We start from the raw sequence: 227,980 nt of genomic DNA on the forward strand, positions 1-227,980 counted from the left end.
ACTTACAAGAGGCCATTGCATTTTCATGGCCTTCGAACGACATACATATAGGAAGACGGCCATTATATGTAAGTATCCTCGGACGACACGGTGTGTTTTTTGTTTCAATAACAATAACACCCGCAAAGAGGCCGATCCGCAGCGATTTTGGAGCGGAAATCCAGCATGGATGACATCTACAACAGCAAGATTCTCGAATTCGCAGGCAATATTCCGTTGACCGGCACGTTGGCGGATGCCGATGCGACCGCCCAGGCCCATTCCAAGCTCTGCGGCTCGAAGGTGCGGATCTGGCTGAAGATGGATGGCGATACCGTGAGCGGTTTTGCCCATGACGTAAAGGCCTGCGCACTCGGCCAGGCCTCGTCCTCGATCATGGCCCGCCACGTGGTCGGCGCGACATCGGGCGAACTGCGCCAGGCACGCCTGGACATGCTTGCCATGCTGAAGGCCGATGGAGCGGGGCCGCAGGGACGGTTCGAAGACATGCGTTATCTTCTGCCGGTGCGTGACTACAAGGCTCGCCATGCTTCGACGATGCTGACCTTCGATGCCGTTGTCGATGCGATCGGGCAGATCGAGGCGAAACGGGCGGAAGTTGTCGAGGCGTAGCTGACATGTGCGAGTTCTGCGTCCGGCAGGCTGATGATGAGGACGACGGCGGTGCCGCCGGATCAGGCAAGTCGCGTGAAAAGGCCGCAGGCTGCTCCCGCAACTATACCGGCCCGTTCCGCAAGACCCCCGACCGCTTGCTCGGCATGGGGCTTATCCGCCTCTATCAGCTGACGCTTTCCGGCTTTGTCGGCAATTCCTGTCGCCACATCCCGACCTGCTCCGAATATGGCTATGAGTCGATCGCCCGCCATGGCCTGTGGGCTGGCGGCTGGATGACGCTGTTTCGCGTCGGCCGCTGCGGCCCGGGCGGCACCAGCGGCCTAGACCAGGTGCCGGAGAGGCTCGGCGACCGCTTCCGCTGGTGGACCCCCTGGCGTTATCTCGCTCTCGGACGCAAGAGAGGGTGAGCGCCATGACGATGCCCGGTGAATACAGGCGTGCATCGGAGGATTTCGACAGCTATCTCGATGATGTGAGAGCCGATGCGCTGATCGACAGCCGCAATGTGGTCTACACGATGACCCAAGGGGTCTTTCAGACATTCCGCTGCCGCCTCGATGTCGCAGACGCACTGCGGTTCGCCGATGTGCTGCCGCCGGTGCTGCGCGCAATCTTCGTCTCCGACTGGAACCCGCATGACGCCAAACGGTCCTTTGATGATCGTGCCGCGATGACGCGCGAGGCGCAGTCACTGCGCGGTGACCATAATTTTGCCCCCGACACTGCCATCCGAGACGTGGCAATGGCTGTGCGAAAACATGTCGAAGTCGCCGCATTCGACAGAGTGCTGAAGACATTGCCCGACGGCGCAGAGGAGTTCTGGCGGCCATGAGCACCTTCATCGCCCTCCTGCACAGCATTGTCCTGACGCCAGATCGCCGCGTTATCATGCAGGATTTGCGCGCACTTGCCGAAGAGCTCGGCTATCGCGAGCCGCGCACGCTGGTTTCCACTGGCAATCTCGTCTTCGCGGCCGACGATATGCGGCCGCACGAACTTGAAGTCGCCCTCGAAGAGGGTTTTGAAGAAAAGTTCGGCAAACATGTTGATATCATCGTGCGCAGCGACTGCACCTGGATGGCGCTTTGCAGCACCAATCCTTTCAAGGACGGTAATGGTGACCAGGTCATCGTTCGGGTAATGCGCCTGCCGGTCGACCCGAAGAAGGTGGAGGCGCTGAAACCGCTGCTGACCGAGGGACAACGCATCGCCGTCGTCGGCGGCGATCTCTGGATCGATTTCGCCGGCAAGCCGAGCCAATCCAAGCTGCTTTCGGCGCTGACGACCAAGCGGCTCGGCGTCGGTACGATGCGCAACTGGAACACGGTGTGCGGTCTGACTGAAATGATCATCTAGGCCGGCTTCTTCTTTACTCACGTAGGAAATCTGAGTATCAGGCGGCAGCGTTTCCGAGGACGGAGGCGCTGCCGTTGCAACCACCCGCATTCGTTGGCGGGACTGGACAAGGAGAATTTCGATGTCCCAAGCTATTTCCCTGACATTTCCCGATGGTTCCGTGCGCAGCTTCGATGCTGGCGCAACCGGCCGGGATGTCGCTGAATCCATTTCCAAATCGCTCGCCAAGAAGGCGGTCGCCGTCGCAATCGACGGCACCGTGCGCGACCTTTCCGATTCCGTCACGACGGGCAGGATCGAGATCATCACCCGCAACGACGACCGCGCGCTGGAGCTCATCCGCCACGACGCGGCGCACGTCATGGCCGAAGCGGTGCAGGAGCTCTGGCCCGGCACCCAGGTGACGATCGGCCCGGTCATCGAAAACGGCTTCTATTACGACTTCGCCAAGAACGAGCCCTTCACGCCCGACGATCTGCCGAAGATCGAAAAGAAGATGAAGGAGATCATCGCCCGCAACGCCGCCTTCACCAAGCAGGTCTGGTCGCGCGAGAAGGCCAAACAGGTATTCGCCGACAAGGGCGAGCAGTACAAGGTCGAGCTCGTCGACGCGATCCCGGCAGGACAGGATCTCAAGATCTATTACCAGGGCGACTGGTTCGACCTCTGCCGCGGCCCGCATATGGCCTCGACCGGCCAGATCGGCAACGCCTTCAAGCTCTTGAAGGTGGCCGGCGCCTATTGGCGCGGCGACAGCAACAATCCGATGCTGAGCCGCATCTATGGCACGGCTTTCGCCGAGCAGTCGGAACTCGACAACTACCTCCACATGCTTGCCGAAGCCGAAAAGCGCGACCACCGCAAGCTCGGCCGGGAAATGGACCTGTTCCATTTCCAGGAGGAAGGCCCGGGTGTCGTATTCTGGCACGGCAAGGGCTGGCGCATTTTCCAGTCGCTGGTCTCCTATATGCGTCGCCGGCTCGCCGTTGATTATGAAGAGGTCAACGCACCACAGGTGCTCGACACAGCGCTCTGGGAAACCTCGGGGCACTGGGGCTGGTATCAGGAAAACATGTTCGCCGTGAAATCGGCGCATGCAATGACGCATCCCGAAGACAAGGAGGCGGATAACCGCGTCTTTGCGCTAAAGCCGATGAACTGCCCCGGCCATGTGCAGATCTTCAAGCATGGCTTGAAGTCCTATCGCGAATTGCCGATCCGTCTCGCCGAATTCGGCCTGGTGCACCGCTACGAGCCTTCGGGCGCGCTGCATGGGCTGATGCGCGTGCGTGGCTTTACGCAGGACGACGCGCACATCTTCTGCACCGACGAGCAGATGGCTGCCGAATGCCTTAAGATCAACGACCTGATCCTGTCGGTCTATGAAGACTTCGGTTTCAAGGAAATCGTCGTCAAGCTTTCTACCCGTCCGGAAAAGCGTGTCGGCTCCGACTCGCTCTGGGATCGTGCGGAAGCCGTCATGACCGATGTGCTGAAGACGATCGAGGCTCAGTCCGAAGGTCGCATCAAGACCGGCATCCTGCCGGGCGAGGGCGCTTTCTACGGGCCGAAGTTCGAATATACGCTGAAGGACGCGATTGGCCGTGAATGGCAGTGCGGCACGACACAGGTCGATTTCAACCTGCCGGAACGCTTCGGGGCCTTCTACATCGACAGCAATTCCGAAAAGACGCAGCCGGTGATGATCCATCGCGCCATCTGCGGCTCGATGGAACGCTTCCTCGGCATCCTGATCGAGAACTTCGCCGGCCATCTGCCGCTCTGGGTATCGCCGCTGCAGGTGGTGGTGGCAACGATCACTTCGGAAGCCGATGCCTATGGCCTCGAAGTGGCCGAGGCGTTGCGCGATGCCGGTCTCAACGTCGAAACCGATTTCCGCAACGAGAAGATCAACTACAAGATCCGCGAGCATTCGGTCACCAAGGTTCCTGTCATCATCGTCTGCGGCAGGAAGGAGGCCGAGGAGCGCACGGTCAACATCCGCCGCCTCGGCAGCCAGGACCAGGTTTCGATGGGGCTCGATGCCGCCGTCGAGAGCCTTACTCTTGAGGCAACGCCGCCCGACATTCGTCGCAAGGCCGAAGCACGGAAAGCCAAGGCGGCCTGAAAATAGCGAGTTACGACAGCGCCGGGCCCTGGCCCGGCGCTGTCGGAAATCTGATATAAAGCCGCACTCTGTCGATGACGCTGCCCGCCGAAGCGCGGCCTTGCCCAAAGGTCTCGGCTGAGCCAAGCCGATCGAGGTTAAATCAATCGAGGCTGGTGTCGTCGCCGCCTTGTGGCGCGAGTTGCTCGTAGGAGGGCAGCGGAGCGACCGGAGCCGGCTGGACGCCCGGCGGTGGCGGTGTGCCAACCGGCACCTGTTGCACTGTGCGAGCCGCGCTCGCCGGCGGCTGCGGCTGCTGGTCCTTCATCAGAACCTCGACATCGGTATTCCTGCCGGCGACGACGGTGAAATCGCGCTGGTAGATCTTGTCCTTGTTGCGGGCGACGGCGGAATAGCCACCTTCGGCGAGAACCATGGTCGGGAAGGCGCTGACGCTTTCGCCGACGCTGTCGCCGGCGGCCGTCAGGATCGACCAGGCCGTATCGGCGATTGCCTCACCGCCGGCATCGGAGACAAGCTTGAAGGTGACCTGCGCGGCGCGATGCTGGATCGTCGCCTCGGTCAGCTTGCCGGCCTCCACCTGGATGTCGGCGCGGATCACGGCGTTGACGTTGCCGTACTCGGAAACGATGTGATAAGTGCCGGCATTGAGGCGGACGATGGTATTCGGCGAGACATCGGCAACGACGAGGCCACGCTCGCCATCGTCGCGCACTTCCGAGGAATAGATCGAGAAGCTCAACTGGTCGGGGCGGATGCGGGCATCGGTGCCGGAGACGGCATTGAGCAGCAGGCCGCCGGCATCGAGCACCATCACCTGCTTGTCGACATCGCCTTCAGCCGGCACGGTCAGCTTCTTGGTGACGCCGGCGCGGCCAAAGGAAACGTTGACGAAATAATCGCCGGGGGCGAGCTGAAAGGCGGCGGGTCCGCCCTTGGCGCTGGCGATCAGCGGCAGTTTGCCGTCGGTTCCGGCGATCGGGCTGAAGACGTACCAGGAGAGGCCTTCCTCCACCGGCGTGCCGTCCGCCGTCAGCTTGGCCTCCATCGGGACGTCACGCAGTTTGACCCCTTCAGGCGCATTGCCAGGCGCGATGAAAGCATCGAGCTTCGGCATCTTCGGCGTCGATTCAAGCTGTTTGAATTCCTTGAAGGCATCCTGAGCGCCGGCGCCCAAGGGCGTCAGTATCATCAGGGCAATGGCAAGGCCGATGCGTGCAAAAGGCGAAATGCCAAACATCTGTTTCGTGAACCGATTGACTTCTGAAATCGCAAAGGCCACTTCAAGACCAACGCGATGGCAAATTCAAGACCCACCCTTCGCAGCAGCATTAAAATGAGAGTTTCTCCCGCATGAAATCCGATATCAAGCTGATTGATTACCTCGCCGTGCGCCGCTCCATCCCCGCTTTCCAGATGTGTGAACCAGGCCCTGAGAAGGCCGAAATCGAGGAGATCCTGCGGCTTGCCTCGCGGGTTCCCGATCATGGCAAGATCGCGCCCTGGCGCTTCATCGTCTATCGCGGAGAGCAGCGCGCCTGTCTCGGTGAGGAGCTTCTGACCTTGGCGCTCAAGGCAAAGCCCGACCTTTCCGAAGAGATGATCCAGGTCGAGCGCACCCGTTTCACCCGCGCGCCCGTGGTCGTCGCCGTCGTCAGCAAGGCGGGGCCGCATATCAAGATCCCGGAATGGGAGCAGTTGATGTCGGCCGGTGCGCTTTGCCTCAACGTCATCCTCGCCGCCAATGCCAGTGGTTATGTCGCCAATTGGCTGACGGAGTGGTTCGCCTATGACCAGCGCGCTTATCCGCTGCTCGGCGTCGGTCCGGATGAAAAGGTGGCGGGCTTCATCCATATCGGCTCGACCACATTTCCAGCCATCGAGCGGCCGCGGCCGGAGCTTGCCGATACCGTAACCTGGGTCGGTGGAGAAGACTGATGTTCTACGCCACCGACGGGAACCGGCACGGGCTCGCGCATGATCCGTTCAAGGCGATCGTGTCGCCGCGTCCGATCGGCTGGATCGGCAGCAAGGGCAGGGACGGTTCGATCAATCTCGCGCCCTATTCCTTCTTCAATGCCGTTGCCGACCGGCCGAAGCTGGTGATGTTTTCTTCCGCCGGGCGTAAACACAGCCAGCGCAATGCCGCCGAGACCGGCGTCTTCACCTGCAATTTCGTCAGCCGCGATCTTGCCGAGAAGATGAACCTCTCCTCGGCGGCACTGCCCTACGGCAACAGTGAATTCGACTTCGCCGGTCTGACGCCGAAGCAGGCCGAACTGATCGATGCGCCCTATGTCGGCGAGGCCTTCGCAGTGCTCGAATGCAGGGTTACCGAGATCATCGAGCCGAAGACGCTGTCGGGTGAACCGTCCGAAAACGTCCTTGTCTTCGGCGAAGTGGTCGGCATCCGCATCGACGAGGCGATCGTCAGGGACGGCCGCCTCGACATGTCGATCGCCCGCCCTGTCGCCCGCATGGGCTATATGGATTACAGCGAGGGCAGCGATGTTTTCGAGATGGTCCGGCCGCAATTGCCGCCGATTGATGGCTAATCAAGGCATGCAAAGGCTTAAGAAACATGGTGAACCAATCTTAAACCTTTTGCCGCTACCGTCGCAGCATTGAATGGAGCGCGAGGGAATCGCGTTCAAGTGCTGGGGCGTCGCGTGATCGTAGAAGCTTTCCTTCGTTGGATCGAAACGGCCAAGACGGGTGACCGGGCCCGGGCCGCAAACGCGCTCGGGCGAGCCTATCTGCAGTCCGAGATGTCTGCGGATGAGCGAGCGGCGGCTGAGATGGCGATGACCTTTCTACTCGACGATCCGTCGCCGCGCGTGCGGCTGGCGCTGGCCGAGGCGATCGCCTGGTCGCCCGATGCGCCGCGCAGCCTGATCCTTTCGCTTGCCGAGGACCAGCCGGAAGTCGCCTGCCACGCAGTGACCTGTTCGCCGCTTTTGAGCGATGCCGATCTCGTCGATCTCGCCGCCCGCGGCAATGGCGCCACCCGCATGCTGATCGCCGCCAGAGCGCATGTGACGCGCCCGGTTTCCGCCGCGCTTGCCGAGGTTGGTGACGAGGAAGAACTGCTGTGCCTGCTCGAGAATGACGGCGCGGTGATCTCCAGCCTTTCGTTGAAACGCATCGCCGAACGGCTCGGCTACTGCTGCGATATCCGCAACCTGCTTCTCGACCGCAGCGATCTTCCGGCCGATGCCCGCCAGCTGCTGACCCAACATGTCAGCAATGCGCTGGTCGGGCTACCGCTGGCGCAGGCGGCTATCGGCCTGCAGCGGCTCCAGCGCATCAGCCGCGAGGCGACCGAGGCTGCCATCGTTTCGATCGCCGGCGATATCGCGCCGCGCGAAATACCCGATCTCGTCCAGCATCTGCGACTCAACGGCCGGCTGACGCCATCCTTCCTGATGCATGCGCTCTGCGCCGGAAAGGTCGACTTCTTCGCCGGCGCGATCGTCGATCTCACAGGCTGCAGCGAGCGCCGGGTGCGCTCGATCCTGGCAACCGGGCGCATGCATGCGGTGCGCGCGCTCTACGAGTCCGCCGGCCTGCCGAGAGATATCAGTGTCATCTTCGTCGAGGCGACGATGCTGTGGCGCGACGCCGCCAGAAAAGCGCCGGGCAGCGTGCTCGGCAATGTCTGCGGCCGTCTTCTGGAAAAGTTCCGCCATCACGACGCGCATGGCGCGATCGGTGAACTGCTGGACATGGTGGAAAAACTCCACGTCACCGAACAGCGACAATCCGCCCGTGTTTATGTGGCGCTCGCTGCGGCCTAAAGCGCGTCGCGATCTTCAAATTCGCTTGCCGGACTTCAGGTCTTTGTTTCCGCCCGTCTTTTGGCGCAAAACCGCTGCACAGTTTTGCGCGACATGCTCTAATCGGCGAGCCGTGTCACCACCCAGGAATAGCTGGTGGAGACAAAATGCACCGGCTTGGTGAGCGTGTCCTTGACGCTCTTGCCGGAAGGCAGATGGTCGCGCACCTGCTGGGCAATATTATCGGCAAAACCAAGCAGTCCCTGCGGACGCTGTTCTGTCGCTTCAACAACAGCCGGCGGAGCGGGCGCCGGTTTCGGCGGCTCGGCGGCGGCAACGGTCTTCGGGGCCTCGCACACCGCGATTACCGAGGGATAATTGACATTCACATAGGTCTTCAGCCGGCGCTCGGCTTCGGCATCGCAGGCGGCAACAGTTTCCCAGCGTTTATCGACCGTCGCGAGATAATTGCACTGGCTGATGGAATCATCGCAGCCGAGAATGGTCATCGCGATCAGCACCGCTTGCATATTCTGCTTCCTTGACTATTGAGCATGTCATCGTCTTAGACGGCGCAATTCCAACCGAATGAAGGCAGCGGGATTAACTCTTTGTCATGTCGGCAAAAATTGTGTCCCAGTGCCAGCAGGGAGTCAGCATGTCCGTCACCATCGCCCTGGAGCCGCCGCGTCAGGCAGGTGTCATCCGGCTTCTCGATCTTTCCGATGCCTATGCGCAATCGCTCTATCCCCCTGAGAGCAACCATCTGGTCGACCTCTCCTTGCTGGAGAAACCTTCGGTGAGCTTCCTCGTCGCACGCAGCGACGACGTGATCGTCGGCTGCTGCGCGCTGGTCGAGGCCGGCGACGGCACGGCTGAGATCAAGCGCATGTTCGTCGATCCAGAGGCGAGGGGGCTGAGGATCGCCAGCGGACTGATGAATGCGCTGGAAGCGATCGCCGGGTAAATGCAGCTGAAGGCGATCCGGCTCGAAACCGGCATCTACCAGCCCGAGGCGATCAGCCTCTACCGCAAATACGGATATCGGGAGATCGAGCCTTTCGGCGCTTACCTGCCGGATCCGCTCAGCCTGTTCATGGAAAAGCGGCTGGGATGATCGCCCGCTAGGGCGGGTGACGATTTAACAGTCAGGGATTCCCAGGCTGGAGCAAATCAGATTCCACACCGACTTTTGCAGGTCGGTGATGGATTGCGACGCACTTCGAGATGATCGATGGGAGCGTATCAGCGGCTTTGTGCCGGGTCGAACCAAAGGCAAGCGCGGTTCCCGCACGGACAATCGAGCATTTTTGGAGGGGGTATGAGCGATGTGTGCGGGAGCAAATTCGCGGCCGAATCTGGTCGCTCACTTGCGCAATCGGTTTGGTCGAATCTGCCACGGCAGCCCCCATTTTCATCTCGATTAGTACCAATCTTTGGGGAAAAGCTGCCCAAAATAGCTAAATTCAGAAAAAAATTTCGATTCCGCCTTCGACGGCAGGAATCCAGTCACGCCCACTAGCTTTTTCTAATGTTTTCAATGGACGCATTTCGCTATAGTTGCAGAAAGAATAATTCGCGGTACGCGAGACATATATTTTGCCACATTTTGGGCGACTCGAAATTCACCAAATATTTCAAACCGTAACTTCGGATCGATTTAGATAATGTGGCAGCAATATGGCTATACTTCTCAAGCACTTACTGTCGCGTTGCTGTTGCGCCCTCCAAAACGTCGCCCTATAACCTCCCGCCGTAACGCCTGATTAACTAAAAATAGTAACCGGCAAAGACAACGCTAAGGTTGAGGAACAAGAACATGACGACATACTACGTAGCGACGACCGGCAGCGGCGGTAACGGCAGTGCCTCGTCTCCTTTTCGCACGATCAGCGAGGCAATGGCTGCAAACCTTAAACCCGGCGACGAGGTCGTGGTGAAGCCGGGGACCTACAACGAGAGCATCAACATCGACAAGGACGGCTCGGCGGCTGGCGACATCACGCTGCGCTCGGAAGTGCCTGGCGCAGCACTGATCCGTCCGCCCTCGGGCTCGTACACCGGGATCAGCGTCAACGCCAACTACGTGACAATCGACGGCTTCGACATCAAGGGCGGCAACGGCGACGGCATCGAAGCGAACAACGTCCATCACGTCTCAATTCTCAACAACAAGGTCCACGACAGCGGGGAGTCGGGCATTCAGTTCAACTATTCTGACTTCGTCAAGATCGTAGGGAACGAGACCTACAATAACGCGTCGTCGGGCTGGTACTCGGGCATCTCGATCTACGAGAACCGGAACATCACCGGCGATACCTCGACGACCGGCTACCGGAATATCGTGCAGAACAACATCTCGCACGACAACGTCACGAAGTCGGGTGCACACACCGATGGCAACGGCATCATCATCGACGATTTCCAGAGCACGCAGGCGAGCGGTCATCCGAACTACACGTTTAAGACCCTGGTCGACAACAACCTGGTCTACGAGAACGGCGGCAAAGGCATCCAGGTTGCCTGGAGCGACTCCGTCACGGTGCAAAACAACACCGCATACCACAACAATCAGGACCCGCTGAACGACGGCACCTGGCGCGGCGAACTCAGCAACGCGCAATCGAGCAACAACACCTGGGTCAACAACATCGCCGTAGCGGACCCATCGGTGAACAAGAACAACACTGCGGTCGATAACACGTCGTACGGCGGCTACACCAACGCCAACACCGTCTGGGCCAACAACATCACCTACAATGGGACGGCCGGCCAGTCCTCGGTCAGGACTGACGGCGGCAACGCGATGCCGAGCACGGCGAACGGCAATAAGCTCGGCGTCGACCCGAAATTCCTGGGGGCAGCGAGCGGCGACTTCCACCTCGGCTCCGGCTCGTCGGCGATCGACGGCGGAACCAACAAGTACGGCGTCGGCTCGGTCGATCTGGACGGCCACGCTCGCGTCGTTGGAACTGTCGATATGGGTGCCTACGAATCGGGCTCCAGCGCGGCACCGGGAACGCCAACCACGCCGACGAATCCGACGACGCCAACTACACCGACGAACCCGACCACGCCAACCACGCCAACTACGCCGACGACAAAGGAATTCGTCGGCACCAACGGCAACGACATCCTGCCACACACCGGTCAGTCCAACGGCGGCAACGAAACCTTCAAGGGTCTCGGCGGTAGTGACGTGTTGAAGGGCGGCGCCGGCGCGGACGTGCTCGACGGTGGTAGTGGCACCGACACGGCCAGCTATGCAGGCTCCGGCGCGGTCAACGTCAACCTGGCGACTAAGGCCGCATCGGGCGGGCAAGCCACCGGTGACAAGATCGCCAGCATCGAAAACTTGACTGGCTCCAGCTACAACGACGTGCTGACTGGCGGCAATGGCGGCAGCAACATTCTCAATGGCGGGGCTGGCGCGGACAAGCTCAGCGGCGGCGCCGGCGGGGACGTCCTCAATGGTGGTGCCGACAACGACACGGCCGGCTATGCGGGTTCTGGCGGGGTCAACGTCAACTTGGCGACTGGGGCCGCATCGGGTGGGTATGCCACCGGTGACAAGTTCGTCAGCATCGAAAACTTGACTGGCTCCAGCTACAACGACGTGCTGACCGGCAATAGCGGCAGCAACGTTCTCGATGGCGGGGCCGGCGCGGACAAGCTCAGCGGCGGCGCCGGCACGGACGTCCTCATCGGTGGTGCCGGAAAGGACATCATGACCGGCGGTATCAGCTCGGATACGTTTGTCTTCAAAACAGCGGCGGAAGCCGGGTCCGGCTCGACCCGCGACGTCATCACCGACTTCCAGCACGGCGTCGATAAGATCGATCTCCTTGCGATCGATGCGAATGGCTCTGCACAGGGCAATGGAGCCTTCCATTTCCTGGCGCAGGAGGGTGCCTCATTCGACCACAAGGCCGGCGCGCTCACTTGGCACTATGAAGACAAAGCTGATGCTACCGTTGTCCAGGGCGACCTGAACGGCGACGGTGTTCAGGACTTCCAGGTTCAGCTGCATGGCCACGTCCAGCTGGGGGCAGGCGATTTTCTCCTGTAACGATATCCGTTGTGGCGGTCGTTCGATCGCCACAACAATCGCGCTAGCGATCTGAAAATATGTCAATGGCAGAGTAATAACCAGCCACGCGACGCGCAAAAGTCGGTTACTCGGCGCGCGGATGAGTCCACCGGGAGGGCGTAGCCCGAGCGGGGTTCCCATCCGCGCGCTGCGATTTTTCGACGCGTGTCAGCCGTCCTTTCGGGCGCGGCTTTGCGCGAGGCGATAGCTGTCGCCGTTCATCTCGCGGATGTTGACTTGGTGGGTGATGCGGTCCAGCAGAGCGTCGATCAGGCGCTCAGATCCCAAGGTCTCGGTCCATTCGTCGAACGGAAGGTTGCTGGTGATCAACGTGGCAGCCGTGCGCGGTGTTGCGAGATCAGTTCGAACAATAATTCCGCACCGGGCCATATTGCGATTGCGGCGAGCTTGACGAACCTCATGAAGTTGACGAGCAGCTTGTCGTATCGGGTTGCGACGCGTCGAAGTCGTATGGGATGGAATGCTTACGCGTCGGATTGCATGGGATGACAGCTTCGGCATCCAGATTGCTGATGACTTGGCGCAATGCATTAGAATCATAGGCTTTATCGGCGAGAACGCGGCCAGCTTGGAGTCCTTCGAGCAAGGCTGAGGCCTGGGTGACATCGGCGCGCTGGCCGGGAGTGAGGATGATCCTGAGGGGCAGCCCTCTGCCATCGGTGGCCATGTGGACTTGGTGGTCAGTCCTCCTCGGGAGCGTCCCAAAGCCTGGTCCCCTTTTTGGCTGCCATCCTTTCCGGTGGCGGCGCGCACCAGCGAAGAATCGAGGGCGACATAGTCGTTGTCGGGATCCTGGACGAGATGATCGAACGCCGTCTCCCAGACGCCCGCCTTGGCCCACCGGGTGAAGCGCTTGTGGACTGTCTTGTACTTGCCGTAGCGCTCAGGCAGGTCATGCCAATGGGCTCCAGACCGCAACACTCACAAAACCGCGCTCACAAACAAAAGGTTATCGGCCCGATTCGGCTAGGATCTCTGGGCTTGCCCGGCAAAAGATCGCAGATACGACGCCATTGAGATGCCGTCGCTTGGCCATCTGAAGTCTCCAAATCAATCAATCCGGAGACCTATGCATCACACATGAAGCCTGACGTGAATCCTGAATGTCGATTGGACCTACGGCAGGTTCAGCCTTCGGCAACGCGCGGGATCGGTTTCGACGAGCCGGGGATTGCCGGCGGGGCCTGTTCGTCGATGAGGAGCTGCGGTCCCGTCTCGCTCTTGTCGGCATTGCGGGCCTCGTGGATCCATTCGCGCCAGATGGCGACGATCAGCGCCATCAGCACCGGGCCGATGAAGAGGCCGAGGAAACCCATTGTCTTGACGCCGCCGACGAGGCCGAAGAAGGTCGGCAGGAAGGGCAGCTTGATCGGACCGCCGACGAGCTTCGGCCGCAGCGTCTTGTCGACGATGAAAAGTTCGACCGTACCCCAGACGAAAAGACCGATGCCGGCGACATGCGAGCCGCTGGCCAGCAGATAGACGGAGACCAGCGTGAAGGAGAGCGGCGCGCCGCCCGGTATCAGCGCCATCACGCCCGTCAGCACGCCGAGGGTGACCGGCGACGGCACGCCGGCGATCCAATAGGCGAGCCCGAGCACGATGCCTTCGCCGATCGCGATCAGCGTCATGCCCATGACGGTGGAGCTGATCGTCGCCGGCACGACCCGAGAAATGCGTTCCCAGCGGTTCGGCAGGATGCGCTCGCCGAGCATGTCGATCTGCTTGGAAAAGGAGAAACCGTCGCGATAGACGAAGAACAGCGCGATCAGCATGAAGAGCAGCGTCAGCAGCAGATGGAAGGCGCCGCCGCCGGCCGCAAGCACGGCACGATAGATATTGCCGATATTGGCGCCGCTGACCGCCTGAATGACCTCACCCAGGGCGCCGGGACTGCCGATATATTTGGTCCAGGCTTCATCGAGATAGGCGCCGGCCAAAGGCAGCGCGACGATCCAGTCCGGTGTCGGGGCGCCGGCGCGGTTGGCGTGGATCGCCCAGGTGACCCAGGTGCGCACTTCGCCCGTTGTATAAGTGACCGCAAGCCCGATCGGGATGACCAGGAAGGTGATGATCATGATGATGGCGATGGTGGCGGCGATCGTCGTGTTGCCGCCGACGCGGGCAAGAAGCTTACGGTAGAGTGGCCAGCTGGCAAAGCCGATGACGAGGGCTGCGAGCACCGGCACGAGGAAGCCGTAGAAGAAATAAACGCCGGCGGCGACGATCAGAACCAGCAGCCAGCGCGCCGCCGAGATGGAGGGAATCAGCGGCGTGCGTGTTTGCGCCGACGATCCGAGCCATCGCGGTTCATGATTGCTTTTCTGACGGTCGAATACACCCACGCGCGCCTCTTCTTATTCTTGTACTCTGGTTATGGGCCATGATCCCGACGGTTTCAAGGTCCGCAACGTGAAAGCGTATACAAAGCGTCGCTATTCGACTCTCAGAATCGAACGTCTTACTACTGCGGACGGCGCAAGACCTTGAAGGCGTAGAATTGCGTCTTTTGGCTGGGCGAGAAATTATTGTCAGAGCCGAGAATGAGGACATCGGCGTCGTCCTTGGCCTTGCCCAGCGACATGGCCTCGATATTGTCGGGAACAAGGCCGATCGCCCTCAGATCAAGGACCTGGCTCTTGCGGGCAGGGACGACGCGCTGGTCGTTTTTGGCGAGTGACGGCATGGTTGATACGTCGGTGGCATCGGCCAGATCCATCATCATGATCTTGATGGTGTTGCCGAAGCCCTGGGCATAGCTGCGCTCGACGGCGAGCAGCCGATGATCGTCGAGGGCAAGCATCTCGGACATGCCGTTGTCATTGCCGCCTTCGGCCTTGGTGGCGGCCTGCGGGATCGGCGAGACGGGGTAGACGTACTGAGCCTTCGGCTCACCGGTGGCGCCGTCGTAACGGATGATGCGCGACAGGCTGCCCGACGTCAGTGAGGGGTTCGGGCCGTCCTGGTAGAGGGCAGCTTCGACGCCGACGAAAACATCGCCCGAGGGCGCGACTGCGAGATCCTCGAAGGCGAGGTTGTCGCGGATGCCGGTCGACTTGTCGGCGGTCGGCGCAAAGCCCTCCGGCAGCTTGAATTCGCGGACGAAGGAACCGTCCGGCGAAGCGACGCGGACGAAGGGTGCAAGCAACGCCTTGCCGTCGCCTTCGCTGCCCCAATAGATGCCGTCCTTGCCGAGGCGGATCGATTCCGGATCGACGGTCCTGGCAGCGAAGGGCTCACCGTTCTTATCTTTCAAAGTGACTTGCTTGACCACCGAAACGCTCTTGAGACCCGATGCGTCGACATCGACGTCGAGTTCATAGAAGCGGGCAGGGCCTCTTTCCGAGCGGTCGTCGCTGATGGCGATGTAGTGACCGGTGGCGGCATCGAAATCGAGACCTGATATGCCGCCGAATTCGACGCCGTTTTCCATATGGCCGGGGATGACAAATTCGCCGAGATAGGAGAGCGAAATGCCGGCGGCGCAATCGCCGAAGGGGCAGGCAGTCTCGACGGTGGCGCCGATCTCGGTGGCGCTGACGGCGACGGTGCTGGACAGGAAAACGAAAGCGGCAGCCGCGAGAAAACGCTTGGTCATGACAAATATCCGGCAAGGGGTCTGAAAACGGTTCGAAACGGCACCGCCGCTCCCCCAAGGGAAGGCGCGCCAACCGCTTCATCCGCCGGTTGTTTGACGGAGTTGTTACGGTTCTTCGTCAGTTCCGTGAAATCGTCGATGCTAAAATGCGGTGCGCCGAACCGTTTTCACCCGCACCCAAGCGCATTCAGCGCTTTCGATCTAGAGTGCATTTTTATCACATTGTTTCTCCTAATGCGGGAAAAACAGAAATTACCTTGCAATTGCAAATTCAATTTGTAGTCTTCTTTTTGAGGTCATCGCCGCTGAATTGCAACTTCGCAGATGGTATTTGTGATCTAACGTGAGAGACCAGCGAGGCGGCAGATCAACGCTCGGGTCTAAGCAACTCTGACGTCCAAGCCGAGATTTCCGACGGTAGATGGCAGAGGCTTGGCGAGGTCACGCCTGTACCCGGCATGCCGGTCGAAGCTTTCATCAGGCCAGGGAGCGGACTGCTGGCCTATCTGACAAAGCCGTTCATGGATCAGGTCGCACGGGCGTTCAAGGAAGATTGAGAAAGATGCGGCGCTTTGATCAAAGACCAGGGGAAGAAAGGCTCCTAACCACTGCCGACGCATTAGCCCGTTCCGTATTCCCTGCGGCTGCGCGTCCCGGTCCGAGCGATACGCAGGATCTAGGTCACGGTGCAGGTCAAGCGAAAGACCGCTTTATCTTTCTGGATGAGCTTCGAGGACTGGCTGCGCTATCAGTGGTTCTCTTGCATGCCAGCCAGCTTTTCAGCTTTCGGCTCAACTCCCACCCCTCCTTGGCCGTGGATTTCTTCTTTTGCCTGAGTGGCTTCGTTCTCGCAAATGGATACGACCAAAAGCTAAAGGCGGGTGCTCTGGGGAGCAGGGCATTCTTGCTGAAGCGCGTGGTACGGCTTTATCCCATGATGGTGGTTGGCGTCGCCTTGGGCGTCCTCGCGTCGCAATTTGCTTTGACGCCCAATATTGCTCTCGCCGAGGTCTCGATTCTTGCTGTGGGCGCATTATTCCTATTGCCCCTGGGGCTCTTGGTAGGGCAGGAGGCCTTCGCGATCAACAACCCACTCTGGTCCATCTGCTTTGAAATGGTCGCTAGCGTGGTTTACGGCTCAGTCGCTCACCGTCGGATACATTTTTGGCATGAGATAGCGGTCTTCGCGTTGTTGGCCGCAGCGCTTTTCCAAGTTGTCATGTTCGAGGGTGCTATCGGGCCGGTTGGTTTTGCGAACTGGCGAGCATTCTTCGAAGGATTTGTCAGGGTCGGCTTTTCGTTTCTTGCCGGCGTCTTGATCTTCCGCTGGAATATCCATCGTCGCGTCGGGGCTGTTCGACCTCAGATCCCGCTTTTCGTCCTGATCGCCGTGCTATTTTTCCCCTTTGCCGTCCCGAGTGACGTCTACGATTTCACTTGCATCGCGGTCATAATTCCGATCGTGGTCACGCTAGCTTCAGCAGTACCGCAGGGCGCGGAGCGGCCGTTCGCTGTCTATCTCGGGCAGTTGTCTTATCCCCTGTATGTCGTCCATCTGCCTGTTATTCAGTTCGGCGATCATTTCCAAAACCTCACCGATGGCTTCATTCCATTGCCGGTCACGGTGAGCGGGACGCTCCTGGTCGCTGTCGGGGTGGCACATTTTTTACACGGTTGCTTCGATGCGCCCCTTCGCGCGTACTTGGGCCGCAAGTTTCTCTTGAACTAGTTTAATTGCTCTCAAGCCTGTCATTGCTTTTTGGACACGGCTCGGTCCTATGAGCGCGATTATTGAAGCAAACTAGCTGGCAGGTGTCGCCCTGCTCTAGATATCGAGATTCTCCGCGAAGGCCGCGCGCTCCTGGATGAAGCGGAAGCGGGCTTCCGGTTTGGTGCCCATCAGATCGTCGACGGCGCTGCGGGTGCCTTCGAAATCCACCTCGTCGATCAGCACCTTGAGCAGGGTACGCTTGGACGGGTCCATGGTGGTTTCCTTGAGCTGGGCGGGCATCATCTCGCCGAGACCTTTGAAGCGGCTGATCTCGACCTTGGCCTTACCCTTGAATTCCGTCTGCATCAGCTCGGCACGATGGTTGTCGTCGCGGGCATAGGCGGATTTCGAGCCTTGGGTGATCTTGTAAAGGGGCGGCACGGCGAGGAAGAGGTGGCCGCCGCGCACCAGTTCCGGCATCTCCTGATAGAAGAAGGTGATGAGCAGCGAGGCGATATGGGCGCCGTCGACGTCGGCATCGGTCATGACGATGATGCGCTCGTAGCGCAGGTCTTCGTCGCGGTATTTCGAGCGTGTGCCGCAGCCGAGCGCCTGGATGAGATCGGCGAGCTGCTGGTTGGCGCCGAGTTTTTCGCGGCCGGCGCTGGCCACGTTGAGGATCTTGCCGCGCAGCGGCAGAATGGCCTGGTTGGCGCGGTTGCGCGCCTGCTTGGCCGACCCACCTGCCGAGTCACCCTCGACGATGAAGAGTTCGGCACCCTCGGCGGTGTTTTGCGAGCAGTCGGCGAGCTTGCCGGGCAGGCGCAATTTACGCACCGCCGTCTTGCGGTTGACTTCCTTTTCCTTGCGGCGGCGCAGACGCTCCTCGGCGCGCTCGATCACCCAGTCGAGCAGCTTGGCTGACTCGTTCGGATTGTCGGCAAGGTAATGGTCGAAGGGATCGCGCAGCGCATTCTCGACGATGCGCTGGGCCTCGACGGTGGCAAGCTTGTCCTTGGTCTGGCCGACGAATTCCGGCTCGCGGATGAACACCGACAGCATCCCGACGGCCGAGATCATCACGTCATCGGTGGTGATCTGGGCGGCGCGCTTGTTCTGCGTCAGCTCGGCATAGGCTTTCAGGCCCTTGGTCAGCGCGATGCGCAGGCCGGCCTCATGCGTGCCGCCTTCGGGGGTCGGGATGGTGTTGCAGTAGGAATGCACCTGCGGATCGCCGCCATACCAGGTGATCGCCCATTCCATCGAGCCGTGGCCGCTCACCTTCTCGGTCTTGCCGGCGAAGATCTCGCGGGTGACGGTGAACTCCTTGCCCATCGTCGCCTGCAGGTAATCCTTCAGGCCGCCGGGGAAGTGGAAGACGGCCTTGTCGGGCACTTCGGAGCCTTCGGGCAGCACGCCCGGCTCGCAGCTCCAGCGGATTTCGACGCCGCCGAACAGATAGGCCTTCGAGCGCGCCATGCGAAAGACGCGGGCGGCATCGAACTTCATGTGATCCCCAAAGATCTGGGGATCGGGATGGAAGCGCACGCGGGTGCCGCGGCGATTGTGGACGTCGCCCAGCTCTTCGAGCCCACCCTGCGGCAGGCCGCGGGAGAAACGCTGGCGGTAGAGCTTGCGGTTGCGCGCCACTTCGACCTCGAGGTCGTCGGAAAGCGCGTTGACGACGGAGACGCCGACGCCGTGCAGGCCGCCCGAGGTCTCGTAGGCCTTGCCGTCGAATTTGCCACCGGCATGCAGCTTGGTCATGATGACTTCGAGAGTCGACTTGCCCGGCACCTGCGGATGGTTCTCGACCGGGATGCCGCGGCCGTTGTCGGAGACGGTGAGATAACCCTCGAGATCAAGATAGACCTCGATGAAATTGGCGTGGCCGGCGACCGCCTCGTCCATCGCATTGTCGATGACTTCGGCAAACAGGTGGTGCAGCGCCTTTTCATCGGTGCCGCCGATATACATGCCCGGGCGCATGCGCACCGGCTCGAGGCCTTCGAGGACGCGGATCGACGAGGCACCGTATTCATCCGAGTTGGAGGCGGCGGGCGCCGGACGCGCTGACGCCCCGCCAGCAGAGGGCGCTGCAGCGACGGCGGGCGCAGCCGTTACCGACGGCCGCTCGGCCAGAGCGGCAGGCTTCTGCGCCTCCTCGCGTTTTTCAGAGAGGGGCATTCCGGAAAAAAGGTCGTTGCTATCGTCCATGGAGCCGTTCAGATCTTCATCCTGTCTTAGGTCTGGCATTCCCGTCGACCCAAAATCACCGCATTTCATGCCACGTTTGCGAATCAGGCAGATTTTGCCAGAAAGCACCTCTATACGCGACACCGCCTGACTTGGCGGGTTTTTCCCAAATGATTTGCGTTGCCGGGCGCGGAATGGCAAGCGGCGGCAGGCTTCAGGAACCATCCGAATGCGAATGTCCACAAGTCATTGCACCATCATCACTGCAATTGCGGCGTTTTTCTTGTCCGTAGCCGTCCTCTCCGCCGTCGGCGCGCAGGCAGCCGATGCGCTGCCGCCCTTCAAGGACGATCTGTTTTCGAAGCAGACCGTGCTGCAGACGGGTGATGACGGCGCCTTCGAGGTCCTCGACTATGACGAGATGCGCGATATCAACGGCCGCGACCAGATCCCGCAAAAGCGGGTGCAGCAGAAATATGTGGCGCTCGGCATCCGCAAGGCCCAAGCCGACGAGACGCTGTCTCTCGATGGCGTCATGCTCGATGTCACCAGGGTGGGACCGGCCGGGAATGCCGCCTTCACGGTGATCTTCATCCATGGCCGCGACGGCGACCGGCGGCTCGGGGCCAACGACTACAGCTTCGGCGGCAATTTCAATCGGCTGAAGAACCTGGTCGCCGGCAATGGCGGCGTTTATTATTCGCCGACGGTCAGGAGTTTCGACAGTAGCGGCGTTGCCGTAATTGCCAGCCTGATCCGCTATGCCGGCGCGCAATCGCCCGGCCGGCCGATCATCCTTTCCTGCGCCTCGATGGGCAGCCAGGTCTGCTGGGGCATTGCGCGCGACGCTGACAGCGTCAAGCGGCTGAAGGGCATGCTTGTTATGAGCGGGGTCACTGACCCTGATTTCACCAGGAGCGCCTTCTACAAGGCGAAGCTGCCGCTGTGGTTTGCCCATGGCAGCCGCGATCCGGTCTACGCCGCCGCCAACCAGCAGGCGCTGTTCGAAAACCTGCACAAGGCGAAATATCCGACGCGCTTCACGCTGTTTCAGACCGGCAATCACGGGACGCCGATCCGGATGATCGACTGGCGTAACGTGTTGAACTGGATTCTTGCCAGTTAGCGGCTGGTTTTCGGCAGAAATATACGCGGGACCGCTGAGATTCCCCTTACGTCAAGGGCATGATGCTTTTCTTTGCCGCGCGCTTTTGATATTGCCCAAGGCATAAGCAGATTTTGGAAGGCTGGCATGACACCTGACGTGCGCCCGCTTGTGGCGGGAAACTGGAAAATGAATGGCATGCGTGCCTCCCTGGATCAGATCAAGGCGATCGCCGAGGGCGTTCGTTCGCCGCTGGCTGACAAGGTCGAAGCGCTGATCTGCCCGCCGACGACGCTGCTCTATGTGGCGACGGCGCTCTGCACCGACAGTCCGCTGGCGATCGGCGCTCAGGACTGCCACCAGAAGCCATCCGGCGCCCATACCGGCGACATTTCGGCCGAGATGATTGCCGATTGTTTCGGCACCTATGTCATCGTCGGCCATTCCGAGCGGCGTACCGACCATGCCGAGACGGATCATCTGGTCCGCGCCAAGGCGGAAGCCGCCTTCGCCGCGGAGCTGACGGCGATCATCTGCATCGGCGAGACGGCGGATGAACGCCGGACCGGCCAGGCGCTCGATGTCATCAAACGCCAGCTCTCCGGCTCGGTTCCGGACGCCGCCACCGCCGAGAACACCGTCATCGCCTACGAGCCGATCTGGGCGATCGGCACCGGCGTGACGCCGACATCAGGCGATGTCGAGAAGGCGCACGCCTTCATGCGGGCAGAGCTTGTGGCCCGCTTCGGCGATGAAGGCCGCAAGATGCGTCTGCTCTATGGCGGCTCGGTCAAGCCGGCCAATGCCGGGGAGCTGATGGGCATCGCCAATGTCGACGGCGCGCTGATCGGCGGGGCGAGCTTGAAAGCGGCAGACTTCCTCGCCATCTACCGGGCCTATGAGGCGCTGCTCGCCTGAGGCATTGTTTATTCCTGGGTTTATTCGTTTATTCCAGGGCGTATTCCGGGCCGAAGGGCTTGGAATAGATCAAAGCCTCATGTAAAGAGCCGCCAGAATTCTTAACTTTGTCCGTCTCCAGGCGGGCAGGACTGGACCCATGCAGACAGTATTGATTGTCATCCATCTCATGATCGTGCTCGCCCTCGTCGGCGTCGTGCTCATCCAGCGCTCGGAAGGCGGCGGCCTCGGCATCGGCGGCGGTTCGGGCTTCATGTCGGCCCGCGGCACGGCTAATGCGCTGACGCGCACGACCGCGATCCTTGCGACCCTGTTCTTCCTGACTTCGCTCGGCCTCGGCATTCTGACGCGTTACGAAGGCCGCCCGAGCGACATTCTCGACCGCATTCCGGCAACAAGCGGCCAGGGCAACGGTATTCTCGATTCGCTCGGTGGCGGCGCACAGGCTCCGGCAAGTCAGCCGGCCGGCAACGGCGTTCCGAGCAGCGGGGCTGCGACGCCCGCACCGCAGGCTCCCGCCGCTCAAGCTCCCGTAACTGGCGCTCCGGTGACTCAGGCCCCTGCAGCTACCGCACCTGCAACGACTACCCCGGCAGTTCCGGCCGCGCCGGCTCAGCCCTCCGGTGTCCCGACGGGACAATAAACCGGTCTTCGACATAAACCGCCGGCAGGCCCTCGGGTCTGCCGGTTTTCTTTTGTTCAGATTCCCGCGTCACGCTCCGAAAGTTCTGGAAAAGAATTTTTGGGCTGGTGGAATCGTTTTTGAAAAGGTATCCGGTGAATCCCATGGCGCGATACGTATTCATCACTGGCGGCGTGGTTTCCTCTCTCGGAAAAGGAATCGCGGCCGCGGCTCTCGGAGCGTTGCTGCAGGCCCGTGGATATCGGGTCAGGCTTCGCAAGCTCGATCCCTATCTGAACGTGGACCCGGGCACCATGAGCCCGACCCAGCACGGCGAGGTCTTCGTCACCGACGACGGCGCGGAAACCGATCTCGATCTCGGTCACTACGAACGCTTCACGGGGCGTTCGGCGACCAAGACCGACAACATCACCACCGGCCGCATCTACAAGAACATCATCGACAAGGAACGGCGCGGCGACTATCTCGGCGCGACGGTGCAGGTCATCCCGCACGTCACCAACGAGATCAAGGATTTCGTTGTCGAGGGCAATGACGACTACGACTTCGTCATCTGCGAGATCGGCGGTACGGTCGGCGACATCGAGGCGATGCCGTTCATGGAGGCGATCCGCCAGCTCGGCAATGACCTGCCGCGCGGCACCGCTGTCTATGTCCACCTGACGCTCATGCCCTATATTCCGGCGGCCGGCGAGCTCAAGACCAAGCCGACCCAGCATTCGGTGAAGGAACTGCAGGCGCTCGGCATTCATCCCGATATCCTGCTGGTGCGCGCCGACCGCGAAATTCCGGAGGCAGAGCGCCGCAAGCTGTCGCTGTTCTGCAACGTGCGTCCGTCCGCCGTCATCCAGGCGCTCGACGTCGCCAACATCTATGACGTGCCGATGGCCTACCACCGGGAAGGTCTCGACGACGAAGTGCTCGCCGCATTCGGCATCGAGCCGGCGCCGAAGCCGCGCCTCGACCAGTGGGAAGAGGTCTGCAATCGGATCCGCACGCCGGAAGGCGAGGTAACGATCGCGATCGTCGGCAAATACACCGGCCTCAAGGATGCCTATAAGTCGCTGATCGAGGCGCTGCATCACGGTGGCATCGCCAATCGCGTCAAGGTCAAGCTCGAATGGATCGAATCCGAGGTCTTCGAAAAGGAGGATCCGGCGCCTTATCTCGAAAAGGTGCACGGCATCCTCGTGCCGGGCGGCTTCGGTGAGCGCGGTTCGGAAGGCAAGATCCATGCGGCCCGCTTTGCCCGCGAGCGCAAGGTGCCGTATTTCGGCATCTGCTTCGGCATGCAGATGGCGGTGATCGAGGCGGCGCGCAATCTTGCCGATGTGCCGGCCGCATCCTCGACGGAATTCGGCCCGACGAAAGAGCCGGTGGTCGGCCTGATGACCGAATGGATCAAGGGCAACGAACTGCAGAAGCGGACAGCGGCCGGCGATCTCGGCGGCACAATGCGCCTTGGCGCCTACAAGGCGGCGCTGAAGAAGGGCACGAAGATCTCGGAGATTTATGGCTCGACCGATATTTCCGAGCGTCATCGCCATCGCTATGAGGTCAATATCGACTACAAGGACCGGCTGGAGAACTGCGGCCTCGTCTTCTCCGGCATGTCGCCGGACGGCGTGCTGCCGGAGACGATCGAATATCCCGATCATCCCTGGTTCATCGGCGTGCAGTATCACCCGGAACTGAAGAGCCGGCCGCTCGACCCGCATCCGCTGTTTGCCAGCTTCATCGAAGCGGCGACGGAACAGAGCCGTCTCGTCTGATGAAAGTCGCACCAGATCGCGCGGTTAGGCGCGATCTGGACTAGGTCCGGATGCTCTGCCGGATCAACCTTCAAGCCGCGGCCGGCAACGGCCCGATATAGACAGAACGCGGGCGAATCAACCGGCCGTCGAGCGCCTGTTCGCGCGCATGCGCCAGCCAGCCGACGGTGCGGCCGATCGCAAAGACCCCGGTGAAGGCTTGACGCGGAAAGCCGAGGGCTTCGAGCAGCAGCGCGGTATAGAACTCGACATTAACGTCGAGCGGCCGGTTTGGCTTGCGCGCCTTGAGGATCGACAATGCAGCAGCCTCCACCGCTTCCGCCAGCGCGCTGCGAGCCCTGTTGACCTGTCCGGTTGATATCAGCGGCTTCAGTGCGCCCTTCAGCGCATCGGCACGCGGATCGCGGACACGATAGATACGGTGGCCGAAGCCCATCAGCCGTTCGCCGCGGTCGAGCGCTTCGCCGAGCCACGGGTAAGCGTTTTCCGCCGTTCCGATTGCATCCAGCATGTCGAGCACGGGACCGGGCGCGCCGCCATGCAGTGGTCCTTTCAGTGCGCTCAGTGCTGCGAGCACGGACGAGGTGAGGCCGGCCTGTGTCGAGGCGATGACGCGCGATGCGAAGGTCGAGGCGTTGAGGCCATGGTCTGATATCGTCACGAGATAGGCGTCGAGTGCCGCCGTCTGCTCTCTGCTCGGCAATTTTCCGGTCAGCATGCGCAGGATATCGGCCGCCTGCGGCAGCGAAGCGTCGGGCGCGATCGGTTTTTTGCCGCGCTGCATGCGCAGAACCGCCGGAAGGAAGACTGCGGGCGCCGCCAGAAGGCTGAGCGCGGTATCGAAATCCTCGCCGTCGGGCAGCCGGGCGATCAGCGCCCGCATCGCATCGACCGGAGGCAGGGCGAGCAGTGCGGCATCGGCAGCCTTGATATGGTCGAACACCCCGGTTCGCGCTTTGGCGAGCCAGCCGCGCAATTCGGCTTCATCGAAGCTTCGTTCCATCAGCCCGTCGAGCAACAGGGCGGCGACGCCTTCATAGGTACCGTCTGCGACCAGATGATCCAGCGATACGCCACGGATGATCAGCCGTCCCGCTTCGCCATCGACATCCGAGAGCTGCGTTTCGGCGGCGATGACATCTTCCAAGCCATTCGTCATGTTGTTTTCTCCTTTACGCCACGGATGATCCGACCTAGTCTCATTGACGTCAATCTTGATGTAAATGATCAATATGAGGTTCCGATGTCGTGGCTGACCGCCGAGGAGGCGCTACAGGCGCTGAAGACCAAGCCGCAGACGCTCTACGCCAATGTCAGCCGCGGGCGCATCCACGCCAAGCCCGATCCCTCCGATCCGCGCCGCAGCCTTTACCAGGCCAGCGACGTGCAGAGGCTTGCCGAACGCCATGCCGGCCGCCGCAAGGCCGAAACGGTTGCGGCCGAGACGATAAGGTGGGGCGATCCGGTTCTCCCCTCGGCAATCTCGACCATCACAGGCGGACGGCTTTTCTATCGCGGCCGGGATGCGGCCGATTTCGCTGACGTCGCGACGCTGGAGCAGACGGCAGCACTGCTCTGGAACGGCGCGGAAGCCTTCCTCTCCGGGAGCAGAACCGGAAATACCTCTCCGTCGCTTCAAGCGGCCTTCCGGGCGTTGGCAGGGCGGGTGGCATCCGATCTGCCGTCGCTCGGCCGCTCACAGGCCGCACTTCGCCGTGAAGCAGGCGGGGTTCTCTGCACCCTCGCCGATGCGCTGGCCCCGGGGCCGCCGGAGCAGCCGTTGCATCTGCGGCTTGCTGCCAGCTGGCGGCGGCCGGATGCTGCCGATTGCCTGCGCCGCGCGCTGGTGCTGATGGCCGATCATGAACTCAACGCCTCCACCTTCGCGGCGCGGGTCACGGCATCGGCGGGTGCGGCCCTTTCCGCCGCCGTGCTTTCGGGACTGGCGACGCTGACAGGACCGCTGCATGGGGCCGCCTGGCAGGGCGTCGACGCCTTGATCGAGGCAGCATCCGCCCTTGGGGCGGAGCAGGCGATCCGCCGCACGCTTGCCCAGGGCAATCGCCTGTCGGCCTTCGGCCATCCGCTCTATCCCGATGGCGACATCAGGGCTCTGGCGCTGCTGCCGCACTTTCCCCTGCCGCCGCAGTTTGCCGCGGTTCGGGAAACCGGCGAGGAGATGGTCGGCGAGAGGGTCAATGTCGATTTCGCGCTTGCTGCGATGGCAGCCGCTTTCGATCTCCCGAGGGAGGCGCCGATCATCATTTTCTCGCTTGCCCGTTCCGCCGGCTGGCTTGCGCATGCGATGGAGCAGATCGACAGCGGCGAATTGATCCGGCCGCGGGCGCGTTATGTCGGACCGGCACCTGAAACGGACCGCAGAACTTAAGAATTCCGCCGCTTCGCTTTTTTGCCTAGGGAAATATCCGAATTCGGCTATCATGCCGCACATGGAAGAAGACGGTTGGCGGGGCGCTTTCGAAAAGCTGTCCCGCGCGGTCAAGGGGACTTTCCATGAATAGGACGCTTCGTAGCCTGCTTGCCGCCGCACTCGCTGTCGGCCTCATTCCGCATGGGGCGGCCGTTGCGCAGTCTGCCGGCTGCACGGTCTCGCGTGATGCCGGCGCCCGCCAGGTGCTCAGTTGTCCAGGTGGTGTCACGGTAACGGCAGAGGCCGGGGCGGCCTACAGCCTCGTCGACCGCAACCGCGACGGCAGCCCTGATTCGGCGGCATTGCGCCGCAAGGCGATCCTCGTCGATGTAGACAGCACGCAGCATGCCGGCGGTTTCCAGGTCGTGACGCCGCAGGCGATCGCCGCCGTGCGCGGCACTCAATGGGCTGTCGATGTCGCGGGTGGCAAGACCTCGGTGCTGGTCGTCAGAGGCAGCGTCGCGGTCCGCCGGCCGGCCGGCGAGCCGGTGGTGCTGTCGCCGGGTGAGGGCGTCGATGTCAGCGGCGGAACCGAACCCCTCGTCGTGCGTCGCTGGCCGGCGCCGCGCGCCGCCGCCCTTCTTGCCCGCCTTGGCCAATAAATCCTATGAACCACCGCCTGCAGACTGTGATCGCGCTGCTGCTCGCCGGTCTTTGGGCGGCAGCACTCGGCTATACCAATCTCAATGCCGGAAGCGGCATTCTCGACCGGATGGAGGCCTCGCTTGCCGATATCCGCAGCGTCATCGTCGGGGCGAAGACACCGCCTCCTGTTGTCTCGATCGTTGCGATCGACGACCGCACCGCCGGGGCGCATGGTTATCCCCTAAATCGGGCGACGCTTGCGCGCCTCATCGAGGCGATCACCGCGCTGAAGCCGAAAGCCGTGGCCATCGATATTCTGCTGGTCGATCCGGGGCCGGAGGAGGGCGACGCGGCACTGACCTCAGCCCTTCGCCAGGGACCGAGCGTGATTGCGGCTGCGGCCACCTTTGCACAGAGTCGGCAGCGCGTGAGCGATACCGCCGACGATCCGCTTGCCGCCATCCCTGAGGCAAACCAGCTTCTCCTGCCGCTTCCCCGTTTCGCCGAGGCAGCCGCGGTCGGCATCGTCAATGTCGCAACCGACCAGACCGGCACGCCGCGCTTCATTCCGCTGATCTCGCGTACCGCAGAGCGGCTGGATCCGGCTTTTCCGCTGCGTGTCGCTTCAGTGGCGCTCGGAGTCAATCCCACCATCGAACCCGACGCCATCATGCTCGGAAAGCTGCGCATTCCCACCGATATCGGCCAGCGGTTGCCGGTGACCTTCTACGGCGGGCACGGCAGAATCGCCACCTTCAGCGCCGCCGATGCATTGGATGGCAAGCTTTCGGCGGATGCGATCGCCGGCCGCATCGTCGTCATCGGTTCGACGGTCACCGGTGGCGGCGACGTCTTTCCGACGCCGTTCGATCCCGTCATGCCAGGTGTCGAGGTAATGTCGACGGCGATTACCCATCTCGTCACCGGCGACGGCATGGTGCGCGACCACAGGATAAGGCTGATCGATGCCGCCACCGCCATCGGTCTGACGGTCGTGCTCGTTTCGCTGGTCGCCTGGCGCCGCAGTGCGGCAGGCTATGTCATCATCGTGCTGACGCTCATCGTCTGGGCGATGCTCAATCTGTCGGCCTATGCGCATGGCTACTGGCTGAGTGCGGCGCTGCCGATCGCCGCAGCGCTGCCGCCGGCGCTGATCTTCGGCGCGGCCGAACTCTGGCGCGACCGTGGCCGCGCCCGCCATTATGCCGAACAGAGCGCGCTCCTGCAGCGCATCGAGGCGCCCGGCCTCGGCGAGTGGCTGGCGCGCCATCCGAATTTCCTCGCCACGCCGGTGCGCCAGAACGCCGCCGTCATCTTCATCGATCTCTCGGGCTTTACCGGCCTCAGCGAAACCGTCGGACCGGTGGCGGTGAGCAAGGTGCTGAGCGGCTTCTTCGAACTGATCGACGAGGAGGCGCGCGCCCATGGCGGCGCCATCACCAGCTTCATGGGCGACGGGGCGATGATCCTGTTCGGCCTGCCGGAACCCTCCGATGACGATGCCGCCCGGGCTGCTGCCTGCGCGGTGAGCCTGTGTGAGCGCACGCGGGCCTGGCTTCAAGCGCATGCGGGCTTCGCCCAAAAGAAGATCGGCTTCAAGGTCGGCGCCCATTGCGGGCCGATCGTCGCCTCGCGTCTCGGTACCGGCGACCGGCAGCAGATCACCGCGGCAGGCGACACCATCAATGTCGGCAGCCGCCTGATGGAAGTGGCCGCCCGCCATGGCGTCGAGCTGGCGTTGAGCGCCGAAATCGTCCGCGCGGCAGGCCCCGACAGCATGCTTGCGCAGTCCGGCCGGATCGAGGGACCGTTGGAAACGACGCTGCGCGGCCGGGCGAGCCACATCGACGCGTGGCTGTGGCGTAGCCGCACGCTTTGACAATCGCCGCGGGAGCGGTTAGGAACGGCGCAAATACCCCGCCGGCTGGCTCCGGCCATGGCGCAGTCACGCGCCTGACAGCTCCGAAAGATCGAACCCATGACAGAATTCAACGGCGTCGTCCCGGCGATCGCCAAGGCGTTGCAGAAGCGCGGTTACGCCGAACTCACCCCGGTGCAAAAGGCGATGCTCGATCCGGCGCTCGCCGCTTCCGATGCGCTGGTCTCTGCCCAGACCGGTTCCGGCAAGACTGTCGCCTTCGGCCTGGCGCTGGCGCCGACGCTGCTCGAAGGCCGAGAGCGCTTCGGCAATGCCGGCGCGCCGCTCGCCCTCGTCATCGCCCCGACGCGCGAGCTTGCCCTGCAGGTGAAGCGTGAGCTCGAATGGCTCTACGAAATGACCGGCGCGGTGATATCAAGCTGCGTCGGCGGCATGGACATCCGCAGCGAGCGTCGCTCGCTCGAGCGCGGCGCCCATATCGTCGTCGGCACGCCCGGCCGGCTCTGCGACCATATCCGCCGCAGGGCGCTCGATATGTCTGAGCTGAAGGCTGCCGTGCTCGACGAGGCCGACGAGATGCTCGATCTCGGCTTCCGCGAGGACCTGGAATTCATTCTCGATTCGGCGCCGGACGAACGCCGCACTTTGATGTTTTCGGCAACGGTGCCGGCGGCGATCGCCAAGCTTGCCAAGAGCTACCAGCGCGATGCCGTGCGCATCAGCACCGCGGCCGAGGAAAAGCAGCATGTCGACATCGAATATCGCGCGCTCATGGTGGCGCCCAGCGACCGCGAGAACGCGATCATCAACGTGCTGCGCTATTATGAGGCGACCAACGCCATCGTCTTCTGCTCGACGCGCGCTGCCGTCAACCATCTGACTGCGCGGTTCAACAACCGCAATTTCGCCGTGGTGGCGCTTTCCGGTGAGCTGACGCAGAACGAGCGCAGCCATGCGCTGCAGGCGATGCGCGACGGACGTGCCCGCGTCTGCATCGCGACCGACGTCGCCGCCCGCGGCATCGACCTTCCGGGTCTCGATCTCGTCATCCATGCCGACCTGCCGACCAATCCGGAAACGCTGCTGCACCGCAGTGGCCGCACCGGCCGGGCCGGGCGCAAAGGCATCAGCGCCATGATCGTGCCGCTGAACGCACGTCGCAAGGCCGAGCGCCTGCTCGAAAATGCCGGAATTTCGGCTGCCTGGGCGCGGCCGCCTTCGGCCGAGGAGGTGAGCGAGCGCGACGACGAACGTCTGCTTGCTGACCCGATCTTCAACGAAACACCGCAGGAAGAAGAACAGGGGCTGGTGCAGCAGCTTCTCGCCAGCCACGGCGCCGAAAAGCTTGCCGCCGCCTTCCTGCGTCTATACCGCACCAATCATTCGGCGCCGGAGGATCTCATTGAGGTTACCGTGCAGGACGAGCGCAACCGCAAGCGCCGCGACAATGCCGAGCCGTACGAGCCGGCGCAGAAGGGACCGCGTGAGGATTTCGGCGCCAGCGTCTGGTTCTCTATCTCGGTCGGGCGCAAGCAGAATGCCGAGCCGCGCTGGCTGATCCCGATGCTCTGCCGCAACGGCAATGTGACGAAGCGCGAGATCGGCGCGATCAAGATGCAGCCCGAGGAAACTTTCGTGGAGATCGCCGCGGCGAGCGCCGAAAGCTTCCAGGCGGCGATCGGACCCAACAAGGCGCTCGAACGGGGCATCCGCGTGACCCGGCTTTCCGGCACGCCGGATTTCAGCCGGGCGCCATCGCCGAAGCCCTATGCCGGCAAGCCATCCCGTGACGAGCGCCCGGACGATTCGTTCCGCGGCGAGCGGCCGAAGAACAAGTTCGGCAAGGGGCCGGGCGGCGGATATGCTGCGGCTGACAATGCCGGCGGGGAAAGACGGGATAGCAAACCCTGGAGCAAGAAACCCGGCAAGCCCGCTTTCGATGGTCCGAAATCCGACAAGCCCAAATACGACAAGCCGAAATTCGAAGGCGCCAGATCTGAGGCCCCCAGATATGAGGGCAAGGGCGGCGGACCGAAGGCCAAATTTTCAAAAAAGAAGCCCGGCTGATCTTGCTGCTACAGCGCTGGATGCTGCAGCAGTTTGAATCGCGGGACCCCTTCGCCAGTTCGGGCGAAGGGCCTTGGGTCGTATTCCTCGAGGAACTCCTGTGATGGTGGAAACAGCGATCCTCAGCGTTCCGGTTTTCAGTATGCTCTGCAATGAGGCCTTCCGGCTGCGGCGTGCCGTTTTCGTGCATGAGCAGAAGGTTCCCGAAGCCGAAGAATTCGATGCCGACGATCTCAGCGCCCACCATCTCGTCGCCCTCACGGCGGGCGAAGTCTCCGGCACGCTGCGGGTCATTTACGCCGAGGAACATGTGAAGATCGGCCGTGTCGCGGTTGCCCACCCATGGCGCGGGCGCGGCATCGCGGCTGATATGATCGGGCGGGCGATGGACCTGCATCGCAGCGCGCGCGACAACCGCTTCTATCTCACAGCGCAGGCCGGCAAGCTACCGCTCTATGAACGTTTCGGTTTCGTCGCCTATGGCACGGAATTTCTCGATGGTGGCATGCCGCATCTCGCCATGAAGAACTACTGAACCATCGGGCTCAGCCACGCAGGAGAGACAATGAAACGCCCGGTCATCTCGCAACCCGATCCAGTCGCCTTCATCAAGGCCAATCTGCCGATATCAGCCGTTCCCTGCATTCCCGAGATCCGGCTCCATACCGCAGGCCCCGCGAGCGGGCTCTGGCGGCTTGCAGGCCGCGGAGAAGCCGATCCGGCGCCTTATTGGGCCTATCCCTGGGCCGGCGGCGCTGTGCTTGCCCGCCATCTGCTCGACCAGCCGGAGACGGTCGGGGGCCGCCGTGTCCTCGATCTCGGCGCCGGCTCCGGGCTCGTCGCCATCGCGGCGGCCAAAGCCGGCGCAGTGGCGGTGACGGCGGTCGATATCGATGCCAATGCCACTGCCGCAACCGGCCTCAACGCGGCGATCAATGATGTGAACATCGTGGCCGTCGCCGCCGATATCATCGATGAGCCGCCGCCGGAGACAGACCTTCTCGTGGTTGGCGACCTGTTCTACGAACCCGCCCTTGCCTTGCGGGTGATGGCCTTCCTGTGGCGCTGTCAGGCAAGCGGCATCGAGGTGCTGATTGGCGATCCCGAGCGGCCCTATCTGCCTCAGGGAGAATTGAGTCGAATCGCGACCCATGCCGTTGCCGATTTCGGCGCCGGCACAGGCGGCGGGGCGGTGCCGGCAGGGGTCTTCACGCTCCGGCACCAGTTGAAGGCGGGGACTATGCCAGGAGGTCAGGCCGCAACAGCATGACCGGGCAGGGTGCGCCGGCCGGCAACTCACCCGCATGCGGGGGGCGGATGACGAGGCAGTCGGCTGCAGCGAAGACCTTCATCATCGAGGAATCCTGCTTGCCGAATGGTTCGGCGATCCAGCCGCCCGTGGCCGATTTCGCCAGTCTGGCGCGGAGATAATCCTGGCGATGATCGTTGGCTCGCAGCGATATGGCTGTCTCGGCTGTCGCCTCGCGCCGCACCGGCGGCAGCGATGCGAGCCGGCGGATCAGCGGCTCCAGGAACAGCAGGCTGCAGACCAGGCTGGAGACCGGATTTCCGGGCAGGCCGAGCACGTGGATCGGCCCGAGACTGCCGACCATCAGAGGCTTGCCCGGCCGCATGGCGATCTGCCAGAAATCGAGTTCCATGCCGGCAGCCGTCAGCGTCGCCCGCACCAGATCGTGGTCACCGACGGAGGCGCCGCCGATCGTCACGATCACATCGGCGCCGGCCGCCTCAGCCTTGCCGATCGCGGCGGTGATGGCTGCCTGGTCGTCAGGCGCAATGCCAAGATCGAGCACCTCGGCGCCAGCCTTGCGGGCGAGGGCGGCAATGCCGAAACCGTTCGAGGCGATGATCTGCGCCGGGCCGGGTTGGCTGCCTGGCGGCAACAGCTCGTCGCCGGTCGCAAGGATGGCGACCAGCGGCTTGCGTCGTACCTCCACCGTTGCATTGTTCATGCCGGCGGCAACCGTCAGCCGGGTGAAATCGAGTATCGTGCCTGCCGGCAGCACGGCTTCGTCCTCGACGAAATCCTGTCCGCGCGGGCGCACATGCTGGTTCTGACGCACGGGGAATGTCGTGCGGATGGTGCCGTCGTCCAGCCGTTCGGCATCCTCCTGCAACAGCACGCTATCGGCGCCCGAGGGAACCGGGGCGCCGGTGAAGATGCGAACAGTCTCGCCCTTGCCGACCTCGCCTTCGAAGGCACGGCCGGCAGCCGAGGTGCCGATCAACCTCAGCACGGCGCCGGGCTCCGGTGCATCGTCGCGGCGCAGGGCATAACCATCCATAGCGGAGGAATTGAACGGCGGCTGCGTCAGCTTTGACGTGAGATCGCGGGCTAGCACACGGCCCTCGGCCTCGGCAAGGTCGAGCGTCTCGGAGGTTTCGACAGGTTTGGCGCGCGACAGCAAGCGGTTCTGCGCCTCGGCGACGGGCAGCAGGCTCATCGACCGGCCTCCGGATGACGGAAATCGCCTGACTTGCCGCCGGATTTTTCCAGCAGCCGGATGCCACCGATTTCCATCGTCCGGTCGGCAGCCTTGGCCATGTCGTAAATGGTGAGACAAGCGACTGATACGGCCGTCAGCGCTTCCATCTCGACACCGGTCCTGCCGGTCAGCTTGGCCATGGCCGTAACGCGCAGGCCGGGAAGAGCGGCGTCCTCTGATATATCGACCGTCACCTTGGTTAGCATCAGCGGATGGCAGAGCGGGATCAGATTGGCGGTCTGCTTGGCGGCCATGATGCCGGCAAGGCGGGCGGTGGCGATGACGTCGCCCTTCTTGGCGTTGCCGTCACGGATCAGCTTCAGGGTTTGCTCGGCCATGCGCACGTGGCCCTCGGCGGTGGCGATGCGGACCGTTTCCGCCTTGTCGCCGACATCGACCATATGGGCTTCGCCGGCAGCGCCGATATGGGTCAGACGGGGCTTCTCGCTGCCCATCTCACTCGGCCGCCAGCACGGCTTCGCCAAAGAGCAGTGCGCGGGTGGCGGCCGCCACGTCGTCCTTGCGCATCAGGCTTTCGCCGACCAGGAAGGTGTTGATGCCGCTGGCGGCCAGCCTTTTGCAATCGGCATGGGTGAAGACACCGCTTTCGCCGACCAGCAGCCGGTCGTCCGGCACCATTGATGCAAGCGCCTCGCTGACGGTGAGGCTGACCTCGAAGGTGCGGAGATTGCGATTGTTGATGCCGACGAGCGGCGAAGAGAGCTTCAGCGCCCGCTCCATCTCCTCGGCGTCGTGGACCTCGACCAGAACGTCCATGCCGAGGTCGAAGGCTTCGTCCTGCAGGCGCTCGGCTTCATCATCCGACAGCGAAGCCATGATCAGCAAGATGCAGTCGGCGCCCCAGGCGCGGGCCTCGTGCACCTGATAGGTCTCGAACATGAAATCCTTGCGCAGTGCCGGCAGCGCGCAGGCCGCGCGGGCGGCCGTTAGAAATTCCGGCGCGCCCTGGAAGCTCGGCCTGTCGGTCAGGACGGACAGGCAGGCGGCACCGCCGGCCTCATAGGCGCTCGCCAGCGACGGCGGATCGAAATCCGGACGGATGAGACCCTTCGAGGGGCTCGCCTTCTTGATCTCGGCGATGAGGCCGAAATTGCCGGCATCACGCTTGGCCACGAGCGCCTTGTGAAAACCGCGCGGGGCGGATTGACCGGCCTGCATCGCCTTCAAGTCGGCGAGCGACACCGTCGCCTTTGCGGCGACAATCTCTTCACGCTTGTAGAGTTCGATCTTCTTCAGGATATCGGTCATCGGGCAATCCTAGTCGATATCGTTGGAAACGGCGATGAGTTTGTCGAGGGCGAGCGCGGTGGCGCCGCTATCCAGCGACTGCGCGGCAAGCGTCATGCCGTCGCGGATCGTCCCGGCCTTGCCCGCGATGACCAGTGAGGCGGCGGCATTGGCGAGCGAGACATCGCGATAGGCATTCTTGGCGCCGCCGAGCACCTCGCGAAGCGCTGCGGCGTTGGCAACACCGTCACCGCCCTTGATGTCGGCGAGCACGCAAGGGCTGACGCCGAAATCGGCGGGCGACAGCTCGAAGGTGCGGATCTTGCCGTCCTCGAGCGCCGCGACTTGTGTGACGCCGGTGGTGGTGATCTCGTCGAGGCCGTCGCCATGGACCACCCAGACGCATTCGGAGCCGAGATCGCGCATGACTTCGGCGAGCGGCACCAGCCATTGCGGCGAGAAGACGCCGAGCAGCTGGCGTCGGACGCCGGCCGGATTGGAGAGCGGGCCGAGCAGGTTGAAGATCGTGCGCGTGCCGAGTTCGACCCGGGAGGGGCCGACATGGCGCATGGCGGAATGATGCATCTGCGCGAACATGAAGCCGACGCCGGCCTCCGCGATGCAGCGGGAGATGATCTCGGGGCTGACATCGAGCTTGACGCCGAGTGCGGCCAGATTGTCGGCCGCGCCCGATTTCGAACTCAGCGCCCGGTTGCCGTGCTTGGCGACGGGGACACCGGCGCCGGCGACGATCAGCGCCGCCAGCGTCGAGATATTGTAGGTGCCGCTGGCATCGCCGCCGGTGCCGACGATGTCGATCGCATCGGCCGGCGCCTCGACGGCCAGCATTTTCGCGCGCATCGCGGTGACGGCGCCGACGATCTCGTCGACGGTTTCGCCGCGCACGCGCAACGCCATCAGGAAGCCACCGATCTGCGAGGGCGTCGCCTGGCCCGACATCAGGATGTCGAAGGCGGCGCGAGCCTCGTCACGCGTCAGCGGCTCGCGGCTTGCGGCCTTGGCCAGGAACGGCTTCAGATCGGTCATAAGGCCTCCTAGCGGACTGTCGCCTGTTCGGCGAGCTTCTGGTTGATCTGCGCGCCGTATTGCGTCTGCAGCAGGTTGACCATCTGATCGAGGATGTCGTCGCCGGCGGCATTGGCCATGGCGGTGATCTGGGCATCGCGGTTGTTCAGGACGTCGCCGGTCGGCTCACTGTTGACCTCGGTGACCTTCATCAGGATCTGCGTCGAGGGATCGGCGCCCACGGCGCTCGCGACCGTATCGACCGGGCCGGAGAAGGCGGCGGTGACGCCGGCGCGGCCGAGCACCGGATCGTCGGTGGAGCGGGTGACACCGCTCTTGCTTTCGACGGCGATGCCGAGCGGCGTTGCGATATCGGCAAGTGCCGTGCCCTTCGCCGCCTCGGCCTTCAATGCGTCGGCCTTCTTGGCGAGCTCGGCCTTCTGCTGTTCGGCGGTCCAGTCCTCGACGGCCTTTTCGCGCACCTCGGCGATCGGGCGATCGCGGTCCGGCGTGATTTCAAGGACGTTGAACCAGACATAGCCGTCATTGCCGATCGGCAGCGGCGGCGCATCGACGCCGACCTCGGTCTTGAAGGCTTCGCCGAGCAGCTGCTGCTTGGCCGGGAGATCCTTGACCTCTTTGCCTTCCTTGTCGGCGCCGGTCATGTCGACGGCATCGACGGTGACGGCCTGGAGCTTCAGCTGACCGGCGATATCCTCGAGCGTGGAACCTCCGGCGCGCAGGTCTTCGATGCGGTCATGAACGTTGATCACCTCCTGAGAGGCGTTGGAAAGCGCCAGCTGCTTGCGGATATCCTCCTTCACCTCGTCGAAATTCTTCACCGTTTCCGGCTTGATGTTGGTGATGCGCAGGATGACGGCCCCGAAGGAGCCGTCGACCACAGGCGTCGTGCCGCCATCGCGCGAAACCGCGAAGGCTGCATTGGCAACGGCCTGGTCGGGAACCTTGTCCTTGGTGAATTCGCCGAGCAGCACGTCGCTTGCCGTCTTGCCCTGGTCGGAGACCAACTGATCGAAGCTGGTGCCGCTCTTCAGCGCCGTTTCGGCGGCGGCGGCAAGATCCTTGCTGGCGAAGGTCAACTGTTCGATGGTGCGGCTTTCCGGTGTGCGGTAGATATCCTTGCTCTTGTCGAACGTTTCGTGGATCTGATCGTCGGTGACGGTTGCAGCGTCGGCAATATCGGCGGGCTGCAGCTTGAGATAAATGAGCTTGCGGTATTCTGGCGCCCGATAACGCTGCTTGACACCTTCGAACCACGTCGCCAGCACGTCGTCGGCGGGCGCCTTGATCGGCTCGATATTGGCGTTGGTGAGCAGCAGGTAATCGACACTGCGGCTTTCATTGCCATAAAGCTTCAAGGCGTCGACCAGCGTCTTCGGCGCGGTGAATCCGTTCGAGATGGCATCGACGACCTGGCTGCGGACGGCGACCTTGCTGCGCTCCTTGATGTAGTCGTCCTGGCGGATGTTGGCATTGCGCAGGCGCGAGACAAAGAGCTCACGGTCGAACTGGCCGTTGACGGCCTTGAAAGCCGGATCGTCGGCGATCAGCTGGGCGAGGCGATCCTCCGACAGGCCGAGGTTCATGTCTTCGGCTAGCTGATCGAGCGAGGCGCCGGCCACGAGCTGGGCAAGCACTTGCTGCTCGATGCCGAAGGCGCGGGCCTGCTCGGGGGTGAGGCGCATGCCGAACTGCTGGCTGAGGCTTGCCACCTGGCGCTGATAGGCGAGGTGGAATTCGTTGACGTCCACATGCTGATCGCCGACGGTCACGACCGTGGTGCTGTTGCCGCCCGTTAACAGCTCATGCGACACGCCCCAGACACCGAAGGAGACGACGAGCAAAAGCAGCAGGAGCTTGGCAACCCAGGTCTGAGCAGCTCTTCTCAGGATATGGAACATGGAAACGCAAACCTCGCAGTATCATTGAGCCGCGCGCCGGCGGACATTCGACGTTCCTTAAAACAAACCCGACAGGAAATGAAGGGTTTGTCGCGCGAAAAGCTGCACAAGGCGGCTGCCCGGCCGCGGCGGCTTTGCGGCGAACAAAAGATCGGTTGCGGCGGAACTTTTCGGGCCGCCATTTCGTTGAAGCGGCATCCCATGAAACAGGAGCAGACCATGGCAGAATTGAAAACCGCTTCCGCCGAATCCACCGCCGCGCGTGTCAAGGCTGATATCGCAGCAGACGATCTGTCGGCGCAGGTCGCAGCCCTTCGCAACGATCTCTCCCGGCTGACGGAAAGCGTGGTCGCGCTGGGGCAGGGCGCAAAATCGGCGGTGACGGACGAGGCTTCGGTAATGACCGAACGGCTGCGCGACAAGGTGCGCGAAGAACCGCTCATGGCACTCGCGGTGACGGCAGGCATTGCCTATGTGTTCGGCCTGCTCAGCCGCCGCTGAACGGGAATTCAGAGCTCAAGAAAAAGCCGGACGTCATCAACGCCCGGCTTTCGATATGTCTAACGCGCAGATTGAGGCCAGCGGCCGGGGTCAGCGGCGGATGAGACGGCCGATGAAAATCAGGATGCAGGCACCGATAAAACCGGTGATCAGATAGCCCAGCCAACCGGCAAGCGGCTGGATGTGTAACAGACCCAGGATCCAGTTGGCGACAATGGCGCCGACGATGCCGAGCAATATGTTCATGAGCAAGCCCATGTTGCTGCTCATGACCTTTTCCGCCAGCCATCCGGCGATACCGCCGATGATGATGGCTGCAATCCAACCCACGCCTGCGTTTTCCATGGTTATCTCCCTCCTGGCAAAACGAGTCACAGAATGCACGAAACGAGAGGAAGTTCCACTCCCAGTTACCGAGATTGCTTGCGGGTTCAGCAACTTATGTGACTCAGGGCTGCAGCACGGTGACCGGGGAGTTCAGCACGTAGGCGGCTATCTGAAACAGCAGGCCTGATATGGCGAGAATTGCGAATCCCAAAGGCATGATCAGACTTTTCGTAAACATCTTTCCTCTCCCCTATGCTTAAAGCATAAGCTGAAGCGGACGACGCGCAAGATTATTACTAATAAATAGTTAAGCGCTGCATTTGAGTAAAACTTAAGATATCAAAATGACACAACCTGTTCTTTTGCGACACGGATTAATAAATACTCGAATAGCTGGCGACGAGTCGTGCGATAGATGACTAGTGAATGTTTTTCTTGCTTTGAAAAGACTGCGGTCAAACTCGCGATGATAAACAATGCCTCCGGGGGAGTACACTTCAATATTTTACGGCGTTTTGGGATTAACCCAACCCATCGGCCGTTCGCTCCGTTGGAAATACGCAGGATTAATTCCGTGGCGGGGCGAAATTTGTTTCCAGGCGCAAATGAAGCAATTCCGGTGATGGACGGAGTTCAGAATAACTTCGCCGTCATGCCAGCCCCGACGGATTGATTTTGCCACGAAGCGCATCATTTTATCCAGAAGCCATTCGATCCGGGGGAAACACTCGATGTCAAAAGCTGCAATCGCCATCGCCTGCATCTGCCTGCTCACCCTTTCCGGCTGCGGCAATACCGCATACGGGCTGAAGAAGGATGGACAGGAAGCGAGCCACGCAATGGACAACGCGACCCATCGGGTGCTTTCGGCCGGCGCCAAGAAGTGATGCGTATTAATCGCTAAAAAAGCCCGCCTGGGGTGAGGCGGGCTTCAAATAACAGGGAGAATGGACGGATGGAAGCCGTCTCGTCTAATAAAGCATTTCCTTAAGCGTATGGCTTTACGTCATTCGACGTAGCCGCGACCGGCAACGATCCGATGCGACCATGACTCGGAATCGAATCAGAAGTTGCCCCAGTTCTGGGCGCGGGCACGGGCGCGAATAATCCGGTATTCGCGACCGCCATAGAGCGAGCCGATTGTCAGCAGAAGTGTCAGAACGTCCCAGATGATATGCATGTTATCCTCTTAGGTTGGACGGCTCTGCCGTCGATCGGTGAAGCTACAATAGCAATCTTTCGAATGTGCTTATATGACAAGAAATCGGGATAAGCGGAAAAGCGGGCAGGGCGCTCCCGCAGAGGAGAGGCGGCGTCACCGCCTTGGAGCAGCAAGGTGAACAGATTACCGGACGGCGGCCGATGACGATTTTTTCCGTCCGCCACATAACGTCCTATCGTTACGTCAGGGCGGTCGATTTCGGCGAGCATCGCCTGATGTTCCGGCCGCGCGACAGTTTCGACCAGCGGCTGATCGAAGCGTCGTTGACGACCTATCCCGAGGAAAGTCATGTCCGCTGGATCCACGATGTTTTCGGCAATTGCGTGGCGCTCATCGATATTTCGAGGCCGGCGTCCGAGCTTCGCTTCGAAACCTGGATCACCCTCGATCATACGCCCCAGGTCGCCCTGGATCTCAAGGTCGACGAGGCGGCCCTGATTTATCCATTCTCCTACGACAAGGAGGAGATTGCCGATCTGACGCCGGCAATGCAGCGCCATTATCCCGATCCGAACGACGAGGTCGGACGCTGGGCACGGCAGTTCGTGCGCCAGGGGCGTCCGACGGAAACCGGGCATCTGCTGATGACGCTCTGTTACGCCATTCGGGAAAGCTTCGTCTATCAGCGCCGGATGGAACACGGAACACAGACCCCGGTGCAGACCTTGCAGCTTCGCTCCGGCACCTGCCGGGATTTCGCGCTTTTGATGATGGAGGCCGCCCGCGTCCTTGGGCTCGCGGCGCGCTTCGTCACGGGCTATGTCTATGTTCCCGACCGGGACGGCTCCACGGTGCTCGGCGGCGGTTCCACCCATGCATGGTGCCAGATCTATCTCCCCGGCGCCGGCTGGGCGGAGTTCGATCCGACCAACGGGATCGTCGGCAACCGCGATCTCATTCGTGTCGCGGTTGCCCGCGATCCGCGCCAGGCAGTCCCGTTGAGCGGTAGCTATGATGGCGACGGGGCGGATTTCGACAGCATGACGGTGCAGGTCAACGTCACCACGAGATAATCTCGATTCTCTCCGAGGTAATCCGGATTACCTCCGAGATAATCTTCCGGGGCAATCTCGGATCACCACCAAGTCTCTGTATGGTGACAGTTGTCCCTTGCGGGAACCGGGTAGCGCGATCAACGTTCCATACTCACCTCCGCACATGCGGAGCCGCGATAGGGAAGCCACAATGAAGATACGCGCCGGGTTTCATCTGGGCTACGAATGCACGCAACCAACGCCGATGCTGCTCGTCCTCAACATCCATCCCTCTCGGCGCGCCGATCTGCTGAGTGAGCAGGTCCTGACATTCGACCGGCCGATCGAGGCCTGGGAATATACCGACGGGTTCGGCAATGCCTGCAGCCGGATCGTCGCCCCGCCGGGACTGACGACCATTTCCACGGAATTCGAGATCTACGACAGCGGGCAACCCGATATTGTTCCCGATGATGCGGTCCAGCACGCGATCAATGACCTGCCGGACGATGTGCTGGTTTTCCTGCTCGGCAGCCGCTATTGCGACACCGACAGGCTGGCAGATTTTGCCTGGGCAACCTTCTCGTCGACGTCGCTCGGCTGGACGCGCGTCCAGGCAATCTGCGATTTCGTCCACGACCATATCACCTTCGATTACCAGAAGGCCGACCTCCTGCGCACCGCCCATGGCGGCTTCACCGATAAGGCGGGCGTCTGCCGTGACTTTGCCCATCTCGCCATCGCGCTGTGCCGGTGCATGAATATCCCGGCCCGATATTGCACCGGCTATCTCGGCGATATCGGCGTACCGATCGATCCCAATCCGATGGATTTCAGCGCCTGGTTCGAAGTCTTTCTCGGCGGCCACTGGCATACGGTCGACGCCCGCCACAATACGCCGCGCATCGGCAGAATATTGATGGGAACCGGCCGCGACGCCACGGATGTCGCGATGTCGACGGCCTTCGGGCCGGCAACGCTTTCCCGTTTCGAGGTGATCACCGAGGAAGTGCCGCAGGAGGCACCCAGGAACGATTGATGGTGGGCGACGGAGCTCCTATGCCTTCTTCAAAAACTCGGTTTTCAATACGAGACCTTTGACCTGCTTGGTGCTGCATTCGATCTCACCGGGATTGTCGGTGAGGCGAATGCCCTTGACCAGCGTTCCACGCTTGAGCGTCTCTGAAGTTCCTTTGACCTTGAGGTCCTTGATCAGCGTTACGGAATCGCCGTCGTGAAGCTGGCTTCCGTTGCTGTCTTTTACGATAATGTCGTCAGCCATGATGTCCTCGCTTGTTGATGCGAGACGGGAAATCACGGCGACATGGCATAGTCAACCTCAGGCGGCCTTCAATCACGTAGCCGCGCAGACATCCCGGACACACTCGCGCAGCCAGCGATGGGCGGGATCGGCATCCATCCTGGGGTGCCAAAGCAAGGAAATCGTGATCTCACACGTCGGAACGGGCAGGGGAAAACTATGCATCCCCGCGCGCAGCGATTCCGTGTGACGCTCGGGCACGCTGGCGATCAGATCGGAGGTTCGGGCGAGCGCCAGCGCCGTCGAAAAGCCGCCGACGATCGTGGCGACCTGCCTGTCCAACCCCAGCGCATTCAGGGCTTCATCGATCGGCCCCTTGTCGAGCCCGCGCCTGGAGACAATGATGTGCCGGCCGGCCGCGTAACGGGCAGGCGTGATCTCGCCTTCGCTGAGCGGATGGCCCCTGCGCGCCACGCCGATGAAACGGTCCCGGAACAAGGCCTGCGCCCGCACCTCCGGACTGGTCGTATCGCCGACGACGCCGGTTTCGAGATCGACGGTACCGTCGCGTAGCGGGGTGCTGTCCTTATCCGGCTTCTGCATGAAGCGCAGCCGGACGCCTGGCGCTTCCCGGCTGAGGCGGGCGATGAGATCGGGACCGAAATTCTCGGCGAAGCCTTCGCTGCTGCGCAGTGTAAACGTCCGGACCAAGCTTTGGAGGTCGAGCGCCTCCAAGGGCCGCAGCACCGCCTGCGCCTCCTCGACGACCCGACCGACCCGCTCGCGCAGTTCCAGCGCCCGTGGCGTGGGAACGAGGCCGCGGCCGGCGCGCACCAGCAGCGGATCGCCGGTCGTCTCGCGCAATCGGGCCAGCGCCCGGCTCATCGCCGACGGGCTCAGCCGCAGCCTTCGGGCGGCGCGCGCAACGCTGCCTTCTGCAAGCAGGACGTCCAGGGTGACGAGCAGGTTGAGATCGGGTGTCGACATGCATCCCATATAACATGGTTTCATCATGATGTGGCGTCAGACGCATGAATGAAATGCAAATCGTGCGCCTTCCGCCACGCCACGCAGCGGACTAGCTTTTCATCGGCTCCATTCGGGCCCACGGAAAAGGAGGCCATTGTGAAACCAGTCATTGCAGAGCGAGGCGAGGCCGTCGCCGAACGCATACCCTCCGTCCGCTGGGCGCTTGCCAGTCTTTCCCTATCCATGCTGCTGCCATCGCTCGGCACCAGCATCGCCAATGTCGGTCTGCCGACTTTGGCGCAGGCATTCGACGCCACCTTCCAGGATGTCCAGTGGATCGTGCTCGCTTATCTGCTCGCCATCACCACCCTGGTCGTCAGCGTCGGACGGCTCGGCGACATCACCGGCCGCCGCCGGCTGCTGCTCATCGGCATACTGCTCTTCACGCTGGCCTCAATCCTCTGCGGCCTGGCGCCGACACTCTGGCTGATGATTGCCGCGCGTGCGGTGCAGGGCCTGGGCGCCGCCATCATGATGGCGCTGACCATCGCCTTCGTCAGCGAAACGGTGCCGAAGGCGAAGACCGGGAGCGCCATGGGGTTGCTCGGAACCATGTCGGCGATCGGCACCGCTCTTGGGCCTTCGCTTGGCGGGTTCCTGATCGCCGGGCTCGGCTGGCCGGCAATCTTCCTCGTCAACGTGCCGCTCGGCGTGCTGAGCTTCGTTCTCGTCCATCGCTATCTGCCCGCCGATCTCAGCAAGGGGAAGGCGAATCGGACCAGCTTCGATACGATGGGCACGCTGGTGCTTGCCCTGACGCTGTCAGCCTATGCGTTAGCGATGACGATCGGGCGCGGCAGTTTTGGTCCGCTGAACATTGCCCTGCTGCTCACGGCCGTCTTCGGCGCCGGTCTGTTCGTGTTCACCGAGGCGAGAACGGCATCGCCGCTGGTCCGCTTGGCGGTGTTCCGCAACCCGGTGTTCAGCGCCAGCTTGGCGATGAACCTGCTCGTTGCAACGGTGATGATGGCGACGCTGGTGGTCGCGCCGTTCTACCTCTCCCACGCGCTCGGGCTCGAGCAAACTCTCGTTGGGCTCGTCATGTCGATAGGCCCTGTCATCTCCATCTTGAGCGGAATCCCGGCCGGCCGCCTGGTCGATCGTCTGGACGCATCATTCGTGGTTATCGCCGGGCTCGTCGCCATGGCGGCGGGCTCCGTCGCCGTGGCCGTGCTTCCCGGCATTACAGGCTATATCGCTGCCATCGCCATGCTGACGCCAGGCTATCAACTGTTCCAGGCGGCCAACAACACCACCGTCATGGCCGACATCAGCCCCGACCAGCGCGGCGTCATCTCCGGCGTGCTCAATCTGTCGCGCAATCTCGGACTGATCACCGGCGCTTCCGTCATGGGCGCCGTCTTCACTTTCTCTTCGGGAGCGCACGATATTGCGGCGGCGCATCCCGACGCGGTTCACTCAGGCATGCGGATCACCTTCGCCGTCGCGGCAGCGCTGATTGTCGTTGCGCTCGCCATTGCGACCGGGACTTGCCGGAGCCGCCGAGCGCTCGGGGAGAGTTAGCCCGACCCTCATCGGCCGCCGAGCGAAACTCAGACCAAGGTCCGATCTGTCCCGGACTTCATGCCGATACCAAAGCTTCGGTCGCTGCAATAGGTTTTGCGGACTTTGGTGGAGTTTGCGGAGCTATTGCTGTGACCAAGATCATTGTTGCGGGGATGATACTTATGCCAGTAATCTTCTGGGGTTCTGTTGGCGTCCTGATATACTCGCACCTCTCGTGAGGGCACTCACCAGAGCAATTCCAGGATCTGTGGCTCCTCGTAGAGGATCGGGCTGCTCGGACGCCGAGGGGCCTGATCGTGAAGGAATGTCTGATGAAAATTTTGGCGGAGAATGCCGCTCAGCTGGAAGGTTGAACCAAGCCAAACTCGCTTCAAGGCTGCAGCGAGAACGTCTTTGCGACGCCGGCTCAGAGGACGGCCACGTGATCTCGTGGCAGCGACGTGACGTCAATCTGCCGCCCGACCCCATTCTTAAGTTAATGGCAGTCGCGTCCTGCTGCAGCCTGTATATCATCTCATCGTCAACGCAAAGGATCAGTGCGACCACGGCAACGCGCAGCTGCCCGCCTAACGTATGGCGAAGTAAAGCTGCGCTTCATATTGTTCATCCGGCGTCGGCATACGGGTTTCAACCAATGGAAATTTCGCGCCGCGCCGTCGCATGACTATGCCGCCAAGGTTTCCTTTTTCTTCGGAAGGGAAAGGCGCCCATTCAGTCGAGCAACTCATCCAGGAAAGCCATGCAAAAAGCTTCAAGCGAATTATCTCCAAATGACTTTGGGCAGTTTCGCTGACTTGTTCGCAAGTGAATATCCCAGCAACGTCGAGATGATTGAAATCGCGCCAAAAGACAATCGTGATTTTTTGGGAGATTGCCCGCGAGCGTCAGGGCGAGCAGAATCATTGGGGCAACAGCAAAACGGAAGCCTGCGATACCGCGCCGATGCTACTGAGACGGCATCCTACCGTTAAGGTAAGGGCGCAATTCCCGAGCGGAAATCGGAAATTATATAACAAAATCAATATGAAATGGCGGAAGAGGTGGGATTCGAACCCACGGTACGGTTTCCCGCACGCCGGTTTTCAAGATAGAGCCCGACTTATTTACCTTTTCTCTTTTAGTTGCGTTTCTCCGCGTAACGCTTTGATATTTCTTAGCAACTATCAGCGTTAATCGTCGTCGTATTCCGTCGTTTTGCGGCGCCTTGTGCCATTTCTCAAACGGCAAGTGCCGAATAAATGCCGAAATCACGGCTTGTCGGCAGCCGTCATAATTGCGGAAAACTGCCTGCCGAGTTGATCCGCAGCGGCCTTGTCTCGACCTTTGACTGCATGCACGTAAGTCGCCAGCGTGAAGCCTGTCGTGCTATGGCCGAGCCTATCGCTGACAGTCTTAATGTCGATGCCGCTCGCTACCATAGCGCTCGCCATGCCATGCCGAAAGCCGTGGGTGGGCGCAACGCCCTTGACGCCGGCCTGTTGGTGCAATTTACGCAGACGGAGCGTCAGCACGCCGGGTGGTAAGGCCGCGCCGCCGAATGTTGGAAAAAGCAGCAATGGCTCGCGCTGATAGCTCTTACCCCATCTCAGGATTATTTCGTTCATCAGGGTGCGATGCTTTCGGATCATAGGCACAAACTCGGAGGGGATGCTGATCGTCCTAATCGACGTCTCCGACTTGGCCCGCTCGTCGCGCAGGATCGGCTCGCCTTTCTCGCCCGCAACTACCGTGCGGAAAATGCTGATCGTCTCCGAGTGGAGGTCGATAGCGTCGAAGGCAAGGCCGAGGATTTCCGAGCGGCGCATCCCGCAGACCATCAGCAAGGCGACCAGCAACGCCATGCCGGGGTGCTTGCCGCTTTCGTCGGCACGTGTCGCCGCATGATAGACGCGAATGGCTTCCTCCTCGGTCATGATTTTGATTTTTGATTTGCCGGGGGACGGCGCCTTCACGTCCTTAAATGGATTGGACGCAACCAACTTCCAGCGCCTAGCCTGTTCCATAGCCGCGGAGCCGATCCGATAAAGGTGCAGTAGCGTCCGGTCGGCAAGCGGCCTTGTCCCTCGCGGCTGACCGTCTTTGGCAGGCTTTCGCGCCGCACCGCCGTTCGCCTTGAGCGCGGCGAGCGCTTCATCGATATGGAGGGGCGAAAGCTTACCGAGCTGGATGTGCCCGATCTCACGCGCGAGGAGGCCGAGGTTGCGTCGATAGCCGATCAGGCTAGTTTCCGCCAATTCGCCACGCGCTTGCCAGTGGGCGATTAGCCGTTCTGTAAAGACAATGAAGGTCTGTTTTTCGACATCTCCAATACCACGCTTCTCGCACTCAGCTTCCATCTTCGCCGCATGCGCTTTCGCGTCGGATTGTCGGGCGAACGATTTAGTCTGCCGCTTTGTTGTGCCGTCCTTTCCGGTCAAACTCCAGACCGCTTGAAAATATAGAGTTCCGGTCGCGCTTACTTGCCGTCGAACTGAGGCCATCACTTTCTCTCCTTTTTTGATGTGCTGTGCGCCGCCCTGCATGAGGGCGAGCAGAACTGCGTTCCGCGCCGTTGCAAGACGAACCAATCTCCGCATTGCTGGCAAACGGCCATATCGACATGGTGTTCAAGGTGAAGGATCGCGCTCGTAACCATGTAGGCCGCTAGGTCTTTGGGGATGACCCGCATGGTCAACTCACGGCGTGCAGTCACGCCTGTCCCGATGAGTTCGCTGACGCGCGGCGCGAAGGTAACGTCGAACATTGGCGAGGCGAGTAACGCCTCGATGACGTAGCCGTTGTCCCACTCGATACACAGGCTCGTCGGTGGAATAATCTGTTTCCAGCATGAAGCGGCAAGTTTCAGCAAGCCCAAGACATATCTCCACCCGCCGGTGTCTGCTGGAGTCGTCGGGGACAATTGGCCGAACGGGTCGCCGCGACGGCGCACAAAATCAATGATGGCATCACCATCATCGAGGTTTAGTTCGGAAAAATTGCGCCACCAGGCGGCTGGTCCGACGAGTTCGACTGGTCGACCTTTGCCGCTGGTCCTGAAAGTGAAGTCCTCGCCGGTTCTGCCTGCGATTTCAGCAGCGGGCCATGCGCGACCACTCCAGATTAGTTCCCCAAGTACCATCCTTTATCCCCGCTTCGAGTTATTGCGCGTCATACCGCATTTTATAACGGAATATTTAACCGAATGAAATATGGTTATTGCGCTTATTTGTCAGATTTGGCATATTTCATACGAGCAACAAGGGAAGATGCGGCGAGGCGGCTCGACCGGCTGGGAATTGGAGACAGATGACATGGCTAGCCAGCAGAAGATGATGAAGCGGATCGGCCCGGGGTTTTCGATTGCGGCGTTTGCTCGTGAGACAAACATTCCTTATCGGCGTGTCGAAAAAGCCGTCAAAAGCAAAGAAATCGCCTCGGTGACGATAGGCGGCGTTACGCGAATTCCCGAAACCGAGAAGGCTCGCGTTCTCCGTGCCTACGGCATCGAAACTGAAGCGGCAGAATAGAAAGGCCCGACCGCGCTGGCACGCGACGGGCCGAGGTGCAAAGGCAATTTCTGTTGGGCGCAGAAAGATTAACTTGCACTCGCCAATCGCACAAGCCTGGCGCCCGGGGCCATTCCATTAAAGGATCGGCCAGCATGCTCGTGCCTCCAGATATCCCGTCCCTTGGCTGGTTGATGCCACGACATGTTGGCTGGCTGACCGCCTCCGGCGTGCCAATGACGGCGATCATCCGGCCAGAACGGATCCGTCTCTGCCATGGCTTTCGCGCGCCTGATGGTCGGTTTGAAATTGACGCGAACGGCCCGGTCTGGTTCGCTTTTATAGAGCGCGAGGACTATGTTTTCTGGCTGCCGGGAACCTCCGAGCTGGCAACATGGAACGTCAGGAGTTTTGCGCTTGGCGAGAACATGATCTGCAATGCGAGCACCTACGCGCTCGATGGCCACCTGCATGTCTTCCAACACCCGCTTGATTGGCTTCGTTGGAACCGTGACGGCATCGTGATCGTCAATTGGAACCTCGCCTTCGACCGGCTCCGCGACTGCCCGCGCCTCGAGATCGCCGAAGGCCTGCTGCCAACGTACCGGAAGCACATGCGGCCGGCACGGATGCCCGAGCTCGTCCTGCGTGAATACGGGAAGGCAGCGGCATGACCGACACGGACTCCGGCGGCACCGAACGCCTGCGGCAAGCGCGGGAACGGCAGCCCGAACGAGAACAAGCCGCCAAGGGCAACGGCAAGCACGATTGGGACGCCGGGACACTGAAAACCGGCAGGGGCGCACGGTTCAAGCTGACGACTGACGACTTCTGGTGTCACATGCCAAGCCATAAATTCATCTACACGGAAAACGGCGACCTGTGGCCATCCTCGTCGGTCAACAATCGCGTTCCGCCAGTTTTCGTCGGCTGTAATGACGACGGCAAAGAAATCTACATCCCCGCCGCAAGTTGGATCGCTGAACATCAGCCAGTCGAGGCGATGACATGGCACCCTGGCTTGCCACGCCTGATCTACGACAACCTCATGACCGAAGGTGGCTTGATCGATAAGCCCGGCGCGACCTTGTTCAATCTCTACCGTCCCGCTCCGATCCTTCTGGGCGATCCTTCAAAGGCTGGGCCATGGCTCGATCACATCCGCGTCGTCTTTCCTGATGACGTCGAGCACTTGGTTAAATGGTTCGCGCACCGCGTTCAGCGGCCACATGAGAAGATCAATCATGGGCTGGTGATGATCGGCGAGCAGGGTATCGGCAAGGACACAATTCTTTATCCCGTCATCGAGGCCATCGGTCGATGGAACCACAAGGCGATTTCGCCGACCGTGCTTCTCGGCCGCTTCGAAGGTCGGTTCTCTCCCGAGCTATTTGCCCATCATAGCGGAGATGCCGGCAAATGCTGCAGAGCACGTTGACGCTGCGATCAAAGCTGCTAAAAAGCCAGCCATCGAATGATTGGGTCGCAAATCGGCAGCAATGACCGGTTGCTGGAAATCAACGAAATGTCGATTTCTTAACCTTTTCAATCAGATGGAAGAGTGTCCGAGTGGTTTAAGGAACCGGTCTTGAAATTTAGAATCGACTGCGGTTTAACCGCGTGAAACTAAAAGGATATACCGCGCTGAGGGAATGAATTTCGGCATGATTTCGGCATTTGGGCGAAAATAGATGCCGAAGCGGGCGCAGGCCCAATGGATGGGTGGCCGAGTGGTTTAAGGCAACGGTCTTGAAAACCGTCGTGCGGGGAACCGTACCGTGGGTTCGAATCCCACCCCATCCGCCATTCGTCATTGATTTTATTAAATTTTTTCTCGGTATCCTCGCTGAAACTGGGCGGTTATCGTAACCGAAGTTTCCGCTCGCGCTTCCTCTTGTTGGCCCTTGGGTGGCGATCAAGCGTAAGCGCTGTCCTGATCCCACCTTCCGGATCATCGCTTGATCATTGATGTTCAACCTCGAAAGAGGGCTTGGACATATGTCGATTTCAGAACTTACGCTTAAATCCAAGGATGAGCCGATACGCCGGTTTAAGGTATTCACAGGCAATGGCCGCCGTCGCGAATGGAGCGACGATCAGAACGCGCAGATTATTGCGCAGAGTTGCGAGCCCGGCGTCACGGTGTGCTCTGTGGCGCGGCGGCATGGGTTGACGCCGCAGCAGTTGTTCACATGGCGACGGCTCGCCCGAAAGCCGCTTGATGTTCTTTCGGTGCCGGAGGAAGCACCAATGTTTGCACCAGCAGTCGTCGTGTCGCCCGAGAAGTCGCAGCCGAAGAAGGCGCGGCAAGCACGTTTGCCAAGAAGAACTTCTCCGGAGGCGGCTATTGAATTGCAGATTGATGGAGCCATGCTGCGCATTGCCTCTGGCACCGATGCTGCAACCATTGCCGCCGTCATCCAGGCGTTGAAGGCTCAATCGTGATTGGCCTGTCCGGTGCGGTAAAAGTGATGATCGCCACCAAGCCTGTCGACTTCCGCAAAGGTGCTGAAGGATTGGCGGCACTGGTAAAGGCCCAGAGACGCTTCCCGAGGACCAGCTTCTGCTTGGGCTTGAAGAAGCCGAACAGATCGAGGCTGCCGGGCTGGAAGAGATGGAACAGGGCTCGACTGCTCTGCGCCAGGCGCAGGTCGCCAAACGGCGCACCAACCGGGGTTCGCTGCCAGCGCATCTGCCGCGCGTCGAGATCGTGGTCGATATCGATGACCATGCCTGCCCCTGCTGCCGCAACGACCTGCATCGGATCGGCGTGGATGTCAGCGAGAAGCTCGATGTTGTGCCCGCCCAATTCCGGGTGCTTGTGCTGCGCCGCCCGAAGTATGCGTGCCGGGCCTGTGAATAAGTCGTTGTCCAGGCTCCGGCCTCGGCAAGATTGATCGAAGGCGGCATCCTGACAGAGGCAACCGTCGCCCAGGTGCTGGTCTCTAAATATGCTGACCACCTGCCGCGGTATCGCCAGGCGCAAATCTACAAGCGTCAGGGCATCGACCTCGACCGTTCGACGCTCGCCGACTGGGTCGGTCGCGCCGCTTGGCATCTCCGCCCGGTCCATCAGCGGCTGCTTGATCATCTGAAGTCGTCGTCCAAGCTCTTCGTCGACGAGACGACAGCCCCGGTGCTCGATCCGGGACGTGGCAAAACCAAGACCGGCCAGCTTTGGGCTTATGCACGAGATGACCGGCCGTGGCAGGGCGATGACCCGCCCGGTGTCGCCTATGTCTATGCGCCAGATCGCAAAGGCGAACGACCGATGGCCCATCTCGACGGCTTCGTCGGCATCCTGCAGGTAGACGGCTACAGTGGATATCGCCCGCTCGCGGCAAAGAACACCGTGTCGCTAGCCTTCTGCTGGTCGCACGTTCGACGCCGCTTCTATGAGCTGGCTGCGGTCGGTCCGGCACCCATCGCCAGCGAGGCGCTGCGACGCATCGCCGAACTTTACAGAATCGAAGAAGAGATACGTGGCCGGACCCACGAGGAGCGTCGTATCGCCCGTCAGGAAAAAAGTCGTCCGATCACCGACAGCCTCGCTCCCTGGCTGCGTGAACAGCTCGGCTACATCAGCCAGAAGACAAAGCTCGCCGAAGCGATCCGCTATGCCTTGTCACGCTGGGACGGCTTGACCCGCTTCATCGACGATGGCCGGATCGAGATCGACTCCAACGTCGTCGAAGGGTCAATCAGGCCAATTGCCCTCAATCGGAAGAATGCACTCTTCGCAGGGTCGGACGCCGGGGCCGAACACTGGGCGACCATCGCCTCGCTCATCGAGACTGCCAAGCTTAACAATGTCGAGCCACTGCCTATCTCTCAGACGTCCTCACCAAGATCGTCAACGGGCATCCAAATAACCAGATCGACGACCTGCTGCCTTGGGCCTATGCCGCAAAGCAAGAACTCAAAGCCGTGGCCTGAAAACAGTCATACTTTCACTCCCACGTTGTCCTTCATGATCTGATCTGTGATCGGCTTTCCATGGAAGAGCAATTGACCTTGAACCGCCCACCGTGGTCATGAACGTAATCACCTTTCTCGGTCCACCGGGGCACACCCTCAGAAATCAACGACTTACACTTTATTGTTGCAATCAAAGTAAAGTGGAATATAGTCTCCGTAAAGCATAAATCGTGCGAGCCTAGACTGCGTTTGTCTTATTGCGCGCTTATGCGAAATAACGGCTCAATTCATCAGACATAATCCGACGGCAAGAATTTTATTCACCCGACAACACTTTGTTGTTGGGCGGTTGTGTGCAATGCGCGCCATTTTGCGGGAGGCTAGCGTGTCCTCCTCGAGCAGGACAGCTTTGTGCTCCTCGGGATCGAATGTGCCTGAGGTCACTGCGCTAGTTTTAAGAACGCCAAGCTCACCCGGCATTTTCGTGCGGTTTTCAGAGTTCACGCTCACACCGGCTTCGAGGGCGTCGAAGATTTCTGAGAGTTCGACCATCGGCCAATCCGGATCCACAGGTATATGAGGGCGGTAATTGTCGATGACGGCGCGGGCACCTTCGATAACGCGTTGATAGCCCTCAATCTCGGCCACAATCTCGCGCTGAACCTCAAGCGATGGGAGCGGGATTTCAAAACCTTCGACAAACGCACGAGGCACGCGCTGCAACCCACCCGTCCCGGTCATCTGGGCAATAGCTTTGGAACGGAAATCTTCGTGCGTAATGCAGCGATAGACCCACTCTGCGAGTACGCTTTCGCCGGGGCGAAGCACGTAGAATTCACTGGAGCCGAATCCGATTCCATTGCGCAAATTACGAGCGATTCCTGCTTTTCCATTCTCAAAACAAGGTGTTACCTTTGCAAGCAGAACGTCGCCATCTGCAAAGTAGGTGTAGCTTGCTCCGACCTCACCGAACTGCTTAGTCTCTTTAGCTTCAAACCCGGTACGCCACTCGTTTAGGTCTGCCATGGGAACAAATGAAACTTCGGTCTCTGGCGGCAGGTCTTGAAGCAGACGTTTGGCGGGGTTGACGGTACAGATGTCGCCAATCCGAGCACGCCGAACGTCGTGCTCCTCGGCAGCTTCCGACTTGTAACGCTCGCCGCTAAGATTGTAGTCGCCACCGGTGGCAATTACCTCTCGTTCCACGCCAAAGCCATGAATGCTCTCTAGCTCGTCACCTTTCCCACCACGAGCCTCTTGCAACCATGCCGACAAGTCAGCCTTCACTTGGGGAAGTTGAGATCCCTTCTGCGCCTTGCGTTGGGCACCCAGTTGGAAGCCATCATTTTAAATCTTGAAGAACGCGACGTGTTTACTCGCCTTGGCCACTGCCCGGTCAAGGATTAGGATTGAAGTCTTGACACCCGAATAAGGGTTGAAGACGCCAGCGGGGAGCGAAATTACAGCCGCTAGATTGTTCTCAACCAGCATTTTCCGCAATGCTGCGTAGGCGCTTTGGCTCTGGAAGATAATCCCTTCCGGCACGACAATCGCCGCGCGCCCGTTTGGATTCAGGTGCTCGGCGATGTAGTCGACAAACAGCACCTCACTGCGCTTGGACTGCACCTGGAAGCGGGTGTGGGGCTTGATGCCTCCTTTTGGCGACATGAAAGGCGGGTTGGCCAGGATCACGTCCGCCGTTTGGGTCCATTTCTCCTCGCTGGTGAGCGTATCGTATTCCTCGACCTTCGGATCAGCGAAGCCATGGAGGTAGAGGTTCACGAGGCTTAGGCGTACTTTTCATGAAACACCAGCGGTCGGCCTGGCCTTCATGATTGCGCGGCGAGGGGTCATCCCTGCGCGCAATTCCTGCAATCAGATCACCGAGTCCCGCTCGTAGCCATCATGGCCACGACCTTGTAGACGGCGAGGCCCACATCTTTCGGGACTTCAGGCATGCCTTGACTTGCGTATGCCTTTAAGATCGATCCCTGGAGGACTGGCCGAAATCGAACTGATTGGCGGGAATTCAACCCTACGGCCTTGATCAAACCGCGGCCATGAATCGATGCGCGTCGTATATGGCCGCGTGGATGTTCCTGCTTGCGACCGCATCGCCAATCCGAAACAGCTGAAACTTGCCACCGGGATTATTGGCAACAACTTGCGGCTTGCCCGCTATGAACGCCCGGTAATCGATTTCACCTTGGTTCCGGGAGAGCGGCTTGAGCGAGAAATAGAGTTCGTCCATCGGCTTCGTCCCGCTTTCGACGACAACCTGGTCCACCTCTTTTTCGACGCAGACCTTGGAATACTCGTCGAAAAGTATGACTGAGATCCGGTTGCCGCGACGTTCGAGGCGCTCAATGCGCAGGTTCAGGGTGATCTTTGCGCCGGCTTTGTTGAGGGCACGGAAATAGGCGGGGTAGCTCGTTGCCCCGATGTCCGGCGCAAGGGTTCGTGCAGGCGTGACAACTTCAAGATTCGAGCCCGCGTCGGCCAGAAACTCAGCGATCGTCATGGCGGGGTGCGAACCGTTGTCGTCGTAGACCAGCACATTTTTCGCGGGCTGAACGCTTCCGCCGAGGATGTCCCAACTGGTCGTCGCAAGCTCCTGTCCTTCCTCAAGACAGTCAACATTAGGCAGTCCGCCCGTGGCAACGACGACGACGTCGGGTTCTTCCGCCACAACGTCACTCTCATCGACGAAGCGATTGTAGTGGAATTCGACGCCGAGGCGCTCGCATTCAGACAAGCGCCAGTCCACGATCCCAAGGATTTCGCGACGGCGTTTCAGTGCCGCGGTTATTAGAATTTGTCCGCCTGCTTTGGATCCAGCCTCAAAAACCGTGACCTTGTGGCCCCGCTCGGCCGCGACCCGTGCTGCCTCAAGACCGCCCGGTCCCGCTCCGACGACCACAATCTTATGCATTAGCCCGTTGGTCTTCCTGATCACATGCGCGAGGCTGCCCTCCCGACCAGTCGCCGCATTGTGCACGCAGGTGGCGTTGCCAGCGGGGTAAATGGAATCGATGCAGAACCCCATGCCGACACAGGGGCGAATTTGATCCTCCTTCCCTTCGATCACCTTGCGGATGATGTGAGGATCGGCAAGGTGCGCGCGTGTCATGGCGACCATATCAAGCTTGCCGCTCGCAATCGCGTGTCGCGCGGTAGCCACATCCTGAATTCTTGCCGCATGAAAGGTCGGTATCTTCACATTCTGACGAACCTCTCCGGCGAAATCGAGATGGGGAGCAGATGCGGTTCCCATGTTCGGAATCACATGACTCAAGGCCTCGTCTTCTGAGACGTGGCCGCGAATGACGTTGACGAAATCGATCAATCCGCCGGCCTTCAATCGACGGGCAATCTCCACCCCTTCGTCTCGCGAGAGCCCTTTATCCCAAACCTCATCGCAAACCATGCGGACGCCGACAATGAATTCGTGACCGATGCGCTTACGGATGGCGGTGAGAATATCGTTCACCAGGCGCATCCGGTTCTCGAGCGAGCCGCCGTATTCATCCTCCCGCTTATTTGTTGCCGGAGACCAAAAATGCGCGATGAGATGCGAGGCGCATTCGAGCTCGATACCGTCAAGCCCTGCCGCTTTGACCCGCTCCGCACTGTCGGCATAGGCTGTGATCACGCGCTCGAAGTCCCAATCCTCCATCGCCTTGGGATAGGCGCGATGCGCGGGCTCCTGGATGTGGGACGCATCGATTATCGGCAGCCAATCGCCTTTGTTCCAGTTGGTTCGGCTTCCCAGGTGAGTGATTTGAATCATCACGGCAGCGCCGTGGTCGTGAACGTCGTCGGCAAGCTCTCGAAGCCACTTCACGGACTCGTCTTTGTGGAGCTGGATATTGCCGAACGCCTGGGGACTGTCGATGTCGACGACGGACGAACCGCCGATCATCGTCATTGCTATCCCGCCTTTGGCTTTTTCCGAATGGTAGAGACGATAGCGCTCCTTCGGGAGTCCATCCTCAGTATATCCCGGCTCGTGCGCCGTCGACATCATCCTGTTTCGGAGTGTCAAATGCTTGAGTTGGAAAGGCTGGAGCAATGGATCGTTTGACATCTCAATTGTTCCCGTGACGGCCTATTGTCGTAGTCGCCTGTTCTCCCGACGTCGGGTTCTGGCGGGTGAACGACAATGTCCGGCGAGGGCGTGAGGCCGTAAAGGGCAAATAAATTCATGGAAGTATGAGGCGGGATGGATAAAGACCGGATCGGCAGGCAGGTGAGTGGGTGATCGTCCTCCAGGCTTGTTGACCACGCGAACGATAAGGTGTTTCGCTTCTTGCTGGTGCGCAGTCTTGCACCGTGTGACGGAGATTCCGTGCGCTGCAATTTTCGAACGGCGAAGAACTCGAAACCATGAGTCATGACAGTCAGTCGTTACGACGGACAATTCCCTCCCTCCACAGCCTGATCCTGTTCGAGGCTGCGGCGAGATATCTGAATTTTTCGAAAGCCGCCGCGGAATTGTCCATCACTCAGCCTGCGGTCAGCCACGGGATCCGACAACTCGAGTCGTCTCTCGGCCACGCGCTTTTCGTCCGGGAAAGGCGGGCGTTAAGCCTGACAACGCAAGGCCAACGCCTCTATTCGGCGGTATCGGGGGGATTTGCGTCGATCGCCGAAACGCTTGACGATATCGCCGGCATGCCTCGCCGAGACACGCTCGTCATCAGCGCCTCGACGGTCATGGCGACAGAGTGGCTGATGCCGCTGCTGCCGGAATTTCGCCAAGTCCATCCTGATTTGATGATTGACCTGCGATGCTTGGACCGCGATCCAGCTATGACGACGAGCAACATCGATGTTCACATTCGGCTCGGCGATGGAAACTGGCCGGATTGTGATGCCATTCCGCTGTGGGACGAGGAAATATTGCCTGTTTGCAGCCCAGCTTATCAGGCGAAGAGCAAGCCTCTGTCACTCACCAGTGATATATTGCGCCATCGGCTTATACACTACGTTGACCCGTATCGCTTCAGGATCGGTTGGGCCGAGTGGTTGCGGGCCACAGGTGTCGGCGCTCCACCGACTTTGCCGACATCGCTGCAGGTCAACGATTCCCTTGTCGCGATGAAAGCTGCGGAAAATGGCGAAGGCATCGCGCTCGGTTGGCGACCTCTCATCGATCGGCCCCTTCGAGAAAATCGCCTCGTCATTGCTATTGACCGCACCCTGAAGACAGGGAGGCGTTTCTACGTGGTAACGCCAAGTGCCCCAAATCGCAGAAAGGTCGCCCTGATTTTCAGGGACTGGCTGGCGAGCCGTTTTGAAGGTCTTTGAGGCGCGCGTGTCGTTCCCGCCTTTGGCGTGATTTTGGAGGGGATGCTGCGCATAAACGCAATTCCAACGGCTTTGGGAGGTCGCAGCTAGCTCCCATCGGATCCAAGGCCCTTCGGACCGTTGAGCTGGTTCATATCCTCGCAAAGAGAACGAACCGCCTCCATCGTCACGGCGAGTGCCGACATCAGGATCGAGATGTCGTTGTCTTTATCTGGCTGGGAAAGCGCGCGAGATCGAGCGTGCAACTGTTGGCTGACCGTGTCGAGCTGCAGAATGGTTTCATTATTCATCGTGATCCTCCAAAGGTCTAAACCTTCAAAGTTCCCGGCGGGCATTTCGTTCCATACAGCCCGAAGCGTCAAATACGCAATCCGCCATATGGCAATTGGTGACGTGACTAGCCGTTCGGTTTGCGCAAGGGCGGAAGCCGCATGTAGTAGGAGTCCAGGGGGTCGTAGGATCCCTTCGGTTCACCCTTGCCGGGCTTGACCAGATTGGGCGCCAGTTTTCCCTCCGGCCCGAAAATATAGTCGATGCCGGCGCAGAGATGGGCGAGGGAGCGGTAGTTGAAGTGTTTGAACCAGTCGTTCGCGAGGAAGGCGGCTTCGTCCCAGGCCTTTCCGCGGAGGCGATTGTATCCGGCCTGCTGCAGAAAGGCCTCGCCTGTCCTCGTATTGATGCTGGCGCCGAGACATAAGTTGCCGGCGATCAGCGACAGCCTGAGCACTCTGATGGTTTCGGCATCCTTGTTCGATAAGGGTTTCAGGGTCTGAGCCAGATAGAAATTCGTCGATGGATCATTGGTCATCGTCTTGCGCCAATAGGCGGGGAGATCCTCCGCGCCGGCGCCGACGGCCGGTGAGACGGTCATTATGACCAGCAAAATCAAGCTTTTGACAATTCCGCCCATGGCAATCCCCCAACCCTGCGCATAGAATGCATAGCGTTATTTCGCCTGATGAGGCAAGGTGACGCCGCGCCGCGCGGGAAGCACGCGCCGCCTGTGCCAATTTGGGCTTTTCGGGCATTCGGAAGCGAGTTCAGATTTACCATATGCGCCGCATCGGCACGAGGATTTCGGGCCTTATTGCGGCGGCGGAAGGGCAGGGCGGAGAGGTTCGCGTTAGTGATTTATAAACCATAATCATTAGAATTGTCGCTATCGCAGCGAAATCGTTCGTAAATTTGCCACGAACTTCGCATGATTAAAGTCTCGTTAGGCGGGTGGGGATAAGGCGTATTGGCCCAGATTGGGGCAAAGTTCCTTAACCATAACGATCTTTGAGCGGCGTGGGACATATGAAACTGGAATACGGGGCGGCGTCTTTCGCAACGACAGCACGGTGGCTGGCGATCTCGGCGATGTGTGCGACGGTTGCGGCGTGCGGCACGACACAGGCGGTGCCGAAGAAGAAATCCCACGGCAAAGAATATTTCTCCGAATCCGAATATGGCGTGAAGGCAAGCCCGCGCGTCGCTACCGGCAACAACATCCCCAAGGGCGGCGGCCGCTACATCGTCGGCAATCCTTACGAGGTGAAGGGCAGGTGGTATTATCCGAAGGAAGACTTCTCCTATAACAAGGTCGGCGTCGCCTCCTGGTATGGCTCGGCCTTTCATGGGCGGCTGACGGCGAACGGCGAAGTCTACGACCAGATGCATCTTTCCGCCGCGCATCCGACCTTCCCGCTGCCGAGCTATGCGCGCGTCACCAATCTCGAAAGCGGTTCCTCCGTCATCGTGCGCGTCAACGATCGCGGCCCCTATCACGAAGGGCGCATCATCGACCTTTCCAACAAGACGGCCGATATGCTGGATCTGCAGCACAGCGGCACCGGCAAGGTGCGGGTGCAATATGTCGGCCGCGCCCGCATGGACGGCCACGACATGCCCTATCTGATGGCGTCCTACGTGCCGAAGGGCAGCCGCATTCCCGGCGTCAATCCGGAAGGCCAGATCGCAACCGGCGTGATGGTCGCCTCCAGCAGCCGCAAGATCACCCGCGATCAGCTGCAGAATTCGGAAGATTATGAGACGCCGGCCAACGTGCCGGTGCCGATGTCGGCCACTTCCTATGCCGGGTCGACGCCGAGCGCACGCTACAATGCGGCCCCCGTCGCAGCACCCGCTTTGGCAGCGCCCGCCCATGTTCTGGTAGCGCCATCAGCACCATCCGCCACCAATGCCGCTCCGTCCTTCGACCAGATGGTCGTGTTGCCGGAGATCGGCCCCATGCCCTACGAACGGCCGCTGGGGTCTCTCGCGCTCGGCTACCAGAACGAGGATGTGAAGACCGTGACGGTCGATCTCGCCTTCGACGCTGTGATGGTGCGCAATGACGGGCTGACGCAGGAGTCGATCCTTGCTGCGACGAAGCGTCATCAGGCAAAATCCGCCGCGCGCTGAGCGCGGCAATTGCATCGAATTTCCTCTCGCTCTAACCTCCTGAAATACGCCCCCTGATCGATGGGAATTCTTGATGCTGAAGCCTTTGCTTCGTCTGCTTGTATGCATCATGCCGCTCGCCACCGGCGCATTTGCAGCCGATAGCGGTACCGCCGGTTTCGCCACCAAGGCGGCGCAGGCCTATATGATCGAGGCCGCCACCGGCACGGTGCTTCTCGCCAAGAACGAGGACCAGGGCTTTTCGCCGGCTTCGCTCGCCAAGCTGATGACGATGGATCTCGCCTTCGAGGCGGTGACGAAGGGGCAGATCACGCTCGATACCGAATATCCCGTTTCCGAATATGCCTGGCGAACCGGCGGCGCGCCATCGAGGACGGCAACGATGTTTGCCAGCCTGAAATCGCGCGTGCGCGTCGAGGACCTGATCAAGGGCGTCGCCATCCAGGGCGCCAACGACAGCTGCATCATCCTGGCCGAAGGCATGGCCGGCAGCGAGCAGCAATTTGCCGTGTCGATGACACGCCGCGCCCGTGAACTCGGCATGGAGAAGGCTGAGTTCGGCAATTCCACCGGGCTCCCCGACGGGAAGAGCAAGGTGACGGCGCGCGAGATGGTGACGCTTGCGGCCGCCCTGCAGCAGTCTTATCCCAATCTCTATCCCTATTTCGCCCAGCCGGATTTCGAGTGGAACAAGATTTTCCAGCGCAACCGCAATCCGCTGCTCGGGCTCGATCTCGGCGCCGACGGGCTTGCCACCGGCTTTACCGAGGGCGAGGGCTATTCGATCGTCGCCTCAGTCCAGCGCGATGGCAGGCGGCTGTTTCTGGCGCTTGCCGGCATCGCTTCCGACAAGGAGCGGACGGAGGAGGCCAAGCGAGTGCTCGAATGGGGACTGACGGCCTTTGAGGACCGGCAGATCTTCGGTGAGAAGGAAGTGATCGGCGCCGCCAGCGTCTATGGCGGTACGGCGCGTACCGTCGATCTCGTCGCCAAGGAGCCGGTCAGCGTCTATATTCCGATCAGCAATCCCGATCGGCTGTCGGCGCGCATCATCTATCACTGGCCGCTGACGGCGCCGGTCGAGCCGGATACCCAGGCAGGGGTGCTGAGGATTTTCGCAGGCAGCCGGCTGCTCCGAGAAGTGCCGCTTTATACGGTGCAGGCGGTCGGCGAGGGCTCGCTCAGCAGCCGGGCGGTCGACGCCATGCTGGAACTCGGCGAATCGCTGTTCTTCTCCTGGCTCTGGGACAAGTCGGCGCCCGGTTGAGCGGCCACTTTCTGGTGCAATTTGCCGGGAAAGGTGAATATGTCGCCGCGACGAAAGGTTTTCCTCCCTGACATCTTCGGATAGATAGATGGAGCACGGCGCGTGCGGCGCCTGGAATGCGGGAAGTTGTCATTGTCATCCGGTACGGGATTGTTCGTTACGTTTGAAGGCGGGGAAGGCGCGGGGAAATCCACGCAGATCCGCCGCCTCGCCGAAGCGTTGAAGGGCGAAGGTCACGACGTGCTGATGACGCGCGAACCAGGCGGTTCGCCGGGCGCGGAGGCCGTGCGTCACGTGCTTTTGTCAGGGGCTGCCGAAGCCTTCGGCACGCGGATGGAGGCGATCCTCTTTGCCGCGGCGCGCAACGACCATGTCGAAGAGGTGATCCGGCCGGCCCTTGCCGCCGGCAAGATCGTGCTCTGCGACCGTTTCATGGATTCATCCCGCGTCTATCAGGGCATAACCGGCAATCTCGAGCCGGATTTCATCGAGACGCTGCAGCGCATCGCCATCAACGGCGTCATGCCGGATTGCACCGTGATCCTCGACATCCCCGCCAAGATCGGGCTGGAGCGGGCGCAGAAGCGCGCTCCAGCCGACGGTCCCGACCGCTTCGAGAAGGAGCGGCTCGAAACGCATGAGAAACGGCGCGAGGCCTTTCTCGACATCGCCGCCCGCGAGCCGGAGCGTTGCCACGTGGTCAACGCCATGCAGAGCGAAGAGGCGATCGCCGCCGAGATCCTGGCGATCGTCCAACAGCTCAAATCGCCCGCCGGCCGTTTGCGAATGCCGGAAGCCGCCCATCATGAGTGAGGCCCATCTTGAGTGAAGAAAGGCCCGGCCTGCTCGACGGCGCCATCTGGCCGGGAGAAAATACCAGGCTGTTCGGCCATGAGGAGGCGGAAGCCTTCCTTGCGCAATCTTACCGCTCCGGCAAGGGCCACCACGCCATCCTGATCGAGGGCCCGGAGGGTATCGGCAAGGCGACGCTCGCTTTCCGCTTTGCCAATCACGTGCTATCGCATCCCGATCCCGCGCGAGCGCCGGAAATGATCGGCGATCCGGACCCTGCTTCTCCCGTCAGCCGGCAGATCGCCTCCGGCGCCTCGCACAATCTGCTGCATCTTGCCCGGCCGGTGGACGAAAAGACCGGCAAGGTGAAATCGGCGATCACCGTCGACGAGGTGCGCCGCGCCGGCAAGTTCTTCTCGCAGACCTCGGGCACCGGCAACTGGCGGATCGTCATCATCGATCCGGCCGACGACATGAACCGCAATGCCGCCAACGCCATCCTGAAGATCCTGGAAGAGCCGCCGAAGCGGGCGCTGTTCCTGGTGCTTTCGCATGCGCCGGGACGGCTGCTGCCGACGATCCGCTCTCGTTGCCTGCCGCTGAAACTGGCGCCGCTTGCCGACGCCGCGCTCGTGGCGGCCCTTGACCATCTCGGCATATCAGGCGAGGGCGGGGCGGTACTTTCGGCCGCCAAGGGCAGCGTCGGCGAGGCGTTGAAACTCCTGAACTACGGTGGCGGCGAGATCATTGCCGCCTATGATGAGATGCTTTCCGCCCAAGGACCGACGGCGCGCAAGGCGATGCATCGGCTGGCCGACGCGCTTTCGGGCAGGGAAAGCGACACGATCTTCGATTTCTTCGTCAGCCATGTCGGCGACGATATCATGAACCGCGCGCGGGCGGCAGCAAGCGAGGGGCAGATCACAGCTGCGGAGCGGCTGGCTCGGCTCTATTCGGACATTACCGAGCGGCTCACCATTTCCGACGCCTATAATCTCGACCGCAAGCAGACGATCATCAGCATTCTCGCCGATATCAAACAGCCCGGCCTCTAGAGCGGTTCAGCTTTTAACAGAATCGCAGAACCGCTCTATCCTTTTGTTTTGACGCAATTCCCGGCAAAACCGCTTCGCGCTTTGCCTGGGAAAACCGCTTCGCACTTTTCCTGGAATTGCTCTAGGTCAGCAGCTTGCCTGCGACCACGGCAAGCGTGGCGGCGAGCACGATGCGGATGGTGCGCTCGTGCAGCTTCGGCGCCAGAAGGCTGCCGATAATGATGCCGGGGATAGAGCCGATGAGCAGGGCAGACAGCATTGGCCAGTCGATCTCGCCGATCAGCCAATAGCCGGTGCCGCCGATCAAGGTCAGCGGCACCGCATGGACGATATCGGAACCGACGATCTCGCGCACATCGAGCCTGGGATAGAGGATCAGCAGGATCGTCACCCCCAGCGCACCGGCGCCGACCGAGGTCAGGGTGACGAGGACGCCGAGCAGGAATCCGAGAATGACGGTAAGGGCGAGGATGGTTGCCGGCCGCGGCGGCGTGCGGTCGCCGATGGCGCGGTGCGCAAGCTGGAGTATCGGACCTCGGAAGACCAGCATGATGGCGGTCATGACGAGAAGCCAGCCCAGCGCGGTGGTGATCGTATTGGTGACGCCGATGCTCTTGCGGTCGACGCCCGCCAACAGCCAGAGCATCAGCAGGGCGGCCGGCACGCTGCCGACGGCCAGACTGCCGACGATCTTCCAGTTAACCCGCCCATGCATGCCGTGAACGGCAGTCCCCGCCGTCTTGGTGATCGCCGCATAGAGAAGATCTGTGCCGACCGCGGTGGCCGGATGGACGCCGAAGAGCAACACCAGCAGCGGCGTCATCAGCGAACCCCCGCCAACGCCGGTGATGCCGACGAGGGCGCCCACACACAGGCCGGAAAGCGAATAGAGCGGCTCGAATGTCAAACAGGCGCCCCTGTCAGCGCGCAGCCACGACAATTCCGATAGATGAAAACTGGCACTTCGTTCTGTCCCGCCCTCTTTTCCATGACGGGTAGATGGCGGCAGAAGCGGAGTCAAGTTCACCACGCCAGCGTCCGGGAAATCATCGACAGCTGGAAAGTTGAGGTTTCGCTCGACGGTGACATGCGCTAAGAGCGGCTGACCATTTTTATAGAGTTAGCCGGACATTGGCCTCCATGACAGACAAGACACCCTTCTACATCACCACCGCGATTTCCTATCCCAACGGCAAGCCGCATATCGGCCATGCTTATGAGCTGATCGCGACGGATGCGATGGCGCGCTACCAGCGTCTAGACGGCAAGGATGTGTTCTTCCTGACCGGCACCGACGAACACGGCCAAAAGATGCAGCAGACGGCGCGCGGCGAGGGGATTACCGCGCAGGCGCTTGCCGACCGCAACTCCGGCGAATTCCAGGCGATGGCAACGCTGCTCAACGCCTCGAACGATGATTTCATCCGCACTACGCAGGAGCGTCATCACGAGACGTCGCGCAACATCTGGAACCTGATGGCCGACAATGGCGACATCTACAAGGACAGCTATGCCGGCTGGTATTCGGTGCGCGACGAGGCCTATTACCAGGAAAACGAGACGGAGCTGCGCGCCGACGGTGTGCGCTACGGGCCGCAGGGCACGCCCGTCGAATGGGTGGAAGAGGCAAGCTATTTCTTCAAGCTATCCGAATACCAGGAGAAGCTGCTTGCCCATTACGAGGCGAATCCCGACTTCATCGGTCCGGCCGAACGCCGCAACGAGGTGATCTCGTTCGTCAAGTCGGGGCTCAAGGACCTCTCGGTCTCGCGCACGACCTTCGACTGGGGCATCAAGGTGCCGAACGATCCTGCCCACGTCATGTATGTCTGGGTCGACGCGCTGACCAACTACATTACAGCGACCGGCTATATAGAAGACAGGAACGGCCCGCGGGCGAAATACTGGCCGGCCGACGTGCACATCATCGGCAAGGACATCATCCGCTTCCACGCCGTCTACTGGCCGGCTTTCCTGATGTCGGCGAAGCTGCCGCTGCCGAAGCGCGTCTTCGCCCACGGCTTCTTGCTCAACAAGGGCGAGAAGATGTCGAAGTCGCTCGGCAACGTCGTCGATCCCGTCAATCTGGTGAACCATTTCGGCCTCGACCAGGTGCGTTACTTCTTCCTGCGTGAAGTCTCCTTCGGCCAGGACGGCAGCTACAGCGAAGATGCGATCGGCACGCGCATCAACTCCGACCTCGCCAACGGCATCGGTAATCTCGCCAGCCGCTCGCTGTCGATGATCGTCAAGAACTGCGACGGCAAGATCCCGGAATGCGGGACGCTCAGCGACGAGGACAAGGCGATGCTGGCCCAAGTGGACGCGCTGCATGCATCGACGCGCGAGGACATGGGCAAGCAGCAGATACACCGGGCGCTCGCCTCGATCATAGCAGTCGTCTCCGAGACCGACCGTTATTTCGCCGGCCAGGCGCCCTGGGCGCTGAAGAAGACCGATCCGGAGCGTATGGGCACGGTGCTCTATGTGACGGCCGAAGTCGTTCGCCAGATCGCCATCCTGCTGCAGCCCTTCATGCCGGAATCATCGGGCAAGCTGCTCGACCTGGTTGCCGCACCCGCTGACAAGCGCGACTTCGCCGCCCTCGGCGAGGCAGGCCGTCTCGTTGCAGGAACGGCTCTCGAAGCGCCGACCCCGGTCTTCCCGCGCTATGTGGCTCCGGAGGCTTGAAGCCGTGCTGATCGACACGCATTGCCATCTTGATTTCGCCGACTTCGAGGCGGAGCGGGACGAGATCGTCGCGCGCGCCCATTCGGTCGGTGTTTCGCAGATGGTGACGATCTCGACACGGGTGCGCAAACTCGGCGCGCTGCTTGCCATCACGGAGAAGTATCCCTCGGTGTTCTGCTCGGTCGGCACCCACCCGAACAATGCCGACGAAGAGCTTGATATCCAGACGGAAGAGCTGGTGCGTCTCGCCAATGCCCATGAGAAGGTGGTGGCGATCGGCGAAGCCGGTCTCGACTATTTCTACGACACGCAGAAGCCGGAGGACCAGCAGACCGGTTTTCGCCGCCATATCGCGGCGGCGCGCGAGACCCGGCTGCCGCTCGTCATCCACAGCCGCAGCGCCGACGAGGACATGGCGGCGATCCTGACCGAGGAAACCGGGAAGGGGGCCTTCCCCTTCATCCTCCACTGCTTCTCCGCAGGCCCGGAGCTTGCCACGACCGGCGTCGCGCTCGGCGGCTATATCTCCTTCTCGGGCATCCTGACCTTTCCGAAGTCGGAGGAGCTGCGCGAGATCGCCAAGACGATCCCGCATGACAGACTGCTTGTTGAAACGGACGCGCCGTATCTGGCGCCGAAGCGCTGGCGCGGCAAGCGCAACGAGCCGTCCTATGTCGTCAACACGGCCGAGGTGCTCGCCGATACGATCGGCCTTTCCTACGAAGAGGTGGCGCGGATCACGACCGAGAACGCTTTCCGTCTGTTCTCGAAGATGCCGAGGGTCTAGCGGCGTGCTCTACCGGCGGCGTTTCACCATTCTCGGCTGTTCGTCGTCACCGGGCGTGCCGCGCATCACCGGCGATTGGGGCGCCTGCAATCCCGACAATCCGAAAAACCGGCGCACGCGCGCCGCCTTCATGGTGCAGCAATTCGCGCCGGATGGCGGTGTCACCACGGTCGTTATCGACACCGGGCCGGATTTTCGCGAGCAAATGATCAGGGCAGGGGCCGACCATGTCGATGCCGTGCTCTACAGCCATCCGCACGCAGATCATATTCATGGCATCGACGATCTGCGCGGCTATTTTCACAATACCCGCCGACGGGTGCCGATTTTTGCCGACCAATTCACGATGGACAGGCTGCGGGAAGCCTTCGGCTATTGTCTGGAAACGCCGCCGGGCAGCAATTATCCACCGATCGTACTGCCCGTTGTGATCGAAAACCTTGATGAACCCGTCGAAATTCGCGGCCCGGGCGGCACGATCGCCTTCCATCCGCATCTCCAGCAGCACGGGGATATCCACTCGCTCGGCTTCCGGATCGGCGATGTAGCTTATTGCAGCGATATCAGCGATTTCCCGCCGCAGACCGTCGAAAAACTTCAGAACCTCGACGTGCTGATCATCGACGCGCTACAATATACCTATCACCCGAGCCATCTGTCGCTGGAACAGTCGCTTGACTGGATCGGCCGGTTGAAGCCGAAACAGGCGATCCTCACGCATATGCACACGCCGCTTGATTACGACGCTGTCATGGCAGAGACGCCGGACCATGTGGTGCCGGCGTATGACCAGATGAGCTTCGAGACCGAGGTCAGGATTTAGTCTAAAGCTTGAGCCCGCTCGCCTGCACGTAGGGCCACACTTCGACGCCGCCGCGATGGATCATGTCGAGCGAGACGTAGAGAATGATCAGCAGACCGACATAGGCGATCCAGCGATGGTTGTTGAGCAACCGGGCGATCAGGTTAGCGGCGATGCCCATCAGCGCAATCGACAGGGCAAGACCGATCACCAACACGCTCGGATGTTCGCGCGCCGCACCGGCAACAGCGAGCACGTTGTCGAGCGACATCGAGACGTCGGCGATCACGATCTGGGTCGCCGCCTGGAAGAAGGTCTTCTTCGGCGCGCGTTCGGCGCCCGTAGCTTCGTGGTTCTCGCCATGGCCGGCGCGAAGCTCGCGCCACATCTTCCAGCAGACCCACAGGAGCAGCAGGCCGCCGGCCAGTAGCAAGCCGACGATCGCCAGCAGATAGACCGCGACGCTGGCAAAGAGAATACGCAGAACAGTTGCGGCGACGATGCCGACGATGATCGCCTTACGGCGTTGCGTCGCCTCGAGGCCGGCAGCAGCAAGACCGATAACTACGGCGTTGTCGCCGGCGAGAACGAGGTCGATAGCAATGACCTGCAGCAAAGCCGTCAGACCGGCTGCCGTAAAGATGTCCATATGAATTATCCCCAATGCGTCAAAACCGTGCTAGCGTCTCGAAGGTTTAACGTCAACCGCTGACGGATTTCGCAGGCGGCACAATTCGCGACTCTGTGCATCAGACATGCAAGGCGGAAACACGGCGGGGCATCGCTATTCCCATCGCCATTGCCTTGGAACATTCAAGTCAGCCACCGGTTCTTCAAGTCAGGAAAGCTGCCGTCGATCGATGGCAGGATCGAGACATCGAGAGGAGAACCCCGTGAGCAGCATTTACAACGATACCAACCCGGCTTTCTCAGGCCCGACAGGCGGCAGCAGCCTTGCCGCATTTTTCGACAGCCGGTCAGAAGCCGAATCCGCCGTCTCCCGTCTTGAGGACGCAGGCGTGCCGGTTTCAAGAATAAGGTTGATGCCCGGATATGAGGCGGATGGAAAAAATCCCGGCGCCATGAGCGACGACCGCAGCGGCTTCTTCGACGCGCTGGCGGACTTCTTCTTCCCTGACGAAGATCGGGCGGTCTACGCAGAAGGGTTGCGGCGAGGCGGCTTCCTCGTCCAGGTCAATGATATCGATGACGCGCTCTACGAGACCGTCCACGATATTCTGGACGACGAGGGCAGCATCGACATGGATGAACGGGCGGACCTCTGGTCGTTGGAGGACAGGCAACAAGGCGCATCAAATACCGGCTTTGCCGGCCAATCCTCTGGCGGCAAGGCGTCGGAAGACCTCGCCGTGTCCGAAAGCGCATTCGACGATGCGCGCCCGCTGGCAATGCGGGACACCACGCATGGAAGCGCCAAGGTGCGCGCCTATACCTTGCCCGGCAGCAGTTCCGAACCATCGGACGATGCCGATGGGAAATCCCAAGGCCAATCTCAGACCCAGTCGCAATCCCAGGGCGGATCTCACCAGAGCCAGGGCTTCCGACGCGATCACTGATAGCGCCTGACGTGGATCACGGCCCGGCGGCGATGCCGGGCCTTGATCTCCATCCCGCTTGTTTATTCGAGGATATGTCCATGCAATCATCCATCAATCGCGACGGCCGCCTTCCAGACCCCGACGAACTGATCGCAGAAGGTGAGCCGCCCTTTGCCGATGCCGCCGTGGAGACTGCGCGTGAAAAAGCCGACCAGGATCTCAACGCCCTGCAGCAGGAGCTAAGGCTGCTGAAGGCCCATATCGGCGCGCTGCGCGAGGACGCCGAGGCGGCGCTGAAAGCCAAGGCCACATCGGTCGATGCAAGCGCCCATGTCCAGCTCGGCGACTATCCCTGGCTGAAGCTCGCCGCGGCTATCTGCGCAACCTTCATTGCAGCCAGACTGGTTCGGCGCCTTCCACTCGGGGTCATGCTTGCCGGATTTGCCGGTCATCTCACGGACGCGAGAACACCTGGCATGCGAAGCCGCATGAGCGCGCTACGATCGGTCTAGAGCGGTTCAGCTTTTCACGGAAGCGCAGCACCGCTCTATCCTTTTGTTTATATGCAATCCCGGACGGAAAACCGTTTCACACACTTTTCCTGGAATTGCTCTGGCCGCTGCGCACCGAATGTTCCGCTTCCGTCTGCGATGCCGATGCCAGTTCCATGGCGATGTCGACAAAGCGCTGACCGAGCGAATTGAGTTGCCGGCCTGCAATTTTCTGCAGGGCGAACTGGCGTGAGGCGATGTGTTCCTGCAGCGGAATCGCTGTCAGCACGCCCCGGCGGATCTCCTCGCGCAGGAACTCATCGGACAGTATGCTAACGCCATCCGAGCGTTCCACGATTGCCTTCAGCACGCTGAAGGGAGCTGCCTCGACAAGGTGTACCGGGAAGGGGACGCCATTTGTCGTGAACAGGGCTTCAATCTGTTTGCGGAAAGCGCCGCCGCGCGGGGGCATCACCCATGTCGAGCAGGCGAGTTCCGCGAGAGAGACGTCTTGCCGCCCCTCCAATGGATGCCCCGCCCGAACCACGATCACCGATCGGGCCGTGAAGAGCGGAATGACTTCCACTCTCTCCGGTGCCGGTCTCTGTCCGACATTGGAAATGACGAGATCGAGCTTGTGGGTCAGGAGCCGCTCCATCAACTGCTCGTCCGTGCCCTCAACTACCTCGATGGCAGCATTGCCATTTTCCTCGAGAATGCGGCCGACGACCAGCGGCACGAAACTGCCGGTCGCGAGCGGCGTTCCGCCGATGTGGAGCGGGCCTTCAACACCGCGGCCACGCGCTTCCAATTCCCGTCCGGCTATCTCCAGAATGGCTTCAATGCTTTCGGCATGGCGCACCAGTATCTTGCCAGCCTCCGTCATGATCGCACCATGTCGACCGCGGTCAACAAGCTGCATCTGCGTTACGTCCTCCAGACGCGCGACGCTGACAGAAAGTGCCGGCTGGGAAATATGAAGCGCTTCCGCCGCCTTGAGGAAGGAGCCGGCGCGGTCGATGGCGAGAAGGTAGCGAAGCAGTCGGGGATCCAAGTCCATTTGTCACCAGACCTTCGGCGTGGGTGTGTTCAGAATTCCGTCGAATAGCACGTCCGCAATGGATGCCCTACAGCGCCGCCCAACGCCACGCATTTCCATCGGCAACTTTTCATGAGGCTGCCGTCTTCATGTCTTCATGTGCTTTCTTAAAACGTTGATGAATGCTGCGACCTTGGGTTTGCGGAAGGCCGATGGCAACTGGACTGTCTGGATCGCGATCATTCTCGATGGAAAACCGGCCAGCAGCTGAACGAGCCGGCCTTGGGCAAGGTCGTCAGCCAGAAAAACGTCGGGGCAGATGAAGATACCTTTTCCCGCGCGCGCAGGCATCAGGCAGGCGGGAGGGCTATTGGAGAGGAAGGGGCCGGTGACCGACACTTGAATCTGCTTCCCTTCAATCAGGAAGGGCCAACGGTTCGGGTCAGGATTGTTGGCGTCGCGAATGCAAATGTGGCTGGACAATTCGTCCGGATGGGCCGGTGCGCCATGGCGTTCGATGTAGGATGGGGCGGCGACGACCAGAAGCCTTGCCTCTCCGAGCTTTCGTGCCACGAGGCTCGAGTCCTTCAAAGTGCCGATACGCACGGCCAGATCGAAACCGTCTTCAGCGAGATCGACGTATTCATCGGACAATTCCAGCTCAACCGTAACCTCCGGATGGAGATCCATGAACTCGAGAATTGCGGTTGCGACGACCGTTTCGCCAAAGGTCAGAGGTGCTGCCACACGCAGCGTGCCTTTCAAGCCACTTGATGCCTCGAGGGACATGTCCAGCAGATCGAGTTCGTTCAGAACACGTCGGCATCCCTCGAGATAGATCCGACCGTCATGCGTCAACGACATGGATCGGGTGGTGCGATGAAGCAGATTCATTCTCAAGTCAGCTTCAAGCGTCGCGATGTATTTGCTGACGAGCTTACCGGAAATGCCCAGCCGCTCGCTTGCGGCGGCAAACGATCCCGCCTCGACCGCGGCGACAAAGGTTCGCATGCCGTCAATCTTATCCATACCGATTGTCTCCATTTTGGCGAAACTGAGACGCTATAATCGCCATTTTGGCGATTAATTGCCAGTGCTAAATCGGAACCCGGCAGATCCAGGAAACATAGATGGTTGCTTCCGAACTGCCGCTCTCGATCGCACGCGGCGTTCCGGCGGTGAGCAATCGGCGTGCCGTATCGCGTTCGACGAAGATACCGTCAACCCGGTCCCGACCGGTCGTCGGGCGCGAAATTCACAAGTTCTGCAGCGCAGTTCCGCGCTGCCTCATGCAAACCAGGTAAAAGGGATTTTAAAAATGAGCCCAAAGGAAATCGTGCTGAGCGCTGTCGTCGCGCTGTTCACCAATTTTGATCCGGAAGCGGCAAGCCAGCTCCTGAAGGAAAACTACATTCAGCACAATCCCGCCGTACCCACGGGCGCCGCTCCTATCCTCGGCTTTCTGCCTGCGCTCAAGCAAAGCGGCCTGACGGCGACAACTCATCGCGTCCTGGCAGAGGGGGATCTGGTGGTCCTGCATTCGACCTATGAAAATGCCCAGGCCTTTGGCGGCCAGACGATGGTCGCATTCGACGTGTTCCGTGTCGAAGACGGCAAGGTTGCCGAACATTGGGACAATCTACAGGCTGCCGTCCCCGCGTCGAAAACAGCCAGTGGCAATTCGATGACGGACGGCGCGACCGAAATCAAGGATCTCGCCAAAACCGCCGAAAACCGTACGCTGGTCGAGAACTTCGTGCATGACGTATTGCTCGGCACGGCACCGCAGAAGATCACCGACTATATTTCGACGGAAACCTATATCCAGCACAACCCGATGGTGGGCAACGGATTGGACGGCCTGGGCGCCGCGCTGAAGGCGATGGCCGAAGCCGGCCAGCCGATGGCCTACACCAAGACACATTTGATCGTTGCCGAGGGCAACTTCGTCTTCACGGCCTCGGAAGGGAAGCTCGGCGAAACACCAACTGCCTTCTTCGACCTCTTCCGCGTGGAGAGCGGCAAGATTGTCGAGCATTGGGATACGATTTCCACCATCCCGGCTCAAATGGCCCACGACAACGGAAAGTTCTGAGGAAGGCGCGAAATGAAATTCGTCCTGTCAGTCATTCTGGCGTTTCTCGTTTCCATGTCCGGTACAGCGATGGGCCAAGAGAAGCATGTCGTCGAAATCGTGACGATGAACTTGAAGGATGGCGTATCAGCCGAAGCCTTCGCGAAGGTCGACAAGGCCCTCGAAGATCAGCACGTCAGCAAGCAGCCCGGTTTCGTTTCGCGTGAGACTGCCATAAACGGCCGCCAATGGCTTGTTATCGTGCATTGGAAATCGGCTGCCGCCGCGCAGGCTTCGATGGACAGTTTTGCCGATGCACCGGCAGCATCAGAGTTCATGAGCATGATCGACGCCTCAACGATGACGATGACGCGTTACGACCTCGTTATCCGCTGAGCGGCTGCACCCGTGTGGGCTCACGCTGTTGGGTGAGCCCACACATCGATATTGCCGGCGGATGGATGTTTTGGTCGCCGACGCGGGTCGTATCGTTGGGCCATCGTATGCGCTATCTCGCGTGTACATCACGCTGATGGGGGCTGTATGAAGGGCGCCGCTCGGATTAAGACGTTCCGTTTCTGGAAATGTGGGGCTGAAATTGAACCGCCGGCATGCAACGATCCCAATCCGTCAATTGTCGCTCAAAGGCTCTAACATTGATGAGCTTGCGGCCGCTCTTTCCAGCCTCTGCCTGCGAACCGAAGCCGTTCTGGAGAGCAGAGAAGCCGTCTCTTACAATATCCATTCCATCACGGCCGGACCAATCTCTCTCATCGCCGGCGTTTATGAAGGTGATCTGACGGTCCGGCATGGGAGTCCGACGGAGACCGATGTGATTATCCTTCCTCTCTCCGGACGCTCCGTCGTTACCATGAACGGTCAAGAGATGTTATCGGAGGGAACTCGTGGCGTCTTCGTGAACAGTTTGGCCGCAAGCGCAACGCGTTTCATCGGATCAAGAAAACACCTCGGCCTCAGGATCCCTCGCGACGAACTGATACGGCGCCTGGCGCTGCGCCTCAACATGTCAATACGCGGCCATCTCGATTTCGCGCCGGACATCGACTTGTCGACGGCCTCAGGATCCCTGTTGATGCGGCTGTCGGCCCTTATGTACACCGGTTTGGCAGATGGAAGCCTGGTTCAATCGCCGATAGCGCTGAGCAACCTCACCGAGACAACGATCGAACTCTTGATGGAAGCCGCTCGGCATCGCTATTCGAGCGACCTGCTCTACCGCACTGGCGAGCCGCCCCTGCCGAGGAGCGTCAAGCGGGCGATCGACTATATGCGCGCGCATATCTCGGAGCCGATAACCGTGAACGACATCGCAGCCGCAAGCGGCGTCAGCCCGCGGACGTTGCAGCAGGGATTTCGCGACTTTCGTGATACGACTCCCTTTGCCTTTCTCCAGCGCCTGCGGCTGGAGGCGGCTCATCGCGAATTGATGACAGGTGGATCGGACCTGTCGGTCAAGCAAGTCGCGCTCAAGTGGGGTTTCGTCCACCGCGGTCGATTTTCCGCCGACTACAGAAAGCGCTACGGCGTGCTTCCGTCAGAAACATTGCGGAGCTCGGGGTCGAGTTCGGCCGACTGAATAGCCGCGTCCCTCGTCAGCGCCGGGGGTATCGAGGATGCCGGCGTGAGCCACATATCGCGGGAAAGGTCCGATATCCGAGACGGAATCGTACGGCCTCTCGCGGTTTAAGTTTCTGGTAAGCGCGCGCCATTCACTTATCGCTCGGAAGTGCATGCTTTGCCGATATCCGCAGACCAATTTCGCCGCGGTGAAATCCATCTTGTGTCGGCAAGCAGCGTATTTGAGCTGATGAGGTTGGAATGTCGAGATTGCCGCTAACGTTGCTACTTATGTTATTGACTATATTTCCACTGCTGGCCTTCGCGCTTATGGGTGCGTCGACCGCATTGGAATACTACCATGGGTATTCTTCTTTCGAGCAGGCGGACGTCACGCAACGCCTTGGAAGGGCTGGCGGCGTTCTGGCACAGGTCATCCCGGCAGAAGCGTTTTCTTCTGCTGACGACCGTCAGGCGCGCCGGGCCGCATCGGATGCTGCTCTTGCGGGAGTTCAGTCTGCCTACGACGCCTGGAAAGCGTCCGGTCTTGCCGATCCCGCGATCGAGCATGCCGTACAGATCATTGGCGAGAAGCGCGACAATCTTGCGAATTTCCGCAGCCGTGTCGATGCCGGAACCGCCGGCGAGACTGAAGGAGGTGTTGCCCTGCGTCCCGCTGCGGCCGCCGGTCTGGATCTGATCCGCCGCACCGGCGCGACGATCGACGATCTCGAACTGGCGCGTTTCATCAACGGCTTCCACGCCCTAATGCAATTCAGGGAGGCGGGGTTCATGGAAATCAGGCCGGGCAGGGCTTATATCAAGAATTCGACAATGGCGGTCGATCTCTTTTCGTAGCTTCTGTATTCCAAGAGCCTGCGACAGCTTTATTTCGCGCCGATGCATGAGTTTCTGCCAGCGGACCTGGTAAAACCCTACGACGATTTCGAGGCTGGCGCCGAGGGCAGGTTCATAGCGAGCGTGCGCGATCAGGTTTACGCGAACCTGCCAAACGTCTCCTTTCCCGTCGATACAGCTGATCGCTGGAATGCCGCAACTGGGCGGAGAGCCGAACTGCTGGGCCAGCTTGTCACACGCGCCAGCGCACGGCTCGACCAGACGGCCGCCAAACGCTACTCCGAACTTCGGAAATCCTTCCTGGGCTATTCCGGCTTGACACTCGCGATCATGACGATTGTCCTTTTGCTCTGCGTAACGGTCATTCGCAGGATTTCCCGCTACATTCGGTCGCTGACCGGACGCATGACGGGACTGGCGGAGGGCGATACCGCAACGGAAGTGCCGTTGACGAGCCGACGCGATGAAATCGGTGAGATGGCGCGAAGCCTGGAATTCTTCCGTGAGGCAGCGATTCAGAAGAAGAACCTCGAAGCGTCGGCAGAATCCGAGCGGGATCGCTCGGAAAAAGAAAAACTCGACATCCAGGAAAGCGCCGAGCGCGAGGCGGAAGACCGGCTTACGCGGGCGACCACGGCGCTCGCGACAGGTTTGAAGCGATTGGCGCATGGCGACCTGGTCTGTGAGCTAGAGGAGCCGTTCGCTCCGCAATTCGAAAGCCTGCGCGAGGATTTCAACGCCTCTATACGGCAACTGCGGGACGCGCTCCAGACGGTCGGGCGCTCTGTTGAAAGCGTGACCAGCGGCAGCGCCGACGTGTCCGCCGCCTCCGAAGATCTCTCGAAACGCACGGAGCAGCAGGCCGCCTCGCTTGAAGAGACTGCGGCAGCGTTGGAGGAAATCACCGCCAATGTGATGTCCACCACCAAAAGGACTTCGGAAGCCCGCGGCGCCGTTCAACGCATGCGAGATCATGCCGAGATATCCGGTCGTGTGGTGCGTGACGCGATCGGCGCCATGAACCGTATCCAGGGCTCTTCCCAACAGATCAGCCAGATCATCGGGGTCATCGACGAGATTGCCTTCCAAACCAACCTCTTGGCGCTCAATGCAGGTGTCGAGGCGGCGCGAGCGGGCGAAGCCGGGAAGGGTTTTGCGGTCGTCGCCCAGGAAGTCCGTGAACTCGCTCAACGCTCTGCCAACGCGGCGAAGGAAATCAAGAAGCTCATCGACACTTCGGCTTCGGCTGTCGGGGAGGGGGTAAAACTCGTCAGTGAAACCGGTTCGGGGCTGAGGACGATCGAGGAGCTCGTGCTTGATGTCAACGTTCACATGGACGCGATAGCGATAGCGTCCCAAGAACAGTCCTCCGGACTTCACGAGATCAATACAGCCGTCAATCACATGGATCAGACAACGCAGCAAAATGCCAGCATGGTCGCGGAGATGAGTGCAGCCGGTGCGAGTCTTGCACAGGAGAGCCGGAGTTTGGCGACGCTGTTGAAGCATTTCCGCTTCGAGACCGGGCGGAAGGACATTCGCATACAAAGAGCTGCCACAGAACTCAGAAGCGTTCGACGCCCCTTGCCTCAAACGAGCCGTGGCAATCTAGCACTCGCATCCTCAAATGAAGATTGGCAAGAGTTCTGACTCCGGCAAACTGCCATCGAATATATCAACCATGAAGACAACGGCAGGGTCGTTCCCGGCCGTTTCCTCGACGCTGTTTCACCGCGCGGAACTGCTTGGGTTCAGGATTTGTCTGATCCATCCTCACGCGCCTTGCTTGCCAAGATAACGTGCCTGCCACTTGCCCGTCCTGACGTTTTCCTCGGTTGATTTGTGCAGCATTTCAGTGAAGCGTATCGCTGCAAGCGTGCGCTCCGTATTTTGAAGCGAGGCGATCAGCCAAGTGACGTTGAGGTTGTCGATCGGCGACCAGGCGAACTGGGTCAGCGGTGAGTTGACCATCCCGCAATAGGGCATGATGGCAAAGCCGACCTTGCGCCGAATGAGGTCGTCCATAGGCGCATATTCGGTTTCTACGGCAACTTTTGCCCGGCGGCCGATACGGGCGAATTCTGCTTCGACCAGTGTTCTCAGGCCGTCGGGACGCGGCGTCAGGATCAGCGGTCGGTCCGCCACCGCATCGAGGCTGACCGGCCGATCGGGCGACAGACCGCTGTCGACAGGCCCGACCAGGTAAAGCTGCTCCTGAAGCAATGGCACGGTGTGCAGATCGGGCTCCGTCAACGGTGCAGCCAGAATGCCGATGTCGATGTCCCGGAAAAAGATCGCCTCGCGAAGCTGGACCGAATGTGCACCGCGGACGCGAAGGCGCACATGCGGGTAGGTCTCCACGAAGCTTGCCACAAGTTCGCCGGTCAATACGCGTCCCATGAAGGGCGGCGCGCCGAAGGCAAGCCGGCCTGATGGCGTGTTGGCGGCGTGCATGACTTCCTCCGGAATCCTGGCGATCTCTTCCAGAACCGCTTCCGCGCGCGTCCGGAACACTTCGCCGGCCGGCGTCAGTGTCAAGCCTCGACCCGTGCGATGAAACAGTGGCGCGCCGATCTCCTGTTCCAAGGCTGTGATCTGCCGGCTGAGCGCCGGCTGCGAGATGTCGAGCTTTTCGGCCACGCGCGACAGATTGCCGAACTCGGCGGCCTTCAGAAAATATTCCCATTTTCGAAGGTTCACAGCCTCGCCTCCGTTCGTGCCGCGATATGCATTTAAGGTTATAGCTGAACTGCCGTTCTGTCTATTGATGAAAGGCGCCGCGCTTGGAATAGTCGCAATGGGTTGAGGAGCCCGTGTTCGAGGAGATCTTTATGTTCAAGCGCGCAATTCTGACCGCAACTGTCGTCATCGCCGGCGGGACCCAGTCCTGGGCCGAAACCCGGATCGCCATCGGCACGCCTCCCATCGCCGAAGTGGAAGCCGCCTTCGTGGCCAAGGATGAGGGCCTGTTTGAAAAGAATGGCCTCAACGTCGAGTTCCTGCCGACCGGCTCCAACCAGACGCTGGTGGCATCGCTGGTCGCCGGCTCGCACCAGATCGTCGCCGTTTCGCCCACCGTGCTGTTGCAGGCGGTCGACAGCGGGATCGACCTCGTGGTCGTTGCTAATTGCGGCGTGACCGCAGCGCGCACGGCCAGGAATGTCGGTCTTGCGGTACGCGAGGGTGTCGAGATCGCCAAGCCGGAGGACCTGGTGGGCAAGAAGATCGGTACGCCAAGCATCGGCGGCACCCTGGATATCCTGTTCCGCCAATGGCTCAAGCAGAAGAACGTGTCGCAGAAGAACATCACCTTCATCGAGGTGCCGATCCCGAACACCGCTGACGTCCTCAAGGGCGGCACCATCGATGCAATCATCGCCGGACAGCCTTCACTCGGTCGCGCCGTCAGCCAGTCGAATGGCAAGGTGGCGTTCAATTTCATGGCGGACCTTCCCGAAAGCCTGCCTTATACGACCTTCGTGGCGACCCGCGATTGGGCCAAGGACAATGCCGAGACCATCAAGTCGTTCCGCGCCGCCTTCGCTCAGGCGACAGACCTGGTGGCCGCCAATCAGACCAGAACCCGCGAGATCGTCTCGAAATACACCAAGCTGCCCATTGAGGTTCTGAACAAGATCGAACTGCCGGAATGCAAGACCGTGCCGACCACGGCCGCGCTCGACTATTTCGACAAGGCGATGCGGGAAGGCGGCATGCTGACCGGCGAGATCGATACCGCTGGCCTGATCGCTCCCTGAGCCCCCTTCGTCAATATCCACAGGTGACATCATGGCCCAGATGACCGGCGCGGAAGCGCTAACCCTTTTGCTTGTTCGGGAAGCGGTTCCCTTTGTCTTCGGCGTCGCCGGCGGCAAGCTGAACCCGCTGTTGCATGCAATTTCGCGCGAACCGTCGATCCGTTATCTCGGTGTGCGCCATGAGGCATCTGGCCCCCTGATGGGGGCGGCGATTGCCGCAGCGAGCGGACGGATCTGCGTGGCGCTCGGTGAAATGGGACCGGGCTCGTCCAATCTGGTCGGCGGCCTCGGCACCGCCTTCAACAACAACTTGCCACTCGTGCTCGTCACCTCAAACAATCACCATGCGTGCGCCTATCCCCACCGCGGCATGTTCATGGATCTCGACACGCATGCGCTCCTGAAGCCGCTGACCAAATGGAGCGCGGTGGTGCATGACGGGCGACGGCTGCCCGATCTCGTCCGCGACGCCTTCCGCCAAGCGCTGACCGGGCGGCGCGGCCCGGTTCATCTCGATGTGCCGCAGGACGTATTTACGACCAAGTTCGATTTCGACGACGCGGCGCTTTCGCTGCCGCCATCGGCCTATCGCACCGTCGAAGGCCCGAGAGCCTCCGCTGCCCAGATCGCCCGCGCCGCCGACATGCTGGCGCAGGCGGAGCGCCCGGTGCTGGTTGCCGGCGGCGGCGTCGTGTCCGCGGAAGGGGGCGCGCTGTTCCGCAATCTTCTGGAGGTTCTGAAGGCCCCGGCGCTCGCCACGCAGATGGGCATCGGCACGGTTCCTTCGGATTCGCCGTTCTTCATCGGCCATGGCGGCATCATTGGCGGCGACGCGGTTTCTTCGGCCCTTGCCGGAGCTGATGTCATACTAGCTGTCGGATGCCGGTTTTCCTCCTGGCTCTGGAACGAAACCGGTGCCCTTGCAGGCGGCGGTGCCGACCTCATCAACATCAACATCGATCCGATGAGCCTTGGCGCGAATGCCCGCCATGCCCTCGGCATATGGGCGGATGCCGCCAGCGCGCTTGCCGATCTGCTTGATGCCCTGAGGAGCCGGCAGATACCGGATCGGTCGCGGTGGCTGGCGCGCATGCGCGATATCTACGCCAGCTATCGCGGCAAGCTCGAACGCATGAACGAGGACAATGGCCCGGTCATGCATCCCGCCCGTCTCGGCACCGCGCTCGGCAAGCTTCTGCCCGCCGATGCGCTGATCGCCTACGACGGTGGCCACACCTCCTTCTGGAGCAATGATCTCACCCCGGCAACCATCGAACGCACCCGTTTCCACGAGCCCGGCATGTGCCAGCTCGGCTTCGGCACGCCCTATGCGGTGGCGCTCAAGCTACTTCATCCAGACAGGCCGGTCTTCAACATCTGCGGCGACGGCGCCTTCGGCTTCACGCTTTCCGAGCTCGACACCGCCCGGCGCTACGGTCTGCCGATCATCAACATCATCCACAACAATGCCTCCTGGGGCGTCATCAAGATGGGCCAGAGAAAGACCTACGACTTCTCGTTCGGTACGGATCTTGACGGTGTGGACTATGCCGACGTCGCACGCGGTTTCGGTTGCCATGGAGAGCGGGTGACAACGGTGGAAGAGATCGGGCCGGCTCTCGAGCGGGCTATCGCCTCCGGCCTCCCGGCGGTGATAGATTGCCACGTCCGTTTCGAGGCGCATCCCAGCATGCCTTACTTCGCGAAGATGAATGCCTATGGATTCCCGCAGGGGGCAGGCGGCCCGCATGCCGCTCTTGTGAAGGGAGTTTGATGTGGTTGTGACGCAATTTTCCACCCGCCGACCCTATGGTGAAAGCAATGCGCCGGCCTCCGGCGAGACGCGGATTCGCATCCGCGACGTGACGCTCTCCTATGGCCCGCTCCAGATCATCGGCGGCATCAGCCTCGATGTCGCGGCCGGTGAGACCGTCTGCGTCATCGGCCCATCCGGCTGCGGCAAGACCACGCTGCTGCGCATGCTGGCCGGTCTGGCAAAACCGACCTCCGGCAGCGTCGAACTCGATGGCGCGGGGCTTGGCGGACCGAACCGCTCCGTGGCGATCGTCTTTCAGGACTACGGAAAGGCTCTGCTGCCCTGGCGGACGGCAGCAGGCAACGTATCGCTGGCGCTGGAAGCACGCGGCTGCCGCCCCGCCGACCGGCCTGGGATCATCCGAGATCTCCTCGAGAAGATCGGCCTTGGCGCTCACGCCGACAAATATCCGGGTGAAATGTCCGGGGGCATGCAGCAGCGCCTGCAGATCGCCCGCTGTCTGGCGCAGGAGCCGAAGGTGCTCCTGATGGACGAGCCCTTCGGCGCCCTTGATGCCATGACGCGGCAGGCGCTTCAGGACGAGGTTCTCGGACTGGTTGCCGCAACCGGGGCCACCATGGTTTTCGTCACGCATGATCTCGAGGAAGCGATCTATCTTGGCGACCGGATCGTCTGCCTGCAGCCGAATCCCGGCCGCGTCGGGCGGATCGTCGACGTGTCGCTGTCGCGGCCACGCGACCAGCTTCTGACCCGTGAGGATCCGGAATTTCTGCGTCTGCGCCGTGAACTCTACGATCTCATCAAGGATGATCACCAATGACCGCGCAGCGCCTGCTGAGCACTGGCTGGCGCGCGGCTCTGCTGCCGGTCGCCCTCATCGGCCTGGCGCAGCTTGCCGCGACCGCGACTGCGCTGGAAAGCGACAGCCTGGCGAGCCCGTTCGATATTGCCAAGGCCTTCTTCTCCGTCGTCGCAGACGGTTCGCTGCTGCGGGCGACGGCGGATACGCTGAAAGCGGCTGCCGCCGGGTGCCTTCTCGGTGTCGGGGCAGGATCGCTTCTCGGCATCGTGCTCGGCCTTTCCCGCATTGCAGACGATGCACTCGATCTGACGATCGAGCTGCTGCGGCCGATCCCCGTGGTGGCGCTCATCCCGGTCGTGATGATGTTGCTCGGCTTCGGGGCGGAAATGGAGATCGTCATCATCGCGCTCGGCATGCTGTGGCCCTCGGTCGTGCTGGCACGCGCCGCCGTCAAGGAGGTGGAACCGCGCCTGATAGAGGTATCCAGCGTACTTCAACTCGGCTTTGCCGCCCGGCTCGGCAAGATCGTTCTGCCGGCCATCCTGCCACAGCTCTTCATGTCGCTGAAACTTGCCGCCGGCTATGCGCTTGTGGTCGCAGTGACGGTGGAGATCACGGCCAATCCGCTCGGCCTCGGCTATGGTATCATGATGGCGCAGCAGGCCCTGAGGCCGGCTGAAATGTTTGCCTATCTGATCTGGATCGGCGCGATCGGCTGGCTCATCAGCCTGCTTCTCAACGCGGCGCAACGGGCCTTCTTTCCGGCCTTCGTCAAGGGAGAGGGGCGATGAGGCATTTTTCCCTGCGACGGCTTTTGCTCGGCACTGGGGCGCTGGTACTCTTCGTTCTTGCGTGGAAGCTGGTGACCGATGCCAAAATTGTCTCGCCGATCTTCTTCCCCGGCCCGGAGCGAACCTATGCCGCGCTGGTGAAGGGGCTCTTCGGCGGCGCCCTTCTCACGCAGACGCTGGAGACGATCCAGCGCATGCTGCTCGGCTGGCTGCTTGCTTCGTTCGTCGGCGTCTTTCTCGGCGCGCTTATCGGCGTGTCGAAACAGGCTCGCGCATTCATCGCTCCGACGCTCGAACTGCTTCGGCCGCTTCCCGCTTCGGCCATGATTCCGATCGCAATCGCCTTTCTCGGTTTCTCCGATCACATGGTCCTCGTCGTCATCGCCTTCGGTGCTCTCTGGCCGATGCTGCTCGCCACGATGCACGGCTTCGCCGCCATGGAGCCGCGGCTCTATGAGGTCAGTCAGGTGCTTGGCCTCAGTCGTTCAGAGGTGATCTGGAAGTTGGCACTGCCGAGCGCCATGCCGATGATCCTCGCCAGCCTGCGGCTCGGCCTGACCATCTCACTCATTCTGGCCGTCGTCGGCGAAATGCTTGCAAGCCGCGAAGGGCTCGGCCAGAGCATTCTGGCGGCCAGCCGAAGTTTCCGTTCCCCCGATCTTTTCGCCGGCATCGTCATTCTGGGGGCAATTGGCCTCGCCGGAAGCCGGTTGCTATCGGTTGCGGAAAAACGCCTCCTGCGCTGGCAGGCCGCCCGCCGCTGATTTTTGTCTTTTGAATGAATGGATCTTGTCATGTTCAAACTTTCCGATGCCTCAACCATCATCGACACCGCCCTTGTGGAAGGACGGACCCGTGGTCTCGCGCCTCTGGCTGTCGCCGTCCTCGACGCCGGTGGCCATCTGGTCGCGTATAAACGCGAGGACGGGGCCGGCATCGTTCGTTTCGACATCGCCTTCGGAAAAGCCTGGGGCTCGCTCGGCATGGGATTCGGGTCGCGCGAATTGACGGAACGCGCCGGCAAGAACCCAACATTCGTCATGGTTCTATCGGCCGTCAGTGGTGGGCGCATGGTGCCTTCTCCGGGCGGTGTCCTGATCGCCAATGGACAAGGGCACATCATCGGCGCGGTCGGAATTTCCGGCGATCTCGGAGACAATGACGAGCTTTGCGCCGTTGCCGGCATCGAGAAGGCCGGGTTCCGGCCTATCGCAAAACTTGCAGATTGATTTCTGGAAGAATTCGCCTGTTCATTTAAAGGGAAGCCTCCTGCAGACCGCAAGCTGCATCGACGGGGCTTTGTCCAGCGAACGGAATTTCACCGATTAGAGCCTTCACCAGCGCCTGCTGCACCGGCGGCACGGCGGCATAGCCGTTCACGAAGGTTCTGCATTCCGGCATGTGATACAGCAGGAACGGCGTGCCGAGCGAGATGTAGACTGTGGGAAGATAGTCCCACAGTCTTTGCATCGAAAGCGGGAACAAGCCGTGCAGGTCCTCCCAGCGCGGCCCCAGGTTTTCCTTGGCGGACACACCTTCCTCGGCCATCAGATACATGCCGATATCGTGGGCGGCCGGATCGATAGCATCGCCCCGGCGATAGAGCGTGACGTCAAAACCCCGTTCGCGCAGCATATCGGCCACGCGCAGTTGCGGCAGTGGGCCGGAAGGGCTCATCCGGCTTTCCAGTTGCGCCAGCAGGATACGTTTGTGCCGGCTCGGATCAAGCGGCAGCAGAGCCTGCTGGTCCTTGACCAGCGTGATCCCGGCCTCCGCGGCCGACTTCGACCATGCGGCATGCTCGGCGCCGCCGAGCAGCCGCGGGCGATCTTCCGCCTCCGGGGGATGGCCGCCGGTCTCGTGGAGCTTCATCGATGCTTTGAGCGCAAGCACACGCAAGACCGCTTCATCGACACGCTCCTGCTTGAGAAGACCGTTCTGAAGGCCTTCCCTGATATAGCCGAGATCCTTGTCGAGATCAGCCGGGAACAGCAGGATATCGCAGCCCGAGGCGATGCAGAGCGGCACGAGTTCCCGCCGCGCGCCGCGCGCATTGAAGCCGACCATGCCGGAGGCATCGGAAACGACCAGGCCATTGAAGCCCAGCTCTTCTCTGAGAAGGGTGGTGGTGAGGTCGAAGTTGAGCGACGCAGGCATATGGGCGGGGCTCAGGGCCGACGATCCCAGCTCGGCCGTGTAGGCGGGAAGGGTGATGTGGCCTGCCATGACGACCTGCACCCCCTTCGCAAAGGCGTCGGCATAGATTTTGCCAAACGTCCGGCGCCACTCTTCCATCGGCATCGTATTGTGGGTGGTGGCGAAATGCTGGTCCCTGTCGTCGAGGCCGTCACCCGGCCAATGCTTGATCGAGCTTGCGAAACCCGCCGAGCGGGCGCCTTGCTGATAGGCCGTCGTCATTGCCATGACTGTCGAGACATCCGCGCCGAATGACCGGGTGTTGACCACGTTCGAACGGAAATTGACCGCAAGATCGGCAACCGGCGTCCAGGAGATATTGAAGCCGAGAAAACCGCCCTCGCGCGCCGCAACGACACCCATGCGCCGCGCATGCTCGGCGTCTCCCGTCGCAGCGATGGCCATCTGGTTGAGGTAGGGCGTTCCGGCCGCAACGCTGCTCTTCTCCGAGAACTCGATGTCGCAGCTCATCAAGAGCGGTATCGCCGTCTGCGACTGAAGGAATTGCGCGCTGTCGCGCAATTCCTGCTCGGAACGGGAGGGCATGCGATGAATGCCGCCGACATGGCGCTGCAGCGGGGCCGAGAGATTTTCCGGCGAGAGGTCGCGGCAAAGAGGCAGCATGATCTGCCCGAGCTTTTGGTCCAGCGACAGGCTGTCGAAAGTGGATCTCACCCACGCAAGAGCCGTGTCATCGAGATGGAAGGGATGTCCTGCAAGCTTTTCAAGGATGGTCTCGGTCATCAAACCCGCTTTCCGCTGTCTGCGTCAAATATGTGAAGGCGATCCTCGGACAGGCCGAGCCACGCCTTGTCGCCGGGTTTTATGCTGACGGAGGCTGATGTCTTGGCGCAGATGCCAATGCTGCCGCGTTTGCACCAGACGAGCTTTTCGGCTCCCATCGGCTCGACGACGTCGACCTCGACCGCCACGCCCGATGCGGCCTCTTCTGCATGGAGCACGACGTCTTCGGGGCGGATGCCGACGATCACCTTTCGGCCGTTGGCCAGCGGCGCTTGCAGCGCGGACGTGATGCGCACCGCCTTGCCGTCGATGATCACATCGCCGCCTTCAACGGCGGCGTCGAGGAAATTCATGGCGGGCGAGCCGACGAAACGGGCGACGAAGGTGTTCGCCGGCTTGTTGTAGATCTCGTCTGGCGTGCCCTGCTGCTGGATGATCCGGTCCTTCATGACGACGATGCGGTCGGCAAGCGTCATCGCCTCGATCTGGTCGTGGGTCACATAGATCATCGTCGACTTGAGCCGCTGATGAAGACGCTTAATCTCGACGCGTAGGTCTGAGCGCAATTGGGCGTCGAGGTTGGAGAGCGGTTCGTCGAAGAGAAACACGCCCGCGTCGCGCACGACGGCGCGGCCGATCGCCACGCGCTGCCGCTGGCCGCCGGAAAGTTCCGACGGTTTGCGGTCGAGCAAGGGTTCGATCTGCAGCATCCTTGCCGCATTGGCGACGCGCTTTTCGATTTCCGGCTTGGCGGTCCCGGCGACTTTCAGGCCGAAACTCAGATTTCCCCGCACGCTCATCCGAGGATAGAGCGCGTAAGACTGGAAAACCATCGCGATCCCGCGGTTCTTCGGCTCGACATTGGTCATGTCGTGACTGCCGATCAGGATCTGCCCTTCGGCAACGTCCTGGAGCCCGGCGATCGCATTCAGAAGCGTGGACTTGCCGCAGCCGGAAGGCCCGAGCAGGACGATGAATTCCGATGGCGGAATGTCGAGATCTATGCCTTTGAGGACCTCGACCTGCCCGTAGCGGATGCCGAGATTTCGCAGTTGAACGCCTGTCATGATTAGCCTTTCACGGCACCGGAGGCCACGCCGCGGACAAACCAACGGCCCGAGGTGAAGTAAACGAGAAGCGGGATGATCGAGGTGAGCAGCGTTGCCGCCATCTCCACATTGTATTCCCGCTCGCCATAGGTGGAGTGCACGATATTGTTGAGCTGGACGGTCATCGGCGCATAGTTGATGCCGCCGAAGACGAGGCCGACGATGTAGTCGTTCCAGATGAAGGTGACCTGCAGGATGCCGGCGACAGCGATCATCGGAACCGACATCGGCAACAGGATGGAGAAGAAGAAGCGCCAGTAGCCGGCACCGTCGACACGAGCGGCCTTAAAGAGATCGATCGGGATCGTTGCGAAATAATTGCGGAACAGCAGCGTCACGACGGGCAGAGCGAATACGACATGCACCGCGATCACGCCGGCCAGTGAATTGAACAGGCCGATGGTGGAAGTGATGCGCACGAGCGGATAGATCAGCACCTGATAGGGAAAGAAGCCGCCGATCAGCAGCACGGTGAAAAGTACGTTGGCAAAGCGCACCCGCCAGAAGCTCAGCGCATAACCGGTGACCGCGCCGGCTGCGATGGCAAGGGCGACGCTCGGAATGGTGATCAGCACGGAATTCACGAAGCCGACCTTGAGACCCTCGCAACGCAGTCCCGTACAGGCAGAATTCCAGGCCTTGGACCAATATTCGAACGTCAGCGCATGGGGCAGGGACAGCAGCGTGCCCGTCTGGATCTCCTCCATCGACTTGAAGGCGGTCACGATCATCACGTAGAGCGGGATCAGCACGACGATCGCGATTGCGATCAGGAGTACGTAGGTCAACGCGCGCGACAGCGGGGCGGCATAGGCATTGCGGTGTATGGGGGCGAGGCCGTTTTTAGTGGTCATTCGGCAGCTCCCTTGCGACGATTCTTGAGATAGAGAAGAGGCACAGAGACCAGCAGGACGAGAAGCAGCAGCGTGGTTGCCGCGGCGGATGCAAGGCCCACCTGCTGGCGTTCGAACATGTGATCGATGATGAACTTGGCCGGCACATCGGTTGCGATGCCCGGTCCGCCTCCGGTCATGGCGACCACGACGTCGAAGAGGCGCACGACCGTCAGACACATCAGGACCAGCGCAGTCGTGATGCTCGCGCCGATGCTCGGGACGATGATATAGAGATGCGCCTTCCAGGCAGGGATGCCCTCGATGCGGATCGCCTTCCACAGATCGTCGTCGACACCGCGCAGCCCGGCGAGGAGAACGACCATGACCAGGCCGGACGAGTGCCAGACGGCTGCGAAGATGATCGTAAAGATCGCCGTATCCGCATTGACGATCCAGTCGAAGGAGGCATTCTCGAAGCCGAGCTTGCGAGCAACGTCGGCAATGCCGTAATTCGGATCGAATAGCCAGCGCCATACCAAGCCGGTGACGATGAAGGACATGGCGAAGGGATAGAGGTAGATCGTCCGCAGCGCGTTCTCACCGCGGACGCCGCGGTTGATCATGGCGGCGAGCGAATAGCCGATGAACAGCGTGACCGGGATGAAAATCACAGCGAACAGGGCCATATTGGTAAGCGAGACATGCCACCGGGCGTTGGAGAACAGGTTTGTGTACTGGGTGAAACCGGCAAACCTGTAATTGGGCAGCATGGAGGACCGGGTGAAGGATATGCCCGCCGCCCATAGAACGCCTCCGACATAGACCGACAAAACGACGAATGCGACGGGAACAAGTGTCAGGGTCGCTTGAAGGCGACTGTTTGAAGGCGACGTTGCGAACACGGCTGGGGACTCCGAATATCTGGTCGTTCGGGGGAGGCGACTGAACACACTCCCCCGACGCGGTTGCGTCAGCTCGCGGAGAGCCCGTTCGCATAGGCCTCGATGAACTGGTCGGCAGTCAGGCCGCCCTTGCTCCAGAAGCGGGTGATCGCATCCTCGACGGCACCGACAACGGCCGGCGGGAACATCATCTGGTCGCCTGCAGTTGCGAGCTTGGCGTCGCTGAAATAATGCGACGCTTGCGCAATACAGCTGTTGAGCTTCGACGTATCGGCGCCCTTCAGGATAGGGATCGTACCGTTGGCAACCGCAAAGGCGGTCTGTGTCGGAATATCCGTGAAGGTCTTGAGGAGCAGATCCTGCGCCTTGCCCATCGCATCATCCGCGGGTTCGGGGAACAGGAACACGTCACCCGAGATGATCATGCCCTGATCGGCGCCGATGATTGCACATTCATAGTCGCTGCCGGCCGATTTCCCGGCAGCAGCAAAGGCTCCGTTCAACCATGTGCCGCCCTGGGTCATAAGCGCCTTGCCTGAGATGACGAGGTTGGTCGAATCCGGCCAGGAGCGCCCCGGCGAGCCGGCATCGGCATAGGCCTTGAGCTTTTCGAACACTTTGACGGCGGCCTTGAACTTGTCGCCCCGCACCGCTGCCGCATCCCTCTTGTAGATAACCGCATCATAGGTTTCGCGCCCTGCAACGCCGAGCACGACGGCATTGAACATCAGCCGCTCCCAGCGCGGCTCCCCGGAGGGCGCGAAAGGAATGAGGCCAGCCGCCTTGGCCTTGTCGAGCGCAGCAAATACCTCGTCCCAGGTCTTGGGCGTCGACACGCCTATTTTGTCGAGGATCGGCTTGTTGAACCAGAACCAGTTGGCGCCGTTGCCGGAGATCGGAAGCGCCCAGATCTTGCCGTCGACCGTGCCCGAATTCAGCAGGGCTTGCGGCATTTTTTCCTGCCAGTTGTCGGCCGTGGCGGTCTCCGTCAGATCACGAAGCAGTTCGTTTTCCTGGAGTTCGATAAACTGGGCACCGGTATTGAACAGCATGGCGGCGGGTGGGTTGCCGCCGACCACCCGGTTGACGGCCGTCGCGCGGGCGTTCGGTCCGCCTGATATGGCATTGTCGACCCAGCTTCCCCCAAGCTCGGTGAACTTCTCGGCCAGAACCTTGACGCCGGCCGACTCGGCGGCGGAGGTCCACTGATGAATTACCTCAGCCTTGATTTCATCTGCATTCGCAGAGGCTGCGAAGCAAAGCGCGACTGCAGTGGTCGCAGTAAAAAGCAATTTGGAAATCACTGTCTTCTCCTCCTGAATTCCGCGGCGGATTATTCAGGAGCGCATTATCATTCGTCCAATAATGGATTTAGCAAATACCATAACCTCAAATTATATATGCTTATATCCTGACGACGTTCGACAGGTGTCAGGCTGGCGGCGTTGCGGTGCCGGCTCCGCTGGATTCAAGGTCGGCCCTGATGAAATCGGCGGTCTGTTCGTAGTGCCGCTGCAACAAGCGAATAGCCTCATCGCTGTCGTGATCGAGCACGGCTTTCAGAATATCCGCATGTTCTTGCGCTACGTTGCGCACGCGAAACGCCTTGCGGCTGGAAAGCGAGCGATAACGGTGAAGCCGGTCGGCGAGCTGTTCGCAGAAGCCGATCAACGGTCGCGAGCCGCAGCCGCCGATGAGCTGCGCGTGGAAGGCGCGATGCAGCCGCTCCCATTCCGGATTGCTCTCGAACCGCTCCGGGTTCAATGAGCGAGGTGCGCGCTCCAGCCTGTGGTGCGCAACGAGAAGGGCTTCCTCCCATGCCGGTGTGCTGTTTGCGAGCGACTCCCGCAAAGCCAGACCTTCCACCCAGCAGCGGGTTTTGGTCAGCTCCCCCAATTCCCCCAAGCTGATCGGTTTCACGAAGAAGCCACGCTGCTCCTTGCCGATGACCAGATCCTCGGTGGTTAGGCGGTTCAACGCCTCGCGCAAGGGCGTTTGCCCCGCGTCATATTGCTCCATCAGGAAACGCAGCTGCAGCTTGCGGCCGGGCTCCAGTCGCGCGGACAGAATGTCGGCCTTCAGCCGTTCGTAAATGCTGGTTGCCAGTGTTGCGGGGCTCTCCGGCCCCCTGTTCAGCGCATCTGCGTCCATATCGGGTCCATTGTTCAAATCTGTTTTCATATACACGACCACATCCAATTCGTAAAATTTATAAATTTTTACTTTACACGAGCGTTTATGGATATTATTCGAAAACCAGCACAGGAGGAAAGCGTGGGCGTAGGCAAGCAAAGCGCAGGGCGGTTCGACAGCGGTTGCGGCTGCTGTGGCATCGACATTCACTGCCATGTCGTGCCGGCACGTTTTCCGCTGCCGGCTAGTGGCGCGCCGGTGCGCGGCTTTCCCTCTATGGTCGCCTCGGACGATTGCCATGCCACCGTCGTCATCGACGAGAAGCCCTATCGCACGGTCAGCGACGCCTGCTGGGTCGCCGAACGGCGTCTCGAAGACATGGACCGTAGCGGCATAAGGCTTCAGGCACTTTCACCCATGCCGGAACTTTTCGGCTACTGGATCGAAACCAACGCGGCGAACGACCTCGTCCGTCACGTCAACGACGCGATTGCAGCACTCGTTGCGGAAGGAGAGGGGCGTTTCGTCGGGCTGGCCGGCGTCCCCCTGCAGGATATCGACCTTGCTATCGCCGAGCTGCACCGCACGGTCGGCACCCCAGGCTTTCGCGGCGTCGAGGTCGGCAGCAATATCAATGGCGTACCGATCGGCGATCCCAAGTTCCATTCCTTCTTTGCGGAAGTCGAGAAGCTTGGAGCAGCCGTCTTCGTCCATGCGGTGCGGCCGGCCGGCATGGACCGGCTCGTCGGGCCGGCGCCGCTTCAGCAGGTGCTCGGCTATCCCACCGATGTGGGGCTGGCCGCGGCCTCGGTGATCACCGGCGGGCTGCTGTTGAAATTCCCCCAACTACGGATCGCCTTCAGCCATGGCGGCGGCACGCTCGCCTCGCTTCTGCCGAGGCTGGAGCAGGGCTATGCGGCTTTCCCGGCTCTGAAGGAAACGATGGCTGAACCGCCCTCGGCACAGGCCCGCCGGCTCTACGTCGACTCTCTCGTCTTCGATACGGACACGCTGCGCCGCCTGGTTTCAGTTTTCGGAGAGGAACGCGTGTTGCTCGGCACGGACTACCCCTTCAATTTTCGCGACCAGCAGCCCGTTGCGCGCATCGAGGCCGCTTTCGCCGATACAGGACTGCGCGAACGGCTGTCCTTCAGGAACGCGCAGGCCTTCCTTGCCCTGGATGAGGTTTGATCAGATGTCCGACTTTCCCGTCACCGCCCTGCGCAGCGTCGAACTCGGCACGCCCGACCTGGCTGCATCCGTCGATTTTTATAGCCGGGTCTGGGGACTGGACGTGGTCGCCGAAGCCGGCGGCAAGGTTTTCCTCGCCGCGACCGGCGACGATTTCCATGTGCTGGAACTGAAGCCGAGCGACCGCTCGGAACTGCGCAAGATCACGTTCCGCGTCCATTCCGCCGAAGATCTGAAGTCGCTTTTTGCAAAGGCCGTTGCGGCGGGATGCGTCACGATGCGTGAGCCGGGACCTGCCGACGCACCGTCCGGCGGGGAGCGCTTCGTCGTTCGGGAGCCGCAGGGTTCGGTGCTGGAATTCGTCTATGGCGACGACAGGAAGGCGGGCACAGTCGTCGCCAACCGGCCGGAACGCCTCGCGCACGTCAATATCAATAGCGCCGAGATCGATGCGCTTTCGGATTTTTATCGGGAAATCCTGGGCTTCCGCCTGACCGACCGGTCGAAGCTGATGGCCTTCCTGCGCTGCAATGACGATCACCACTGCGTCGTGCTGGCGGAAGCGCCGGTGAACGGCCTGAACCATATCGCCTTTCTGATGCCCGATCTCGAATCGGTCATGCGCGGCTCCGGCCGGGTGGTCGATCACGGTTACCCGATCGGCTGGGGCGTCGGCCGCCACGGGCCAGGCGACAATGTCTTTGCTTACTTCGTCGATCCGCAGGGCGTCGTGGTCGAATACACCGCCGAGGTTCTGCAGGTGGACGATGATTATCGCGTGCGGGGTCCGGACGAATGGGTCTGGCCGCCGGGCCGCACCGATCATTGGGGCATCGCCGCCCCCAAGAGCGACGCCTGCAAGAAGGCACAGATTTCCGTCGGATTTTCCGGCGCCTGACGCGGCCATCATCATAGCAGAGGCATTCCGTTGAATAGCGAGAACAACATTTCCCATCATTATGACGTGCTGGTGGTCGGCTTCGGCCCGGCCGGCGCCGTGGCTGCCGGCATGCTGGGCGCGCGCGGTCATTCCACTCTTGTCGTCGACCGGCTGACTGACATCTATGACAAGCCCCGCGCCATTGCCATCGACCACGAGATCCTGCGCCATTTCGACAATATGGGCATCGCCGACGACGTACTGCCCCATATCGCGCCCTTCACCGCTTCCCAGCACTTCGGCGCACAGGGGCAACTCATTCGCCGCATCGACATGGTACCCGCGCCCTATCCGCTCGGCTACACGCCAAGCATGGTGTTCACCCAGCCTCCGGTCGAGGCCGTGCTCAGGCGGCATGCCGAAAGCTTCGATTGCGTCACGGTCGAACTCGGAACCGAGATGACCGATCTCGATCCGCAGGCCGATCAGGTCGTTGCAACGCTGAGGGACGCCTCCGGCAAGTCCCGGACGGTCGCGGCAAAATACCTGGTCGGTTGCGACGGCGCTTCGAGCCGGGTTCGCGAACTGTCCGGCATGACGCTCGAGGATCTTACCTTCGACGAGCCCTGGCTGGTGGTGGACGTGCAAGTGCATGATGCCGCACTCACCAAGCTGCCGCAGACCTCGGCGCAATTCTGCGATCCCTCGCGGCCGACCAGCTATATCATGGGGCCGAAGAACCATCGCCGTTGGGAAATCATGCTGCTGCCCGGCGAAAATCCGCGCGAAATGGAAAGATCCGAAAACGTCTGGCGGTTGCTGTCGCCCTGGCTCACGTCAGAAGAGGGCGAACTCTGGCGCGCCGCTGCCTATCGCTTCCATGCGCTGGTGGCCGATGAATGGCGCCGCGGCAGGGTGTTGATTGCCGGCGATGCCGCCCACCAGCAGCCGCCCTTTATCGGGCAGGGCATGTGCCAGGGCTTGCGCGACGTTTCCAATCTCGTCTGGCGGCTGGACCGCGTGCTGACGGGACAATCCTCGGAAGCGCTGCTCGATACCTATACGGTCGAGCGCAAGCGCCACGTGCAGACACTGACCGGCAAGATCAAGGCGATCGGCCAGATGATCTGCGAACGCGATCCGGCGGCAGCGGCCGCGCGCGATGCTCGCATTCTCGCCGAGGGCGGCGGCAAGCCGCCGACCATTACCCGCCAGGAAATCGTTCCGCCGATCGAAGAAGGTCTGCTTGCAGCGGCGGGAACGCCGGCGCGGGGGCTGCTCTTTCCGCAGCCCGCCATCGTCGAAGGCGCTTCCACGCGCCTGCTGGATCATTTCACCGGCCCGAATTGGCGGCTCATCCTCGACGGCCGCCGGATCGGGGCCGGGGAGGGAGAAGCATTTGCCGGGGAGATCGATGGGATCGTGATCAAGACCGTCGTCCCTGAAGGTGCGGAGACAGTCGATCCCTCGGCCCTTCGCGAGAAGGATGGCGTGCTTTCCGCTTGGTTCGACCGGCATGGCGCAATCGCCGCACTGGTCCGTCCTGACCACTATGTTTTCGGCGCTGCCCAGAACGTTCAGGCGCTTCGCCAGCAGATCGCGGATCTGCATGCTCGCCTCGCCTGAAGAGCAGGGCCTGTCACACATTGAAGTTCAATCGGTTTCTGGGAGGAAGATATGACCGAACCAACCACTGTTACCTCAGGCAAATGGCGCCCCTTTGCCGTTCTTGCCCTTCTCTTTCTGTTCCAGACGCTGAACTTTTTCGACAAGCTCGTCTTCGGGCTGTCGGCGGTGCCGATGATGAAGGAGCTTGGGATTTCGCCACAGCAGTTCGGGCTGATCGGCAGCAGCTTCTTTTTGCTGTTTTCGATCTCCGGCGTCCTTGTCGGCCTTTTCGTGATCGGCCGCATGCCGGTCAAGTGGATCCTCGTCATTCTGGCGGCGATCTGGTCGATCGCCCAGATCCCGATCTATTTCACCAGTTCGGTGACGGTCCTGATCGCCTGCCGCATCCTGCTCGGCCTTGGCGAGGGACCCGGCCTGCCGACGGCATTGCATGCCTGCCATAACTGGTTCAGCCCGGAAAAGCGCAGTGTGCCGAGCGCCGTCGTGCTGCAGGGCATCAGCGTCGGCCTGCTCGCCGGCGGTCCGATCCTCACTTATATCATCGTCAGCCACGGCTGGCGTTCGGGCTTTCTGTTCTGCGGCCTGATCGGCATTGTCTGGATCGTGGCCTGGCTGCTCATCGGCGGCGAGGGGCCGCATGCGGGCACGGAGAATGAAAAAGTTCGCGCCACTGTCGGAGATTCGCCGGTTCCGGCCCGCAAGCTCTGGCTCGATCCGACCGTGATCGGCGTCATCATCATGTCCACCATGTCCTACTGGATCGTCGGCATGTCGGCCACCTGGCTGCCACCTTTCCTGCAGCAAGGCCTCGGCTATTCGCAGACTGAGACCGGTTCAGTCATCTCGGCCGTCTACATCTTCCAGTCTCCGTTGCTGCTCGTCGGTTCATGGATCGCGCAGCGGATGCTGCAGAAGGGCGTCAGCAAGCGCGCCACGCTCGGCAGCGCCTCGGGTTATGCGCTGCTTGTCAGCGGCGTAGCGCTCATCGCCTCCGTTCATGTGAGCGGCCCGCTGCAACTGGTACTGATCGCGATCGCCTTTGCCGCGCCGAGCCTGACGACGATCTACGGCCCGATCACGCTCGGCAGCGTGGCGCCCGCCGCCCAACGCGGCCGGCTGATCGTCGTGATCTATTCGGCGAACGCCATCTCCGCACTCGCGTCAAACGCCGTCACCGGCATGATCGTGCAGGCCGCAGGACCCGACCATGTGGCTGCCGGTTATGCGAACGCCATGCTGTTCACCGCCGGCATCCTCATCATTGGTGCAATTTCCGCCTTCGCGCTGATCTTCCCGGACCGCACCATCGAGCGCTTCGGCAGGATGACGCGCTTCACCGAACAAATGCAGCGGGTCTGAACGGCGCGCAGGAAATTCTGATCACAGACAGGAGAAGAAGTCATGAGATTGTCCACCGTCAAGATCGCCGGCCGAACGACCTGGGGCGTCGTGGAAGGCGAACGCTTCCTCGATGTCGGCGCCGCGCTCTCGGCCCGCTATGCCGACCTCAAATCGGCTGTCGCTGCTGGCTTTGACGGCGTTGCCGAGGCCGCTGCTGCCGCGGCCGCCACGCCTGTCGACGCGGTCGAATGGTTGCCGGTCATTCCCAATCCCGACAAAATCCTCTGCGTCGGCCTGAACTACGAAATGCATCGCAAGGAAACCGGCCGTTCGGAGGTGGAGAACCCCACCATCTTCGCCCGCTATGCCAATAGCCAGACAGGACACCTCGCTCCGATCATACGCCCGAAGGTCTCGACCGAACTCGATTTTGAAGGCGAACTGGCCGTCATCATCGGCAAACCCGGCCGCTACATTCCGTACGCCGAAGCCATGAACCATGTCGCCGGTTATGCATGCTACAATGACGGCAGCATCCGCGACTTCCAGCGACATACGCACCAGTTCACCCCGGGCAAGAATTTTCCAGATACCGGCGCCTTCGGTCCATGGATGATGACGCCGGGCGAACTCGGCCCGCTTGGCGAGCTGCGGCTGCAGACGCGCTTGAACGGCGAGGTGGTGCAGGACGCGACCTTCAGCCAGATGATCTTCGATATTGCGCGCCAGATCGAATATTGCTCCGCCTTCACCCGGCTCGAAGCCGGCGACGTCATCGTCAGCGGTACGCCGGGTGGGGTCGGCGCCAAGCGCAATCCGCCGCTTTGGATGAAGCCGGGAGACGTGGTCGAAGTCGAGGTCGATCGGCTTGGCAGCCTGCGCAATCCAATCGTCGACGAGACGTGCTGACGAAAGTCGGCGTGCCGCGATACCTCGGCAGTGAGGAACATCTGACTCGTCCGTCGGCGTCCCGTTGGCTGCGTTACAGCCAACGGACAATTGCTGCGGCCGCATCGATGCTGTCGCCGTCGTCTGGGACGGAGGAGCCACTGCCGCAAGGGCATTGACAGGCGCCAGATTGCTTCTGGAACAGGCCTCGCGCGTTGTCCTGATTTCCGTCACCGACGACAAGCAGATTGACGAGCGCAGTCGAGACCACCTTGCGTCGGCATTCGGCAAAGCTGGTTTTGCCGTCGACGTCGTGGCCATGCAAGCGAAGGGAGACTCGCCAGCCAGCGTCATTCAATCGATGGCCCCAGAACGCAAGGCCGATTTACTCGTCGCGGGCGCATTCGGTCATTCGAGACTGCGCGAATTCGTCTCGGAGGGGTCACACGGTCGCTGTTGAGCCGCCTCGAAATGCCCGCCCTTCTTTGCCACTGATTACAATGCGCGCAAGGCATTGCCGATGACTGCAACATCGATCACTCCTGGAGAAGAGCGCCTTGCACGGGAGGTAAGCAAGGCTCGCACAAACCATAGCGATCACCGAGAGTCGGATGCGACAACGAACGCTTGGGAGGATTCAATGAATCTGCGCGAAGTCCGAAGGCATCGGCTTGGCAAGCTCTTTGAGAATTGCTTCAAGCGCATTGGCCGTCGCCTGCAGGCCGGATGACTGCGCAATTTTCAGCGCCTCACGGCAGTGAACAGACAATTGGTCCTTCTGGTGGTCTTGGTGGATGTGGTCGTTCGTCGGGAATACGATGCCCGCATATTGCGACGGGTTTCCGGCTTCATCCCTGAAGCACCGGCCGAAGGCGGCCACGGTGACCATTTGCCCGCTTCGGTCAAACACCCGGTAGTCATGGCGGTACGGATTTCCTGTGATCACCGATTCTGAAATCGCCTTGGCCACGGATGGCTTGTCGTCCGGGTGAATCCGGTCGAGATATCGCATGACCGGCAGCCCCGCGATGGTCTCTTCCGGATCAAGGCCAAAGAGATTTGCCAGCGCCGTATCCGCATAAACCGTGTCGGTCGCCAACACCCAGGTGAAGATGCCAGCCTCTTCAGAGAGAGGAAATTCGGAGGTTCCAAAAGCTCCGTCGACAAGGTTCATTCGCCATCCCCAGTCTGCTCGCCAATGCTGCCAAATAACCCGTCACCCGGCTCTTGAAAAAATACGACACGCTCGATCAAAGCGGTCGACCATTTCACCCTCGATCCTAGATCTTAGATCTTAGCCGCGTTTCCATCGGACGCAACAGCAGGGAGGTTCCAAGCGCCGACTAGCGTTTCCTTGCTTGGCAGCGATCCATGTTTGATGGGGTCAATCTGTGGCGGATGAATGGCAGGCTTGAACGCACATCGCCCGCAGCCCACGTCCGGCGGGCAGCGGAACCGGCGGAAAGAACCCCGGGGAGCGGCGATACGTGCTTGGAGCTGCCGCTGCCGCGAAGTAGTGTTTCAGAAAATCCACGTAAAGTTCGGGGGCACCATGGATTTTCTGAACGTCGCGGCGATCGTTTTCTTTCTTCTTGTCTGGGTGGCGGTCGAGCCTTTGATGGCCGTGGGGTGGCCGAGGAAGAATGATAGTCTTTCCGTCGATATGGTGCGCATTCGCGCGGCCTGGATGCGGGAGGTGCTGACGCGAGACAACAACTTTATCGGCGACGCCGCGATCCTCGGGCACACGATCAATTCGGCATCCTTCTTCGGCTCGGCCAATCTCATCGTCATCGTTGGGCTGAGCGGCGCGCTTTTCATGGAACCGAACTATGGATCGGGTGGCCTGATTGCGATGTTTGCGGCTCAGGACCCCGCCTGGTTTTTCCAGTGCAAGGTCCTCCTGATCATGGCGACGCTGCTGCGGGGCCTATCCGATTTCATATGGGCGGTCCGGCAGATCAACTACTGCCTGGCGGCGATCGGGGCGAGCCCCTCTCGCGATGAAGACAGGGACATTGTCGGCTGGACGAATGCTCTGACTTTGGTGTTGAACCCTGCGCTTCGATCGTTCAGCGTCGGCGTCCGATCCTACTACTTCACCGTCGCAGCCGCGTTCTGGTTCATCGGGCCAATACCGTTCATTGTCGCCACCATCCTCAGTGTCGGCGTGTTGATCTGGCGTCAGTCCTGGTCGGATGCGGCAAAGGGGATCATGGCCATACGCAAGCTGCTCGACTAGGCCTGCGGCTCGGCGCAAGGTGGTAATCTGGCGGGCGTGCGGTTGAGGACGTTGCGAACGTCCGACACTCGTACGACAATAAACAGAAGCGGTATCTCATGGGCGGCGGCTGATGGATCGTCTTGAAGCAATGCGCATATTGCTGGCGGTCGTCGACGCCGGGAGCATCTCAGCCGGCAGCAGGAAGCTGAACGCGCCACTGCCGAGCGTCAGCCGCAAGGTGGCCGAGCTCGAACGACATCTTGGGGCGAACCTCATCGTCCGCACCAGCCGCAATCTTCAGCTCACGGACGCCGGACGCGACTATGTCGATGCGGCTCGAAAGATCATGGCGGATCTGGAGGAGGCCGAGCGAAGGGCGTCCGGGGAATACCAGACGCCCCGAGGCGTGCTGACGATCACGACGCCGGTCGAATACGGTAGCCGATACGTCCTGCCGGTCGCGCTGAGCTTCATGGAGAAGTACCCGGAGGTGTCACTGAACCTTCTGTCGCTCGACCGCACAGTGGATCTCGTCTCCGAGCAGGTGGATATCGCGATCCGTCTCGGCGACCTCGCCGACAGCTCCCTCCATGCCGCCAAGGTCGGGGAGTTCCGGCTGCTGACCTGCGCGAGCCCCACTTATATCAAGCGGCATGGCATGCCTGAGCGTCCCGGCGATCTCATCCATCGCGACGGGATCATCTTCAACAAGCGGACATTCTTCTGGACATTCGACGTCGACGGCACGCCGATGGAGGCCGTGCCCCGCAACCGGCTGGAAGTGAATACCGCGGCGAATTGTGTTGCGGCGGCTGTCGGCGGGGCAGGGATCGCGCGGCTGTTCGACTATCAGGTTTCGGACGAACTGGCGTCCGGCGCGCTCATTCCCATCTTGCGCGACTTTGACGGCGCACCGCAGCCCATCCATATCGTCTACGCGCGCCAGGGGCTTCTCGCCTTGAAGGTACGGGCTTTCGTCGACTGGGCGCTGCCGCGGTTGCGGGTGCAGACAAACCATAAAGATAATCAAATATTATCTGAATGATGCGTGGATTTCCTCAACCGTTTGTTTCGGATTCTGAAGGTGCGGGAAATGACCGATGCCCGGCAGGGTATCGACTTTTGCACCGATCTTGGCGGCGAACTCGATGCCCATTTCGCTTCTGATGTAGATGTCCTTCTCGCCCCAGATCACCCTCACGGGCGTCTTCAGCCGGTCGAGGTTGGCCTCGAGAAAGTTCTGATCACGTGTGAAATTCGCGTAGTAGTGGGCGAAGGCATCTGCCGCCGTCGCGCCGTCGAGGCTCCAGGAGCGAGCCATGTCTTGCTGGACGTCGACAGGTAGATCGAATTGCTCAGCGGGGGAGAGGCCGCGCCTGTGCACGTTCTGAAGGATCTCGTCGCTCGTCTTGTTCATGTAGGCGCGCGTCGGCGAGGCGGTCGGCTCGGCTTTGAGGTTCTGCAGGTTCTCCCACATGTATTGCGGCCGGTCGAACGGCGCGAAGTCTCCGACGATGATCCGCCTGGCGATCGTCGGCTCATCGAGAGCGAGCAACAGAACGGGGAGGGCGGCGATGTCAGTCGCATAGATCACGAGGTTCGACCGGTCGATGCCTGCCCGCTGGAGATAGGCTTTCAACACCTGGGCATACGCCTTCGGCGCGTAGGAAAAGAATTCAGGAACCGGGCGCGACGACTGCCCGTAGCCCGGCCAATCGAAGGCATGGACGTCGTAGTCGCGAGCAAGCATCGTCGCGATGTCCTTCCAGACCGTCAGCGTTTCCGGAAACCCATGCAGGAAAAGCACGGTGCCTTTCGGCGCCGGGGCTCGGACAATCATCCTTCTCAGCGTCAGGATCTCATCGATCTCGATGAAGTCGACGGCGTCGTGCGCGGCCTCTCGGGAAGCGACGGTTTCAGACGTGCGGGAAGTCGGAGTTGCTGCGACCGATGCAGCCGTATTTGCGGTTTTGTCCCTAGACATAGGAGGTCCTTTCCTGAACGGCGGTCAGCCAAAGCCCAGAGCCGGCTGTCTCCTGACACAATTGAGCACGGCGTCAGCGCGCGGTAGCCGGAGAAAGTGAGAGGCACCCTCTCGATGGCGGCAGCGCTGCAACGCGGCTGCCCAAGGTGGATATTTCAACGAGAGGGTGCCTCTCACTTTTCCGGGGTGCCGGCCGGCAGCCGACCGCGACAATATAAGGAAGAACTGATACTCCTCGAATACGAGCATGAGGAGAGCGAACCGTTAAGGTTCAACGCCCGTCAGCAAGAAATATCGACGAGGGCAGGGCGTCCGAGGTGGCGACCTATGTGGTCATCTGGGGCTTGCCCTTGTCGAATATCTCTCCGTTGGCTCTCGATGTCATGAAAGGACACGTGTCATGGCACTGACCTCTTTGAAGCATAGCCACTCCCTGAAACATGGACATATGTCACGACGCTCACTGCTGTTAGCGGTTGCCGCGGCCGGCGTGTCTGCCGCACTCCTTCCACCCAGATCCGATGCTGCCGATGTCGTCGCCGCCACACCCGGGGAGATCCAGCCGTTCAAGGCCGAAGTCCCGGAGGCGGCGCTCGCAGACCTCAGGCGGCGTCTTGCCGCGACGCGCTGGCCCGACGGCGAAACCGTCATGGATCGTTCGCAGGGCGTCCAACCCGACAGGCTGAAGGAACTGGTGCGCTACTGGCGGTCGTCCTACGACTGGCGGAAGGCGGAGAGCAGGCTGAACAGTTTCCCGCAGTTTCTCACCAATATCGACGGACTGGACATCCACTTCATCCATGTCCGTTCCCGTCACGAAAACGCGCTGCCGATGATCATGACCCACGGCTGGCCGGGGTCGGTCTTCGAACTGCTTGACGTCATCGGGCCGCTCACGGATCCGACGGCGCATGGCGGCATGGCGGAAGATGCCTTCCACCTGGTGATCCCGTCGATCCCGGGATTCGGCTTCTCCGGAAAGCCTGCTGCAACCGGTTGGAACCCTCAGCGGATCGCGGCTGCCTGGGACGTACTGATGAAGCGACTGAACTATGACCGCTATGTCTCGCAGGGCGGCGACTGGGGGGCAATCATCAGCGACGCTTTGGGTCGCCTGGCACCCGATGGGCTGCTGGCGATCCACGTCAACAGGGTCGAACGTGCCACGACCCTCCCATCAGACGCAGCCCAGGCGCTTAAAAATGGAGGGCCGGCGCCCGATAGCCTGTCTGCGGATGAGAAAGTCGTCTTCGACGAGGCTCGAGATTTCCTCAACAACGGTTTTGGCTACGCAGCGATCATGAGTACACGGCCGGAGACGATCGGTTACGGCATTGCGGATTCTCCGGTCGGCCTTGCCGCCTGGCTTTACGACAAGATCGCCGACTGGGTGTTTACCCCCGGCGACCCCGAACAGGCGCTTGGCAAGGATGCTATCCTCGACAACATAACCCTGTACTGGCTGACGAACACCGGCCCCTCCAGCGGCCGCATCTATTGGGAAAACGCCATGTCGGGCGCGAAGCTCACGCCCGTCAAAGTGCCGGTGGCGGTCACGGTGTTTCCCGGAGAGGTTTACAAGCCGCCAAGGCACTGGCTGTCCAAGGCCTATCCGACGCTCATCTACTACAACCGCGCCTCCAAGGGCGGTCACTTCGCCGCCTGGGAGGAGCCGGAACTCTTCAGCCAGGAGATCAGGGCAGGGTTCAGAAGCTTGCGGTCTTAGAGCAATTCCAGCAAAAGTGCGTAGCGGCTTTGCCTCCGGAATTGCGTGAAAACAAAGAGATAGAGCATTTCCGTGATTGGGAGAAAAACGTAAATGCTCTAGCGCCTTCTGGCCGTTGGTTCGCAGTCTGCGCCCCGAGACCGGTTCGTCGATTGACGTTGGTCGTGCAACGCTTCACAAAGTCCGAAGTTTCGACCAACCCAGCAAAAGTGACGACAACGTCGCAGGGACCACGGCCACATGCGCATCAACGACGACCGTCATCCCCGCCACAGAATGTGCGCATTCCTGACGCTGGTATTTTCAACGCTTCTGCTCGCGAGCGCAAACCTCGCTTCGGCGGCTGAGCCGACCAATTCCTCGACACCGATCCGGGTTATTATCGAATTGCCGAATGATGATTCCGGACGAGCGCTGGTCAATCGGATCGTTCCGGGCAATCAGGAAGCGGCGCAGCCGGTGGCAGTCTCGCAAGAGGCGGCACCGACGTCGATTGCGACGTCACTACAGGATTTGCGCCAGAGGTTGCTCACACTCGTCGATGCCGTTCCAACTCTTCCCGGGCAGATCCAGTCGGCGATCCGGGTCTTCCAAACGGATGATCGTATCGAACCTGTCGGCCTGATCTTGGCGGTCATACTCTTCGTCGCCGGCGGGTTCGTTGCGCAGCGCCTGGCCTGGTGGTCAGGGCGAGGGCTGCTCCATTTTGTGCTGAACGCGCCCGCCGGCACCGTCCGGCAACGGATCAAGCTCCACGCAGCCCGGCTTTCAATGGGTCTTCTCGCGTTGGCCGGTTACCTGATCGGAAGCCTCGGCGCGTTTATCCTCTTTCCATGGCCCGCCGTGTTTCGCGATATTGCGCTCATCCTGCTATCGGCCGCGCTCATGGTGCGCCTTGGCGTGCTCGTGGGCCGTATTGTCATCGCGCCAGGCGCCCGCCTGCCGCATATGCGGCTTCTGACGCTTGTCACCTCACTTGCCTGGTTCTGGTACTACTGGCTCCTCGCAATCGTCGCAGTGCTGGCGGCTGGCTGGGCCACCATTGAAGTGATCGGGACGATCCGAGCTTCACCCATCTTGGTCGACCTCTTTACCGCAGCATGGCTTGGTGTCGTTTCAATCGCTTTGATCGTTATGATTTGGCTGCGGCACTATCGTTCTGACGGGCCACCCGTGAGCCGGCTGGTCTGTGTTGGCTTCAGCGCGAGCATCCTGCTCTCGTGGCTGTTATGGGTTTCCGGTCTTCGCGGTGCATTCTGGACAGTGGTCGTCATCGCGCTTCTGCCGCTGACCGTTTCGGTGGCTCATGATATCATTCGTCGCATTATTCAATCCGGGGAGAGGCAGGCGGTCGAGGATCCGGCCATCGTCGGATGGTCCGTCGTTATCATGCAAACGCTGCGGAACGCTCTCATCGTGGTCGCTGCGCTGCTCATTGCCCGCGCATGGAATGTCAATCTCAGTGACCTTGCCGCTGCCGAAACGGTGACCACGCGTTTGATCCGCGCCGGAATTCGCATCGTTATCGTGCTGCTAGTGACCGACGTTATCTGGAAGCTCGCAAGCACGTTGATCGACAGTCAGATGGCGATGGCGTCGCGAAGCGTGCAGGCGGGACATCAGGAGGGACCCGACGCGCGCCGGCGTCAGCGGTTGAATACCCTCCTTCCCATTCTTCGCAATGTACTCTTCCTGGCGATCGGCGCTGTCGGCTTCCTGATGATCCTGGATGCCGTAGGCATTCAGATCGGACCGCTGCTGGCGGGCGCCGGTGTCGTCGGCATAGCCGTCGGCTTCGGTGCCCAAACACTCGTCAAGGACATCATCTCCGGCGTCTTCTATCTGTTCGACGATGCCTTTCGCATCGGCGAATATATCCAGGCGGCGAAATATAAAGGGACTGTCGAAGGTTTCTCGTTGCGATCGATCCGCTTGCGACACCATCGCGGTCCGGTCACCATCGTTCCCTTCGGGGAACTCGGCGCGGTGCAAAACCTAAGCCGTGACTGGGTCATCGATATCATTACGCTCACCCTGAACTATGACAGCGACCTTGAGGAGGTCCGCAAGACCATCAAGCGCATCGGCGTCGAGCTTCTCGAGGATGCCGAACTCGGACCCAACATCATCGAACCCCTGAAAATGCAGGGGATTGAGCAGATGGCAGATTACGGTGTGCAGATTCGGCTGAAGTTCATGACGAAGCCCGGCGAACAGTTCGGCGTTCGTCGAAAGGCGCTCGCAATGCTCAAGAAGACATTCGCGGAAAAGGGCATTCAATTTGCAACGCCGACCGTTCATGTTTCCGGCGGCCCCGCCGATGCAGCAGCAACCGCCGCCGCCTCGGAGCTGCAAAGACCATCGAAAGTCATCTCGACACTTGAGGAATAGCAACGGCGAGCGGATCAGGTGAGCTTTCCGTCGAATCCCGTCGAAGTAGCACTCTGACCCGGACGTTGCCGCCAAACGCGCGTCGTCCGAGACATGGGTTTCGAAAGAGTCCATTGGCTGGGATCCGCTGTTCTATGAGGCATGTCCGGCGGTGAACTCGTCGATGCGCTGGATCGTCACGACGCAAATTCGAGCAGACCGATTTTAAAAGAGCGGGCCTATGAGATGGATGACGAAGGTATGCCTTTGTAATCAAACGGCATCCTTATGTTCCATAATCTACCTTATGCGACAGTTGGGCCAGTTAGAGATGCGACATCGATTGGCCTGAGCACCCGCCCCCTCCTTCGAGGCCCTTCGGGGCACCAGGATGAGGTTCTGTTGGATGTTGCGCTCCACAAAACGTCCATCGAATGCGACTCCGGCAGACCGGCGCTGCGCCGTCTCCGCTTGTCATGAGGAACAAAATTCGTATGGCGAGGTTGTCATTACGATAAGCACAAGACCATGGGAGGAACTCATGCGGAAATCTCTTCAATTCGTCCTGGTTGGCTTGGCCGCCATAACTGGGCTGACCATCTCGCCGACGATCGTTGCCGCGCAGGACTTGGAGTTGCGGCTCGGCCCTGGTGGCGTCGGCGTTTATGACCGTGATCGTGATTATGACCGTTATGACCGCCGCGACCGCGGACGGCGCGGTTGTGATCCGGACGATGCTCTCGACATCGCCCGCAGCGAAGGACTTCGCAGGGCGCAGATCGTCCGCATATCTGCCCGCAGCATCGTCGTCCAGGGCATGACGCGCCGCGGACCGGAGCGAATTGTCTTTGCAAACCAGCGAGGCTGCCCGGAAATCTGAGTAGCGGCGTGAGCTGTAAAGTCGGTCGGCCTTTGTGATTGCGGAACGAATCCGCCCGGTGCAGCCTTGTTTGCGCGGCGGCGCGGAACCTTTGGGCGCTCAGGACATTGCTGCCCATGCGGCGACCTGCATTGGGCCGTCTGCACCTTGGAGCACCATAGGAGGATTCATCATGATGAGCGGTCAATTGAAGGCGCTTCTCGCCGTTCTTGCCGTTGCCGGCTACCAGAACAGAGACAAGATCGGGGAACTCCTGCGGGGCATCCAGAACCCTCAGCAGGCTGGCGCGGGGAACCAGCAGCCGGGCGGGCTTGGGGGCATCCTCGGCGGACTGGGCGGCTCCGGCGGTCTCGGCGGCCTCCTCGGCGGGCTGACCTCAGGCGGCATTGTCAGCGGCGGGCTGGGCGATCTTCTGAAGACATTTCAGCAGAACGGTCACGGCGACAAGATCGAGTCTTGGGTACAGCCCGGTCAGAATGCCGACATCAATGATGGGCAGCTGGCGGAAGCACTCGGGCCTGATGTTCTCAACGAGATCGCCGCCAATACCGGCCTTTCTCATGAGGAGATTCTGGGCCGGCTGAGCCGCGACCTTCCCAAGGCTGTCGACGATCTGACCCCAGAGGGGAAAGTGCCCACCGCCGAAGAGGCGTTTTTGTCATCCGCGAGCCAATCAACCACCTCCGGGCGGCCCGGCACCATCTGATATCGGGACGTCGCCCTCGCCTATCACCGCTGGGCAGGTGCTCGGTCATCGAACGCCTGCCAAAGTCTTCACTTGCAGGCCTGGGGCAGCAGGTTCATGCTTGTCCCTGTCCGCTGGTTGCGGCTGAAAGAGCCGCAACGCATCGGGTTTTCGCGAGATGCGTCCGATGGAGTGCGCGGGCTGCGGTTTCGATATTCAGAGCGGTTTTGCTTTCTGTCCGCGATGCGGCGCAAGGCAGCCTGTCACCTGCGCCGCCTGCGGCTATGCCTGTCAGCCCGATTTTGCCTTCTGCCCGCAATGCGGCGCATCGATATCAGGCAAAGTCCAACCTGCATCGAAGCCCAACATCGAAGCGATAACGCCTAAGCCGGACAGCGATGCCGACCGGCGGCCGGTGACCGTGCTCTTTGCCGATCTCTGCGGCTTCACGACGCTGAGCGAGCAGATCGATCCCGAAGTCATGCGGGTGCTGCAGAACGAATTGTTCGAAGAGATGGCACAGGCGGTCGAGGCTTATGGCGGCTTTGTCGACAAGTTCGTCGGTGATGCGCTCCTGGCGCTGTTCGGCGCGCCGGTCGCCCATGAAGACGATCCGGTTCGGGCGCTTAACGCCGCACTCAATATGATCAAGCGCGCCACGGAGGTCGGCGAGCGCTGGCACGCACGCGCCGGCGTGCCGTTGCGTCTGCATATCGGCATCAATAGCGGCCCTGTTGTCACCGGCGGCTTCGGTGCAGTCAGTACGAAATCCTATTCGGTGACCGGCGATACGGTGAATACCGCGCAACGCCTGCAGTCCATGGCCGGCGAAAACGAGATCCTCGTTGGGCCGCTGACCTACCGCCTCACCCGCCATGCCTTCGCCTTCGACAGTCTCGGGGCTCAGACCTTGCGAGGCAAAAGCGGAAACGTGCAGGTCCATCGGCTGACCGGGCTGTCGGAAGCGCCGCATACGGCGCGTGGACTTGAAAGTTTCGGCCTGCGGGCGCCAATGATCGGACGGGACAGGGAGTTGTCGGGCTTGCTGACATGCCTCGACCTCGCCTGCGGCGGCGCGGCACAGCTTGTCCGCCTGATTGGCGAAGCGGGTATCGGCAAGTCGCGGCTGGTCAACGAGTTCGTCGCAATCGCTAGCAATACTGCCCGTTTTCAGGGCCTTGCCATCCGCAAAGCGACCTGCTCTCCCCTCGGCGAACAATCCTATGGGACGCTCGCCGCCGTGGTGCGCAGCGCCTACGGCATCGGCGAGCGGGATGATCTTGCCAGGACGCGGCAATTGCTGGCAACGGGGTTCGCCGCGCTCGATCTGACGCCGGAGGACGTGGAGGCACTTTTGCCGCTCTTTTTGCATGTCCTTGGTCTCGGAGATCCCGATGGCGCGTTGCGCCACATTGAGCCGGAGCAGTTGCGGCGGCAGATTTTCTATGCCGTCCGCACCGTCTTCGAGCGGCGGTTGGGACAAGGCCCCCTGCTGCTCGTCATCGAGGATCTGCATTGGGCGGACGCCGCCTCGCTTGAGGTGCTGCGCTTCATGATGGATCGGCTGGAGCGCAGCCGGCTGATGCTGCTTGTGATCTACCGGCCGACATCGCAGACCGACCCGCTGAACTCCAATCGTGTCAGCGTCACCGTGCAACGTCTTGAGCCACTCTTTGCAGCCGACGGGCAGAAGCTGCTTGCTGCCTTTTTTGGCGAGGGCCATAGCAAGTTGCCGGTGACGGTGCGCAAGCGCATCCTCGATCGCGCCGGCGGCAATCCGCTTTTCATCGAAGAAATCCTGCGCGGACTGATCGACATGGGCACGTTGCACGATGATGGTCAGCATGGCGACGGCCAGCACTGGCATGTCGCCGCCGAAGACACCGATGTCGATATCCCGGTCAATCTGCAGGCCCTGCTGCTTGCCCGCGTCGATCGGCTGCCGCAGGAGATCAGGCGGCTGGCGCAGGAGGCGGCGGTGGTCGGCCCGAAGTTCGATACCGCCCTGCTCCGCACCGTCGCCACCGACCCGGCCGGCATCGACGCTGCCTTGGATTACCTCTGCGATGCCAATATCATCGAGGAATTGCGCGGGTCCGATGCCGTGGTATCGCCGGGCTATCGCTTCAGCCAGACGCTGATGCACGATGTCATCTACCATAATCTCCTGCTGCAGCGGCGGGTGGAGCTTCATCAACGGATCGGCCGGGCTCTGGAACGTCAGTATGGCGCAGCGCCCGACCGGCCCGAGCATCTGGCGCAACTTGGCCATCATTTCAGCCTGACCACCGAAAAGTCCAAGGGCGCCAGCTATCTGATGGCGGCAGGCGATCTGGCGCGCAAGACCTACGCCAATGATGACGCCATGCGTCTCTATCGGCAGGCGCTTGCGGCCTTTGCCAACGAGGCGGAAGTGACACCGGAGCAACTGGCACTGCTGGAGCGTCTTGCCGATCTCTGCGGTCCTGCCGGCCTGCGCGACGCCGCCTTGGCCCATTATCAGCGAGCGCTTGCGATCCACCGCGCCAAAGACAATCCGATTGCCGCGGCGAGGATATTGCGCAAGATCGGCCGTTTGCATCTCGATGCCGGTCGCCGCGATCAGGCGGAGATCCATTGCGCCGAAGCTGAAGCGACGATCGCAACCGTGGATGCGCCGGTCGAACGTGCGCATGTCCTGCAAGAGCGCGGCCATCTCGCCTTCCGCATGGGCGATCAGGCTGCCGCTGCCGAGTGGGCGACGCAGGCGCTGCAATGCCTGCAAACGCTGCCGATCGACGGCACGACCGAGGCCGGACGGGAGACGGCGCGGGCGATGGCAGAGGCGCTGAATACCAAGGGTGCAGCCCTTGCGCGACTCGGACGTAGCCGCGAGGCCGTGCAGGAAGTGGAGCGCAGTCTCTCCGTCGCCGAAAAGGCCGATCTGCAAAGTGCCGCCTGCCGCGCCTATTCCAATCTTGGCGTTCTCTACACGATCGTCGATCCGGCCAGCGCCATCAAGATCTGCCGGCGAGGACTGGAGGTCGCGACCCGTATTGGCGATCTCGGCTTCCAGGCGCGTCTTCTCGCCAATCTCGCCGTTGCCTGCTGCACCTTTACCGATCGGTGCGCCGCCGAGGGCGTACCGGCGGCGGAGAAATCAGTCGAAATCGACCGGGCGCTCGATCAGCGCGACCATCTCTCCGTGCCGCTGATCGTGCTCGGCCAGATTCATCAATGCCATGGGCAGCCGAAGCTAGCTCGTAAGTATTACGAGGAAGCCCTTGAGGTTGCGAAGGAAATTGATGAACCGCAACTGCTCTTTCCGTGCTATGATGGCTTGGCGACACTCAGCCTCGAGCATGACGACATGGACGCGGCAGAACGGTATTTCACGCTGGCACAGGATGTGTGCATCCGCCACAACCTCGATCCAGGCACGCTCGTCGTCTTGCCGTTTCTCGACTGACCCGTCCTCGTTGCAGTGATCGCCGGAGATCGATTTGGCAAGTCGATTCAAAAACATAAAGGGAGGAACGAAACATGCAGGAGAACCACGCCGCAAGGCCATTGCAGCCGGGAGATCGCGCGCCGAACGTGGTGCTGGATGCCATCACCCGCCAGGGGAAAGTTGCCATCGACGATTTTCGCGGCCAGAAGCCGGTGCTCGTCGGGTTGTTCCGCGGATTGCATTGCCCCTTCTGCCGCCGCCAGATCGCCGCCATGGCCGAACTCACCGATGCCTTGCTGGAGAAGGGCATCGACAGCCTGACCGTCGTCAACACACCGATCGACCGCGCCCGCCTCTATTTTCGCTACCATCCGCTTCCCAATCTGCTGGCGGCCTCGGACCCGGAGCGGGTATCGCACAAGGCCTTCGGCCTGCCGAACCTTCAATTTACCGAAGACGAGAATGACTGGCCGCATAAAATCAGCATGAATGCGGTGACGTCGATGCGCATCGACATGCCGGACGAGCTTCCAGCGCCCATGGACCTGATGGCAGCCGTGGAATTTCTCGACAAGGCCGATGGTTACGAATTCACCGAAGATGACAAGCAGATGATCGCCACCGGCCACGGCCAGCTTGTCGGTGAATTCCTGCTCGATCGGGATGGCGTCGTGCGCTGGTGCTTCACCGAAGTCGAGGAGGATGGTCGTCATATGTTCGGCGGCCCTGCCCCTCGCGAAGTGATGTCGGCAGCGTCGAACATGGCTGTTTGAAGCAAAAGAGGCCGTTCTTGACCGGTTGAACGCCGGAGCAAGGCGGGCCATTCCAAACCCGCGTGCTCGCCGTCATTCCGCCCTGAATTTGGCGTGGCAGGTCGTGCAGGTCTGGAGCATGAGGTGGAACGCGTGTTCCGCCGGCATTGCCAGGAGATCCTGCTCGTTGCGGACGTGAGTGCCGAGCGGTCCGCCGCCCATGGCCTCGCCGGGCTTCATGCGCATGCTGGCAGACATCGATCCCGGGTTACTCCGGGCGGCGGCGTCCAGCGCGACCGCGTAGTCGCGCAGGTCGTTCGCGATCCGGTCGAACCGCTCGCGCTCCGCGGGGATGTTCGGCCTGGCCTTCGACTGTGGACTGACGGCCTCGGACATGAAGTGTCCGGAGAGAACGACACCCGACCTGTCGCGGATTGTATCGGCAGCCCAGCTGAACTCGTTAGCCGTGTAGCTCGCCGGATCCTTGAACATGCCGGAGATGGTCTTAACCGCCGCGGCCATGGCCTTCATGTCGGCCTGCCGAAGCGCTACGACATCCTCGGTCGCCGGCGACGAGACTGCCGTGATCGGCATCACACCCACGACGAAGAGCAAACCGAACATGTTCGCAAAAATGGTTCGTCTCATAAGGCTGCTTTCCGAATCCGAGATCGTGCCGCTTGCGACTACCGATATCCGTTCTCATCGGGGCAATAAAAGGGCGGGCGCCCTCCCCGATACGCCGCATCTCGCGATGCTCCAAGCCGATCAGGAAGCGTTAACCGCCGCCGATTAGTCTGCGCCCCTCGGCAGGAGAGGATCGATGAAAGGTGGCTATTCACTGGCCCAGATAGGGCTTCACTGGCTGGTCGCCCTCATGGTGCCGGTGCAGTATCTGACGGGTGGCAGCATCGAGAGAACCCACCATGCCGTCCACATGGGGATGGCGCCGGCTTATTGGGACGTCGTTCAGCACCAGCTCCATAACTATGCAGGAATGGCGATCGGACTGCTGATGGGCGCACGGCTGGTTCTTCGTATCCTTCAGCCGCCAGAGATCGGCGCGCCCGGCACATGGAGCGGACGAGCCGCCACGGCGCTTCATCACGCCTTCTACGCCGCCATCATTGGACAGGCCTGCATGGGATTGGTCGCGAGCTACGTCTGGTTCGCGATCGCGCCGTACCACGTTGTCGGGTCGAGGATCATCCTGGCGATGGTCGCGCTGCATCTCGCCGCGGCGATCTGGCATACGCTCGTCGTCCGTGACGATACGGTCGACCGGATACTGCTGCCGCGCCGGAAGCGGTCAGTCAAAAATCTGTAACGTGGCGAGCGTCAGCAGGACATAGCGGCCCGCCTTGGCGACGAAAACCAGGATCGTGTAGCATTATAGCGCCAAAGGAAGCTCTAGCTTGTGCATAACGTGATGTTCGCGCCACATAAAGGACTCGAACATCCGTGACACAGAGGTCTTAATTGAAATCCGGCTGCATTGCATGTAGGCCGTTGGGAATGGGCAAGATGTACCGAATCGCAATGAGCAAGCTGCTCGTGATGATACGGCTGGTGATCGTCGTATCACTGGCGGGGTACTCGTTGTCGAACGCTAACGCAGCGATGCACGGCTCCTCCTTCCCCGATCTCAAAGCCGTTGTGTCCGACGTGACGTCGCCCCATGAAGGCCACGACATGACGGAGGCCGCCCGTCATGGCCACGCGCATGGCGACGTATCTCATGATGGCGATGGCCCGTCGAAGCTCGTCAAGCAGGAATGCTGCAAGGACTTCTGTGGCGGGCTTGGCATCATTTGTGATGGCCCCGACGTCGGCGGACCCGTCGTGACCTCGATCCGGCAGTTCGTTGACGACCGGACGACCATTGGCGAACTGCCGCCCCTCCACCGTCCCCCGAATATCTGAATAGAGACACACCCGCTTGATCGGGTCCCGTCGGTCGCGTGCCTTTTAGGCGAGCGCCCACAGGTTATCTCTTGTTCGGAAACTTCATAATGAAACCCTCGCTTTTCGTGGTGGGGCTGCCGCTTCTTGTCGGCGGCTGCGCATCCACGCTTCCTCCCGACGTGGTGGCATCCTCCGCCGCCGTCGAACAGCCGTCCGCGCGCCCCATCACATACCGGTCGCCGATCTCGGGCTATGAAGCCAGGCAGCCCGTCGACCCCAAGCCTTGGCGCAGACAGAACGATCTGCAGTCTCCAGCAAATGGAGATGCCTCATGATCGGGCCTAGAAGAATAATCATGGCGCTGGCATTCCCGCTGGCGCTAAGCGGTTGCGTCACGGGCGACGACTATTCCCGCAATGAGGCGGGCTTCATTTCCGTCGCCAACAAGACCGCCAGTGTCGAGGCGAAAGAGACCGTCTGGATCCAGAACCAGAACCAGGCCCGTTCTGCGGGGGCGCAGGTCAAAAGCCTGCTTGCTCGAACGAAACCTCTCGACGTCGAGACGGCCGTCCAGATCGCCCTGCTCAACAACAAAGGCCTCCAGGCCGCCTATGCCGATCTTGGCGACCGTGCGGCTGACGCCTGGCAGTCGACGATGTTCATCAACCCGACAGTCTCCTTCGGTACCACAGGGATCGGAACTCCGGAACTTCAAGCGTTCAAGACGATCGAGGGGATGATCACAACGAACATCCTGGCGCTCGCGACGAAGAGCAGGGACGTGGCGATCGCCGACACACGCTTCCGGCAGGCGCAGTTGACCGCGGCCGTGAGAACGCTCCAGGTTGCCGCCGACACACGGCGTGCCTGGATCGGTGCAGTCGCGGCCTGGGAGAACGTCGGGCAGCTCCAGCGCGCCCAGGCGACGGCCGATGCCGCTTCGGAGCTCGCGGCGAAGCTGGGCGAGACCGGTGCGATGACCAAGGGCGCCCAGGCACGTGAACATGTGTTCGTCGCCGAAATCGCCGGAGAAACGGCGAAGGCCCGCCTGGCGGCCCGCCTCGCCAAGGAGGAGCTGACGCGACTGATGGGCCTCTGGGGCTCCGAGCTGGACTATCAGGTTCCGAACAGCCTGCCGCCGCTGCCCAAGTCCGTCGCAAAACGCGACACCATCGAAGCCGAAGCACTCCGAAACCGGATAGACCTCCAGGTCGCGAAGCTCGAACTCGAAGCCACAGCCAGGTCCTATGGCCTGACCGAAGCGACGCGCTACGTCACCGACCTCGAGATCCTGACCGGCTTCGAAACGGAACGGGAAATCGAGGACGACGAGAAGAAGACAAGGACGACCGCCCAGGTCGAACTGGAGTTCGCAATCCCGATCTTCGACACGGGCAAGGCCCGGATGCGCAAGGCCGAGGTGGCATACATGCGGGCGGCGAACTTACTGGCGGAGAAAGCGGTCAACGTGCGCTCGGAAGCGCGCTCCGCCTACGAGGCCTACCGCTCGAACTACGACATCGCCCGGCACTACCGCAACAACGTCGTGCCGCTGCGCGCCAAGGTCGAGGAGGAATCCCTGCTGACCTACAACGGCATGATCACCAACACGTTCGAGCTGCTGACCGACACCCGCGACAAGATCAACTCCATCCTGCTCTCCGTCAACGCGAAGCGAGACTTCTGGCTGGCCGAAGCCAATCTCGCGCCTGCCATCTACGGCGGCGGCGCGACGAACGCCTCGGCAGAGACCGAGGTCGCCGCTGCTTCCGGGAGCGGCGGTGGCGGCGGCCATTGAGAAAGGAAATTACCATGTTCAACAGACGACAACTGTTCGGTGCAAGCGCGGCCATACTGGCGGCGGGAGCCTGGACGAAGACATCGGCGATGGGTCTGCCCGACGCTCCGACAATGGAATCGGCGGACATGCAGCCGCCGCTCCACCCGACCTCGGGTCCGGACTACCAGCCGGTCGTCACCCTCAACGGCTGGACCCTGCCCCACCGGATGAATAACGGCGTCAAGGAGTTCCACCTCGTCGCCGAGCCGGTCGAGCGCGAGATGGCCGACGGCATGACAGCCTATCTTTGGGGCTATAACGGCCAGTCTCCGGGGCCGACGATCGAGGCGGTGGAAGGCGACCGCGTCCGTATCTTCGTCACCAACAAGCTGCCGGAGCACACGACGATCCACTGGCACGGCATGATCCTGCCGTCGGGCATGGACGGCGTCGGTGGCCTGACGCAACCGCACATCCCGGTCGGCAAAACCTACGTCTACGAGTTCGATCTCGTGAAGTCCGGGACCTTCATGTACCACCCGCATTCCGACGAGATGGTCCAGATGGCCATGGGCATGATGGGCTTCTTCGTCATCCATCCGAAGGATCCGAAGTTCATGCGCGTCGATCGCGACTTCGTCTTCCTGCTCAACGCCTACGACATCGATCCCGGCTCCTACGTGCCGCGGATCATGGAGATGACCGACTTCAACATGTGGTGCTGGAACAGCCGCGTGTTTCCGGACATCAGCCCCCTCGTCGTTTCCAAGAACGACAGGGTGCGGGTGCGTGTCGGCAACCTGACGATGACGAACCATCCAATCCATATGCATGGCTACGATTTCGAGGTGACATGCACCGACGGCGGCTGGGTCCGGCCGGAGGCGCGGTGGCCGGAGGTCAGCATCGACATTCCGGTCGGCGCGATGCGCGCCTACGAGTTCGATGCCAAGTACCTCGGCGACTGGGCGATCCACTGCCACAAGTCCCATCACACGATGAACGCCATGGGTCATGACATCCCGACTTTCATCGGTGCAGACAAGTCGAAGGTCGCCGAGAAGATCAGGAAGCTGCAGCCGGACTACATGCCCATGGGTACCAAGGGCATGGCCGATATGGGCGAAATGGAAATGCCAATTCCCGAGAACACCGTTCCGATGATGACCGGCTGGGGGCCACACGGCCCCATCGAGATGGGCGGCATGTTCTCGGTCGTGAAGGTTCGCGAAGGCATCTCGGCGGACGACTACTCCGATCCCGGCTGGTACGAAAACCCGCCGGGAGCGCAGGCCTGGGAGTGGACCGGCGAGCTGCCGGACGCGACCAAGGCCAAAGACGCAAAGACGCAAATCACGCCGAAGCCGACAAAAGGCTGAGGCCCAATCTCCCACGTCAAGAAAGGATCTACGCATGAAGAACTACGTATTGGCACTGGCGCTCGTCGCCCTGACAACCCCGGCGCTCGCGTCCGGCAATCACGCCGGCGGCCATGGCGACAAGATGGCCATCGGCGAGCCTGGCGACAAGGCGAAAGCGACGCAGACGATCCGCGTCACGATGAAGGAAACCGAGGACGGGAAGATGCTGTTTACTCCGGCCGTCTTCAATGTCCGCAAGGGACAGACGGTCAAGATCGCGATCAAGAATGCCGGAACCGTCGACCACGAGTTTGTGCTCGATCAGGAAGACAAGATTCTCGAGCACAAGGCCGTCATGGAGAAGTTCCCGGAGATGGAGCATGACGATCCGAACTCGATTCGTCTTCCAGCCGGCCAGTCCGGCGAGATCGTCTGGAAGTTCACCACCGACGGCGAATTCAAGTTCGCCTGCCTGATCCCCGGCCACTACGAAGCCGGTATGCACGGCGACGTCACCGTCGCTGGCAAGTAATCTGCAAAAGGAGCCATAACCATGAAAACTGTTATGATCAAAATCGGCGTTGCCGCCCTGCTTTCGGCCAGTGCAGCCTTCGGTGCGTTCGCCCAGGAATTCACCAAGGGCGTCGTCAACAAGGTCGACACCAAGGCGAAGAAAGTCACCATCAAGCATGAGGACCTGAAGGGCCTCGACATGCCGGCGATGACGATGGTCTTCCGGGTCGAGGACCCGGCGCTGCTCGAAAAGCTGAAGGAAGGTTCGAACATCGAGTTCGTTGCCGAACGCGTGAATGGCAAGCTGACCGTCATCGAAGTAAAGTAGGGGACTCCTGCCGCCCGGCCTCGATCCGGGCGGCAGGACATCGAGGAGTGGAAACGATGCACAGGAGAATTTTCATCGCGTGGGCGGCATCAGCCCTGGCGTTCTGTGGCGGAAGGGCCTTCGCCGTCGCGCCGGCGAAGATGACCGTCTACAAGGATCCGAACTGCGGCTGCTGTCATGAATGGTCGAAGGCGATGGCGGCCGCAGGATTTTCGGTCGACGCCCGCGACACCGACGATCTTGCCGCGGTCAAGGCGCGGCTGGGCGTACCTGTCGACCTGGAGGGATGCCACACTGCCGTCGTCGAGGAATACTACCTCGAAGGACACGTTCCGGTCGAAGCCGTCCAGCGTCTGCTGCGGGAACGGCCGCCGGTCCGTGGGCTGGCCGTGCCCGGCATGCCTCCTGGTTCGTTGGGAATGGGCGACGACCAGCAGGCGTCCTTCGACGTCTATGCGATCCCCTCGGGGACCGCCGCGCCATACGTGTTCATGGAGGTCCGCCCCCGGAAGGGCTGACGCACTCGATCGGCCAAGCCATGTCGTACGACCGCTCAGGAAACCGGACTGTTGCAGAGCGCCGCCCAGAGATCGTGCTTCCAGTCGGCCCCCGGCCGCGCCGACACGTCGACCGCATAGTCGGCGGAATTGATCCGGACCGTGGCGGGCGAAACGCAGCGCACGCTCGCCTGGTGTCTTCCTCCGTCCCGATAGAGCACTGTCCCGCCGCCGTCGAACTCCAAAAGCGCAATGACGACGTCGAAATCGAAGGTGGGATCGCGGGCGGGCCTGCCCTCTGCCAGACTGAGGCTGACCGACCGGCTGCTGCCGAACGAAGCTGTATGGAAGATCGCAAATTCGGACGCCGCCGATATCGACGCGGACTGCGTGCAAAGGATCAAAAGCAGAAGGATCCGGTGCATTTACCCCTCCCGTGGTCAATGCATCTCGATCCTATCATATCCGAGGAGACCACGCGAATATTCGCATGGCTGGCCGGCCGTGTTTGAGTCACGCGGCGTCACTCCGGAAGACCGGCCTTGCGATAGCCGTCGATGAAATGCGCAAGCGTACGAGCGTCGCGGAAGGGCTCGGTCGCCGCCCAGTGGCGGGTTGAAAAATGCGGGTTGGCGACGAGGAACAGTTCGACCTCGGCGCGCGCTTCGTCGAGCCGGCCGAGCTGGGCAAGGCTTGCCGCCAGGAAACGGCGTGAGCTCGTCCGATAGGTCTCGTCCCGGCGCAGCGTCTCGACGGCAGATTCGTACTCACCGGCGGCATATTGCGCCTGGCCGAGCGTCAGATAATACCAGCTTGCCGGAAACGGGTTCAGCCGAAAGGCCTTGGCGATGTGCTCACGCCCCTCCCCGATCCGCCCGGCGAGAACCGCGATGTCGGACAGCGCCGCAAAGGTGTCGGCCTCGTTGGGATCGAGCTCGATCGCCTTGGCGAATTCCGCATCCGCCTCGTCGAAGCTGCGCTCATAGGCCAACAGGTAGGCCAGGATCCAACGACAGCCGGCATCGTTGGGGTCGATTGCGACAGCCTTGCGTGCCAGTTCCAAGGCAAGGCTGCGGGTCGGTTGCGTTGGTCCGCCGCTGTGGACCTCTCCCATCCAGTGGTTGATGGCGAGCCAGCGATAGGCCTCGGCATAGTCCGGATCGAGCGAGATCGCACGCATCAGCATCAGATGCGCTTCCCGCGCCGTCTGCGGTGAATCATCCATCAGCCTGCGCGCCCGCACACAGAGATCGTAAGCCTCGAGGTTCTTCGGTCGGTTGCGCGGCGGCGGCGCGCGCAGACGGCCGAGCAGCGCCTCGACGATCTTGCCGGTGACCTCGTCCTGAACGGCAAAGATATCGTCCAGGCTGCGGTCGAAGCGTTCCGCCCATAGATGATCGCCACTGACCGCGTCGACCAACTGAGCGTTGATCCGCACCTGCCCTGCGGCGCGTCTTGCGCTCCCCTCCAGCAGGTAGCGCACCCCGAGTTCCTCGGCGATGGCGCGCACGTCCATCGCCCTTCCCTTATAGGAAAAGGCCGAGTTGCGGGCGATGACGAACAGGCCCGGCATCCTGGAGAGATCAGTGATCAGGTCCTCGGTCAGCCCATCCGCAAAGGATTCCTGCTCGGGATCGTTGCTGATATTGACGAAGGGCAGCACAGCGATCGATGGCTTGTCGGGCAGCGGCAGAGGTGTTCGCTTCACGCCGCCGAGATGATTGATGGCGCCTGCAAAGCGGTAGCCGACGCGCGGCACCGTGGCGATCCATTCACCGCCATCGGCGGCCGGGCCGAGCAGCTTGCGCAACTGCGCGATCTGGACAGTGAGATTGCCTTCCTCGACCGCCCTGCCCGGCCACGCCGCATCCATCAATTCGGCCTTCCCCAAGATTTCGCCGGGCCGCCTGACAAGTGCTTCAAGCAGCTTTACCCCGCGATGGCCAACGGCAACGGGATCGTCGTTCCGAAGGAGCGTTCCCGCCCCCGGATCAAGCACGAACGGACCAAAGGCAAAGCGCGATCCCATGGGGCGCATCCTAGAGACATTAACGCTTGGATGGAACTATTCGTCCGCTTAAGCCACCATGGCATCAAGGACGCGAGCGCCGGCCGGGACTGAGCGACGTCTGGGCAAGGTTGCCTGGAATCCAAAACGCAACGAATGCACGGCCTGCTGCCAGAGGAAGCTGGATTTCAAGCCTGCCGGACGATGGCGCCGATGACATTGACCAGAAGGCGCGCGGCGGTCAGGGCTGACAGACCGTCAACGTCTGCGGGAGGATAGAGTTCGACAAGGTCGAATCCCGCAATCTCAGCCCGCTTGCCGAGGCCGGCAATCAGATCGATCACCTCGGTGTAAGTGAGGCCGCCAGGGGTACGCGCCGCCACGCCCGGCATGATACTGGGATCGATGCTGTCACAATCGAGGGTGACGACGACCCGGGCTCCTTCCGGAATATACTGAAGAGCGGCCTCGACGCCTCGAGCGTGGATCTCGCGGGCGGTCACGAAGCGGCTGCCATAGCGCTGCGCCGCCTCGATGTCGGCGAGGCGCGCACTGCCGACGCTGCGCAGGCCGACCTGCACCATGCCGGCGACATGCGGCATCTCGCTTGCCCGACGCATCGGACTTGAATAGCCGTAGCGTTCACCATGCACTTCGTCGCGCCAGTCGATATGGGCATCGATCTGCAGGACCCAGACAGGCCCTTGATCGGCAAAGCCGGCAAGGAAGGGAATGGTCACGGAACAGTCGCCACCGAGCAGGATCGGTACCGCCTGCAAAGCCAGCACCTCGCGCGTCTTCGCCTCGATGCGGCCCCGGTTGCCGGGATTGTCATGCAGGATGGTCTGGATGTCGCCGGCATCGATGCATGAGACCGGCCCGCCGTCGAACAGCGGGCCGCCGAGATCGAAATCCCAGTGCTCAAGGAGTGGTGCATCGTCCTGGCTCGCCGCGCGGATGGCACCAGCGGCCAGGGCGTAGCCGCTGCTGTTCTTGCCGGGATAGGTGCTGCCATGGGCGGCTGCAAAGATCACCGCACGGGGCAAACGTCCATTGGGGAGGCGATCGGGAAGGCCGAGAAAGGAAAGCGGAGCTGTCATTTCCTGATGGTCCTGATGATGTCTGGCTGAAACTGTCGTGCCGAGGGTTTACGGTTGGGATGAAATTGGGCGCTGACCTGTTTAATCCCTTTGGACGTTTTTGAGAACTTTTTGGAAAAACTTAAGTACGACGCTCCCCTCTGTCCTGCAGAATTCATCCTCTTTGACGTCGAGGCTCCCGGAGCCTCAAAGCCTATGGTCTGACGAGGATAATCTGCATGACTGCCGAAAGCATCACATCACCGCACGCGGACCGCATTCCATGGGCGGCGATGACGGGCATTATCGCCACCGTCACGGTGTTCGCCGTGGCCCAGGGACTGACCTATCCGCTGCTCAGTTTTATCCTGGAGCGACAGGGAACGACATCCGGGCTGATTGGCCTGTCGGCGGCGATGACGCCGCTGGGTTTCATTGTGTCGGCCCCCTTCATTCCGGCGCTTTCGCGGCGCGTGGGCGGAGCGCGGCTGGCGATCCTGTGTTCGATCCTCGCCGCCCTCACGCTGATCGCGATCGCCTGGAAACAGGACGTCTGGGCCTGGATACCGCTGCGCTTCCTGCTCGGCTTCTTCGCCAATCCGCTCTACGTGATCAGCGAAACCTGGCTGATCTCCATCACGCCAGCACCACGCCGAGGCCGCATCATGGGCCTCTATTCATCGATCGTTTCGGGTGGCTTCGCCATTGGCCCGCTGTCGCTCGGCCTCGCCGGCACTGAGGGTTGGCCGCCCTTCATGATCGGCATCGCCGCCTTCCTCCTCTGCGGCCTGATCGTGCTTGCGGTCGCCCCGCGCCTGCCCGCCACGCCTGAGGAAGGCAAGGCAACATCCGTCGGCGGCTTCTTCGCACTGGCGCCGCTGCTGTTGTTTGCGGTTTTCGCGGCCGCCGCCTTTGAGCAGATCCTGCTTTCGCTGTTTGCGGTCTATGGCGCCGCCCTGGGCAGCGGCGAGGAGCGTATCGCTTCGCTGATCACCTGCTTCATCGCAGGCAATGCCGCGCTGCAGATCCTGCTCGGGCGCGTGGCCGAGCGGTTCGGGTCGACACGGACCATGTTGCTTTGCGTCCTGACTTGCCTGGCCAGTTGCCTCTTGCTGCCGCTCGTCTTCGATGCGTGGCTCATCTGGCCGCTGGTTTTCACCTGGGGCGGCGTCTCGTTCGGGATCTATACCCTGTCGCTGATCCAGCTCGGCGAGCGTTTCACCGGCCAGGCCTTGATCGCCGGTAACGCCGCCTTCGCCTTGGTATGGGGCATCGGCGGCATCGTGGGCTCGCCCGCGACAGGACTGGCGATGCAACGGATTGGCCATCAGGGGCTGCCATCGTCCCTCGCCCTGCTCAGCTGCATATTGGCGGTGCTTCTGATCGCGGAAAGGCGACGGGGCTGAGCGAGCCACTGGGTTTGACACAAATGCGGGCTTGGCGTCTCACAAGCAGCCCGGTTTTGCGATGGATCACCTGCACTCAATTTAGCAGGTTGAGCAAATATATAACACGTTATATAACCATCGATACAAATGGGGGAATGGCATGGTCGAGGATGTGGTCCGAACGCTCGGGTTTCTGTGCATGGGCAGCCGTCTGAGGCGCATCGGCGAGAGGTTGCAGGCAGATACGCAGCAGATCATCGACGAGATCGGCCTTGGCATCCAGGCGGGCCAATACCCATTCCTGGCGGCGATCGACCGGGCCGGCCCGCTGACGGTCGGCGAGCTGGCGCAGGCAGTGGGCATTACCCAGCCGGGCGCCACGAGGACCACCGGCCAGCTTCTCGAACTCGGTTTCGTCGACATGCAGCCGGCGCCGGATGATCAGCGCCGCCGATTGGTCTCGCTGACCGACAAGGGCCAGGAACTCATCGACTATTCGAAGATATCGGTCTGGCCGCGTGTCGCGGCAGCCATCGCCGATCTCTGCGGCGATCTCGACGGGCCGATTCTCGAACAGCTCGCCGCCATCGAGGACGGGCTTGCAGAGGCGCCGCTGGCACAGCGGAGCCCCGCCAAGGAGAAAACACGATGAAACATGTTCTCGACCGTCCAATCTGGAGCGCGCTGGAGAGCGCGCACTCCCATCTTGCGGAAGGCAATGAAAATGCGCGGCGATACCCGCCGTCGATCGTCCCCTTCGCGGCGTCTGCCGACGACAGGCCGGAGAGCCTCGACGCGCTGGAGGCGCTGCCGGCGTCGGAGGAGAGCATGATCCTCGTTGAAGCCGGACCGATCGTCATCCCAGCGGGGCTAGCCGTCGTCGCCGAGGCATCGGTGGTGCAGATGGTTGCCGAGCGGCCTCAAGGGCGAATTTCGGATTCTCGCATCGAGCCGCTGACGGAGGCGGACGCCGCCGACATGCTGGCCTTGGCGACATTGACCAAACCCGGGCCGTTCACCCTGCGGGCCCAGAGCCTCGGCAGCTTCTGGGGGATCAGAAGCGAAGGCCGCCTGGTGGCCATGGCCGGTCAGCGAATGCGGCAGACCGGCTTCATCGAGCTCAGCGGGCTTTGCACCCATCCCGATTTCCAGGGGCGCGGTTTCGGCACCCTGCTTTTCCGTTTCGTTGCCGGCGAAATCGCATCCAGCGGCGACACGGCCTATCTGCATGCCTATGCGGCGAATATCTCGGCCATTTCCCTCTACAAAACGCAGGGTTTTACTCTTCGCTCGGAGATGAACATGCGCGTGGTCAAACGCCGTTCCTGAGCGGTGTTCCCTTCCTATCGTACCGCCGCCGGCAGCACTTCGAATTTCCAGAACTTTTCCGGGCCGAAATAGGCCGTGGAAAATGCGCGGATATCGCCGGCGGTGACCTTGTCGTAGCCGCCGAGACTATCGCGTATCCGGTCTAAACGACGCGAATCCGTCTGAGCATGGTGCAGATATGAGAGCCAATATTCATTGCTCTGCTGCTGATGCTTCAATGTCTCAATGATGGGTTCCCGGGCGCGCGCAAGCTCGTCCGGGGAGACCTCCTGCGATCTGAGATCATTGGCGATCTCGTCGACAAGGGCGTAAAAGCGCGCGACCTTTTCCGGGCCTGTCTCGACGTAGAAATAGGCGTAGCCATAGCCAGGGACTTCCCTTGACAGGTCGACGTCGCCCTGCACGGCATAGCTTGCGCCTTCTGCAATGCGAAACTGGTCGATCAGCCTGTTCTGGAAAATCTGCACGGCGACATTGGCGGTGAAGGAGCGCGGCAGATCGGAGAGCAGATCGCCGATGGGAGCTCCAACGACGGCGGCGGCATTGTCTGCCCTGCCGCTATGGGCCTGCAAAACGGGCTTTACGGTCGTCGCCGGAAAACGCACCTCGTCCCGATCGGTGCTCGACGCCGTCTCCGGGCGCGGCGGCAAAGCGCCAAAGGTTTCAGCCGTCAGCCCGATTGCGTCGTCCACCGTTACGTCGCCGACGATGGTGATGTCGATCGGGCCATTGGAAACCATCGGCCGGAACAGCGCCTCGAAATCGTCCGGCTTGGCGGCGGACAATTGCGCGCGGTCGGGGAAGGTCCAGCGCGGATCGCCGGAATGCACGAGACCTGCGAAATCGCGGCTGACAACGCCGCCGGGCGACGCGTCATACTGATTGAGGCCACTCAAATAGGCCTGCTGCACACGCTTGAACGCCTCGGGACGGTAGGCTGGATCGGAGGTGTAGGCGGTCATCAGCTGCAGCTGCGTCGCAAGATCTTCAGTCCGTGTACGACCGTCGAACCTGAAGGAGCTGTCGCCGACCGAGAAGTCGACGCCGACGATGTTGGCGGTCAGCGCTTTCTGTATATCCTCGTAATCCATGGCCTTCACGCCGGACAGCACGACGGCCGGAGATGCCCAGGTCGCGAGGGAACGGTCGCGCGGCAAATCCAGCCGACCGCGGCCGATATCTTCGCGCACCAGCACTTCGTTGGCACGCAGCTTGGTCGGCTTAACGGTCAGCCGCACGCCGTTGGAAAAGCGCACCATGGTCAAGCCGAGGTCTTCGACTGCGCGGCGTTCGACCACTGCGCCCGGCTCGCCGAAATGGGTGTAGGGCCAGGCGACGTCAGCAGCACCGGATGGCGCCGAGACGGCAATGGCATTTGACGCGTCATAGACTTGCCGAACCGTGTCGGCTCCGCCCTGCGGTGATTGGGGCGTCTGCAGCACGACCTGCGGACCGTTGCCGGAGAAAGCACGCTGAAGGGCTTGATTGACCTCGGCCATCGTGACGCCCTTCGTTATCGTCTCGAACAGCGAGAGGTCTTGGGCAGGCGAGGTGAAGACTTGATCGTCGTCGACGCTGCCAGCCAGCGCCGAGGCGATGTCGGTGGTCGCGCGCGTCGCGGCTCCGTCCGCGGCGGCTTGCAGGGCCAAGCGATATTCGCGGATTTCGCGATCGATCTCCGCCTTTTCAACGCCGAATTTTTGGATACGACGCTGTTCCTGGTCGATGGCCGTGAGCGCTGCCTGCCATTTGTCCGCCTCGGAATTTGCCGAGACCAGGACGACATGCGCGGAATCGAGGAGATCCTGGGAGCCGACGCCCGCGCTGATGAAAGGGGCATCCGCCTTGCTGGCGATAGCGCTCACCCGCCGTTTGAGCACCAGGAGCCCGAGATCTTCAATAAGCTCGGCGCGGCGCCTGGCAGAGGTATCAGGCGCGGCGTCATAGGGACGCGTCCAGGCGACCTGTATGCTCGTCATGCCGCCGGGAACAGTGATCACCTCGGCACTTTCGCCTTTCGCCGCCAGTGTGCCAAGATCCGGTTTTGCCGGCGCCGGCCCCACGGCCTTCCAGTCGCCGAAGCGCTGCCGGATTTCGGTTTCCATGGCGGCCGGGTCGATATCGCCCACTACGATCAACGTTGCCCGATCGGGTCGGTAGTTGGCCCGGTAATAATCACGGACGAGGTCTACCGGCGCATTGCTGATGATGTCGGCTTTGCCGATCGGCACGCGCATGGTCGCGCGCTGGCCGGCGAGCAACGAATTCATGATTCCGAGCGCTGCGCGAGACTGCGGTGTATCGCGCAGCCGCTCTTCCGACAGGATGACGCCGCGTTCGCGATCGAAAGCTCCGGCATCGAGGGTCAGCTCGCTCGCCGTTTCCCGCATCAGCATCAGGCCCGTCGAAACTGTGTCCGCATCGACCTCGGGCAAATCGAGCGCATAGACAGTCTCGTCATAAGAGGTATGGGCGTTGGTGTCCGGTCCAAAGGCCAGGCCCTTGCGCTGCAAGATACGGATCATCTCGCCTTCGGCGACATGCGTCGAACCCTTGAAGGCCATGTGCTCGAGAAAATGCGCCAGACCCTGCTGGTTGTCGTTTTCCTCGAGCGAGCCGGCGCCGATGCGAAAGCGGATCGCGGCCTGTCCGGGCGGCGTGACGTTGCGCATGATCGCAAACCGCATGCCGTTGGCGAGCGTGCCGAAATGCACGCCAGTCTCGGCTTGCAGGTCGCTTTGCGTTTGCGGCCAAGGCTCGGATGGGGTGTCCGCATAGGCTGGCAACGCGAAGTTTGCAGCAAGGCAGACCGCCGCGAGAAACCACCGCGCCGTGGAGCATTCCATTTGTTTGTGAGACATTCTTGTCCAGGTGATGAGCAGGAAAAGGGTAGATAGCGTCGATTCGACTATTCCACAGGTTGCATTTCGCATCAACGTCCATGTGCGCGAATGGATAAGAAGGAGACAATTCCGGCCGAGCGTCAGACCAATGTCATTGAACCCACTTAAAGGATTGCGCCTTGATGAGGTTACCAGGAGGCGCTTTCATGGCGACGTTGGAGCAGGTCGCATTCCGGGCAGGCTGCTCGCTGGCGACCGCAAGCCGTGTTCTCAACCGCAACGGACCGGCGAGCGACCTGATGGTGCGCAAAGTGCGCCGTGCGGCCGCCGAACTCGGTTATCACTCCGCCGGCAGGCTTGGCCGCAGGCCCGTGGTCGGCGTGCTGATCCCGAGCATCACCAATCCGGTCTTTGCCTCGTCGTTGTCGAGCATCCAGAACCGCATGCTGGTGGCCGGCCACGGCGTCTTGATCGCCCAGTCGAATTACGATCCGGCGCGCGAGGCCGATGCCGTGGCAGCCCTCCTGAACGACCGGCCGACCGGGCTGATCCTCACCGTCTGCGATCCCTCGACCAGCCAGGCGCTGCTTGCCAGGCTGCCGCCGACCGTGCTGCTCAACAACCTGCCGACGGCGCAATTTCCGGCGGCTGTCACCGCCGACAATCGCGGCGCCGGCCGCGAGATCACGGCGTTCCTGATCGGCATGGGTCATCGCCGCATTCTGTTTCTTTCCGGCAATTTCGCTGCCTCCGACCGCGCACATCTTCGCTACCGGGGTTATCTCGACGCCATGGCCGAGAGCGGGCTGACAGCGCTCGATGTGATGCAGATCCCCTTCGTCAACGGTTTTGACCAGCTCGATCTCGGCATGCCGATGAACTCGCTTGCGCCGACGGCGATCATCGCCTCGAACGATCTTCTGGCGCTCGGCGTCATCGGCGCGCTGAAGCGCGAAGGGCTCTCGGTGCCGGGCGATGTTTCGGTCGCCGGCTTCGACGGCATCGCCATCGGCCGGCTGATCGATCCGCCGCTGACGACGATCGAAATGCCGGATGCCAGCATGGGGGCGACGGCCGCCTCGCTGCTCCTCGACATGGCGGAGAATGCCGCCCCTGCCCGTCATCTCGACGTCGCCTATACGCTACGCCGCGGCGGCACGGTGCGCGCCATCTGAGAAGCTAGGGAAAAGAAGAGGCCGCCACGCGCTCGGCATGGCGACCCCTGCCCTATGCCTGGTGAGATAGGAGATCAGCTGCGCGGCAGCATGTCCTCGACGTCAGCGGCCGCGTCGTCGAGCGCTTCCTTCGGCTCGGCCGACTGGTCGACGATGCGCGACAGGTTGTCGACGATCGTCTGCGTGACCTTGACGCCGTTCGAGCCGGGGAAGGCATACCAGGGGATCATCACCGGCATCTGGCTGAGGCCGGCCTGGAACAGCGGGTTCTGCTTGTAGAAATCGCCGAGATATTCGGGTGACTTCGCGGCAAGCTCATTGTTCGGAACATAACCGGTGCCAGGCACGACGACGGAAGCACCGTAGGGGCCGGCGGCGAATTTAGCGAACTTCCAGGCAGCATCCTGCTTGGCGGCGTCATGCGTCAGGATGACGACGGCGTTGCCGCCCGTCGGCAGGCGGCCGTTCACCGAATCGATCAGCGGGATCCTGGCAGTGCGCAGATCGAACTTGTTGCCGACATTCTTGATCGTGTTGCGCAGCGCGCCCGTCGTCTGGAATTCGAAACCGACCTTGCCGGCTGCGAAAGCCTGTTCGCCTGCGGGCTTGGTGAAGACAGGCATGCCGCCCTCGGTGACCAAGCGATGCAGGACTTCGACGGCCTTCTGACCTTCCGGACCGTTGAAGGCAACCTTGCTTTCGTCATCGCTCAGCATCTTGCCGCCGGCGCCGAAGAGGAGAGCCGAAAACATCCAGTCGTCGCCCTGCCAGCGGAAATCGATGCCGTCGACACCGTTGCCGAGCGCCTTGATCTTGCCGCCGAGCGCGATGACCTCATCCCAGGTCTTCGGCGGATTGTCGGGGTTACCGCCAGCCGCCTTCACGAGATCGGCGTTGTAATACATGATCGGGTTGGAGGTCGCGAAAGCCAGCCCCACCTGCTTGCCCTTGACTTGGGCGAGCTTGAGGATCGTGTCGGAGAAGCCTTGCTCGGCCATGTTGCCGTCCTTCTTGACGAGCGGACCGAGGTCGACGGCGACGTCGCGTTCGTCAAGCATGCGCAGGCGGTTGAGGCCGATGAAGGTGATATCGGGCATTTCGCTGGTGCCGACCTGACGAAGGATCGTCTGGATGCCTTCTTCATAGGTGGCCGAGGGGCTGGCGAACTGGATCTTGATATCGGGGTTTTCTACCATGAATTTCTTCGAGATCGTGTCCATCACGTCCTTGAAGAAGCCCGGCATCGGGTAGTGAACCGTCAGCGTCGTCTCGGCATGCGCGGGAAGCGCGATTGCCAAGGATACGGCCGCTGCGGCGAGAATCTGGGTGATATGTTTCATCGCTCGTTCTCCTGGGTTGAAACCGGTCAGCCTTTGAGTCCGGTCATGGTGATGCCCTCGACGAAACGCTTCTGCGCAAGCAGGAAGGCGGCGACGAGGGGAAGGGTAATCATGAGGGTCGCCGCCATCAGTGCGCCGTAGTCGTCGCCGGCCTCTGCGGCGCGGAAATACATCAGGCCCAGCGGCGGCGTGGCGTAGTCCTGCTTGCTGATGACGATCAGCGGCCAGTAGAGATCGTTCCAATGGGCAACGACCGAGAAGATGGCAAAGGCGGTGACCGCCGGCCAGGCATTCGGCACGATGACGCGGGCAACGATCCCGATTTCCGACATGCCGTCGAGACGGGCGGCATGGATGAGATCATCCGGCATGGCGCGGAAGAACTGCAGGAACATGAAGATCGCGAAGACCGAAATGGTGAAGGGCGCGACCAGGGCGGCATAGCTGTTGAGCAGCGAAGCGCGGTCGAAGGCGACATAGAGCGGCAGCGCGGTCGCATGGATCGGCACCAGCAGGCCGAGCATGACCAGCACCATCATGGCGCGGGCGGCACCAAAGCGCAGCTTCGCCATGGCGTAGGCGCAGGGGATCGCCACCAGCACCTGGAAGAAGAAGATCAGCCCGCAGACGACGACGCCGTTCCACAAGAGCCGCGCCATCGGCACCCGGCTCAAGGCCTTGGCAAAATTCTCGACATAGGTGAGATGCGCCGGGATGAGCGATAGCGACGAGGTGAAGATATCGCTCTGTGCCTTGCCAGCCGTCGAGATCATGAAGGCGTAGGGCGACAGAAAGACGATCGCGCCCAGTGAGAGCAGGGTCAGGCGGATGATCCTGCCGAGGGAAAAAGCGCTGGTCATCATGTGTAATGCACCCGGCGATCGAGGACGCGATACTGCAGGAACATCAGCACCACCAGGATCAGCAGGAAGACCACCGTCATCGCCGAGGCATACCCAACGCGCAGATAGACGAAGCCTTCCTGGTAGATGGTAAAGAGCAGCACTTCCGACGCCTTGTTGGGGCCGCCGTCGGTCAGGGTCTTGACCGTCTCAAAGACCTTGACCGCATTGGTGATGCTGATGGTGATGACGAAGAGCGTCGTCGGCCCGAGCATCGGCCAGGTCACCAGCAGGAAGCGGTCGAAGGAGGATCTGGCGCCATCCACTTCGGCGGCGGCGTAAAGCTCACGCGGGATCGCCGTCAGTCCGGCCAGGAACAGCACCATGTTGAAGCCGGCCGATTGCCAGACGCCGATGATCGAGAGGCTGTAAAGCACGGTGCCGGAGCTGCCCAACCAGTTCGGACCGGGAAGCCCGACAAGGGCCAGCAGCGCATTGATCGGGCCGATTGTGGGGTGGAACATATATTGCCAGACGGTCGCCATGGCGACGATCAGCGAGGCGACCGGCAGGAAATAGGCGGTGCGGAAGAAGCTGCGCGCCGCGGTTTCGCTCTCGATCAGCATGGCAATGCCGAGGCCGAGAAGGATCGAGACGGGGGCGACGATCGCCGTATAGACCGTCGTATTCCACAGCGACTTGCGAAAGGTGCGGTCGGTGATCAGGTGCGCATAATTCTCGAAGCCGACGAAACGGAACTTGCCGAAGCCGAGTTCGAAATCGGTGAAGCCGAGCACGATCACAGATGCAACCGGCAAGAGCACGAAGAGGAACAGCAGGATCATCGCCGGCAGCACCAGCATCCAGGCGATCTGGGCCTCGCTGCGCCGATGCGCAGCGGCGGAATCATGTGGCGCAGCCATCGAGACGACGCTAGCCATGCGCCCTCTCCCATTGAGAGTGGCCCGCCATCAGCCCGGCATCGGCGGAGCCGAGCCCGGCATCGGCAGAGCCGAGCCCGGCATCACCTGCGGTGAGCCCGGCATCACCCGTGGCAACGCTGCCGGCCAGCCGGCTGCCATCCTCGGCAAAGATCAGCGTCCGGCCGGGCGAGAGCCGCAGCCCGACGGCATCACCGGCGGCAAGGCCTGCGGCTTCGGACGGTTGAACCTTGGCGATGATGGTCTCGCTGATCGCTTCGAGCCGGCAATGGAGGATGACTTCGGAGCCCAGGAATTCGACGCGTTCGATCCGGGCGGCAAGTCCATCATGCCGGCTCCTGGACAGAAAGACGAATTCGGGGCGAATGGCGATCGTGACCGGCATCTTCCTGTCCGGCGCATTGTCGAGCATAAGCCGCAGGCCGCCGCAGAGAATGACGCCGCCTTCGGCAAAGGCCGGCAGCAGATTGATGCGCGGCTGGCCGATGAAGCGGGCGACTTCGATATGGGCGGGATCGTCGTAGATGACTTCGGGGCTTGCTATCTGCAGCAATTTTCCGCCCATCATCACAGCGACACGGTCGGCCATCGACAGCGCTTCCGCCTGATCGTGGGTGACATAGAGCGTCGGCACGCCGGCTCGGCGATGCAGGTCGACGATCTCGCCGCGGGCGTGGACGCGCAGATTGGCGTCGAGGTTGGACAGCGGCTCGTCCATCAGGAAGATGTTCGGCTGGCGCACCATGGCGCGGGCAAGCGCCACGCGCTGACGCTGGCCGCCGGACATCTGGCCGGGCTTGCGGTCGAGAAGGTGGTCGATCTTCAGCGACGTCGCCATCTCCCTGACGTCGCGGGCGATCTTCACGCGGGTGGCGCGCTGGCCGGGCATCAGCGAGCCGATGAAGGGCAGCCGCTGCATCCTCGACAGCCGGCGCATCGCCAGAGGCACGGCGATATTCTCAGACGCCGTCAGATGCGGATAGAGCGCGTAGGACTGAAAGACCATGGCGATGTTGCGGTCGGCGGCTGCGACGCCGGACATGTCGCGCCCGCCGATCAGGATCTCGCCGCGGTCGGCATGGTCGAGGCCAGCCAGAACGCGCAGCAGCGTGCTCTTGCCGCAGCCGGAGGGGCCGACTAGCGCGATGAATTCGCCGGCCGCAATATCCAGGCTGACGCCATCGAGGATCTGGTTGCCGGCGAAAGCCTTGGTGATGCCGCGAAGCGAGAGCGCGCTCATTCGACCGGTTCCCGCTGCTTGACCGCCTGGGGATAGACCTCATGAACGACGTCGTCGAGCACATGGGCGGTCATGCCGGGAACGGCGACAATCGTGCTTTCGACTGAAGTATCGAACTCATGGATGACGGCGCCGATCAGACGTTCACCCGGCATCTCCCGCTCCATCTTGTCGATGATGAAGGCGGCCGATGGACCCCATGTCAGCTGGGTGTTGTTAAAGCGCCCCTGCCAAGCCCAGTGGAGATGGCCGCTCGCAAACAGTGCCACGTCATGGGAAGCGATGAGATCATAGAGCCGCCGGCGCTGGACCGGGCGAACGCTCCAATAGCCGGTATCGCCCTCGTCGGGCGCATCGACGAACAGCGGCTTGTGTGCAAACAGCGCCACGCGCCGCCCTGCCCTGTCGGAAAGCGCCTGATCGAGCCATTCGAACTGGGCGTCCTCCTCGTCATCCTCATGGCCGAGAAGCAGCGCGTTCAAGCCGATGAGGCGCCAGCCGGCCGTATCCTCCAGCCAACGGTCGGGGCCAGCAAGGCTGCGCCAGCGGGCGAGCCGCTCGGCATTGACCGGCTGGTCCGATCCTTGGAGATGGCCGACATCGTGATTACCGGGGACGATCAGCATCGGGATCGACACCTGGCGCATCAGGTCCATCGAGAAGGTGATGTCGGCGTCCTTGTCGGCGCCGTCGACGGTGAGATCGCCGGTATGGACGATCAGGTCGGCGCCGGTCTCTTCGATCCAGCTCAGAAGCGGCGCCCAGTTGCCGTTGAAATGCGGCTTGTCGGGACTGAAATGGGTGTCGGTGATCTGAATGATTTTCATGTCTGAATCATCTTCATGGGCGCATCTCCGAGACGTCGGAAGCGCGTCACCCGCGCTTCCTTCTCGGGCCCTCTCTAGAAGGCTCCCATGTCAATCAGACATCTGCTGTTTTCAGCTGTTTTTCAGTTTTGACATCAATTTGTCATGCAAGAAAAAGCTGCCCGCAGGAACCGGGGCAGCCTTGGCCAGCATTTGGGATTGAGATTGCGGTGAAATCAATGCCGTGGTGCGTTGGCTGGGATGGACGATACCGTTGCCGAGACAGGGTCGCTTGCAGGGAAGCTGTCTTCAAGGCCCTCGTTCAACTCCTCCTCCAGCGTCTCGCTGTCCCCAGCCGAACGCGCGCTCGGCTGGCCGATCAGACCCTTGCTGCCTTCGTCAAAATTGCCGTTGCTCAAGGCATCGTAACGGTTGATGCTGCCGTCCGGCTCGCCGCCGGCAAAGCTGGTCAGCTGAACCATCATGACCTTGGCGTGGTCGACCGCCGTCGCATCATCAAGCTCGCCATGGGAGCTGTCGATTTTGACGGAAATCGATTCTCCGCCTTCGCCCAAGAATTCGACGGTGAAGATGTCGCCGGCCTGTGTCACTCGCGTATCGATCAACTGCATCGGAACCTCCTGTGTTCATTGACATCAACGGCGATCAACATCCGGAGTTCCATGGGCCAATCATTTCAACGTCAGGTCAACATCAGGCGATGACTGGTTCTCGCCTGGCGATTATGGTTAATTTATTAATAATTCGGGTTTTATAAATGGAACGAAGCGGCCTTTCCGAGTGTTGATGCTGCGCCGTGGAGGAACCCCAATGATCCTGAAAATCCTTGCCCCCAAAATCGACGCCGATTGCCATGACACCGGCACCTGGCCCGATGGGATCTTCGCCGAAAACCGGATCGATCTTTCCGTTCGCCGCGACGGCCGTCGTCGCTCGCCGCATGAGCGCGACTACGGCAATGACAGGAAACTGGAAAATCTGCCGCTCGGCTTTGCTTGACCGTTGCCGGCGTGCACTTGTCACAGCCTGCGAAAGACCAGAACGCCTGACGCCGGCAGCACGGGATCGAGCACTCCCGCCGTGGCTCGGAGCCTTCCGCCGCTGTTACCGACGTTCCAGCCGCCATATCTGCGAGAATCGCTGTTGAAGACCTCCTCCCAGAGGTCATCTCCCAAGCGGTCGCTGTGCAACCGGTAGCCGTGTTCGAAGGGAGCATCGTTCAGCGAGCCCACGACGAGGAAATCCTCGCCGTCGTTCCAGCGATGAAAGGCGATCACCCGATTTTCGTCGTGAACCAGGGGAATGGCGATGTTGCGCGAGCGAATGGCTGCCTCTCCGACACTGAGCGCTATCAGATCGCGATAGCAGCTGATCATCCCTGCCCCGTGGCCATCGGCTGCGCCGAGAATATTCTCCCGGTTGGCGAGGAAATCATTGTAGCGATAGGGCTTCAGGGCACCGATTTCCTCGCCCATGAAAAACATCGGCGTCCCCGGCGATAGCAGCGTCATCGCCGCCGCGAACCTCGATCTCGCCTCCGCCCACGTCCTGGTCTCACCGACAACAGGCGCGAAATTGACCGCGATCACAGCGGTTCGCGCCGATCCTTCACGATTGCCGCAATCGTCGTGCGACTGGTTATAGACTACCTTGGAGTGCGCGCTTGTCTGCAAAGCGCCGGCAAGAGACGACATGGTCAGCGCCCGCTGGTCCCCGAAGCCGGCATTCTTCAACAGCTGCGCCTGCGCACCGCCGTGATATTCGACGAGATTGTGATGAAAGTCACCATACCAGGTCGCATCGCAGCCGAGCCCGTCGCCGGTCAGGCTTGGCTCGGTCATCGCCGACCAGTCCGAATAATCCTCGGCCGTCAGGAAAAGCTGCGGCTTGATGAGCCGCATCGTGCGGGTCCATTGCTTCAGGAATTTGGCGCCGAAGGCGGCGGCCCGATCGGCGCGCCGGCCATCGGCATGCAGAACCGGATATTGATGGATCGAACTCGTCTGATCGAGCCGGAAACCGTCGATATGGCAGACGGAGACGAAAAAGGCGGCGCTGGAGATGAAAAGCTGGCGCACGGCTTCCTCATGGAAGCGCGGCGCCCATCCCGTCGAGATGTTGTCGATGTAGCCGCCCGTGGGATCGGCGTAATCGCCGGGCCGTCCCTCGTACCAATAGTAGATATTGCGGGTGTGATCGTTGGAATCATAGGCCCATTGCGCCCGCTCGCCATCCGGATCGAAGTGGTTGTAACAGACATCGAGGATGACGGCGATGCCGCGCTGGTGGCAGGTCTTGATGAACATCTTCAGCCGGTCGGTGCCGCCGGCCCCTTGATCGGCGGCAAAGAAATGCGAGGTGCCGTAGCCCCAGTTGGCCCGGGTCTCGAATTCCGCAATCGGCAGCAGTTCCACCGCGTTGACGCCGAGCGCTGCGAGATGTTCGACGAAGGCGACGGCATCATCGAGCGTACCGGGCGCGGGCTTGCCGAAACCGAGGGCGCCGACATGCAGTTCATAGATCACCAGATCCTCGAGCCGATCGGGAATCTTTTGGCCGCCGGCGAATTCGTCGGCCCAGAAGGCCTCGGCGGTAAGCTCCTCTCCCGATGGCAGTACCACCCGCTTCGGGTCGCAGACGACCGAACAGCTCTGCGGTCCGTCCAATGACGCCGGCGATCCGTGATAGACCGCCCCATCCGGATCGAAGTCCCCCGCGCCGATCTGCATGAGCGACCAGATATCCGTGCGGTAGACGAGCGATCCGTCATCCTTCGTGATGCGGTACATATAGGGGGTGCCGACCATGCCGTCGAAATCGGCAAGGCCGTCATCATCGCCGGTTTCGACGGTCCAGAAGCCGTCGACGGTCTTGCGCATCGCGATGGTTGCGACTGCACCGGTGCCGTCGTCGGCGATGTAGCCGATGGCCGGATCGGCCAGGACAAGCGAAACCGCCCTGGCGTTCGGCGCCCAGACCGCGAAGCGAATGCCGTCGGCACTGTTGCGCCGCTCAATTCGATTCGCCCCCAGACGGCCGATCCACGTCAGATAATAGGTCTGCGGCGCCAGGTCCGGGTGGAGGTCGAAGGAGCGTTCGCGACGCGTCGAGACCTCGTCGTCCAATTCGGCGGCGATCGCCCATAGGCCGGAAGCATCAGGCCGATCCAGCTCGACCCCCCAGCGGAAATGCGTGCCGATCCCGGCGTCACGAAACGATACATCGGCGACGAAGACATCATAACCATCCTCATCACGGGAAGGCCGCATCGAAACAGATGTCCACTCATGCGAGACGCGGCCTTGCTCGTCCCAACTGCCGCAGAGACGGACATCGCCGAACGCCATCGATGGCAAGCCGCTGCGAAACCGGAATTGAACATCGACGGTCATCGGATCCTCCAAAACCATGTCGGATTTCACCAGGCTCTGCCTATGGGCCGTCCCGCTCGGGCATGATCAGTTGGCCGGACGAAAAAATGCAAGCGCAGATTTCATAATAAATACAATCCGAAGCGAGCCACATTCGGGACAATATATCATGGATAACGAGTCATCGCCGCACGACCCTCCTCGTGTATTAAATCGAATTGGTTTCAACAAATGGGGATTCATTCCCATCGCCAATTCCCTCGTAAACCGGGAGAAAAACTTATGGCTCAAGCCGTTAGAATAAACGATATTATTCGCTCCTTTGGAATTGATACACATATCGACTACACCGACGGAAAATATTCCGATGTCGGAGAAGTTGTTAAGGCACTCGACTATCTTGGCCTCGATACAGTCCGCGATCACGCCCCCAACTCCGCTTCCGATCCCAACGGCCAAACGCATCTCGGCGACGCGGCCAAGGCCGGCGTGCAATTCGTCTTCAGCGCACAGCGGGAAGTCGACCCCGCCACCGTGGTCCAGCGGTTGCATGATTTCGCGCAGGCCCATCCCGGATCGGTCGTCGGCATCGAAGGCCCGAACGAAGTCAATAACTGGCCGGTCAGCTATCACGGCCTGAGCGGCCAGGCCGCAGCGGTCGCCTATCAGAAGGACCTGTCTGCCGCCGTCAACGCCGATCCGTTGTTGAAGGACATCCCGGTCTTCAGCTTTACCGGATATACGGTCGCTTCCGCGTCCGACTACACGACGATCCACACCTATGCGAAGGATGGCGACCAGCCATATTCATGGCTTTCCCGAGAATCCGGCGTTCAGCGCGCTGCCGATCCGGGCAAGCCGCTTGCGATCACCGAGACCGGTTACCATACGTCGCTGACCGCCGACACCAATGGCGGCTGGGAAGGCGTCAACGAAGCGACGCAGGCCAAGCTCCTGCTCAATACGCTGATGGACGGCGCGGCACTCGGATCGAAAAACACGTTCATCTACGAATTGCTAGACGCCTATTCCGATCCGCAGGGCACCAATCAGGAAAAGCATTTCGGCCTTTTTCATCTCGACTATTCGGCCAAGCCGGCTGCGACGGCGATCCACAATCTGACCGAAATCCTTGCGGATGACGGCGCTCAGAAGGCGAGCTTCAGCACCGGAGCGCTCAACTATTCGATCGACGGGCTGCCGTCCTCGGCCCGCAGCCTGCTTGCGGAAAAATCGGACGGAAGCTACCAGATCATCCTCTGGAACGAGCCCGATATCTGGAACCAGTCCACCGATACGGCCATTCAGGCTGCCAATACAGCCGTCAAAGTCAATCTCGGCGCCTCGTTCGGCTCCGTGAAGGTCTTCGACCCGCTGACCGGGACGACGGCGATCAAAAGCCTCAGCAACGTCTCGTCCCTGACGGCTAATGTCGTCGATCATCCCGTAATCATCGACATCGAAGGCGGCATCACCAGCACGCCGCCGCCGGCACCCAACCATATCTATGGCGGCACCGGCAACGACATATTCACCGTCAGCAACTCCGCTCAAATCGTCGACGAAAGCCGGGGCGGCGGGACGGATACCGTCATGTCGTCGATCAGCTTCAGCCTCAAGGATACGGCGCATACGATCGGAAACGTCGAGAACCTGACGCTGACCGGCACCGCCAATCTGAACGGCACCGGGAATGGCCTGGCGAATGTTCTCACCGGCAATTCCGGCAACAATATTCTTGACGGAAGCACTGGTGCCGACCGCATGTCGGGCCGCGCCGGCAATGACACCTATATGGTCGACAATGCCGGCGATTTTGCCGATGAAACAGGGGCATCCGGCAAGGACACCATCAAGGCTTCGACTTCCTTCAGCCTGGCCGATCTGAAGCGCACGGCCGGAACGATCGAAAACCTTGCCTTGACCGGAACGGCCAATCTCAGCGCGACGGGCAACAACACGTCCAACCTGCTGACCGGCAACGACGGCAGCAACAGTCTCAACGGCGGCAAGGGGGCCGACCAGATGAGCGGCGGACTCGGCAACGACAAGCTGATCGGCAAAGCCGGCGCAGACATTCTGACCGGCGGCGGAGGGGCCGATTCCTTCGTTTTCGACGTTAAGCCCGACAATGTGAGCATCGACAAGATCCGGGATTTCTCCTCGGCGGCCGGCGACAAGCTGCTGCTCGACCATTCGATTTTCGCCGCACTCAGCCTATCGAGATTTTCGGATGAGAATTTCGTCGTCGGCACCAAAGCACTCGAAGCTGACGATAGACTGATCTACGACCAGACCAGCGGCATTCTATCCTTTGATGCGGATGGAAGTGCCGCGGGTGCGGCAATCCATGTCGCCGATCTCGACAATTCCCCGGCGCTTCACTTCAAGGATTTCATGCTGATCTGACCCGGCCAGGCCCGTCGCTATTCGGCGGCGGGCTGCGGCACCACTTATGTTTCTAAAGCGCGTCGCGATCTTTCAACGTCGCGCCTCGCGCTTTAGCTCTTGGTTTTTACGCATGTCGTTGCCGCAAAAACCGCTGCACGCTTTTGTGCGACATGCTTAGCCTCCTCTTGCCGGCAGGAGATTCCCGGCCACATTCCTCCGTCAATGCCACTCGCAGCACCGGAGAAGCCTTTGCCCTGGATCGCGTATATCGCCCATTTCATCGCCGCGGCCTTTCTGACCAATGGCATCCCGCATTTCGTCAACGGCGTCAGCGGCCGGCCCTTCCGCACTCCATTCGCAAAGCTCGGTTCGCCGACAGCCAATGTCGTCTGGGGCTGGGTGAATTTCCTCATCGCCTTCCTGCTCTTTGCCAATATCGGGCCGCTTTATATCGGCTCGCCGGGCGATACGATCTTCGTGGCAGTCGGCATGCTCGTCACCGGCATGGTGCTCGCCCGGATTTTCGAGCGCGAGTCCCGATAGTAACTTGCATGATGATAGTCACTGATGTAGTGACGTCGCCATGCAGCGAACAAGCTTCAGTGATTTCAGATGCCCGGCGGCACGCGCGCTCGAGAGCGTCGGCGACTGGTGGAGCATCCTGATCCTGCGCGACGCCTTCCAGGGACTGTCGCGCTTCGACGAATTCCAGAAGAGCCTCGGCGTGGCGCCGAACATCCTGACGCGGCGGCTGAAACACCTGACGGATCAGGGCCTGTTCGAACGACGGCTCTACCATCAGCGCCCTGCCCGCTACGAATATCGGCTGACGGAAAAGGGCCGCGATTTCTTTCCAGTCCTGATGACGCTGTTTTCCTGGGGAAGCCGGCACATTCCGGAGGAGGACCTCGCCTTTCTCTTGGGCGATGCCGCTTCCGGCAAAGAGCGCCAGACGATGCTGGTCGATGCGCGCACCGGCGAACAAGTGACACCCGAAAATACCAGCCTGCTTGCAGGTCCCGCCGCCGATAACGAAGCGCATGAGCGGATCACCCGCATGCGCGCCTGGTATCTCGGCATCGACGCATAGAAGGAGAATGGAATGGACCGCATCGTTGTCACCGGCATGGGACTTGTCTCGCCACTCGGCACCGGCATCGAGCCCGCCTGGAAACGCCTTCTCGATGGCGGTTCAGGACTGAGGGTATTGGCGGAAGACATCGTTGGCGAGCTCGCGGCCAAGGTCGGCGGTATCGTTCCCGGCATTGCCGAGGATGCGCAAGCCGGCTTCGATCCCGACCGATACATCCCGCCCAAGGACCAGAAAAAGATGGACCGCTTCATCCATTTCGCCATGGCGGCGACGGAGGAAGCGGTCAAGCAGGCCGGCTGGATGCCGACCGACGAGGGCGAGCGTGAACGCACCGCGACGATCATCGCGTCGGGCGTCGGCGGCTTTCCGGCGATCGCCGAAGCGGTGCGGATCGGCGAGACGCGCGGCGTCCGGCGCCTGTCGCCTTTCACCGTGCCCTCCTTCCTCGTCAACCTCGCCGCCGGCCAGGTCAGCATCCGTTACGGCTTCAAGGGGCCGCTCGGCGCTCCGGTGACGGCGTGCGCCGCCAGCGTCCAGGCAATCGGCGACGCGGCGCGGCTGATCCGCTCCGGCGAAGCGGATGTGGCGATCTGCGGCGGTGCCGAAGCCTGTATCGACAAGGTGAGCCTCGGCGGCTTTGCCGCCGCGCGTGCCCTTTCCACCGGCTTCAACGAAACGCCGGAGCTTGCGTCACGGCCCTTCGACACGGCGCGCGATGGTTTCGTCATGGGCGAAGGCGCCGGCATTCTGGTCATCGAAACGCTGGAGCACGCGCTTGCCCGCGGCGCCACACCACTCGCCGAACTCGTCGGCTACGGTACGGCGGCGGACGCCTACCATATGACCTCGGGCCCCGAAGACGGCGACGGTGCCCGCCGGGCGATGGAGGCCGCGCTCCGCCAAGCGAAGATCGCCGCTTCCGACGTCAAACACCTGAACGCGCATGCGACCTCGACACCGGTCGGTGACAGGGGCGAGATCGCCGCGATCGGCACGGTCTTCGGCCGCAATGGCGGCATTGCCGTCAGCGCGACGAAATCAGCGACCGGCCACCTGCTCGGGGCTGCCGGCGGGCTGGAGGCGATCTTCACCATCCTGGCGCTGCGCGACCAGATCGCGCCGCCGACCCGCAACCTGGATGAGGCTGATCCGGCCGCCGACGGCATCGATATCGTCGGCAAGACGGCGCGGCCGCTCACCATGGACTATGCGATCACCAATGGTTTCGGCTTCGGTGGAGTGAACGCCAGCGCCCTCTTCCGGCGCTGGTCGTAAAGTCTGTTTTGCTTGCGGTAGGCCGGTTCAGTTTTCATGGAAGCACAGAACCGCTCTTATTTTTTGTTTTACGCAATTCCGGACGCAAAACCGCTGCGCACTTTTGCTGGCATTGCTTTGGAAATCGCCTACACTTCTGCTCTATCGGGGATTATTCTCCGATAGAGCTGGAGATCAACCCATGCGCGCCTTCTTCGCAGTTCTTATTCTGTGTGCCGCGTCCCTCCTCTCCATCGTCTCGGCCCGCGCCGAAGACCCGATCGACACGACGCGGACGATGATCGAGAAACAGATCAAGGCCTTCCTCAAGGACGATGCCGAGACCGCCTATTCCTTCGCCGCTCCCGGCATCCGGGCGATGTATCCCGACAAGAATCTGTTCTTCGCCATGGTGAAGAAGAGCTACGAGCCGGTCTATCATCCCGGCAACTACGCCTTCGGCCGCAGCCGCTCGATCGACAACGGCGCGCTGATCTATCACGAAGTACTGATTTCAGGCCGCGATGGCAAAGACTGGACGGCGATCTACCAGATCACCCGCCAGCCGGATGGCAGCTACCGGATCAACGGCGTGCAGATCATCCCAGATGCGGACAGCAAGGGTATTTGATCCCGATCGATCCAACCTCGTTGGATTGAATCAAACAGGTTCGATCGGGATCAAACAGGTTTGATCGGGATCACACGGGCTGGAGATCGCCTCTTGCCCATTCCTCCTGCGTTTCCGCCATGAAATCGGCGAAGCGGCCTTCGGCGATCGCCTTGCGGATGCCCTGCATCAGTTCCTGGTAATAGGCGAGATTGTTCCAGGAGAGCAGCATGCCGCCGAGCGCCTCGTTGGAGCGGACGAGATGGTGCAGATAGGCCCGTGAATAATCGCGTGAGGCCGGGCAGTTCGACTGTTCGTCGAGCGGGCGCATATCTTCGGCATGGCGGGCATTGCGGATGTTGACCTTGCCACGGCGGGTAAAGGCCAGGCCATGGCGGCCGGAGCGGGTCGGCATGACGCAGTCGAACATGTCGATGCCGCGCGCAATCGATTTCAGAATATCATCCGGCGTGCCGACACCCATGAGGTAACGCGGCTTTTCCAGAGGAAGGACCGGCAGCGTCGTTTCCAGCATCTGCAGCATGACATCCTGCGGCTCGCCGACGGCGAGGCCGCCGATCGCATAGCCCTTGAGGTCGAGCTGGCTCAACGCCTCGGCCGAACGGATGCGCAGCGCCGGGATGTCGCCGCCCTGAACGATGCCGAACATCGCCTTGCCGGGCTGCTCGCCGAAGGCCACCCGGCAGCGTTCGGCCCAGCGCAGTGACATTTCCATGGCGCGCTCGATCTCCTTCGGCTCGGCCGGCAGCGCCACGCATTCGTCGAGCTGCATCTGGATGTCGGAACCGAGCAGCCCCTGAATTTCTATGGAGCGCTCCGGCGACATGTGATGCAGGCTGCCGTCGACATGCGACTTGAAGGTGACGCCCTGTTCGTCGAGCTTGCGCAGGCCGGACAGCGACATGACCTGGAAACCGCCGGAGTCGGTCAGGATCGGATGTTCCCAACGGATGAGCTTATGCAGGCCGCCAAGGCGGGCGACGCGCTCGGCCGTCGGGCGCAGCATCAGGTGATAGGTATTGCCGAGGATGATGTCGGCGCCGGTCTCGCGCACCTGGTCGAGATACATGGCTTTGACCGTGCCGACGGTGCCAACCGGCATGAAGGCCGGCGTGCGGATCTCGCCGCGCGGCATAGAGATCTTACCGAGGCGGGCGCCGGCATCGGTTTTGTCAAGCGTGAATTGGAAGCGGTCGGTCATCTAATCTTTCCGGAAGAGAAGGCTGGCATCGCCATAGGAATAGAAGCGGTAGCCCGTCTGGATGGCGTGGTCATAGGCGGCGCGCATGGTGTCGAGGCCTGAAAAGGCCGAGACCAGCATGAAGAGCGTCGAGCGCGGCAGGTGGAAATTGGTCATCAGCATGTCGACGGCCTTGAAGCGGTAACCCGGCGTGATGAAAATGCCGGTGGCGCCGCTCCAGGCGCGGATTTCGCCACTGTCTTGCGTCGCGCTCTCGATCAGCCGCAGTGAGGTGGTGCCGACGCAAATGATGCGTCCCCCTCTTTGCTTGACGGCGTTCAGCCGGGCGGCGGTTTCGGCGCCGACATAACCGCTTTCGAGATGCATTTTGTGATCGGCGGTATCATCGGCCTTGACGGGCAGGAAGGTGCCGGCCCCGACATGCAGCGTCACGAAATGGCGTTCGACACCGGCCTTGTCGAGCGCCTCGAACAAAGCGGGTGTAAAATGCAGGCCGGCCGTGGGGGCTGCGACAGCGCCCTCCTCCCGCGCATAGATGGTCTGATAGTCGGCGCGATCGCGTTCATCCTCCGGCCGCTTGGCGGCGATATAGGGCGGCAGCGGTATGTGACCGACGCTGGCAATCGCTTCGTCCAGTGCGGGGCCTGAGAGATCGAAGGCCAGTGTCACTTCGCCGGCCTCGCCCTTTTCTTCCACCGTCGCGTCAAGCGAGCCGATCATGCAGCTTTCGCCGCTATGGCCGAAGGCGATGCGGTCGCCTTCCTTGATGCGCTTGCCGGGCTTGGCGAAAGCCTTCCATTTGTTGGCGCCGATACGCATGTGCAGCGTCGCCGACACCTGCTGGCCGCCAGCACCCTCTCGATGGCGAATGCCCTCGAGCTGGGCCGGAATAACCTTGGTGTCGTTGAAGACGAGCGCGTCACCGGGCCGCAGAAAAGACGGCAGATCGCCGACGCGATAATCCCGGATGGTTTCCACATTCGGATCGACGACGAGCAGCCGCGCGCTGTCGCGCGGCTCGGCGGGCCGCAACGCGATGCGTTCATCAGGCAGGTCGAAATCGAAAAGGTCTACGCGCATCAGGGCACTTTCAGGCAAAGCGAAACCCGCCCCACGCTTTCGCGCAAGGGCGGGTTTCAGCAGAAATCACAATCAGACGTCGGCGGCAACCCGCATGGAGACGATCGAGTCCGGATCGGAAACCGGCTCGCCGCGCTTGATCTTGTCGACGTTGTCCATGCCTTCGATGACCTGGCCCCAGACGGAATACTGCTTGTTCAGCCACGGCGCGTCGGTAAAGCAGATGAAGAACTGAGAGTTGGCCGAGTTCGGGTTCTGCGAACGGGCCATCGAGCATGTGCCGCGCGTATGGGTGGTTGCCGAGAATTCAGCCTTCAGGTCCGGCTTGGAGGAGCCGCCCATGCCGGCGCGGCTGGGATTGAAGGTTTCCGAGCCCTTCTTGCCGAATTCGACATCGCCCGTCTGGGCCATGAAATCCTGGATGACGCGGTGAAAGACGACGCCGTCATAGGCCTTCTCGCGGGCGAGTTCCTTGATGCGGGCGACATGTTCCGGGGCGACCTGCGGCAAAAGCTGAATGACAACCTTGCCCTTGGTGGTTTCCAGAATGATGGTGTTTTCGGGATCCTTGATCTCGGCCATTGCCTTCTCCTCTTGTTTCTCTCGTAACTTACTTCTTGCCCAGGGTGACCTTGATCATCCGGTCGGGACTTTTGACTTCGCCGTTCTGGCCTTCGCCGCGCTTGATCTTGTCGACGTTCTCCATGCCGGAAACGACCTTGCCGACGACGGTGTACTGGCCGTTCAGGAAGGAACCGTCGGCGAACATGATGAAGAACTGCGAATTGGCGGAATTCGGATCCTGCGAACGGGCCATGCCGACCGTGCCGCGCACGAACGGGGTCTTGGAGAATTCGGCCGGAATGTCAGGCAGATCGGAAGAGCCGGTGCCGGCGAGGCTCGCATCGAAGCCCTTTTCCATATTGCCGTATTTGACGTCGCCGGTCTGAGCCATGAAACCGTCGATGACGCGGTGGAAAGCGACGTTGTCGTATTCGCCCTTCTTTGCCAGTGCTTCGATCTGGGCGACATGCTTCGGCGCCACCTCAGGCATCAACTGAATGACGACGGGGCCGTTCTTCAGCTGGATGGTGAGATAGTGATCGGCCGACTGGGCGAAGGCATCCCCGGCGAAGGAGGCGAGATACAGCACGCCGGCAAATGCGAGATAAAAGAGTTTCATATGAGCTCCATTGCGGCGGGTTCCGCCTTGTCTTTGCGCTTGCTAGTCTTTGTTCTGACTAGTTTGGGCGCTTGGATGTGAGGGCTTGCAAGACGGCGGCCGGCACGAAAGCGCTGACATCGCCGCCCATGGCGGCGATCTGGCGGACCAATGTGGCGGTAATGGGCCGCGAGGCCGTGCCCGCCGGCAAAAAGATGGTCTGGATATCGGGCGCCATCGTCCGGTTCATTCCGGCCATCTGCATTTCGTAATCAAGGTCGGTGCCGTCGCGAAGACCGCGGATCAACAGTGTTGCTCCATGGGTGCGGGCGGCATCGACGACCAGATTGTCGAAGGCGACGACGGTGATGTCACCGGTCTTGCCGGGCAGCGCTTCAGCCAGCGAACGGCGGATCAGCTCAGCTCTCTCTTCGAAGGAGAAGAGCGGCGCCTTGCCGGGATGGATGCCGATCGCGACGATCACCTTTTCGGCGACGTTCAGCGCCTGGACCAGAACATCCACATGCCCATTGGTGATCGGGTCGAAAGACCCCGGATAGAAAGCTGTCGTCATGTGACCAGACCGTTGATTTGACGCCTTTTGTCACGGATGCCGCTCTGCCGCAAGTGATTTGGGCAGGTCCGGCGAGAGTGCCGCGCGTCCATCCGGACACGCCAAGGACGTTCTATCATTTTGAATTGGCAGGCGGTTGAACGGCGGATGAATGGTCCGTTCAAGGCCGTTTCAGACAGGATCTGCTTTACTCGGATCATCAAATGCAGCCGATGCCATTCCGGCATCCGGCGCTTCCTGAAAGACCAAGTCCATGCTGATCGTGCTCGTTGCACTTGCCGTCGTTTCCTCCCTCGCCGCAGAGATGGCCTATGGTTATTTCGCCGATCGATATGAGGTGAGCTGGGTGCGGCCGGAGCTTGCCGAACATGCGGCGATCGTGCGCGCCCAGGGCCGGCTGCGCGAAAACGGGCTTCGAATCTGAACGCCAGATGAACGAGACATTCAAGGAGGCTTCAGATCGCCATTGGTAAACACCCCCTCAACATCCGCGGAACCATTTTCAAACGGATGCGTTCATTCAACCGACCCCATAGATGCGATCAGCGCGGCAGGAAGGACTAAAGATGCCCGGTAAGATTACGATGATTAACCTGCTCTGGATGGTAATGGTCACGGGCATGCTGACCGCAACTGTCGCTCTCTATGATCAGAAGGTCGATACGTCCAAGGTTTATGGTCCCTATGCTTCGGCCCGGACGGCCGTGCTGGGCCAGTACTGAGGGGCGAGAACGCAACTCCCCAGGAAAGGAATGCCTATGTTCACGATTTTGACAGTGCTCACCGCCCTCATCAGCGTGATGTTCATCGTGTCCGTGGCCTCGACGATCTCAGCGCTTCGGCGTGAAGGCGAAGAGGTGAAAGCTCTGAACGAAAAACATAGAGCATTCTGACCTTCCTCTCTGACCACCCACTTCCCACCCTCGAGCGGCACCCTTCCGTCGCCAGGGCCATTCAAAGCCGGATGCACCCAGCATCCGGCTTTTTCTTTGGGTATGATCTGAACCATCCCCGGACTTGAAAAGAAATGGGCGCTTGAAAAGAAATGGGCGGCTCGAAGCCGCCCCCTTCATGTGATCATTCCGCGGCAGGCCCGGCCGGATCGCCATCGGCAACCGGGCCTTGATCGGTGGCGCCTTCATCGGTCGCAGGGGCGCCTTCGGCGACCTCGACAGCCTCCTCCGTCTCGTCTTCCTCCGGCTCGCTGATGCGCTCGACCGAAACAACCTTCTCGTCCTTGGCGGTGGAGAAGATGGTGACGCCCTTGGTGGCGCGGCTGGCGATGCGGATGCCGCCGACCGGCACGCGGATCAGTTGGCCACGATCGGAGACCAGCATGATCTGGTCGCCGTCATCAACAGGGAAGGCCGCGACCTGTTCGCCGATCTCGCCGGTTTTCGACGTATCGGTGGCGCGGATGCCCTTGCCGCCGCGGCCGGAGATGCGGAAATCATAGGAGGACGAACGCTTGCCGAAGCCTTTTTCCGAGACCGTCAACACGAACTGCTCGCGTGCCTTCAGCTCTTCATAACGCTCGTCGGAAAGCTGCCCCTCTTCGGTGACTTCTTCGCCAACCAGCGCAATATCCTCTTCATCCACGCCCGTCGCCCGACGTTCGGTCGCGGAACGCTTGAGATAGGCAGCACGCTCCCACGGCTCGGCATCGACATGACCGACGATGGTCATCGAGATGATGCGGTCGCCATCGCCGAGATTGATGCCGCGCACACCTATCGAGTTGCGGCCGGCAAAGACGCGGACGTCGTCGACGGAGAAGCGGATGCACTGACCGAGCGCCGTCGTCAGCAGCACGTCATCCTGATCCGTGCAGGTCTCGACGGAGAGGATTTCGTCGCCCTCCTCCTCGAGCTTCATGGCGATCTTGCCGTTGCGGTTGACCTGGACGAAGTCCGACAGCTTGTTGCGGCGAACCGTGCCGCGCGTCGTCGAGAACATGACGTCGAGATTGTCCCAGCTCGTCTCGTCCTCGGGCAAGGGCAGGATGGTGGTGATACGCTCGCCGGGTGCGAGCGGCAGCATGTTGATCAGCGCCTTGCCGCGCGAGGTCGGCGTGCCGATCGGCAGGCGCCAGACCTTTTCCTTGTAGACGATGCCACGCGAAGAGAAGAACAGGACCGGCGTATGGGTATTGACTACGAACAGCCGGCTAACGAAATCCTCGTCGCGGGTGGTCATGCCGGAGCGGCCCTTGCCGCCGCGGCGCTGGGCGCGGTAGGTGGTCAGCGGCACGCGCTTGATGTAACCGAGATGGGAAACGGTGACGACCATGTCTTCGCGGGCGATCAGATCCTCGTCGTCCATTTCGAGGCCGCCATCGACGATCTCGGTGCGGCGCGGCGTGCCGAACTCGTCGCGGACGGCGGTGAGTTCATCCTTGACGATGGTCTGGATGCGGACGCGCGAAGAAAGAATATCGAGGTAATCCTTGATTTCGTCGCCGATCTTGTTGAGTTCGTCGCCGATTTCGTCGCGGCCGAGGGCCGTCAGGCGGGCAAGGCGCAGTTCGAGGATGGCGCGGGCCTGTTCCTCGGAGAGATTGTAGGTCAGGTCGTCGTTGATGCGATGGCGTGGATCGTCGATCAGACGGATCAGGCTTTCGACATCTGCCGCCGGCCAGCGGCGGGTCATCAGCTCTTCGCGGGCCGACTGCGGATCGGGCGCCTGGCGGATGACGCGGATGACCTCGTCGATATTGGCGACGGCAATGGCGAGACCGACCAACACATGGGCGCGGTCGCGCGCCTTGCGCAGCAGAAATTTCGTTCTCCGGCTAACGACTTCTTCGCGGAAGGAGACGAAAGCGCGCAGCATATCGAGCAGCGTCAGCTGCTCGGGCTTGCCGCCGTTCAGCGCCACCATGTTGCAGCCGAAGGACGTCTGCAGCGGCGTGTAACGATAGAGCTGGTTGAGGATGACCTCGGCATTGGCGTCGCGCTTCAGCTCGACGACGACGCGATAACCCTGGCGGTCGGATTCATCGCGCAGATCGGAGATGCCTTCGATGCGCTTGTCGCGCACCAGTTCGGCCATCTTCTCGATCATCGTCGCCTTGTTCACCTGATAGGGAATCTCGGTGATGATGATCTGCTCGCGGTCGCCGCGCATCGGCTCGATGGCGGCGACGCCGCGCATGATGACGGAGCCGCGGCCGGTCTCGTAAGCCGAGCGGATGCCGGCACGGCCGAGGATCTTCGCACCCGTCGGGAAGTCGGGGCCAGGGATGATCTGCATCAGTTCCGGCAGCTCGATTGCCGGGTCGTCGATCAGCGCGATGCAGCCGTCGATGACTTCAGAGAGATTGTGCGGCGGGATGTTCGTCGCCATGCCGACAGCGATGCCACCGGCGCCGTTAACGAGCAGGTTCGGAAACTTGGCGGGCACCACGACCGGCTCGGAGAGCGTGCCGTCGTAGTTGTCGCGGAAGTCGACGGTTTCCTTGTCGAGATCGTCGAGCAGCGAATGGGCAGCCTTTTCGAGGCGGCATTCGGTGTAACGTTCAGCCGCCGGCGGATCGCCATCGACCGAGCCGAAATTGCCCTGGCCGTCGATCAGCGGCAGACGCAGCGACCAGGGCTGCGCCATGCGGGCGAGCGCATCATAGATCGCAGTATTGCCGTGCGGATGGTATTTACCCATCACGTCACCGGTGACGCGGGCGCATTTGACGTATTTCTTGTTCCAGTCGATGCCGAGCTCGGACATGCCGTAGAGGATGCGCCGGTGCACGGGCTTCAGGCCGTCGCGCACGTCGGGCAGCGCGCGGCTGACGATGACGCTCATGGCGTAATCGAGATACGACCGCTGCATTTCCTCCATGATGGAGATGGGCTCGATGCCTGGCGGGAGCTTCCCGCCGCCGGGGGGTGTTTGCTCAGTCAAAACAGATCACGATCTCTTCTAGAATCACTTGAAGATTTATAGCGGAAAGCCTGTTCCCACGCCAATTTTCACAGCGCGTTTTGAACAGGCTTTTGCGGCTTAAAGAGGGTAAAACATATAAGTTGCGCGGCCGGACCGGACAAATCCGCCCCCGGCCGCCGCGGGAAATTTGCCAAATCGGAATCCCCGCTTCACAATCATAAAAACCAAGTGACTATATGGGGTTCCGGAGAGACGATGGCAAGCGCCGACCAATTGATCAACGCCTTCACGACGCTGCTCGTCACCATCGATCCGCCCGGTCTCGCACCGATCTTTCTAGGCCTGACGACAGGCATGAGCCGCAGTGAGCGCACACAGGTAGCGCTGCGTGGCTCGACCATCGCCTTCATCATTCTCGCCGTCTTCGCGCTGTTCGGCGCCGGCGTGCTCAGCGTGCTGGGGATTTCGATCGGCGCCTTCCGCATCGCCGGCGGGCTGCTCTTGTTCTGGATCGCCTTCGAGATGGTGTTCGAGAAGCGCCAGGACCGCAAGGAGAAGGCCACCGAGGTGGCGATCACCAAGGATCATATCGAAAATATCGCCGTCTTTCCCCTCGCCTTGCCGCTGATTGCCGGCCCGGGCGCGATCTCGGCGACGATCCTGCTTGCTGGAACGCTCGCCACCTCCGTCGGAAAAGCGCAACTGATCGGCGTTCTTGCTGCCAATCTGCTGCTGACCTTCCTCATGCTGCTCGTCGCCGAACGGCTGGACCGTTTCCTCGGCGTCACCGGCCGGGCGATCCTGACACGGCTTCTCGGCGTCATCCTCGCCGCCCTCGCCGCCCAGTTCGTCGTCGATGGCGCGAAATCGGCGCTCAATCTGATCAGCGCGACGCCGCATTGAGCGGTAAAAAATCACAGAGAGCACTGACGCCGTCTTTGGGACATCATGCTCCGAAGCACCGCCACCCGTGGGACCACCGGTCGGAACGGAAAAACAGAACATGGAGTGTAAACTGAAGGAGAGACAACGGATCAAATCGTCGCCTTCTACGAGAATATCTCGTGCTGAACGCGGGCTTGGTGGCTAAACGTGTTCCGAACCCTTACGGATTTGGACACGTACCACACCCACAAACCGGTGACGATGAACGCAGCTACGCTCGGTCCAACAACCTCGGCTTTCAGAAGTTGATTAACACTGACCCCCAGCACAGAGGAAACTAGTGCAAGATCGAGCACGAAGGCGACTGGGATGGCTATCCATTGATAGAAAAACAGCCTTGGAAACATTCTGTCCTTCTTAAACATAAACCAGATTACCACCACCTGAAGTATCACAAGGGCAAAACTTAAGGCCGCCTCGCCAACAGCCACCAATTCACCTCCTTCGACAGCACTATATTTAGCGTAAGTTTCCATCGAGCTCGCGCCAGAAGCTAGTGTCTTAAGTAGCCCCATGACCTCTGCTATTGCTAAAAGCAGAAGCCACCCGCCGAAACCCGATGGACCGTTGACTGGGTCAGTTGTTCTCTTAGCTGATCGAACAGCAAACCAAATTGGCAATCCAAAAAATAGAAAAACGATTAACCAATGCCAAATAGAAAACGACCCCATCAGCGAATCCCCCGAAAGCCTGAAAAGATCACTACCCCGGATACAGTGATTCCGTCTATTCCCGACACCAGTTCTGACTGATCACAGCGCTTTTAAGTCGGCGACCATCTGGAACCAAGAAAATCACGCATAAGACCATTTGCGACCCGCCGAACCGAGCCCGAGGGCAAAGAGGCCGGACAATTCCAGCATGCTCTTCCCGTGATTCTCCGAGGTCGGCGTACCTCTCTTTAGAACGGGATATCGTCGTCGAGATCCCGCGAGAAATTGCCGCCGCCAGCGCCGCCGCGGCTCGGGGATGAAGAGGGAGCCGGCGCGCCGTAGTCGTCGCCATAATCATTGCCGCCGCTGCTGCCGCGGCCGCCGCCGAAACCGGAGCTGGCACCGCCGCCTTCACCGCGGCCATCGAGCATCGTCAGCGTCGAATTGAAGCCCTGCAGCACCACTTCGGTGCTGTAGCGGTCCTGGCCCTGCTGGTCCTGCCACTTGCGGGTCTGCAGCTGGCCTTCGATATAAAGCTTGGCGCCCTTCTTCACATATTGTTCGACAACCTTGCAGAGGCCTTCGTTGAAGACGACGACAGTATGCCATTCGGTCTTTTCACGGCGCTCGCCGGAATTGCGGTCGCGCCAGGTTTCCGAGGTCGCGATACGAAGATTGGCGATCGGCCGGCCATCCTGAGTGCGGCGGATTTCGGGGTCTGCACCCACGTTTCCAACCAGAATTACCTTATTCACGCTACCAGCCATACTTCTCACCCTGCCTGCCGCCCTGCCCGGCGGCGTTTAATCGATCGGCGCACCTTAAACCATCACGGACCGCCGATGCGCATGGGCGGCATTTAATCCACATGTTTATCCATCAGAAAGCCGCATGCATTCATCAGGAATTTTGTTCTTTATTTGTTCTACTTTATCCGTATGATCCTGTCAACAGAATCGAAAACCTTGACCCTTCCCGGATATTCAGCCTCGACTCGCCCGCCGGCATCACTAAATAAGGGCTGTTATCCAGAAAACCAAAGCAGAGACGATGAGCGAACTGAAGACGATCTCCATCCGCGGCGCGCGCGAGCATAATCTCAAGAGCATCGATCTCGATCTGCCGCGTAACAAGCTGATCGTCATGACCGGGCTTTCGGGGTCCGGCAAATCCTCGCTCGCCTTCGACACGATCTACGCCGAAGGCCAGCGGCGTTATGTCGAGAGCCTGTCGGCCTATGCCCGGCAGTTCCTCGAAATGATGCAGAAGCCCGACGTCGACCAGATCGACGGGCTGTCGCCGGCGATCTCGATCGAGCAGAAGACCACCTCGCGCAATCCGCGCTCGACGGTCGGCACCGTCACCGAGATCTACGACTATATGCGCCTGCTCTTTGCCCGCGTCGGCGTTCCCTATTCGCCGGCGACCGGCCTGCCGATCGAGAGCCAGACCGTCAGCCAGATGGTCGACCGCATCCTCGATTTCGGCGAGGGCACCCGTCTTTATATTCTTGCGCCGCTCGTGCGCGGACGCAAGGGCGAATACAAGAAGGAACTGGCGGAGCTGATGAAGAAGGGCTTCCAGCGCGTCAAGGTCGACGGCCAGTTCTACGAGATCGCCGAGGCGCCGGTGCTCGACAAGAAATACAAGCATGACATCGACGTGGTGGTCGACCGCATCGTCGTGCGCTCGGATGTCTCGGCGCGTCTGGCGGACAGCCTGGAGACCTGCCTGAAGCTTGCCGACGGGCTGGCGGTCGCCGAATTCGCCGACAAGCCGCTGCCGCCGGAAGAGACGTCGGCCGGCGGCTCGGCCAACAAGTCGCTGAACGAGACGCATGAACGCGTGCTGTTTTCGGAGAAATTCGCCTGCCCGGTCTCGGGCTTCACCATTCCCGAGATCGAGCCGCGGCTGTTTTCCTTCAACAATCCCTTCGGCGCCTGCCCGACCTGCGACGGCCTCGGCGCCCAGCAGAAGATCGATCCGGACCTGATCGTGCCCGAGCCCGAACGGACGCTGCGCGACGGGGCGATCGCGCCCTGGGCCAAGTCGACCTCGCCCTATTACAACCAGACGCTGGAAGCGCTCGGCAAACATTACGGCTTCAAGCTCGGCACCCGCTGGAACGAGCTTTCCGACGAGGCCAAGGACGTCATCCTCAACGGCACCAACGACAAGATCGAATTCCATTATGCCGATGGCGCCCGCTCCTACACGACGCAGAAGAATTTCGAGGGCATCATCACCAATCTCGAGCGCCGCTGGAAGGAAACCGATTCCGCCTGGGCGCGCGAGGATATCGAGCGCTTCATGTCGGCCGCCCCCTGCCCTTCCTGCAACGGATTCCGCCTGAAGCCTGAGGCCTTGGCGGTGAAGATCGACACGCTGCATATCGGCGAAGTGACCGGGATGTCGATCCGCGTCGCCCGCGACTGGTTCGAGGCGCTGCCGGCAAGCTTCAATGCCAAGCAGAACGAGATCGCCGTGCGCATCCTCAAGGAAATCCGCGACCGGCTGCGCTTCCTCAACGATGTCGGCCTGGAATATCTGAGCCTGTCGCGCAATTCCGGCACGCTGTCGGGCGGCGAGAGCCAACGCATCCGGCTTGCCTCGCAGATCGGCTCAGGGCTGACAGGCGTGCTCTACGTGCTCGACGAGCCGTCGATCGGCCTGCATCAGCGAGACAATGCCCGGCTGCTCGACACGCTGAAGCACCTGCGCGACATCGGCAACACCGTCATCGTCGTCGAACATGACGAGGATGCGATCCTGACGGCCGACGACGTGGTCGACATCGGCCCGGCTGCCGGCATTCACGGCGGCCAGGTCATCGCCCATGGCACACCGCAGGACATCATGGACAGTCCGAACTCGCTGACCGGCAAATATCTCTCGGGCGAACTCGGCGTTCCCGTTCCCGATGAACGCCGCAAGCCGAAAAAGGGCCGCGAGATCAAGGTGGTCGGCGCGCGCGGCAACAATCTGAAGAACGTCACGGCATCGATCCCGCTCGGGGTGTTCACGGCGGTGACCGGTGTTTCCGGCGGCGGCAAGTCCACCTTCCTGATCGAAACGCTCTATAAGTCGGCAGCGCGCCGCGTCATGGGCGCACGTGAAAACCCGGCCGATCACGATCGCATCGACGGTTTCGAGCATATCGACAAGGTGATCGACATCGACCAGTCGCCGATCGGCCGCACGCCGCGCTCGAACCCGGCGACCTATACCGGCGCCTTCACGCCGATCCGCGACTGGTTCGCCGGCCTGCCGGAGGCAAAGGCCCGCGGCTACCAGCCGGGCCGCTTCTCCTTCAACGTCAAGGGCGGACGCTGCGAGGCCTGCCAGGGCGACGGCGTCATCAAGATCGAGATGCACTTCCTGCCCGATGTCTACGTCACCTGCGATGTCTGCCATGGAAAGCGTTACAACAGAGAGACGCTCGACGTCACCTTCAAGCACAAGTCGATCGCCGACGTGCTCGACATGACGGTGGAGGAAGGCGTCGATTTCTTCGCGGCGGTGCCCGCCGTGCGCGACAAGCTGCAATCGCTGAAGGATGTCGGCCTCGGTTACATCAAGGTCGGCCAGCAGGCCAATACGCTCTCGGGCGGCGAGGCGCAGCGCGTCAAGCTTGCCAAGGAACTGTCGAAACGCTCGACGGGACGCACGCTCTACATTCTCGACGAGCCGACGACCGGCCTGCATTTCCACGACGTGGCCAAGCTGCTCGAAATGCTGCACGAACTGGTCAACCAGGGCAATTCGGTGGTGGTGATCGAGCACAATCTCGAAGTCATCAAGACCGCCGACTGGGTGCTCGATTTCGGCCCCGAAGGCGGCGATGGCGGCGGCGAGATCGTCGCGACCGGCACGCCGGAAGCGATCGTCAAGGAAAAGCGCTCCTATACCGGACACTTCCTGAAGGAATTGCTGGAACGGCGGCCGGCGAAGAAGGCGGTTGCGGCGGAATGACGATGAGGCCAGCGTCGCCCGATGATCTGGAAATGATCGCGACGCTGACAGCTGCCGCCTATCGGCCCTATGCCGAACTCTTCGGCGCTGCGCCGATCCCGGTGACGGAGGATTACGCGCCGCGCATCGAACGCGGCGAGGTCTGGCTGCGCGAGGTCGGCGACGAAACGGCCGGCCTGGTGGTGGTCGAGCAGCATTCCGATCACCTCATGCTGTTCAGCATCGCGGTCTCGCCGGCCTTTCAGGGCGGCGGGCACGGGTTGGCGATGCTGCGCTGGCTGGAGGGCAAGGCGCGGGAATGGGCAGTGCCGGAAATCCGGCTCTACACGAATGCGCGGATGGAGCGGAACATCGCGCTCTATCGCGCCTTCGGTTTTCAGGAAACGGGTCGTCGGCCGAGCCCTTATCGGCCAGGATGGACGCTCGTCGACATGACGAAAGAAATCGATGCGGCCTGAGCGGCTGCCAACGGGGAGGACGACATGACGAAATCCGGCACTATCCGCACCGGCATCGGCGGCTGGACCTTCGAGCCCTGGCGCGGGCATTTCTTTCCTGATGACCTGAAACAGAAAGACGAGCTGAATTATGCCAGCCGCCAGCTGAAGGTCATCGAGGTCAACGGCACCTATTACAGCACCCAGAAGCCTGCAGTCTTCGCCAAATGGGCGGCAGACGTGCCCGATGGCTTCATCTTTTCGCTGAAGGCGACGCGTTTCGTCACCAATCGGCGGGTGCTTGCCGAAGCCGGTGAATCGATGGAGCGGTTCCTGACATCGGGTATCAGCGAACTCGGCGATCATCTTGGGCCGCTGCTCTGGCAATTTGCACCGACGAAGAAGTTCGATCCGGAAGATTTCGAGGCCTTCCTGAAGCTGCTGCCGGCAAAACAGGACGGGCTGGCGCTGCGCCACGTGGTCGAGGTGCGGCACGATTCCTTCAAGGTGCCGGAATTCGTGGGCCTGCTGGCGAAATATGGGGTGGCGCCTGTTTGTGCCGAACATTTCGAATATCCGATGATCGCCGACGTCACGGCGGATTTCGTCTATGCCAGGCTGCAGAAGGGATCGGACGACATTGCCACCTGCTATCCGGACAAGGAGCTGAAGGCCTGGGCAAAGCGACTGGAGACCTGGGCCGAAGGCAAGATCCCCGATGACCTGCCGCTGATCGATGCCGATCGCAAAGTGAAGACCGAGCCGCGCGACGTCTTCGCCTTCATGATCCATGAGGGCAAAGTCAATGCGCCACACGGAGCGATCGCCCTGCAGCAAGCGCTGGCGAAATAAGCTTGGTGAGACTTGGCCCGGGGCTCAAAGCACCGGCGGCCCGAAGCTAACGCATCGCGGCCCGAAGCTGAAGCATCGTGCGGGCTAAAGCGGCAAGACGTGGGCGGCAAGCTCCTCCGCCGTCAACCCCTTGCCGGCGCGTTGGCCGGCCTCGCCATGCAGCCAGACGCCGGCCGCCGCGGCCTCGAAGGTCGGCAGGCCCTGGGCGAGCAATCCGCCGATGATGCCGGCGAGCACATCGCCGGAACCGGCGGTGGCAAGCCAGACCGGGGCATTGGTATTGATGAGCGCACGTCCATCCGGCGCGGCGATGACAGTATCGGCCCCCTTGTAAACGATCGCTGCATTGGCGCGGCGGGCAGCAGCGACAGCCTTGTCCACCTTGCCGAGCGCATCATCGCTGCCGATATCGGGAAAGAGCCGCGCGAATTCACCCTCGTGCGGCGTCAGCACCAGACGCGGCTCACCGCGGAAAAGATCAAACAATTGTTGCGGATCGTCCTTGAACGAGGAAATGCCGTCGGCATCGAGTACCAGATGGCGATCGGCAAGAGCGGAGACGAAGCCGCGCGCCCTGGCGCCGATGCCAAACCCGGGGCCGAGAACGAAAGTCTGCAGCCGCTTGTCGGTGAGCCAGCCGCCGAGGTCGACCTCGTCGTCGATGGCATGCAGCATGACGGCGGTGAGATGCGCCGCATTGGCGGAGATCGCCGCGCGGGGAGCGGCGATCGTGACCAGGCCGGCGCCGGCCTTCAGGCCCGCGGTCGCCGACATGCGCGCAGCACCCGTCTTGTCCGCCTCGCCCGAGAACACGACCAGATGACCGCGCTTGTATTTGTGGGTTTCCAGCTGCTCGGCCGGCAGCAGACCCTTCCAGGCATCGGGCGTGTTCTCGGCGATAAGACCGGCAGCCTCAGCGCGGATGATGCGGGCGGGAATGCCGATATCGAAAACCTCCAATTCATTACAAAGCTCCCGGCCCGGCATCAGCAGATGGCCGGGCTTACGCGTCATGAAGGTGACGGTGCTGCAGGCCTGGAAGGCAGCCCCCAGCACCTTGCCGGTGCGGCCATCGAGGCCGGAGGGCAGATCGATGGCGAGCACCGGACGACCGGCCGCGGTGACGCGTCCGATCAGCGCGCGCACTTCGACCGGGACCTCGCGGCCGAGCCCCGCCCCAAACAGACCGTCGATAACGACATCGCCGGTTTCGGGTTGGTAGATGCCGAGTTCCAGTCCCTTAAGCGCGCAGCCGGCTCGGGCACGGGCGGCATCGCCCTTCAGCTTCGCGGGATCACCCAGATGGAACAGCGCCACCGCCGCTCCGCTTTGCTGCAGATGTCGTGCCGCGACATAGGCGTCGCCGCCATTGTTGCCGGGACCGCAAAGCACGACGAAACGAAAAGCGTCGGGATGACGTCGCAGCGCGGCAGCTGCAACCGCGGCACCCGCCTTCTCCATCAGGCCGAAGGAATCGATGCCGGAGGCGGCAGCGGCGGCATCGACGGCAGCCATTTCGGCAGGCGTCAGGAGGAGCTGGGACAGATCTTTACTCATCACCCTATTCAATCGAAAAACGCCTAAAAAACAACCGCCTGAAACATCAAGGCGAAGGACGCATTTTAGGCATTTGCTTATATTTTAATCTTCCAGATTCGTGTATTCGCAGTTGCGAAAATACCTGGCTTTTTCGGTTTCGGATGTGTTTTTGATCAGAGACAATGTTTTTTCACCTGTTCCGTCACCAAAACGACATGAAATTCCCCGCAAACGCGGCTGTTTCGACAAAATCGACGCCTTTTTTCGATAAGATGGATTTCAAACTGGCACGATATCTGCATCATATCCGGCGAGCGGGAAAATTCCTGCCATAACGGGAGAAGCGGAGAGACATTTTCTCATGAAAAAGATCGAAGCGATCATTAAGCCTTTCAAGCTGGACGAAGTGAAGGAAGCCCTTCAGGAAGTCGGCCTGCAGGGTATCACAGTCACGGAAGCCAAGGGTTTCGGCCGTCAGAAGGGCCACACGGAACTCTACCGCGGAGCCGAATACGTCGTCGATTTCCTGCCGAAGGTAAAAGTCGAGGTCGTGCTGGCCGACGAGAACGCGGAGGCCGTCATCGACGCGATCCGCAAGGCGGCGCAGACCGGCCGCATCGGCGACGGAAAGATCTTCGTCTCCAACGTCGAAGAGGTTATCCGCATCCGTACCGGCGAGACCGGCATCGATGCCATCTGACCACTTTGCCAATTGCGCAAAGTCCGTTACCGTCACCGCCGACCTACACCGTCATCGCAAATCGGAGGAAACTAATTAATGGCGACCGCAAGCGAAATTCTGAAGCAGATCAAGGAAAACGACGTCAAGTTCGTCGATCTGCGTTTCACCGACCCGAAGGGCAAGCTGCAGCATGTGACGATGGACGTCGTCTGCGTCGATGAAGACATGTTCGCCGACGGCGTGATGTTCGACGGCTCCTCGATCGGCGGCTGGAAGGCCATCAACGAGTCCGACATGGTGCTGATGCCCGATACCGAGACGGTGCATATGGACCCGTTCTTCGCCCAGTCGACCATGGTCATCATGTGCGATATCCTCGATCCGGTTTCCGGCGAGGCCTATAACCGCGATCCGCGCGGCACCGCCAAGAAGGCTGAAGCCTACCTCAAGGCATCCGGCATCGGCGACACGATCTTCGTCGGCCCGGAAGCCGAGTTCTTCGTCTTCGACGACGTCAAGTACAAGGCCGATCCTTACAATACCGGCTTCAAGCTCGATTCGACGGAACTGCCGTCGAACGACGACACCGATTACGAAACCGGCAACCTCGGCCATCGCCCGCGCGTCAAGGGCGGCTATTTCCCGGTTCCCCCGGTCGACAGCGCCCAGGACATGCGTTCGGAAATGCTGACGGTGCTCTCCGAGATGGGCGTCGTCGTCGAAAAGCATCACCATGAAGTCGCTGCCGCCCAGCACGAACTCGGCATCAAGTTCGATACGCTGGTGCGCAACGCCGACAAGATGCAGATCTACAAATATGTCGTGCATCAGGTGGCCAATGCCTACGGCAAGACGGCGACCTTCATGCCGAAGCCGATCTTTGGCGACAACGGCTCGGGCATGCACGTGCACCAGTCGATCTGGAAGGGTGGCAAGCCGACCTTTGCCGGCGACGAATATGCAGGCCTCTCCGAGAGCTGCCTGTTCTATATCGGCGGCATCATCAAGCATGCCAAGGCGATCAATGCCTTCACCAATCCGTCGACGAACTCCTACAAGCGTCTCGTCCCGGGTTACGAAGCACCGGTGCTGCTCGCCTATTCGGCCCGCAACCGCTCGGCCTCCTGCCGCATTCCGTTCGGCTCCAACCCGAAGGCCAAGCGCGTCGAAGTCCGTTTCCCGGATCCGACCGCCAACCCCTACCTCGCCTTCGCCGCTATGCTGATGGCCGGCCTCGACGGCATCAAGAACAAGATCCATCCCGGCAAGGCCATGGACAAGGATCTCTACGACCTGCCGCCGAAGGAATTGAAGAAGATTCCGACTGTCTGCGGCTCACTGCGCGAAGCGCTCGAAAGCCTGGACAAGGACCGCAAGTTCCTGACAGCCGGCGGCGTTTTCGACGACGACCAGATCGATGCCTTCATCGAGCTGAAGATGGCCGAGGTGATGCGTTTCGAAATGACGCCGCATCCGGTCGAATACGACATGTACTATTCAGCCTGATCGGCTGCGAAGACCGAAAGTCCCGGTTCGCCGGGGCTTTCACCTCCCAGGTCATGGACGCCACCACAGCGCCGCGCGGCTTTGAGACGCGCAAAAGACGCTGTAGCACTTGGAGTGCTGCATAATTTTGTCCCTAAATCCTTTCCGATTTAAGGAATTATGCAGTAGGAGGATATGACGTTCATGTGACGAACTCGCGCACAAATCTTGATTTGCGCGACACCAATCACCAAATTCGGTGATGAAAGGAAGTCGTACCATGAAAGAAAGAGTAGCAAAGTTCAGCATTGGCGAAGTGGTTCGGCACAAGGTTTTTCCGTTTCGCGGCGTCATCTTCGACGTTGATCCGGAGTTCGCGAATACGGAGGAATGGTGGAATTCCATTCCGGCCGAGGTGCGCCCGAGCAGGGACCAACCCTTTTATCACCTGCTCGCCGAAAATGATGAAAGCGAATATGTCGCTTATGTCTCCGAGCAGAACCTGATGAATGACGAAAGCGGCGCGCCGCTTCGCAACCCACAGATCTACCAGATTTTCGATCAGGCCCCGTCAGGGCAGTTCAAACCCAAGATGAGCTTCGCCCACTAAATCAGGCTGACCGACCGCAGGAAACAAGGCCTCGCACACTCCCGGCGAGGCCTTTTTCGTGGCGCAACAAAAAACCCGGCGCGAGGCCGGGTTTCTGTTCAAAGATGATGGCAGGATTACTGCGCCTTGGCTGCCTTCTGGGCGTCTTCCAGCTTCTTGCGAGCTTCCTCGGCCTTCTTCTGCATGCTGTCCTGCAGGCTGCGCTGACTTTCAGCGAGCTTGGATTCCGAAACGGGTTCGCCGTCATAAGCGCCGGTGAAGCCTTCAAGCGAAATCTTGATCGGGTTCGGGGCGCGGCGGAAGTTGATCGAGGTGAAGATCACGTCGCTGCCCTTCTTGAGGCTGGCGATCATCGCGTCGGTCAGCGGGATTTCGGCGGTGCACTTATCCGGCAGGCAGACAGCGTAGTCGAGCTTCTGGCCCTTGCCGCCGTCGATCTGCATGATGATGCCCGGAGGAATCAGGCGTGCGGTGGGAACCGAAACCTGCAGGAGCTTGCGGTTGATCTTGCCGGAAACCGAGATCAGGCCGACGGCCGTGACGAGCTGGCCGCCATTGGCGAGGATCAGGTTCTGGACAACACAGATGTCGTTGTCTTCCTGCTTGCTGCAGGTCTTGTACCAGCCGAGCTTCGGCGCACCGGAGGCCTGCGCATCGGCAGGCGCCGGTGCGGCCGCATCCTGGGCAAAGGAGGAGACCGGAGCCGAAGCGGCGCCGAACATCACTGCCAGAACGGACAGTGCTGCCCGCATTTTCTTTTCAGACTTGAACATCATAACGAATTCCGTCTCCTGATATCCGTTCGGGGCAGCGTCTTTGCCGCCCCAACCATCGGGTCGTTCGGCACTCCACCTCTTAAAAAAATAAGGCAAATGCATGACCCCGAAACTTCGGGTTCACCTGTTACATCGCAGCGTTCAAGATATCCAGCATTTCTTTGGCAATTTGAGAGGCAATTTCGCAGCCACGTCAAAGAAAACGCCGCTGCGTGTTGGAATCACTCGACCCCATGATAATCTCCCGCGTGAATCATGCCCCGTTTTTCACGGATCAAGGATTGCCGAATGCTCCGGATTATCGTCCCCCTCGTCCTCTCGCTGCTGTGCGGCGCTGTCGCCGCCGAGCCGCTGCACGGCATCGCGATGCACGGTGAGCCGGCTTTGCCGGCGGACTACAAACACTTCCCTTACGTCAATCCCGACGTAAAAAAAGGCGGCAAGATCACCTATGGCGTCGTCGGCACCTTCGACAGCCTCAACCCCTTCATCCTGAAGAGCATGCGCACGACGGCGCGCGGCATGTGGGATCCGGAATATGGCAATCTCGTCTACGAATCGCTGATGCAGCGCTCCAGGGACGAGCCGTTCACGCTCTATGGGCTGCTTGCCGAGACAGTCGAATGGGACGACGACAGAAGCTTCATTCAGTTCAACCTCAATCCGAAGGCGAAATGGGCCGATGGCCAGCCGGTAACGCCCGAAGACGTGATGTTCACCTTCGAACTGATGCGCGACAAGGGCCGCGTGCCCTTCGCCAACCGCCTCAACGTCGTCGCCAAGATGGAGAAGGTCGGCGAACACAGCGTGCGCTTCACCTTCAACGACAAGGCCGATCGCGAAACGCCGCTGATCTTCGGTCTTTTCCCGGTGCTGCCGAAACATGCGATCGATCCTGAAACCTTCGACCGCTCGTCCTTGACGCCGCCGGTCGGCTCCGGTCCCTACAAGGTAAAGACGGTGAAGCCCGGCGAGAGCATCACCTATGAGCGCGATCCGAATTATTGGGGCAAGGACATTCCCGCCAAGGTCGGCACCGACAATTACGACCAGATCACCGTCCAGTATTTCCTGCAGGACACGACGCTGTTCGAGGCCTTCAAGAAGGGCGATGTCGACATCTATCCCGACGGCAATCCCGGCCATTGGGCCAATGCCTATAATTTCCCCGCCGTCACCTCGGGGGCCGTGGTCAAGGACACATTCACGCCGAAACTGCCGAGCGGCATGCTCGGCTTCGTGTTCAACACGCGCCGGCCGATCTTTGCCGATCTCAAGGTGCGCGAAGGCCTGTCGCTGGTGTTCGATTTCGAATGGGCGAACAAAAACCTCTATTCCGGCGCCTACAAGCGCACGCAGAGCTTCTGGCAGAATTCCGAACTGTCGAGTTTCGGGGTTCCCGCCAATGCAGCCGAGCTTGCCCTGCTCGGGCCGATCAAGGACAAAATCGCGCCGGAGATTCTCGACGGCGCCTACAAGCTGCCGGTGACCGACGGCTCCGGTCGCGACCGCAATGTGCTGAAGCAGGCCGTCGAACTGCTGAAACAGGGCGGATATACGATCCAGGGCGGCAAGATGCTCGATGCCTCCGGCCGCCAGCTCGCTTTCGAGATCATGACGCAGAATGCCGACCAGGAGAAGCTTGCCGTCGCCTATCAGCGTTCGCTGCAGACGATCGGCATCGCCGCTTCAATCCGCACCGTCGACGATTCGCAGTATCAGAGCCGGACGAACAGCTTCGACTACGATATGATCCTCAAGTCCTATACGTCTTCGTTGTCACCCGGAAATGAGCAGCTCGGCCGCTGGTCTTCAGCCGCCAAAACCCGCGAAGGCACCGACAGTTTCGCCGGTGTCGCCGACCCCGATATCGACACGCTGATCGACCATCTGCTTCGGGCGCGCTCGGCCGAGGATTTCACCGCGGCGGTGCGCTCCTACGACCGGCTGCTGCTTTCCGGCCACTATGTGCTGCCGCTCTACCACATCGACCAGCAATGGGTGGCGCGCAGCAAGCGCATCGGCCGTCCCGACAGCGTGCCGCTCTACGGCTATCAGCTGCCGGTATGGTGGGATACGAGCGTGCAGTAAGAATCAGCCGAACCGCCAGCCAAATGTCTCCCTTGGGAGACGCATGAGAATAAGGAAAATCATCATGGAGCGTATCACCATCGACGTCGTCTCGGATGTCGTCTGCCCTTGGTGCTATCTCGGCAAGGCGCGGCTGGAACTCGCCATCGCCGAGGTGCAGGACGAGATCGGCGTCGATATCAACTGGCGGCCGTACCGGCTCAACCCCGACTATCCCAAGGAAGGTGTCGACCAGAAGAAGGCGCTGGCTGAGAAGCTCGGCGGCGAGGAGCGCGTGGCGCAAGCGCACAAAATGCTCACCGATTACGGCCGCGACGTCGGCATCGCCTTCGATTTCGAGGCGATCAAGATCGGCCCCAACACGCTCGATGCGCATCGGCTGATCCATTGGGCGATGATCGAAGGCCGCGAGAAACAGGACAAGGTCGTTGGCGCGCTGTTCAAGGCGAATTTCGAGGAAGGCCGCAATGTCGGCGACCACGCCGTGTTGCTCGATATCGCCGAAAAGGCCGGCCTCGACCGCTCGGTCATCGCCTCGTTGCTCGCCTCCGACGCCGATCGCGACCTGATCGTCGCCGAGATCAAAGCGGCGCAGGAAATGGGCGTCAACGGCGTGCCGTTCTTCATTTTCGACCAGCAATATGCCGTCAGCGGCGCGCAGACGCCCGACGTGCTGGCCAATGCGTTGCGCGACATCGCCAAGGCGAAGGCCGAGGCGCGATCGGGGCTGAACTAACAGGCGGCAAAGCCCGACAACAGACTTGGCTTTGCTCAGCCCAGAATCGGAACGCAGCGCACCTCTGTTTTCACCGAATTGGCGATGAAACATTCGTCGTGGGCGCGATGATGCAGGGCTTCGAGTTCACTTAGGGAAGGCTGCTTTTCGCCGCTAAAGACGACATGCGGTTTCAACGTCACCACGGTCATGGCAAGACGGCCTTCGGCATTCTTCTCCATGATGCCCTCGGCGGCATCGGTGTAGCTGTCGACGCAAAAGCGCTGTTTGGCGGCGATCGACAGGAACCAGAGCATGTGGCAGCTGGAGAGCGAAGCGACGAAAGCCTCCTCCGGATCCACCGCGTCCTCGGCCGAATAGGGCAATGGGACGACATGCGAGGAAGAAGACGCCCTCACCTCAATGCCGCCGTCGAAGGTCCAGCAGTGGGCGCGGCTGTAGCGGTTGTCGGTGAAAGTCTCGCCGTTCCGCTGCCACACGATCGTCGCGCCATATGTCGCCATCTTCGTCTCCCTCTGCCTACTTCGCCATCTCGGCCAGTTGCGTCATGATCACCGCGGCGCCTTGCAGGCGTTTTTCCGGGGTCGGCAGGTCGCGGGTCAGGAACAGGCTGTGATCGGGGCGGATCTTCGCCATCGTGCCCTGCTTGCCGATATAACCGACGAGGTTTGCCGGATTGGGGAATTCCTTGTTGCGGAACTGCACGACGACGCCTTTCGGGCCGGCATCGAGCTTTTCGACATTGGCGGTACGGCAGAGCGACTTGATATAGACGATCTTCAAGAGATGCTGGACTTCGATCGGCATCGGGCCGAAGCGGTCGATCATCTCGGCGCCGAAGCCATCGATCTCCTTGAGCTCGGTGACTTCGCCGAGACGCCGGTAGAGCGCCATACGCAGATGCAGGTCCGGCACGTAATTTTCCGGGATCATCACCGTCGTGCCGACGGAGATCTGCGGCGACCAACCGGTGTCGTGGATCTCGTCGACGCCCTTGACCTCGGCGACCGCCTCTTCCAGCATCTGCTGATAGAGCTCGAAACCGACCTCCTTGATATGACCGGACTGCTCCTCGCCAAGCAGGTTGCCGGCGCCGCGGATGTCTAGGTCGTGGCTCGCCAGCTGGAAGCCGGCGCCGAGCGTATCCAGCGATTGCAGCACCTTGAGGCGGCGCTCGGCGGTTGCCGTCAGCACCTTATTGACCGGCAGGGTGAAGAGCGCAAAGGCGCGCACCTTCGAGCGGCCGACGCGGCCCCGCAGCTGATAGAGCTGGGCTAAGCCGAACATATCGGCGCGGTGAACGATCAGCGTGTTGGCTGTCGGCACGTCGAGGCCGGATTCGACGATGGTGGTCGACAACAGCACGTCGTAGCGGCCTTCATAGAAGGCGTTCATGATATCTTCGAGTTCGCCGGCCGGCATCTGGCCATGGGCGATCGCCACCTTCAGCTCCGGCACATCCGACTGCAGGAAGGCACTGATATCCTCGAGGTCGGCAAGCCTGGGGCAGACATAGAAGCTCTGGCCGCCGCGATAATGCTCGCGCATCAGCGTCTCTCGGATGACAAGACTGTCGAACGGCGAGATGAAGGTGCGCACCGCCATGCGGTCGACCGGGGGCGTGGTGATCAGCGACAATTCGCGCACGCCGGTCATGGCAAGCTGCAGCGTGCGCGGGATCGGGGTTGCAGACAGCGTCAGCACGTGCACGTCGCTCTTCAGCTCCTTCAGCCGCTCCTTGTGCTTGACGCCGAAATGCTGCTCTTCGTCGATGACGAGCAGGCCGAGATTGGCGAATTTGATGCCGGCGCCAAGCAGCGCATGGGTGCCGACGACGATATCGGTCTTGCCGTCCGCGACTTCCTTCTTGGTCAGCGCCAGCTCCTTGGCCCCGACGAGGCGCGAGGCCTGCTGGACACGCACCGGCAGGCCACGGAAACGTTCGGAAAAGGTCTTGAAGTGCTGGCGGGCGAGCAATGTCGTCGGCACGACGACGGCGACCTGGACGCCATTCATCGCTGCGACGAAGGCGGCGCGCAGCGCCACTTCGGTCTTGCCGAAGCCGACGTCGCCGCAGACGAGGCGGTCCATCGGCCGGCCGGCACCGAGATCGGAGCGCACCGCCTCGATGGCGTTATCCTGGTCCTCGGTCTCGTCATAGGGGAAGCGCGCGGCGAATTCGTCGTAGAGGCCGTCCGGCGTCGTCAGCATCGGCGCGTGGCGCGTCAGGCGCTCGGCGGCGATGCGGATCAGTGCATCGGCCATGTCGAGCAGGCGCTTCTTCAGCTTGGCCTTGCGCATCTGCCAAGCGCCGCCGCCGAGCTTGTCGAGCTGGGCGTCGGTGCCCTCGCCGCCGTAGCGCGAGAGCAGGTCGATGTTTTCGACCGGCAGGAAGAGCTTGGCCTCGTCGGCATATTGCAACTCGAGGCAGGCATGCGGCGCACCGGCCGCCTCGATGGTCCGCAGCCCGACGAAGCGGCCGATGCCGTGTTCGGCATGGACGACGATCGAGCCCTCATCGAGGCCCGCAACCTCGGAGATGAAATCGGCGGCGCGTTTGCGGCGTTTGGAGCGGCGCACCATGCGGTCGCCCAATATATCCTGCTCGCCGATGACGACGAGGTCGCCGGCCTCGAAGCCGGATTCGAGGCTGAGCACGGCCGCGGCCGCCTCGCCTCTCGCCAGCGAACCGACATCCTTCAGCGCCTCGACCGGCTTGACCTTTTCCAGGCCATGTTCGTTCAGCACCTGCAGCAGGCGTTCCAGCGAACCTTCGGTCCAGGCGGTGACCAGCACTTTCGCGCCGGCGGCACGCCGATCGGCAATATGCTTGACGACGACGTCGAAGATGTTGATGCGTTCGGCATCGCCGCCGCCCTCGGCGTTCGAACGGGCCCAACGCTGGCCCTGGCGGGCATCGACATTGACGACCCGCCTCGCCTCGCCCTCATGCTCGTTGAAGGGGCTGATGCGGATTGCGCCGAGCGCGTCGAGGGTTTTGACGAAAAGCTTGCTGTCGAGATAGAGCTGGCCCGGCGTCACCGGCTTGTAGGGCGTGCCCTGGTTCACCTGGCCCTTGGCCGGCTGGCCGGAATTCAGGCGGGCATCGTAATAGTCGAAAACGAGCTTGGAGCGCTCCTCCGCCGCCTCGCGCACCGTGTGGTCGATGACGATACGGAAGCCGCTGAGATAATCGAAGACGGTATCGAGCTTCTCGTAGAAGAGCGGCAGCCAATGCTCCATGCCGGGGTAACGGCGGCCTTCGGACACGGCGAGATAGAGCGCGTCGTCGCGGGTGGTGGCGCCGAAAGCCGAAAGGTAATTCTTGCGGAAGCGACTGATCGTATCCGGCGTCAGCGTCACCTCGCTCATCGGATTGAGATCGAGGGAGCGCACCTGCCCGATCGTGCGCTGGCTGGCCGGATCGAAGCTGCGGATCGATTCCAGCGTGTCGCCGAAGAAATCCAGGCGGACCGGCTCTTCCGAACCCGGCACGAAGACATCGAGAATGCCGCCCCGCACGGCATATTCGCCGACCTCGCGAACGGTCGCGACGCGTTCAAAGCCGTTGCGCTCCAGGCGGCCGGCGAGATCGTCCATGCGCAGCTGGTTGCCGGGACGGGCCGAAAAGCTGAGGCTCTCGATGACATCCTGCGGCGCCACCTTCTGCAGCATGGCATTGGCGGTGACGAGCACGATTGCGGCATGCGGCTTCTTGCGATGGACAATCAGGCCGCCAAGTGCGGCTAGCCGGCGGGCGGAGGTGTCGGCGCTCGGCGAGACGCGGTCATAGGGCAGACAGTCCCAGGCCGGCAGGGTGAGAACCGGAATATCGGGGGCGACGAAACCGAGCATCTGTTCGAGATCGGCCATGCGGTGGCCATCCGACATGACATAGGCGACCGGCTCTCCCGTTCGAGCGAGCTCGGCGAGCAGCAGCGTCTCCAGACCTGCCGGCACATTGCCGATCGTCAGCGGCTCGGCAATGGCCGCAAGCTTCTTCGCATCGAAACCAGGGATCATTCCGGCGTCCTAAGGGGCTTGTCGAAATCGGGCTTGTAGGCGGCGATGCGGGCAAACATCGGTGTCTGGAAACGCTCGGGCACCGGCCATGTTCCCATGATCCAGCGAACGAGATCATTGTCCTCTTCGGCCATGATCGTCTCGAACTCGTCGAGTTCGGCTTCCGACAGCGTGGCGACCTCGGCTTCGGCGAACTGGCCAAAAACCAGATCCATCTCGCGGATGCCGCGATGCCAGCAGCGGAAAAGGATCCTGCGGCGGCGCGGGTCGAGACCGGCACTCGTGAGCGTGACACCTGTCATGGCATTACCTTCCTGTTGATGCGCCTCTATAGACCCTGGAAAGCGGCTTGTCAGCCTTGCCAAGGCCGCATTGTTCATCGCATTTTGGCCGCATGCGCCCCGCCATTCTCGATCCTCTGTTTTCCCCCATTTCGGGCCTTCCGGGCGTCGGTCCGAAGATCGCCGAGCTGCTGGTGAAGCTGCTCGGGCGCGAGACGCTGGAGGATTGCCGGGTCATCGACCTCCTCTTCCACGCACCCTTTTCGCTGATCGACCGGCGCAACCAGCCGGGAATCGCGCGCGCGCCGCAGGGGGCGATCGTGACGATCACGGCGCGCGTCGACCGGCATCAGGTACCGCCGCGCGGCAAAAGCAATATCCCCTACCGCGTCTTCCTGCATGACGAAACCGGCGAGCTGACGCTGGTCTTCTTCCGCGGACAGGCGGCATGGCTGGAAAAGCAGCTGCCGATCGATGCCGAGGTGACGGTCAGCGGCAAGATCGACTGGTTCAACGGCCGCGCCTCGATGGTGCATCCCGATTATATCGTCAGGGCCGACGAGGCGGAGAGCCTGCCGCTGGTCGAGCCGATCTATCCGCTGACGGCGGGGCTCTCGCCGAAGACGCTGCGCAAGATCATCGACGCCGGCCTGCCGCGCTTTCCCGAGCTGCCGGAATGGATCGATCTCTCGCTGACACAGAAGCAGGGCCTGCCGTCGATCCGCGACAGCTTCCACATGCTGCACGAGCCGCGCGACCCCACCGATATCGACCCGCAGGCCCCTGCCCGGCGGCGACTTGCCTATGACGAGTTCCTCGCCGGCCAGCTGTCGCTGAGCCTGGTGCGGCAGAGGCTTCGCAAGGTGGCGGGCCAGCCGGTGCATGCGACAGGTGCCGTCAGCGGCAAGATCCTGAAAACCCTGCCCTTCTCGCTCACGACAAGCCAGAACGAGGCGATCGCCGAGGTTTTGAAGGACATGGCCGGCAACGAGCGCATGCTGCGACTGCTGCAGGGCGATGTCGGCTCCGGCAAGACGCTGGTGGCGCTGATGGCTATGGCGGCGGTGATCGAGAGCGGCGGCCAGGCCGTGCTGATGGCGCCGACCGAAATCCTGGCGCGGCAGCATCATGCGACGATCTCGAAATTCGCCGCCTCCGCCGGGCTTGGCATCGAGGTGCTGACCGGGCGCACCAAGGGACGCGAACGGGAGGAGATCCAGGAACGCATCGCCTCGGGTGCTGCACAGATCGTCATCGGCACACATGCGCTGTTCCAGGACAGCGTCACCTACGCCAATCTGATGCTTGCCGTCGTCGACGAACAACACCGTTTCGGCGTGCATCAGCGCCTGCGGCTGACGGCCAAGGGCATCTCGCCGCATATGCTTGTCATGACGGCGACACCGATCCCGCGCACGCTGGTGCTCGCCGCCTTCGGCGATATGGACGTCTCCAAGCTCACAGAGAAACCGGCCGGCCGCAAGCCGATCCAGACGATCACCGTGCCGATGGAACGAACAGGCGAGATCGTCGGACGGCTGCAAAGCGCGATCGCCGAGGGCAAGAAGGCCTATTGGATCTGCCCGCTGGTCGAGGAGTCCGAAGAGCTCGACCTGATGTCGGCGGAGGAACGGCATGCAACGCTCACCGCCGCACTCGGCCCCGATATCGGCCTCATCCATGGCCGGATGAGCGGACCGGAGAAGGACGCAGCGATGTTGGCGTTCAAAAACGGCGAGACCCGGCTGCTCGTCGCCACGACCGTCGTCGAGGTCGGCGTCGACGTGCCGGATGCGACGATCATGGTGATCGAACATGCCGAACGCTTCGGCCTGGCGCAATTGCATCAGCTGCGCGGCCGGGTCGGGCGCGGCGACGAGGCCTCGACCTGCATCCTGCTCTATAAGGGGCCGCTCGGCGAGACCGGTCATGCCAGGCTCTCGATCATGCGCGAGACGGAAGACGGTTTCCGCATCGCCGAGGAGGACCTGAAGCTGCGCGGCGAAGGCGAATTGCTCGGCACAAGACAATCCGGCACGCCGGGTTTCCGCATCGCCAGCCTCGAGGCGCATGCCGACCTGCTGGAGATCGCCCGCAAGGATGCCGCCTATCTGATCGAGCGCGATCCGGAGCTGACCGGTGAAAGAGGACAGGCGATCCGCACCCTGCTCTATCTTTTCCGCCGTGACGAGGCGATCCGGTTTTTGAGAGCGGGTTGAAACGGGACGCCGCAGCTTTGGACGACAGGCATTATTCCGCCTTGGAAACCGCCACCGGCTTCGGCCGCGGCAAATGCTTCTGCTTCGGATCGGCCGGCTTGTGTTCGGGCGCCACAAGCCCGCCTGAAATCAGGAACTTGGCGGCGTCTTCCGGCGACATATCGAGCATGACGATCTTCTCGCGCGGCACGAAGATGAGGAAGCCGGCCGTCGGCACCGGCGTCGGCGGCAGGAAGACGGCGACCATATCCTGGCCCATGGCATCGAACTTCGAAGCGATTTCGCCCTTGGCGTCGGTGGCGATGAAGATCAGCGCCCAGAGGCCTGGACCCGGATATTCGATGAGGCCGACCTTCTTGAAGGAGTTCGCCTGCTCCTTCAGCACGGTTTCGAAAATCTGCTTCACGCTTCTGTAGATTGTGCGCACCAGCGGCATGCGCTGGACGATCGATTCGCCGAAGCGGACGATACTCTGGCCAATCAGGTTCTTGCCGAGAAAGCCGACGACGGTGATCAGCACGACAGCGATCAGCAGGCCGAAACCGGGAATGGCGAAATTGAGATAACTTTCCGGATTCCAGCGCGCCGGAATATAGGGCCTGACCCAGCTGTCCGACCAGTGGATGAATGTCCAGGTCAGCCAGATAGTGATCGCGATCGGGGCGCAGATGATCAGCCCTGCGAGAAAATTATTCCTCAGCCGGGTCGCGACCGGCATTCTGGGGGTGTTGTCGGTCATCGTTTCCTGATGAACTCCATCTCAGTCGTGGACAGGCCGGAACGCCGGCCCTTCCCCCTTGTCCGCACACCAAAATTGCCAGAATTCGGGACGTCGCACAATATGTTTCGGCGCGACGATCCCGGCGTTGCAGGCTTATTCTACGGTCACGGATTTCGCCAGGTTGCGCGGCTGGTCGACATCGGTGCCCATGAAGACGGCGGTGTGATAGGCGAGCAGCTGGATCGGCAACGAGAAGATCATCGGCGCGATGATTTCATCGACCACAGGCAGGGTGATCGTTGCCATGGTCGGCAGTTTCGAGGCGCTAGCACCGGCCTCGTCCGTGATGAAGATGATCCGGCCGCCGCGGGCTGCGACCTCCTGCATGTTCGAGACGGTCTTTTCGAAGAAACGGTCATAGGGGGCGATGACGATGACAGGCATGTTCTCATCGATCAACGCGATCGGTCCATGCTTCAACTCACCGGCGGCATAACCTTCGGCATGGATATAGGAGATTTCCTTGAGCTTCAGCGCGCCTTCCATGGCGAGCGGGAAGCTGGTCCCGCGGCCGAGATAGAGTACGTCCTTGCACTTCGACAGCTCGCGCGACAGGCTTTCCATCTGCGGCTGGATCAGGTTCAGCACCCGGCTCATGATGCGCGGCATTTCGGCGAGATGGCGCACCAGCGCCCTCTCCTCCTCCGCAGTCACCGTGCCGCGCGCCTTGCCGGCGCCGATCGCCAGCGACGCCAGCACGGCAAGCTGGCAAGTGAAGGCCTTGGTGGAGGCGACACCGATTTCGGGGCCGGCCATGATCGGGAAGACGGCGTCGGATTCACGCGCGATCGTCGATTCGCGGACATTGACGACGGCGCCGATCTTCAGCCCGTTGTCCCGGCAATAGCGCAGCGATGCCAGTGTGTCGGCGGTCTCGCCTGATTGCGAGATGAAGAGTGCCGCCTGCGACGGCGACAGCGGCATTTCGCGGTAGCGGAATTCGGAGGCGACGTCGATTTCAACAGGCAGGCGGGCATAACGCTCGAACCAGTATTTGCCGACGAGACCGGCGAGATAGGCAGTGCCGCAAGCCGAGATCGCCAAGCCGGTCGTCGCCTTGAAGTCGATCGCCGCGGCATTGGCGCCGATGGTGTTTGCGGCGAAATCGACATAGTGGCTGAGCGCGTGGGAAATCACCTCCGGCTGCTCGTAGATTTCCTTTTCCATGAAATGGCGATGGTTGCCCTTGTCGACGACATAGGCGGTCGCCTGCGAGATCTGGCGGGCGCGCTTGACCGGCTTGCCGGCGAAATCGAGCACCGACACGCCGTCGCGGGTGAGGACGGCGCAATCGCCGTCGACGAGATAGCTGATCTCGTTGGTGAAGGGCGACAGCGCGATCGCATCCGAGCCGAGGAACATCTCGCCGCGGCCGTAGCCGACGGCAAGCGGCGGGCCGGAACGGGCGGCCATGATCGTGCCGGGATCGGCCTTCAGCATGACGGCCAGCGCATAGGCGCCGGTCACCCGGTTCAGCATCTTCAGCATGGCGGCGCGCGGCTCCAGGCCTTCGCGCAGATATTTCGCCATCAGATGAGCGACAACCTCCGTGTCGGTCTGGGTTTCGAAGACCGAACCCTCTTCCGTCAACTCGTCGCGAAGCTCGGAAAAATTCTCGATGATGCCGTTATGGACAACGGCCACTCCCTCGACGAAATGCGGATGGGCATTGGTCTCATTGGGAACGCCGTGGGTCGCCCAGCGTGTATGGGCGATTCCGACGGTGCCGGGCAGTGGTTCGGTGTCGAGGCGCTTTTCCAGATTGAACAGCTTGCCCTCGGCGCGGCGGCGATCCATCACGCCGTCATGAATGGTGGCGACGCCGGCGGAATCATAGCCGCGATATTCGAGACGCTTCAGCGCATCGACCAGGCGCCCGGCAACAGGCTGATTTCCGACGATCCCCACAATGCCGCACATATAGTATCCCCATAAAGGCTTCGATGACGAGGCCAGTCCTAACGATTCCTGCTTATTTCTCAATCACCTCGGCGGTCACTTTGAATTTCCGCCGGTTACGCAAGGCCGGTCAGCCCTTCGCCTTCTTCGCCGCCTTGATGGCGAGCGCCCGTTCGCGCAACAGCGTCGCGCGGCCGGGTTTGATCTCCTGCCGGGCGCGGCCTAGCGCCAGCGCATCGGCCGGCACATCGACGGTGATGACGCTGCCGGAGCCGACATAGGCGCCGTCGCCGATCGTCACCGGCGCGACCAGCGACGAGTTGGACCCGATGAAAGCGTTTTCGCCGATCACCGTCTCGCTCTTGTTGACGCCGTCATAGTTGCAGGTGATCGTGCCGGCGCCGATATTGCTGCCGGCGCCGATGACGGCATCGCCGATATAGGTGAGATGATTGACCTTGGCGCCCTCACCGAGCCGGCCGTTCTTGACCTCGCAGAAATTGCCGACCTTGGCGCCGCGGGCGAGGTCGGCACCCGGCCGCAGCCGCGCGAAGGGGCCGACCGTCGCGCCTTGGCTGACATGGGCGCCTTCGATATGCGAGAAGGCATGAATGACGGCGCCGCTGTCGATCACCGCGCCGGGACCGAAGACAACATTCGGCTCGATCAGCGCATCCTGGCCGATGACGGTATCGTAGGCGAGAAAGACGGTTTCCGGCGCGATCATGGTGACGCCTGAAAGCATCATCTCGTGGCGGCGGCGCTCCTGCCAGAAGCGCTCGATAACGGCGAGTTCGGCACGGGTGTTGCAGCCGGTCATCTCGATCTCGGGGGCATCGACCGCGGTGACGCGTCCGCCGAGTGATCTGGCGATCTCGACGAGATCGGTCAGGTAGAATTCGCCCTTGGCATTGGCATTGCCGATGCGCGATAGAAGGTCGAGCGCCTTGCGGCCGTTGATCGCCATCAGCCCGCTGTTGCACCAGGTGACGGTGCGCTCGGCATCGGTGGCGTCCTTTTCCTCGCGGATGGCGATGAGTTCGCCATCCTTGACGAGCAGGCGGCCATAGCCGGTCGGGCGGTCGGTGTGGAAGCCGATGACGACGACATCGCTGCCGTCGGCCAGGCCCTGGCGGGCGGCCTTCAGCGGCCCGTCGGTCTGGAGCGGCACGTCGCCATAGGTGACGAGGATATCGTCATAGCCCTTGCCGATCGCTTCGCGCGCCGCCAGCACCGCGTGGCCGGTGCCGAGGCGTTCCTTCTGCAGATAGGATTGGATGCCGACGCCGGCAACGCTTCCAGCCTTTGCCACCTCCTCGGCATCGCGGCCGACGACAAGCGCCACGGATGAGATGCCGGCGGAGGCGACCGCATCGACCACATGGGCGATCATCGGCCGTCCGGCGACGGGATGCAGCACCTTCGATTTCGAGGATTTCATCCGCGTGCTGTCACCGGCGGCAAGGATGACGGCAAGACAAGTGCGTTCCATGATGTGCTCCGCGAATCCGCGCCATGAGGCGGCTTTGTTGCCTCTTACTGCATAATTCCTGAAATCGGAATCGATTTGAGGATAAAATTGCACAGCAGTTCAGAGTGCCGCAGCGTGCCTTGCGCGTCTGAAGAAACGCCTGGCGCTGTCGATAGGCAGAACCTTCACAAAGGTGAAATTGCCGCCGAAATCGGCCCTGTCACAGCCTCCGAACCGCGAGCCGCGAAGGCCTCGTGCACATGATGGCGGCCGTCCAGGATGACGTCCTCCATTGCGCGGCGCGCGGCAGCGCTATCGCCGGAAACGATGGCATCGACGATGCGCATATGGGTGTCGGCGATATTGGCGAAGCCGTTTTCGGTTGGCGGTGTGCTCATCCGGAACATGCCGACGAGGGCCGCTTCGATGAGGCTGCCCAAGGTGCGCATGAAGGGATTGTGCGAGGCTTCGGCGATCGCCAAGTGGAAACGAAGGTCGGCGAGCGCCAGGCTGTCGGCCGTATGGCCGCTTGCCGCCATATCGAGCGCCAGCCCCCGCAGCGTCTCGATATCCTCGGCATTCGCCCGTTCGGCGACGAGACTGGCGGCGAAGGGTTCGACAGCGAGGCGGATATCATAAAGCTGCAGCAGGAATTCTTCCGTCACGCCGTTGTCGAAGTGCCAGGCGATGATCTCGCTGTCGAACATGTTCCAGAGGTTCTTCTCGGTCACACGTGTGCCGACCCGCGCCTTGGCGACGACCATGCCCTTGGCGGCGAGCGTCTTCATCGTCTCGCGCAACACGGTGCGGGACACTTTGAAGCGTTGCGCCAGTTCCGTATCGCCCGGCAGGATCGAGCCGACAGGATAGGTGCCGGCAACAATCGCCTTGCCGAGCTCATCGACCACCTGCGCATGGCTCGTCCGGGTTCTGCGTCCGGTCTTCCGTGTCTCGTCCAATTTGTTGCGCAAGCGATCCGTCTCCCCCTCAGGCATACCTCTTGTTCAGACTGGAAAGGAACAGGATAGCCTTCTGCATCAGAATGAATGCAAACAGCAGGAGGCCGATCAGGATCTTGGTCCACCAGCTCGACAGCGTGCCGTCGAAGGTGATGTAGGTCTGAATGAGCCCCTGGATCAGGATACCAATCAAGGTTCCCGCCACGAATCCCGCTCCCCCGGTCAGCAGCGTCCCTCCAATGACGACTGCCGCGATCGCATCGAGCTCGACGCCGACTGCTGCAAGGGAATATCCAGCAGAGGTGTATAGCGAAAAAACGATTCCGGATAGACCCGCAAGAAAACCCGACAGCGCATAGATCTGGATCGTCGTACGCCCGACCGGCACGCCCATCAGCCGCGCCGTCTGCGGACCGCCGCCGAGGGCATAGACATTGGTGCCGAAGCGGGTGCGCTGGGCGATGAAGATGCCGACGGCAAAGACCAGAAGCATGATGCCGCCGATCAGCGTCAGCCGGCCGCCGCCGGGTAGACGGTAATAGAGGCTCGTCAGCGTCGAATAATATTCGTTATCGATCGGGATGCTGTCGATCGACAGCACGAAGGCCATGCCGCGCGCCAGGAACATACCAGCGAGCGTAACGATGAAGGCCGGCATGTCGAGATAGTGGATGATCGCGCCCATGATACCGCCAAAGGCAGTGGTGATGACGAGCACGAGGGCGAAGGCGAGCAGCGGATGGATCGAGGTGTTCTGCAGGATCACCGCAAGGAAGACGCCGGTGAAGGCGATGACCGAACCGATCGACAGATCGATGCCGCCGGAGATGATGACAAAGGTCATGCCGACGGCGGCGATGCCGAGAAAGGCATTGTCGGTCAGGAGATTGCCGATGACGCGCGTCGACAGCATGTTCGGATATTGCAGCGTGCAGCCGGCATAGGCGAGCACGAAGATGACGATGGTCGCAAGCAGCGGCAGGTATTTGGAGTTCATTTCGACTGCTCCCTTCCGCCCTGCCGGCGGCTGGCAAAGATAGCGAGCGATTGCACCGCCGGCGACTGGATGACGAGGATGACGATAATGATGACGGCCTTGATGATCAGGTTGAATTCGGGCGGGAAGCCGGAAGACAGGATGCCTGTATTCACCGCCTGGATGATCATCGCGCCGATCAGCGATCCGAGAATGCTGAAACGGCCGCCGAGCAGAGAATTGCCGCCGACGACGACGGCGAGGATGGCGTCGAGTTCCAGCCAGAGGCCGGCATTATTGGCATCGGCGCCCTTGATGTCGGCGGCGACGATGACGCCTGCAATCGAGGCGCAGAGGCCGCTCAGCATATAGACAGCCATCAGCAGTACCGGCGTCTGAATGCCGGAGAGCGTGCTGGCGCGGCGATTGATTCCGACGGCCTCGATCAGCATGCCGAGCGCCGTGCGGCGGACAAGCAGAATGACGAGCAGGCCGACGAGAATCCAGGTGACCACAGGCATCGGCAGAAGCAGCAGCGAACCGCTGCCGAAGAAGGTCAGCCCGTCATCGTTGAAGGTCAAGATGGCGCCTTCGGTGATGAGCTGGGCGATGCCGCGGCCGGCCACCATCAGCACCAGCGTCGCGATGATCGGCTGGATGTTCAGGACAGCCACCAGAAAACCGTTCCAGACGCCGCAGGCAAGCCCAATCGAAAGCGTTAGGATAACGGTATAAGCAACTGAATTTCCAGACACAATCGACGATGCGGCAACAGCGCCGCAGATCGCGATGACCGCACCGACGGAAAGGTCGATGCCCTTGGTGGCAATCACCAGCGTCATGCCGATCGCCAGCAGCGCCACCGGCGCGCCGCGGTTGAGCACATCGATCAGGCTGCCATACAGCCGGTCATTTTGAACCACGACATTAAAAAACTGCGGCGACGTGATGAAATTCAACAAAAGAATGACAACAAGCGCAATCAATTGCGGCGCCAGGCGATAGGCCAGCGCCTTCAGCGAGGACCTCATGCCTCCTCCATCTTATGTTCGGCGGCGGCAATGGCTTCGACGATGCCGGCGGCCGTGATGCGTTCGCCTGTCAATTCGGCGATATGCTGCCGGTCGCGAAGGACGATGACACGTGAACTATAGGCGACAAGCTCTTCAAGTTCCGAGGAAATCACGATCAGCGACATGCCGCCGGCACAGAGCTCTTCGATCAGCTTGATGATCTCGGCATGGGCGCCGACATCGATGCCGCGGGTCGGCTCGTCGAGGATCAGAAACTTCGGATTGGTCGCCAACCAGCGGGCGAGGATCGCCTTCTGCTGATTGCCGCCGGAAAGCAGGCGAATCGGCTTTTCGCGATCAGTGGTGCGGATATCGAGCGCCTTGATGTAGCGGTCGGCGAGCGCGTTCTGTTCGGCGCGCGAGAGCGGCCGGGTCCAGCCGCGGCGGGCCTGCAGCGCAAGCGCGATGTTTTCCCTGATCGACAGGTCGCCGATGATGCCATCGGTCTTGCGATCCTCGGGGCAGAAGCCAAAGTCCTTTTCGATTGCGGCGCGCGGGCTCGAAAGCGTCACAGGCTGGCCGTCGATCGTGGCGCTGCCGCTGTCGGCGTGTTCGATACCGAACAGGAGTTCGGCGGTTTCGGTCCGGCCGGAGCCGAGCAGCCCGGCAATGCCGACCACCTCTCCGGCCCGCACCTCAAGGTCGAAGGGTTTGACTTTGCCGCGTTTGCCGTAGCCTGAAAAACGGTATCGGACTTCGCCTGCCGCGTGGCTGCGTTCCTTCACCGCCTCCTCGACATGCGCCAGTTCGCGGCCGAGCATCATGGCGATCAGGCCCTGGCGCGGCAGATCGGCAGCGTCACGGGTGCCGACGAGCTTGCCGTTGCGCAGCACGGTGATCCGGTCGCTGATCGCATAGACCTGCTCGAGAAAATGGGTGATAAAGACGATGCCCAGCCCACGCTGCTTCAGGTCCTCGATGATGCGGAAGAGCAGCGCCACCTCCTGATTGTCGAGGCTTGCCGTCGGCTCATCGAGGATCAGCACCTTGCCTGACAGGTCAACGGCACGGGCGATGGCAACCACTTGCTGGACGGCGACGGAGAAACGGCTGAGTTCGGCGGTGACGTCGATATCGATGCCATAGCCGGCAAGCAGATCGCGCGCCTTGCGGTTCATCGCCCTGACCTCGGTCATGCCGAAACGCCTCGGCTGGCGTCCGAGAAAGAGATTTTCGGCGACGCTCAGATTGGAAAGGAGATTGACCTCCTGGTAGACCGTGCCGATGCCGAGCTTCTGGGCGGCGAGCGTATTGGCCGGATTGATTTCCTGGCCGTCCAGCATCAGGCTGCCTTCGTCACGATGGTAGGCGCCGGTGATGCACTTGATCAGCGTCGATTTGCCGGCGCCGTTTTCGCCGAGCAATGCATGAACCTCGCCACGGCGCAGCGTGAAATCCACCTTATCCAGGGCGACGGCGCCGGGGAAGAATTTCGATATGCCGGAGGCTGCGAGAATATTCTCGAAATTGTGAACCATGAGGGCTGATGTTTCCTGATATTGCGCCTTACGCCTGTGCCAAAACCGGGCATGATGCCCGGCCGGCACCGGCAGTTCCGCACCGGTCCATGATGGGCCGGTGCGGTTCCAGGTTCAATCAGTAGCCCTGACCCTTCTTCTCTTCATAGACCTTCATCGGGTCGTCGGCAGGCGTGTAGAGCTTGGACTCGGTCTGGATCCATTTCGCCGGAGCCTTCTTGTCCTTCAGGTAGGCATCGAGCGCATCGAAGGCCGGACCTGCCATATTCGGCGTCAGCTCGACCGTGGCATTGGCCTCACCTTCCGACATGGCCTTGAAAATGTCGGGCACGGCGTCGATGGAGACGACGAGGATATCCTTGCCGGGCTTCAGGCCGGCTTCCTTGATCGCCTGGATGGCGCCGACCGCCATATCGTCGTTATGGGCGTAGAGAGCGCAGATATCCTTGCCGCCATTCTCGGCCTTCAGGAAGCTTTCCATGACTTCCTTGCCCTTGGTGCGGGTGAAGTCACCGGTCTGGCTGCGAACGATCTTCAGGTTGTCGTGGCCGGCAAGAGCCTCTTCGAAGCCCTTCTTGCGGGCGATAGCCGGCGACGAACCGGTGGTGCCCTGCAGCTCGACGACGTTGCACTTCTTGTCGCCGACGGTCTTGACCAGGAAGTCGCCTGCAACCTTGCCTTCATGAACCAGATCCGACGTAACCGCCGTCAGGTACAGATCGTCGGGAGCCTTGATGGTACGGTCGAGAAGGATGACCGGAATCTTGGCTTCCTTGGCTTCCTTGAGAACGTCGTCCCAGCCGGTTTCGACGACCGGAGCAATGAGAATGGCATCGACGCCCTGAGCAATGAAGGAACGCAGAGCCTTGATCTGGTTTTCCTGCTTCTGCTGCGCATCGGCAAATTTCAGATCGATGCCGCGCTTCTTGGCCTGCTCCTTGGTCACGGTCGTTTCAGCCGCACGCCAGCCCGATTCCGAGCCGATCTGCGAGAAGCCGACGGTGAGGCCGGCGGCCGAAGCCGAACCGAACATGCAGGCAGCCAGAATCGTGGCACTCAAAAGTGCAGTCTTCAATTTCATGATTTCCTCCCAATGCCGCATCTCGCGGCGCAGGGTCAAAAAATCATATAGTATTACTTTTGTAAATCGGAATCTTGGGATGCGCTGCAGCAAAAAAAGAGCGCCCACAGGGGGCGCCCTTCGCAACTGCGAATTGAGTGCGGCTTATTGCGCGGGCAGCTTGTCGTCGACGCCTTCGACGTAGAAGTTCATGCCGAGCAGCGTACCGTCGTCGGCCTTTTCGCCGGCCTTCAGCCAAGGTGTGCCGTCCTGCTTGTTGATCGGGCCGGTAAAGGGATGCAGTTCGCCCGACTTGATCTTGGCTTCGGTCTCCTCGGCCATCTTCTTCACGTCGTCAGGCATGTTCGTGTACGGCGCCATCTTCAGGATGCCGTCCTTCAGGCCATCCCAGCTCTGCTCGGACTTCCAGGTGCCGTCCAGAAGCGCGTGAACGCGCTTGGAGTAGTAGGTACCCCAGGTATCGACGATCGCCGTCAGCTGTGCCTTCGGGCCGGCTGCGATCATGTCCGACGCCTGACCGAAGGCGTGGATGCCGCGTTCTTCGGCAACCTGCATCGGCGCAGTCGTATCAGTGTGCTGGGTCAGAACGTCGACGCCCTGGTCGATCATCGCCTTGGCGGCATCGGCTTCCTTGCCGGGGTCGAACCAGGTGTTGACCCAGATGACCTTCAGCTTGAAGCTCGGATCGATCGACTTGGCGCCTTGCTCGAAGGAGTTGATGCCCATCACGACTTCAGGAATCGGGAAGGAGGCGATGTAGGCCGCCCCGTGATTCTTTGAGGTCTTCGCGGCGATCTGGCCGAGAATGTAGCGGCCCTCATAGAAACGCGAGTTGTAGGTCGCCAGATTCGGGCCGGACTTGTAGCCGGTGCCGTGCTCGAACTTGACGTCAGGGAACTTGGCGGCGACCTTGACCGTCGCATCCATGAAGCCGAAGGACGTCGTGAAGATCAGCTTGCAGCCGGAACGGGCAAGGCGCTCGATGGCGCGCTCGGCATCCGGGCCTTCCGGCACGTTTTCGAGGTAAGGCGTTTCGATCTTGTCGCCGAACTCGGCCTGGACCTGCTGACGGCCGAGATCGTGGGCCTGCGAATAACCGCCGTCGGTATGCGAACCGACATAGACGAAGCAGATCTTCGTCTTGTCAGCGGCCTGAGCGGCGGAAGAGATGCCAATCACGGCGGCAGCCGAGGCGGCAAGGGCGAATGCGAACTTCTTCATGGTGACCCCTGTTGGTTTGAAGTTATTCCGGAAACCCGTCTTGTGTTGTTGCTTTATCGCTCCGGTACGAAGGCTTTTCCGAGCGACGCGGGCGTGTTGATCAACGTCGTACGCCGATTATGGGAAATGATGATGAGAACCACAATAGTCGCGGCATAGGGCAGCATCGAGAGGAATTGCGAGGGAATGCCGAGACCGAAGGCCTGCGCGTGAAGCTGCAGGATGGTGACCGCGCCGAAGAGATAGCCGCCGGCAAAGACCCGCCATGGCCGCCAAGAGGCGAAGACCACCAGCGCCAGAGTGATCCAGCCGCGGCCGGCCGACATGTTCTCCGCCCATTGCGGTGTGTAGACCAGCGAAAGCTGCGCGCCGGCAAGACCGGCGCAGGCGCCGCCGAACATCACCGCCAGGTAGCGCGTGCGGATGACGTGAATGCCGAGCGCATGGGCCGAACCATGATTGTCGCCGATCGCCCTGAGCTTCAGCCCGGTCCGGCTGCGAAACAGGAACCAGCTGACGCCGACCACAAGCGCGATCGACAGGTAGAAGATCAGATCCTGGCTGAAGAGAACGTGGCCGACGACCGGAATATCCGACAGGACGGGAATGACGATCTCTCCAAGCCGGATGCCGGGCACGCTGACATAGGCTTCGCCGAGCATGCCGGATGCGCCGAGGCCGAGTAGGGTGAGCGCCAGCCCGGTCGCCACCTGGTTTGCCACCAGCGTCAGCGTCAGGAAGGCGAACAGGAGAGAAAACAGCGCACCCGCCGCAATGCCGCAGACAATGCCGATATAGGGGGAGCCCGAGTTCTGCGCACCGGCAAATGCGGCGACCGCGCCCATGATCATCATGCCCTCGACACCGAGATTGAGAACGCCGGAGCGCTCGGTCACGAGTTCGCCGAGTGCCGCGATGACGAGCGGCGTCGAGGCGGTGATGACGGTCAGCAGAATGGCTTCGAAGATGCTCATGCCGCCCCACCCCTTAACCGCGACCAGACAATGCGGATTTTGTAATAGATCAGCGTATCGCAGGAGAGCACGAAGAAGAGCAGCAGACCCTGGAAGACGCGGGTGACCTTGTCGGAAACGCCGAGCGAAAGCTGTGCTGCCTCGCCGCCGAGATAGGTCAGCGCCAGCACCAGGCCGGATGCGATGATGCCGAGCGGATTAAGGCGGCCGAGGAAGGCGACGATGATGGCGGTGAAGCCGTAGCCCGGCGAGATCGCCGGCTGCAGATGGCCGATCGAGCCTGAGACCTCACTGATGCCGGCAAGGCCGGCCAGCGCGCCCGAAAAGAGAAAGCTGAACCAGATCATCTTCTTCGACGAAAAGCCGGCAAAGCGCCCTGCCCGCTCGGATTGGCCGAGCACGACGATTTCGAAACCTTTCAGCGTATAGCGCAGCATGAACCAGACGCCGATCGCCGCAATGATGGCGAAGATGAAGGCCCAATGGGCGCGGCCAGATTCTTCCCAGATCGCCGGCAGCACCGCTTCCGGTGCGAAATCACGCGAGACCGGAAAATTGAAGCCCTTCGGATCGCGCCAGGCGCCGCGGATCAGCCAGTCGAGGAAGAGCTGGGCGATATAGACCAGCATCAGCGATGTCAGGATCTCATTGGTGTTGAAATGCGCCTTCAGCAGCGCCGGAATGGCAGCGAAGAGCGCACCGCCGAGTGCGCCAAGGATCAGCATCAGCGGCAGCACCAGCGGCGAATGCCAGTCGTAGAAGACGATCGGCAGATAGGAACCGGTGATGGCGCCGATGGTGAACTGGCCTTCGGCGCCGATATTCCAATTGTTCGAGCGGTAGCAGACGGCAAGGCCGACGGCGATCAGGATCAGCGGAGCGGCCTTGATCGCCAATTCGTGCAGCGACCAGACCTCGAGCAGCGGCTCGATGAAGAAGGCGTCGAGGGCCTCGACCGGGTCCTTGCCGAGCATGGCGAACATGATGGCGCCAAAGGCCAGCGTCAGGACAAGGGCCAGGAGCGGCGAGACGAAAGCGTAGAGCTTCGAGACGTCGGGGCGTTTTTCAAGTTCAATGCGCATGGGGCGCCTCGGGTACAGAGCTGCTCTCGTGCAGGCCGCCCATCAGCAGGCCGATCTTTTCCCGCGTCAGTTCGCCCGCTGGGAACGGGCGGGAAAGACGGCCCTCGGAGATGACGGCGATATCGGTCGCCACTTCGAAAATTTCGTCAAGATCCTGGCTGATGACGACGACGGCCGAGCCGTTTCTTGCGAGATCGACCAGGGCCTGGCGGATGCGGCTTGCCGCCCCGGCATCGACGCCCCAGGTCGGCTGGTTGACGACGAGGACCGCCGGCTGGCGGTCGAGCTCGCGGCCGACGATGAATTTCTGCAGATTGCCGCCTGATAAGGAGCCGGCGGCAGGATCATCGCCGCTCTTGCGGACATCCATGGCCTCGGAAATGCGCCGTGCGGCAGATTTCACCGCAGCGTGGCGGATGATGCCGAGCAGGCCCAGAAACGCCTTGCGGTCAGACTGGCTGCGGGCAAGGACGAGATTATCCGAGAGTTTCATGGCGGAGACGGCGGCATGGCCGTGACGCTCCTCCGGTACGAAGCCGGCGCCGAGAAGACGGCGGGCGGTAATGCCCTGATTGCCCACGTGCTTTTTGCGGATGACGATCGCCTCTGCCGAGGCGACCGGATATTCACCGGACAATGCATCGAAGAGTTCGCTCTGGCCGTTGCCGGCGACACCGGCAATGGCGAGAATTTCACCCGAGCGCACCGCCATAGACACATCGCGCAGCGGCATGGCGAAGGGGGTGCGGGCAGAGACGGAAAGATTGGCGACGGCAAGCTGTACCTCGCCTTTGTCGCTGCGTTCCGGGTGGGTCACCGTCGCCACTTCGCTGCCGACCATCATGCGGGCGAGCGATGCAGGCGTTTCCTGCCTGGGATCGCAGGCGCCGGTCACGCGGCCATGGCGCAGCACAGTGGCGCGATCGCAGATGCGCTGCACCTCTTCCAGGCGATGGCTGATATAAAGAACAGAACGCCCTTCGGCACGCAGCTTGAACAGCGTCTCGAACAGCTTGTCGGCCTCCTGCGGCGTCAGCACCGAGGTCGGCTCGTCGAGGATGATCAGCTTCGGGTTCTGCAGCAGCGCGCGGACGATCTCGATGCGCTGGCGCTCGCCGACCGAGAGATCGGCGACATGGGCATGCGGATCGAGCGGCAGGCCGTAGGCGACCGACAGCGCCCTCGCCTCCTCGGCGATCCGGTCGATCGGGATGGCGTCATCGAGCGACAGCGCGATGTTTTCGGCAACCGTCAGCGCCTCGAACAGCGAAAAATGCTGGAAGACCATGCCGATGCCGAGCTTGCGGGCTTCGCCCGGCGAGGTGATCGCAACCGGCTGGCCCTGCCACAGGATATGCCCGCCCGTCGGCTCGAGAACGCCGAACAGCATCTTCACCAGAGTGGATTTGCCTGCACCATTTTCGCCGAGAAGCGCGTGAATTTCGCCCGGCGCGATATCGAGATCGATTTCATTGCAGGCGGCAAAGCTTCCGAAGAACTTCGTCAGCTTCTGGACCGATAATAACGCACCGGAATCCGGCACATTCAATGGCGACACGTTCCCCTCATTTCTTCTGCCAACCGGTCCGTTCGGATCTCATGGAATCAGCAGCGTCGTTCCTGTTGTTTTTCTTGTTTCCAGATCCGCGTGAGCCCGCCCAACCTCACGCAGCGGATAAGTTTGATTGATATTGATACGCACTTTGTTGCTTTGCACAATATCAAATAGCGCTTTGGCGCTGTCGATCAGTTCCTGGCGCGCGGCGATATAGGTGAAGAGCGTAGGCCGCGTCGCAAAGAGCGAACCCCTCTGCGCCAGCATCGCCAGGGTGAAATTCTCGATCGGACCGGAGGATTGGCCGAAGGAGGCAAAGAGACCGCGCGGCTTCAGGCAGTCAAGCGACTGTGGAAAAGTATCACGGCCGATCGAATCGTAGACGACATCGACGCCCTTGCCGCTGGTGATTTCGCGGACACGGTCGACGAAATTGTCGCTCTTATAGTTGATCACATGGTCGTAGCCATGGGCAAGCGCCAGCTCGATCTTGTCTTCGGAGCCCGCCGTGCCGATGACGGTGGCGCCGAGCGCCTTTGCCCATTGGCCGGCGATCAGGCCGACGCCGCCGGCAGCGGCGTGGAACAGCAGGACGGTCTCCGGCCCGACCTTGAAGGTGCGGTTCAACAGATATTCGGCGGTCATGCCCTTCAGCATCATCGCCGCTGCCGTTTCGAGCGCGATGCCGTCAGGCACATGCACCAGATAGCGCGTCTCGATATTGCGCTCAGCGCTGTAGGCGCCATCGGCGCTGGCATAGGCGACGCGGTCGCCGACCTTGAAATCCTCGACGCCGGGGCCGACCGATGTCACGGTGCCGGCGCCCTCCTTGCCGGTGACGAAGGGCAGATGCGGCACCTTGTAGCTGCCGTTGCGGAAATAGACGTCGATGAAATTGAGGCCGACCGCCGCCTGCTTGATCTGCACTTCGCCCGCCGACGGCGACGGGAGATCGATCTCGACATAGTCGAAAACCTCCGGCCCGCCCGTCCTCGAAAATGAAACAGCCTGCGTTTTGGTCATCTGCCTATCCTAAGCTTCGCGTCCAAGGGCGGGGAAGAATTGCAGCACCGCGCCGATGACGTAAAGATAGAGCCCGGTCACGATAAAGAGAACGAGTGCCCATTCGGGCGTGTCGAAATGCATCAGCAGCGAAAAAATGCCGAGTGCCGACCACAGGAAAAAGACGCCGAGATTGAGCGGGCGCAGCCTTTTGACGCGGACCGGATGCAGGAAATTGATCGGCAGGAAGGTCAGCACCACCGAGATAATGACGACGGCAAGCGCGGTCGTCGCGCTGGCATCGATGACGAACAGCGTGAAAACGATCATGTTCCAGACGACCGGGAAGCCGGAGAAGAAATACTCATCCGTCTTCATGCCCATATCGGCATAGTAGATGGCGCTGGAGACGACGATCATGCCGGCGGCGACGAAGGACCAGGGCTCGCCGATCATGCCGCTCTGATAGAGCGCGAAGGCCGGCAGAAGCACATAGGTGACGTAATCGATGATATTGTCGAGCGTATCGCCCGACCAAGTGGGCAGCACTTCCTTGACGCGCACCTTGCGGGCTATCGGCCCGTCTATGCCGTCGACGAGAAGGGCGAGACCCAGCCACCAGAACATGTCGATGAAGCGATGCTCGGCAGCGGCAACGACGCCGAGAAAGGCAAGGAAGGAGCCGGATGCCGTCAGGATATGGACGGAAAAGGCGCGCATCTCCGCGTAAGGAACACGCTTGTAGTTGAAAATCTTCATATTCCCCCAACCGCCCTATCGCGCTCGCCCCGGCAAGCATCTTTTTTATTTCGCCACCATTGCCGGACCTGTTGCTGAGGGTTCCGACGCCGTAGGTCTTTGTTGTCGCACCGTTTTTGCCGAAAACCGGCATCCATTTCGGCGCGCCGCTCTAATATGCATCCTTTGCCGGGCTTCGCCAGCAGGAAATACGACTTTCCCCGCCCGCCCCTGCTTGCCCCCTAGTGGCCATTGAATCCTGACAATGACATGCATATTTCCTCTGATGGGCGCTGCATGGAATGGAATGCCTTTAATTCTGGCCCGATATGTAATATCAGCCTCGCATCCGACAGTTCATCCGACGAAACGGGATCCTCTACCGCAATGAACGCGCCTGCAAAGACCGAAGACTTCGCCCCGTCCATCCCCGCCGGCGTTTACGCCGAGACGGTGCTCGCTGTGACGCATTACACCGACCGGCTCTTCCGCTTCACGATGACCCGGCCGCAGGGCTTCCGTTTCCGTTCCGGCGAGTTCGCGATGATCGGCCTGATGGTCGAGGGCAAGCCGGTCTTCCGCGCCTATTCGATCGCCAGCCCCGCCTGGGCCGAAGAGCTTGAATTCTTCTCGATCAAGGTGCCGGACGGCCCGCTGACCTCGCATCTGCAGGCGATCAAGCCGGGCGACCAGGTGCTGATGCGCAAGAAGCCGACTGGCACGCTGGTGCTCGACGCGCTGACGCCCGGCCGTCGTCTCTACATGTTCTCGACGGGAACGGGTGTTGCGCCATTCGCCAGCCTGATCCGCGATCCTGAGACCTATGAGAAGTTCGAGGAAGTCATCCTCACCCATACGACCCGCGATGTCGCCGAGCTGAAATACGGCTTCGACCTCGTGCACGAAATCCAGAATGACGAATTGCTGAAGGAAGTCGTCGGCGACAAGCTGCGCCACTATGCGACCGTCACGCGCGAGGATTTCGAATATCGCGGCCGCATCACCGACCTGATCTCCTCCGGCAAGCTGTTTTCCGATCTCGGCGTACCGCCGCTCGACCCGGCGATTGACCGCGGCATGATCTGTGGCTCCTCGGCGATGCTGAAGGATACCAAGGAACTGCTCGAAAAGGCCGGCCTCAATGAAGGCGCCAACAGCAAGCCCGCCGAGTTCGTCATCGAGCGCGCTTTCGTCGGCTGAAAATTTTCCCGACAATCCGATCTGACAACGGCTCCGGAAACGGGGCCGTTTCTATTCCTGGCTGAGATAATTGATCAGCGTCGCCATGGTGGCGCGCGCCTCGTCCGGCCTGCCCCGATGGATGGCCTGGATGACGGCGACATGCAGCGCGATGGCGCGATCCATGCGCTCCGGGCTTGCGGTGGAATACCAGAGGCGGCGCGAATGCGTCTGTACCGGGCCGAGCGCCGCCATGATGAAGCCGTTTGGGCAGGCATCCTCGAGAATTTCGTCGAAGGCCTTGTCAGCGGCAAAAAAGCCGGCGAGATCACCCGTCACAGTGCATTCGTCCATGGCGCGGGCACAGTCGACGAGACGCGCGCGCTGTTCGTCGCTCGCATGTTCGGCGGCCAAGCCTGCTGCGATCGGCTCCAGCTCGCGGCGCACCTGCATGACATTGCGATGATCCCCAGCCGCGATCTCGGCAACCTGCAGCCCGACGCGCGGCTTCACCAGGATCAGCCCCTGCCAGGCGAGCTTCTGGATCGCCTCACGCACCGGCGTGCGCCCGTGGCCCGCCATATCGATCAGCTGCTTTTCGGTAACAAGCGCGCCGGGCTTCAACGCCAGCGTCACGATCAGATGCTCCAGCGCGAGATAGGCAAGATGGCTTTGTGAAGTCTGCATGCCCGAATCCGTTGCCCTGCTGATATATCACATAGTCGCACGCTCGAAAACCGATGGCAAGTCAGGCTGATATATCATAATAGAGACAGATAGATAACATAGCGAGCCTGCGAAGATCGGTGAATGGTGTTGCGATACCAGCGCCCGAGCCGTGAAATAGCTCCTGCCGCCTCCCCACCCTCCGTTAGCTTGGAGACACATCATCCCACAACGCATTTATTCGTGCCGCAACGCCTCGATGGGGTTGAGCTGCGCTGCCCTTCTCGCCGGGAAATAGCCGAAGATCATGCCGATTGCCGCGGAGAACAGGAAGGCGACGGCGATCATCATCGGGCTGAAGACGAAGGGCACTTTCAGCAACGTCACCGCGCCGAAGCCGAGGCTGAGCCCCAGCACGATGCCGGTGATGCCGCCGAACAGCGACAGCGCCACGGCTTCGACCAGGAACTGGGTGAGCACCTGGTTTTCCAGTGCGCCGATTGCGAGACGAATGCCGATCTCGCGGGTGCGCTCGGTGACGGAGACCAGCATGATGTTCATGATGCCGATGCCGCCGACGAGCAGGCTGATGGCGGCGACGGCGCCGAGCAGGCCGGTCAGCAGCGTCGTCGTGCCGGTCATCGCCTCGGCGATCTGCGTCATGTCGTTGACGTTGAAATCGTCCTGGCGGCCGGGCACGATCTTGCGGCGCTCGCGCAGGAGATTTTCGACGTCGGACTGTACTTTGGCCGTGGAGACGCCGTCGCGCGCCGAGATGATGATCTGCGGCACGTTGGAACTGCCGCTGATGCGCCGCTGGAACACCTTGACCGGCATGATCACGACATCGTCCTGGTCGTTGCCCATGCCGGACTGGCCGCGTTTGGCGAGCACGCCGATGACCGGGCATGAGACCTTGCCGACGCGGATCTGCTGGCCTGTGGGGTCGGCGCTGCCGAAGAGCTGCGATCGCACCGTCTCGCCGATGATGCAGCGAGACTGGCCGCGTTCCTCGGCGGGAGTGAAAGTGCGGCCGAGCGCCAGATTCCAGTCCTGGGCGACGAAATAATCGTTGGTGGTGCCCGACACGCTGGTCGAATGGTTCTGGCCGCCGAAAATCACCGTCGCCGTCGACTGGTTGAGCGGCGCGACAGCCCTCAGGCCGCCAATCTGGTCGCGGATCGCCGCGACGTCCTTGACGCTGAAGCGCTTGGCCTCGGAGCTCGCCCGGCCGGGACCGAACTGGCCGGGACGGACGAACAGCATGTTGGTGCCGAGCCGCGACAGTTCGGTCGAGACCTGCGCGGTGGTGCCGTTGCCGATCGTCACCAGCGCGATGACGGCGGCAACGCCGATGACGACGCCGAGCACGGTCAGGAAGGAGCGCAGCATGTTGCGGCTGATGGCCCGCAGCGCCAGCTTCAGCGTCTCAAAGAACATGATCCGCCCTCCTCCGGTGCTCGACTTCGGTCTCCAGCTTTCCATCGACGAAACGCAGCAGCCGCTGCGCATAGGCGGCAATATCAGGTTCGTGGGTGACCATGACGATGGTGATGCCCTGCTCGCGGTTCAGCCGCGTCATCAAATCCATGATCTCGACGCTGGTCTTCGTATCGAGATTGCCGGTGGGCTCGTCGGCCAGAAGCAGTGCCGGCTCGGTGACGATGGCGCGGGCGATGGCGACGCGCTGCTGCTGGCCGCCTGACAGTTCCTGTGTCTTGTGATGTTCGCGGCCGGTGAGGCCGACCAGCGCCAGGGCTTCGCGGGCCCGTTCGCGCCGCTCGCGCACCGCCATGCCGCGATAGATCAGCGGCAATTCGACATTTTCGACGGCCGAGGTGCGCGACAGGAGGTTGAAGCCCTGGAAGACGAAACCGAGCATATGGCGGCGCAGCAGCGTCAGCTGGCTGCGGTCGAAGCCGCTGGTCGGAATGCCTTGGAAGATGTAGTCGCCTGATGTCGGCACGTCGAGGCAGCCGAGAATGTTCATCGCCGTCGACTTGCCGGAGCCTGACGGACCCATGATCGCGACGAATTCATGGGCGTTGATCGCCAGGTCGACGTGGTCGAGCGCGCGGATCGCCGCCTCGCCCTCGCCGTAGATTTTCGAGACCTGCCTGAATTCGATGAGCGGCGGGCTTGCCATCCGTCTCTCCGCCTAGTTCGCACGCGTCGTGGCGTCGGTCACCAGTGCGTCGTCTTGCTTGATGTCGCCGGAGACGACCTGGGTGAACTGGCCGTCGGATGAGCCGACCTGGATGATGACGGGTACCGGGCGGCCGTTGCGCAGCACCCAGACACGGCGCTGCGTGCCCGTCAACGCCGAACCGGCATTGTTGTTGCGCTGGCGTGGCGGGCCGAAGATACCAAAAATGCCGCGGCCGCGCCGTTCCGCCTGCGCCGGAGCGTAGCGCAGCGCGGCGTTCGGCACCATCAGCGTGTCCTTGACGGCCTCGACGGTGACATCGGCCGTCGCCGTCATGCCGGGGCGCAGCAGCAGATCGGCATTGTCGACCGACAGCACCGCCTTGTAGGTGACGACATTGTTGACCACCTCGGAGGCGAAGCGGATCTGCTCGATTTCGGCGGGAAAAGTCCGGTCGGGATAGGCGTCGACCGTGAACTTCGCCTTCTGGCCGACGGCGATCTGGCCGACATCGGCTTCGTCGACATCGACCTGCAGCTCCATCTTCTTCAGGTCGCCGGCAATGGTGAAAAGGATCGGAGCCGAAAGCGAGGCTGCGACCGTCGCGCCCGGATTGACCGAGCGGGTGAGGATGACGCCGTCGATCGGCGAGATGATCTTCGCCTTGGCGAGATTGACTTCGGCCAGTTGCAGGTCGGCCTCCGCGGCGAGGACTTCGGCTTCGTTGATCTGTTTGGCGGCAACGGCGGAATCATATTTGTAGGTGGCGTCGTCCAGGCTCTGCTGGGTGGAGACATTGCTCCTGACCAGGCTCTTCAACCGCTCGAGCGAGGTGCCTGCCGATTGCATGTCGGCATTGGCCTTGACGACGTTCGCCTTGGCCGAATTGAGCTTGGCGCGCGAACTCTTCACATCCGCCTCGAGCTTGTTGGTATCGAGAAGGGCGAGCACCTCACCTGATTTGACCGTGCTGTTGTAATCGACATTGACGTCGCGGACAGTGCCGGAAAGCTCGCTCGATATATCCACCTGCTCGGTCGGCTGCACCGAGCCGGTGGCGGTGACGAGCACGGTCAGGTCGCCGCGTTTTGCCGGCTGGGTGGCGTAGCTCACTTCGCTCTGCCCTCTGCCCATATAGACATAAGCGGCGCCTGCGGCGGCGGCGATGACGAGGAGAAGAATGAGCAGGCGCCCACGCCAGCGGCTGCGCTTGCCCTGACGTCCCGACGCGGCAAGGATCGCTGCGAGGTCGGACGCTTCACCTGCCTTTGCTCCGGTTTCGCTGCCGCTTACGATTTTGTTCATGTCGTCCTCAATCCGTCAGTGGCCGCCTGCGGCCTCTGCGGTGAAATAATCACAGTGCAGATGAACCGGCGATTAGCGTTGCCGCCGAACTGGCACGGAATTGCGGATGGGTGAAATGAAATATTGGTAAGGAAAGTCAAGTTTCGGTGCGCCTGAGCATGTCGCGCAAAACTGTGCCGCGGTTTTGCGATCACAACATACGGCAAATCAAAGACCTAAAGCGCGGCAAGCGATCTCGATCGTGACGCGCTTTAGCGCCCGTCAATCCGCGTCCTCGGCATATTGGTCCGCGTCAGGCAACGAATGCAACCAAGGCTCGCGCCGCTTGATCCAGACTTCATAACCAGGCGCAAGGTCGGTGGGCGGGCTGTCAAGCGAGCCCAGGCGGATTTCCGCCTCGTCATCCCTAAGACAGAAAAGCCTGCTGCCGCAGGCGGGGCAGAAGCTGCGGCCGGCGAAGGTGGCGATCTCGCCGCTGTGGGAGAAAGCCCGGCGCTGCCAGACCGCGAAGAAGGTGAAGGCGGAGCCGCTCGATTTACGGCAATCGGCGCAGTGGCAGAGGCCGGTGCGCAACGGCTCGCCCTCCACCCTGTAGGCCACCGCCCCGCAAAGGCAGCTTCCGGTTCGGATCCTCATAAAGCGCCGTCAGGCGTCGAGATTGGTCGGCAGGCCCGGCGGGCGCCGCTTCGCCGCCATCAACAGGTCGAGTTCGGTCGCCGACGGGCCGAACTTGTCGTAGAGGCGCTTTGCCTCCTTGTCATCCAACCGGTATTTCCTGGCAAACTCGCCGATGCTGTAGGGGCGGCCACGCAACACTCTCCGCGCCGGGGTCGCCGTATTCGGTGCGTCGGTCATGGTTTTCTCCTTTTCGTCACGTCCCCTTTAAGCTAGTGCGACCCGTCGATTTGGAAAGAGCCGGCGCGCCGCATCGAGGCTTCCGGCATGGGGGAATGCGGTTGTTTTCCTGGAACCTTTTCGCCAATATGTGGGTTATCGGACCGAGGTTGCGGACCGCGCCAAGCGGACGCGGCGGTGCCGGAGAACATCGGGATTTTTCCGCTTTCTCCCGATGGCCAACGAAATGGCAGACGAGTTCCCTACCCGCCCGGTCCGCCTCGTTGACGCCATCCCTTCACCATGAAGCCGGAGAGTTCCGCGATAGCCTAACACGCTTATTGACTCGCCTCGACGTGCTGTTCACACGGTCAGTTTCAAGGGACAATAATAGCCATGGCTAGAAAGCCGCTTTCTCGAAGGTATTCGACCAGTTCAGAAAAGGGGATGGTGGCGATAGTGAAGAGAGAATCTCTGGACGTAACCAGCAGAGCCCGGCTGGAAATCACGGGAACCTGCCCCCATTCGAAATTCGAGAAATGGGGCCAGAACAACGGGGTACGCCGAGAGTATTCTGCATATTGCTCGCCGAACAGGTGAGATAAATATACGGCCTCTCGCTCCGCCGTATATCTGAAGACGAGATAGGCGAGCAATGTGAAAATTGCGGTAGAGAGCAGGCTTCCAAACACCAGGCAGACGCCGATGATCATGCACAGCGAAAAGACGTACAGAGGGTTGCGAGTGATCGAATAGGGTCCCTTAGTCACGAGCTCGGAATTCTTTCGACCTCCAATATAGACGGTCGACCAGATTCGTCCGACTACACCAAAGGCGATCAGCAATGTTCCGACTTGAGCGAGTAACGTCGGAATAATGCTTTCCGAAGGGAATATCGGATGCACAATAAGCTGGACGGTTACAAAAGCCACCGTGAGTGCCCAAAGCACAAAGATTCGCCGCTTCTGCTTGAACGGAAGACTGGCAGACGTTGGATAGACCATAACTGGTTCCTATCTTTATAAAACAATGAAATGGTTTAGGCTCTGGTTGCCCGCTCCTTAGCGAGGAAGGCAGTTATCCGCCGTCTTCCACCTTCTTTTTCTTGCAAGGATGCTCCTCTTGCGCGCGCCATTCCCTCACCAGCTGGCGGCGGTTGCGCGGATAGCGATCGTCCAAGAAATCGACCGCCAAAATGTGGTCGGCCTGAAAAACGCGAAATTCGTTATGCAATTCGCACCAGCCAGCGACAGACCGTTTTGAGTCGATAAATCCCAGCATGATGGGCCATATGGTCCGGTCCGACACAGTGCCTATTTGATCTGTGTGCGTGATGTGGATCTTCCGCTGGTCGCGCATCGCTCGTCTGACCTGCGCCAGGTCAAGCAACGTTGAGCCCTTCTCAGCACCGCCAACAAAGAATGTATTGTCGTCCAAGCCTTGCCGCATGTCATGAGGAAGGACACCGCCAATTTTTGCGAGCGCGTTTTGAACAGCGCACGCCAAAGCGTCGTCAGTATGCCGGCTAACCCATTGCGCCCCGGCTACAAGCGCCTGAATTTCCTCTTCGGTCAGAGAAAGCGGCGGTAAAAGAAATCCTGGGCGCAGTAGATAGCCGACGCCTGGCTCCCCATCGATATCTGCACCCATCGCTTGTAGCGTAACCATGTCACGACGAATCGTTCGAAGCGAAACGCCGAGCTCTCGTGCCAATACCTCGCCGGACACCGTCCCACGGTGACGGCGAAGAACCTGCATGAGGTCAAATAATCGGTGGCTTCGCGACACGATTAATCCATCCCAACAAGGGCTTTCCCACCAAGCCGGCGCCCAGCCTCAAGAGCTGTGATGAGTTGGATCGCCTCGGTAAGGGGCACAATTTCGGCGATTGGAAGGCGAATTTTTCCGTCTTTGGCTGCGCGCGCAAGGTTATCCAGAATATCGGCTCTCGGCGTGCACACGACAACCTTCAGACGCCGATTAAACATCGCACGAACGAATTTTGCTGGTGTGGGATTGATATCCAAAAATCGACCTTTCTCACGCAAAAGACCAGTACCCACCGCTATCGGCATCGTGGCAGCGGTGTCATAGACTACATCGAAGCGCTCGCGAATAGTCGACAAATCAGTCGTGCGATAGTCGAAGACGGTTTGAACTCCGAGAGACCGTGCCCGCTCCATGGCGCCTGCGCTGCAACTGCCCGAAACCGTCGCGCCTCGCATGAGCGCGATTTGCACCGCCGCTTCCCCCACCCCGCCGGTACAGCCATTGATAAAGACACGCTCGCCGGCCTTCAGCTCCGCCTTATCGACCAGGCCGTTCCAAGCGGTGGCTCCCGGAGTTCCGAGGCAGGCGGCATCCTCAAACGAAACTGTTTCAGGCTTCTTTGCCAAGAAGATTTCTTTGGTGACAACGGCCTGCCCTAGCGCACCACTTTCCTTGAAGCGGGCAAGGCCGAACACCGGGTCGCCGATCTTGAAACGCGCAACACCCTGGCCGATGGCAATAACCGTCCCGGAGATGTCCATACCCATCGCACGGGGGAAGGTCTTGCCGGTAACAATCTTCATGCTGCCGGCCCGCAGCTTCCAGTCAATGGGATTGATAGCTGCAAACTTGACCCTAACAGCCACTTCGCCTTTGTTAGGCATGGCCAGTTCAAAGTCTTCGAGCCGCATCAGATGCGGACCGCCATACTGGTGATATTGAATGCGTTTCATCTGCGTGTCACAGTTCCATCTCAAGCCGTGCACAGATCGGCAACCGCCACCTTGGCGAATAGGTGAGGCCGCGCGACGACTGATGGCGGATGGGCCTTGAGCTTCTCCTGGAATTCGGGAGTTTGGAAAGCCTCGCGCCATGCGCTCACGCTGTCGAAGACAGCGTAATTGAGATATGTTGGGTTCTCGCCGATGGCACGGTGTAGCTGCGTCGAGATGAAGCCGGGTTGGCGTTTCATGAACAGCGAGTCAGCGGTCCAGGCAGCAAGGAAGGCATCTTCCTCCTCCGGGACCATAGTTAAGAGATTGATCATCACTATTGGGCCGCCTTCAAGGTCTTTCTGACGCGCGACGGGATAGGCAGGATCGAGTGGTTCAAATCTGGACATGTTTTCAAATGCCTTTTCAACGCATGAAGGAAACTGAGGTCTCGCTCTGTTGAGACGCGGTATACACCCGCATGGTGACAGTTTCCGGCACCATGCTTTCTCAGAACTCGACTTGCCTTCAACTTCATTTGCGAAATCAAGACGCATCTATGCCCGAAAATACACGACCGGCACTCTTCATCCGTATTGATGATTCTCGCTCATAAGTTCATGCGATTTGCCACGCCTAATCATAGCTAGGCGCGCGCTTTATATTCAGAGCATGAGATCGGGAAGCGGTCGACGACTGTGGCCGAGACGAGCGGAGAGCGACGATGAACTGGTCGGATGATGAGCTTAGCAAAATCGATCGGGCCGACGATGTGAAAATCGCACCGTTTCGGGAAGATGGCGCCACCTATGGGACCCCGACCTGGATCTGGGAGGTCGTCGTCGATGGCGCGCTCTACGTGCGCGGCTACCATGGTCAGAATTCCCGCTGGTATCAGGCGGCGGTCCGCCAGAAGGCCGGACGGATCATTGCCGCCGGCATGACGCGCACGGTCGCCTTCGAGCCGGTCGACGGTCCGATCAACGATCGCATCGATGACGCCTACCGCGCGAAATACGGCAAGAGCCAGTATCTACCACCGATGGTCAGCACCCGAGCACGCGCGGCAACCGTTAGGATCACGCCACGCGAGGCAAATACCTAACGGCGGCCGGATCGCATGAGGTCGGCGTCGCCTCGAGGCCCGCCTCGTCGATAGCTCTTCAAATCAGCCTCAAAGGAGGAGAAGCAAATGATCAAGCGCACACTGGGCCAAGGCCTTGAAGTATCCGCTTTGTCGCTAGGCGCCATGGGCTATGGCAAGGCCCGCGAGCTCCCGGACCGGGCTGACATGATCGACCTGATTCGAACTGCTGTCGAACACGGCATGGACTTCTTCGACACCGCCGAAGTCTATGGCCCCTGGACGAACGAGGAGATGGTCGGCGAGGCGCTTGCTCCGGTTCGCGACAAGGTGAAGATCGGGACGAAGTTCGGCTGGGATATCGATCAGGAGACTGGCGAGCACCGTGGTGGCGTCAACAGCAAGCCGGCACAGATCCGCCGCGCCATTGAGGGCAGCCTAAAGCGCCTGCGCATCGACCACATCGACCTCTATTATCAGCACCGGGTCGATCCGGGAGTGCCTATGGAAGATGTAGCCGGGACGGTCGGGGAGCTGATTGCCGAGGGCAAAGTGCGGTGGTTCGGCATGTCTGAGGCGGGTGCCCAATCCATACGGCGAGCGCATGCAGTGCAGCCGGTGGCAGCGTTGCAGAGCGAATATTCCTTGTGGACCCGCGAGCCCGAAGCCGAAGTCATCCCGACGATCGAGGAACTCGGTATCGGGCTTGTGCCGTTTAGCCCGCTCGGCAAGGGATTTCTGACCGGCAAGATCGACGTCAACACCATGTTCGACAATTCCGATATCCGAGCGGGAATCCCCCGCTTCTCCGAGGAAGCACGTATCGCCAACCAGAAGCTGGTCGATCTGATCCGCCAAATCGGCGAGAAGCATCGCGCAACGCCTGCGCAGGTCGCGCTAGCCTGGCTGCTGGCCCAGAAGCCCTGGATAGTTCCACTGTTCGGCACACGCAAGCTCGAGCGGTTCGAGGAGAATATCGGGGCGCTGAACGTCACCTTGGACAAGGTCGATCTGGATGAGATCGCGCAAGCCAACATCATCATTCAGGGAGCTCGTTACCCCGACGCAATGCTGCGCCGATCCGGTCTCTAGCGGCACACTGCGGCATCTATTGCAGGGTTAGCCCAAGGCGATGCCGGAACCACCAAGCTGGAAGGATATCATCATGAAACGACTTTTGGCCGCCACGGCAATCTCGGTCACTGTGGGCGAGCCTGTCATGGCCCAGGAAAGTGTTGGCGGCGGAGCCATGCCGAGAAGTGCTTCATCACTGTCGCTCAGCGACATTCAATCCGTATCGCCGGCCCTTGGCCGATACGCAGAAGAAGACGTGATCGGAAACCTGTGGCAGAGGCCGCAACTGTCACGCCGCGATCGCAGCATCGTCACGGTGGCCGTTTTAATCGCCCGAAGTCAGGCAGTCGATCTGAAGCACCATCTCGGCGTCGCTCTCAATAACGGGGTGACCCCGACGGAGGTTTCCGAGATCATCACGCATCTGGCTTTCTACTCAGGCTGGTCGAACGCGATGTTCGCAATCGTCGCGACGAAGGACGTATTCAAAGATCGGGGCATCACGGCCGATCAGATGCCTGCGGCCTCTCCACAACTGCTGCCGCTCAACGAAGAGACCGAGTGCCAACGCGCGACCGGCGTTGAGAAGAATGTGGGCCCGATCTCTCCGGGGCTGGTGCAGTTTACCACCGATCCACTGTTCCTCGATCTCTGGCAGCGGCCGGGCCTTGCACCGCGCGACCGTAGCCTTGTGACGGTCAGTTCGCTGATCGCATCTGGCCAGAGCACCCAGATTACCTATCACCTCAACCGCGCCATGGATAACGGCCTTACCGCCGAAGAAGCCGGCGAGGTCGTTGCCCATACGGCCTTCTACGCCGGCTGGCCGAACGCCTTCTCTGCGTCGTCGGTTGTCGGAGAGGTACTGCGCAGCCGGGCGATGTGAGGCTCCAACCTGCAGCGGAAGCATGCCGGTCCGCAAAGGTGATCCAGCCTCCTTGTTGCTCCAGGCTTCATTGCTACCATTTCATGGACACGCGTTTATAATGAGCGCCTGTCTATGAAAAGGAATCATCAGTGGAGCGCCAGAATATCAACGACCTGATGGTGTTCCTGGTGGTCGCGAGAGAGCGCAGTTTCACGAAAGCCGCCGCCAAGTTCGGCGTCTCACAGTCGGCGCTAAGCCACACGATCCGTCAGCTTGAAGAGCGGCTGGGCGTGCGACTTCTGACGAGGACGACACGCAGCGTCTCGCCGACCGAGGCCGGCGAACGGATGCTACAGAGCATCGGTCCGCTTTTCGACGAGATCGGATTTGCGCTTGATGGGCTCAACACACTTCGAGACCAGCCGGCGGGCACCGTCCGGTTGACCGCCGGCGACTACCAGATCCAGTGCTACATATGGCCGAGGCTTCGAACCTTTCTCCACCAGTATCCCGACATCAGGCTCGAATTGGACGTGAACTACGGTCTGCAGGACATCGTCAGCGAAGGCTATGACGCTGGCGTGCGCTTCGGTGAGCAGATCGCCAAGGACATGATTTCTGCGAGGATCGGGCCCGATGTTCGCTTCGCGGTCGTTGCCGCAGAATCATATTTTGCGTCACGCGATATTCCGAAGCATCCGAAGGACCTCATGCAGCACAGGTGCATCAATCTGCGCTTGCCAACCTATGGAGGTCTTTATGCCTGGGAATTTGAAGAGAACGGCCGCGAGATCAAGGTTCGGGTGGACGGACAACTCGTTTTCAACACGATTTATAATGTTCTCGAAGCGGCTCTCGACGGCTTCGGTTTCGCCTATGTCCCGGAGGATATCGCCAAGCGCTATCTCGAGACCGGTCGCCTCCACCGGTTTCTGGAAGATTATTCGCCCTATTGGGAGGGCTTTCATCTCTACTATCCAAGCCGGCGCCAATCTTCGCCCGCTTTTTCTCTTCTCGTGAATGCGTTGCGTTATTCAACGTGAGCGGCTGCGAGGCGACAGCGGCAAGCCGCTTTGTGAACGGTGCGCGGGACCGGCGCCAGCGCCAGGAGAGGAAGCGCGAAGTGGTCGACAAAAAGTGTAGCGGCCCGCTTCAGAATTCGAAACGCTTCGGCAATTCGGTGGCGAGCGCATCGATCGCCAGTCGCGACCGCAACGGCAGATATTGGTTGGTTGGCCACACGGCATAGCATTCCATCGCGGCGCGCGGCCGATCGGCCCAGAGTTCAATCAGTTCGCCGGCTTGCACGCGCTCATGGATCAACCAGTAGGGAAGCCAGGCCAGGCCCATGCCGTCGACGGCAGCATCGGCGATCACTTCGAGATCATCAAAGCGCAGTCTGGATGTCACCAACAGGTCGATGAGCGCGCCGGTCGCATCAGGAAGCTGCCAGGTCAGGCCATGATCATTGCGCCAGTATACGAGCGTTTCATGTTCGGACAGATCCGCCAGAGAGTGCGGTTCCCCTCGTGCGGAGAGATAGCCTGGAGAGGCGCATAGCGCCTTGCGGGGGCTGGCCAGTCGCCGGGCGTGGAGTGCGGTTCCATTGCCGAGGGCGCCGTTGCGCACCGCCAGGTCGAAGCCATCGGCGATCAGATCGATCTGACGGTCACTGAAGCTGAGTTCGAGTTCGAGCTTCTCATGCTGGCGCGCGTAGGCACGCAGGATCGGCGCGGCGCAGTAGCGGCCGAACAGAACAGGCAAAGACACGCGCAACCTGCCGACGACCTCACGCCTGCCGGATTCCAGAAGAGACTCGCCTGCGCGCAATTCCTCGATGGCACGGATACAGCGCTCATAATATTGCTGACCATCCTCGGTCAGGCTCTGCGTTCGTGTGGTCCTGTGAAACAACCGGACACCCAGGCGCTCTTCAAGACGCGCGATCGCCTTGCCGACCGCGGAACGTGTCAACGAAAGTCGATCGGCCGCCTTGGCAAAGCCGCCCGTCTCAACCGCCTCGACGAACGCCTGTACACCATCAAACCTGTCGCGCACCGTGCGAATCCTCCCGGGATGGCCGATTCCGCGATTGGAGAATTCGAGGAACCAAAGAAGATAAAAACGATTTCTAATTGTTAGGTCCATTCTACGATATAACGCCGGCCAAGCAAACGATATTCGTGCCGCCGACGACCAATGCGGTCGTCGAAACAGCGGGCAACCATGGCGCTCGGTTCGCGGGCGACTCGTCAATGAAAGGACGGCAATTGCTAATATCCATTGTATATGACAGCGGCTATGGCCATACGGCACGCGTCGCGGAAGCGGTTGCCGCCGGCATCCACGAGGTTCAAGGGGCGGAGGCGAGACTTATCGCCGTCGCGGATGGCGCGATGGACTGGGAAGCCCTTGAGCGAAGCGACGCCATCATCTTCGGGTCGCCGACCTACAACGGCCTGATCAGCGCCAAGCTCAAGCAGTTCTTCGAAAACTCCACCAAAGCAGCCTGGTCAGAGCTGAAGTGGCGCAACAAGATCGCTGCCGGCTTCACCAACTCCGGAGCCCAGCACGGCGACAAGCTGAACTCGCTCGTGTCGATGGCACTGTTTGCAGCCCAGCATGGCATGATCTGGGTCGGCCTCGATTTGATGCCGGGAAACAGCAGCAGCACCGGCAGTGTCTACGACCTCAACCGGCTCGGAAGCTGGCTGGGCGTCATGACCCAGTCGAACACGGATCAGGCGGCGGATATCGCTCCCATCAAGAGCGATCTGGCGACCGCTGCCTATCTGGGGCGACGCGTTACCGAGACTGCGCGCCGGCTTCAGGCCGCTTGAACCGTATTTTCAATCAAGGAAACTCACGATGAAACTGCTTTGCCTCGATATTCCCCAGCCCGGCGCCAACCTGGAAAAATACCAGCCGCATATGTCGGATGAAGCCCGGCACGCCTGGCAAATGTATAAGGGCGGCGTTATCCGCGACATCTATTTCCGCCAGGACCGCCCCGGTGTGGCCATCATCGCCGAATGCGAGTCAGTCGAAGCCGCCAAGCGGGCCCTGCGCGAGTTTCCGCTGGCCAAGGCCGGGCTTATCGACTGGGAGGTCATCCCGCTTGGCCCCTTCCTGAACTGGGAAACGCTGTTCGCGCCAGCGAACGCCTGAGATTTCCCGTCCGGGAAACCACGGAAGACTTTGCGCCCGACCTCGGCTCGACGGGCGCAGTGAGTTTGCCACGCGCTTCGATCGCGTCAGGGTCGAAAGGAATATGAATATGAACGTACTCGGTTATGCCGCTCCGTCGCCCGCCGGCGCTCTCGAGCCTTTCACCTTTGAACGGCGCGCGATGCGGCGCGATGATGTCTTGATCGACATCCTCTATTGCGGGGTCTGTCATACGGATCTGCATCTGGCTCGCAACCACGGCGGCTTCACGACCTATCCGATCGTTCCGGGCCACGAGATCATCGGAAGGGTTAGTCAGGTCGGAGAGAAAGTCAGCCGCTTCAAGGCCGGAGACATGGTCGGCGTCGGCTGCATGGTCGACTCTTGCCAGCACTGCAAACCCTGCCTGATTGGATGGGAACAGGACTGTGCCGAAGGTCCCACCTTCACCTATGCCAGCCTCGACAGGCACGACGGCATGCCGACCCAAGGCGGATATTCCGACGCGATCGTGGTGACGGAGAAGTTCGTTCTCGCGCTTCCCGACAGGCTCGATCCGGCTGGGGCCGCACCGCTCTTATGCGCCGGCATCACCACCTGGTCGCCGCTTCATCGCTGGAATGTCGGCGAAGGAAGCAAGGTCGCAGTGATCGGTCTCGGCGGTCTCGGCCATATGGCGCTAAAGCTCGCCAAGGCGCTTGGCGCCGACGTCACCCTGTTCACGCGCTCCCCCGGCAAGGAGGAAGACGCATTCCGTCTCGGAGCCGATCATGTCGTGCTCTCGAGCGATCCGGCGCAGATGGCGTCGGTCGCGGGCCGCTTCGACGTGATCATCGACACGGTTCCCTATGACCATGACGTCAATCCGTACATGCCGACGCTGACGCTGGAAGGCGTGCTCGTGCTCGTCGGCTATATGGGGCCACTTGGCACGGCGGTTAACGCCGGCGGGGTCGTGCGCGGCCGCAGGGCGATCACAGGTTCGTTCATCGGCGGTCTCGCAGAGACACAGCAAATGCTCGATTTCTGCGGGCAGCACGGCATCGTATCGGACGTTGAAATCATCTCCATCAATCAGATCAACCAGGCCTATGAGCGCATGTTGAAGAGCGATGTCAAATATCGTTTCGTCATCGACATGGCTTCGCTCAAGTCATGAGGAGCCAAGACAATGGCAGATAACATCAAGCCCATCCTTTGCGTGGTCACCAGCCACCCGATCAGAGGCGACACCGGTGAGCCCACCGGCTTTGCTATGGTTGAACTCACCCACCCCCTCGCGGTGTTCCGCGCGGCCGGGATTCCGACCGAGATCGCCTCGATTCGGGGAGGCCATCCGCCGATCGACTTCTTCGATCTTAGCGATCCGGTCAATGACCGCTTCTGGAAGGACCGCGAGTTCCGCGGTGCTCTGGCCAACTCCCTGGTTTTGAGTGAGCTCGATCCCTCCCGCTATTCGGCGGTGTTCTTCGCTGGCGGCCATGGCACCATGTGGGATTTCGCCGACAACCCAGCCGTGCAGCACGTCGTCCGCGAAATCTACGAGGCCGGCGGCATCGTCTCGGCGGTCTGCCACGGCCCCGCAGCGCTGGTAAACGCGACGCTGTCGGACGGCAGTCATCTTGTCGCTGGCAGGAAGGTCGCCTCATTTACGGACGAGGAAGAGGCCGAGGTCAAGTATACCAAGGTCGTGCCCTATCTGCTGGCGGCGACCCTCAAGGACCGTGGCGCGCTGCACCAGCCGGCACCGAACTGGACGGAGAACGTGGTGGTCGATGGCCGCCTGATCACAGGGCAGAACCCGGCTTCGGCGCATGGCGTCGGCAAGGCTGTGGCCAATCAGCTTACCGCGAAGTCCTGAACGACATCCGGCGCTCCGGCCGCAACCTGATGAGGCAACTCCTCGTGAGAGGCTGTCTCCGGTCGGACCCGGAGCCCGACAGGATCGAGATAGAGGAGAACAGCCAATGAAGACCGCCGGTACGAGTGGACAATCCGCTGCCGATTCCGAGATCATTGCGCAATTGGATGGGGGCTGGCGCCTCGTGAAGATCGAGCAGCCCGATGCGAAGGGCGCGGTGAAGACTGCGCGCGTGAATGGTCTCCTCGTCTTTACGCGCGATGGCCACATGGCGGTCCAGGTCCGCAACCTCGAACCCGGACATGTCGACAGTGCGTACAGCAGTGGTGGATACGAGGCGAGCTTCGGTAAAATCACGCTGGATTCCGCAAACAGCATCTTCCTCTATCGTGTCGAGGGAGCTTTGGTTCACGAGTTGGTAGGCCAGGATTTCCCGCGAGCATACAGCTTCGTGAATGATCAGCTCATCCTTACATCCACGCGGGATGATGAAAAGCGGCGTGTCATCTGGCGTCGCGGTTAACACAAGCGGCAAGGACGCTCGATAACGGCATTACGAACGAATCTGAAAGATCGCCACTCGCTTTAGAAGGCGTAGATTCCAGGGTTTCAAAGATGAAGATCATTGCAATCGAAGAGCATGTCCTTCCCGATCAGGTGAAGCACGCATGGAGCACAATACCCGGCACCGACGACGGAACGCTGGGGCTCAATCCAGGTGTGCTGGGAAAACGGCTCGCCGATATGGGGCGACAGCGGCTGGCGCTGATGGATGAGACCGGAGTCGATGTGCAGGTCCTGTCGCTAACAACACCGGGCCTCAACAATCTGGGACGTCACGGCGTCGATCTGGCCCGCCGCGTCAATGATCTCCTCGCCGACACCGTGGCTGCCAATCCGTCCCGCTTCCAGGCGCTCGCGGTCCTGCCGTCCGTAGACGCTGATGCCGCCGCCCAAGAACTTCGGCGTGCTGTTCGGGAACTGGGGTGCAAGGGCGCCATTCTCTATGGCCGGGTCGGCGAGAAAAACCTCGACCACGCGATCTTCGAACAGACATTCGCCTACGCAGCAGAGCTTGGCGTTCCGCTGCTCATCCACCCTCAGATTCCTCAGGTGAGCGTTCGAGAAGCCTATTATGCGGGCTTCGCAGCGCCGATCGATCTTGCCTTGTCGACCTTCGGTCTGGGATGGCATTTTGAGGCCGGCATTCAATTCGTCCGCATCGTTCTCGCCGGCGTGTTCGACCGTTATCCAGGCCTTCAGGTTATCCTCGGCCACTGGGGCGAACTGGTGATCTTCTATCTGGAGCGTTTGGCCATGCTCGACCGGGTGTCCGGACTGCAGCGCCCCTTCCTAGACTACGTCCGCAACAATCTCTATCTGACCGCTAGCGGCATGTTCAGCCCGGCATATCTGCGGCAGGCGATCGACGCGGTCGGGACGGATCGCATCCTGTTCTCCACAGACTACCCGTACCAGTACCGGTCCGGAGGCGAAGCGCGCCGATTTGTCGAAGGCCTCGAACTCGACGATGCCGACAAACCGAAGTTCGCCCATCGAAATTGGGAGCGCTTGACTGGAAGCTGACGAGACGTTTCGCAGCAGCCTATTGGGACAGACGCTGTCCATCCTCGCCGAAGAGGTGCAGAACTTCGGGATCGAGATGCAGCGGCAGGCTGTCGCCGGATTTCATTCGCTGCTGGCCGGCAAAGACTGCAATCAGCTTCTTACCCCCCGCGTCGGCGTGGACGACGGTCTCCGAGCCGAGTTCCTCGACAAGGATGATGCGGGTGTCCAGCCTCCTCTCAGCATTTGCGTCGGCAAAGGTGATATGCTGCGGCCGGATGCCGATGCTGACCCTTTCGCCCGTCGGGCGCGCCTCCTTGGCAATCACGGAAAGGCGATGGCCGCCGACGGTTTCGACCTCAGCGAAACTGCCCTCGTGACCGACAATGGCGCCTTCGAGAAAATTCATGTGCGGCGCACCGATGAAGCCGGCGACGAAGCGGTTGGCCGGTTTGTTGTACAGTTCCAGCGGTGTTCCCACCTGCTCGATCCTGCCGCCTCTCAACACGACGATGCGGTCGGCAAGCGTCATCGCCTCGACCTGGTCATGGGTGACGTAGATCATCGTCGCCCTCAGTCGCGCGTGAAGGGCCGCGAGTTCGGCACGCATGGTGACTCTGAGTTCGGCATCGAGATTGGAGAGCGGCTCGTCGAGCAGGAAGGCATCCGGCCGGCGGACGATGGCGCGGCCGATCGCGACGCGCTGGCGCTGGCCGCCGGAGAGCTGGCCCGGACGGCGCTGCAGGAAAGGCTCGATCTCCAGCATGCGCGCGGCCTCAGTGATGCGCGCTTCGATATCGGCCTTCGCCACCTTGGTATTCTCAAGACCGAAGGCAAGGTTTTCCCTGACGCTCATATGCGGATAGAGCGCATAGGACTGGAAGACCATGGCAAGGCCGCGATCGGCGGCGCTGATGCCGGTAACATCCTTGCCGTCGATGGCGATGCTGCCGCCTGTGGGCTTATCGAGGCCGGCGATCAGGCGCAGCAGCGTCGATTTCCCGCAACCGGAAGGGCCAACGAAAGCGACGAACTCGCCGTCGTTAACGGCAAGGGAGACATCGCGAATGACCTCGACGGCGCCGAAATTCTTGACGATGTTCCTGAGCTCGAGTCCGCTCATGCACTCTCCTGTTTCATTTATTTCAGCCCCGAGCCGGCAATGCCTGTGGTGATGAACCGCTGCAGGAAGACGAAGATCAGCACAACCGGGATCATCGAAACCACGGTCATGGCGAGGATGTAGTGCCATTGCACATTGAGCTCGCCGGCATAGACGTTGAGGCCGACCTGCAGGGTATAGAGTTCCTTGCGCGAGAGTACGATCAGCGGCCAGAGGAAGTCGTTCCAGCGCCAGACGACCGAGAAGATCGCCAGCACCGCCAGTGCGGGCGCCGACAGCGGCAGGATGATGCGCCAGTAGATTTGCCATTCGCTGGCCTTGTCCATGCGCGCGGCATCGATCAATTCGTCCGGGATGGTCAGCATGTATTGCCGGAGCAGGAACACTCCGGTCGGGGTGGCGACCGTCGGCAGGATGACGCCCCAGAGGCTGTCGAAAAGATTCAACGTGCCGATGACGGAATAGAGCGGCACGACGATGACCGAGAGCGGCACCATCAGCGTCGCCAGGATCATCAACATGACGGCGGTGCGGCCGGGGAACTGGTATTTCGACAGGGCGAAGGCAGCCATGGAATTGACGAGCAGCGTAATCGCCGTCGCGACCACGGTGACGAAGACGGAGTTGCGCAGGAACAGGAAGAAATCGAAGCGCTGGAACGGTTCGGTATAATTGCCGCCGGCGAATTCGACCTTGCGCACCGGCGTGCGGTCCTTGATGTTCACCTTGACGATTTCGCCCGGCTGTTTCGGATCGACCATCTGGCCGATGATGCCGATGCGGCGGACCTCTGCGAGCACACGCGTGCTGCCATCCGGCATCGCCACCTGATAGAGCGGCAACGGCTTGTCGTAGCCCGGCACCACTGCCTGTTCAGTGACATAGGGCAGGACCGATGGCGGGAATTCGGCAAGCGCCGCCGGCGTCTTGAAGGAGGAGAAGACGAGCCAGACGGCCGGGCCGAACATCAGGAAGACGCCCGATATCAGCCAGATCCAGGTCACCACATCCGTCCAGTGCCAGCCTCGGCCGCGGCGGCGGAGCAGAAAGGCGCCGACAGCGCTCATTGGCGTGCTCCCTTCTTCTCGTTGCGGCTGCTGACGCCGAGCTGGATCAGCGTCAGGATGACGAGCACGATACCCATCAGGATCGAGGCGGCCGATGCAAGCCCCGGGTTGCGCAGCGAACTCGCAAAGCCGGTCTCGTAAATATATTGGGTGATGTACATGGTGCTGGTGCCCGGCCCGCCGCCGGTCAGCACGAAGACCTCGTCGAAGATCTGCACGGCGCGGATCAGCGCCAAGACCAGGACGACAATAAGGTTCGGCATCAGCAGCGGCAGGGTGATGCGCCGGAAGATGCGGGTCGGGCCGGCGCTATCCATCGCCGCCGCCTCGTAGAGATCCCGCGGGATCGCCTGCAGGCCGGCGAGGAGGATCAGCGCATAAAAGCCCATATGCGCCCAGACCGAGACGAAGACGGCGAAGAAGAAGGCCCAGAAACGATCGCTGAGCCAGGAGAAGGGTTCGAAGCCGAAGGGGCTCAGCGCAAAATTCAACAGGCCTTCACGCTGCAGGATCCATTTCCAGATCAGGCCGACGACGACCGGCGACAGCAGCACCGGGAAGAAGAAGACGGCGCGCCAGAAGCCGCGATTGGAAAGTTCGCGGTTGAGGATCAGTGCCGTTGCGAGCGCCGCGATCAACATGGCCGTCACCTGGAAAACGACGAAGACGGCGGTATTGCGCACGGCCGCCCAGAAGGTGTCGGCCGCGCATGTCGAGGGGTCGAGATAGCTGCCGCAATCGAAGAGGATGCGGTACTGGTCAGCGCCGACATAGGTCCTGTTCTGCAGGAAGATGGCGCTGCCGCTCGTCGTCGAATAGATGAAATTGATGACCAGCGGCAGAAGCACGAAGACGGTGAAAATCAGCATATTGGGCGCCAGGAAGACGCCCGCCATGCCATTCAGCCCCATCAGCTTCTGCCAGGCGCGCATGGGAATGTCGATGAGCCCCATCGCCAGCCGGACAGGCGCAAGGAGCGCCTGCCGCAGACTGGTTTTTTTGACAGGTGGTGCTGAAGAAACTGTCTTCGCCGTCATCTGTTCTTCCGTCAGTTGCCGGCGACCTTGGCCTTGATGTCCTCGTCGATGCGGGCATAGGCGTCGTCGAGCTTCAATTCGCCGGCGATCACCTGGCTGATACGGGCGACGATGGCGCTGTAATAGGCGTCCGACCACTTCCAGCCCGGCAGTTTCATGGCGGGTGCGGCAGTCTGGCCGGCCGCTTCGACGAAGGCTTTCAGCGCCGCCTGCACATGCGGATTGTCGGTCTTGAAGTCGATCTGGCCGGCAGCAACACCCTTATGCGCCGGGATGAACAGGCTGCGCTCGGCGAATTCCTTCTGCACGTCGGCACTTGCCAGGTAATCCATCACCTTGGCGACGTCCTTCGGGTTCTTGGTGTATTTGACGGCGACGAGACCCGCACCGCCCTGCATGCCGGTGCAGGCGACCGTGCCGCAGGGGCTGCCGGCCATCACCCAGTCGAAACTGTCGCCGATCTTCTGGGCGAAGCCCGGCACCTGCCAGCTGCCGGAATAAAGATAGGCGAGGCCACCATTGATGAAGTCCTCGGCGGCGGAACGGTAGGTGGTGCCGGCAGCACTCACCCAGACATCCTTGTTGACGGTGCCATCCTCGTTCCACTTGACGAAGCGGCTGAGGAAGTCCTTGGCGCCCTGATCGATCGGCGCCGGCTTGCCGTCGGCGGCGATATAGTTGGCGCCGTAGGAAATGTTCGGACCGGAGACGCGGTGGCCGGAGCGGTCGATCGCCATGGCGAAGACCTTCTGGCTGTCTGCGACCTTCTTGGCCGCCGCCGCCCAATCGTCCCAGGTGGCCTTCGGGCCGGGGATCTCGACGCCGGCCTGCTCGAACAGCGTCTTGTTGGCGAAGCCACCGGTCAGTGTCAGCTGCGTCATGAAGCCGGTGATGGCGTTCGAACCGTCCGGACGCATCCAGTCGGCCTGGGCGCCGAAATTGTCCTCCCAGTATTTCGCGTCGGTGAGGTAGGGTCGGAGGTCGAGCCAGTGCTGCGCCGGCGCCTTCAGATTGGTGACCCGGGCAATATCGGGCCCCTGCCCGGCTTCGAGCTGCACCGGCAGCTGTTCCTTGACAACGTCGTAGGAGACCTCGTCGAGGACGACGTTGACGTCGGGGTTGGCTTTCGAGAAGCGGGAGAGCAGGTCCTTGATCACCTCGCCTTCGCCGCCGTCGGAATACCACATGATGCGCACGTCTCCGGCGTGTGCGGCAACGGAACTCAAGAGAACCGCAGCAAAGGCCGCGCCGATCGATTTCATTCTGGTCATTTTCTCCTCCTCTGACCGATGAATTGCTGCGTCCGGCCGGTCCTCCACCTGCCGGACACGTCGTCTACGAGGCCGCGCGCCGAGGCTGCCTGCCCGGTATCTTGAGATGTACCGCTTCTCCTCGTACCGACCAGTCCGCAGGGCGAAGAATACGGCCTTCGGCACGCACGGTGCCGTCCTCTTCGAAGACGACCCGGCCATAATCCGGATCGATAACGATCAATGCGCCCTCGTCGTCGCGGCGAGCCGAGAGCGCGGCGAAACGCGCCTGCATGCCGTCAAGGCCAGCCTCGCGCTCGATATCGGAGAGACGGACGATCCAGCGACCCTTGCGGCCGGGCAGACGCAGCTCGATATCCGTCGTCGGCCCTTGTTTCACCGGCACCAGCGCCGCGTTGCCGATCAGCATCGCAATCCCGTTGCCGGAGCGAGCGACCGCCAGATTGCCGTCGACCCTCGCGTCGTCGAAGGCCTCGAGCGGGAACCAGGCGTGAGTGAAATCCGGCTGACCCTCGTGGATGTCGAAATCGAGGATCGCCAGATCGCGATACTGGTGCACACGCGGCAGTGTTCCACAACCACCCCAGAAGCTCGGCCGGCCATAGCCGAACTGAATGGTTTCGCCGGGATGGTTGATCCAGATCTGCGCTTCCGGCCGGTGGCCCAAGCGTAGGTGCAGCACCGTCTCCTGATAACCCCAGGCGCCGGGGCGATAATGGGCGATGGTGCCGAGTGCGGTGTCGCGCGTCTTGTAGTGGTAGAGGGCGGCAAAACGATTCTCGCCCTGGGAAAAGGTCCATTCCTGCGCGGCGTCGGCCTGATGCAAAGCGATCGCCGCAAGCCGTTCCGGAAAGTCCAGGCCGTGGTCGCGGATGCAGACGGCAAGCTGCGGCAAAGCGTGGACACGGCGGCCGTACCAGCCACGGCCCCAGAGCAGGCGGGCGATGGCGGACAGCTCGACCGAGCGGCCGGGGCGCAGCGTATGTTCGTAGGAGCGGCCCTGGCTGCCGGTCAGCATGCCGTGATGGGCCGAACGGGCGACGATCTCCATCAGGCGGATAATGCTGGCGCTCGCCCGGTTGCGGATCGTCTCATCCGGCGCGCAGGCGGCGAGCGCCGTCAGGCCCTTGAGGTCGATCGGGAAATAGGGAACGGAGTTCCACTCAGCCATTTCCCAGCGCTCGAAATGATCGAGCCAGGCGCGGACACGTTCCTCGCCGACCTGCATCTGCTCGGCGCCGGTGCGGCCGGAACGGACGAAGACGGCATCGGGGAACAGCCTGCCGCCGAGATAGGCGGCGGTATGGAAGAGAAGCGCGTGGTTTTCCGAGAAATACCACTGAACGTCGTTGCCGGGCTCATCCATCCAGTATCGGTAATTGAGGACCGCCTGCTTGATCCTGTCGCGCAGCTCGGATGAGAGCAGATCGCTCCAGCGGGTATAGGCAAAGAGCAGCGGCACCAGCACGAAATCGGCGCAGTCGTGGCAATCCTCGATGACCGGCAGCATGGCCGCGATCATCGCCTCGGTTTCCTCGCCGCCCTGCCCCAGCGCCAGACGCGCAAAAGCACAGACCGTGTCGGGCTCGGAACGGGCGGCGACCTCGGCCAGCGCCTCGGCGACGCGGTCGTTGAGGGCGGCGGGTGCCTCGCCCTGCCGCTCGGGATGACAGATTTCGACGCCGAGCGTGCGGCCGAGCGAAAGCTCGCCTGTTGTGAAGGTGATGCGGAAATGGCGGAAATCGGCCGGCATATCAGCCGAGGCGCCGAGCTCCAGCTTGGTCGCTCCTGCTTTCAGCTCGAAATCATAGTCGAAGCGCTCGGTCGACATAAAGTCGCCTTCGATCTCGACATGGCAGGTCAGCGCCACCGGCAGCGGCACGGGAAAGAGGATCGTCACATCTTCGCCGAGATAGGCGGTGCGGTCGAAACGCATGCCTTCGAGGATCTCCTCCAGCGCATCCGCATCACCGGCGGCGATGGGAACAGGGACCGATGTTTCGACCTCAGGCCCGTCGAGATAATCCAGCTGAAAATAGAACCGGGCGTCGCGCTCGGCGAGATCGTCGAAATAGATGCGGATCTCGTTGAGGCCGGCCGTAAGCTCGATCTCGAAGAGCTGCTGGGCTTCCAGATTGCGCTGGTAAGGCGCCATGAAGCCCTGCTCGCGGCCGTTGACGAAGAGGATCGCGCCGCCACAGGTCGACAGGCGAAGCGTGGCGGGCCCCGCCGACTGTGCATCGAGAAACGTGCGTGCCCAGCAGCCGATGCGCGTCGGGCGAAACCAGAAGCCGGAGAGATCGACTCGCGGAGAGGCAAAAGGAAGCCACCAGCGGACGGCCTCGAATTCGCCAGCCGGCTGTGGCCGCCGGCCGGAGAAGGATGTCTTGAATTCGGTGCGGCAGGGATATTCATGCGGGATGAAGTTCTTTGTCTTGGTGACGAAGAAGAACGGATCCATCCTGCCGTCCATCGGACGGTCGGCGACATCGTAGCGCTCCTGCCACAGCTGGGCGAGCTGCCAGTAGACGATCGGACTGTGCTTGGCAGTTGATCGGCGGAGATAAGATTGCTGCTCGGCGGCCATGTTTCAGTCCGCTCGAGCATTGCCACGCCGGGCAAACCGCCGACGCATGGACTGGCCGTCAAGCCGCATCTTCAAAGCCTCCCTGCTCTGCCGCTTGCCGCGGACTCCTCGCAGGTAATTGTGCATAGGCATGCCATTTGCGCAATCTGAAAGATTTTTGCATGATGGCGAAGGAGCGAGGAGATGAGATGACAGGGGAACCGAAAAAAGCCAGGCGTACGCGCCTCGACGACATCGCCGCCAAATGCGGCGTGTCGATCAGCACGGTGTCGCGGGCGCTGGCCGGTGAGAAGGGCGTCAGGCCTGACATTCGCAAGCTGGTGCTGGAAACGGCAAGTGCGGTCAGCTACGCCTTGCCGGCCAGCGTGGCCGGCAAGAAGGTCATGCTCGTCGCCTCCGGTGCGGCAATGATCGACTATGTCCGCAACCAGTTTACGCTCTACGTGCTCGAAGGGTTGAATGCGCGTGCGGCCGCCCTCGGCGTCGAGCTTTCGATGCGCCCGATCGCCGACAAGGGGGATGAAGCGCGCGTCGTCGCCGAGATGCGCGATGATCCGAGTTTCGGCGGCATGCTGATCCTGACCGTCGACGAAGAGGACATGCTGGCGGCAGCCGCCGATCTCGGAAAGCCCGTCGTGCTCGTCAACAGCGACGATCCCTATATGCGGCTTTCGAGTGTTACGCCCTGCAACCGCTCGGCCGCCTTCATCGCCGCCGAACGGCTGATCGAGGCCGGGCATGAACGTATTCTCTTCATGCTGCGGCCGGGACGGCGGACGATCGAGCGGCGCCTGGAGGGATGGCGCGATGCCCTGCAGCTTCATGGGCTGAAGGCCGACGCGGATCTGGTGCTCGAAGTCGACGACTGGCTGCCGGACCTCGGCGCCGAGGCGATTACCCGTCTTGTCCGCGAGAAAGGTCTCTCCTTCACCGCCGTCCTGACGGCGGGCGACAGTCTCGCCAACGGCGCCGTGCGCGGCTTGCAGGCGATGGGTTATGCCGTGCCGAAGGACATCTCCGTCATGGGCATCGACGACCTGCCGCAGTCAGCCTTTCTCAATCCACCGCTCTCGACGGTGCACATTCCGATGCGTGAACTCGGCGCCACCGCGCTCGATCTGCTGCGCGACATGATGCTCGGCCTTGCGACGCCACGCCGCCGCGTCGAGCTCGCCTGCCATCTCGTGGAAAGGGGCAGTGTTGCGGCGGTCAACCGCGCCCATGTCGCAACGGAGGATCGCTGAACTCACACCACGTTTAAGGATATCAAGCCTCGATGAAGCTCGCCTCGAACAGTTCCCGTGCATAGGCATCATGGGTGACGCCGGCCTGCAGATCGGCTTTGGTGAGCTCGTCGACGAAACAGCCGTTCTTCATGATCAGCACCCGATCGCACATATGAGCGATGACCGCGAGGTCGTGGCTGACAAGCAGATAAGTCAGCTCCTTTTCCTCGCGCTGATCGGCAAGCAGGTTGAGGATTTCGGCCTGGATCGAGACGTCGAGCGCCGATGTCGGCTCGTCGAGCAGCAGGATGGGCGGCGACAGGATCAGCGCCCGGGCGATCGCCACGCGTTGCCTCTGGCCGCCGGAAAGTTCGTGCGGAAAACGATTGGCGAAGCTCGCCGGCAGGCCGACCTGGACCAGTGCTTTTTCGACCTTCGACCAGATATCGGAATGCCCCATGGCGCGTAGCGGCTCGGCGAGCGCGGTGCCGATGCGATGGCGCGGATGTAGGGATCCGTAAGGGTCCTGAAAGACCATCTGGGCGAATTTCAGCTCCTCGCGGGAGCGCTTTCTTCCGATCGGTTTTCCGCCAAGCTCGATGTGACCGGTCCAACCGGACTCCATCCCGGCGAGGCAGCGCAGCACCGTCGATTTGCCGCATCCGGATTCACCGACAATGCCGAGCGTCTCCCCCTGGCCGACCTGAAAACTGATGCCCCTGACGACATGGTTGCTTGATTTGCCGGAAGTAAAGACGACATCGAGGTCACGCACATTGATCATTGCGCCGTCTCCAGATCGAGTTTCGCCCTGTCGAGAACAGCAAGCCGGCGAACCGGGTTCTTCGGGTCGGGCAGCGCTGCTATCAGCCCGCGGGTATAGGGGTGGCGGGCGTCCTCAAGGCTGGTCAGGGTTTCGACGATCCGGCCGGCATACATGACGATGATGCGCTCGCAAAAGGCGGCCACCATGCGAATGTCGTGGCTGATGAGGAGCAGTCCGGAATTGTTCTCGCGCACCAGTTCGTCGAGCAGCAGCAGCACGTCCTTGCGGACGCTGACATCGAGAGCCGAGGTCGGTTCGTCGGCGATGACGAGCTTCGGCCGCGCCAGCAGCATCATGGCGATCATCACACGCTGGCCCATGCCGCCCGATATCTGGTGGGGATAAAGCGCCATCACCCGATCGGGATCGCTGATGCGCACGCGTTCGAGCATGGCGCGGGCCGCCTCAAACGCCTGTTTCTTGTGAAGGCCGAGGTGAAGGCGTGCGGCTTCGGCGATCTGCTTGCCGATCGAGAGCACCGGGTTCAGCGAATAGCGCGGATCCTGCATGATCAGTGCGATATCCTTGCCGCGAAGCGCGCCCATCTGACGCTCGGTCTTTGACAGCAAAGGACTGCCGGCAAGATCCAGGCGTTCGGCAGAGACCACCGCGGCCGGCGGCAGAAGACGCATGATGGCGCGACCCGTCGTCGATTTGCCGGAACCGGATTCGCCGACGATGCCGACACGCTCACGGCCGACGTCGAAACTGACATTGGAAACGGCGGGCACGGCGCCTCGCCCGAAACGGACATTCAGCCCCTTGACGGAAAGAACGGGCTTTTGATCACGATCTTGCATGGCGGGGATCCAGAATGTCGCGCAGAGCATCTCCGGCGATGTTGAAGGCAAGGCTGGTTAGCAGGATGGCGATACCCGGCATGACGGCGACCCACCAATAATCGAGCATGAACTTGCGGCCGCTGGAGATCATCGCACCCCATTCCGGGGCCGGCGGCTGGGCGCCAAGACCGAGGAAGCCGAGTGACGCCGCCGTCAGGATGATGCCCGCCATGTTGAGCGTCAGGCGAACGATGACGGAGGGCACGCACATCGGCGCGATATAGAGGAAAAGAATGCGGATCGGCGAGGCGCCATAAAGGCGGGCGGCAACCACATAGTCGGCGTTTCTGACGACAAGGGCCTCGGCGCGCGCAAGCCTGGCAATCGGCGGCCATGCGGTCAGCGAGATCGCGATGATGGCCGTGGTCAAGCCGGCGCCAAGTGCCGCGGCAAAAGCCAGAGCCAGGATCAGCGACGGGAAAGAGAGAACGATATCGGTGGCGCGCATCAGCAGCGCATCGACGCGTCCGCCGAAGAAACCGGCAACGACGCCGATCAACAGGCCGATCGGCCCGACGATCAAGGAGATGGAAAGCACGGTCTGGATGGTGATGCGCGTGCCGAAGATGAGGCGGCTCAGGATATCGCGACCGAATTCGTCGGTGCCTGCGAGATGCGCAGGGCTCGGCGGCTGCAGGGCATCGCCCAGCGCCTGTATGGCCGGATCATAAGGGGCCAGAAGCGGCGCGAAGATCGCGATGAAGCAGAGAAGACCGAGGATGACGAACCCCGCAAGGCCAAGCGGCTCGTGGGCCAGTTTGCGGCCGGCGCGCGCCAGCGACGCCGCCATGCGGCTCGATACACTTGGAGGGCGGATCTGAATCTCGCTGCGGATAACGTCGCTCATCGGGCCGCCTCCCTCATACGGGGATCAAACACGGCATAAGCGACGTCGGCGAAGAAGTTCAACAGCATGAAAATGAATCCAACGATAATGGTGCCGGCGACGACGGCGTTCATGTCGCCGATCATCAGCGCGTTCGTCATGTACTGGCCAATGCCGGGCCAGGAGAAGACGATCTCGGTGACAACAGCGCCTTCGAGCAGCCCACCATAGGAAATGGCCAGGATGGTGATCAGCTGCACGGCAATGTTCGGCAGGACGTGATGCCAGATCGTGCCCAAGGGGCTCACACCCTTGGCACGGGCGGCGATGACATAATCCTGGCTCAACTGTTCCAGGGTGAAGCTGCGTGTCATGCGGGTGATGTAGGCCATGGCCGCATAGGCAAGGATGATGGCGGGAAGAATGATATGGCCGAGTGCATTCCAGAAGATTTCCGTCTCGCCCTGCAGCAGGCTGTCGACCAGCAACAGCCCGGTTTGTGGCGTCACGAGGCCTTCGTAGAAGACATCGATCCTGCCCGGCCCGCCGACCCAATTGAGGCCCGCATAGAAGATGACGAGCCCGACGATGCCGAACCAGAAGACCGGGATCGAATGACCGACGAGCGCAAGCACGCGGGCCGTCTTGTCGATGAAGCTGTCGCGAAACAGTGCGGCGACCAGTCCGAGCGGGACGCCGACGAAAGTGGAGATGATTACCGCCAGCGTCGCCAGTTCGAATGTCGCCGGAAACGCCTGGGCCAGGTCCGAAGAGACGGGATTGCCGGTGAGGACGGCGGTGCCGAAATCACCATGCGCCAACCCGTTCAGATAGAGGAAAAACTGCTGGTAGATCGGCAGATCGAAACCGAGACGCGCCCGCATCGCCGCATAAGCGGCGGGATCGGCGAGCTCGCCGACGATCGCGCCGACCGGATCGGTGGGCAGGATGCGGCCGATCACGAAGGTCACACATAAGAGGATGAACAGGCTGACCAGCAAATGCGCCAGGCGTCGGCCAAATTCGGCTACGGAGAGTTCCTTCATGATCGGCTGCCTCGGGAGTATTACTGGGTTTCAGACTTCGTGACGTTCTCGAGACGCGTCAGCTGGGTCGGATGCCCGATATATCCCTGGACCTTGCTCGACAGGACGATCGGCTCGAAGCGCTCGAACATCGGCAGCACGGCCGGCTTCTGTTCGACGAACATCTTCTGCATCTGCACGTAGAGTTCGCCGCGCTTCTTCGGGTCCGGCTCCATCGATGCCTTGGCGGTCAGGGCCGTCAGTTCGGGAATGTCCCAGGCCGAACGCCAGACGAAGTTGCCGGCATTGTTGGCTTCCTTCGAGTTGTCGGGATTGGACGAGAACTGCTCCATCGAGCCGAGCACGTTCGGCATATAGGCGCTCGTCTGCGGGATCAGCAGATCGAAATCCCGGGCGCGGTGGGCGGCGATGATTTCCGAGCCGTTGCCCTGCTGGATATCGATCTTGATGCCGACCTGGGCAAGCGATGCCTGGATGGCCGTGGCAAGATCGATGCGCGGCGTCTGCGCGATCGTCTTCAGCGTCAGCGAGAATCCGTCCTTGAACCCCGCTTCGGCCAACAGTTGCTTGGACTTTTCGACGTCGAGATGCCAATCGGGATTGGCGATCGCATATTCGAAATTCTCCGGAACGGGAACGTTTCTCGCCCGCCCGTAAGGACCCATGATCGTCTTCTCGATGCCCTTATAGTCGATGCCGTAGGCAATGGCCTCGCGGACCTTGGGGTTGGAAAGGTATTGGTTGCCGGCATTCATCGACAGCACGTAGAATCCGCCTGTCGGAATCCGCTGGATCGTAAAGCCCTGCTTGTCCTTGAAGGTCGCGAGATCGGATGCGGTCAGCGCGCTGGCGATATCGATATCGCCGCGTTCGAGCATCAGCCGTTCGACCTGGCTTTCCGGAACATGCCGAACGATGACGCGCTTCATCTTCGGCGCGCCGGCCACATAATCCTTGTTGGCGTCGAGAATAACAAGTTCGTTCGGAGACCAGCGATTGAGCGTGAACGGACCGGAGCCGGCCGAATGCGTGCGCATCCAGGCATTTCCCCAGTCATTGTCGGCGACATGCTTCTGCACTTCGACGCTATCGACCACGCTGGTGGTCGAGGTCGTCAGCCGGTAGAGCAGCATCTCGGCCGTCACCTGGCCGGAAAAATCGACGCGGACCGTCTTGTCGTCGACTGCCGTGACGAGCTTGTCGATATTGTCCTTGTCATAGCCGATGCGCTTGAGGTTGGCGGCGGCGGCCTGGTCGAGCTTCAAGAGCCGTCCCAGCGAATAGACGACATCTTTTGACGTTACCGCATTGCCGGTGGCGAAATTGGCTTGGCGCAGCGTGAAGGTGATGCCCTTGTCGTCGACCTTCCAGCTCTCGGCCAGCTGCGGCACGATCTTGCCATCCGGCGTGCTGTTGACCAGCCGGTCGTAGAGATTCGACATGATCTCGACCGCTTTTCCCTCGGTCGCCTGATGCGGGTCGAGGGACAGAACCTGCGCCAGCGATGTCCCGATCACCAGCTGGTCCTTCGGCGTGGCGGCGTATAGCTGCGGTGCTGATATCGTCAGGGCGCCGATCACGGCGCCGACGAACAAGCCCTTAGAAAAATGCTTCATTGTCAGTCCTCCCTAGACTACTATAAGAGACATATTATGTCGCCCGTATGTCGTATTATGATTTATCGAAGTCTGATATGATTTGCAAGACCCGAGCGGGAGACTTGATGCAGAGGGATTGGGGAACGGACTATGACAACACTCGGCCGTGGTCGGCAAAGACTGGCGCAGCAGGTCATCGATCAACTGCGGACACAGATCGAGACGGGGAAGCTGCGGGTCGGCGACCAGCTGCCGACCGAGCCACAGCTCGAATCGACATTCGGCGTCAGCCGCACCGTGGTGCGCGAGGCGATTGCCGATCTGAGGGCAGCAGGCTTCGTCAAGCCGATCCAGGGCAAAGGCGTCTTTGTCGCGGATCCGAAGACGCATTCGGTCCTGTCACTGACGCCGGTGGAAATCAAAAGCATCCCGGAAACCCTGGAATTGCTGGAGTTTCGCATGGCCGCCGAAGGTGAAGCGGCCGCAATCGCCGCCTATCGCCGCACAGCCGAGCAGGAGGCGGCGATCCGCGATGCCAACCGCAAAATGGCGCAACTCATCGAAACCGGACAGCAGACCGTGGAGGCGGATTACGCCTTCCACATGGCGATTGCCGCTGCCACCAACAACCGATTCTATGTCGACGTGCTGCGCCATTTCGGCGCCCGGGCCATCCCCCGCGGCCAGTTTCCGACGCTGCCCGAGGCCAATGACCGCGACTATCTCCAAAAGGTTTATGCCGAACATGTCGAAATCCTGTCGGCCATCGCCGATCAGGATCCGGAACGCGCCCGCCAGGCGATGCGCGCGCATCTGATGGCCAGCCAACGCCGCTACCGCATGCTCGCCGAACAGCAATAGGGCTCGACACTCTCCGAAATTCATATTATGTCATATGACATTGTGCAATTTCGAGAGAGACTCAAATGTATCTGGGAACACAGGTGGCCGCGCGGGATGACGACGATTATCGCATCTTCGCGCAACTGGGCGTGAAGCATATCAGTGCCGACCCGCCGGGAAAGCCGAGCAGCTGGACACTTTCCGACATCGAGCGGCATCGCGACAAGGTCGAGAGCTTCGGCCTGATCCTCGACATGATCCAGTTGCCCCTGCCCTCGCAGCCGATCGAGAAGGCGTCCTATCCCGATATCCTGCTCGCCGGACCTGATCGCGACCGACAGATCGACGCCGTCTGCAAGATGATCGAGAATGTCGCCGCAGCCGGCATTCCCGCCGTCAAATATAATCTCAATCTGATCGGCATTCCGCGCACGCCGGACGAACCGGGACGCGGCGGCTCGCTGAACGCCAGCTTCCGCTGGGAGAAGACGGACCAGCAGGCCGCGCCCGGCCTTGCCGGCGTTCTCTCCGAAGACGAAAACTGGGAGCGGATCGACTATTTCCTCGAACGCGTCGTTCCCGTTGCCGAAAGCAACCGTGTCCGGCTCGCCTGCCATCCGCACGATCCCTATACGCCGCCGGGCTACCGCGGCGTCACGCGGGTGCTGGGTACGGTGGAAGGCCTGAAGAAATTCGTGCTGATGCGGGAAAACCCGTATCACGGTCTCAATTTCTGCCAGGGCTCAGTCGGCGAGATGCTCGAAAATCCGGGCGAAGAGATCGACGACATCATTCGCTGGTTCGGCCAGCGCGGCAAGATCTTCAATGTTCACTTCCGCAACATTCGCGGCGGCAAGCTTTCGTTCATGGAGACCTTCCCGGATGAGGGCGACATGGACATGGTTCGCTCGGTCAGGATCTACAAGGAAGTCGGCTTCAAATACATGCTGATGCCGGACCATGTGCCGACCGTCAGCGGCAAGGACCCTTCCGCCACCGCCTTTGCCTTCTGCTACGGCTATATCGCGGCACTTCTGCAAGCGCTCGAAAGCGCCTGACTATTTTCAACAGGTCAAGAATAGGAATTCATGATGAACCCGATTGAATTGAAGAAGGCCGTCGGCAGTGGTCTCCTCTCGTTTCCGGTGACGCATTTCGACGATCAACTCAAGTTCGACGAAGCCAAGTACCGCCGTCATGTCGAGTGGCTTGCAGGATATGACGCGGCCGCGCTGTTTGCCGCCGGCGGCACCGGTGAGTTCTTCTCCCTCAATCCCGCCGAGATTCCACAGGTCGTCCGGGCCGCCAAGGCGTCGGCGGGCAAGACGCCGATCATCTCGGGAACCGGCTATGGCACGTCGCTGGCGATCGAGATCGCAAAGGCGGCCGAGAAGGCCGGCGCGGACGGATTGCTGCTGTTGCCGCCCTATCTGATGTTTGCCGAACAGGCCGGGTTGATTGCCCACGTCAAGGCGGTCTGCCAGTCGGTCGGCATCGGCGTCATCGTCTATAACCGCGACAACGCCATTCTTTCGGCCGAAAGCATTTCCCGCCTGGCGGAGGAATGCCCGAACCTGATCGGCTTCAAGGACGGCGTCGGCGATGTCGACAAGGTCATTGAGATCACCACCCTGCTCGGCGACCGTCTCGTCTATGTCGGCGGCATGCCGACCCATGAGGTCTATGCCCAAGCCTATTTTGCCGCCGGCGTGACGACCTATTCGTCCGCGGTCTTCAACTTCGTGCCTGCACTGGCCCAACGCTTTTACGGCGCCTTGCGCACCGGCGATCAGGCGACCGTCGACGAGATCCTGAAGAGCTTCTTCTTCCCCTTCGTCGCCTTGCGCAACCGCAAGAAGGGATACGCCGTCTCGATCATCAAGGCCGGCCTCCGGGTGCTCGGGCAGAATCCGGGGCCTGTGCGCCCGCCTCTGACGGATCTCACCCCGGACGAGCTCGCGCTGCTGGAGAAGATCGTCCAGGCCAACGGCGTCGAACGGATTGCGGCGGAATAATATATCGCGGCCGCCGGCGGCCGGGCCCCCCCGCCCGTCCGCACTCCGGCGGATCGCCATCCGCCGGAGTGCGGACCGATCATCCAACAATCAGCGCAAATTGAACATGCAAGGGGCTGCTATCGGCGATCTCCTGGGCCGAGGATTCGCTACAGCGCCACACCAGTGCCGCGATCGAAGACATGCACTTGGTCACTCGTAATACTCGCCTCGAAGACGGCGCCGTAACGGGCGGGATATTCGCCGTCGACGATGGCGGTCACCTGCTGGCCGGCGAGGTCGAAGACGACATGGGTCTGGGCGCCGGTGGGTTCCACCAGCATCGTGCGGCCGGCGAGCGGCGTGCCGGCTGATATGCCGGGAACGAGATGTTCGGGGCGCAGGCCGATGGTGATGGCCTGGCCGGGCCTGACCTTGCGGTCGGGGGCGATGCGGATTGCCGTGCCGTCCTCGAGACGGGCGGCGGGTTCACCGTTTTCGCCGTCCACGGTGCCATCCAGCATGTTCATCGCCGGCGATCCGATGAAGGCGGCGACGAAGAGATTGGCCGGCTTCCTGTAAAGTTCGAGCGGTGTGCCCTGCTGCTCCACCCTGCCCTGATTGAGCACGACGATGCGGTCGGCCAGCGTCATCGCTTCGATCTGGTCATGGGTGACATAGATCGAGGTCGTCCTGACCTTCTGGTGCAGCGTCTTGATTTCCGAGCGCATCTGCACGCGCAGCTTGGCATCGAGGTTGGACAGCGGCTCGTCGAACAGGAAGACGGCGGGATTGCGCACGACGGCGCGGCCCATGGCGACGCGCTGGCGCTGGCCACCGGAAAGCTGGGCGGGCTTACGGTCGAGGAGCTCGGCGAGATCCAGCATGCGGGCGGCCTCCGCCACCCGGGCCTCGATCTGGGGTTTGGCAACGCCGGCGAGCTTCAGATTGAAGCCCATGTTTTCAGCCACGGTCATGTGCGGATAGAGCGCATAGGACTGGAAGACCATGGCGATGTTGCGTTCGCGCGGCGTCATGGCGTTGACGACCTTGCCGCCGATGGCGATCTCGCCATCGGTGATCTCCTCGAGGCCGGCGATCATCCGCAGCAGTGTCGATTTCCCGCAACCGGACGGCCCGACGAGGGCGACGAATTCCCCATCCTCGATATGAAGCGAAATTCCGTGGATGACGTCGACGGCGCCATAGGTCTTGCTTACATCAGTGAGTTCAACGGATGCCATGATTGCAGCTCCAATGGTTTGGGCAATGGTTCGGCTCAGGACTTGACGGCGCCGGCGGTCAGACCGGCGATGATGTGTCTCTGGGCGACGAAAAAGACGATGATGGTGGGAAGGATGGTCAGCGTGATGAAGGCCAGCACCAGCTGCCATTCCGTGCCGTATTCGCCGCGATAGACCATGATGCCGAGCGGCCAGGGATATTTCGATTCCGAGTTCAGCATGATCAGCGGCAGGATGTAGCTGTTCCAGCTGCCGACGAAGGAAATGATGCTGACGGTGGCGACGATCGGCCGGGACAGCGGCAGCGAGATATGCCAGAAGAAGCGGAGATAGCCGCACCCGTCGACGAAGGCCGCCTGAAACAATTCTTCCGGAAGGTTGCGGAAATAGTTTCGAAACAGCAGGATGCTCATGCCAAGGCCGAAGGCCACCTGCGGCAGCACCACGCCCCAATAGGTATCGAGCAGGCCGAGATCGCGGATGCGGATGAAGAGCGGCAGGATCGCGGTCGCCGCCGGAAACATCAGGCCCAGCAGGAAATAATTGAGCAGGAACGACGATCCGAAAAAACGGACATGGGCAAAGGCGAAAGCCGCCATCGATGAGACGATCAGCGTCAGGAGGACGGTGAGCGACGCGATCACCAGCGAATTGCCGATCTGCAGCCAGTAGCGCTTACCGAAAAGAATATCGGTATAGTTCGCCCATTGCCACTCCGTCGGCAGGCCGAAGGGATTGGTGCGCAGGTCACCCAGCGTCTTGAAGCCGCCGAGTGCGGTCGTCAGCAGCGGCACCAGCACGATTGCGGCAATCAGGCTCAGCGACACGTAGAGATAGACGCGCGTGGACGTGCTCATGCGGATGGAAGAGCTCATATCAGTCATGGCGCATGAAAATCCTTTTGTAACCGAAGGCGAGCGTCACGCAGATGACGAAGAGCACGACACCGACGGCGCTGCCGAGGCCGACCTGCATGCGCATGACGCCATAGGTGTAGAGGAAGGTGACCATCGTCTGGGTGGAGTTGGACGGCCCGCCGCCGGTCAGCGGCATGATCATGTCGAAGAGCTGCAGCGAGCCGACGACGGCAAAGAAGATCGAAAGACGCAAGGTCGAGCCGAGCAGCGGCAGCGTGACGTAACGGAACTTCTGCCAGCCGGTGGCGCCGTCGATTTCGGCGGCCTCCAGCACGCTTTTGTCGACGGATTGCAGGCCGGCGATGAACAGCATCATGTGGAAGCCGAAATATTTCCAGACGATGACCCCAAGCACGGCATAGATCGCCACGTCCTTGTCGGCGAGCACGTAAGGGTTGGCGAAGCCGAAGAAGTTGGAAACGGCGGCAAACAGGCCGTAATCGCCATCATAGACGAAGCGCCAGATAAGACCCGCGGCAACGTCTGCCAGCACGTAGGGCAGGAAGAAGATCAGGCGGTAGCCGACGACGCCCGGAATGCGATGCGCCAGCATGGTCGCCAGCCAGATGGCGAGCGGCACCTGGATGCAGATCGAGATGACGATGATCAGGCCGTTATTGACCAGCGCCTGGGTGAAAGCCGCATTTCGAAACAGAACCTGGAAATTGCGGAGCGCGATGAACTCGGTCGGCGTGCCGTAACCGTTCCACTTGTAGAGGCTGTACCAGGCCGCCTCGCCCATCGGCATGATGACGAAGAGGGTGAAAAGCAGCAGCGCCGGCGGCAGAAAGATCAAAAGCACCGTCAGCCGGTCATGAGCGACCGAACTCCTGCTGTTTGCGGCTTTTCTTGCCGGCCTTGCGGCCGTCGTTATCGATGGGACTGAGATATTGGCCATGGTTCCTGCTTTCGCATCTCGTCGGCAGCAATCCCGGCGCCCGCTTTCAACAGGAGCGCCGGGAGGATCTGCAGGCGCTGGTTATTGTTCCAGTTCGAAAGCGTCCTGGATCATCTGGGCGCCGTCCTTGGAATTCATCTGACCGGAGACGATTTCCACCGACACGTCGTTGACGACACGGCCAACGGCCGCGCCGAGATCCTGGTCGAAATAGTTCTGATGCCAGGTCGAGCCGGCAAGCTGTTTGGCCGATTCGGCAAGCAGCGGGTTGGTGACGCCGTCACCGGCGCCGACGGCAACGGGCAGCAGCATGCCGGCCTTGGCCATCGCCCGCTCGTTGTCCGCACTCGTCAGGAAAGCGAGGAAATCGATCGCTTCCTTGGAGGCCTTCTTGGTGACGGCCCAGCCGTTCAGACCGCCGAGCGTATCGGTCGGCTTGCCGGCGCCGCCATCGACCGCCGGGAAGGCGAAACGGCCGATATTGTCGGGTGCGAGGCCCTTGCCGTCGCCGGCATTCTTGCGCTGATTGGCCTCGGTATTTTCAAAGCCGAGGATGATCGCAGCCTTGCCGTCACCGAAAACTCCGAGCGCCTGCGGCCAGGTCGAACCGAGATAGCCGGGCTGGAAAGGTTCGAGCTTTCCGAGTTCGGCGAGATCGTCGCCGGCCTTGATGATCGCCGGATCGAGGAAACCTTCGCCCTGCCCCGTCTTTGCCGCTTCGAAGACCTTCTGGCCGCCTTCGCGCATGACGAGATAGCTCCAGTAGAAGTGGATCGGCCACTTCTCACCGCCGCCGCCGGCAATCGGCACGATGCCCGCCGCCTTGATCTTCTTCACCGTGTCCAGAAAATCAGCCCAGTTCTTGATGTCCTCGGCCTTCACCCCGGCCTTGGCGAACAGTTCCTTGTTGTAGAAAAAGCTGACCAGGCCGACCTTGTAGGGAATGGCCCAGGTCTTGCCGTCGAATGTCAGGCCGCTGACCGAAGCCGGGCTATAAGCGCTGCGCAGCTTGCCGCCATCGGCATCGAGTGCCGCTGTCACATCCTGGAGCGCGCCGGTCTCAGATTGCTGCTTCAGGACGCCGCCGCCCCAGCTGAAAAAGAAATCCGGCACGTCGTCGGACTGCAGCAAGGTCGGCAGCTTGGCCTTGAAGGCCTCGTTTTCGAGAAACTGCATCTGGATGTCGACGTCGGGATGCTGGGCTTCGTATTTCTTGACGATGTCTTCCCAGGCCGCGACGTATTTGGGGTCGAGCTCGAGATGCAGCCACTTGACCACCGTCGTCGCCGAGGCCGCACCTGCCCCGGCCAGCAACATGCCGGCTGCCGCGGCCATGGATGCGATGCGTCTGCCGCCGAGACCGGCGCTCTTCAACATAAAATTCATGATTTTTCCTCCCAGGGGCCTGTCCTCACAATTTTTCCCCTATGCGGATTAATTCAACGGAGCTTTGATGCAATGTCAACCCAATGCCTGTATTTTTATCAAATGCGCTTGACAGAGCCGCCGAATTGCCCGCTATTTATTTCGTAACCCGTTAAAAATATTTGGGTTCCGACCCAACGAAACGATCGCCTGGTTAGACCCGATGAAGACCGCAGATCCAGAATTAATGCGCGCGATCAATCGCTTGACCGTGCTCGATACCATCCGGCGCCATGGTCCGATCTCGCGTATCGAGATCAGCGAGCGCACCGAACTCTCCACCACGACCGTTTCCGCCATTACCGCCTCGCTGCTCGACGACGGGCTGATCCTGCCGCGTCATGAAGGTGATATCCGCAACGAGGCGGTGCGTGGGCGCCCGCGGGTGATGCTGGAACTCAATCCCGATGCGGCCCGTGTGGTGGGCGCCAAGATCGCCGCCAACCGGATGGTCTTCGTCGTCACCAATTTCCGCGGCGACGTACTGTCGAAGCTTGCTCTGCCGATCCGCATCGACCGGCAGCCGATCGGCGTCATCGCCGATCTGGTCGAGGATGGAGTGAGGCGCTGCGTCGTCGATGCCGGGCTGTCGCTGGAGGATGTTGACAGCGTCTGCCTCGGCTTTCCCGGCGTCATCGAGCACCGCACCGGCTACATCAGAAGCAGCCCGATCTTTCGCGATACCAATGTCGATTTCGCCGCCGAGATGTCGGCGCGGCTTTCGACGCCGACCATTGTCGAAAGTGACGCCCATGCCATCACGCTTGGCCATCACTGGTTCGGCAAGGCACGCGATCTCGAGGATATGGTGCTGATTTCGCTGGAACAGACGCTGGGGCTCGGCGTGTTGCACGGCAACAGCCTGTTTCGCGGCGCCGGCGGTCTCAGCCACAATCTCGGCGACCTCGTGCTCGGCATGGGGCCGAATGGCGTCGTGCGGCTTTTCAGCCAGGCCGGCGAAAGCGCCATCCTCGGCGAACAGCAGGCCGACGGGCGTTTTGCCGAAGCGATCCGCCTCGGGCGCGGTATGAACCATGCCCAGGCCCTGATCAAGGCCGATGACGACCGGCTGATCGGCGCCGCCATCCGCGCCGGCGAGGCGGTCGGATTGACGATTGCCAATATCGTCACGCTGTTTGCGCCGCCGCGAGTCATTCTTGTGGGATCGAGCCTGGCGCTCGGCGAACCCTTCCTCAACAGCCTGCGCGATGCCTATGCGCTCGCCATTCCGCCGTCGCTGCGCGGCGTGAGCGAACTCGTCTTCGACGATTCGAGCGATGATTTCTGGGCGCAGGGTGCGGCTGCGGTGGCGCTCTACGAACTCTACGAATCGCCCTGGAACACGACAGGGCCGGCGCTCTGACGGGCGGCACAATCAAGATTGAATGGAGGAATTCATGGACAAAGTCGGTATCGGCATCATCGGATGCGGCAATATTTCGGGCGCCTATCTCACGGCGATGGCATCCTTCCCCATCCTGGATATCCGCGGCGTCGCCGATCTCAACCGGGAGCTGGCGGAAGCAAAAGCCGCGGAATTCAACGTTCCCGTCAAATCCGTCGAGGAGCTTTTCGCCGACCCCAAGGTCGAAATCATCGTCAATCTGACGATCCCGAAGGCCCATGTTGCGGTGGCGTTGCAGGTGCTCGAGGCCGGCAAGCACACCTATTCGGAAAAGCCGCTCGGGATTAATTTCGCGGAAGGAAAAAAATTGGCGGAGGCCGCCAAGGCCAGGAATCTGCGCATTGGCGCTGCTCCCGACACCTTCCTCGGCGGCGGCCACCAGACGGCCCGCGCCTTGATCGACCAGGGCGTCATCGGCCAGCCGGTCGGCGGCTCGGCGACCTTCATGTGCCCGGGCCATGAGCGCTGGCATCCGAACCCGGCCTTCTTTTACGAAGTCGGCGGCGGGCCGATGCTCGACATGGGGCCTTATTACATCACCGATCTCGTCAATCTTCTCGGACCTGTTGCGCAGGTTGCAGGCTTTGCGACGACGCCGCGATCGGAACGGCTGATATCAAGCGAACCGCGCAATGGCGAGCGCATTCCCGTGCATGTGCCGACCCATGTCGCCGGCATGATGGCTTTTGCCAACGGCGCCGTCGTCCAGATCGCCATGAGCTTCGATGTCGCCGGCCACAAACATGTGCCGCTCGAAATCTACGGAACCGAGGGCACGCTTCTTGTGCCCGATCCGAACAAGTTCGCCGGCCCAGTGGAATATCTGAAGAAGGGTGGTTCGTTCGAGGACCAGCCGGTCACAACACCTTATGCCGACGGCAATTATCGCTCGCTCGGCGTCGCCGACATGGCGCATGCGATCCGCTCCAACCGGCCGCACCGGGCCAATGGCGATCTGGCGCTGCATGTGCTCGAAGTCATGGAAGCGTTCCATACCGCAGCGGCGACGGGCCGGACGGTCACGATCACCACGGCGACGGAGCGCCCTGCCCCCTTGTCCGATTCCATCGTCGACGGACGACTGGCGAAATAAGTTTCAGGAGGAAAGACTATGCGTGAAGCACTGATCGTCTGGGGCGGCTGGAGCGGGCATGAGCCGCAGGAATGCGCCGAAATCATCAAGACCATGCTCGAGGAAGACGGTTTCAAGGTCTATCTCGAACACGGCACCGAGGCGCTTGCCGACCCTTCCGTCCATGATCTCAGCCTCGTCGTGCCGATCATGACGATGTCGAAGATCGAGAAGGAGGAGGTCAAGAACCTCGCCGCGGCGATCGAAAGCGGCGTCGGCATTGCCGGCTATCACGGCGGTGCGGGCGATGCCTTCCGCGATTCCGTCGACTACCAGTTCATCATCGGCGGCCAGTGGGTGGCTCACCCCGGCAACATCATCGATTATACCGTCAACATCACCCGGCCCGACGACCCTCTCGTCGAAGGGATCGCCGATTTCCCTTATACGTCAGAGCAATATTACATGCATGTCGACCCCTCGAACGAGGTTCTGGCGACGACGAAATTCACCGGCGAGCACGCCTACTGGATCGATGGCGTCGTCATGCCCGTCGTCTGGAAACGGAAATACGGCAAGGGCCGCGTCTTCTATTCCTCGCTCGGCCATCAGGCCAAGGAGTTCGACGTGCCCCAGATGAAGACCATCTTCCGCCGCGGCGCCAACTGGGCGGCGCGGTAGGGCGAGGCTGTCTGGGGGAGACCTTTGGCAAGGGCTTTGCTTCGCCCCATGATCGCCGCCCGCCCCTCATCCGCCTGCCGGCACCTTCTCCCCGCTCGCGGGGCGAAGGGACATGCCGCAACCTCTCCGTCCCACCTCGCTCTCGCAGGGCACGTCCCCTCTCCCCGTCTTTACGGGGAGAGGGTTAGGGTGAGGGGCAGCCCCCTTAGACCGGACCAAACCGATCCCGCGCTCACCCGATGATCAGCGCAGTCCCATAAAGCCCCAATGCAAACACCGTATGAGCCAGCAGGTTGAAGCAGCGGACCTTGTTCGGGGTCGGGTGTTTGGAGGCGGCCCAGCCGATGCCGAGGCCCGGCTGCAGCAGGAACCACCCTGCCCCGACGGTGACGATGCCG

The 227,980-nt window shown here is 61.3% G+C and carries 211 protein-coding genes, 1 tRNA gene and 7 pseudogenes (1 of these 219 cut by a window edge); 117 read left to right on the plus strand and 102 right to left on the minus strand.

Annotated features, from left to right (window positions below):
• Positions 1-165: 165 nt before the first annotated feature.
• The 5 genes from ACMUVN_RS06040 (at position 166) to thrS (ending at position 4,099) form a co-directional block, all read left to right on the plus strand.
• The gene (locus ACMUVN_RS06040; protein ID WP_097631241.1) at positions 166-612 is read left to right on the plus strand and encodes an iron-sulfur cluster assembly scaffold protein; all 447 of its coding nucleotides are present in this window, start codon (positions 166-168) and stop codon (positions 610-612) included.
• A 5-nt stretch (positions 613-617) separates the two neighbouring features.
• On the plus strand, positions 618-1,022 hold the full coding sequence (gene yidD, locus ACMUVN_RS06045) for a membrane protein insertion efficiency factor YidD (RefSeq protein WP_132571841.1): 405 nt from the start codon (positions 618-620) through the stop codon (positions 1,020-1,022).
• Between the two features lie 5 nt (positions 1,023-1,027).
• The gene (locus tag ACMUVN_RS06050) at positions 1,028-1,447 is read left to right on the plus strand and encodes a DUF2267 domain-containing protein (protein ID WP_097631249.1); all 420 of its coding nucleotides are present in this window, start codon (positions 1,028-1,030) and stop codon (positions 1,445-1,447) included.
• Positions 1,444-1,971 carry a DUF1697 domain-containing protein gene (locus tag ACMUVN_RS06055; protein ID WP_132571838.1) on the plus strand — a complete coding sequence of 176 codons (528 nt, stop codon included), beginning with the start codon at positions 1,444-1,446 and terminating at the stop codon, positions 1,969-1,971. Before ACMUVN_RS06050 ends, ACMUVN_RS06055 begins: the two co-directional genes overlap by 4 nt.
• Before the next feature lie 121 nt (positions 1,972-2,092).
• Positions 2,093-4,099, plus strand: a complete 2,007-nt coding sequence (gene thrS, locus ACMUVN_RS06060; protein WP_097631239.1) for a threonine--tRNA ligase — start codon at positions 2,093-2,095, stop codon at positions 4,097-4,099.
• 142 nt (positions 4,100-4,241) lie between these two features.
• Here thrS and ACMUVN_RS06065 read toward each other — a convergent pair whose 3' ends face one another.
• Entirely contained in the window at positions 4,242-5,339 is a 1,098-nt protein-coding gene (locus tag ACMUVN_RS06065) for a hypothetical protein (protein ID WP_097544327.1), read from the minus strand.
• A gap of 113 nt (positions 5,340-5,452) precedes the next feature.
• Between ACMUVN_RS06065 and ACMUVN_RS06070 the strand changes: the two genes are divergently transcribed.
• The 3 genes from ACMUVN_RS06070 to ACMUVN_RS06080 all read left to right on the plus strand — a co-directional run bounded on the left by ACMUVN_RS06070 (position 5,453) and on the right by ACMUVN_RS06080 (position 7,896).
• The gene (locus tag ACMUVN_RS06070) at positions 5,453-6,037 is read left to right on the plus strand and encodes a nitroreductase (RefSeq protein ID WP_414814912.1); all 585 of its coding nucleotides are present in this window, start codon (positions 5,453-5,455) and stop codon (positions 6,035-6,037) included.
• Positions 6,037-6,654 carry a flavin reductase family protein gene (locus ACMUVN_RS06075; RefSeq protein ID WP_097544326.1) on the plus strand — a complete coding sequence of 206 codons (618 nt, stop codon included), beginning with the start codon at positions 6,037-6,039 and terminating at the stop codon, positions 6,652-6,654. Before ACMUVN_RS06070 ends, ACMUVN_RS06075 begins: the two co-directional genes overlap by 1 nt.
• Positions 6,655-6,753: 99 nt before the next feature.
• Positions 6,754-7,896 carry a DUF2336 domain-containing protein gene (locus tag ACMUVN_RS06080; protein WP_132571835.1) on the plus strand — a complete coding sequence of 381 codons (1,143 nt, stop codon included), beginning with the start codon at positions 6,754-6,756 and terminating at the stop codon, positions 7,894-7,896.
• A gap of 98 nt (positions 7,897-7,994) precedes the next feature.
• Here the strand turns inward: ACMUVN_RS06080 and ACMUVN_RS06085 are convergent, their stop codons facing one another.
• Positions 7,995-8,405, minus strand: a complete 411-nt coding sequence (locus ACMUVN_RS06085; RefSeq protein WP_047615269.1) for a hypothetical protein — start codon at positions 8,403-8,405, stop codon at positions 7,995-7,997.
• Between the two features lie 128 nt (positions 8,406-8,533).
• Here ACMUVN_RS06085 and ACMUVN_RS06090 point away from each other — a divergent pair.
• Positions 8,534-8,992, plus strand: a pseudogene (locus ACMUVN_RS06090) (GNAT family N-acetyltransferase).
• Between the two features lie 702 nt (positions 8,993-9,694).
• Positions 9,695-11,944 (plus strand): M10 family metallopeptidase C-terminal domain-containing protein, encoded by a 2,250-nt coding sequence (locus ACMUVN_RS06095; protein ID WP_097623420.1) that lies wholly within the window; start codon positions 9,695-9,697, stop codon positions 11,942-11,944.
• A 189-nt stretch (positions 11,945-12,133) separates the two neighbouring features.
• On the opposite strand, the pseudogene ACMUVN_RS06100 reads toward ACMUVN_RS06095, so the two are convergent.
• The 4 genes and pseudogenes from ACMUVN_RS06100 to ACMUVN_RS06115 all read right to left on the minus strand — a co-directional run.
• A pseudogene (locus ACMUVN_RS06100) lies at positions 12,134-12,351 on the minus strand (ATP-binding protein); the annotation flags it as partial.
• Positions 12,352-13,035: pseudogene (locus ACMUVN_RS06105) on the minus strand (IS5 family transposase); the annotation flags it as partial.
• 78 nt (positions 13,036-13,113) lie between these two features.
• Positions 13,114-14,331 (minus strand): AI-2E family transporter, encoded by a 1,218-nt coding sequence (locus tag ACMUVN_RS06110; RefSeq protein ID WP_132571832.1) that lies wholly within the window; start codon positions 14,329-14,331, stop codon positions 13,114-13,116.
• Between the two features lie 119 nt (positions 14,332-14,450).
• Positions 14,451-15,584 (minus strand): esterase-like activity of phytase family protein, encoded by a 1,134-nt coding sequence (locus ACMUVN_RS06115; RefSeq protein WP_132571829.1) that lies wholly within the window; start codon positions 15,582-15,584, stop codon positions 14,451-14,453.
• A 562-nt stretch (positions 15,585-16,146) separates the two neighbouring features.
• Between ACMUVN_RS06115 and ACMUVN_RS06120 the strand changes: the two genes are divergently transcribed.
• A complete protein-coding gene (locus tag ACMUVN_RS06120) occupies positions 16,147-17,313 on the plus strand; it encodes an acyltransferase family protein (protein WP_132571826.1) in 1,167 nt (388 codons plus the stop codon).
• A gap of 96 nt (positions 17,314-17,409) precedes the next feature.
• Here ACMUVN_RS06120 and parE read toward each other — a convergent pair whose 3' ends face one another.
• A complete protein-coding gene (gene parE / locus ACMUVN_RS06125; RefSeq protein ID WP_097544316.1) occupies positions 17,410-19,512 on the minus strand; it encodes a DNA topoisomerase IV subunit B in 2,103 nt (700 codons plus the stop codon).
• A gap of 208 nt (positions 19,513-19,720) precedes the next feature.
• Between parE and ACMUVN_RS06130 the strand changes: the two genes are divergently transcribed.
• The 4 genes from ACMUVN_RS06130 (at position 19,721) to ACMUVN_RS06145 (ending at position 23,929) form a co-directional block, all read left to right on the plus strand.
• On the plus strand, positions 19,721-20,617 hold the full coding sequence (locus ACMUVN_RS06130; RefSeq protein ID WP_047615259.1) for a phospholipase: 897 nt from the start codon (positions 19,721-19,723) through the stop codon (positions 20,615-20,617).
• Between the two features lie 126 nt (positions 20,618-20,743).
• Positions 20,744-21,514, plus strand: a complete 771-nt coding sequence (gene tpiA, locus ACMUVN_RS06135; RefSeq protein ID WP_048338709.1) for a triose-phosphate isomerase — start codon at positions 20,744-20,746, stop codon at positions 21,512-21,514.
• A gap of 139 nt (positions 21,515-21,653) precedes the next feature.
• The gene (secG, locus tag ACMUVN_RS06140; RefSeq protein WP_047615256.1) at positions 21,654-22,157 is read left to right on the plus strand and encodes a preprotein translocase subunit SecG; all 504 of its coding nucleotides are present in this window, start codon (positions 21,654-21,656) and stop codon (positions 22,155-22,157) included.
• Positions 22,158-22,300: 143 nt separating this feature from the next.
• Complete coding sequence (locus ACMUVN_RS06145; protein ID WP_047615254.1) at positions 22,301-23,929, plus strand: CTP synthase; 1,629 nt, start codon at positions 22,301-22,303, stop codon at positions 23,927-23,929.
• A 70-nt stretch (positions 23,930-23,999) separates the two neighbouring features.
• On the opposite strand, the gene ACMUVN_RS06150 is transcribed toward ACMUVN_RS06145, so the two are convergent.
• Positions 24,000-25,088, minus strand: a complete 1,089-nt coding sequence (locus ACMUVN_RS06150) for a citrate synthase/methylcitrate synthase (protein ID WP_048338708.1) — start codon at positions 25,086-25,088, stop codon at positions 24,000-24,002.
• A gap of 84 nt (positions 25,089-25,172) precedes the next feature.
• Between ACMUVN_RS06150 and ACMUVN_RS06155 the strand changes: the two genes are divergently transcribed.
• The 6 genes from ACMUVN_RS06155 to ACMUVN_RS06180 all read left to right on the plus strand — a co-directional run bounded on the left by ACMUVN_RS06155 (position 25,173) and on the right by ACMUVN_RS06180 (position 32,161).
• On the plus strand, positions 25,173-26,318 hold the full coding sequence (locus tag ACMUVN_RS06155; RefSeq protein WP_097544311.1) for a citrate synthase: 1,146 nt from the start codon (positions 25,173-25,175) through the stop codon (positions 26,316-26,318).
• Positions 26,319-26,443: 125 nt separating this feature from the next.
• On the plus strand, positions 26,444-26,962 hold the full coding sequence (locus ACMUVN_RS06160; protein ID WP_097544310.1) for a FecR domain-containing protein: 519 nt from the start codon (positions 26,444-26,446) through the stop codon (positions 26,960-26,962).
• A 5-nt stretch (positions 26,963-26,967) separates the two neighbouring features.
• The gene (locus ACMUVN_RS06165; protein ID WP_132571817.1) at positions 26,968-28,824 is read left to right on the plus strand and encodes a CHASE2 domain-containing protein; all 1,857 of its coding nucleotides are present in this window, start codon (positions 26,968-26,970) and stop codon (positions 28,822-28,824) included.
• A 99-nt stretch (positions 28,825-28,923) separates the two neighbouring features.
• The gene (locus ACMUVN_RS06170) at positions 28,924-30,891 is read left to right on the plus strand and encodes a DEAD/DEAH box helicase (protein ID WP_132571814.1); all 1,968 of its coding nucleotides are present in this window, start codon (positions 28,924-28,926) and stop codon (positions 30,889-30,891) included.
• 100 nt (positions 30,892-30,991) lie between these two features.
• A complete protein-coding gene (locus ACMUVN_RS06175) occupies positions 30,992-31,426 on the plus strand; it encodes a GNAT family N-acetyltransferase (RefSeq protein ID WP_080759978.1) in 435 nt (144 codons plus the stop codon).
• 30 nt (positions 31,427-31,456) lie between these two features.
• Entirely contained in the window at positions 31,457-32,161 is a 705-nt protein-coding gene (locus tag ACMUVN_RS06180; RefSeq protein ID WP_132571811.1) for a class I SAM-dependent methyltransferase, read from the plus strand.
• Here the strand turns inward: ACMUVN_RS06180 and glp are convergent.
• The 5 genes from glp to ACMUVN_RS06205 are packed head-to-tail and all read right to left on the minus strand — an operon-like array spanning position 32,130 to position 37,594.
• Positions 32,130-33,356, minus strand: coding sequence for a gephyrin-like molybdotransferase Glp (gene glp / locus ACMUVN_RS06185; RefSeq protein ID WP_168333028.1), 1,227 nt, complete (start codon positions 33,354-33,356; stop codon positions 32,130-32,132). The genes ACMUVN_RS06180 and glp overlap by 32 nt on opposite strands.
• Positions 33,353-33,853: a cyclic pyranopterin monophosphate synthase MoaC gene (gene moaC / locus ACMUVN_RS06190; protein WP_047615240.1), complete on the minus strand. Its 501-nt coding sequence runs from the start codon at positions 33,851-33,853 to the stop codon at positions 33,353-33,355. The genes glp and moaC overlap by 4 nt, the downstream gene beginning before the upstream one ends.
• Before the next feature lies 1 nt (position 33,854).
• Positions 33,855-34,667 (minus strand): indole-3-glycerol phosphate synthase TrpC, encoded by an 813-nt coding sequence (gene trpC / locus ACMUVN_RS06195; RefSeq protein ID WP_063473958.1) that lies wholly within the window; start codon positions 34,665-34,667, stop codon positions 33,855-33,857.
• Between the two features lie 9 nt (positions 34,668-34,676).
• On the minus strand, positions 34,677-35,693 hold the full coding sequence (gene trpD, locus ACMUVN_RS06200; protein ID WP_047615237.1) for an anthranilate phosphoribosyltransferase: 1,017 nt from the start codon (positions 35,691-35,693) through the stop codon (positions 34,677-34,679).
• A gap of 8 nt (positions 35,694-35,701) precedes the next feature.
• Entirely contained in the window at positions 35,702-37,594 is a 1,893-nt protein-coding gene (locus ACMUVN_RS06205; RefSeq protein WP_063473960.1) for a peptidylprolyl isomerase, read from the minus strand.
• Positions 37,595-37,813: 219 nt separating this feature from the next.
• On the opposite strand from ACMUVN_RS06205, the gene ACMUVN_RS06210 reads away from it, so the two are divergent.
• Positions 37,814-38,095, plus strand: coding sequence for a hypothetical protein (locus tag ACMUVN_RS06210; protein WP_047615451.1), 282 nt, complete (start codon positions 37,814-37,816; stop codon positions 38,093-38,095).
• A gap of 90 nt (positions 38,096-38,185) precedes the next feature.
• On the opposite strand, the gene ACMUVN_RS06215 is transcribed toward ACMUVN_RS06210, so the two are convergent.
• A complete protein-coding gene (locus ACMUVN_RS06215) occupies positions 38,186-38,440 on the minus strand; it encodes a GlsB/YeaQ/YmgE family stress response membrane protein (protein ID WP_047615234.1) in 255 nt (84 codons plus the stop codon).
• 713 nt (positions 38,441-39,153) lie between these two features.
• Here ACMUVN_RS06215 and ACMUVN_RS06220 point away from each other — a divergent pair.
• The 3 genes from ACMUVN_RS06220 to ACMUVN_RS06230 all read left to right on the plus strand — a co-directional run bounded on the left by ACMUVN_RS06220 (position 39,154) and on the right by ACMUVN_RS06230 (position 41,657).
• Positions 39,154-39,309, plus strand: a complete 156-nt coding sequence (locus tag ACMUVN_RS06220) for a hypothetical protein (protein ID WP_018495827.1) — start codon at positions 39,154-39,156, stop codon at positions 39,307-39,309.
• Positions 39,310-39,784: 475 nt separating this feature from the next.
• Positions 39,785-40,657 carry a transglutaminase family protein gene (locus ACMUVN_RS06225; RefSeq protein WP_028759137.1) on the plus strand — a complete coding sequence of 291 codons (873 nt, stop codon included), beginning with the start codon at positions 39,785-39,787 and terminating at the stop codon, positions 40,655-40,657.
• A 172-nt stretch (positions 40,658-40,829) separates the two neighbouring features.
• A complete protein-coding gene (locus tag ACMUVN_RS06230) occupies positions 40,830-41,657 on the plus strand; it encodes a transglutaminase-like domain-containing protein (protein WP_028759138.1) in 828 nt (275 codons plus the stop codon).
• 18 nt (positions 41,658-41,675) lie between these two features.
• On the opposite strand, the gene ACMUVN_RS06235 is transcribed toward ACMUVN_RS06230, so the two are convergent.
• Both ACMUVN_RS06235 and ACMUVN_RS06240 read right to left on the minus strand, forming a co-directional pair.
• Positions 41,676-41,900: an alkylphosphonate utilization protein gene (locus ACMUVN_RS06235; protein WP_003559525.1), complete on the minus strand. Its 225-nt coding sequence runs from the start codon at positions 41,898-41,900 to the stop codon at positions 41,676-41,678.
• A 72-nt stretch (positions 41,901-41,972) separates the two neighbouring features.
• The gene (locus ACMUVN_RS06240) at positions 41,973-42,866 is read right to left on the minus strand and encodes a LysR family transcriptional regulator (protein WP_047615449.1); all 894 of its coding nucleotides are present in this window, start codon (positions 42,864-42,866) and stop codon (positions 41,973-41,975) included.
• A gap of 138 nt (positions 42,867-43,004) precedes the next feature.
• Here ACMUVN_RS06240 and ACMUVN_RS06245 point away from each other — a divergent pair, with 138 nt between their 5' ends.
• The gene (locus ACMUVN_RS06245; RefSeq protein WP_063473961.1) at positions 43,005-44,432 is read left to right on the plus strand and encodes an MFS transporter; all 1,428 of its coding nucleotides are present in this window, start codon (positions 43,005-43,007) and stop codon (positions 44,430-44,432) included.
• Between the two features lie 569 nt (positions 44,433-45,001).
• Here ACMUVN_RS06245 and ACMUVN_RS06250 read toward each other — a convergent pair.
• The 3 genes from ACMUVN_RS06250 to ACMUVN_RS06260 form a co-directional block, all read right to left on the minus strand.
• A complete protein-coding gene (locus ACMUVN_RS06250) occupies positions 45,002-45,190 on the minus strand; it encodes a hypothetical protein (RefSeq protein ID WP_028758518.1) in 189 nt (62 codons plus the stop codon).
• 492 nt (positions 45,191-45,682) lie between these two features.
• Complete coding sequence (locus tag ACMUVN_RS06255; protein WP_414814913.1) at positions 45,683-46,915, minus strand: tyrosine-type recombinase/integrase; 1,233 nt, start codon at positions 46,913-46,915, stop codon at positions 45,683-45,685.
• Positions 46,915-47,553 (minus strand): hypothetical protein, encoded by a 639-nt coding sequence (locus ACMUVN_RS06260; RefSeq protein WP_414814914.1) that lies wholly within the window; start codon positions 47,551-47,553, stop codon positions 46,915-46,917. The genes ACMUVN_RS06255 and ACMUVN_RS06260 overlap by 1 nt, the downstream gene beginning before the upstream one ends.
• A gap of 70 nt (positions 47,554-47,623) precedes the next feature.
• Between ACMUVN_RS06260 and ACMUVN_RS06265 the strand changes: the two genes are divergently transcribed.
• The 7 genes and pseudogenes from ACMUVN_RS06265 to tnpC form a co-directional block, all read left to right on the plus strand.
• Positions 47,624-47,941, plus strand: coding sequence for a hypothetical protein (locus ACMUVN_RS06265; RefSeq protein ID WP_414814915.1), 318 nt, complete (start codon positions 47,624-47,626; stop codon positions 47,939-47,941).
• Positions 47,942-48,075: 134 nt separating this feature from the next.
• Positions 48,076-48,594, plus strand: a complete 519-nt coding sequence (locus ACMUVN_RS06270; RefSeq protein WP_414814916.1) for a hypothetical protein — start codon at positions 48,076-48,078, stop codon at positions 48,592-48,594.
• Complete coding sequence (locus tag ACMUVN_RS06275) at positions 48,591-49,358, plus strand: hypothetical protein (protein WP_414814917.1); 768 nt, start codon at positions 48,591-48,593, stop codon at positions 49,356-49,358. Before ACMUVN_RS06270 ends, ACMUVN_RS06275 begins: the two co-directional genes overlap by 4 nt.
• Before the next feature lie 278 nt (positions 49,359-49,636).
• Positions 49,637-49,726: transfer RNA gene (locus ACMUVN_RS06280), tRNA-Ser, on the plus strand.
• A 192-nt stretch (positions 49,727-49,918) separates the two neighbouring features.
• The gene (tnpA, locus tag ACMUVN_RS06285; protein ID WP_414814918.1) at positions 49,919-50,365 is read left to right on the plus strand and encodes an IS66-like element accessory protein TnpA; all 447 of its coding nucleotides are present in this window, start codon (positions 49,919-49,921) and stop codon (positions 50,363-50,365) included.
• A pseudogene (locus tag ACMUVN_RS06290) lies at positions 50,362-50,451 on the plus strand (IS66 family insertion sequence element accessory protein TnpB); the annotation flags it as partial. The gene tnpA and the pseudogene ACMUVN_RS06290, both read left to right, overlap by 4 nt.
• A pseudogene (gene tnpC / locus ACMUVN_RS06295) lies at positions 50,448-51,856 on the plus strand (IS66 family transposase); the annotation flags it as partial. The pseudogenes ACMUVN_RS06290 and tnpC, both read left to right, overlap by 4 nt.
• A gap of 264 nt (positions 51,857-52,120) precedes the next feature.
• Here the strand turns inward: tnpC and ACMUVN_RS06300 are convergent.
• From ACMUVN_RS06300 to ACMUVN_RS06310, 3 genes and pseudogenes are all read right to left on the minus strand, one after another.
• The gene (locus ACMUVN_RS06300; protein ID WP_414814919.1) at positions 52,121-53,113 is read right to left on the minus strand and encodes a restriction endonuclease subunit S; all 993 of its coding nucleotides are present in this window, start codon (positions 53,111-53,113) and stop codon (positions 52,121-52,123) included.
• Positions 53,114-53,185: 72 nt separating this feature from the next.
• Positions 53,186-53,623: pseudogene (locus tag ACMUVN_RS06305) on the minus strand (HsdM family class I SAM-dependent methyltransferase); the annotation flags it as partial.
• A 262-nt stretch (positions 53,624-53,885) separates the two neighbouring features.
• Complete coding sequence (locus ACMUVN_RS06310) at positions 53,886-55,925, minus strand: FAD-dependent oxidoreductase (protein ID WP_414814920.1); 2,040 nt, start codon at positions 55,923-55,925, stop codon at positions 53,886-53,888.
• Between the two features lie 299 nt (positions 55,926-56,224).
• Here ACMUVN_RS06310 and ACMUVN_RS06315 point away from each other — a divergent pair, with 299 nt between their 5' ends.
• Entirely contained in the window at positions 56,225-57,148 is a 924-nt protein-coding gene (locus tag ACMUVN_RS06315) for a LysR substrate-binding domain-containing protein (RefSeq protein ID WP_052213380.1), read from the plus strand.
• A gap of 86 nt (positions 57,149-57,234) precedes the next feature.
• On the opposite strand, the gene ACMUVN_RS06320 is transcribed toward ACMUVN_RS06315, so the two are convergent.
• Both ACMUVN_RS06320 and ACMUVN_RS06325 read right to left on the minus strand, forming a co-directional pair.
• Positions 57,235-57,438, minus strand: coding sequence for a hypothetical protein (locus ACMUVN_RS06320; RefSeq protein ID WP_063475678.1), 204 nt, complete (start codon positions 57,436-57,438; stop codon positions 57,235-57,237).
• A gap of 107 nt (positions 57,439-57,545) precedes the next feature.
• Complete coding sequence (locus tag ACMUVN_RS06325) at positions 57,546-58,058, minus strand: hypothetical protein (RefSeq protein ID WP_063475634.1); 513 nt, start codon at positions 58,056-58,058, stop codon at positions 57,546-57,548.
• Between the two features lie 389 nt (positions 58,059-58,447).
• On the opposite strand from ACMUVN_RS06325, the gene ACMUVN_RS06330 reads away from it, so the two are divergent.
• The 4 genes from ACMUVN_RS06330 (at position 58,448) to ACMUVN_RS06345 (ending at position 62,668) form a co-directional block, all read left to right on the plus strand.
• On the plus strand, positions 58,448-59,554 hold the full coding sequence (locus tag ACMUVN_RS06330; protein ID WP_063475633.1) for a septal ring lytic transglycosylase RlpA family protein: 1,107 nt from the start codon (positions 58,448-58,450) through the stop codon (positions 59,552-59,554).
• A gap of 73 nt (positions 59,555-59,627) precedes the next feature.
• The gene (locus ACMUVN_RS06335) at positions 59,628-60,821 is read left to right on the plus strand and encodes a D-alanyl-D-alanine carboxypeptidase family protein (RefSeq protein ID WP_063475632.1); all 1,194 of its coding nucleotides are present in this window, start codon (positions 59,628-59,630) and stop codon (positions 60,819-60,821) included.
• A gap of 132 nt (positions 60,822-60,953) precedes the next feature.
• The gene (tmk, locus tag ACMUVN_RS06340; protein ID WP_063475631.1) at positions 60,954-61,634 is read left to right on the plus strand and encodes a dTMP kinase; all 681 of its coding nucleotides are present in this window, start codon (positions 60,954-60,956) and stop codon (positions 61,632-61,634) included.
• A gap of 8 nt (positions 61,635-61,642) precedes the next feature.
• Complete coding sequence (locus ACMUVN_RS06345; RefSeq protein WP_063475630.1) at positions 61,643-62,668, plus strand: DNA polymerase III subunit delta'; 1,026 nt, start codon at positions 61,643-61,645, stop codon at positions 62,666-62,668.
• A 121-nt stretch (positions 62,669-62,789) separates the two neighbouring features.
• Here ACMUVN_RS06345 and ACMUVN_RS06350 read toward each other — a convergent pair whose 3' ends face one another.
• Complete coding sequence (locus ACMUVN_RS06350; RefSeq protein ID WP_063475629.1) at positions 62,790-63,575, minus strand: sulfite exporter TauE/SafE family protein; 786 nt, start codon at positions 63,573-63,575, stop codon at positions 62,790-62,792.
• 233 nt (positions 63,576-63,808) lie between these two features.
• Between ACMUVN_RS06350 and metG the strand changes: the two genes are divergently transcribed.
• From metG to ACMUVN_RS06365, 3 genes are read left to right on the plus strand one after another with little or no spacing between them, the layout of a single operon-like run.
• Positions 63,809-65,359 carry a methionine--tRNA ligase gene (gene metG / locus ACMUVN_RS06355; protein WP_063475628.1) on the plus strand — a complete coding sequence of 517 codons (1,551 nt, stop codon included), beginning with the start codon at positions 63,809-63,811 and terminating at the stop codon, positions 65,357-65,359.
• A 4-nt stretch (positions 65,360-65,363) separates the two neighbouring features.
• Positions 65,364-66,146 carry a TatD family hydrolase gene (locus tag ACMUVN_RS06360; RefSeq protein WP_063475677.1) on the plus strand — a complete coding sequence of 261 codons (783 nt, stop codon included), beginning with the start codon at positions 65,364-65,366 and terminating at the stop codon, positions 66,144-66,146.
• 4 nt (positions 66,147-66,150) lie between these two features.
• On the plus strand, positions 66,151-66,969 hold the full coding sequence (locus tag ACMUVN_RS06365; RefSeq protein ID WP_028757355.1) for an MBL fold metallo-hydrolase: 819 nt from the start codon (positions 66,151-66,153) through the stop codon (positions 66,967-66,969).
• Position 66,970: 1 nt separating this feature from the next.
• Here the strand turns inward: ACMUVN_RS06365 and ACMUVN_RS06370 are convergent, their stop codons facing one another.
• Positions 66,971-67,597 (minus strand): TerC family protein, encoded by a 627-nt coding sequence (locus tag ACMUVN_RS06370; protein ID WP_028758505.1) that lies wholly within the window; start codon positions 67,595-67,597, stop codon positions 66,971-66,973.
• Positions 67,598-67,841: 244 nt separating this feature from the next.
• On the opposite strand from ACMUVN_RS06370, the gene ACMUVN_RS06375 reads away from it, so the two are divergent.
• Complete coding sequence (locus ACMUVN_RS06375; RefSeq protein WP_063475627.1) at positions 67,842-68,525, plus strand: hypothetical protein; 684 nt, start codon at positions 67,842-67,844, stop codon at positions 68,523-68,525.
• 80 nt (positions 68,526-68,605) lie between these two features.
• Positions 68,606-69,019: a hypothetical protein gene (locus tag ACMUVN_RS06380; protein WP_063475626.1), complete on the plus strand. Its 414-nt coding sequence runs from the start codon at positions 68,606-68,608 to the stop codon at positions 69,017-69,019.
• A 76-nt stretch (positions 69,020-69,095) separates the two neighbouring features.
• Here ACMUVN_RS06380 and ACMUVN_RS06385 read toward each other — a convergent pair whose 3' ends face one another.
• Both ACMUVN_RS06385 and ACMUVN_RS06390 read right to left on the minus strand, forming a co-directional pair.
• The gene (locus ACMUVN_RS06385; RefSeq protein WP_025554536.1) at positions 69,096-70,058 is read right to left on the minus strand and encodes a LysR family transcriptional regulator; all 963 of its coding nucleotides are present in this window, start codon (positions 70,056-70,058) and stop codon (positions 69,096-69,098) included.
• Positions 70,059-70,184: 126 nt separating this feature from the next.
• Positions 70,185-71,066 (minus strand): LysR family transcriptional regulator, encoded by an 882-nt coding sequence (locus ACMUVN_RS06390; protein WP_063475625.1) that lies wholly within the window; start codon positions 71,064-71,066, stop codon positions 70,185-70,187.
• A 64-nt stretch (positions 71,067-71,130) separates the two neighbouring features.
• Between ACMUVN_RS06390 and ACMUVN_RS06395 the strand changes: the two genes are divergently transcribed.
• The 5 genes from ACMUVN_RS06395 (at position 71,131) to ACMUVN_RS06415 (ending at position 76,197) form a co-directional block, all read left to right on the plus strand.
• On the plus strand, positions 71,131-72,132 hold the full coding sequence (locus ACMUVN_RS06395) for a nuclear transport factor 2 family protein (RefSeq protein WP_245294595.1): 1,002 nt from the start codon (positions 71,131-71,133) through the stop codon (positions 72,130-72,132).
• A 12-nt stretch (positions 72,133-72,144) separates the two neighbouring features.
• Positions 72,145-72,507 carry an antibiotic biosynthesis monooxygenase family protein gene (locus ACMUVN_RS06400; RefSeq protein WP_025554542.1) on the plus strand — a complete coding sequence of 121 codons (363 nt, stop codon included), beginning with the start codon at positions 72,145-72,147 and terminating at the stop codon, positions 72,505-72,507.
• 202 nt (positions 72,508-72,709) lie between these two features.
• Positions 72,710-73,708 carry an AraC family transcriptional regulator gene (locus ACMUVN_RS06405; RefSeq protein WP_245294594.1) on the plus strand — a complete coding sequence of 333 codons (999 nt, stop codon included), beginning with the start codon at positions 72,710-72,712 and terminating at the stop codon, positions 73,706-73,708.
• A 242-nt stretch (positions 73,709-73,950) separates the two neighbouring features.
• A complete protein-coding gene (locus ACMUVN_RS06410; protein WP_414814921.1) occupies positions 73,951-74,547 on the plus strand; it encodes a nitrate- and nitrite sensing domain-containing protein in 597 nt (198 codons plus the stop codon).
• A gap of 42 nt (positions 74,548-74,589) precedes the next feature.
• Positions 74,590-76,197, plus strand: coding sequence for a methyl-accepting chemotaxis protein (locus ACMUVN_RS06415; RefSeq protein WP_414814922.1), 1,608 nt, complete (start codon positions 74,590-74,592; stop codon positions 76,195-76,197).
• Between the two features lie 123 nt (positions 76,198-76,320).
• On the opposite strand, the gene ACMUVN_RS06420 is transcribed toward ACMUVN_RS06415, so the two are convergent.
• Positions 76,321-77,247: a LysR family transcriptional regulator gene (locus ACMUVN_RS06420; RefSeq protein WP_063475623.1), complete on the minus strand. Its 927-nt coding sequence runs from the start codon at positions 77,245-77,247 to the stop codon at positions 76,321-76,323.
• 131 nt (positions 77,248-77,378) lie between these two features.
• On the opposite strand from ACMUVN_RS06420, the gene ACMUVN_RS06425 reads away from it, so the two are divergent.
• Genes ACMUVN_RS06425 through ACMUVN_RS06450 form a run of 6 tightly spaced genes read left to right on the plus strand, consistent with a single transcriptional unit; the run spans position 77,379 to position 82,904 of the window.
• A complete protein-coding gene (locus tag ACMUVN_RS06425) occupies positions 77,379-78,305 on the plus strand; it encodes an ABC transporter substrate-binding protein (RefSeq protein ID WP_063475622.1) in 927 nt (308 codons plus the stop codon).
• Between the two features lie 31 nt (positions 78,306-78,336).
• Positions 78,337-80,079 carry a thiamine pyrophosphate-binding protein gene (locus ACMUVN_RS06430; protein ID WP_063475621.1) on the plus strand — a complete coding sequence of 581 codons (1,743 nt, stop codon included), beginning with the start codon at positions 78,337-78,339 and terminating at the stop codon, positions 80,077-80,079.
• Between the two features lies 1 nt (position 80,080).
• Positions 80,081-80,902, plus strand: coding sequence for an ABC transporter ATP-binding protein (locus ACMUVN_RS06435; RefSeq protein ID WP_028756750.1), 822 nt, complete (start codon positions 80,081-80,083; stop codon positions 80,900-80,902).
• Positions 80,899-81,675, plus strand: coding sequence for an ABC transporter permease (locus ACMUVN_RS06440; protein ID WP_028756751.1), 777 nt, complete (start codon positions 80,899-80,901; stop codon positions 81,673-81,675). Before ACMUVN_RS06435 ends, ACMUVN_RS06440 begins: the two co-directional genes overlap by 4 nt.
• Positions 81,672-82,439 carry an ABC transporter permease gene (locus tag ACMUVN_RS06445; protein WP_063475620.1) on the plus strand — a complete coding sequence of 256 codons (768 nt, stop codon included), beginning with the start codon at positions 81,672-81,674 and terminating at the stop codon, positions 82,437-82,439. Before ACMUVN_RS06440 ends, ACMUVN_RS06445 begins: the two co-directional genes overlap by 4 nt.
• A gap of 30 nt (positions 82,440-82,469) precedes the next feature.
• On the plus strand, positions 82,470-82,904 hold the full coding sequence (locus ACMUVN_RS06450) for a GlcG/HbpS family heme-binding protein (RefSeq protein ID WP_063475675.1): 435 nt from the start codon (positions 82,470-82,472) through the stop codon (positions 82,902-82,904).
• Positions 82,905-82,929: 25 nt separating this feature from the next.
• On the opposite strand, the gene ACMUVN_RS06455 is transcribed toward ACMUVN_RS06450, so the two are convergent.
• The 6 genes from ACMUVN_RS06455 to ACMUVN_RS06480 all read right to left on the minus strand — a co-directional run bounded on the left by ACMUVN_RS06455 (position 82,930) and on the right by ACMUVN_RS06480 (position 89,613).
• Positions 82,930-84,615, minus strand: a complete 1,686-nt coding sequence (locus ACMUVN_RS06455; RefSeq protein ID WP_028756754.1) for a glycoside hydrolase family 3 protein — start codon at positions 84,613-84,615, stop codon at positions 82,930-82,932.
• Complete coding sequence (locus ACMUVN_RS06460; RefSeq protein WP_063475619.1) at positions 84,615-85,682, minus strand: ABC transporter ATP-binding protein; 1,068 nt, start codon at positions 85,680-85,682, stop codon at positions 84,615-84,617. The genes ACMUVN_RS06455 and ACMUVN_RS06460 overlap by 1 nt, the downstream gene beginning before the upstream one ends.
• Positions 85,683-85,684: 2 nt before the next feature.
• On the minus strand, positions 85,685-86,578 hold the full coding sequence (locus tag ACMUVN_RS06465) for a carbohydrate ABC transporter permease (protein ID WP_097544294.1): 894 nt from the start codon (positions 86,576-86,578) through the stop codon (positions 85,685-85,687).
• Positions 86,575-87,462 carry an ABC transporter permease subunit gene (locus ACMUVN_RS06470; RefSeq protein WP_028756757.1) on the minus strand — a complete coding sequence of 296 codons (888 nt, stop codon included), beginning with the start codon at positions 87,460-87,462 and terminating at the stop codon, positions 86,575-86,577. Before ACMUVN_RS06470 ends, ACMUVN_RS06465 begins: the two co-directional genes overlap by 4 nt.
• Positions 87,463-87,530: 68 nt before the next feature.
• A complete protein-coding gene (locus ACMUVN_RS06475) occupies positions 87,531-88,766 on the minus strand; it encodes an ABC transporter substrate-binding protein (RefSeq protein ID WP_132571795.1) in 1,236 nt (411 codons plus the stop codon).
• A 127-nt stretch (positions 88,767-88,893) separates the two neighbouring features.
• The gene (locus ACMUVN_RS06480) at positions 88,894-89,613 is read right to left on the minus strand and encodes a GntR family transcriptional regulator (RefSeq protein WP_063475615.1); all 720 of its coding nucleotides are present in this window, start codon (positions 89,611-89,613) and stop codon (positions 88,894-88,896) included.
• Between the two features lie 123 nt (positions 89,614-89,736).
• Between ACMUVN_RS06480 and ACMUVN_RS06485 the strand changes: the two genes are divergently transcribed.
• From ACMUVN_RS06485 to ACMUVN_RS06510, 6 genes and pseudogenes are all read left to right on the plus strand, one after another.
• Entirely contained in the window at positions 89,737-90,786 is a 1,050-nt protein-coding gene (locus ACMUVN_RS06485; RefSeq protein WP_063475614.1) for an amidohydrolase family protein, read from the plus strand.
• 4 nt (positions 90,787-90,790) lie between these two features.
• Positions 90,791-91,684: a VOC family protein gene (locus ACMUVN_RS06490; protein ID WP_063475613.1), complete on the plus strand. Its 894-nt coding sequence runs from the start codon at positions 90,791-90,793 to the stop codon at positions 91,682-91,684.
• A gap of 30 nt (positions 91,685-91,714) precedes the next feature.
• Complete coding sequence (locus ACMUVN_RS06495; protein WP_082849738.1) at positions 91,715-93,292, plus strand: bifunctional 3-(3-hydroxy-phenyl)propionate/3-hydroxycinnamic acid hydroxylase; 1,578 nt, start codon at positions 91,715-91,717, stop codon at positions 93,290-93,292.
• Between the two features lie 51 nt (positions 93,293-93,343).
• Positions 93,344-94,654, plus strand: a complete 1,311-nt coding sequence (locus ACMUVN_RS06500) for an MFS transporter (RefSeq protein ID WP_132571792.1) — start codon at positions 93,344-93,346, stop codon at positions 94,652-94,654.
• A 42-nt stretch (positions 94,655-94,696) separates the two neighbouring features.
• Positions 94,697-95,545 carry a fumarylacetoacetate hydrolase family protein gene (locus tag ACMUVN_RS06505; RefSeq protein WP_063475611.1) on the plus strand — a complete coding sequence of 283 codons (849 nt, stop codon included), beginning with the start codon at positions 94,697-94,699 and terminating at the stop codon, positions 95,543-95,545.
• A gap of 55 nt (positions 95,546-95,600) precedes the next feature.
• Positions 95,601-96,019: pseudogene (locus ACMUVN_RS06510) on the plus strand (universal stress protein); the annotation flags it as partial.
• Positions 96,020-96,161: 142 nt separating this feature from the next.
• Here ACMUVN_RS06510 and ACMUVN_RS06515 read toward each other — a convergent pair.
• Positions 96,162-96,698 (minus strand): PAS domain-containing protein, encoded by a 537-nt coding sequence (locus tag ACMUVN_RS06515; RefSeq protein ID WP_063475610.1) that lies wholly within the window; start codon positions 96,696-96,698, stop codon positions 96,162-96,164.
• 378 nt (positions 96,699-97,076) lie between these two features.
• Between ACMUVN_RS06515 and ACMUVN_RS06520 the strand changes: the two genes are divergently transcribed.
• Both ACMUVN_RS06520 and ACMUVN_RS06525 read left to right on the plus strand, forming a co-directional pair.
• Positions 97,077-97,766: a DUF599 domain-containing protein gene (locus tag ACMUVN_RS06520; protein ID WP_063475609.1), complete on the plus strand. Its 690-nt coding sequence runs from the start codon at positions 97,077-97,079 to the stop codon at positions 97,764-97,766.
• A gap of 112 nt (positions 97,767-97,878) precedes the next feature.
• The gene (locus ACMUVN_RS06525; RefSeq protein WP_063475608.1) at positions 97,879-98,793 is read left to right on the plus strand and encodes a LysR family transcriptional regulator; all 915 of its coding nucleotides are present in this window, start codon (positions 97,879-97,881) and stop codon (positions 98,791-98,793) included.
• Here ACMUVN_RS06525 and ACMUVN_RS06530 read toward each other — a convergent pair.
• Positions 98,782-99,732: an alpha/beta fold hydrolase gene (locus tag ACMUVN_RS06530; RefSeq protein WP_063475607.1), complete on the minus strand. Its 951-nt coding sequence runs from the start codon at positions 99,730-99,732 to the stop codon at positions 98,782-98,784. The two genes, ACMUVN_RS06525 and ACMUVN_RS06530, sit on opposite strands and share 12 nt — an antisense overlap.
• Positions 99,733-100,180: 448 nt before the next feature.
• On the opposite strand from ACMUVN_RS06530, the gene ACMUVN_RS06535 reads away from it, so the two are divergent.
• The 6 genes from ACMUVN_RS06535 (at position 100,181) to ACMUVN_RS06560 (ending at position 109,596) form a co-directional block, all read left to right on the plus strand.
• Complete coding sequence (locus ACMUVN_RS06535) at positions 100,181-101,458, plus strand: epoxide hydrolase family protein (RefSeq protein WP_414814923.1); 1,278 nt, start codon at positions 100,181-100,183, stop codon at positions 101,456-101,458.
• Between the two features lie 240 nt (positions 101,459-101,698).
• Positions 101,699-103,849 (plus strand): mechanosensitive ion channel family protein, encoded by a 2,151-nt coding sequence (locus ACMUVN_RS06540; RefSeq protein ID WP_063475605.1) that lies wholly within the window; start codon positions 101,699-101,701, stop codon positions 103,847-103,849.
• Positions 103,850-104,369: 520 nt separating this feature from the next.
• Positions 104,370-104,708: a hypothetical protein gene (locus ACMUVN_RS06545; RefSeq protein WP_063475604.1), complete on the plus strand. Its 339-nt coding sequence runs from the start codon at positions 104,370-104,372 to the stop codon at positions 104,706-104,708.
• Between the two features lie 172 nt (positions 104,709-104,880).
• Complete coding sequence (locus ACMUVN_RS06550; protein ID WP_063475603.1) at positions 104,881-105,414, plus strand: YidB family protein; 534 nt, start codon at positions 104,881-104,883, stop codon at positions 105,412-105,414.
• Between the two features lie 166 nt (positions 105,415-105,580).
• Complete coding sequence (locus ACMUVN_RS06555; protein ID WP_063475673.1) at positions 105,581-108,841, plus strand: adenylate/guanylate cyclase domain-containing protein; 3,261 nt, start codon at positions 105,581-105,583, stop codon at positions 108,839-108,841.
• 74 nt (positions 108,842-108,915) lie between these two features.
• Entirely contained in the window at positions 108,916-109,596 is a 681-nt protein-coding gene (locus tag ACMUVN_RS06560) for a peroxiredoxin-like family protein (protein WP_063475602.1), read from the plus strand.
• 72 nt (positions 109,597-109,668) lie between these two features.
• On the opposite strand, the gene ACMUVN_RS06565 is transcribed toward ACMUVN_RS06560, so the two are convergent.
• The gene (locus ACMUVN_RS06565) at positions 109,669-110,199 is read right to left on the minus strand and encodes a c-type cytochrome (RefSeq protein ID WP_409527296.1); all 531 of its coding nucleotides are present in this window, start codon (positions 110,197-110,199) and stop codon (positions 109,669-109,671) included.
• A 199-nt stretch (positions 110,200-110,398) separates the two neighbouring features.
• Here ACMUVN_RS06565 and ACMUVN_RS06570 point away from each other — a divergent pair, with 199 nt between their 5' ends.
• The 8 genes from ACMUVN_RS06570 to ACMUVN_RS06605 all read left to right on the plus strand — a co-directional run bounded on the left by ACMUVN_RS06570 (position 110,399) and on the right by ACMUVN_RS06605 (position 115,980).
• Positions 110,399-110,902 (plus strand): cytochrome b, encoded by a 504-nt coding sequence (locus tag ACMUVN_RS06570; RefSeq protein WP_063475600.1) that lies wholly within the window; start codon positions 110,399-110,401, stop codon positions 110,900-110,902.
• Between the two features lie 197 nt (positions 110,903-111,099).
• A complete protein-coding gene (locus ACMUVN_RS06575; protein ID WP_047615441.1) occupies positions 111,100-111,498 on the plus strand; it encodes a hypothetical protein in 399 nt (132 codons plus the stop codon).
• 89 nt (positions 111,499-111,587) lie between these two features.
• Positions 111,588-111,815, plus strand: a complete 228-nt coding sequence (locus ACMUVN_RS06580) for a hypothetical protein (RefSeq protein WP_047615196.1) — start codon at positions 111,588-111,590, stop codon at positions 111,813-111,815.
• The gene (locus ACMUVN_RS06585) at positions 111,812-113,278 is read left to right on the plus strand and encodes a TolC family protein (protein ID WP_063475599.1); all 1,467 of its coding nucleotides are present in this window, start codon (positions 111,812-111,814) and stop codon (positions 113,276-113,278) included. Before ACMUVN_RS06580 ends, ACMUVN_RS06585 begins: the two co-directional genes overlap by 4 nt.
• A 14-nt stretch (positions 113,279-113,292) precedes the next feature.
• Positions 113,293-114,639 (plus strand): multicopper oxidase family protein, encoded by a 1,347-nt coding sequence (locus ACMUVN_RS06590; RefSeq protein WP_063475598.1) that lies wholly within the window; start codon positions 113,293-113,295, stop codon positions 114,637-114,639.
• A 34-nt stretch (positions 114,640-114,673) separates the two neighbouring features.
• Positions 114,674-115,153: a plastocyanin/azurin family copper-binding protein gene (locus tag ACMUVN_RS06595; protein ID WP_063475597.1), complete on the plus strand. Its 480-nt coding sequence runs from the start codon at positions 114,674-114,676 to the stop codon at positions 115,151-115,153.
• A gap of 21 nt (positions 115,154-115,174) precedes the next feature.
• Positions 115,175-115,462, plus strand: coding sequence for a copper-binding protein (locus ACMUVN_RS06600; RefSeq protein ID WP_063475596.1), 288 nt, complete (start codon positions 115,175-115,177; stop codon positions 115,460-115,462).
• 56 nt (positions 115,463-115,518) lie between these two features.
• Positions 115,519-115,980: a DUF411 domain-containing protein gene (locus ACMUVN_RS06605; protein ID WP_414814924.1), complete on the plus strand. Its 462-nt coding sequence runs from the start codon at positions 115,519-115,521 to the stop codon at positions 115,978-115,980.
• Between the two features lie 35 nt (positions 115,981-116,015).
• Here the strand turns inward: ACMUVN_RS06605 and ACMUVN_RS06610 are convergent, their stop codons facing one another.
• The 3 genes from ACMUVN_RS06610 to ACMUVN_RS06620 all read right to left on the minus strand — a co-directional run bounded on the left by ACMUVN_RS06610 (position 116,016) and on the right by ACMUVN_RS06620 (position 119,067).
• Positions 116,016-116,384, minus strand: a complete 369-nt coding sequence (locus tag ACMUVN_RS06610; protein ID WP_063475594.1) for a hypothetical protein — start codon at positions 116,382-116,384, stop codon at positions 116,016-116,018.
• A 98-nt stretch (positions 116,385-116,482) separates the two neighbouring features.
• Positions 116,483-117,997 carry a winged helix-turn-helix domain-containing tetratricopeptide repeat protein gene (locus ACMUVN_RS06615; RefSeq protein WP_063475593.1) on the minus strand — a complete coding sequence of 505 codons (1,515 nt, stop codon included), beginning with the start codon at positions 117,995-117,997 and terminating at the stop codon, positions 116,483-116,485.
• Between the two features lie 158 nt (positions 117,998-118,155).
• Complete coding sequence (locus ACMUVN_RS06620; protein ID WP_063475592.1) at positions 118,156-119,067, minus strand: agmatinase; 912 nt, start codon at positions 119,065-119,067, stop codon at positions 118,156-118,158.
• Positions 119,068-119,285: 218 nt separating this feature from the next.
• Between ACMUVN_RS06620 and ACMUVN_RS06625 the strand changes: the two genes are divergently transcribed.
• The 3 genes from ACMUVN_RS06625 to ACMUVN_RS06635 all read left to right on the plus strand — a co-directional run bounded on the left by ACMUVN_RS06625 (position 119,286) and on the right by ACMUVN_RS06635 (position 121,763).
• Positions 119,286-120,452, plus strand: a complete 1,167-nt coding sequence (locus ACMUVN_RS06625) for an MFS transporter (RefSeq protein ID WP_063475591.1) — start codon at positions 119,286-119,288, stop codon at positions 120,450-120,452.
• A 142-nt stretch (positions 120,453-120,594) separates the two neighbouring features.
• Entirely contained in the window at positions 120,595-121,086 is a 492-nt protein-coding gene (locus ACMUVN_RS06630) for a MarR family winged helix-turn-helix transcriptional regulator (protein ID WP_414814925.1), read from the plus strand.
• A complete protein-coding gene (locus tag ACMUVN_RS06635) occupies positions 121,083-121,763 on the plus strand; it encodes a GNAT family N-acetyltransferase (RefSeq protein WP_063475589.1) in 681 nt (226 codons plus the stop codon). The genes ACMUVN_RS06630 and ACMUVN_RS06635 overlap by 4 nt, the downstream gene beginning before the upstream one ends.
• 14 nt (positions 121,764-121,777) lie before the next feature.
• Here ACMUVN_RS06635 and ACMUVN_RS06640 read toward each other — a convergent pair whose 3' ends face one another.
• Positions 121,778-124,696 (minus strand): M16 family metallopeptidase, encoded by a 2,919-nt coding sequence (locus ACMUVN_RS06640; RefSeq protein WP_168333770.1) that lies wholly within the window; start codon positions 124,694-124,696, stop codon positions 121,778-121,780.
• A gap of 116 nt (positions 124,697-124,812) precedes the next feature.
• On the opposite strand from ACMUVN_RS06640, the gene ACMUVN_RS06645 reads away from it, so the two are divergent.
• Positions 124,813-125,781 carry a substrate-binding domain-containing protein gene (locus ACMUVN_RS06645; RefSeq protein WP_097544265.1) on the plus strand — a complete coding sequence of 323 codons (969 nt, stop codon included), beginning with the start codon at positions 124,813-124,815 and terminating at the stop codon, positions 125,779-125,781.
• A gap of 74 nt (positions 125,782-125,855) precedes the next feature.
• Here the strand turns inward: ACMUVN_RS06645 and ACMUVN_RS06650 are convergent, their stop codons facing one another.
• The 6 genes from ACMUVN_RS06650 to ACMUVN_RS06675 all read right to left on the minus strand — a co-directional run bounded on the left by ACMUVN_RS06650 (position 125,856) and on the right by ACMUVN_RS06675 (position 131,582).
• Positions 125,856-127,121, minus strand: a complete 1,266-nt coding sequence (locus tag ACMUVN_RS06650; protein ID WP_063475587.1) for an ABC transporter substrate-binding protein — start codon at positions 127,119-127,121, stop codon at positions 125,856-125,858.
• A gap of 26 nt (positions 127,122-127,147) precedes the next feature.
• The gene (locus ACMUVN_RS06655; protein WP_063475586.1) at positions 127,148-127,984 is read right to left on the minus strand and encodes a carbohydrate ABC transporter permease; all 837 of its coding nucleotides are present in this window, start codon (positions 127,982-127,984) and stop codon (positions 127,148-127,150) included.
• Entirely contained in the window at positions 127,981-128,886 is a 906-nt protein-coding gene (locus ACMUVN_RS06660; RefSeq protein WP_373289175.1) for a carbohydrate ABC transporter permease, read from the minus strand. The genes ACMUVN_RS06655 and ACMUVN_RS06660 overlap by 4 nt, the downstream gene beginning before the upstream one ends.
• 10 nt (positions 128,887-128,896) lie before the next feature.
• Positions 128,897-130,144: an ABC transporter ATP-binding protein gene (locus ACMUVN_RS06665; protein ID WP_097544263.1), complete on the minus strand. Its 1,248-nt coding sequence runs from the start codon at positions 130,142-130,144 to the stop codon at positions 128,897-128,899.
• On the minus strand, positions 130,141-130,971 hold the full coding sequence (locus tag ACMUVN_RS06670) for a metallophosphoesterase family protein (RefSeq protein WP_414814926.1): 831 nt from the start codon (positions 130,969-130,971) through the stop codon (positions 130,141-130,143). Before ACMUVN_RS06670 ends, ACMUVN_RS06665 begins: the two co-directional genes overlap by 4 nt.
• 215 nt (positions 130,972-131,186) lie before the next feature.
• Positions 131,187-131,582 carry a hypothetical protein gene (locus ACMUVN_RS06675; RefSeq protein WP_414814927.1) on the minus strand — a complete coding sequence of 132 codons (396 nt, stop codon included), beginning with the start codon at positions 131,580-131,582 and terminating at the stop codon, positions 131,187-131,189.
• A 199-nt stretch (positions 131,583-131,781) separates the two neighbouring features.
• Between ACMUVN_RS06675 and ACMUVN_RS06680 the strand changes: the two genes are divergently transcribed.
• Positions 131,782-131,970 carry a hypothetical protein gene (locus ACMUVN_RS06680; protein ID WP_047615152.1) on the plus strand — a complete coding sequence of 63 codons (189 nt, stop codon included), beginning with the start codon at positions 131,782-131,784 and terminating at the stop codon, positions 131,968-131,970.
• A gap of 20 nt (positions 131,971-131,990) precedes the next feature.
• On the opposite strand, the gene ACMUVN_RS06685 is transcribed toward ACMUVN_RS06680, so the two are convergent.
• The gene (locus ACMUVN_RS06685) at positions 131,991-134,363 is read right to left on the minus strand and encodes an alpha-amylase family glycosyl hydrolase (protein ID WP_414814928.1); all 2,373 of its coding nucleotides are present in this window, start codon (positions 134,361-134,363) and stop codon (positions 131,991-131,993) included.
• Positions 134,364-134,624: 261 nt separating this feature from the next.
• On the opposite strand from ACMUVN_RS06685, the gene ACMUVN_RS06690 reads away from it, so the two are divergent.
• The 5 genes from ACMUVN_RS06690 to ACMUVN_RS06710 all read left to right on the plus strand — a co-directional run bounded on the left by ACMUVN_RS06690 (position 134,625) and on the right by ACMUVN_RS06710 (position 139,711).
• Positions 134,625-136,751, plus strand: a complete 2,127-nt coding sequence (locus tag ACMUVN_RS06690) for a calcium-binding protein (RefSeq protein ID WP_414814929.1) — start codon at positions 134,625-134,627, stop codon at positions 136,749-136,751.
• Positions 136,752-136,982: 231 nt separating this feature from the next.
• Complete coding sequence (locus ACMUVN_RS06695) at positions 136,983-137,276, plus strand: hypothetical protein (RefSeq protein WP_414814930.1); 294 nt, start codon at positions 136,983-136,985, stop codon at positions 137,274-137,276.
• A 40-nt stretch (positions 137,277-137,316) separates the two neighbouring features.
• On the plus strand, positions 137,317-137,823 hold the full coding sequence (locus ACMUVN_RS06700) for a winged helix-turn-helix transcriptional regulator (RefSeq protein ID WP_414814931.1): 507 nt from the start codon (positions 137,317-137,319) through the stop codon (positions 137,821-137,823).
• 12 nt (positions 137,824-137,835) lie between these two features.
• Positions 137,836-139,101: a beta-ketoacyl-ACP synthase II gene (fabF, locus tag ACMUVN_RS06705; RefSeq protein WP_414814932.1), complete on the plus strand. Its 1,266-nt coding sequence runs from the start codon at positions 137,836-137,838 to the stop codon at positions 139,099-139,101.
• Positions 139,102-139,282: 181 nt separating this feature from the next.
• Positions 139,283-139,711, plus strand: coding sequence for a DUF4864 domain-containing protein (locus ACMUVN_RS06710; RefSeq protein WP_168333778.1), 429 nt, complete (start codon positions 139,283-139,285; stop codon positions 139,709-139,711).
• Between the two features lie 70 nt (positions 139,712-139,781).
• Here ACMUVN_RS06710 and tgt read toward each other — a convergent pair whose 3' ends face one another.
• The 5 genes from tgt to coaD form a co-directional block, all read right to left on the minus strand.
• Positions 139,782-140,912, minus strand: coding sequence for a tRNA guanosine(34) transglycosylase Tgt (tgt, locus tag ACMUVN_RS06715; protein ID WP_168333779.1), 1,131 nt, complete (start codon positions 140,910-140,912; stop codon positions 139,782-139,784).
• Positions 140,913-141,992 (minus strand): tRNA preQ1(34) S-adenosylmethionine ribosyltransferase-isomerase QueA, encoded by a 1,080-nt coding sequence (gene queA, locus ACMUVN_RS06720; protein ID WP_028756880.1) that lies wholly within the window; start codon positions 141,990-141,992, stop codon positions 140,913-140,915.
• A 72-nt stretch (positions 141,993-142,064) separates the two neighbouring features.
• Positions 142,065-142,574 (minus strand): peptidylprolyl isomerase, encoded by a 510-nt coding sequence (locus ACMUVN_RS06725; RefSeq protein ID WP_028756879.1) that lies wholly within the window; start codon positions 142,572-142,574, stop codon positions 142,065-142,067.
• Between the two features lie 28 nt (positions 142,575-142,602).
• Entirely contained in the window at positions 142,603-143,175 is a 573-nt protein-coding gene (locus tag ACMUVN_RS06730; protein WP_028756878.1) for a peptidylprolyl isomerase, read from the minus strand.
• Between the two features lie 58 nt (positions 143,176-143,233).
• Positions 143,234-143,728, minus strand: coding sequence for a pantetheine-phosphate adenylyltransferase (coaD, locus tag ACMUVN_RS06735; RefSeq protein ID WP_003539657.1), 495 nt, complete (start codon positions 143,726-143,728; stop codon positions 143,234-143,236).
• Positions 143,729-143,981: 253 nt separating this feature from the next.
• Between coaD and ACMUVN_RS06740 the strand changes: the two genes are divergently transcribed.
• The 3 genes from ACMUVN_RS06740 (at position 143,982) to ACMUVN_RS06750 (ending at position 144,621) form a co-directional block, all read left to right on the plus strand.
• Complete coding sequence (locus ACMUVN_RS06740) at positions 143,982-144,152, plus strand: hypothetical protein (protein WP_244604870.1); 171 nt, start codon at positions 143,982-143,984, stop codon at positions 144,150-144,152.
• 142 nt (positions 144,153-144,294) lie between these two features.
• The gene (locus ACMUVN_RS06745; protein ID WP_164735989.1) at positions 144,295-144,450 is read left to right on the plus strand and encodes a hypothetical protein; all 156 of its coding nucleotides are present in this window, start codon (positions 144,295-144,297) and stop codon (positions 144,448-144,450) included.
• A 36-nt stretch (positions 144,451-144,486) separates the two neighbouring features.
• Entirely contained in the window at positions 144,487-144,621 is a 135-nt protein-coding gene (locus ACMUVN_RS06750) for a hypothetical protein (RefSeq protein WP_018445350.1), read from the plus strand.
• Positions 144,622-144,805: 184 nt separating this feature from the next.
• Here ACMUVN_RS06750 and gyrA read toward each other — a convergent pair whose 3' ends face one another.
• A complete protein-coding gene (gene gyrA / locus ACMUVN_RS06755; protein ID WP_184389972.1) occupies positions 144,806-147,628 on the minus strand; it encodes a DNA gyrase subunit A in 2,823 nt (940 codons plus the stop codon).
• Positions 147,629-147,865: 237 nt separating this feature from the next.
• Here gyrA and ACMUVN_RS06760 point away from each other — a divergent pair, with 237 nt between their 5' ends.
• Positions 147,866-148,513: a MarC family protein gene (locus ACMUVN_RS06760; RefSeq protein WP_018242015.1), complete on the plus strand. Its 648-nt coding sequence runs from the start codon at positions 147,866-147,868 to the stop codon at positions 148,511-148,513.
• A gap of 146 nt (positions 148,514-148,659) precedes the next feature.
• Here the strand turns inward: ACMUVN_RS06760 and ACMUVN_RS06765 are convergent, their stop codons facing one another.
• Both ACMUVN_RS06765 and ACMUVN_RS06770 read right to left on the minus strand, forming a co-directional pair.
• On the minus strand, positions 148,660-149,226 hold the full coding sequence (locus ACMUVN_RS06765; protein WP_028756883.1) for a DUF2569 family protein: 567 nt from the start codon (positions 149,224-149,226) through the stop codon (positions 148,660-148,662).
• 230 nt (positions 149,227-149,456) lie between these two features.
• On the minus strand, positions 149,457-149,975 hold the full coding sequence (locus ACMUVN_RS06770) for a single-stranded DNA-binding protein (protein WP_025554957.1): 519 nt from the start codon (positions 149,973-149,975) through the stop codon (positions 149,457-149,459).
• A 283-nt stretch (positions 149,976-150,258) separates the two neighbouring features.
• On the opposite strand from ACMUVN_RS06770, the gene uvrA reads away from it, so the two are divergent.
• Genes uvrA through ACMUVN_RS06785 form a run of 3 tightly spaced genes read left to right on the plus strand, consistent with a single transcriptional unit; the run spans position 150,259 to position 154,469 of the window.
• The gene (gene uvrA, locus ACMUVN_RS06775; protein WP_063475577.1) at positions 150,259-153,180 is read left to right on the plus strand and encodes an excinuclease ABC subunit UvrA; all 2,922 of its coding nucleotides are present in this window, start codon (positions 150,259-150,261) and stop codon (positions 153,178-153,180) included.
• The gene (locus ACMUVN_RS06780) at positions 153,177-153,638 is read left to right on the plus strand and encodes an N-acetyltransferase family protein (RefSeq protein ID WP_414814933.1); all 462 of its coding nucleotides are present in this window, start codon (positions 153,177-153,179) and stop codon (positions 153,636-153,638) included. Before uvrA ends, ACMUVN_RS06780 begins: the two co-directional genes overlap by 4 nt.
• A gap of 24 nt (positions 153,639-153,662) precedes the next feature.
• A complete protein-coding gene (locus tag ACMUVN_RS06785; protein WP_028756886.1) occupies positions 153,663-154,469 on the plus strand; it encodes a DUF72 domain-containing protein in 807 nt (268 codons plus the stop codon).
• Positions 154,470-154,553: 84 nt separating this feature from the next.
• Here ACMUVN_RS06785 and ACMUVN_RS06790 read toward each other — a convergent pair whose 3' ends face one another.
• Complete coding sequence (locus tag ACMUVN_RS06790) at positions 154,554-156,026, minus strand: NAD(P)H-hydrate dehydratase (protein WP_414814934.1); 1,473 nt, start codon at positions 156,024-156,026, stop codon at positions 154,554-154,556.
• 343 nt (positions 156,027-156,369) lie between these two features.
• Here ACMUVN_RS06790 and ACMUVN_RS06795 point away from each other — a divergent pair, with 343 nt between their 5' ends.
• The 3 genes from ACMUVN_RS06795 (at position 156,370) to hspQ (ending at position 158,785) form a co-directional block, all read left to right on the plus strand.
• Positions 156,370-156,708, plus strand: coding sequence for a P-II family nitrogen regulator (locus ACMUVN_RS06795; protein ID WP_003539626.1), 339 nt, complete (start codon positions 156,370-156,372; stop codon positions 156,706-156,708).
• A gap of 78 nt (positions 156,709-156,786) precedes the next feature.
• Positions 156,787-158,196 carry a type I glutamate--ammonia ligase gene (gene glnA / locus ACMUVN_RS06800; RefSeq protein WP_028756888.1) on the plus strand — a complete coding sequence of 470 codons (1,410 nt, stop codon included), beginning with the start codon at positions 156,787-156,789 and terminating at the stop codon, positions 158,194-158,196.
• A 259-nt stretch (positions 158,197-158,455) separates the two neighbouring features.
• A complete protein-coding gene (gene hspQ / locus ACMUVN_RS06805; RefSeq protein ID WP_063475575.1) occupies positions 158,456-158,785 on the plus strand; it encodes a heat shock protein HspQ in 330 nt (109 codons plus the stop codon).
• A gap of 116 nt (positions 158,786-158,901) precedes the next feature.
• Here the strand turns inward: hspQ and ACMUVN_RS06810 are convergent, their stop codons facing one another.
• Positions 158,902-159,561, minus strand: coding sequence for an invasion associated locus B family protein (locus ACMUVN_RS06810; protein WP_047615121.1), 660 nt, complete (start codon positions 159,559-159,561; stop codon positions 158,902-158,904).
• A 288-nt stretch (positions 159,562-159,849) separates the two neighbouring features.
• On the opposite strand from ACMUVN_RS06810, the gene ACMUVN_RS06815 reads away from it, so the two are divergent.
• Positions 159,850-161,652 (plus strand): extracellular solute-binding protein, encoded by a 1,803-nt coding sequence (locus ACMUVN_RS06815; protein ID WP_097623156.1) that lies wholly within the window; start codon positions 159,850-159,852, stop codon positions 161,650-161,652.
• A gap of 64 nt (positions 161,653-161,716) precedes the next feature.
• The gene (locus ACMUVN_RS06820; protein WP_063475573.1) at positions 161,717-162,388 is read left to right on the plus strand and encodes a DsbA family oxidoreductase; all 672 of its coding nucleotides are present in this window, start codon (positions 161,717-161,719) and stop codon (positions 162,386-162,388) included.
• A gap of 35 nt (positions 162,389-162,423) precedes the next feature.
• Here the strand turns inward: ACMUVN_RS06820 and ACMUVN_RS06825 are convergent, their stop codons facing one another.
• The 3 genes from ACMUVN_RS06825 to ACMUVN_RS06835 are packed head-to-tail and all read right to left on the minus strand — an operon-like array spanning position 162,424 to position 166,713.
• The gene (locus ACMUVN_RS06825) at positions 162,424-162,891 is read right to left on the minus strand and encodes an OsmC family protein (RefSeq protein WP_047615425.1); all 468 of its coding nucleotides are present in this window, start codon (positions 162,889-162,891) and stop codon (positions 162,424-162,426) included.
• 16 nt (positions 162,892-162,907) lie between these two features.
• On the minus strand, positions 162,908-166,411 hold the full coding sequence (gene mfd / locus ACMUVN_RS06830; protein ID WP_063475572.1) for a transcription-repair coupling factor: 3,504 nt from the start codon (positions 166,409-166,411) through the stop codon (positions 162,908-162,910).
• Positions 166,408-166,713 (minus strand): succinate dehydrogenase assembly factor 2, encoded by a 306-nt coding sequence (locus ACMUVN_RS06835; RefSeq protein ID WP_017960426.1) that lies wholly within the window; start codon positions 166,711-166,713, stop codon positions 166,408-166,410. Before ACMUVN_RS06835 ends, mfd begins: the two co-directional genes overlap by 4 nt.
• A 92-nt stretch (positions 166,714-166,805) precedes the next feature.
• Between ACMUVN_RS06835 and recG the strand changes: the two genes are divergently transcribed.
• Positions 166,806-168,911, plus strand: a complete 2,106-nt coding sequence (recG, locus tag ACMUVN_RS06840) for an ATP-dependent DNA helicase RecG (protein ID WP_063475670.1) — start codon at positions 166,806-166,808, stop codon at positions 168,909-168,911.
• Between the two features lie 31 nt (positions 168,912-168,942).
• Here recG and ACMUVN_RS06845 read toward each other — a convergent pair whose 3' ends face one another.
• The 14 genes from ACMUVN_RS06845 to pcsA form a co-directional block, all read right to left on the minus strand.
• The gene (locus tag ACMUVN_RS06845; RefSeq protein ID WP_063475571.1) at positions 168,943-169,650 is read right to left on the minus strand and encodes a DUF502 domain-containing protein; all 708 of its coding nucleotides are present in this window, start codon (positions 169,648-169,650) and stop codon (positions 168,943-168,945) included.
• Between the two features lie 135 nt (positions 169,651-169,785).
• Complete coding sequence (glmS, locus tag ACMUVN_RS06850) at positions 169,786-171,612, minus strand: glutamine--fructose-6-phosphate transaminase (isomerizing) (protein ID WP_047615111.1); 1,827 nt, start codon at positions 171,610-171,612, stop codon at positions 169,786-169,788.
• A gap of 109 nt (positions 171,613-171,721) precedes the next feature.
• Positions 171,722-173,083, minus strand: coding sequence for a bifunctional UDP-N-acetylglucosamine diphosphorylase/glucosamine-1-phosphate N-acetyltransferase GlmU (glmU, locus tag ACMUVN_RS06855; RefSeq protein WP_063475669.1), 1,362 nt, complete (start codon positions 173,081-173,083; stop codon positions 171,722-171,724).
• A 164-nt stretch (positions 173,084-173,247) separates the two neighbouring features.
• On the minus strand, positions 173,248-174,033 hold the full coding sequence (locus ACMUVN_RS06860) for a FadR/GntR family transcriptional regulator (RefSeq protein WP_047615420.1): 786 nt from the start codon (positions 174,031-174,033) through the stop codon (positions 173,248-173,250).
• Positions 174,034-174,049: 16 nt separating this feature from the next.
• The gene (gene yjfF, locus ACMUVN_RS06865; RefSeq protein ID WP_047615110.1) at positions 174,050-175,018 is read right to left on the minus strand and encodes a galactofuranose ABC transporter, permease protein YjfF; all 969 of its coding nucleotides are present in this window, start codon (positions 175,016-175,018) and stop codon (positions 174,050-174,052) included.
• Positions 175,015-176,028, minus strand: coding sequence for an ABC transporter permease (locus ACMUVN_RS06870; protein WP_047615108.1), 1,014 nt, complete (start codon positions 176,026-176,028; stop codon positions 175,015-175,017). The genes yjfF and ACMUVN_RS06870 overlap by 4 nt, the downstream gene beginning before the upstream one ends.
• The gene (ytfR, locus tag ACMUVN_RS06875; RefSeq protein ID WP_063475570.1) at positions 176,025-177,548 is read right to left on the minus strand and encodes a galactofuranose ABC transporter, ATP-binding protein YtfR; all 1,524 of its coding nucleotides are present in this window, start codon (positions 177,546-177,548) and stop codon (positions 176,025-176,027) included. Before ytfR ends, ACMUVN_RS06870 begins: the two co-directional genes overlap by 4 nt.
• Positions 177,549-177,666: 118 nt before the next feature.
• A complete protein-coding gene (ytfQ, locus tag ACMUVN_RS06880) occupies positions 177,667-178,629 on the minus strand; it encodes a galactofuranose ABC transporter, galactofuranose-binding protein YtfQ (RefSeq protein ID WP_063475569.1) in 963 nt (320 codons plus the stop codon).
• Positions 178,630-178,773: 144 nt separating this feature from the next.
• Positions 178,774-179,850 carry a BMP family ABC transporter substrate-binding protein gene (locus ACMUVN_RS06885; protein WP_047615813.1) on the minus strand — a complete coding sequence of 359 codons (1,077 nt, stop codon included), beginning with the start codon at positions 179,848-179,850 and terminating at the stop codon, positions 178,774-178,776.
• Between the two features lie 53 nt (positions 179,851-179,903).
• The gene (locus tag ACMUVN_RS06890) at positions 179,904-180,824 is read right to left on the minus strand and encodes an ABC transporter permease (RefSeq protein WP_063475568.1); all 921 of its coding nucleotides are present in this window, start codon (positions 180,822-180,824) and stop codon (positions 179,904-179,906) included.
• Entirely contained in the window at positions 180,821-181,906 is a 1,086-nt protein-coding gene (locus tag ACMUVN_RS06895) for an ABC transporter permease (RefSeq protein ID WP_028757437.1), read from the minus strand. Before ACMUVN_RS06895 ends, ACMUVN_RS06890 begins: the two co-directional genes overlap by 4 nt.
• A complete protein-coding gene (locus tag ACMUVN_RS06900; RefSeq protein ID WP_063475567.1) occupies positions 181,896-183,464 on the minus strand; it encodes an ABC transporter ATP-binding protein in 1,569 nt (522 codons plus the stop codon). The genes ACMUVN_RS06895 and ACMUVN_RS06900 overlap by 11 nt, the downstream gene beginning before the upstream one ends.
• A gap of 39 nt (positions 183,465-183,503) precedes the next feature.
• On the minus strand, positions 183,504-184,484 hold the full coding sequence (locus ACMUVN_RS06905; RefSeq protein ID WP_414814935.1) for a quinone oxidoreductase family protein: 981 nt from the start codon (positions 184,482-184,484) through the stop codon (positions 183,504-183,506).
• A gap of 9 nt (positions 184,485-184,493) precedes the next feature.
• Complete coding sequence (gene pcsA / locus ACMUVN_RS06910) at positions 184,494-185,222, minus strand: phosphatidylcholine synthase (RefSeq protein ID WP_063475565.1); 729 nt, start codon at positions 185,220-185,222, stop codon at positions 184,494-184,496.
• Positions 185,223-185,588: 366 nt separating this feature from the next.
• Between pcsA and ACMUVN_RS06915 the strand changes: the two genes are divergently transcribed.
• Positions 185,589-186,401 (plus strand): ferredoxin--NADP reductase, encoded by an 813-nt coding sequence (locus tag ACMUVN_RS06915; protein WP_047615092.1) that lies wholly within the window; start codon positions 185,589-185,591, stop codon positions 186,399-186,401.
• 51 nt (positions 186,402-186,452) lie between these two features.
• On the opposite strand, the gene ACMUVN_RS06920 is transcribed toward ACMUVN_RS06915, so the two are convergent.
• From ACMUVN_RS06920 to ACMUVN_RS06965, 10 genes are all read right to left on the minus strand, one after another.
• Positions 186,453-187,067 carry a GntR family transcriptional regulator gene (locus ACMUVN_RS06920; RefSeq protein ID WP_063475564.1) on the minus strand — a complete coding sequence of 205 codons (615 nt, stop codon included), beginning with the start codon at positions 187,065-187,067 and terminating at the stop codon, positions 186,453-186,455.
• 216 nt (positions 187,068-187,283) lie between these two features.
• Positions 187,284-188,486: an ABC transporter permease gene (locus tag ACMUVN_RS06925; protein ID WP_028757291.1), complete on the minus strand. Its 1,203-nt coding sequence runs from the start codon at positions 188,484-188,486 to the stop codon at positions 187,284-187,286.
• A complete protein-coding gene (locus ACMUVN_RS06930; protein WP_028757292.1) occupies positions 188,476-189,192 on the minus strand; it encodes an ABC transporter ATP-binding protein in 717 nt (238 codons plus the stop codon). Before ACMUVN_RS06930 ends, ACMUVN_RS06925 begins: the two co-directional genes overlap by 11 nt.
• 12 nt (positions 189,193-189,204) lie before the next feature.
• On the minus strand, positions 189,205-190,497 hold the full coding sequence (locus ACMUVN_RS06935; RefSeq protein WP_028757293.1) for an efflux RND transporter periplasmic adaptor subunit: 1,293 nt from the start codon (positions 190,495-190,497) through the stop codon (positions 189,205-189,207).
• Between the two features lie 261 nt (positions 190,498-190,758).
• Entirely contained in the window at positions 190,759-191,133 is a 375-nt protein-coding gene (locus ACMUVN_RS06940; RefSeq protein ID WP_414814936.1) for a GFA family protein, read from the minus strand.
• Between the two features lie 9 nt (positions 191,134-191,142).
• Entirely contained in the window at positions 191,143-191,352 is a 210-nt protein-coding gene (locus ACMUVN_RS06945) for a hypothetical protein (protein ID WP_003539563.1), read from the minus strand.
• 356 nt (positions 191,353-191,708) lie between these two features.
• Positions 191,709-192,335 carry a methyltransferase family protein gene (locus tag ACMUVN_RS06950; RefSeq protein ID WP_414814937.1) on the minus strand — a complete coding sequence of 209 codons (627 nt, stop codon included), beginning with the start codon at positions 192,333-192,335 and terminating at the stop codon, positions 191,709-191,711.
• 73 nt (positions 192,336-192,408) lie between these two features.
• A complete protein-coding gene (locus ACMUVN_RS06955; protein WP_414814938.1) occupies positions 192,409-193,119 on the minus strand; it encodes a helix-turn-helix transcriptional regulator in 711 nt (236 codons plus the stop codon).
• Positions 193,120-193,121: 2 nt separating this feature from the next.
• Positions 193,122-194,054: an NAD(P)-dependent alcohol dehydrogenase gene (locus tag ACMUVN_RS06960; RefSeq protein ID WP_414814939.1), complete on the minus strand. Its 933-nt coding sequence runs from the start codon at positions 194,052-194,054 to the stop codon at positions 193,122-193,124.
• 20 nt (positions 194,055-194,074) lie between these two features.
• Positions 194,075-194,443 carry an antibiotic biosynthesis monooxygenase family protein gene (locus ACMUVN_RS06965; protein WP_028757298.1) on the minus strand — a complete coding sequence of 123 codons (369 nt, stop codon included), beginning with the start codon at positions 194,441-194,443 and terminating at the stop codon, positions 194,075-194,077.
• A 314-nt stretch (positions 194,444-194,757) separates the two neighbouring features.
• Here ACMUVN_RS06965 and ACMUVN_RS06970 point away from each other — a divergent pair, with 314 nt between their 5' ends.
• The 4 genes from ACMUVN_RS06970 (at position 194,758) to ACMUVN_RS06985 (ending at position 198,102) form a co-directional block, all read left to right on the plus strand.
• Positions 194,758-195,138 carry a DUF2255 family protein gene (locus ACMUVN_RS06970; RefSeq protein WP_063475561.1) on the plus strand — a complete coding sequence of 127 codons (381 nt, stop codon included), beginning with the start codon at positions 194,758-194,760 and terminating at the stop codon, positions 195,136-195,138.
• Positions 195,139-195,225: 87 nt separating this feature from the next.
• Positions 195,226-196,209, plus strand: coding sequence for an aldo/keto reductase (locus ACMUVN_RS06975; RefSeq protein ID WP_063475560.1), 984 nt, complete (start codon positions 195,226-195,228; stop codon positions 196,207-196,209).
• Positions 196,210-196,282: 73 nt separating this feature from the next.
• Positions 196,283-197,077 (plus strand): carboxymuconolactone decarboxylase family protein, encoded by a 795-nt coding sequence (locus tag ACMUVN_RS06980; protein WP_063475559.1) that lies wholly within the window; start codon positions 196,283-196,285, stop codon positions 197,075-197,077.
• A 131-nt stretch (positions 197,078-197,208) separates the two neighbouring features.
• Positions 197,209-198,102: a LysR family transcriptional regulator gene (locus ACMUVN_RS06985; protein WP_414814940.1), complete on the plus strand. Its 894-nt coding sequence runs from the start codon at positions 197,209-197,211 to the stop codon at positions 198,100-198,102.
• 109 nt (positions 198,103-198,211) lie between these two features.
• On the opposite strand, the gene ACMUVN_RS06990 is transcribed toward ACMUVN_RS06985, so the two are convergent.
• Entirely contained in the window at positions 198,212-199,117 is a 906-nt protein-coding gene (locus ACMUVN_RS06990; RefSeq protein ID WP_028757619.1) for a LysR family transcriptional regulator, read from the minus strand.
• 212 nt (positions 199,118-199,329) lie between these two features.
• Between ACMUVN_RS06990 and ACMUVN_RS06995 the strand changes: the two genes are divergently transcribed.
• The 6 genes from ACMUVN_RS06995 to ACMUVN_RS07020 all read left to right on the plus strand — a co-directional run bounded on the left by ACMUVN_RS06995 (position 199,330) and on the right by ACMUVN_RS07020 (position 203,675).
• Positions 199,330-199,899 carry a flavodoxin family protein gene (locus ACMUVN_RS06995; RefSeq protein ID WP_097594678.1) on the plus strand — a complete coding sequence of 190 codons (570 nt, stop codon included), beginning with the start codon at positions 199,330-199,332 and terminating at the stop codon, positions 199,897-199,899.
• 28 nt (positions 199,900-199,927) lie between these two features.
• Positions 199,928-200,227 (plus strand): hypothetical protein, encoded by a 300-nt coding sequence (locus tag ACMUVN_RS07000; RefSeq protein ID WP_063475557.1) that lies wholly within the window; start codon positions 199,928-199,930, stop codon positions 200,225-200,227.
• A 109-nt stretch (positions 200,228-200,336) separates the two neighbouring features.
• Positions 200,337-201,386: an NAD(P)-dependent alcohol dehydrogenase gene (locus tag ACMUVN_RS07005; RefSeq protein WP_414814941.1), complete on the plus strand. Its 1,050-nt coding sequence runs from the start codon at positions 200,337-200,339 to the stop codon at positions 201,384-201,386.
• Positions 201,387-201,398: 12 nt separating this feature from the next.
• Positions 201,399-202,088: a type 1 glutamine amidotransferase domain-containing protein gene (locus ACMUVN_RS07010; protein ID WP_414814942.1), complete on the plus strand. Its 690-nt coding sequence runs from the start codon at positions 201,399-201,401 to the stop codon at positions 202,086-202,088.
• Positions 202,089-202,194: 106 nt separating this feature from the next.
• Positions 202,195-202,611 (plus strand): lipocalin-like domain-containing protein, encoded by a 417-nt coding sequence (locus tag ACMUVN_RS07015; RefSeq protein ID WP_414814943.1) that lies wholly within the window; start codon positions 202,195-202,197, stop codon positions 202,609-202,611.
• A 92-nt stretch (positions 202,612-202,703) separates the two neighbouring features.
• Positions 202,704-203,675, plus strand: coding sequence for an amidohydrolase family protein (locus tag ACMUVN_RS07020; RefSeq protein WP_414814944.1), 972 nt, complete (start codon positions 202,704-202,706; stop codon positions 203,673-203,675).
• Between the two features lie 19 nt (positions 203,676-203,694).
• On the opposite strand, the gene ACMUVN_RS07025 is transcribed toward ACMUVN_RS07020, so the two are convergent.
• The 5 genes from ACMUVN_RS07025 to ACMUVN_RS07045 all read right to left on the minus strand — a co-directional run bounded on the left by ACMUVN_RS07025 (position 203,695) and on the right by ACMUVN_RS07045 (position 210,739).
• A complete protein-coding gene (locus tag ACMUVN_RS07025; protein ID WP_414814945.1) occupies positions 203,695-204,777 on the minus strand; it encodes an ABC transporter ATP-binding protein in 1,083 nt (360 codons plus the stop codon).
• Between the two features lie 17 nt (positions 204,778-204,794).
• Positions 204,795-205,844 carry a carbohydrate ABC transporter permease gene (locus ACMUVN_RS07030; RefSeq protein WP_047615079.1) on the minus strand — a complete coding sequence of 350 codons (1,050 nt, stop codon included), beginning with the start codon at positions 205,842-205,844 and terminating at the stop codon, positions 204,795-204,797.
• Positions 205,841-206,881, minus strand: a complete 1,041-nt coding sequence (locus ACMUVN_RS07035) for a carbohydrate ABC transporter permease (protein ID WP_414814946.1) — start codon at positions 206,879-206,881, stop codon at positions 205,841-205,843. Before ACMUVN_RS07035 ends, ACMUVN_RS07030 begins: the two co-directional genes overlap by 4 nt.
• Positions 206,882-206,892: 11 nt before the next feature.
• Positions 206,893-208,152: an ABC transporter substrate-binding protein gene (locus tag ACMUVN_RS07040; protein WP_063475553.1), complete on the minus strand. Its 1,260-nt coding sequence runs from the start codon at positions 208,150-208,152 to the stop codon at positions 206,893-206,895.
• 64 nt (positions 208,153-208,216) lie between these two features.
• A complete protein-coding gene (locus ACMUVN_RS07045; RefSeq protein ID WP_414814947.1) occupies positions 208,217-210,739 on the minus strand; it encodes a hypothetical protein in 2,523 nt (840 codons plus the stop codon).
• 188 nt (positions 210,740-210,927) lie between these two features.
• Here ACMUVN_RS07045 and ACMUVN_RS07050 point away from each other — a divergent pair, with 188 nt between their 5' ends.
• Entirely contained in the window at positions 210,928-211,983 is a 1,056-nt protein-coding gene (locus tag ACMUVN_RS07050; protein WP_097630833.1) for a LacI family DNA-binding transcriptional regulator, read from the plus strand.
• A gap of 22 nt (positions 211,984-212,005) precedes the next feature.
• On the opposite strand, the gene ACMUVN_RS07055 is transcribed toward ACMUVN_RS07050, so the two are convergent.
• The 5 genes from ACMUVN_RS07055 to ACMUVN_RS07075 are packed head-to-tail and all read right to left on the minus strand — an operon-like array spanning position 212,006 to position 217,121.
• Positions 212,006-212,749, minus strand: coding sequence for an ABC transporter ATP-binding protein (locus tag ACMUVN_RS07055; RefSeq protein WP_047615069.1), 744 nt, complete (start codon positions 212,747-212,749; stop codon positions 212,006-212,008).
• A complete protein-coding gene (locus ACMUVN_RS07060; RefSeq protein ID WP_028758116.1) occupies positions 212,746-213,591 on the minus strand; it encodes an ABC transporter ATP-binding protein in 846 nt (281 codons plus the stop codon). The genes ACMUVN_RS07055 and ACMUVN_RS07060 overlap by 4 nt, the downstream gene beginning before the upstream one ends.
• Positions 213,578-214,480, minus strand: coding sequence for an ABC transporter permease (locus ACMUVN_RS07065; RefSeq protein WP_097630834.1), 903 nt, complete (start codon positions 214,478-214,480; stop codon positions 213,578-213,580). The genes ACMUVN_RS07060 and ACMUVN_RS07065 overlap by 14 nt, the downstream gene beginning before the upstream one ends.
• The gene (locus tag ACMUVN_RS07070) at positions 214,477-215,505 is read right to left on the minus strand and encodes an ABC transporter permease (RefSeq protein WP_414814948.1); all 1,029 of its coding nucleotides are present in this window, start codon (positions 215,503-215,505) and stop codon (positions 214,477-214,479) included. Before ACMUVN_RS07070 ends, ACMUVN_RS07065 begins: the two co-directional genes overlap by 4 nt.
• A gap of 20 nt (positions 215,506-215,525) precedes the next feature.
• Positions 215,526-217,121 carry an ABC transporter substrate-binding protein gene (locus ACMUVN_RS07075; RefSeq protein ID WP_097630835.1) on the minus strand — a complete coding sequence of 532 codons (1,596 nt, stop codon included), beginning with the start codon at positions 217,119-217,121 and terminating at the stop codon, positions 215,526-215,528.
• Between the two features lie 132 nt (positions 217,122-217,253).
• Between ACMUVN_RS07075 and ACMUVN_RS07080 the strand changes: the two genes are divergently transcribed.
• The 3 genes from ACMUVN_RS07080 (at position 217,254) to kdgD (ending at position 219,961) form a co-directional block, all read left to right on the plus strand.
• Positions 217,254-217,964: a FadR/GntR family transcriptional regulator gene (locus ACMUVN_RS07080; RefSeq protein WP_028758112.1), complete on the plus strand. Its 711-nt coding sequence runs from the start codon at positions 217,254-217,256 to the stop codon at positions 217,962-217,964.
• Between the two features lie 65 nt (positions 217,965-218,029).
• Positions 218,030-219,004, plus strand: coding sequence for a mannonate dehydratase (locus ACMUVN_RS07085; RefSeq protein ID WP_028758111.1), 975 nt, complete (start codon positions 218,030-218,032; stop codon positions 219,002-219,004).
• A gap of 30 nt (positions 219,005-219,034) precedes the next feature.
• Positions 219,035-219,961, plus strand: a complete 927-nt coding sequence (kdgD, locus tag ACMUVN_RS07090) for a 5-dehydro-4-deoxyglucarate dehydratase (RefSeq protein WP_028758110.1) — start codon at positions 219,035-219,037, stop codon at positions 219,959-219,961.
• 149 nt (positions 219,962-220,110) lie between these two features.
• Here kdgD and ACMUVN_RS07095 read toward each other — a convergent pair whose 3' ends face one another.
• The 4 genes from ACMUVN_RS07095 to ACMUVN_RS07110 form a co-directional block, all read right to left on the minus strand.
• Complete coding sequence (locus ACMUVN_RS07095; protein WP_414814950.1) at positions 220,111-221,334, minus strand: ABC transporter ATP-binding protein; 1,224 nt, start codon at positions 221,332-221,334, stop codon at positions 220,111-220,113.
• Positions 221,220-222,068 (minus strand): carbohydrate ABC transporter permease, encoded by an 849-nt coding sequence (locus ACMUVN_RS07100; RefSeq protein ID WP_097630837.1) that lies wholly within the window; start codon positions 222,066-222,068, stop codon positions 221,220-221,222. Before ACMUVN_RS07100 ends, ACMUVN_RS07095 begins: the two co-directional genes overlap by 115 nt.
• Complete coding sequence (locus ACMUVN_RS07105) at positions 222,061-222,999, minus strand: carbohydrate ABC transporter permease (protein WP_047615059.1); 939 nt, start codon at positions 222,997-222,999, stop codon at positions 222,061-222,063. Before ACMUVN_RS07105 ends, ACMUVN_RS07100 begins: the two co-directional genes overlap by 8 nt.
• An 81-nt stretch (positions 223,000-223,080) precedes the next feature.
• On the minus strand, positions 223,081-224,385 hold the full coding sequence (locus ACMUVN_RS07110; protein WP_028758106.1) for an ABC transporter substrate-binding protein: 1,305 nt from the start codon (positions 224,383-224,385) through the stop codon (positions 223,081-223,083).
• Between the two features lie 202 nt (positions 224,386-224,587).
• On the opposite strand from ACMUVN_RS07110, the gene ACMUVN_RS07115 reads away from it, so the two are divergent.
• From ACMUVN_RS07115 to ACMUVN_RS07125, 3 genes are read left to right on the plus strand one after another with little or no spacing between them, the layout of a single operon-like run.
• Positions 224,588-225,787, plus strand: coding sequence for an ROK family protein (locus tag ACMUVN_RS07115; RefSeq protein WP_414814951.1), 1,200 nt, complete (start codon positions 224,588-224,590; stop codon positions 225,785-225,787).
• A 34-nt stretch (positions 225,788-225,821) separates the two neighbouring features.
• A complete protein-coding gene (locus tag ACMUVN_RS07120) occupies positions 225,822-226,922 on the plus strand; it encodes a Gfo/Idh/MocA family protein (protein ID WP_414814952.1) in 1,101 nt (366 codons plus the stop codon).
• Positions 226,923-226,940: 18 nt separating this feature from the next.
• Positions 226,941-227,582: a ThuA domain-containing protein gene (locus ACMUVN_RS07125; RefSeq protein ID WP_028758103.1), complete on the plus strand. Its 642-nt coding sequence runs from the start codon at positions 226,941-226,943 to the stop codon at positions 227,580-227,582.
• 232 nt (positions 227,583-227,814) lie between these two features.
• Here the strand turns inward: ACMUVN_RS07125 and ACMUVN_RS07130 are convergent, their stop codons facing one another.
• Positions 227,815-227,980: the final stretch of a DUF2938 domain-containing protein gene (locus ACMUVN_RS07130; protein WP_414814953.1), read on the minus strand. Its footprint extends 311 nt past the window's final position; 166 of the gene's 477 nt are visible here — the last part of the coding sequence; the start codon falls outside the window, past its right edge — the gene reads right to left on this strand; its stop codon occupies positions 227,815-227,817.

The organism is Rhizobium sp. IY2, from assembly GCF_047532935.1.
In the GTDB taxonomy this organism is placed as follows: domain Bacteria; phylum Pseudomonadota; class Alphaproteobacteria; order Rhizobiales; family Rhizobiaceae; genus Rhizobium; species Rhizobium anhuiense.

Coding starts and splice junctions, on each gene's coding strand:
- ACMUVN_RS06040 (WP_097631241.1), top strand. CDS start 166: ATGGATGACATCTACAACAGCAAGATTCTCGAATTCGCAGGCAATATT.
- yidD (WP_132571841.1), top strand. CDS start 618: ATGTGCGAGTTCTGCGTCCGGCAGGCTGATGATGAGGACGACGGCGGT.
- ACMUVN_RS06050 (WP_097631249.1), top strand. CDS start 1,028: ATGACGATGCCCGGTGAATACAGGCGTGCATCGGAGGATTTCGACAGC.
- ACMUVN_RS06055 (WP_132571838.1), top strand. CDS start 1,444: ATGAGCACCTTCATCGCCCTCCTGCACAGCATTGTCCTGACGCCAGAT.
- thrS (WP_097631239.1), top strand. CDS start 2,093: ATGTCCCAAGCTATTTCCCTGACATTTCCCGATGGTTCCGTGCGCAGC.
- ACMUVN_RS06065 (WP_097544327.1), bottom strand. CDS start 5,339: ATGTTTGGCATTTCGCCTTTTGCACGCATCGGCCTTGCCATTGCCCTG.
- ACMUVN_RS06070 (WP_414814912.1), top strand. CDS start 5,453: ATGAAATCCGATATCAAGCTGATTGATTACCTCGCCGTGCGCCGCTCC.
- ACMUVN_RS06075 (WP_097544326.1), top strand. CDS start 6,037: ATGTTCTACGCCACCGACGGGAACCGGCACGGGCTCGCGCATGATCCG.
- ACMUVN_RS06085 (WP_047615269.1), bottom strand. CDS start 8,405: ATGCAAGCGGTGCTGATCGCGATGACCATTCTCGGCTGCGATGATTCC.
- ACMUVN_RS06095 (WP_097623420.1), top strand. CDS start 9,695: ATGACGACATACTACGTAGCGACGACCGGCAGCGGCGGTAACGGCAGT.
- ACMUVN_RS06115 (WP_132571829.1), bottom strand. CDS start 15,584: ATGACCAAGCGTTTTCTCGCGGCTGCCGCTTTCGTTTTCCTGTCCAGC.
- ACMUVN_RS06120 (WP_132571826.1), top strand. CDS start 16,147: ATGCGGCGCTTTGATCAAAGACCAGGGGAAGAAAGGCTCCTAACCACT.
- parE (WP_097544316.1), bottom strand. CDS start 19,512: ATGGACGATAGCAACGACCTTTTTTCCGGAATGCCCCTCTCTGAAAAA.
- ACMUVN_RS06130 (WP_047615259.1), top strand. CDS start 19,721: ATGCGAATGTCCACAAGTCATTGCACCATCATCACTGCAATTGCGGCG.
- tpiA (WP_048338709.1), top strand. CDS start 20,744: ATGACACCTGACGTGCGCCCGCTTGTGGCGGGAAACTGGAAAATGAAT.
- secG (WP_047615256.1), top strand. CDS start 21,654: ATGCAGACAGTATTGATTGTCATCCATCTCATGATCGTGCTCGCCCTC.
- ACMUVN_RS06145 (WP_047615254.1), top strand. CDS start 22,301: ATGGCGCGATACGTATTCATCACTGGCGGCGTGGTTTCCTCTCTCGGA.
- ACMUVN_RS06150 (WP_048338708.1), bottom strand. CDS start 25,088: ATGACGAATGGCTTGGAAGATGTCATCGCCGCCGAAACGCAGCTCTCG.
- ACMUVN_RS06155 (WP_097544311.1), top strand. CDS start 25,173: ATGTCGTGGCTGACCGCCGAGGAGGCGCTACAGGCGCTGAAGACCAAG.
- ACMUVN_RS06160 (WP_097544310.1), top strand. CDS start 26,444: ATGAATAGGACGCTTCGTAGCCTGCTTGCCGCCGCACTCGCTGTCGGC.
- ACMUVN_RS06165 (WP_132571817.1), top strand. CDS start 26,968: ATGAACCACCGCCTGCAGACTGTGATCGCGCTGCTGCTCGCCGGTCTT.
- ACMUVN_RS06170 (WP_132571814.1), top strand. CDS start 28,924: ATGACAGAATTCAACGGCGTCGTCCCGGCGATCGCCAAGGCGTTGCAG.
- ACMUVN_RS06180 (WP_132571811.1), top strand. CDS start 31,457: ATGAAACGCCCGGTCATCTCGCAACCCGATCCAGTCGCCTTCATCAAG.
- glp (WP_168333028.1), bottom strand. CDS start 33,356: ATGAGCCTGCTGCCCGTCGCCGAGGCGCAGAACCGCTTGCTGTCGCGC.
- moaC (WP_047615240.1), bottom strand. CDS start 33,853: ATGGGCAGCGAGAAGCCCCGTCTGACCCATATCGGCGCTGCCGGCGAA.
- trpC (WP_063473958.1), bottom strand. CDS start 34,667: ATGACCGATATCCTGAAGAAGATCGAACTCTACAAGCGTGAAGAGATT.
- trpD (WP_047615237.1), bottom strand. CDS start 35,693: ATGACCGATCTGAAGCCGTTCCTGGCCAAGGCCGCAAGCCGCGAGCCG.
- ACMUVN_RS06205 (WP_063473960.1), bottom strand. CDS start 37,594: ATGTTCCATATCCTGAGAAGAGCTGCTCAGACCTGGGTTGCCAAGCTC.
- ACMUVN_RS06210 (WP_047615451.1), top strand. CDS start 37,814: ATGGCAGAATTGAAAACCGCTTCCGCCGAATCCACCGCCGCGCGTGTC.
- ACMUVN_RS06215 (WP_047615234.1), bottom strand. CDS start 38,440: ATGGAAAACGCAGGCGTGGGTTGGATTGCAGCCATCATCATCGGCGGT.
- ACMUVN_RS06220 (WP_018495827.1), top strand. CDS start 39,154: ATGTCAAAAGCTGCAATCGCCATCGCCTGCATCTGCCTGCTCACCCTT.
- ACMUVN_RS06225 (WP_028759137.1), top strand. CDS start 39,785: ATGACGATTTTTTCCGTCCGCCACATAACGTCCTATCGTTACGTCAGG.
- ACMUVN_RS06230 (WP_028759138.1), top strand. CDS start 40,830: ATGAAGATACGCGCCGGGTTTCATCTGGGCTACGAATGCACGCAACCA.
- ACMUVN_RS06235 (WP_003559525.1), bottom strand. CDS start 41,900: ATGGCTGACGACATTATCGTAAAAGACAGCAACGGAAGCCAGCTTCAC.
- ACMUVN_RS06240 (WP_047615449.1), bottom strand. CDS start 42,866: ATGTCGACACCCGATCTCAACCTGCTCGTCACCCTGGACGTCCTGCTT.
- ACMUVN_RS06255 (WP_414814913.1), bottom strand. CDS start 46,915: ATGGCCTCAGTTCGACGGCAAGTAAGCGCGACCGGAACTCTATATTTT.
- ACMUVN_RS06260 (WP_414814914.1), bottom strand. CDS start 47,553: ATGGTACTTGGGGAACTAATCTGGAGTGGTCGCGCATGGCCCGCTGCT.
- ACMUVN_RS06265 (WP_414814915.1), top strand. CDS start 47,624: ATGGTTATTGCGCTTATTTGTCAGATTTGGCATATTTCATACGAGCAA.
- ACMUVN_RS06270 (WP_414814916.1), top strand. CDS start 48,076: ATGCTCGTGCCTCCAGATATCCCGTCCCTTGGCTGGTTGATGCCACGA.
- ACMUVN_RS06275 (WP_414814917.1), top strand. CDS start 48,591: ATGACCGACACGGACTCCGGCGGCACCGAACGCCTGCGGCAAGCGCGG.
- tnpA (WP_414814918.1), top strand. CDS start 49,919: ATGTCGATTTCAGAACTTACGCTTAAATCCAAGGATGAGCCGATACGC.
- ACMUVN_RS06310 (WP_414814920.1), bottom strand. CDS start 55,925: ATGTCAAACGATCCATTGCTCCAGCCTTTCCAACTCAAGCATTTGACA.
- ACMUVN_RS06315 (WP_052213380.1), top strand. CDS start 56,225: ATGAGTCATGACAGTCAGTCGTTACGACGGACAATTCCCTCCCTCCAC.
- ACMUVN_RS06320 (WP_063475678.1), bottom strand. CDS start 57,438: ATGAATAATGAAACCATTCTGCAGCTCGACACGGTCAGCCAACAGTTG.
- ACMUVN_RS06325 (WP_063475634.1), bottom strand. CDS start 58,058: ATGGGCGGAATTGTCAAAAGCTTGATTTTGCTGGTCATAATGACCGTC.
- ACMUVN_RS06330 (WP_063475633.1), top strand. CDS start 58,448: ATGAAACTGGAATACGGGGCGGCGTCTTTCGCAACGACAGCACGGTGG.
- ACMUVN_RS06335 (WP_063475632.1), top strand. CDS start 59,628: ATGCTGAAGCCTTTGCTTCGTCTGCTTGTATGCATCATGCCGCTCGCC.
- metG (WP_063475628.1), top strand. CDS start 63,809: ATGACAGACAAGACACCCTTCTACATCACCACCGCGATTTCCTATCCC.
- ACMUVN_RS06370 (WP_028758505.1), bottom strand. CDS start 67,597: ATGGACATCTTTACGGCAGCCGGTCTGACGGCTTTGCTGCAGGTCATT.
- ACMUVN_RS06380 (WP_063475626.1), top strand. CDS start 68,606: ATGCAATCATCCATCAATCGCGACGGCCGCCTTCCAGACCCCGACGAA.
- ACMUVN_RS06385 (WP_025554536.1), bottom strand. CDS start 70,058: ATGGACTTGGATCCCCGACTGCTTCGCTACCTTCTCGCCATCGACCGC.
- ACMUVN_RS06390 (WP_063475625.1), bottom strand. CDS start 71,066: ATGGATAAGATTGACGGCATGCGAACCTTTGTCGCCGCGGTCGAGGCG.
- ACMUVN_RS06400 (WP_025554542.1), top strand. CDS start 72,145: ATGAAATTCGTCCTGTCAGTCATTCTGGCGTTTCTCGTTTCCATGTCC.
- ACMUVN_RS06410 (WP_414814921.1), top strand. CDS start 73,951: ATGTCGAGATTGCCGCTAACGTTGCTACTTATGTTATTGACTATATTT.
- ACMUVN_RS06415 (WP_414814922.1), top strand. CDS start 74,590: ATGCATGAGTTTCTGCCAGCGGACCTGGTAAAACCCTACGACGATTTC.
- ACMUVN_RS06425 (WP_063475622.1), top strand. CDS start 77,379: ATGTTCAAGCGCGCAATTCTGACCGCAACTGTCGTCATCGCCGGCGGG.
- ACMUVN_RS06430 (WP_063475621.1), top strand. CDS start 78,337: ATGGCCCAGATGACCGGCGCGGAAGCGCTAACCCTTTTGCTTGTTCGG.
- ACMUVN_RS06440 (WP_028756751.1), top strand. CDS start 80,899: ATGACCGCGCAGCGCCTGCTGAGCACTGGCTGGCGCGCGGCTCTGCTG.
- ACMUVN_RS06445 (WP_063475620.1), top strand. CDS start 81,672: ATGAGGCATTTTTCCCTGCGACGGCTTTTGCTCGGCACTGGGGCGCTG.
- ACMUVN_RS06450 (WP_063475675.1), top strand. CDS start 82,470: ATGTTCAAACTTTCCGATGCCTCAACCATCATCGACACCGCCCTTGTG.
- ACMUVN_RS06455 (WP_028756754.1), bottom strand. CDS start 84,615: ATGACCGAGACCATCCTTGAAAAGCTTGCAGGACATCCCTTCCATCTC.
- ACMUVN_RS06460 (WP_063475619.1), bottom strand. CDS start 85,682: ATGACAGGCGTTCAACTGCGAAATCTCGGCATCCGCTACGGGCAGGTC.
- ACMUVN_RS06465 (WP_097544294.1), bottom strand. CDS start 86,578: ATGACCACTAAAAACGGCCTCGCCCCCATACACCGCAATGCCTATGCC.
- ACMUVN_RS06480 (WP_063475615.1), bottom strand. CDS start 89,613: ATGGACGCAGATGCGCTGAACAGGGGGCCGGAGAGCCCCGCAACACTG.
- ACMUVN_RS06490 (WP_063475613.1), top strand. CDS start 90,791: ATGTCCGACTTTCCCGTCACCGCCCTGCGCAGCGTCGAACTCGGCACG.
- ACMUVN_RS06500 (WP_132571792.1), top strand. CDS start 93,344: ATGACCGAACCAACCACTGTTACCTCAGGCAAATGGCGCCCCTTTGCC.
- ACMUVN_RS06505 (WP_063475611.1), top strand. CDS start 94,697: ATGAGATTGTCCACCGTCAAGATCGCCGGCCGAACGACCTGGGGCGTC.
- ACMUVN_RS06515 (WP_063475610.1), bottom strand. CDS start 96,698: ATGAACCTTGTCGACGGAGCTTTTGGAACCTCCGAATTTCCTCTCTCT.
- ACMUVN_RS06520 (WP_063475609.1), top strand. CDS start 97,077: ATGGATTTTCTGAACGTCGCGGCGATCGTTTTCTTTCTTCTTGTCTGG.
- ACMUVN_RS06525 (WP_063475608.1), top strand. CDS start 97,879: ATGGATCGTCTTGAAGCAATGCGCATATTGCTGGCGGTCGTCGACGCC.
- ACMUVN_RS06530 (WP_063475607.1), bottom strand. CDS start 99,732: ATGTCTAGGGACAAAACCGCAAATACGGCTGCATCGGTCGCAGCAACT.
- ACMUVN_RS06535 (WP_414814923.1), top strand. CDS start 100,181: ATGTCACGACGCTCACTGCTGTTAGCGGTTGCCGCGGCCGGCGTGTCT.
- ACMUVN_RS06540 (WP_063475605.1), top strand. CDS start 101,699: ATGCGCATCAACGACGACCGTCATCCCCGCCACAGAATGTGCGCATTC.
- ACMUVN_RS06545 (WP_063475604.1), top strand. CDS start 104,370: ATGCGGAAATCTCTTCAATTCGTCCTGGTTGGCTTGGCCGCCATAACT.
- ACMUVN_RS06550 (WP_063475603.1), top strand. CDS start 104,881: ATGATGAGCGGTCAATTGAAGGCGCTTCTCGCCGTTCTTGCCGTTGCC.
- ACMUVN_RS06555 (WP_063475673.1), top strand. CDS start 105,581: ATGGAGTGCGCGGGCTGCGGTTTCGATATTCAGAGCGGTTTTGCTTTC.
- ACMUVN_RS06560 (WP_063475602.1), top strand. CDS start 108,916: ATGCAGGAGAACCACGCCGCAAGGCCATTGCAGCCGGGAGATCGCGCG.
- ACMUVN_RS06565 (WP_409527296.1), bottom strand. CDS start 110,199: ATGTTCGGTTTGCTCTTCGTCGTGGGTGTGATGCCGATCACGGCAGTC.
- ACMUVN_RS06570 (WP_063475600.1), top strand. CDS start 110,399: ATGAAAGGTGGCTATTCACTGGCCCAGATAGGGCTTCACTGGCTGGTC.
- ACMUVN_RS06575 (WP_047615441.1), top strand. CDS start 111,100: ATGTACCGAATCGCAATGAGCAAGCTGCTCGTGATGATACGGCTGGTG.
- ACMUVN_RS06580 (WP_047615196.1), top strand. CDS start 111,588: ATGAAACCCTCGCTTTTCGTGGTGGGGCTGCCGCTTCTTGTCGGCGGC.
- ACMUVN_RS06585 (WP_063475599.1), top strand. CDS start 111,812: ATGATCGGGCCTAGAAGAATAATCATGGCGCTGGCATTCCCGCTGGCG.
- ACMUVN_RS06590 (WP_063475598.1), top strand. CDS start 113,293: ATGTTCAACAGACGACAACTGTTCGGTGCAAGCGCGGCCATACTGGCG.
- ACMUVN_RS06595 (WP_063475597.1), top strand. CDS start 114,674: ATGAAGAACTACGTATTGGCACTGGCGCTCGTCGCCCTGACAACCCCG.
- ACMUVN_RS06600 (WP_063475596.1), top strand. CDS start 115,175: ATGAAAACTGTTATGATCAAAATCGGCGTTGCCGCCCTGCTTTCGGCC.
- ACMUVN_RS06605 (WP_414814924.1), top strand. CDS start 115,519: ATGCACAGGAGAATTTTCATCGCGTGGGCGGCATCAGCCCTGGCGTTC.
- ACMUVN_RS06610 (WP_063475594.1), bottom strand. CDS start 116,384: ATGCACCGGATCCTTCTGCTTTTGATCCTTTGCACGCAGTCCGCGTCG.
- ACMUVN_RS06615 (WP_063475593.1), bottom strand. CDS start 117,997: ATGCGCCCCATGGGATCGCGCTTTGCCTTTGGTCCGTTCGTGCTTGAT.
- ACMUVN_RS06620 (WP_063475592.1), bottom strand. CDS start 119,067: ATGACAGCTCCGCTTTCCTTTCTCGGCCTTCCCGATCGCCTCCCCAAT.
- ACMUVN_RS06625 (WP_063475591.1), top strand. CDS start 119,286: ATGACTGCCGAAAGCATCACATCACCGCACGCGGACCGCATTCCATGG.
- ACMUVN_RS06630 (WP_414814925.1), top strand. CDS start 120,595: ATGGTCGAGGATGTGGTCCGAACGCTCGGGTTTCTGTGCATGGGCAGC.
- ACMUVN_RS06635 (WP_063475589.1), top strand. CDS start 121,083: ATGAAACATGTTCTCGACCGTCCAATCTGGAGCGCGCTGGAGAGCGCG.
- ACMUVN_RS06640 (WP_168333770.1), bottom strand. CDS start 124,696: ATGCGAAATGCAACCTGTGGAATAGTCGAATCGACGCTATCTACCCTT.
- ACMUVN_RS06645 (WP_097544265.1), top strand. CDS start 124,813: ATGGCGACGTTGGAGCAGGTCGCATTCCGGGCAGGCTGCTCGCTGGCG.
- ACMUVN_RS06650 (WP_063475587.1), bottom strand. CDS start 127,121: ATGAAACATATCACCCAGATTCTCGCCGCAGCGGCCGTATCCTTGGCA.
- ACMUVN_RS06655 (WP_063475586.1), bottom strand. CDS start 127,984: ATGATGACCAGCGCTTTTTCCCTCGGCAGGATCATCCGCCTGACCCTG.
- ACMUVN_RS06660 (WP_373289175.1), bottom strand. CDS start 128,886: ATGGCTGCGCCACATGATTCCGCCGCTGCGCATCGGCGCAGCGAGGCC.
- ACMUVN_RS06665 (WP_097544263.1), bottom strand. CDS start 130,144: ATGAGCGCGCTCTCGCTTCGCGGCATCACCAAGGCTTTCGCCGGCAAC.
- ACMUVN_RS06670 (WP_414814926.1), bottom strand. CDS start 130,971: ATGAAAATCATTCAGATCACCGACACCCATTTCAGTCCCGACAAGCCG.
- ACMUVN_RS06675 (WP_414814927.1), bottom strand. CDS start 131,582: ATGCAGTTGATCGATACGCGAGTGACACAGGCCGGCGACATCTTCACC.
- ACMUVN_RS06680 (WP_047615152.1), top strand. CDS start 131,782: ATGATCCTGAAAATCCTTGCCCCCAAAATCGACGCCGATTGCCATGAC.
- ACMUVN_RS06685 (WP_414814928.1), bottom strand. CDS start 134,363: ATGACCGTCGATGTTCAATTCCGGTTTCGCAGCGGCTTGCCATCGATG.
- ACMUVN_RS06690 (WP_414814929.1), top strand. CDS start 134,625: ATGGCTCAAGCCGTTAGAATAAACGATATTATTCGCTCCTTTGGAATT.
- ACMUVN_RS06700 (WP_414814931.1), top strand. CDS start 137,317: ATGCAGCGAACAAGCTTCAGTGATTTCAGATGCCCGGCGGCACGCGCG.
- fabF (WP_414814932.1), top strand. CDS start 137,836: ATGGACCGCATCGTTGTCACCGGCATGGGACTTGTCTCGCCACTCGGC.
- ACMUVN_RS06710 (WP_168333778.1), top strand. CDS start 139,283: ATGCGCGCCTTCTTCGCAGTTCTTATTCTGTGTGCCGCGTCCCTCCTC.
- tgt (WP_168333779.1), bottom strand. CDS start 140,912: ATGACCGACCGCTTCCAATTCACGCTTGACAAAACCGATGCCGGCGCC.
- queA (WP_028756880.1), bottom strand. CDS start 141,992: ATGCGCGTAGACCTTTTCGATTTCGACCTGCCTGATGAACGCATCGCG.
- ACMUVN_RS06725 (WP_028756879.1), bottom strand. CDS start 142,574: ATGGCCGAGATCAAGGATCCCGAAAACACCATCATTCTGGAAACCACC.
- ACMUVN_RS06730 (WP_028756878.1), bottom strand. CDS start 143,175: ATGAAACTCTTTTATCTCGCATTTGCCGGCGTGCTGTATCTCGCCTCC.
- coaD (WP_003539657.1), bottom strand. CDS start 143,728: ATGACGACAGCTTTCTATCCGGGGTCTTTCGACCCGATCACCAATGGG.
- ACMUVN_RS06740 (WP_244604870.1), top strand. CDS start 143,982: ATGCTGATCGTGCTCGTTGCACTTGCCGTCGTTTCCTCCCTCGCCGCA.
- ACMUVN_RS06745 (WP_164735989.1), top strand. CDS start 144,295: ATGCCCGGTAAGATTACGATGATTAACCTGCTCTGGATGGTAATGGTC.
- ACMUVN_RS06750 (WP_018445350.1), top strand. CDS start 144,487: ATGTTCACGATTTTGACAGTGCTCACCGCCCTCATCAGCGTGATGTTC.
- ACMUVN_RS06760 (WP_018242015.1), top strand. CDS start 147,866: ATGGCAAGCGCCGACCAATTGATCAACGCCTTCACGACGCTGCTCGTC.
- ACMUVN_RS06765 (WP_028756883.1), bottom strand. CDS start 149,226: ATGGGGTCGTTTTCTATTTGGCATTGGTTAATCGTTTTTCTATTTTTT.
- ACMUVN_RS06770 (WP_025554957.1), bottom strand. CDS start 149,975: ATGGCTGGTAGCGTGAATAAGGTAATTCTGGTTGGAAACGTGGGTGCA.
- uvrA (WP_063475577.1), top strand. CDS start 150,259: ATGAGCGAACTGAAGACGATCTCCATCCGCGGCGCGCGCGAGCATAAT.
- ACMUVN_RS06780 (WP_414814933.1), top strand. CDS start 153,177: ATGACGATGAGGCCAGCGTCGCCCGATGATCTGGAAATGATCGCGACG.
- ACMUVN_RS06785 (WP_028756886.1), top strand. CDS start 153,663: ATGACGAAATCCGGCACTATCCGCACCGGCATCGGCGGCTGGACCTTC.
- ACMUVN_RS06790 (WP_414814934.1), bottom strand. CDS start 156,026: ATGAGTAAAGATCTGTCCCAGCTCCTCCTGACGCCTGCCGAAATGGCT.
- ACMUVN_RS06795 (WP_003539626.1), top strand. CDS start 156,370: ATGAAAAAGATCGAAGCGATCATTAAGCCTTTCAAGCTGGACGAAGTG.
- glnA (WP_028756888.1), top strand. CDS start 156,787: ATGGCGACCGCAAGCGAAATTCTGAAGCAGATCAAGGAAAACGACGTC.
- hspQ (WP_063475575.1), top strand. CDS start 158,456: ATGAAAGAAAGAGTAGCAAAGTTCAGCATTGGCGAAGTGGTTCGGCAC.
- ACMUVN_RS06810 (WP_047615121.1), bottom strand. CDS start 159,561: ATGATGTTCAAGTCTGAAAAGAAAATGCGGGCAGCACTGTCCGTTCTG.
- ACMUVN_RS06815 (WP_097623156.1), top strand. CDS start 159,850: ATGCTCCGGATTATCGTCCCCCTCGTCCTCTCGCTGCTGTGCGGCGCT.
- ACMUVN_RS06820 (WP_063475573.1), top strand. CDS start 161,717: ATGGAGCGTATCACCATCGACGTCGTCTCGGATGTCGTCTGCCCTTGG.
- ACMUVN_RS06825 (WP_047615425.1), bottom strand. CDS start 162,891: ATGGCGACATATGGCGCGACGATCGTGTGGCAGCGGAACGGCGAGACT.
- mfd (WP_063475572.1), bottom strand. CDS start 166,411: ATGATCCCTGGTTTCGATGCGAAGAAGCTTGCGGCCATTGCCGAGCCG.
- ACMUVN_RS06835 (WP_017960426.1), bottom strand. CDS start 166,713: ATGACAGGTGTCACGCTCACGAGTGCCGGTCTCGACCCGCGCCGCCGC.
- recG (WP_063475670.1), top strand. CDS start 166,806: ATGCGCCCCGCCATTCTCGATCCTCTGTTTTCCCCCATTTCGGGCCTT.
- ACMUVN_RS06845 (WP_063475571.1), bottom strand. CDS start 169,650: ATGACCGACAACACCCCCAGAATGCCGGTCGCGACCCGGCTGAGGAAT.
- glmS (WP_047615111.1), bottom strand. CDS start 171,612: ATGTGCGGCATTGTGGGGATCGTCGGAAATCAGCCTGTTGCCGGGCGC.
- glmU (WP_063475669.1), bottom strand. CDS start 173,083: ATGGAACGCACTTGTCTTGCCGTCATCCTTGCCGCCGGTGACAGCACG.
- yjfF (WP_047615110.1), bottom strand. CDS start 175,018: ATGAACTCCAAATACCTGCCGCTGCTTGCGACCATCGTCATCTTCGTG.
- ACMUVN_RS06870 (WP_047615108.1), bottom strand. CDS start 176,028: ATGAGGTCCTCGCTGAAGGCGCTGGCCTATCGCCTGGCGCCGCAATTG.
- ytfR (WP_063475570.1), bottom strand. CDS start 177,548: ATGGTTCACAATTTCGAGAATATTCTCGCAGCCTCCGGCATATCGAAA.
- ytfQ (WP_063475569.1), bottom strand. CDS start 178,629: ATGAAATTGAAGACTGCACTTTTGAGTGCCACGATTCTGGCTGCCTGC.
- ACMUVN_RS06885 (WP_047615813.1), bottom strand. CDS start 179,850: ATGAAGAAGTTCGCATTCGCCCTTGCCGCCTCGGCTGCCGCCGTGATT.
- ACMUVN_RS06890 (WP_063475568.1), bottom strand. CDS start 180,824: ATGAGCATCTTCGAAGCCATTCTGCTGACCGTCATCACCGCCTCGACG.
- ACMUVN_RS06895 (WP_028757437.1), bottom strand. CDS start 181,906: ATGCGCATTGAACTTGAAAAACGCCCCGACGTCTCGAAGCTCTACGCT.
- ACMUVN_RS06905 (WP_414814935.1), bottom strand. CDS start 184,484: ATGACCAAAACGCAGGCTGTTTCATTTTCGAGGACGGGCGGGCCGGAG.
- pcsA (WP_063475565.1), bottom strand. CDS start 185,222: ATGAAGATTTTCAACTACAAGCGTGTTCCTTACGCGGAGATGCGCGCC.
- ACMUVN_RS06915 (WP_047615092.1), top strand. CDS start 185,589: ATGAACGCGCCTGCAAAGACCGAAGACTTCGCCCCGTCCATCCCCGCC.
- ACMUVN_RS06920 (WP_063475564.1), bottom strand. CDS start 187,067: ATGCAGACTTCACAAAGCCATCTTGCCTATCTCGCGCTGGAGCATCTG.
- ACMUVN_RS06925 (WP_028757291.1), bottom strand. CDS start 188,486: ATGTTCTTTGAGACGCTGAAGCTGGCGCTGCGGGCCATCAGCCGCAAC.
- ACMUVN_RS06930 (WP_028757292.1), bottom strand. CDS start 189,192: ATGGCAAGCCCGCCGCTCATCGAATTCAGGCAGGTCTCGAAAATCTAC.
- ACMUVN_RS06935 (WP_028757293.1), bottom strand. CDS start 190,497: ATGAACAAAATCGTAAGCGGCAGCGAAACCGGAGCAAAGGCAGGTGAA.
- ACMUVN_RS06940 (WP_414814936.1), bottom strand. CDS start 191,133: ATGAGGATCCGAACCGGAAGCTGCCTTTGCGGGGCGGTGGCCTACAGG.
- ACMUVN_RS06945 (WP_003539563.1), bottom strand. CDS start 191,352: ATGACCGACGCACCGAATACGGCGACCCCGGCGCGGAGAGTGTTGCGT.
- ACMUVN_RS06950 (WP_414814937.1), bottom strand. CDS start 192,335: ATGGTCTATCCAACGTCTGCCAGTCTTCCGTTCAAGCAGAAGCGGCGA.
- ACMUVN_RS06960 (WP_414814939.1), bottom strand. CDS start 194,054: ATGAAACGCATTCAATATCACCAGTATGGCGGTCCGCATCTGATGCGG.
- ACMUVN_RS06965 (WP_028757298.1), bottom strand. CDS start 194,443: ATGTCCAGATTTGAACCACTCGATCCTGCCTATCCCGTCGCGCGTCAG.
- ACMUVN_RS06970 (WP_063475561.1), top strand. CDS start 194,758: ATGAACTGGTCGGATGATGAGCTTAGCAAAATCGATCGGGCCGACGAT.
- ACMUVN_RS06975 (WP_063475560.1), top strand. CDS start 195,226: ATGATCAAGCGCACACTGGGCCAAGGCCTTGAAGTATCCGCTTTGTCG.
- ACMUVN_RS06980 (WP_063475559.1), top strand. CDS start 196,283: ATGAAACGACTTTTGGCCGCCACGGCAATCTCGGTCACTGTGGGCGAG.
- ACMUVN_RS07000 (WP_063475557.1), top strand. CDS start 199,928: ATGAAACTGCTTTGCCTCGATATTCCCCAGCCCGGCGCCAACCTGGAA.
- ACMUVN_RS07005 (WP_414814941.1), top strand. CDS start 200,337: ATGAACGTACTCGGTTATGCCGCTCCGTCGCCCGCCGGCGCTCTCGAG.
- ACMUVN_RS07010 (WP_414814942.1), top strand. CDS start 201,399: ATGGCAGATAACATCAAGCCCATCCTTTGCGTGGTCACCAGCCACCCG.
- ACMUVN_RS07015 (WP_414814943.1), top strand. CDS start 202,195: ATGAAGACCGCCGGTACGAGTGGACAATCCGCTGCCGATTCCGAGATC.
- ACMUVN_RS07020 (WP_414814944.1), top strand. CDS start 202,704: ATGAAGATCATTGCAATCGAAGAGCATGTCCTTCCCGATCAGGTGAAG.
- ACMUVN_RS07025 (WP_414814945.1), bottom strand. CDS start 204,777: ATGAGCGGACTCGAGCTCAGGAACATCGTCAAGAATTTCGGCGCCGTC.
- ACMUVN_RS07030 (WP_047615079.1), bottom strand. CDS start 205,844: ATGAGCGCTGTCGGCGCCTTTCTGCTCCGCCGCCGCGGCCGAGGCTGG.
- ACMUVN_RS07035 (WP_414814946.1), bottom strand. CDS start 206,881: ATGACGGCGAAGACAGTTTCTTCAGCACCACCTGTCAAAAAAACCAGT.
- ACMUVN_RS07040 (WP_063475553.1), bottom strand. CDS start 208,152: ATGACCAGAATGAAATCGATCGGCGCGGCCTTTGCTGCGGTTCTCTTG.
- ACMUVN_RS07045 (WP_414814947.1), bottom strand. CDS start 210,739: ATGGCCGCCGAGCAGCAATCTTATCTCCGCCGATCAACTGCCAAGCAC.
- ACMUVN_RS07050 (WP_097630833.1), top strand. CDS start 210,928: ATGACAGGGGAACCGAAAAAAGCCAGGCGTACGCGCCTCGACGACATC.
- ACMUVN_RS07055 (WP_047615069.1), bottom strand. CDS start 212,749: ATGATCAATGTGCGTGACCTCGATGTCGTCTTTACTTCCGGCAAATCA.
- ACMUVN_RS07060 (WP_028758116.1), bottom strand. CDS start 213,591: ATGCAAGATCGTGATCAAAAGCCCGTTCTTTCCGTCAAGGGGCTGAAT.
- ACMUVN_RS07065 (WP_097630834.1), bottom strand. CDS start 214,480: ATGAGCGACGTTATCCGCAGCGAGATTCAGATCCGCCCTCCAAGTGTA.
- ACMUVN_RS07070 (WP_414814948.1), bottom strand. CDS start 215,505: ATGAAGGAACTCTCCGTAGCCGAATTTGGCCGACGCCTGGCGCATTTG.
- ACMUVN_RS07075 (WP_097630835.1), bottom strand. CDS start 217,121: ATGAAGCATTTTTCTAAGGGCTTGTTCGTCGGCGCCGTGATCGGCGCC.
- ACMUVN_RS07080 (WP_028758112.1), top strand. CDS start 217,254: ATGACAACACTCGGCCGTGGTCGGCAAAGACTGGCGCAGCAGGTCATC.
- ACMUVN_RS07085 (WP_028758111.1), top strand. CDS start 218,030: ATGTATCTGGGAACACAGGTGGCCGCGCGGGATGACGACGATTATCGC.
- kdgD (WP_028758110.1), top strand. CDS start 219,035: ATGATGAACCCGATTGAATTGAAGAAGGCCGTCGGCAGTGGTCTCCTC.
- ACMUVN_RS07095 (WP_414814950.1), bottom strand. CDS start 221,334: ATGGCAGCTGGTGCTGGCCTTCATCACGCTGACCATCCTTCCCACCAT.
- ACMUVN_RS07100 (WP_097630837.1), bottom strand. CDS start 222,068: ATGACTGATATGAGCTCTTCCATCCGCATGAGCACGTCCACGCGCGTC.
- ACMUVN_RS07105 (WP_047615059.1), bottom strand. CDS start 222,999: ATGGCCAATATCTCAGTCCCATCGATAACGACGGCCGCAAGGCCGGCA.
- ACMUVN_RS07110 (WP_028758106.1), bottom strand. CDS start 224,385: ATGAATTTTATGTTGAAGAGCGCCGGTCTCGGCGGCAGACGCATCGCA.
- ACMUVN_RS07115 (WP_414814951.1), top strand. CDS start 224,588: ATGAAGACCGCAGATCCAGAATTAATGCGCGCGATCAATCGCTTGACC.
- ACMUVN_RS07120 (WP_414814952.1), top strand. CDS start 225,822: ATGGACAAAGTCGGTATCGGCATCATCGGATGCGGCAATATTTCGGGC.
- ACMUVN_RS07125 (WP_028758103.1), top strand. CDS start 226,941: ATGCGTGAAGCACTGATCGTCTGGGGCGGCTGGAGCGGGCATGAGCCG.